General features: G+C 61.8%; 242 protein-coding genes, 2 tRNA genes and 5 pseudogenes (2 of these 249 cut by a window edge). 143 read left to right on the top strand and 106 right to left on the bottom strand.

What is annotated here, in order from left to right:
* The 5 genes from LOY34_RS17425 to LOY34_RS17405 all read left to right on the top strand — a co-directional run.
* Positions 1–623, top strand: partial view of an ABC transporter permease gene (locus tag LOY34_RS17425; RefSeq protein ID WP_045194554.1) — the 3' portion only. It extends 370 nt beyond the left edge of the window; the window shows 623 of its 993 coding nt (coding positions 371–993); its start codon lies off the left edge, out of view; its stop codon occupies positions 621–623.
* Positions 624–627: 4 nt separating this feature from the next.
* A complete protein-coding gene (locus LOY34_RS17420) occupies positions 628–1,650 on the top strand; it encodes a LacI family DNA-binding transcriptional regulator (protein ID WP_195884599.1) in 1,023 nt (340 codons plus the stop codon).
* 14 nt (positions 1,651–1,664) lie between these two features.
* The gene (gene rbsK / locus LOY34_RS17415; RefSeq protein WP_258663757.1) at positions 1,665–2,573 is read left to right on the top strand and encodes a ribokinase; all 909 of its coding nucleotides are present in this window, start codon (positions 1,665–1,667) and stop codon (positions 2,571–2,573) included.
* Positions 2,570–2,974, top strand: a complete 405-nt coding sequence (gene rbsD / locus LOY34_RS17410; RefSeq protein ID WP_195884597.1) for a D-ribose pyranase — start codon at positions 2,570–2,572, stop codon at positions 2,972–2,974. The genes rbsK and rbsD overlap by 4 nt, the downstream gene beginning before the upstream one ends.
* 72 nt (positions 2,975–3,046) lie before the next feature.
* On the top strand, positions 3,047–4,018 hold the full coding sequence (locus tag LOY34_RS17405; RefSeq protein WP_408980886.1) for a nucleoside hydrolase: 972 nt from the start codon (positions 3,047–3,049) through the stop codon (positions 4,016–4,018).
* Here LOY34_RS17405 and LOY34_RS17400 read toward each other — a convergent pair.
* Positions 3,990–4,202 (bottom strand): hypothetical protein, encoded by a 213-nt coding sequence (locus tag LOY34_RS17400; RefSeq protein ID WP_195884595.1) that lies wholly within the window; start codon positions 4,200–4,202, stop codon positions 3,990–3,992. The genes LOY34_RS17405 and LOY34_RS17400 overlap by 29 nt on opposite strands.
* Before the next feature lie 192 nt (positions 4,203–4,394).
* Here LOY34_RS17400 and LOY34_RS17395 point away from each other — a divergent pair, with 192 nt between their 5' ends.
* On the top strand, positions 4,395–4,697 hold the full coding sequence (locus tag LOY34_RS17395) for a hypothetical protein (protein ID WP_093381147.1): 303 nt from the start codon (positions 4,395–4,397) through the stop codon (positions 4,695–4,697).
* 130 nt (positions 4,698–4,827) lie between these two features.
* Positions 4,828–5,145, top strand: coding sequence for an I78 family peptidase inhibitor (locus LOY34_RS17390; protein ID WP_093381150.1), 318 nt, complete (start codon positions 4,828–4,830; stop codon positions 5,143–5,145).
* Between the two features lie 131 nt (positions 5,146–5,276).
* On the opposite strand, the gene LOY34_RS17385 is transcribed toward LOY34_RS17390, so the two are convergent.
* Positions 5,277–5,489: a cold-shock protein gene (locus LOY34_RS17385; RefSeq protein ID WP_007956027.1), complete on the bottom strand. Its 213-nt coding sequence runs from the start codon at positions 5,487–5,489 to the stop codon at positions 5,277–5,279.
* A 163-nt stretch (positions 5,490–5,652) separates the two neighbouring features.
* A complete protein-coding gene (locus tag LOY34_RS17380) occupies positions 5,653–6,003 on the bottom strand; it encodes a hypothetical protein (protein ID WP_258663754.1) in 351 nt (116 codons plus the stop codon).
* A gap of 329 nt (positions 6,004–6,332) precedes the next feature.
* Here LOY34_RS17380 and thrS point away from each other — a divergent pair, with 329 nt between their 5' ends.
* From thrS to LOY34_RS17335, 9 genes are all read left to right on the top strand, one after another.
* The gene (thrS, locus tag LOY34_RS17375) at positions 6,333–8,255 is read left to right on the top strand and encodes a threonine--tRNA ligase (RefSeq protein WP_045194537.1); all 1,923 of its coding nucleotides are present in this window, start codon (positions 6,333–6,335) and stop codon (positions 8,253–8,255) included.
* Positions 8,255–8,806 (top strand): translation initiation factor IF-3, encoded by a 552-nt coding sequence (gene infC, locus LOY34_RS17370; protein ID WP_174242331.1) that lies wholly within the window; start codon positions 8,255–8,257, stop codon positions 8,804–8,806. The genes thrS and infC overlap by 1 nt, the downstream gene beginning before the upstream one ends.
* 60 nt (positions 8,807–8,866) lie before the next feature.
* Positions 8,867–9,061 carry a 50S ribosomal protein L35 gene (gene rpmI / locus LOY34_RS17365; protein ID WP_045194535.1) on the top strand — a complete coding sequence of 65 codons (195 nt, stop codon included), beginning with the start codon at positions 8,867–8,869 and terminating at the stop codon, positions 9,059–9,061.
* Between the two features lie 29 nt (positions 9,062–9,090).
* On the top strand, positions 9,091–9,447 hold the full coding sequence (gene rplT / locus LOY34_RS17360; protein ID WP_010222414.1) for a 50S ribosomal protein L20: 357 nt from the start codon (positions 9,091–9,093) through the stop codon (positions 9,445–9,447).
* 104 nt (positions 9,448–9,551) lie between these two features.
* Positions 9,552–10,568 carry a phenylalanine--tRNA ligase subunit alpha gene (gene pheS, locus LOY34_RS17355; protein ID WP_038994580.1) on the top strand — a complete coding sequence of 339 codons (1,017 nt, stop codon included), beginning with the start codon at positions 9,552–9,554 and terminating at the stop codon, positions 10,566–10,568.
* Positions 10,569–10,604: 36 nt separating this feature from the next.
* Positions 10,605–12,980 carry a phenylalanine--tRNA ligase subunit beta gene (gene pheT, locus LOY34_RS17350; protein ID WP_195884594.1) on the top strand — a complete coding sequence of 792 codons (2,376 nt, stop codon included), beginning with the start codon at positions 10,605–10,607 and terminating at the stop codon, positions 12,978–12,980.
* Between the two features lie 3 nt (positions 12,981–12,983).
* Positions 12,984–13,286, top strand: a complete 303-nt coding sequence (gene ihfA, locus LOY34_RS17345) for an integration host factor subunit alpha (RefSeq protein ID WP_002553164.1) — start codon at positions 12,984–12,986, stop codon at positions 13,284–13,286.
* Positions 13,267–13,623: a MerR family transcriptional regulator gene (locus LOY34_RS17340; protein WP_010222411.1), complete on the top strand. Its 357-nt coding sequence runs from the start codon at positions 13,267–13,269 to the stop codon at positions 13,621–13,623. Before ihfA ends, LOY34_RS17340 begins: the two co-directional genes overlap by 20 nt.
* 106 nt (positions 13,624–13,729) lie before the next feature.
* Positions 13,730–13,806, top strand: a tRNA-Pro gene (locus LOY34_RS17335).
* A gap of 79 nt (positions 13,807–13,885) precedes the next feature.
* Here the strand turns inward: LOY34_RS17335 and LOY34_RS17330 are convergent.
* The 9 genes from LOY34_RS17330 to LOY34_RS17290 form a co-directional block, all read right to left on the bottom strand.
* A complete protein-coding gene (locus LOY34_RS17330; protein ID WP_258665130.1) occupies positions 13,886–15,013 on the bottom strand; it encodes a tyrosine-type recombinase/integrase in 1,128 nt (375 codons plus the stop codon).
* Positions 14,935–15,339, bottom strand: coding sequence for an AlpA family transcriptional regulator (locus LOY34_RS17325; protein ID WP_258663750.1), 405 nt, complete (start codon positions 15,337–15,339; stop codon positions 14,935–14,937). The genes LOY34_RS17330 and LOY34_RS17325 overlap by 79 nt, the downstream gene beginning before the upstream one ends.
* Before the next feature lie 46 nt (positions 15,340–15,385).
* A complete protein-coding gene (locus LOY34_RS17320) occupies positions 15,386–15,766 on the bottom strand; it encodes a hypothetical protein (RefSeq protein WP_258663748.1) in 381 nt (126 codons plus the stop codon).
* 52 nt (positions 15,767–15,818) lie between these two features.
* Complete coding sequence (locus tag LOY34_RS17315; RefSeq protein ID WP_258665129.1) at positions 15,819–16,298, bottom strand: class I SAM-dependent methyltransferase; 480 nt, start codon at positions 16,296–16,298, stop codon at positions 15,819–15,821.
* Positions 16,299–16,359: 61 nt separating this feature from the next.
* On the bottom strand, positions 16,360–16,803 hold the full coding sequence (locus LOY34_RS17310) for a DUF2591 domain-containing protein (RefSeq protein WP_258663746.1): 444 nt from the start codon (positions 16,801–16,803) through the stop codon (positions 16,360–16,362).
* Positions 16,800–17,195: a hypothetical protein gene (locus LOY34_RS17305; protein WP_258663744.1), complete on the bottom strand. Its 396-nt coding sequence runs from the start codon at positions 17,193–17,195 to the stop codon at positions 16,800–16,802. Before LOY34_RS17305 ends, LOY34_RS17310 begins: the two co-directional genes overlap by 4 nt.
* On the bottom strand, positions 17,192–17,458 hold the full coding sequence (locus LOY34_RS17300) for a hypothetical protein (protein WP_258663742.1): 267 nt from the start codon (positions 17,456–17,458) through the stop codon (positions 17,192–17,194). The genes LOY34_RS17305 and LOY34_RS17300 overlap by 4 nt, the downstream gene beginning before the upstream one ends.
* Positions 17,455–17,844 (bottom strand): hypothetical protein, encoded by a 390-nt coding sequence (locus LOY34_RS17295; protein WP_258663740.1) that lies wholly within the window; start codon positions 17,842–17,844, stop codon positions 17,455–17,457. Before LOY34_RS17295 ends, LOY34_RS17300 begins: the two co-directional genes overlap by 4 nt.
* An 83-nt stretch (positions 17,845–17,927) precedes the next feature.
* Positions 17,928–18,599: a hypothetical protein gene (locus tag LOY34_RS17290; RefSeq protein ID WP_258663738.1), complete on the bottom strand. Its 672-nt coding sequence runs from the start codon at positions 18,597–18,599 to the stop codon at positions 17,928–17,930.
* Positions 18,600–18,736: 137 nt separating this feature from the next.
* Between LOY34_RS17290 and LOY34_RS17285 the strand changes: the two genes are divergently transcribed.
* Positions 18,737–19,090, top strand: a complete 354-nt coding sequence (locus LOY34_RS17285; RefSeq protein WP_258663736.1) for a DUF6864 domain-containing function — start codon at positions 18,737–18,739, stop codon at positions 19,088–19,090.
* Positions 19,087–19,425 carry a hypothetical protein gene (locus tag LOY34_RS17280; RefSeq protein ID WP_258663734.1) on the top strand — a complete coding sequence of 113 codons (339 nt, stop codon included), beginning with the start codon at positions 19,087–19,089 and terminating at the stop codon, positions 19,423–19,425. Before LOY34_RS17285 ends, LOY34_RS17280 begins: the two co-directional genes overlap by 4 nt.
* A gap of 9 nt (positions 19,426–19,434) precedes the next feature.
* On the opposite strand, the gene LOY34_RS17275 is transcribed toward LOY34_RS17280, so the two are convergent.
* The gene (locus tag LOY34_RS17275; protein ID WP_258663733.1) at positions 19,435–20,358 is read right to left on the bottom strand and encodes a DNA cytosine methyltransferase; all 924 of its coding nucleotides are present in this window, start codon (positions 20,356–20,358) and stop codon (positions 19,435–19,437) included.
* A gap of 55 nt (positions 20,359–20,413) precedes the next feature.
* Here LOY34_RS17275 and LOY34_RS17270 point away from each other — a divergent pair, with 55 nt between their 5' ends.
* Together LOY34_RS17270 and LOY34_RS17265 are read left to right on the top strand one after the other, a co-directional pair.
* Positions 20,414–20,671, top strand: coding sequence for a hypothetical protein (locus LOY34_RS17270; RefSeq protein WP_258663731.1), 258 nt, complete (start codon positions 20,414–20,416; stop codon positions 20,669–20,671).
* 147 nt (positions 20,672–20,818) lie between these two features.
* Positions 20,819–21,007, top strand: coding sequence for a hypothetical protein (locus LOY34_RS17265; protein WP_258663729.1), 189 nt, complete (start codon positions 20,819–20,821; stop codon positions 21,005–21,007).
* 35 nt (positions 21,008–21,042) lie between these two features.
* On the opposite strand, the gene LOY34_RS17260 is transcribed toward LOY34_RS17265, so the two are convergent.
* Positions 21,043–21,681, bottom strand: a complete 639-nt coding sequence (locus tag LOY34_RS17260; protein WP_258663727.1) for a hypothetical protein — start codon at positions 21,679–21,681, stop codon at positions 21,043–21,045.
* Positions 21,682–21,792: 111 nt separating this feature from the next.
* Between LOY34_RS17260 and LOY34_RS17255 the strand changes: the two genes are divergently transcribed.
* Positions 21,793–22,023 (top strand): hypothetical protein, encoded by a 231-nt coding sequence (locus LOY34_RS17255; protein ID WP_258663725.1) that lies wholly within the window; start codon positions 21,793–21,795, stop codon positions 22,021–22,023.
* Here LOY34_RS17255 and LOY34_RS17250 read toward each other — a convergent pair.
* The 11 genes from LOY34_RS17250 to LOY34_RS17200 form a co-directional block, all read right to left on the bottom strand.
* Positions 22,010–22,387, bottom strand: coding sequence for a hypothetical protein (locus LOY34_RS17250; RefSeq protein ID WP_258663723.1), 378 nt, complete (start codon positions 22,385–22,387; stop codon positions 22,010–22,012). The two genes, LOY34_RS17255 and LOY34_RS17250, sit on opposite strands and share 14 nt — an antisense overlap.
* A 250-nt stretch (positions 22,388–22,637) precedes the next feature.
* Entirely contained in the window at positions 22,638–23,141 is a 504-nt protein-coding gene (locus LOY34_RS17245) for a single-stranded DNA-binding protein (RefSeq protein ID WP_258663722.1), read from the bottom strand.
* Positions 23,142–23,149: 8 nt separating this feature from the next.
* Complete coding sequence (locus LOY34_RS17240) at positions 23,150–23,821, bottom strand: 3'-5' exonuclease (RefSeq protein ID WP_258663721.1); 672 nt, start codon at positions 23,819–23,821, stop codon at positions 23,150–23,152.
* Positions 23,818–24,684 (bottom strand): ATP-binding protein, encoded by an 867-nt coding sequence (locus LOY34_RS17235; RefSeq protein WP_258663720.1) that lies wholly within the window; start codon positions 24,682–24,684, stop codon positions 23,818–23,820. Before LOY34_RS17235 ends, LOY34_RS17240 begins: the two co-directional genes overlap by 4 nt.
* A 10-nt stretch (positions 24,685–24,694) precedes the next feature.
* Positions 24,695–24,841 carry a hypothetical protein gene (locus tag LOY34_RS17230; RefSeq protein ID WP_258663719.1) on the bottom strand — a complete coding sequence of 49 codons (147 nt, stop codon included), beginning with the start codon at positions 24,839–24,841 and terminating at the stop codon, positions 24,695–24,697.
* A gap of 120 nt (positions 24,842–24,961) precedes the next feature.
* The gene (locus tag LOY34_RS17225) at positions 24,962–25,156 is read right to left on the bottom strand and encodes a hypothetical protein (protein ID WP_258663718.1); all 195 of its coding nucleotides are present in this window, start codon (positions 25,154–25,156) and stop codon (positions 24,962–24,964) included.
* The gene (locus LOY34_RS17220; RefSeq protein WP_258663717.1) at positions 25,153–25,380 is read right to left on the bottom strand and encodes a hypothetical protein; all 228 of its coding nucleotides are present in this window, start codon (positions 25,378–25,380) and stop codon (positions 25,153–25,155) included. Before LOY34_RS17220 ends, LOY34_RS17225 begins: the two co-directional genes overlap by 4 nt.
* Entirely contained in the window at positions 25,377–25,628 is a 252-nt protein-coding gene (locus tag LOY34_RS17215; protein WP_258663715.1) for a hypothetical protein, read from the bottom strand. Before LOY34_RS17215 ends, LOY34_RS17220 begins: the two co-directional genes overlap by 4 nt.
* Positions 25,629–25,648: 20 nt before the next feature.
* On the bottom strand, positions 25,649–25,906 hold the full coding sequence (locus LOY34_RS17210) for a DUF551 domain-containing protein (RefSeq protein ID WP_258663714.1): 258 nt from the start codon (positions 25,904–25,906) through the stop codon (positions 25,649–25,651).
* Positions 25,903–26,154 carry a hypothetical protein gene (locus tag LOY34_RS17205; RefSeq protein WP_258663712.1) on the bottom strand — a complete coding sequence of 84 codons (252 nt, stop codon included), beginning with the start codon at positions 26,152–26,154 and terminating at the stop codon, positions 25,903–25,905. The genes LOY34_RS17210 and LOY34_RS17205 overlap by 4 nt, the downstream gene beginning before the upstream one ends.
* Before the next feature lie 368 nt (positions 26,155–26,522).
* Positions 26,523–26,987 carry a hypothetical protein gene (locus tag LOY34_RS17200; RefSeq protein WP_258663711.1) on the bottom strand — a complete coding sequence of 155 codons (465 nt, stop codon included), beginning with the start codon at positions 26,985–26,987 and terminating at the stop codon, positions 26,523–26,525.
* 512 nt (positions 26,988–27,499) lie between these two features.
* Between LOY34_RS17200 and LOY34_RS17195 the strand changes: the two genes are divergently transcribed.
* Positions 27,500–27,814 carry a DUF1654 domain-containing protein gene (locus tag LOY34_RS17195; RefSeq protein ID WP_258663709.1) on the top strand — a complete coding sequence of 105 codons (315 nt, stop codon included), beginning with the start codon at positions 27,500–27,502 and terminating at the stop codon, positions 27,812–27,814.
* Between the two features lie 49 nt (positions 27,815–27,863).
* On the opposite strand, the gene LOY34_RS17190 is transcribed toward LOY34_RS17195, so the two are convergent.
* Positions 27,864–28,400: a hypothetical protein gene (locus tag LOY34_RS17190; RefSeq protein ID WP_258663708.1), complete on the bottom strand. Its 537-nt coding sequence runs from the start codon at positions 28,398–28,400 to the stop codon at positions 27,864–27,866.
* Positions 28,401–28,870: 470 nt separating this feature from the next.
* The gene (locus LOY34_RS17185) at positions 28,871–29,719 is read right to left on the bottom strand and encodes a S24 family peptidase (protein ID WP_258663706.1); all 849 of its coding nucleotides are present in this window, start codon (positions 29,717–29,719) and stop codon (positions 28,871–28,873) included.
* Between the two features lie 96 nt (positions 29,720–29,815).
* Here LOY34_RS17185 and LOY34_RS17180 point away from each other — a divergent pair, with 96 nt between their 5' ends.
* From LOY34_RS17180 to LOY34_RS17135, 10 genes are all read left to right on the top strand, one after another.
* The gene (locus LOY34_RS17180; protein WP_258663704.1) at positions 29,816–30,064 is read left to right on the top strand and encodes a helix-turn-helix domain-containing protein; all 249 of its coding nucleotides are present in this window, start codon (positions 29,816–29,818) and stop codon (positions 30,062–30,064) included.
* Between the two features lie 28 nt (positions 30,065–30,092).
* Positions 30,093–30,287 carry a hypothetical protein gene (locus tag LOY34_RS17175; protein ID WP_028941800.1) on the top strand — a complete coding sequence of 65 codons (195 nt, stop codon included), beginning with the start codon at positions 30,093–30,095 and terminating at the stop codon, positions 30,285–30,287.
* A gap of 18 nt (positions 30,288–30,305) precedes the next feature.
* Positions 30,306–30,542: a hypothetical protein gene (locus LOY34_RS17170; RefSeq protein ID WP_254502178.1), complete on the top strand. Its 237-nt coding sequence runs from the start codon at positions 30,306–30,308 to the stop codon at positions 30,540–30,542.
* 164 nt (positions 30,543–30,706) lie between these two features.
* Positions 30,707–31,384: a phage antirepressor KilAC domain-containing protein gene (locus LOY34_RS17165; RefSeq protein WP_258663699.1), complete on the top strand. Its 678-nt coding sequence runs from the start codon at positions 30,707–30,709 to the stop codon at positions 31,382–31,384.
* Positions 31,381–32,163, top strand: coding sequence for a DnaT-like ssDNA-binding domain-containing protein (locus LOY34_RS17160; protein ID WP_258663697.1), 783 nt, complete (start codon positions 31,381–31,383; stop codon positions 32,161–32,163). Before LOY34_RS17165 ends, LOY34_RS17160 begins: the two co-directional genes overlap by 4 nt.
* Positions 32,160–32,921 carry a replication protein P gene (locus LOY34_RS17155; RefSeq protein ID WP_258663694.1) on the top strand — a complete coding sequence of 254 codons (762 nt, stop codon included), beginning with the start codon at positions 32,160–32,162 and terminating at the stop codon, positions 32,919–32,921. The genes LOY34_RS17160 and LOY34_RS17155 overlap by 4 nt, the downstream gene beginning before the upstream one ends.
* A gap of 151 nt (positions 32,922–33,072) precedes the next feature.
* Positions 33,073–33,609, top strand: a complete 537-nt coding sequence (locus LOY34_RS17150) for a hypothetical protein (RefSeq protein ID WP_258663693.1) — start codon at positions 33,073–33,075, stop codon at positions 33,607–33,609.
* Complete coding sequence (locus LOY34_RS17145) at positions 33,602–34,072, top strand: hypothetical protein (RefSeq protein ID WP_258663691.1); 471 nt, start codon at positions 33,602–33,604, stop codon at positions 34,070–34,072. Before LOY34_RS17150 ends, LOY34_RS17145 begins: the two co-directional genes overlap by 8 nt.
* Positions 34,069–34,671, top strand: a complete 603-nt coding sequence (locus tag LOY34_RS17140; protein WP_258663689.1) for a recombination protein NinG — start codon at positions 34,069–34,071, stop codon at positions 34,669–34,671. Before LOY34_RS17145 ends, LOY34_RS17140 begins: the two co-directional genes overlap by 4 nt.
* Before the next feature lie 301 nt (positions 34,672–34,972).
* The gene (locus tag LOY34_RS17135; RefSeq protein WP_258663687.1) at positions 34,973–35,563 is read left to right on the top strand and encodes a hypothetical protein; all 591 of its coding nucleotides are present in this window, start codon (positions 34,973–34,975) and stop codon (positions 35,561–35,563) included.
* Positions 35,564–35,677: 114 nt separating this feature from the next.
* On the opposite strand, the gene LOY34_RS17130 is transcribed toward LOY34_RS17135, so the two are convergent.
* Together LOY34_RS17130 and LOY34_RS17125 are read right to left on the bottom strand one after the other, a co-directional pair.
* Positions 35,678–36,079, bottom strand: a complete 402-nt coding sequence (locus tag LOY34_RS17130) for a type II toxin-antitoxin system HicB family antitoxin (RefSeq protein ID WP_258663685.1) — start codon at positions 36,077–36,079, stop codon at positions 35,678–35,680.
* Positions 36,080–36,116: 37 nt separating this feature from the next.
* On the bottom strand, positions 36,117–36,299 hold the full coding sequence (locus LOY34_RS17125) for a type II toxin-antitoxin system HicA family toxin (protein ID WP_258663684.1): 183 nt from the start codon (positions 36,297–36,299) through the stop codon (positions 36,117–36,119).
* A 131-nt stretch (positions 36,300–36,430) separates the two neighbouring features.
* On the opposite strand from LOY34_RS17125, the gene LOY34_RS17120 reads away from it, so the two are divergent.
* The 35 genes and pseudogenes from LOY34_RS17120 to LOY34_RS27550 all read left to right on the top strand — a co-directional run bounded on the left by LOY34_RS17120 (position 36,431) and on the right by LOY34_RS27550 (position 64,032).
* Positions 36,431–37,108, top strand: coding sequence for a hypothetical protein (locus tag LOY34_RS17120; protein WP_045194466.1), 678 nt, complete (start codon positions 36,431–36,433; stop codon positions 37,106–37,108).
* 56 nt (positions 37,109–37,164) lie between these two features.
* Complete coding sequence (locus LOY34_RS17115) at positions 37,165–37,488, top strand: peptidase M48, Ste24p (RefSeq protein WP_258593563.1); 324 nt, start codon at positions 37,165–37,167, stop codon at positions 37,486–37,488.
* Position 37,489: 1 nt separating this feature from the next.
* Positions 37,490–37,753, top strand: coding sequence for a hypothetical protein (locus tag LOY34_RS17110; protein ID WP_258593561.1), 264 nt, complete (start codon positions 37,490–37,492; stop codon positions 37,751–37,753).
* A gap of 60 nt (positions 37,754–37,813) precedes the next feature.
* Entirely contained in the window at positions 37,814–38,044 is a 231-nt protein-coding gene (locus LOY34_RS17105; RefSeq protein ID WP_258663681.1) for a hypothetical protein, read from the top strand.
* Positions 38,045–38,052: 8 nt separating this feature from the next.
* Complete coding sequence (locus tag LOY34_RS17100; protein WP_258663680.1) at positions 38,053–38,505, top strand: proteasome subunit beta; 453 nt, start codon at positions 38,053–38,055, stop codon at positions 38,503–38,505.
* Positions 38,480–39,103, top strand: a complete 624-nt coding sequence (locus LOY34_RS17095) for a putative metallopeptidase (RefSeq protein WP_258663678.1) — start codon at positions 38,480–38,482, stop codon at positions 39,101–39,103. The genes LOY34_RS17100 and LOY34_RS17095 overlap by 26 nt, the downstream gene beginning before the upstream one ends.
* Before the next feature lie 31 nt (positions 39,104–39,134).
* Positions 39,135–39,596, top strand: a complete 462-nt coding sequence (locus LOY34_RS17090; RefSeq protein ID WP_258663676.1) for a DUF2280 domain-containing protein — start codon at positions 39,135–39,137, stop codon at positions 39,594–39,596.
* Positions 39,583–40,884, top strand: a complete 1,302-nt coding sequence (locus LOY34_RS17085) for a terminase large subunit (RefSeq protein ID WP_258663674.1) — start codon at positions 39,583–39,585, stop codon at positions 40,882–40,884. The genes LOY34_RS17090 and LOY34_RS17085 overlap by 14 nt, the downstream gene beginning before the upstream one ends.
* An 8-nt stretch (positions 40,885–40,892) precedes the next feature.
* Positions 40,893–42,317: a DUF4055 domain-containing protein gene (locus LOY34_RS17080; RefSeq protein ID WP_258663672.1), complete on the top strand. Its 1,425-nt coding sequence runs from the start codon at positions 40,893–40,895 to the stop codon at positions 42,315–42,317.
* On the top strand, positions 42,307–43,353 hold the full coding sequence (locus LOY34_RS17075; RefSeq protein ID WP_258663670.1) for a phage head morphogenesis protein: 1,047 nt from the start codon (positions 42,307–42,309) through the stop codon (positions 43,351–43,353). Before LOY34_RS17080 ends, LOY34_RS17075 begins: the two co-directional genes overlap by 11 nt.
* 117 nt (positions 43,354–43,470) lie before the next feature.
* A complete protein-coding gene (locus LOY34_RS17070) occupies positions 43,471–44,181 on the top strand; it encodes a hypothetical protein (protein ID WP_258663668.1) in 711 nt (236 codons plus the stop codon).
* A 12-nt stretch (positions 44,182–44,193) separates the two neighbouring features.
* Positions 44,194–45,162 (top strand): major capsid protein, encoded by a 969-nt coding sequence (locus LOY34_RS17065; RefSeq protein WP_033697011.1) that lies wholly within the window; start codon positions 44,194–44,196, stop codon positions 45,160–45,162.
* A gap of 48 nt (positions 45,163–45,210) precedes the next feature.
* Entirely contained in the window at positions 45,211–45,792 is a 582-nt protein-coding gene (locus LOY34_RS17060; RefSeq protein WP_258663665.1) for a hypothetical protein, read from the top strand.
* A 39-nt stretch (positions 45,793–45,831) separates the two neighbouring features.
* Positions 45,832–46,224, top strand: a complete 393-nt coding sequence (locus LOY34_RS17055; RefSeq protein ID WP_258663663.1) for a protein singed — start codon at positions 45,832–45,834, stop codon at positions 46,222–46,224.
* A gap of 2 nt (positions 46,225–46,226) precedes the next feature.
* On the top strand, positions 46,227–46,583 hold the full coding sequence (locus LOY34_RS17050; RefSeq protein WP_258663660.1) for a hypothetical protein: 357 nt from the start codon (positions 46,227–46,229) through the stop codon (positions 46,581–46,583).
* Positions 46,583–47,152: an HK97 gp10 family phage protein gene (locus LOY34_RS17045; RefSeq protein ID WP_258663658.1), complete on the top strand. Its 570-nt coding sequence runs from the start codon at positions 46,583–46,585 to the stop codon at positions 47,150–47,152. The genes LOY34_RS17050 and LOY34_RS17045 overlap by 1 nt, the downstream gene beginning before the upstream one ends.
* On the top strand, positions 47,149–47,571 hold the full coding sequence (locus LOY34_RS17040; RefSeq protein WP_258663657.1) for a DUF4128 domain-containing protein: 423 nt from the start codon (positions 47,149–47,151) through the stop codon (positions 47,569–47,571). The genes LOY34_RS17045 and LOY34_RS17040 overlap by 4 nt, the downstream gene beginning before the upstream one ends.
* 109 nt (positions 47,572–47,680) lie before the next feature.
* Positions 47,681–47,875 carry a hypothetical protein gene (locus tag LOY34_RS17035; protein ID WP_258663655.1) on the top strand — a complete coding sequence of 65 codons (195 nt, stop codon included), beginning with the start codon at positions 47,681–47,683 and terminating at the stop codon, positions 47,873–47,875.
* A 91-nt stretch (positions 47,876–47,966) separates the two neighbouring features.
* Positions 47,967–49,127, top strand: a complete 1,161-nt coding sequence (locus LOY34_RS17030) for a phage tail tube protein (RefSeq protein ID WP_258663653.1) — start codon at positions 47,967–47,969, stop codon at positions 49,125–49,127.
* A 79-nt stretch (positions 49,128–49,206) separates the two neighbouring features.
* Positions 49,207–49,692 carry a hypothetical protein gene (locus LOY34_RS17025; RefSeq protein WP_258663651.1) on the top strand — a complete coding sequence of 162 codons (486 nt, stop codon included), beginning with the start codon at positions 49,207–49,209 and terminating at the stop codon, positions 49,690–49,692.
* A gap of 957 nt (positions 49,693–50,649) precedes the next feature.
* Positions 50,650–51,360, top strand: coding sequence for a hypothetical protein (locus LOY34_RS17015; protein ID WP_258663649.1), 711 nt, complete (start codon positions 50,650–50,652; stop codon positions 51,358–51,360).
* A gap of 57 nt (positions 51,361–51,417) precedes the next feature.
* Complete coding sequence (locus LOY34_RS17010) at positions 51,418–54,309, top strand: phage tail tape measure protein (protein WP_258663648.1); 2,892 nt, start codon at positions 51,418–51,420, stop codon at positions 54,307–54,309.
* Between the two features lie 18 nt (positions 54,310–54,327).
* On the top strand, positions 54,328–54,912 hold the full coding sequence (locus LOY34_RS17005) for a hypothetical protein (RefSeq protein ID WP_258663646.1): 585 nt from the start codon (positions 54,328–54,330) through the stop codon (positions 54,910–54,912).
* On the top strand, positions 54,912–55,514 hold the full coding sequence (locus LOY34_RS17000) for a DUF2163 domain-containing protein (RefSeq protein WP_258663644.1): 603 nt from the start codon (positions 54,912–54,914) through the stop codon (positions 55,512–55,514). Before LOY34_RS17005 ends, LOY34_RS17000 begins: the two co-directional genes overlap by 1 nt.
* Positions 55,515–55,516: 2 nt before the next feature.
* Positions 55,517–55,918: a DUF6950 family protein gene (locus LOY34_RS16995; RefSeq protein WP_258663642.1), complete on the top strand. Its 402-nt coding sequence runs from the start codon at positions 55,517–55,519 to the stop codon at positions 55,916–55,918.
* A complete protein-coding gene (locus LOY34_RS16990; RefSeq protein WP_258663641.1) occupies positions 55,915–59,253 on the top strand; it encodes a phage tail protein in 3,339 nt (1,112 codons plus the stop codon). The genes LOY34_RS16995 and LOY34_RS16990 overlap by 4 nt, the downstream gene beginning before the upstream one ends.
* Positions 59,254–59,274: 21 nt before the next feature.
* Positions 59,275–59,655 carry a hypothetical protein gene (locus LOY34_RS16985; protein ID WP_230090964.1) on the top strand — a complete coding sequence of 127 codons (381 nt, stop codon included), beginning with the start codon at positions 59,275–59,277 and terminating at the stop codon, positions 59,653–59,655.
* A complete protein-coding gene (locus tag LOY34_RS16980) occupies positions 59,655–60,383 on the top strand; it encodes a hypothetical protein (RefSeq protein ID WP_258663640.1) in 729 nt (242 codons plus the stop codon). Before LOY34_RS16985 ends, LOY34_RS16980 begins: the two co-directional genes overlap by 1 nt.
* A 10-nt stretch (positions 60,384–60,393) precedes the next feature.
* On the top strand, positions 60,394–61,245 hold the full coding sequence (locus LOY34_RS16975; RefSeq protein WP_258663639.1) for a phage tail protein: 852 nt from the start codon (positions 60,394–60,396) through the stop codon (positions 61,243–61,245).
* Complete coding sequence (locus LOY34_RS16970; RefSeq protein ID WP_258663638.1) at positions 61,242–61,583, top strand: hypothetical protein; 342 nt, start codon at positions 61,242–61,244, stop codon at positions 61,581–61,583. The genes LOY34_RS16975 and LOY34_RS16970 overlap by 4 nt, the downstream gene beginning before the upstream one ends.
* On the top strand, positions 61,580–61,807 hold the full coding sequence (locus LOY34_RS16965) for a hypothetical protein (RefSeq protein ID WP_195884155.1): 228 nt from the start codon (positions 61,580–61,582) through the stop codon (positions 61,805–61,807). Before LOY34_RS16970 ends, LOY34_RS16965 begins: the two co-directional genes overlap by 4 nt.
* Positions 61,808–61,866: 59 nt before the next feature.
* Positions 61,867–62,676, top strand: a complete 810-nt coding sequence (locus tag LOY34_RS16960; RefSeq protein ID WP_258663636.1) for a phage tail protein — start codon at positions 61,867–61,869, stop codon at positions 62,674–62,676.
* 9 nt (positions 62,677–62,685) lie between these two features.
* On the top strand, positions 62,686–63,309 hold the full coding sequence (locus LOY34_RS16955) for a glycoside hydrolase family 19 protein (RefSeq protein ID WP_258663634.1): 624 nt from the start codon (positions 62,686–62,688) through the stop codon (positions 63,307–63,309).
* On the top strand, positions 63,306–63,821 hold the full coding sequence (locus LOY34_RS16950; RefSeq protein WP_258663633.1) for a DUF2514 domain-containing protein: 516 nt from the start codon (positions 63,306–63,308) through the stop codon (positions 63,819–63,821). The genes LOY34_RS16955 and LOY34_RS16950 overlap by 4 nt, the downstream gene beginning before the upstream one ends.
* A 1-nt stretch (position 63,822) precedes the next feature.
* Positions 63,823–64,032, top strand: a pseudogene (locus LOY34_RS27550) (hypothetical protein).
* Positions 64,033–64,037: 5 nt separating this feature from the next.
* On the opposite strand, the gene LOY34_RS16945 reads toward LOY34_RS27550, so the two are convergent.
* Positions 64,038–65,069 carry an acyltransferase gene (locus tag LOY34_RS16945; RefSeq protein ID WP_258665124.1) on the bottom strand — a complete coding sequence of 344 codons (1,032 nt, stop codon included), beginning with the start codon at positions 65,067–65,069 and terminating at the stop codon, positions 64,038–64,040.
* A gap of 152 nt (positions 65,070–65,221) precedes the next feature.
* Between LOY34_RS16945 and LOY34_RS16940 the strand changes: the two genes are divergently transcribed.
* Together LOY34_RS16940 and LOY34_RS16935 are read left to right on the top strand one after the other, a co-directional pair.
* Complete coding sequence (locus LOY34_RS16940; RefSeq protein ID WP_258663631.1) at positions 65,222–65,515, top strand: hypothetical protein; 294 nt, start codon at positions 65,222–65,224, stop codon at positions 65,513–65,515.
* The gene (locus tag LOY34_RS16935) at positions 65,512–65,787 is read left to right on the top strand and encodes a hypothetical protein (RefSeq protein WP_258663630.1); all 276 of its coding nucleotides are present in this window, start codon (positions 65,512–65,514) and stop codon (positions 65,785–65,787) included. Before LOY34_RS16940 ends, LOY34_RS16935 begins: the two co-directional genes overlap by 4 nt.
* A gap of 625 nt (positions 65,788–66,412) precedes the next feature.
* Here LOY34_RS16935 and LOY34_RS27545 read toward each other — a convergent pair.
* From LOY34_RS27545 to LOY34_RS16880, 11 genes and pseudogenes are all read right to left on the bottom strand, one after another.
* Positions 66,413–66,636, bottom strand: a pseudogene (locus LOY34_RS27545) (hypothetical protein); the annotation flags it as partial.
* 20 nt (positions 66,637–66,656) lie between these two features.
* The gene (locus LOY34_RS16925) at positions 66,657–69,698 is read right to left on the bottom strand and encodes a type I restriction endonuclease subunit R (protein WP_048365973.1); all 3,042 of its coding nucleotides are present in this window, start codon (positions 69,696–69,698) and stop codon (positions 66,657–66,659) included.
* Positions 69,699–69,707: 9 nt separating this feature from the next.
* A complete protein-coding gene (locus LOY34_RS16920) occupies positions 69,708–70,985 on the bottom strand; it encodes a restriction endonuclease subunit S (RefSeq protein WP_258663626.1) in 1,278 nt (425 codons plus the stop codon).
* A 5-nt stretch (positions 70,986–70,990) separates the two neighbouring features.
* Positions 70,991–73,381: a class I SAM-dependent DNA methyltransferase gene (locus LOY34_RS16915; RefSeq protein WP_258663624.1), complete on the bottom strand. Its 2,391-nt coding sequence runs from the start codon at positions 73,379–73,381 to the stop codon at positions 70,991–70,993.
* Positions 73,382–73,546: 165 nt separating this feature from the next.
* Positions 73,547–73,837 (bottom strand): annotated as a pseudogene (locus LOY34_RS16910) (IS5/IS1182 family transposase); the annotation flags it as partial.
* A 43-nt stretch (positions 73,838–73,880) separates the two neighbouring features.
* Positions 73,881–75,698: a hypothetical protein gene (locus tag LOY34_RS16905; protein ID WP_258663623.1), complete on the bottom strand. Its 1,818-nt coding sequence runs from the start codon at positions 75,696–75,698 to the stop codon at positions 73,881–73,883.
* A gap of 213 nt (positions 75,699–75,911) precedes the next feature.
* On the bottom strand, positions 75,912–76,199 hold the full coding sequence (locus LOY34_RS16900) for a hypothetical protein (protein ID WP_122869314.1): 288 nt from the start codon (positions 76,197–76,199) through the stop codon (positions 75,912–75,914).
* Positions 76,196–77,167 carry an integrase domain-containing protein gene (locus LOY34_RS16895; RefSeq protein ID WP_258663621.1) on the bottom strand — a complete coding sequence of 324 codons (972 nt, stop codon included), beginning with the start codon at positions 77,165–77,167 and terminating at the stop codon, positions 76,196–76,198. The genes LOY34_RS16900 and LOY34_RS16895 overlap by 4 nt, the downstream gene beginning before the upstream one ends.
* Positions 77,168–78,120: 953 nt before the next feature.
* On the bottom strand, positions 78,121–79,377 hold the full coding sequence (locus LOY34_RS16890; RefSeq protein ID WP_258663619.1) for an integrase domain-containing protein: 1,257 nt from the start codon (positions 79,375–79,377) through the stop codon (positions 78,121–78,123).
* A 426-nt stretch (positions 79,378–79,803) separates the two neighbouring features.
* A complete protein-coding gene (locus LOY34_RS16885; protein WP_195884570.1) occupies positions 79,804–80,706 on the bottom strand; it encodes an HNH endonuclease in 903 nt (300 codons plus the stop codon).
* A 207-nt stretch (positions 80,707–80,913) separates the two neighbouring features.
* On the bottom strand, positions 80,914–81,876 hold the full coding sequence (locus LOY34_RS16880; protein WP_159388894.1) for a bifunctional GNAT family N-acetyltransferase/nucleoside diphosphate kinase regulator: 963 nt from the start codon (positions 81,874–81,876) through the stop codon (positions 80,914–80,916).
* 427 nt (positions 81,877–82,303) lie between these two features.
* On the opposite strand from LOY34_RS16880, the gene LOY34_RS16875 reads away from it, so the two are divergent.
* Positions 82,304–82,531: a hypothetical protein gene (locus LOY34_RS16875; protein ID WP_195884569.1), complete on the top strand. Its 228-nt coding sequence runs from the start codon at positions 82,304–82,306 to the stop codon at positions 82,529–82,531.
* Positions 82,532–82,612: 81 nt separating this feature from the next.
* On the top strand, positions 82,613–82,903 hold the full coding sequence (locus LOY34_RS16870; protein ID WP_195884568.1) for a DUF3077 domain-containing protein: 291 nt from the start codon (positions 82,613–82,615) through the stop codon (positions 82,901–82,903).
* Between the two features lie 64 nt (positions 82,904–82,967).
* Here the strand turns inward: LOY34_RS16870 and LOY34_RS16865 are convergent, their stop codons facing one another.
* The gene (locus tag LOY34_RS16865; protein WP_195884567.1) at positions 82,968–84,311 is read right to left on the bottom strand and encodes a hypothetical protein; all 1,344 of its coding nucleotides are present in this window, start codon (positions 84,309–84,311) and stop codon (positions 82,968–82,970) included.
* Positions 84,312–84,423: 112 nt separating this feature from the next.
* On the opposite strand from LOY34_RS16865, the gene LOY34_RS16860 reads away from it, so the two are divergent.
* From LOY34_RS16860 to LOY34_RS16810, 11 genes are all read left to right on the top strand, one after another.
* A complete protein-coding gene (locus tag LOY34_RS16860) occupies positions 84,424–85,689 on the top strand; it encodes a phosphatidylserine/phosphatidylglycerophosphate/cardiolipin synthase family protein (RefSeq protein WP_195884566.1) in 1,266 nt (421 codons plus the stop codon).
* Between the two features lie 187 nt (positions 85,690–85,876).
* Positions 85,877–86,785 carry an NAD synthetase gene (locus LOY34_RS16855; protein WP_195884565.1) on the top strand — a complete coding sequence of 303 codons (909 nt, stop codon included), beginning with the start codon at positions 85,877–85,879 and terminating at the stop codon, positions 86,783–86,785.
* Entirely contained in the window at positions 86,782–87,225 is a 444-nt protein-coding gene (locus tag LOY34_RS16850; protein WP_195884564.1) for a hypothetical protein, read from the top strand. Before LOY34_RS16855 ends, LOY34_RS16850 begins: the two co-directional genes overlap by 4 nt.
* A 136-nt stretch (positions 87,226–87,361) precedes the next feature.
* A complete protein-coding gene (locus tag LOY34_RS16845; RefSeq protein WP_156160163.1) occupies positions 87,362–87,535 on the top strand; it encodes a YhfG family protein in 174 nt (57 codons plus the stop codon).
* Between the two features lie 390 nt (positions 87,536–87,925).
* On the top strand, positions 87,926–88,834 hold the full coding sequence (locus tag LOY34_RS16840; RefSeq protein ID WP_258663615.1) for an NAD synthetase: 909 nt from the start codon (positions 87,926–87,928) through the stop codon (positions 88,832–88,834).
* A gap of 26 nt (positions 88,835–88,860) precedes the next feature.
* Positions 88,861–89,268: a hypothetical protein gene (locus LOY34_RS16835; protein ID WP_195884562.1), complete on the top strand. Its 408-nt coding sequence runs from the start codon at positions 88,861–88,863 to the stop codon at positions 89,266–89,268.
* A 597-nt stretch (positions 89,269–89,865) separates the two neighbouring features.
* On the top strand, positions 89,866–90,240 hold the full coding sequence (locus tag LOY34_RS16830) for a hypothetical protein (RefSeq protein WP_258663612.1): 375 nt from the start codon (positions 89,866–89,868) through the stop codon (positions 90,238–90,240).
* Positions 90,237–90,740 carry a hypothetical protein gene (locus LOY34_RS16825; RefSeq protein WP_258663610.1) on the top strand — a complete coding sequence of 168 codons (504 nt, stop codon included), beginning with the start codon at positions 90,237–90,239 and terminating at the stop codon, positions 90,738–90,740. The genes LOY34_RS16830 and LOY34_RS16825 overlap by 4 nt, the downstream gene beginning before the upstream one ends.
* A gap of 1 nt (position 90,741) precedes the next feature.
* A complete protein-coding gene (locus LOY34_RS16820; protein ID WP_195884559.1) occupies positions 90,742–91,152 on the top strand; it encodes a hypothetical protein in 411 nt (136 codons plus the stop codon).
* A 43-nt stretch (positions 91,153–91,195) separates the two neighbouring features.
* The gene (locus LOY34_RS16815; protein WP_195884558.1) at positions 91,196–91,633 is read left to right on the top strand and encodes a hypothetical protein; all 438 of its coding nucleotides are present in this window, start codon (positions 91,196–91,198) and stop codon (positions 91,631–91,633) included.
* Positions 91,634–91,663: 30 nt separating this feature from the next.
* Entirely contained in the window at positions 91,664–92,530 is an 867-nt protein-coding gene (locus tag LOY34_RS16810; RefSeq protein ID WP_195884557.1) for a hypothetical protein, read from the top strand.
* Positions 92,531–92,607: 77 nt separating this feature from the next.
* Here LOY34_RS16810 and LOY34_RS16805 read toward each other — a convergent pair whose 3' ends face one another.
* Positions 92,608–93,945: a ferric reductase-like transmembrane domain-containing protein gene (locus LOY34_RS16805; protein WP_195884556.1), complete on the bottom strand. Its 1,338-nt coding sequence runs from the start codon at positions 93,943–93,945 to the stop codon at positions 92,608–92,610.
* Between the two features lie 323 nt (positions 93,946–94,268).
* Between LOY34_RS16805 and LOY34_RS16800 the strand changes: the two genes are divergently transcribed.
* Positions 94,269–94,571: a hypothetical protein gene (locus LOY34_RS16800; protein WP_408980885.1), complete on the top strand. Its 303-nt coding sequence runs from the start codon at positions 94,269–94,271 to the stop codon at positions 94,569–94,571.
* Positions 94,572–94,643: 72 nt separating this feature from the next.
* Here LOY34_RS16800 and LOY34_RS27540 read toward each other — a convergent pair whose 3' ends face one another.
* From LOY34_RS27540 to LOY34_RS16785, 4 genes and pseudogenes are all read right to left on the bottom strand, one after another.
* Complete coding sequence (locus LOY34_RS27540) at positions 94,644–95,399, bottom strand: methyl-accepting chemotaxis protein (RefSeq protein WP_371128676.1); 756 nt, start codon at positions 95,397–95,399, stop codon at positions 94,644–94,646.
* A 102-nt stretch (positions 95,400–95,501) separates the two neighbouring features.
* Positions 95,502–96,509 (bottom strand): annotated as a pseudogene (locus LOY34_RS27535) (HAMP domain-containing protein); the annotation flags it as partial.
* Positions 96,510–96,845: 336 nt separating this feature from the next.
* The gene (locus LOY34_RS16790) at positions 96,846–98,234 is read right to left on the bottom strand and encodes an APC family permease (protein ID WP_195884554.1); all 1,389 of its coding nucleotides are present in this window, start codon (positions 98,232–98,234) and stop codon (positions 96,846–96,848) included.
* 271 nt (positions 98,235–98,505) lie between these two features.
* Positions 98,506–99,924: a PLP-dependent aminotransferase family protein gene (locus LOY34_RS16785; protein ID WP_093381222.1), complete on the bottom strand. Its 1,419-nt coding sequence runs from the start codon at positions 99,922–99,924 to the stop codon at positions 98,506–98,508.
* A 445-nt stretch (positions 99,925–100,369) separates the two neighbouring features.
* On the opposite strand from LOY34_RS16785, the gene LOY34_RS16780 reads away from it, so the two are divergent.
* Positions 100,370–101,788 (top strand): amino acid permease, encoded by a 1,419-nt coding sequence (locus LOY34_RS16780; protein WP_258663605.1) that lies wholly within the window; start codon positions 100,370–100,372, stop codon positions 101,786–101,788.
* An 88-nt stretch (positions 101,789–101,876) separates the two neighbouring features.
* Here LOY34_RS16780 and LOY34_RS16775 read toward each other — a convergent pair whose 3' ends face one another.
* A complete protein-coding gene (locus tag LOY34_RS16775) occupies positions 101,877–102,770 on the bottom strand; it encodes a LysR family transcriptional regulator (RefSeq protein WP_371128644.1) in 894 nt (297 codons plus the stop codon).
* Between the two features lie 96 nt (positions 102,771–102,866).
* Here LOY34_RS16775 and LOY34_RS16770 point away from each other — a divergent pair, with 96 nt between their 5' ends.
* Genes LOY34_RS16770 through LOY34_RS16750 form a run of 5 tightly spaced genes read left to right on the top strand, consistent with a single transcriptional unit; the run spans position 102,867 to position 108,696 of the window.
* The gene (locus LOY34_RS16770) at positions 102,867–104,105 is read left to right on the top strand and encodes a 3-hydroxyacyl-CoA dehydrogenase (RefSeq protein WP_195884553.1); all 1,239 of its coding nucleotides are present in this window, start codon (positions 102,867–102,869) and stop codon (positions 104,103–104,105) included.
* Entirely contained in the window at positions 104,102–105,865 is a 1,764-nt protein-coding gene (locus LOY34_RS16765; protein ID WP_258663603.1) for an acyl-CoA dehydrogenase C-terminal domain-containing protein, read from the top strand. The genes LOY34_RS16770 and LOY34_RS16765 overlap by 4 nt, the downstream gene beginning before the upstream one ends.
* Positions 105,866–105,904: 39 nt before the next feature.
* A complete protein-coding gene (locus tag LOY34_RS16760; protein ID WP_195884551.1) occupies positions 105,905–107,068 on the top strand; it encodes an iron-containing alcohol dehydrogenase in 1,164 nt (387 codons plus the stop codon).
* Positions 107,068–107,496, top strand: coding sequence for a thioesterase family protein (locus LOY34_RS16755; protein ID WP_093381235.1), 429 nt, complete (start codon positions 107,068–107,070; stop codon positions 107,494–107,496). The genes LOY34_RS16760 and LOY34_RS16755 overlap by 1 nt, the downstream gene beginning before the upstream one ends.
* 15 nt (positions 107,497–107,511) lie before the next feature.
* Complete coding sequence (locus tag LOY34_RS16750; RefSeq protein WP_258663599.1) at positions 107,512–108,696, top strand: acetyl-CoA C-acyltransferase; 1,185 nt, start codon at positions 107,512–107,514, stop codon at positions 108,694–108,696.
* Between the two features lie 5 nt (positions 108,697–108,701).
* Here the strand turns inward: LOY34_RS16750 and LOY34_RS16745 are convergent, their stop codons facing one another.
* The 4 genes from LOY34_RS16745 to LOY34_RS16730 all read right to left on the bottom strand — a co-directional run bounded on the left by LOY34_RS16745 (position 108,702) and on the right by LOY34_RS16730 (position 113,794).
* The gene (locus LOY34_RS16745) at positions 108,702–109,322 is read right to left on the bottom strand and encodes an START domain-containing protein (RefSeq protein WP_195884549.1); all 621 of its coding nucleotides are present in this window, start codon (positions 109,320–109,322) and stop codon (positions 108,702–108,704) included.
* Positions 109,323–109,370: 48 nt separating this feature from the next.
* On the bottom strand, positions 109,371–110,732 hold the full coding sequence (locus LOY34_RS16740) for an LLM class flavin-dependent oxidoreductase (RefSeq protein WP_195884548.1): 1,362 nt from the start codon (positions 110,730–110,732) through the stop codon (positions 109,371–109,373).
* A gap of 9 nt (positions 110,733–110,741) precedes the next feature.
* Entirely contained in the window at positions 110,742–111,722 is a 981-nt protein-coding gene (locus LOY34_RS16735; RefSeq protein ID WP_195884547.1) for an aliphatic sulfonate ABC transporter substrate-binding protein, read from the bottom strand.
* Between the two features lie 128 nt (positions 111,723–111,850).
* Positions 111,851–113,794, bottom strand: coding sequence for an autotransporter outer membrane beta-barrel domain-containing protein (locus LOY34_RS16730; RefSeq protein ID WP_258663596.1), 1,944 nt, complete (start codon positions 113,792–113,794; stop codon positions 111,851–111,853).
* A gap of 105 nt (positions 113,795–113,899) precedes the next feature.
* On the opposite strand from LOY34_RS16730, the gene LOY34_RS16725 reads away from it, so the two are divergent.
* On the top strand, positions 113,900–114,343 hold the full coding sequence (locus LOY34_RS16725; protein WP_195884545.1) for a GNAT family N-acetyltransferase: 444 nt from the start codon (positions 113,900–113,902) through the stop codon (positions 114,341–114,343).
* On the opposite strand, the gene LOY34_RS16720 is transcribed toward LOY34_RS16725, so the two are convergent.
* Positions 114,340–114,759 carry a heme-binding protein gene (locus LOY34_RS16720; protein WP_195884544.1) on the bottom strand — a complete coding sequence of 140 codons (420 nt, stop codon included), beginning with the start codon at positions 114,757–114,759 and terminating at the stop codon, positions 114,340–114,342. The genes LOY34_RS16725 and LOY34_RS16720 overlap by 4 nt on opposite strands.
* A 230-nt stretch (positions 114,760–114,989) precedes the next feature.
* Between LOY34_RS16720 and LOY34_RS16715 the strand changes: the two genes are divergently transcribed.
* Together LOY34_RS16715 and LOY34_RS16710 are read left to right on the top strand one after the other, a co-directional pair.
* The gene (locus LOY34_RS16715; RefSeq protein WP_038995914.1) at positions 114,990–115,601 is read left to right on the top strand and encodes an SCO family protein; all 612 of its coding nucleotides are present in this window, start codon (positions 114,990–114,992) and stop codon (positions 115,599–115,601) included.
* Positions 115,601–116,083 (top strand): copper chaperone PCu(A)C, encoded by a 483-nt coding sequence (locus LOY34_RS16710; RefSeq protein ID WP_195884543.1) that lies wholly within the window; start codon positions 115,601–115,603, stop codon positions 116,081–116,083. Before LOY34_RS16715 ends, LOY34_RS16710 begins: the two co-directional genes overlap by 1 nt.
* A gap of 77 nt (positions 116,084–116,160) precedes the next feature.
* Here the strand turns inward: LOY34_RS16710 and LOY34_RS16705 are convergent, their stop codons facing one another.
* The 7 genes from LOY34_RS16705 to LOY34_RS16675 form a co-directional block, all read right to left on the bottom strand.
* Entirely contained in the window at positions 116,161–116,688 is a 528-nt protein-coding gene (locus LOY34_RS16705) for a cytochrome b/b6 domain-containing protein (protein ID WP_045194317.1), read from the bottom strand.
* A gap of 1 nt (position 116,689) precedes the next feature.
* Entirely contained in the window at positions 116,690–116,953 is a 264-nt protein-coding gene (locus LOY34_RS16700) for a PepSY domain-containing protein (protein ID WP_045194315.1), read from the bottom strand.
* A 41-nt stretch (positions 116,954–116,994) separates the two neighbouring features.
* The gene (gene glcF / locus LOY34_RS16695; protein ID WP_195884542.1) at positions 116,995–118,230 is read right to left on the bottom strand and encodes a glycolate oxidase subunit GlcF; all 1,236 of its coding nucleotides are present in this window, start codon (positions 118,228–118,230) and stop codon (positions 116,995–116,997) included.
* A 3-nt stretch (positions 118,231–118,233) separates the two neighbouring features.
* Positions 118,234–119,289 carry a glycolate oxidase subunit GlcE gene (gene glcE / locus LOY34_RS16690; RefSeq protein WP_195884541.1) on the bottom strand — a complete coding sequence of 352 codons (1,056 nt, stop codon included), beginning with the start codon at positions 119,287–119,289 and terminating at the stop codon, positions 118,234–118,236.
* Positions 119,289–120,788 carry a glycolate oxidase subunit GlcD gene (gene glcD, locus LOY34_RS16685; protein WP_093387457.1) on the bottom strand — a complete coding sequence of 500 codons (1,500 nt, stop codon included), beginning with the start codon at positions 120,786–120,788 and terminating at the stop codon, positions 119,289–119,291. The genes glcE and glcD overlap by 1 nt, the downstream gene beginning before the upstream one ends.
* Before the next feature lie 133 nt (positions 120,789–120,921).
* Entirely contained in the window at positions 120,922–121,146 is a 225-nt protein-coding gene (locus tag LOY34_RS16680; RefSeq protein WP_195884539.1) for a hypothetical protein, read from the bottom strand.
* A 62-nt stretch (positions 121,147–121,208) separates the two neighbouring features.
* Positions 121,209–121,784 (bottom strand): NADAR family protein, encoded by a 576-nt coding sequence (locus LOY34_RS16675; protein ID WP_093381281.1) that lies wholly within the window; start codon positions 121,782–121,784, stop codon positions 121,209–121,211.
* A 226-nt stretch (positions 121,785–122,010) separates the two neighbouring features.
* Between LOY34_RS16675 and LOY34_RS16670 the strand changes: the two genes are divergently transcribed.
* On the top strand, positions 122,011–123,183 hold the full coding sequence (locus tag LOY34_RS16670; protein WP_195884538.1) for a sugar transporter: 1,173 nt from the start codon (positions 122,011–122,013) through the stop codon (positions 123,181–123,183).
* An 81-nt stretch (positions 123,184–123,264) separates the two neighbouring features.
* Here LOY34_RS16670 and LOY34_RS16665 read toward each other — a convergent pair whose 3' ends face one another.
* From LOY34_RS16665 to fdnG, 9 genes are all read right to left on the bottom strand, one after another.
* Positions 123,265–123,600: a hypothetical protein gene (locus LOY34_RS16665; protein ID WP_195884537.1), complete on the bottom strand. Its 336-nt coding sequence runs from the start codon at positions 123,598–123,600 to the stop codon at positions 123,265–123,267.
* Between the two features lies 1 nt (position 123,601).
* Positions 123,602–123,862 carry a YceK/YidQ family lipoprotein gene (locus tag LOY34_RS16660; protein WP_309475560.1) on the bottom strand — a complete coding sequence of 87 codons (261 nt, stop codon included), beginning with the start codon at positions 123,860–123,862 and terminating at the stop codon, positions 123,602–123,604.
* Positions 123,863–123,938: 76 nt separating this feature from the next.
* The gene (locus LOY34_RS16655) at positions 123,939–125,462 is read right to left on the bottom strand and encodes an FAD-dependent oxidoreductase (RefSeq protein WP_195884536.1); all 1,524 of its coding nucleotides are present in this window, start codon (positions 125,460–125,462) and stop codon (positions 123,939–123,941) included.
* Between the two features lie 12 nt (positions 125,463–125,474).
* A complete protein-coding gene (locus LOY34_RS16650; RefSeq protein WP_123565625.1) occupies positions 125,475–126,089 on the bottom strand; it encodes a LysE family translocator in 615 nt (204 codons plus the stop codon).
* 118 nt (positions 126,090–126,207) lie between these two features.
* Positions 126,208–126,435, bottom strand: a complete 228-nt coding sequence (locus tag LOY34_RS16645) for a hypothetical protein (protein ID WP_045194298.1) — start codon at positions 126,433–126,435, stop codon at positions 126,208–126,210.
* A gap of 60 nt (positions 126,436–126,495) precedes the next feature.
* Positions 126,496–127,407 carry a formate dehydrogenase accessory protein FdhE gene (gene fdhE / locus LOY34_RS16640; RefSeq protein ID WP_195884535.1) on the bottom strand — a complete coding sequence of 304 codons (912 nt, stop codon included), beginning with the start codon at positions 127,405–127,407 and terminating at the stop codon, positions 126,496–126,498.
* Positions 127,404–128,051 carry a formate dehydrogenase subunit gamma gene (locus LOY34_RS16635; protein WP_195884534.1) on the bottom strand — a complete coding sequence of 216 codons (648 nt, stop codon included), beginning with the start codon at positions 128,049–128,051 and terminating at the stop codon, positions 127,404–127,406. The genes fdhE and LOY34_RS16635 overlap by 4 nt, the downstream gene beginning before the upstream one ends.
* Entirely contained in the window at positions 128,048–128,938 is an 891-nt protein-coding gene (gene fdxH / locus LOY34_RS16630) for a formate dehydrogenase subunit beta (protein WP_275559268.1), read from the bottom strand. Before fdxH ends, LOY34_RS16635 begins: the two co-directional genes overlap by 4 nt.
* Positions 128,939–128,955: 17 nt before the next feature.
* Complete coding sequence (fdnG, locus tag LOY34_RS16625; protein WP_093381301.1) at positions 128,956–132,006, bottom strand: formate dehydrogenase-N subunit alpha; 3,051 nt, start codon at positions 132,004–132,006, stop codon at positions 128,956–128,958.
* A gap of 498 nt (positions 132,007–132,504) precedes the next feature.
* Between fdnG and LOY34_RS16620 the strand changes: the two genes are divergently transcribed.
* The 10 genes from LOY34_RS16620 to LOY34_RS16575 all read left to right on the top strand — a co-directional run bounded on the left by LOY34_RS16620 (position 132,505) and on the right by LOY34_RS16575 (position 146,254).
* On the top strand, positions 132,505–134,592 hold the full coding sequence (locus LOY34_RS16620; RefSeq protein WP_195886018.1) for a TonB-dependent receptor domain-containing protein: 2,088 nt from the start codon (positions 132,505–132,507) through the stop codon (positions 134,590–134,592).
* Between the two features lie 44 nt (positions 134,593–134,636).
* Positions 134,637–136,352 carry an ABC transporter substrate-binding protein gene (locus tag LOY34_RS16615; RefSeq protein WP_258663589.1) on the top strand — a complete coding sequence of 572 codons (1,716 nt, stop codon included), beginning with the start codon at positions 134,637–134,639 and terminating at the stop codon, positions 136,350–136,352.
* The gene (locus tag LOY34_RS16610; RefSeq protein WP_093381307.1) at positions 136,349–137,281 is read left to right on the top strand and encodes an ABC transporter permease; all 933 of its coding nucleotides are present in this window, start codon (positions 136,349–136,351) and stop codon (positions 137,279–137,281) included. Before LOY34_RS16615 ends, LOY34_RS16610 begins: the two co-directional genes overlap by 4 nt.
* A 22-nt stretch (positions 137,282–137,303) precedes the next feature.
* Positions 137,304–138,587: an acyl-CoA dehydrogenase family protein gene (locus tag LOY34_RS16605; RefSeq protein WP_195884532.1), complete on the top strand. Its 1,284-nt coding sequence runs from the start codon at positions 137,304–137,306 to the stop codon at positions 138,585–138,587.
* Between the two features lie 19 nt (positions 138,588–138,606).
* Positions 138,607–139,950, top strand: coding sequence for an LLM class flavin-dependent oxidoreductase (locus LOY34_RS16600; protein ID WP_195884531.1), 1,344 nt, complete (start codon positions 138,607–138,609; stop codon positions 139,948–139,950).
* 27 nt (positions 139,951–139,977) lie between these two features.
* Positions 139,978–141,033, top strand: a complete 1,056-nt coding sequence (locus tag LOY34_RS16595) for an NADP(H)-dependent aldo-keto reductase (protein WP_195884530.1) — start codon at positions 139,978–139,980, stop codon at positions 141,031–141,033.
* A gap of 23 nt (positions 141,034–141,056) precedes the next feature.
* Entirely contained in the window at positions 141,057–141,947 is an 891-nt protein-coding gene (locus LOY34_RS16590) for an ABC transporter permease (RefSeq protein WP_093381314.1), read from the top strand.
* Positions 141,944–143,605: an ABC transporter ATP-binding protein gene (locus tag LOY34_RS16585; RefSeq protein ID WP_195884529.1), complete on the top strand. Its 1,662-nt coding sequence runs from the start codon at positions 141,944–141,946 to the stop codon at positions 143,603–143,605. The genes LOY34_RS16590 and LOY34_RS16585 overlap by 4 nt, the downstream gene beginning before the upstream one ends.
* Positions 143,606–143,631: 26 nt before the next feature.
* Complete coding sequence (locus tag LOY34_RS16580) at positions 143,632–144,840, top strand: acyl-CoA dehydrogenase family protein (protein WP_195884528.1); 1,209 nt, start codon at positions 143,632–143,634, stop codon at positions 144,838–144,840.
* Between the two features lie 61 nt (positions 144,841–144,901).
* Positions 144,902–146,254: an MFS transporter gene (locus tag LOY34_RS16575; RefSeq protein ID WP_258665120.1), complete on the top strand. Its 1,353-nt coding sequence runs from the start codon at positions 144,902–144,904 to the stop codon at positions 146,252–146,254.
* A gap of 82 nt (positions 146,255–146,336) precedes the next feature.
* Here LOY34_RS16575 and LOY34_RS16570 read toward each other — a convergent pair whose 3' ends face one another.
* A complete protein-coding gene (locus LOY34_RS16570; RefSeq protein ID WP_093381322.1) occupies positions 146,337–147,437 on the bottom strand; it encodes a sigma-54-dependent Fis family transcriptional regulator in 1,101 nt (366 codons plus the stop codon).
* Between the two features lie 10 nt (positions 147,438–147,447).
* The gene (locus LOY34_RS16565; RefSeq protein ID WP_123566204.1) at positions 147,448–148,623 is read right to left on the bottom strand and encodes an acyl-CoA dehydrogenase family protein; all 1,176 of its coding nucleotides are present in this window, start codon (positions 148,621–148,623) and stop codon (positions 147,448–147,450) included.
* Between the two features lie 214 nt (positions 148,624–148,837).
* On the opposite strand from LOY34_RS16565, the gene LOY34_RS16560 reads away from it, so the two are divergent.
* Positions 148,838–149,053, top strand: coding sequence for a molybdopterin-binding protein (locus tag LOY34_RS16560; protein WP_010227092.1), 216 nt, complete (start codon positions 148,838–148,840; stop codon positions 149,051–149,053).
* Positions 149,054–149,107: 54 nt separating this feature from the next.
* Here LOY34_RS16560 and LOY34_RS16555 read toward each other — a convergent pair whose 3' ends face one another.
* Positions 149,108–150,529, bottom strand: coding sequence for a cytosine permease (locus LOY34_RS16555; protein WP_258663585.1), 1,422 nt, complete (start codon positions 150,527–150,529; stop codon positions 149,108–149,110).
* Positions 150,530–150,740: 211 nt separating this feature from the next.
* Between LOY34_RS16555 and LOY34_RS16550 the strand changes: the two genes are divergently transcribed.
* Complete coding sequence (locus LOY34_RS16550) at positions 150,741–151,625, top strand: EamA family transporter (RefSeq protein ID WP_258663583.1); 885 nt, start codon at positions 150,741–150,743, stop codon at positions 151,623–151,625.
* Positions 151,626–151,635: 10 nt separating this feature from the next.
* Here the strand turns inward: LOY34_RS16550 and LOY34_RS16545 are convergent, their stop codons facing one another.
* Positions 151,636–152,280, bottom strand: a complete 645-nt coding sequence (locus LOY34_RS16545) for a metalloregulator ArsR/SmtB family transcription factor (RefSeq protein WP_195884524.1) — start codon at positions 152,278–152,280, stop codon at positions 151,636–151,638.
* On the bottom strand, positions 152,277–153,707 hold the full coding sequence (locus LOY34_RS16540) for an MFS transporter (protein ID WP_123566208.1): 1,431 nt from the start codon (positions 153,705–153,707) through the stop codon (positions 152,277–152,279). Before LOY34_RS16540 ends, LOY34_RS16545 begins: the two co-directional genes overlap by 4 nt.
* A 177-nt stretch (positions 153,708–153,884) precedes the next feature.
* On the opposite strand from LOY34_RS16540, the gene LOY34_RS16535 reads away from it, so the two are divergent.
* The 3 genes from LOY34_RS16535 (at position 153,885) to LOY34_RS16525 (ending at position 154,996) form a co-directional block, all read left to right on the top strand.
* Positions 153,885–154,205, top strand: a complete 321-nt coding sequence (locus LOY34_RS16535) for a YbjQ family protein (RefSeq protein ID WP_045194264.1) — start codon at positions 153,885–153,887, stop codon at positions 154,203–154,205.
* Positions 154,206–154,369: 164 nt separating this feature from the next.
* Positions 154,370–154,555, top strand: a complete 186-nt coding sequence (locus LOY34_RS16530) for a hypothetical protein (protein WP_045194262.1) — start codon at positions 154,370–154,372, stop codon at positions 154,553–154,555.
* 138 nt (positions 154,556–154,693) lie between these two features.
* Positions 154,694–154,996, top strand: coding sequence for a hypothetical protein (locus LOY34_RS16525; protein WP_045194260.1), 303 nt, complete (start codon positions 154,694–154,696; stop codon positions 154,994–154,996).
* Here the strand turns inward: LOY34_RS16525 and LOY34_RS16520 are convergent.
* Together LOY34_RS16520 and LOY34_RS16515 are read right to left on the bottom strand one after the other, a co-directional pair.
* Positions 154,987–155,409, bottom strand: coding sequence for a group II truncated hemoglobin (locus LOY34_RS16520; RefSeq protein ID WP_195884523.1), 423 nt, complete (start codon positions 155,407–155,409; stop codon positions 154,987–154,989). The genes LOY34_RS16525 and LOY34_RS16520 overlap by 10 nt on opposite strands.
* A gap of 118 nt (positions 155,410–155,527) precedes the next feature.
* A complete protein-coding gene (locus tag LOY34_RS16515; RefSeq protein ID WP_283817199.1) occupies positions 155,528–155,860 on the bottom strand; it encodes a hypothetical protein in 333 nt (110 codons plus the stop codon).
* Positions 155,861–156,222: 362 nt separating this feature from the next.
* On the opposite strand from LOY34_RS16515, the gene LOY34_RS16510 reads away from it, so the two are divergent.
* Positions 156,223–157,713, top strand: coding sequence for a DASS family sodium-coupled anion symporter (locus LOY34_RS16510; RefSeq protein ID WP_195884522.1), 1,491 nt, complete (start codon positions 156,223–156,225; stop codon positions 157,711–157,713).
* 75 nt (positions 157,714–157,788) lie between these two features.
* Here LOY34_RS16510 and LOY34_RS16505 read toward each other — a convergent pair whose 3' ends face one another.
* From LOY34_RS16505 to LOY34_RS16470, 8 genes are all read right to left on the bottom strand, one after another.
* Entirely contained in the window at positions 157,789–158,334 is a 546-nt protein-coding gene (locus tag LOY34_RS16505; protein WP_010226800.1) for a cupin domain-containing protein, read from the bottom strand.
* A 72-nt stretch (positions 158,335–158,406) separates the two neighbouring features.
* Positions 158,407–159,612, bottom strand: a complete 1,206-nt coding sequence (locus tag LOY34_RS16500) for an MFS transporter (RefSeq protein ID WP_045194250.1) — start codon at positions 159,610–159,612, stop codon at positions 158,407–158,409.
* A 95-nt stretch (positions 159,613–159,707) separates the two neighbouring features.
* Entirely contained in the window at positions 159,708–162,209 is a 2,502-nt protein-coding gene (locus LOY34_RS16495) for a TonB-dependent siderophore receptor (protein ID WP_195884521.1), read from the bottom strand.
* Between the two features lie 86 nt (positions 162,210–162,295).
* Positions 162,296–163,249, bottom strand: coding sequence for a FecR domain-containing protein (locus LOY34_RS16490; RefSeq protein ID WP_045194246.1), 954 nt, complete (start codon positions 163,247–163,249; stop codon positions 162,296–162,298).
* The gene (locus LOY34_RS16485) at positions 163,246–163,776 is read right to left on the bottom strand and encodes a sigma-70 family RNA polymerase sigma factor (RefSeq protein ID WP_195884520.1); all 531 of its coding nucleotides are present in this window, start codon (positions 163,774–163,776) and stop codon (positions 163,246–163,248) included. Before LOY34_RS16485 ends, LOY34_RS16490 begins: the two co-directional genes overlap by 4 nt.
* A gap of 88 nt (positions 163,777–163,864) precedes the next feature.
* Positions 163,865–165,118: an OprD family porin gene (locus tag LOY34_RS16480; protein ID WP_045194242.1), complete on the bottom strand. Its 1,254-nt coding sequence runs from the start codon at positions 165,116–165,118 to the stop codon at positions 163,865–163,867.
* 132 nt (positions 165,119–165,250) lie between these two features.
* Positions 165,251–165,781, bottom strand: a complete 531-nt coding sequence (locus LOY34_RS16475) for a cytochrome b (RefSeq protein ID WP_195884519.1) — start codon at positions 165,779–165,781, stop codon at positions 165,251–165,253.
* Entirely contained in the window at positions 165,778–166,824 is a 1,047-nt protein-coding gene (locus LOY34_RS16470) for a catalase family peroxidase (RefSeq protein ID WP_195884518.1), read from the bottom strand. Before LOY34_RS16470 ends, LOY34_RS16475 begins: the two co-directional genes overlap by 4 nt.
* 131 nt (positions 166,825–166,955) lie before the next feature.
* On the opposite strand from LOY34_RS16470, the gene LOY34_RS16465 reads away from it, so the two are divergent.
* The 3 genes from LOY34_RS16465 to LOY34_RS16455 all read left to right on the top strand — a co-directional run bounded on the left by LOY34_RS16465 (position 166,956) and on the right by LOY34_RS16455 (position 168,622).
* Positions 166,956–167,465, top strand: a complete 510-nt coding sequence (locus LOY34_RS16465) for a sigma-70 family RNA polymerase sigma factor (protein WP_093381355.1) — start codon at positions 166,956–166,958, stop codon at positions 167,463–167,465.
* On the top strand, positions 167,462–168,211 hold the full coding sequence (locus tag LOY34_RS16460) for an anti-sigma factor (protein WP_045194234.1): 750 nt from the start codon (positions 167,462–167,464) through the stop codon (positions 168,209–168,211). The genes LOY34_RS16465 and LOY34_RS16460 overlap by 4 nt, the downstream gene beginning before the upstream one ends.
* Before the next feature lie 75 nt (positions 168,212–168,286).
* Positions 168,287–168,622, top strand: coding sequence for a DUF2790 domain-containing protein (locus LOY34_RS16455; RefSeq protein WP_082075387.1), 336 nt, complete (start codon positions 168,287–168,289; stop codon positions 168,620–168,622).
* Here the strand turns inward: LOY34_RS16455 and LOY34_RS16450 are convergent.
* Positions 168,567–169,481, bottom strand: coding sequence for a LysR substrate-binding domain-containing protein (locus LOY34_RS16450; protein WP_195884517.1), 915 nt, complete (start codon positions 169,479–169,481; stop codon positions 168,567–168,569). The genes LOY34_RS16455 and LOY34_RS16450 overlap by 56 nt on opposite strands.
* Before the next feature lie 120 nt (positions 169,482–169,601).
* Here LOY34_RS16450 and LOY34_RS16445 point away from each other — a divergent pair, with 120 nt between their 5' ends.
* From LOY34_RS16445 to LOY34_RS16425, 5 genes and pseudogenes are all read left to right on the top strand, one after another.
* On the top strand, positions 169,602–172,112 hold the full coding sequence (locus tag LOY34_RS16445) for a hypothetical protein (protein ID WP_230090874.1): 2,511 nt from the start codon (positions 169,602–169,604) through the stop codon (positions 172,110–172,112).
* A 105-nt stretch (positions 172,113–172,217) separates the two neighbouring features.
* Positions 172,218–173,060, top strand: a pseudogene (locus tag LOY34_RS16440) (SDR family NAD(P)-dependent oxidoreductase).
* 73 nt (positions 173,061–173,133) lie between these two features.
* Positions 173,134–173,643 (top strand): sigma-70 family RNA polymerase sigma factor, encoded by a 510-nt coding sequence (locus tag LOY34_RS16435; protein WP_195884516.1) that lies wholly within the window; start codon positions 173,134–173,136, stop codon positions 173,641–173,643.
* Positions 173,640–174,587, top strand: a complete 948-nt coding sequence (locus LOY34_RS16430) for a FecR domain-containing protein (protein ID WP_195884515.1) — start codon at positions 173,640–173,642, stop codon at positions 174,585–174,587. The genes LOY34_RS16435 and LOY34_RS16430 overlap by 4 nt, the downstream gene beginning before the upstream one ends.
* Positions 174,588–174,683: 96 nt before the next feature.
* Entirely contained in the window at positions 174,684–174,935 is a 252-nt protein-coding gene (locus tag LOY34_RS16425) for a hypothetical protein (RefSeq protein ID WP_093381367.1), read from the top strand.
* Positions 174,936–174,942: 7 nt separating this feature from the next.
* Here LOY34_RS16425 and LOY34_RS16420 read toward each other — a convergent pair whose 3' ends face one another.
* Complete coding sequence (locus LOY34_RS16420) at positions 174,943–176,232, bottom strand: HAMP domain-containing sensor histidine kinase (RefSeq protein WP_195886015.1); 1,290 nt, start codon at positions 176,230–176,232, stop codon at positions 174,943–174,945.
* Positions 176,233–176,246: 14 nt separating this feature from the next.
* Entirely contained in the window at positions 176,247–176,981 is a 735-nt protein-coding gene (locus LOY34_RS16415) for a response regulator (protein ID WP_093381369.1), read from the bottom strand.
* Positions 176,982–177,196: 215 nt separating this feature from the next.
* Here LOY34_RS16415 and LOY34_RS16410 point away from each other — a divergent pair, with 215 nt between their 5' ends.
* Positions 177,197–177,460 (top strand): DUF2790 domain-containing protein, encoded by a 264-nt coding sequence (locus tag LOY34_RS16410; RefSeq protein WP_258663558.1) that lies wholly within the window; start codon positions 177,197–177,199, stop codon positions 177,458–177,460.
* A 24-nt stretch (positions 177,461–177,484) separates the two neighbouring features.
* The gene (locus LOY34_RS16405; RefSeq protein ID WP_195884514.1) at positions 177,485–178,063 is read left to right on the top strand and encodes a thioredoxin family protein; all 579 of its coding nucleotides are present in this window, start codon (positions 177,485–177,487) and stop codon (positions 178,061–178,063) included.
* 22 nt (positions 178,064–178,085) lie between these two features.
* On the opposite strand, the gene LOY34_RS16400 is transcribed toward LOY34_RS16405, so the two are convergent.
* Positions 178,086–179,600 carry a PLP-dependent aminotransferase family protein gene (locus tag LOY34_RS16400; RefSeq protein WP_195884513.1) on the bottom strand — a complete coding sequence of 505 codons (1,515 nt, stop codon included), beginning with the start codon at positions 179,598–179,600 and terminating at the stop codon, positions 178,086–178,088.
* 100 nt (positions 179,601–179,700) lie between these two features.
* Here LOY34_RS16400 and LOY34_RS16395 point away from each other — a divergent pair, with 100 nt between their 5' ends.
* Positions 179,701–180,921: a benzoate/H(+) symporter BenE family transporter gene (locus LOY34_RS16395; protein WP_093381377.1), complete on the top strand. Its 1,221-nt coding sequence runs from the start codon at positions 179,701–179,703 to the stop codon at positions 180,919–180,921.
* An 8-nt stretch (positions 180,922–180,929) separates the two neighbouring features.
* On the opposite strand, the gene LOY34_RS16390 is transcribed toward LOY34_RS16395, so the two are convergent.
* A complete protein-coding gene (locus LOY34_RS16390) occupies positions 180,930–181,463 on the bottom strand; it encodes a hypothetical protein (RefSeq protein ID WP_052676468.1) in 534 nt (177 codons plus the stop codon).
* Between the two features lie 100 nt (positions 181,464–181,563).
* Here LOY34_RS16390 and LOY34_RS16385 point away from each other — a divergent pair, with 100 nt between their 5' ends.
* Positions 181,564–182,034, top strand: a complete 471-nt coding sequence (locus LOY34_RS16385; RefSeq protein WP_195884512.1) for an FAD/FMN-containing dehydrogenase — start codon at positions 181,564–181,566, stop codon at positions 182,032–182,034.
* A 636-nt stretch (positions 182,035–182,670) separates the two neighbouring features.
* Here LOY34_RS16385 and LOY34_RS16380 read toward each other — a convergent pair.
* Positions 182,671–183,126, bottom strand: a complete 456-nt coding sequence (locus tag LOY34_RS16380; protein WP_045194217.1) for an Lrp/AsnC family transcriptional regulator — start codon at positions 183,124–183,126, stop codon at positions 182,671–182,673.
* A gap of 98 nt (positions 183,127–183,224) precedes the next feature.
* On the opposite strand from LOY34_RS16380, the gene rarD reads away from it, so the two are divergent.
* The gene (rarD, locus tag LOY34_RS16375; protein ID WP_093381383.1) at positions 183,225–184,154 is read left to right on the top strand and encodes an EamA family transporter RarD; all 930 of its coding nucleotides are present in this window, start codon (positions 183,225–183,227) and stop codon (positions 184,152–184,154) included.
* On the opposite strand, the gene LOY34_RS16370 is transcribed toward rarD, so the two are convergent.
* Positions 184,118–185,125: a GlxA family transcriptional regulator gene (locus tag LOY34_RS16370; protein WP_258663555.1), complete on the bottom strand. Its 1,008-nt coding sequence runs from the start codon at positions 185,123–185,125 to the stop codon at positions 184,118–184,120. The two genes, rarD and LOY34_RS16370, sit on opposite strands and share 37 nt — an antisense overlap.
* A gap of 127 nt (positions 185,126–185,252) precedes the next feature.
* On the opposite strand from LOY34_RS16370, the gene LOY34_RS16365 reads away from it, so the two are divergent.
* From LOY34_RS16365 to LOY34_RS16355, 3 genes are all read left to right on the top strand, one after another.
* Positions 185,253–185,465, top strand: coding sequence for a PLD nuclease N-terminal domain-containing protein (locus tag LOY34_RS16365; protein ID WP_038995826.1), 213 nt, complete (start codon positions 185,253–185,255; stop codon positions 185,463–185,465).
* Between the two features lie 73 nt (positions 185,466–185,538).
* Complete coding sequence (locus LOY34_RS16360) at positions 185,539–186,060, top strand: GNAT family N-acetyltransferase (RefSeq protein ID WP_195884510.1); 522 nt, start codon at positions 185,539–185,541, stop codon at positions 186,058–186,060.
* Positions 186,057–186,605, top strand: a complete 549-nt coding sequence (locus tag LOY34_RS16355; RefSeq protein WP_195884509.1) for a hypothetical protein — start codon at positions 186,057–186,059, stop codon at positions 186,603–186,605. Before LOY34_RS16360 ends, LOY34_RS16355 begins: the two co-directional genes overlap by 4 nt.
* Here LOY34_RS16355 and LOY34_RS16350 read toward each other — a convergent pair.
* Both LOY34_RS16350 and LOY34_RS16345 read right to left on the bottom strand, forming a co-directional pair.
* Complete coding sequence (locus LOY34_RS16350) at positions 186,590–187,459, bottom strand: alpha/beta fold hydrolase (protein ID WP_195884508.1); 870 nt, start codon at positions 187,457–187,459, stop codon at positions 186,590–186,592. The two genes, LOY34_RS16355 and LOY34_RS16350, sit on opposite strands and share 16 nt — an antisense overlap.
* Positions 187,460–187,464: 5 nt before the next feature.
* Entirely contained in the window at positions 187,465–188,262 is a 798-nt protein-coding gene (locus tag LOY34_RS16345; protein WP_258663551.1) for a crotonase/enoyl-CoA hydratase family protein, read from the bottom strand.
* A 147-nt stretch (positions 188,263–188,409) separates the two neighbouring features.
* On the opposite strand from LOY34_RS16345, the gene LOY34_RS16340 reads away from it, so the two are divergent.
* The 7 genes from LOY34_RS16340 to gltS all read left to right on the top strand — a co-directional run bounded on the left by LOY34_RS16340 (position 188,410) and on the right by gltS (position 194,047).
* Positions 188,410–188,982, top strand: coding sequence for a TetR/AcrR family transcriptional regulator (locus tag LOY34_RS16340; RefSeq protein WP_045194206.1), 573 nt, complete (start codon positions 188,410–188,412; stop codon positions 188,980–188,982).
* Between the two features lie 112 nt (positions 188,983–189,094).
* The gene (locus LOY34_RS16335) at positions 189,095–189,754 is read left to right on the top strand and encodes an HD domain-containing protein (RefSeq protein ID WP_045195652.1); all 660 of its coding nucleotides are present in this window, start codon (positions 189,095–189,097) and stop codon (positions 189,752–189,754) included.
* Positions 189,755–189,814: 60 nt separating this feature from the next.
* Positions 189,815–190,126 (top strand): NIPSNAP family protein, encoded by a 312-nt coding sequence (locus LOY34_RS16330; protein WP_038995821.1) that lies wholly within the window; start codon positions 189,815–189,817, stop codon positions 190,124–190,126.
* The gene (locus tag LOY34_RS16325) at positions 190,126–191,034 is read left to right on the top strand and encodes a LysR family transcriptional regulator (protein ID WP_195884507.1); all 909 of its coding nucleotides are present in this window, start codon (positions 190,126–190,128) and stop codon (positions 191,032–191,034) included. The genes LOY34_RS16330 and LOY34_RS16325 overlap by 1 nt, the downstream gene beginning before the upstream one ends.
* Before the next feature lie 78 nt (positions 191,035–191,112).
* Positions 191,113–191,838: an IclR family transcriptional regulator gene (locus LOY34_RS16320; RefSeq protein ID WP_038995818.1), complete on the top strand. Its 726-nt coding sequence runs from the start codon at positions 191,113–191,115 to the stop codon at positions 191,836–191,838.
* Positions 191,839–191,856: 18 nt separating this feature from the next.
* Positions 191,857–192,795: a formimidoylglutamase gene (gene hutG, locus LOY34_RS16315; RefSeq protein ID WP_195884506.1), complete on the top strand. Its 939-nt coding sequence runs from the start codon at positions 191,857–191,859 to the stop codon at positions 192,793–192,795.
* 43 nt (positions 192,796–192,838) lie between these two features.
* A complete protein-coding gene (gene gltS / locus LOY34_RS16310; RefSeq protein WP_093381397.1) occupies positions 192,839–194,047 on the top strand; it encodes a sodium/glutamate symporter in 1,209 nt (402 codons plus the stop codon).
* Between the two features lie 33 nt (positions 194,048–194,080).
* Here gltS and LOY34_RS16305 read toward each other — a convergent pair whose 3' ends face one another.
* The 3 genes from LOY34_RS16305 to LOY34_RS16295 all read right to left on the bottom strand — a co-directional run bounded on the left by LOY34_RS16305 (position 194,081) and on the right by LOY34_RS16295 (position 196,095).
* Positions 194,081–194,677, bottom strand: coding sequence for a LysE family translocator (locus LOY34_RS16305; protein ID WP_093387475.1), 597 nt, complete (start codon positions 194,675–194,677; stop codon positions 194,081–194,083).
* 51 nt (positions 194,678–194,728) lie between these two features.
* The gene (locus LOY34_RS16300; protein ID WP_195884505.1) at positions 194,729–195,565 is read right to left on the bottom strand and encodes an AraC family transcriptional regulator; all 837 of its coding nucleotides are present in this window, start codon (positions 195,563–195,565) and stop codon (positions 194,729–194,731) included.
* A gap of 77 nt (positions 195,566–195,642) precedes the next feature.
* Positions 195,643–196,095 carry an Lrp/AsnC family transcriptional regulator gene (locus tag LOY34_RS16295; RefSeq protein ID WP_195884504.1) on the bottom strand — a complete coding sequence of 151 codons (453 nt, stop codon included), beginning with the start codon at positions 196,093–196,095 and terminating at the stop codon, positions 195,643–195,645.
* A 154-nt stretch (positions 196,096–196,249) separates the two neighbouring features.
* Here LOY34_RS16295 and LOY34_RS16290 point away from each other — a divergent pair, with 154 nt between their 5' ends.
* The 4 genes from LOY34_RS16290 to LOY34_RS16275 all read left to right on the top strand — a co-directional run bounded on the left by LOY34_RS16290 (position 196,250) and on the right by LOY34_RS16275 (position 199,693).
* A complete protein-coding gene (locus LOY34_RS16290; protein WP_045194190.1) occupies positions 196,250–196,873 on the top strand; it encodes a LysE family translocator in 624 nt (207 codons plus the stop codon).
* 114 nt (positions 196,874–196,987) lie between these two features.
* Positions 196,988–198,085, top strand: coding sequence for a carboxynorspermidine decarboxylase (gene nspC / locus LOY34_RS16285; protein ID WP_045195650.1), 1,098 nt, complete (start codon positions 196,988–196,990; stop codon positions 198,083–198,085).
* A gap of 27 nt (positions 198,086–198,112) precedes the next feature.
* Positions 198,113–199,348 carry a saccharopine dehydrogenase family protein gene (locus LOY34_RS16280; protein WP_045194188.1) on the top strand — a complete coding sequence of 412 codons (1,236 nt, stop codon included), beginning with the start codon at positions 198,113–198,115 and terminating at the stop codon, positions 199,346–199,348.
* A 270-nt stretch (positions 199,349–199,618) separates the two neighbouring features.
* Positions 199,619–199,693 (top strand) — tRNA-Gln (locus tag LOY34_RS16275).
* A gap of 49 nt (positions 199,694–199,742) precedes the next feature.
* Here the strand turns inward: LOY34_RS16275 and LOY34_RS16270 are convergent.
* The 9 genes from LOY34_RS16270 to LOY34_RS16230 form a co-directional block, all read right to left on the bottom strand.
* Entirely contained in the window at positions 199,743–200,174 is a 432-nt protein-coding gene (locus tag LOY34_RS16270; RefSeq protein ID WP_195884503.1) for an MAPEG family protein, read from the bottom strand.
* A gap of 89 nt (positions 200,175–200,263) precedes the next feature.
* Positions 200,264–201,529 (bottom strand): carbohydrate porin, encoded by a 1,266-nt coding sequence (locus LOY34_RS16265; RefSeq protein WP_195884502.1) that lies wholly within the window; start codon positions 201,527–201,529, stop codon positions 200,264–200,266.
* A 103-nt stretch (positions 201,530–201,632) separates the two neighbouring features.
* Positions 201,633–204,050: a glucose/quinate/shikimate family membrane-bound PQQ-dependent dehydrogenase gene (locus LOY34_RS16260; RefSeq protein WP_258663547.1), complete on the bottom strand. Its 2,418-nt coding sequence runs from the start codon at positions 204,048–204,050 to the stop codon at positions 201,633–201,635.
* 149 nt (positions 204,051–204,199) lie between these two features.
* Positions 204,200–205,876, bottom strand: a complete 1,677-nt coding sequence (locus tag LOY34_RS16255) for an MFS transporter (RefSeq protein WP_195884500.1) — start codon at positions 205,874–205,876, stop codon at positions 204,200–204,202.
* 193 nt (positions 205,877–206,069) lie between these two features.
* A complete protein-coding gene (locus LOY34_RS16250) occupies positions 206,070–206,348 on the bottom strand; it encodes a barstar family protein (RefSeq protein ID WP_309475831.1) in 279 nt (92 codons plus the stop codon).
* A gap of 5 nt (positions 206,349–206,353) precedes the next feature.
* Entirely contained in the window at positions 206,354–206,767 is a 414-nt protein-coding gene (locus tag LOY34_RS16245) for a hypothetical protein (RefSeq protein WP_195884498.1), read from the bottom strand.
* Between the two features lie 54 nt (positions 206,768–206,821).
* Positions 206,822–207,223: a hypothetical protein gene (locus LOY34_RS16240; protein ID WP_195884497.1), complete on the bottom strand. Its 402-nt coding sequence runs from the start codon at positions 207,221–207,223 to the stop codon at positions 206,822–206,824.
* Positions 207,220–208,269 carry a hypothetical protein gene (locus tag LOY34_RS16235; RefSeq protein WP_195884496.1) on the bottom strand — a complete coding sequence of 350 codons (1,050 nt, stop codon included), beginning with the start codon at positions 208,267–208,269 and terminating at the stop codon, positions 207,220–207,222. Before LOY34_RS16235 ends, LOY34_RS16240 begins: the two co-directional genes overlap by 4 nt.
* 135 nt (positions 208,270–208,404) lie before the next feature.
* Entirely contained in the window at positions 208,405–209,235 is an 831-nt protein-coding gene (locus tag LOY34_RS16230) for a histidine phosphatase family protein (RefSeq protein WP_195884495.1), read from the bottom strand.
* 11 nt (positions 209,236–209,246) lie between these two features.
* Between LOY34_RS16230 and LOY34_RS16225 the strand changes: the two genes are divergently transcribed.
* Positions 209,247–211,163: a tyrosine-protein phosphatase gene (locus tag LOY34_RS16225; protein WP_195884494.1), complete on the top strand. Its 1,917-nt coding sequence runs from the start codon at positions 209,247–209,249 to the stop codon at positions 211,161–211,163.
* On the opposite strand, the gene LOY34_RS16220 is transcribed toward LOY34_RS16225, so the two are convergent.
* On the bottom strand, positions 211,151–212,146 hold the full coding sequence (locus LOY34_RS16220) for a helix-turn-helix domain-containing protein (RefSeq protein WP_408980884.1): 996 nt from the start codon (positions 212,144–212,146) through the stop codon (positions 211,151–211,153). The two genes, LOY34_RS16225 and LOY34_RS16220, sit on opposite strands and share 13 nt — an antisense overlap.
* A gap of 448 nt (positions 212,147–212,594) precedes the next feature.
* On the opposite strand from LOY34_RS16220, the gene LOY34_RS16215 reads away from it, so the two are divergent.
* The 6 genes from LOY34_RS16215 to LOY34_RS16190 all read left to right on the top strand — a co-directional run.
* Complete coding sequence (locus LOY34_RS16215) at positions 212,595–213,194, top strand: DUF1842 domain-containing protein (protein ID WP_195884492.1); 600 nt, start codon at positions 212,595–212,597, stop codon at positions 213,192–213,194.
* Positions 213,195–213,213: 19 nt separating this feature from the next.
* Positions 213,214–213,693 carry a DUF1842 domain-containing protein gene (locus tag LOY34_RS16210; protein WP_195884491.1) on the top strand — a complete coding sequence of 160 codons (480 nt, stop codon included), beginning with the start codon at positions 213,214–213,216 and terminating at the stop codon, positions 213,691–213,693.
* A 233-nt stretch (positions 213,694–213,926) separates the two neighbouring features.
* The gene (locus tag LOY34_RS16205) at positions 213,927–216,131 is read left to right on the top strand and encodes an OsmC domain/YcaO domain-containing protein (protein ID WP_195884490.1); all 2,205 of its coding nucleotides are present in this window, start codon (positions 213,927–213,929) and stop codon (positions 216,129–216,131) included.
* Between the two features lie 164 nt (positions 216,132–216,295).
* The gene (locus LOY34_RS16200; RefSeq protein ID WP_195884489.1) at positions 216,296–217,108 is read left to right on the top strand and encodes a class I SAM-dependent methyltransferase; all 813 of its coding nucleotides are present in this window, start codon (positions 216,296–216,298) and stop codon (positions 217,106–217,108) included.
* Positions 217,109–217,268: 160 nt separating this feature from the next.
* Positions 217,269–217,772, top strand: a complete 504-nt coding sequence (locus LOY34_RS16195; RefSeq protein ID WP_195884488.1) for a sigma-70 family RNA polymerase sigma factor — start codon at positions 217,269–217,271, stop codon at positions 217,770–217,772.
* Positions 217,769–217,985, top strand: the beginning of a protein-coding gene (locus LOY34_RS16190; protein ID WP_195884487.1) for a DUF4880 domain-containing protein. The gene runs 752 nt beyond the window's last position; only the first 217 of its 969 coding nucleotides appear in the window; the start codon lies at positions 217,769–217,771; the stop codon falls past the right edge of the window. Before LOY34_RS16195 ends, LOY34_RS16190 begins: the two co-directional genes overlap by 4 nt.

Below are 217,985 nucleotides of genomic sequence, written 5' to 3'. Positions count from 1 at the left end.
CCATTACCGTGGCCTGGCGCATTCCGTCGTTTATCGTCTCGCTCGGCGTGCTGGAAATGGCCCGGGGCATGGCCTACCAGCTGACCGATTCGCGCACCGCTTACATCGGTGATGCCTTTGCCTGGCTGTCCAACCCGCTGGCTTTTGGCATCTCGCCGTCGTTCCTGATCGCCTTGCTGGTGATCATCCTCGCCCAGCTGGTGCTGACGCGCACGGTGTTCGGCCGCTACCTGATCGGCATTGGCACCAACGAAGAGGCGGTGCGCCTGGCCGGCATCGACCCGCGCCCGTACAAGATCCTGGTGTTCTCGCTGATGGGCCTGCTCGCAGGGCTGGCTGCGCTGTTCCAGATTTCCCGCCTGGAAGCCGCCGACCCCAACGCCGGCTCCGGCCTGGAGTTGCAAGTGATTGCTGCCGTGGTCATCGGCGGCACCAGCCTGATGGGCGGGCGCGGCTCGGTGATCAGCACCTTCTTTGGCGTGCTGATCATCTCGGTGCTGGCCGCAGGCCTGGCGCAGATCGGCGCTTCGGAGCCAACCAAACGCATTATCACCGGGGCGGTGATCGTCATCGCCGTGGTCCTCGACACCTACCGCAGCCGGCGCGCGCGCAGGCGGAACTGAAACAATGGCGACCATCAAAGATGTCGCGGCACTGGCGGGGATTTCCTACACCACCGTGTCGCATGTACTGAACAAGACCCGCCCGGTCAGTGAACCGGTGCGCCTCAAGGTCGAAGCGGCGATCGCCGAGCTCGACTACGTGCCCAGCGCCGTAGCGCGCTCGCTCAAGGCGCGCAGCACCGCAACCATCGGCCTGCTGGTGCCCAACAGCGTCAACCCGTACTTCGCCGAACTGGCCCGTGGCATCGAGGACGGCTGCGAGCGCAACGGCTACTGCGTGATCCTCTGCAACTCCGACGACAACCCGCAAAAGCAGCGCAGCTACCTGCGCGTGCTGCTGGAAAAACGCATCGACGGCCTGATCGTCGCCTCGGTCGGTGAAGACAACGACCTGCTCGACAGCCTGGCCAGCGTGCGCACGCCGATGGTCATCGTCGACCGCGCCCTGGAAGGCGTGGCCGCCGACCTGGTACGTATCGACCACGAGCAGGGCGCTTATCTGGCGACCCGCCATCTGCTCGAGCTCGGCCATCGCGACATCGCCTGCATCGGCGGCCCGGCGACCACCAGCGTCGCCCAGCTGCGCCTGGCCGGTTTCCATCGGGCGCTGGCCGAAGCCGGCGTCAGCCCGCGCCAGGAGTGGCTGCTGAGCAGCGAATTCACCAGCATCGGCGGCTATAGCGCGGCAGCACAGCTGCTCGAAGGCGAGCGGCCGACGGCGATTTTTGCCGGCAACGACATGATCGGCATCGGCGTATTGCGCGCCGCCGCCGAACGCAACATCTGCGTGCCCAGCGAGCTGTCGGTGATCGGCTTCGACGATATCCAGATCAGCCAGTACGTATTTCCGGCGCTGACCACCGTTGGCCAGTCGATCCGCGAGCTGGGCGAGAGCGCCGCCGAACTGCTGCTGCGGCGCATCGCCGAACCCCTGCGCGGCGCGCCAGAGCAGCGCATTGTTGCGCCGAGCATCGTCCTGCGCGAATCCACCGCGCCGCGCCCCGACCTTTTCAATGATTACCGCTGAGAACGAGCCCGCACATGCAAGCCAATGTAGTAGTGGTAGGTAGCCTGAACATGGACCTGGTGACGCGTGCCCAGCGTCTGCCGCGCGGCGGCGAAACCCTGGTGGGTGAAAGCTTCGTCACCGTGCCGGGCGGCAAGGGTGCCAACCAGGCGGTAGCGGCGGCGCGCCTGGGTGCGCAGGTGGCGATGGTCGGCTGCGTCGGTGACGATGCCTACGGCCAGCAATTGCGCCAGGCCCTGGCCGATGAGCAGATCGACTGCCAGGCAGTGAGCATCGCTGCCGGGGTGTCCAGCGGCGTGGCGCTGATCGTGGTCGATGCCGCCAGCCAGAACGCCATCGTCATTGTTGCTGGCGGCAATGGTCAGTTGCTGCCCGAATCAGTACAGCGCTTCGACGCCTTGTTGCAAAACGCCGAGGTGATCATCTGCCAGCTGGAAGTGCCGATGGCCACCGTCGCCTACACCCTTGAGCGGGGCAGGGCGCTGGGCAAGACGGTGATCCTCAACCCGGCACCGACCAGCGGCCCGCTGCCGGCTGAATGGTTTGCCCATATCGATTACCTGATCCCCAACGAAAGCGAAGCCGAAGCCCTGAGCGGGCTGCCGGTCAATGACCTGGACAGCGCCAAGGCGGCCGCCACGCGCCTGCTGGCCATGGGCGTTGGCAAGGTCATCGTCACCCTCGGTGCCCAGGGCGCCTTGTTCGCCGATGGTCGGGTGTTCAGGCATTTCCCGGCGCCAGTGGTGCAGCCAGTGGACACCACAGCGGCCGGCGACACCTTTGTCGGCGGTTTCGCCGCGGCCCTGGCGCGTGGCGAAGCGCAGGGCGCGGCGATTGCCTTTGGTCAGCGTGCAGCGGCCCTGTCGGTTACCCGCGCCGGTGCGCAGCCTTCAATCCCGCACTTGAGCGAGCTGCAGCCATGAAGAAGACGCCCTTGCTGAACATTGCCCTGTCGCGCCTGATCGCCTCCCTCGGCCATGGCGACATCCTGCTGATCGGCGATGCCGGTTTGCCGGTGCCGACGGGGGTGGAGCTGATCGACCTGGCGCTGACCCCGGGCATTCCGGATTTCGCCAGCACCCTGCGCATTGTGCTGACGGAAATGCAGGTCGAAAGCCACGTGCTGGCGGAGGAAATCCTTCAGCATCAGCCGCCGGGCCTGACCGCCGTCGAGCAGTTTACGGCCCAGGGCGAGCTGGGCGCCCGACGCCTGCTCAGTCACGAAGCGTTCAAGCAGTTGAGCCGCAGCGCCCGAGCCATCGTGCGCACCGGCGAGTGCCAGCCCTACAGCAACATTGCCTTGGTTGCCGGGGTGACCTTCTAGCTGTTCCATCTGATCATAAGGACGTGTCTTATGTTGAGCTGTGCCAAACGTTTGCTCCAAGGAGTGTTGCTGATGTCCGTGCTTTCGGCTGGCGCCCAGGCGGCGCCCATTGACCTGATTATCGATACCGACCCCGGCGCTGACGACGTGGTGGCGCTGTTCCTGGCCATGGCTTCGCCAGATGAACTGAAGATTCGGGCCATCACCACCGTGGCCGGCAACGTGCGACTCGAGAAGACCTCGCGCAATGCCCGCCTGGCCCGCGAATGGGCCGGGCGCGAAGACATTCCGGTATACGCCGGCGCGCCGAAGCCGCTGGTGCGTACACCGATCTACGCCGCCGATATCCATGGCGAAGAAGGCTTGCCCGGGGTAGCGGTCAGCGAGCCGCAGAAGGGGCTGGCCAACGGCAGTGCGGTGCGTTACCTGATCGACACCTTGAGCAGCGCCAAGCCGCACAGCATCACTATCGCCATGCTCGGCCCGCAGACCAACCTGGCCCTGGCGCTGATTGAAGCGCCGCAGATCGTCAATGGCATCAAGGAAGTGATCGTTATGGGCGGCGCCCACTTCAACGGTGGCAATATTACGCCGGTGGCCGAGTTCAACCTGTTCGCCGACCCTCACGCTGCCGAAGTGGTACTCAATAGCGGGGTCAAGCTCACCTACCTGCCGCTGGATGTCACCCACAAGGTGCTGACCAGCGAGGCGCGGCTCAAACAGATTGCCGACCTCAACAATGGGGCGAGCAAGCGCGTGGTGGATATCCTCAATGCCTACGTCAAGCAGGACATGAAGCACTACGGCATGCCCGGCGGCCCGGTGCATGACACCACGGTGATTGCCTACCTGCTCAAGCCCGAACTGTTCCGCGGCCGCCAGGTGTTCATGCAGGTCGACAGCCGCGACGGCCCGACCTTCGGCCAGACCATTACCGACTGGTATGGCACCCTGAAAGAGCCGGGCAACGTCACCTGGATTACCGAGGGGGATGCCCAGGGCTTTTTTGATCTGCTCAGTGCCCGTCTGGCACGACTGCCGTAGCTTCCTGAGGGGTGTAGCGTTCAAAGACCTGGTCGACGAAGCTGCGGGCGTTGCCTGAGCCAAGGTCTTTGACTAGAAGATCGATCGCGATCAGCATCAGTTCCTCGGCGCTGGCCGGGCTGTAGGCGCTCTGGCCCTCGGGCCATTTGACCTTGATGTCGGCATCGATGATGTGGCTTGTCATGAACATTCTCGAGTGAAACCTGCGCGCGCTGTCGGTTCAAATGCCGGGCCCTGGCGTTTGAAGGGGAGGCTGGCCTGCGCTCCGCCGATAGCTGCAGTAAATCATGGTCGCCGCCTGCATCGCACTGCGACTTAGGCATAAGCGCAGGGGGCGTGGCAAACTATCGGTGTTTTAGCTTGCCGGGACAGCGCAGTGCAGATCGACCTCAACAACCCCAACGACTTTACCCTCGACAACGTCCGGGCCCTGCTGGTGGCCGGCAATGGTGCGGTTCACAACCAGCTGCGGGTCAATCACAAGGGCATCGCCTGGTTGTCCCAGGTCACCGGTGGTCGCGAACTGCAGGGCCTGTCCTTTCGTCTGGAAACCTGGGCGGCGGGCTCCGGTTGTGTCGGCCCGCAGGTGGCCGATGACGAGCGCTGGATACGCCAGGTGTACAACGCCCTGAGAAATAACTGGCCCAAACCTGCCAGCGATTACATCGACCTGTATTGAGCTTGCGCAAAATCCGGTCACGATTAGCCTTGGCCTGGAGCGCTCTGGCTCGGGCACAATGGTCCGGTTTTGCAACGAAAAACCAGGAGTGCTGTCACATAGGCAGCATTCAAGTATTTAAGGAGGATTCATGTTCCGCACGCGTGCATCATTGGTAAGCCTGTTGGCTGTCGCCGTATTGGCAGGTTGCAGCAGCACTGGCGGCTCTTCGTCGAAGGCCCCGCAGGCTGCTGCCAACACCGATGGCCGTTGCCAGGCCAGCGGCGCTGAGTTCGCCATCGGCAAGCCGGCCACCCCCGAGTTGCTCGAGCAGGCGCGTAAAGCCAGCGGCTCGCAACTGGCCCGTGTGCTCAAGCCTCACGACGTCATGACCCTGGAATACCGCTCCGAGCGCCTGAACCTCAACGCCGACGAACAAGGCGTGATCACCCGCGTAAACTGCGGCTAAAACGGTCTCTGTGGGAGCGGGCTTGACCCGCGATAGGGCCATTACTGGTTCTATCGCGGAGCAAGCCCGCTCCCAAATCCCAGGCACAAAAAAACCCGCCACAAGGACGGGTTTTTTTATTCGGTCAGATCTTACTCTGGACGAACTTGTGCAGCCTGCATGCCCTTCTGGCCTTTTTCGGCAACGAAGGAGACAGTCTGGCCTTCCTTCAGGCTTTTGAAACCGTCGGTTTCGATAGCCTTGAAGTGAACGAACAGGTCGTCGCCGCCACCTTGTGGAGTGATGAAGCCGAAGCCTTTCTCATCGTTGAACCATTTTACGGTGCCGGTTTGGCGATTAGACATGGGTGTATCTCCAGGAAACATGATTTTCAGTAGTGCGGTGTTGCCGAGGCCAACAGGGTGCACGCCGACCATCATAGTCTAATTATGGGCTTGTAGCCCCTTTTACCTTCGCAGATTGCTGATCTGGAGCAAATTAGCGATGGATAACTGGCCAAAGGCCCTATTATTTCGGGTTTTTCGGGCCGCAGACCGCTGCAATATTTTTTTGCGCGCGCTCCATTACCGCTGCATCAACGCCATCCTCCAGGGTATCCAGGTCTTTCATCTCTTTGTCGCTGAGGTTTTTCTGCAGCACGTCTCCGGCGCATTTGCAGTGCTGTTCGGCTTTATCCTTTGCCAGGCCTTGCTTCTGCGCCTGCGCTACGCAGGTCGACTGGTAGTTGCCGGGCAGTTTGCCGGCATGGGCTCCCAACGGCAGCAGCAGGGCAGAGGCAGCCGCCAGGGCCAGAAGAGACTGAAGTCGCATAACCAAACACTCCTTGGGGTCGAGTCTCACAAGAGTAGGACGCTTCACAAACTCTGAGCGGAAAAAATCCGCGCAAGTTCACCGCCAAAGCTCAATTTGCGAATATTTCTGCCCAGCCGGTCAATCTGCCCGCAATCGCCCGAAAGCTTTGTGCTAGCATGCTGAGCTTGAGCTCGCCGCCGGCTGTTTCTTGCAGCTTGCAGCTCCCAACTGTTTTTTTACTATTCCAGTCACTCTGGTTCGTTCCCTGGCAGGCCTTCGGGCTTCTGCCACTGTGAGGCAGGCTTTGCTTGTGCAAAGACAGGGGCGGATCGCGTACTGGCTCATCCCAACCCACGTGACCTTTGGTAGGGGTCACCACTAGGAGAGGAGGCGCCATGCCCATTATTACTCTTCCCGATGGCAGTCAACGTTCATTCGACAAGGCAGTTTCGGTTGCCGAAGTCGCCGCATCCATTGGTGCGGGCCTCGCCAAAGCCACCGTCGCCGGCAAGGTCGACGGCAAGCTGGTCGACGCCTGCGACCTGATCGAGAACGATGCCAGCCTGCAAATCATCACGCCCAAGGACGAAGAGGGGCTGGAGATCATCCGTCACTCGTGCGCCCACCTGGTCGGCCACGCGGTCAAGCAGCTGTACCCGACTGCGCGCATGGTCATCGGTCCGGTCATCGATGAAGGCTTCTATTACGACATCGCCTACGAGCGTCCTTTCACGCCCGAAGACATGGCGGCGATCGAACAGCGCATGCAGCAACTGATCGACACCGAATACGACGTCATCAAAAAAGTCACTCCGCGCGCTGAAGTGATCGAAGTGTTCAAGGCCCGCGGCGAAGACTACAAGCTGCGCCTGGTCGAGGACATGCCGGATGAACAGGCCATGGGCCTGTACTACCACGAAGAATACGTCGACATGTGCCGCGGCCCGCACGTGCCGAACACCCGTTTCCTGAAATCCTTCAAGCTGACCAAGCTGTCCGGCGCCTACTGGCGCGGCGACGCTAAAAACGAGCAACTGCAGCGCGTCTACGGCACCGCCTGGGCCGACAAGAAGCAGCTGGCTGCTTATATTCAGCGCATCGAAGAAGCAGAAAAACGCGACCACCGTAAAATCGGCAAGCGCCTGGGCCTGTTCCACCTCCAGGAAGAAGCGCCGGGCATGGTGTTCTGGCACCCGAACGGCTGGACCCTGTACCAGGTACTCGAGCAGTACATGCGCAAGGTTCAGCGCGACAACGGCTACCTGGAAATCAAGACTCCGCAGGTTGTTGACCGTTCGCTGTGGGAAAAGTCTGGCCACTGGGCCAACTACGCCGACAACATGTTCACCACCCAGTCGGAAAACCGCGACTACGCCATCAAGCCGATGAACTGCCCATGCCACGTGCAGGTGTTCAACCAGGGCCTGAAGAGCTACCGCGAGCTGCCGCTGCGTCTGGCCGAGTTCGGTGCCTGCCACCGTAACGAGCCGTCGGGCGCGCTGCACGGCATCATGCGCGTGCGTGGCTTTACCCAGGACGACGCGCACATCTTCTGCACCGAAGAGCAGATGCAGTCCGAATCCGCCGCGTTCATCAAGCTGACCATGGATGTCTACGCCGATTTCGGCTTCAAAGACATCGAAATGAAGCTCTCGACCCGCCCTGAAAAGCGTGTTGGCTCCGATGAGCTGTGGGATCGCGCCGAAGCCGCACTGGCCGCCGCCCTCGACAGCGCCGGCCTGCCGTACGACCTGCAGCCGGGCGAAGGGGCCTTCTACGGGCCGAAGATCGAGTTCTCGCTGAAGGATTGCCTTGGCCGCGTCTGGCAGTGTGGTACCCTGCAGCTCGACTTCAACCTGCCGATCCGTCTGGGCGCAGAATTCGTCTCCGAAGACAACGGCCGCAAGCATCCGGTGATGCTGCACCGTGCAATCCTCGGTTCGTTCGAGCGTTTCGTCGGAATTCTCATCGAGCATTACGAAGGTGCATTCCCGGCCTGGCTGGCGCCAACCCAGGCGGTGATCATGAATATCACCGACAAGCAGGCCGAATTCGCCCAGAATGTTGAAAAAACTCTCAATGAAAGCGGGTTCCGTGCCAAGTCCGACTTGAGAAATGAGAAAATCGGCTTTAAAATCCGCGAGCATACTTTGCTCAAGGTCCCTTACCTTTTGGTTATAGGGGATCGCGAAGTCGAAACGCAAACCGTCGCTGTGCGTACTCGTGAAGGCGCTGACCTGGGCTCGATGCCCGTCGCTCAATTCGCTGAATTCCTCGCTCAAGCGGTTTCCCGGCGTGGTCGCCAAGAATCGGAGTAATTACTATTAAGCGTGAAATGAGAAACGATAAACGAGCTGCACCGAAGGCCCCGATCAACGAGAATATCTCGGCACGCGAGGTTCGGTTAATTGGCGCTGACGGCGAGCAGATTGGCATCGTCTCGATTGATGAAGCGCTTCGTATCGCTGAAGAAGCGAAGCTGGACCTGGTAGAGATTTCTGCCGACGCAGTACCGCCTGTCTGCAAGGTCATGGACTACGGCAAGCACCTCTTCGAAAAGAAGAAGCAAGCTAACGAGGCCAAGAAGAATCAGAAGCAGGTCCAGATTAAAGAAATCAAGTTTCGTCCAGGGACGGAGGAGGGGGATTACCAGGTAAAACTACGCAACCTGGTACGTTTCCTGAGTGATGGGGACAGGGCCAAGATTTCCTTGAGATTTCGCGGTCGTGAGATGGCCCACCAGGAGCTGGGTATGGAACTGTTGAAGCGGGTCGAAACTGACCTTTTGGAATACGGTTCCGTCGAACAGCATCCTAAGATGGAAGGACGCCAGCTGATCATGGTCATCGCACCCAAGAAAAAGAAATAACCACCAGGGCACGGCAGGCCTTGCGGTTATGTTTATCAACTGAATGCGGAGTATCCGAACATGCCAAAAATGAAAACCAAAAGCGGTGCGGCCAAGCGTTTCTTGAAAACGGCTAACGGCATCAAGCACAAACACGCTTTCAAGAGCCACATCCTGACCAAAATGTCGACCAAGCGTAAGCGTCAACTTCGTGGTAGCAGCTTGCTGAACCCGTCGGACGTGGCAAAAGTCGAGCGCATGCTGCGCCTTCGTTAATTTTTGGTTCTAGATAGAGGAAGTTACTCATGGCTCGTGTAAAGCGTGGCGTCATCGCTCGTAAGCGTCACAAGAAAATTCTGAAACTGGCTAAAGGCTACTACGGCGCTCGCTCGCGCGTATTCCGTGTTGCCAAGCAAGCGGTCATCAAGGCAGGCCAATACGCCTACCGCGACCGTCGTCAGAAAAAACGTCAGTTCCGCGCTCTGTGGATCGCTCGTATCAACGCTGGTGCGCGTATCAACGGTCTGTCCTACAGCCGCCTGATCGCTGGCCTGAAAAAAGCGTCGATCGAAATCGACCGCAAGGTTCTGGCCGATCTGGCAGTGAACGAAAAAGCGGCGTTTGCTGCGATTGTCGAGAAAGCTAAAGCCTCGCTGGCTTAAGTACCCCCGACAATCACCAGGTGTCATTTCCGGCGCCTGGTGTTAAACGTCTTAATAGGGGAAGAGCCTGCGCTCTTCCCCTATTTCGTATCTGGAGTCTGTACATGGAAAACCTGGACGCGCTAGTCTCCCAAGCCCTGGAGGCCGTGGAACGCGCTGAAGACATCAATGCCCTGGAACAGATCCGGGTGCAATTCCTTGGCAAGAAAGGCGAACTGACCCAGGTGATGAAGACCCTGGGCAACCTGCCAGCCGAAGAGCGGCCGAAAGTCGGTGCGCTGATCAACGACGCCAAGGAACGCGTCACCGAGGTCCTCAACGCGCGCAAAGCGGCGTTTGAAGAGGCCGAGCTCAGCGCCCGACTGGCCGCCGAGTGCATTGATGTAACCTTGCCGGGCCGTGGCCAGACCTCCGGTGGTCTGCATCCGATCACCCGTACCCTGGAACGCATCGAGCAGTTCTTCACCCACATCGGCTACGGCATTGCCGAAGGCCCTGAGGTCGAAGACGACTACCACAACTTCGAAGCGCTCAACATTCCCGGCCACCATCCGGCCCGGGCAATGCACGACACCTTCTATTTCAATGCCAACATGCTGCTGCGTACCCACACCTCGCCGGTGCAGGTGCGGACCATGGAGTCCACTCAGCCGCCAATCCGCATTGTCTGCCCGGGCCGCGTTTACCGCTGCGACTCGGACTTGACCCACTCGCCGATGTTCCACCAGGTCGAAGGCCTGTTGATCGATCGCGACATCAATTTCGCCGACCTCAAAGGCACCATCGAAGAATTCCTGCGGGTGTTCTTCGAAAAAGAGCTGGCGGTACGTTTCCGTCCGTCGTTCTTCCCCTTCACCGAGCCTTCGGCTGAAGTCGACATCCAGTGCGTGATCTGCAGCGGCAAAGGTTGCCGTGTGTGCAAGCAGACCGGCTGGCTGGAAGTCATGGGCTGCGGCATGGTTCACCCGAACGTGCTGCGCATGTCCGGCATCGACCCGGAAGAGTTCCAGGGCTTTGCCTTCGGCATGGGCGCCGAGCGCCTGGCCATGCTGCGTTACGGCGTCAACGATTTGCGCCTGTTCTTCGACAACGATTTGCGGTTCCTTGCGCAATTTCGCTAGGTCGCGCACCCGTAACGAATCTTTCAGGAGAGCAGGATGAAATTCAGTGAAAAGTGGCTGCGCGGTTGGGTCAACCCGCAGGTATCCCGTGACGATCTGGTCGCCCGTCTGTCGATGGCCGGCCTTGAGGTCGACAGCGTCACCCCGGCCGCCGGCCAGTTCAGCGGCATCATCGTCGGTGAGGTGCTGAGCACCGAACAGCACCCCGATGCCGACAAGCTGCGCGTGTGCCAGGTCAGCAATGGCAGCGAGACCTTCCAGGTAGTGTGCGGCGCGCCCAACGTGCGCCCTGGCCTGAAGATCCCGTTCGCGATGATCGGCGCCGAACTGCCGGGCGACTTCAAAATCAAGAAAGCCAAGCTGCGTGGCGTTGAATCCAACGGCATGCTCTGCTCGGCGGCCGAGCTGCAGATCAGCGAAGAAAACGACGGCCTGCTGGAACTGGCGGCCGACGCCCCGGTTGGCACCGACATTCGCGTGTACCTGGACCTGGACGACGCCAGCATCGAGATCGGCCTGACCCCGAACCGTGGCGACTGCCTGTCGCTGGCCGGCCTGGCGCGCGACGTTGGCGCCCTGTACGACGTGCCGGTGACCCGTCCGCAAGTGCCGGCTGTTGCCGCCACTCACGACGAAGTGCGCCCGGTTGAAGTACTGGCGCCGGCGGCCTGCCCGCGCTACCTGGGCCGCGTTATCCGTAACGTCGACCTGACCAAGCCGACCCCGCTGTGGATGGTCGAGCGCCTGCGTCGCTCCGACCTGCGCAGCATCGACGCTGCCGTCGACATCACCAACTACGTGATGCTCGAGCTCGGCCAGCCGATGCACGCCTTCGATCTCGCCGAAATCAACGGCGGCATCCGCGTGCGCATGGCAGAAGAGGGCGAGAAGCTGGTACTGCTCGACGGCCAGGAAGTCACCCTGCGCCCCGACACCCTGGTCATCGCCGACCACAGCCGCGCCCTGGCCATTGCCGGCGTGATGGGCGGTGAGCACAGTGGCGTTGCTGCTGGCACCCGCGACATCTTCCTCGAGAGCGCCTTCTTCGAGCCGATTTCCGTCGCTGGCAAGGCCCGTTCCTACGGCCTGCACACCGATGCCTCGCACCGCTACGAGCGCGGCGTCGACTCGCAACTGGCCCGCGAAGCCATCGAGCGCGCCACCGGCCTGCTGCTGGAGATCGTCGGCGGCGAAGCGGGCCCGGTGATCGACGTCACCAGCGAAGCGCACCTGCCCAAGGTGGCCCCGGTCACCCTGCGTGCCGAGCGCCTGACCCAGATGCTGGGCATGGAAATGGCCAGTGCCGAGGTCGAGCAACTGCTCAACGGCCTGGGCCTGAAAACCACCGCCGGCGAAGGCCAGTGGCAGGTTGAAGTACCAAGCCATCGCTTCGACATCAGCCTGGAAGTCGACCTGATCGAAGAACTGGCGCGCCTGTACGGCTACAACCGCCTGCCAGTGCGTTACCCGCAAGCGCGCCTGGCCCCGCAAGCCAAGGCCGAGGCCCGTGGCGAACTGCCAGCCCTGCGCCGCCTGCTGGTGGCCCGTGGCTACCAGGAAGCCATCACCTACAGCTTCATCGACCCGAAACTGTTCGAGCTGTTCAGCCCGGGCGTCGAGCCGCTGCTGCTGGCCAACCCGATCTCCAACGACATGGCGGCCATGCGTGCCTCGCTGTGGCCGGGCCTGGTCAAGTCGCTGCAGCACAACCTCAACCGTCAGCAAGACCGCGTGCGTATGTTCGAAAGCGGCCTGCGCTTCGTCGGCCAGCTGGGCGACCTCAAGCAGCAGCCGATGCTCGCCGGTGTGGTCTGCGGCAGCCGCCTGCCGGAAGGCTGGGCCAACGGCCGTGACAGCATCGACTTCTTCGACGTGAAAGCCGACGTTGAAGCGGTACTGGGTTTCTCCGGCTCGCTTGCCGAGTTCACTTTCGTTGCGGGCAAACACCCGGCGCTGCACCCGGGCCAAACCGCACGCATCGAGCGCGACGGTCGCGAAGTCGGCTACCTGGGTGCCATCCACCCGGAGCTGGCCAAGACCCTGGGCCTGGATCGTCCGGTGTACGTCTTCGAGCTGGTCCTGGGTGAAGTGGCCGAAGGCCGCCTGCCGAAGTTCAGCGAGCTGTCGAAATTCCCGGAAGTGCGTCGTGACCTGGCCTTGGTCGCAGGACGTGATGTTGCTTCGAGCTCGGTGCTTGAAGTAATTCGTGACAATGCAGGCGAATGGCTCACAGACCTCAGGCTGTTTGATGTTTATCAGGGTAAAGGCATTGATCCTGATAGAAAAAGCCTGGCCGTCGGCTTGACCTGGCAGCATCCATCGCGCACTCTTAATGATGAAGAGGTGAATACTGCAACCCAGAACATCCTCACCTCGCTCGAACAAAGGTTGAACACCACGTTAAGGAAATAGCGTATGGGTGCTCTGACGAAAGCTGAGATGGCCGAACGGCTGTACGAGGAGCTGGGCCTGAACAAGCGCGAGGCCAAGGAATTGGTCGAGCTGTTCTTTGAGGAAATCAGGCACGCTCTTGAAGACAACGAGCAGGTCAAATTGTCCGGATTCGGCAATTTCGACCTGCGCGACAAGCGCCAGCGGCCGGGCCGCAACCCCAAGACCGGGGAAGAAATCCCGATCACGGCGCGTCGGGTCGTCACCTTTCGTCCAGGGCAGAAGTTGAAAGCCCGAGTTGAGGCCTATGCTGGAACCAAGTCATAACGACGAGCTTCCGCCGATTCCAGGCAAACGCTACTTCACCATTGGTGAAGTGAGCGAGCTTTGCGCGGTAAAACCGCACGTGCTCCGCTACTGGGAGCAGGAATTCCCGCAACTCAACCCGGTAAAGCGCCGCGGTAACCGGCGGTACTATCAGCGCCAGGACGTGCTGATGATCCGCCAGATCCGCGCGCTGCTGTACGACCAAGGCTTCACCATCGGCGGGGCGCGCCTGCGCCTCTCTGGCGATGAAGCCAAGGACGACACCACCCAGTACAAGCAACTGATCCGGCAGATGATTGTCGAGTTGGAAGACGTGTTGGTGGTGCTGAAGAAGTAACCCTTATCGGGCCCGGAATTTTGGAAAAAATGCTTCCATAATTCAAAAGGTTAGGGTACATTCTTCAACGTTCTCAGCAACCAGGGGAACATGCTTCAAGCCCAGTCGGGGCGTAGCGCAGCCCGGTAGCGCACTTGCATGGGGTGCAAGGGGTCGAGTGTTCGAATCACTCCGTCCCGACCATATATTTCAATGACTTAGGCCAGTTTCGTGAGAGCTGGCCTTTTTCATGTGCGTGACTTTTGCGTGACTTGTCCCATTTTCACGCCTGCCTCCTCTTCAAAATTGTCAGCACTGGTCCTCGTGAATCAGTGGCTGATACCATGTTTGCCGCCTCGATCAACTGTCCAAGCTCGGCACCCGAGTAATGGCTGGTGATGCTTCCGTTCTTGTGCCCGAGCAGTGCCTTACGGTCCTCCTCAGTTACGCCGGCTGCCTTTAGGCGGCGACCGAACGTGTGCTTCAAATCGTGAATCCTGATCGACGCGTACCCAGGGTGAGCAGGGCGAAGGTTTTTCTCCTGCCAGAGTTTCGCTGCTCTCACCCGTGCTTTCTTCCAGGCTGTATCGTTCATCCTGTGCACAGCAGTATCCTTGTAGGGGAATACCCACTCCTTGCTGATGCCGCGCTGCTTCTCGATGATCGACTTTGCCACGCTATTCAGCACCACCAGGCGCTCATCCCGGTTCTTCACTCCCGAGTTGGCGTGCCTGCCGCCGAAGTCTGCGGGGATTAGGAACACGCTCGTTCCTAGCTCCGGCACTGAAATCTCCCAGTCCCACCTCAATTTGCATACCTCCTGCTCGCGGCAGCCTGTGTTCACCTTGAACAGGGCCATCGTTTGCAGGTGCGCCGGCAACTCTCCAAAAAGGATCGACTGCTCTTCCCAGGACAATGGGTAGGGCTTCCTGCTTGATCTCTTCTCTTCCAGCTTGCTCAGCAGTGGCACGTTATCAAGCCAAGGCCTGCGCTCTTCGTCTCGCCATTTCCTCGCGCACAACGACAAAACCCTGATCACACGCTCGATCGCGATGTTCACTGTGCGATTGGTTACCGCGGGCTTTACCTTGCCGTCCGGCAGCACCCGGTCGGACTGTCGCTCCGCGATGAAGGCTTCCAAGGCTTGGTCATCAATGTGTGTCAACGGCAGGTCCCCGATGTAGGGGTCAAGCTGCTGAAGGCACAACGCCGTCAGCCGAATCGACGGCTGGTCCCGATGCTCAAGGATGTAGCGAGTTGCGGCCTCCCTGAATGTCCGAACCTGGCGAACCCCGTACACCTTCCTCAGGCGTATCTGTTCAAGCCTGTGGATCAGGTAGCGTTCTGCCTCTTCCCGCTCACAAGCTCCAGTGCTCTCGTAAAGTCTCTCTCCGTTGATTTTTTTGTCGATGTGCCAGATGCCGTTCCGCTGGGAAAGGCCCGTGATCGTTTTTCGCGCCATCCTTTATCTCCTGGTTGGCGCTCGCTGCCGGATGATTGTCGTCCTTGAGCGCCTTCTTTCGCAATTGCCATGGCCTGGATGTAGTCGTTCACCCAGGCATCCAGCTCTTCCCGGTCAAAGCCGACGCCGCGCTCTCCAATTGGAAACTCGCTGACGTGCGGCCTTACGGTCTTGTTGAATTCAGCTCGACACATGCCGAGATACTGCGGTGCTTCGCCGACGCGGATAACGCGCGGCAGAATGCGTGCGGCCGGTGCCGCGTTGGCGTTTGCCATGTTGGATAGGCTCCACGCCGCGCATGGCGGCAGAGGTGGGGATGGGTTAGGCCTTAGCCGGGAACCACTCGGTGTCATATTCGAACTGGCTGACCAGCTCGACTGCGATGTGTGGGATTTCGCGCTCGAAGCGAAGGGTGCCGTAGTGGCGATCAATAAAAGCCTTTGCCTCTTCGGCGAAGTGCCCTTTGAAGATGCGCAGTAGGTGGTCTGCTGCCTTCTCGAAGTCCTCCTCACGGTAGTTACCCTCGGCGAGACCGCCACGGCACACGCGCCACACGCAGCGCTTGGGCTGGGCCTCGGCCGCCTTGATCTTCTCGGCCATCTTGTCGCGGGCGTAGCGCATCTGATCCAGGGTCAATGCCTCAACCCACTGGTCTGTGCTGACTCGCATGGTGTGGCCCTGGTGACAGGTTATTTCAGGCATGGCTCATCCTCGCCCGCCTACCGGCAGGCTTGAGTTGTTGTAGGGGGAGGGGTTAGGCGCGGCGCTTCATGAAGGTGATCCAGTGCGTCTTCTCGCGCTTGCCGGATTTGTGGCCAAACAAGGGCTTCTCATCGGTCAGGGCAAGCAACTCGCTCACCAGGACCTGGGTTTCGTTCCACTTGAAGATCAGGATGCCCTCAGGCTCCAGCACCCTAAAGCACTCGGCGAAGCCCCGGCGGATGTCCTCTCGCCAGTCGGAGGTGAGCACTCCGTACTTGGCCCGCATCCAGCTGTCGACGCCGGCGCGGGTCAGGTGTGGAGGGTCGAACACCACCAGGCGAAAGGTCGAGGCCTCGAAAGGTAGCTGCCGGAAGTCCATCAGCACGTCCGGCTCAACCTTCAATACCCGGCCATCGCACAGCAGGTGCTCCTCGTCGCGGATGTCGCCGAATAGAGCGCGCTGGTCCTGCTTGTCGAACCACATCATGCGGCTGGCGCTGCAGGGGTCGAGTACTTTGGCTTCAGCGATCATGGCCTCGGCCCCTTCCAGATCATCCAGGCCATGTACACCGCAGCAGGAATGCATAGGACGATCATGGCTGCAGCTCCTTTGGCGCCTGGGCGGTGTCGCCCAGCTCGAACTGAGCGATTGCACGCATTGCGACAATCAATGGACTGTCCGGGTGATGGAAGGCAGTTCTCCGGTGTTTGCGCTCCTTGCCGAAAATTGTCGAACCCCAATTCCCGCTCTCGTACCATCCGTTGCGCTTGTCTAATGGCCCAAAATTTCGGTGCACCATCTCGGTAGGAGGCGTGAGCAATACCTTGTACGTCTCGATCAGCGGACCACCCTGCGCCCAGTCAGCGGAAGGCTTGTAGCGCGCCGGGAACATCCCTTCCTGCTGGATGAACACCCGAGCAGGGACACCGTACTGCGCCGGTACCACTGATGGGTTGAGGCCCGTGGCAACTGCCACCGCCCAGTTCAGCTGCTCGCCAACCAGGTCGGCTGTCTTCACTTCGATCAGGTTGGTCACGCTCGGCCCTCCTTTCGGCGCTCGACGTCGATCTGGTCGTAGAGGGCATCCACTCGCTTCTGCTTGCGATTGATTGCTTCGGAGCGATTCAGGTGCTCCTTCATGGCTTTGCTGTACGGCTCAATCTTCTCGATGAGCCTCAGCCGCTCGTGCGGGCATGTTGTCTCGTTGAATTTCCGGGCCAAGCGGTCGCGCTCGCCAAAGTCGAGATGGTCAAGTGCGCGATTTTCCTTCTCCATTTCTGCAAGAACGTCCGCCGATTGCCGATGCCAGCGCAGGTACAGCACCTCGCTTCTCTTCGGCTTTTTGAGAAAGGGCTGGGACCTGAGCCAGTCCACCAGCTCGTCCTTGGTCATTTCGTCGAGCACATCTTTCCGGGCTGCTTTGCTCACAGCTCATACCTCTCTTCATTCCAGCGCACTGGCGCCTTTGCAGGGGTAGGGGTGTCTTGTTCGTGCGGGGAGAGCTGGTGCTCGTTGCCGGCCTGCAGCTGGCTGTCGGGGATGCAGCTGATGCCGCCCTTGTAGTAGTAGCCGCTGTAGACCCAGCAGGTGACAGCGCGCTTGTCGTCGTGGATGACTTCGACGTTGGGGGTTACCTGTTCTGCACTGGCGGCGGTGGCCAGCAGCAGGAGGCAGAGGGCGAGGCGGGTCATGGGCGCACCTCAGCGTTGTTGGTGCGGACAAAGTAGCCGTCGGGCGAACCTGGATCACTGACCAGGGCTTCTACCGGGCCGATCTGCTGGAGGATCGCCGGAAGCCCTTCAGGGTTTGCCGCCTCCGCCCAGCTCAAGCAATTGAGCCAGATGTCTTCGCCCGTGCCTGAGGAACACCCATCCGACCAAGCGCTACAGCTCTCGGCCTCTTCTTTTGCACGCTCCAGGTATTCGAGCGTGTTGCAGCATGGGCAGGGATTGTCTGCTTCGCTGGGGTCCCAGCCATCGCTATCCGCATCCCACAGATAGCCGTCACCGCGACACTCCCAGGTGCCGCGCTGGAAGGTGCATGCCTTCGGTGCGGCCTGTTGCTTTTGTTGAGGCATGACTTCGTCCTTGCCGCCATATCGCGGCTGTTCAATAGAGGGGAGAGGGGTTAAGCGGGGCGGAGTACAAATGTACTCTTCGTTCATTCGCCCTGATTGGCGAGCATGTTCAGGCGCTGGAAGGAGGTGCCAGGTATGCCCTGGTCGAGCTCAGCCGGCGCGCTCGGCTCTGCGCTGGCGGATAGGGCGGCAGCTTCGCCGATAGCTCGCAATGAGTCTTGGTGGTCGGAGCCGGTAATACGGAGCAGCAGCGCATTCCGCTCGGCCAGCTGGGCGCGCAGCCCTGATAGTTCATGGAAGCGCTCGTCGCAAAGAGCGTTCAGCAGCCTACGATCTTCGCGCAGCCGCTCAACCTCGCCAGCATCGGCGTGGGTGTAGAGAGGCACAGCTTCATAATTCGGCCCTGAAGCCCCCGGTTTACCCAGGCAGACGAAGCTATCAAGCCCGTCGTGCAATGCCCGGTACATATGCGCCACCGGCTCGCCCTGGTGCTGGGCGGATCGCTTCGCCTCAACTTCGGCGCAGGTCTGACACGGAACCCCTTTAGGCTGCTCGGTAAAGCAGCCGCGACAAATGGCGGTAGCGACCTCGGCGTGGTGCTGTGCGGCTGGCTGGGAAACCAGATCCTGCAAAAGCAGTACGTGTTTGTCGCATGTGAAGCGCACCAGGTTTGCATCACGTAGGCATTTCTCCAGCGCGCCCATCGGCACGCTGACCATCTGTTCGGTGTTGCTGGATCGGTTTTCTGTGGGCATGGTGCGTCCTATGCCGGGGCATGCCCGGGCGGTGGAGGAAGATTTTTAAGGCATTAGGATGATGGGCAGATTGCGAGGCTGCTTGTCGGCCTTCGGATGAGGTATATTCCCCGCGAATATTCGAAAGGAATTTACGTATGCAAGATGTCAAGGTAACGACGCCCACCGGGTGGGAGTTGGTCCATAGTGTTACTATTATTCTTTCTAGCGATACTGTGACAGTTACGTACGCCGGTCTTCCTATGGATATCGTGTTTAAGCAAGATAATACCCGTGAAATTCGCTACACTGGAACACCAAAAGGTGATCGATGGGTTTTGGAATTGACAAATTTTTCCAATGCAATCGGTGAGGGAAAGTTTGATCTGGTTCCTTTTGCTGAGCAAGATGGCCGTGATGTCAGAATTTCATTCTTTGTGCAAACGCTTAGTGTCGAAGAAAGTAGTCGTGTGATGACGCTAAACTTCTACAAGGAGCCCGCCAAATCATGAGTGAGCAGGCAGAAGTTCATAGCGCCCAAACACTTGCATCCGGGGGGATTGGGAGGAAACCGCCAAAAGCTGGTCCGACGTCATCAGGGAGGCCGACAGAAGCTCTTGGAACACTAACCGAAAAGATGGGGACAGGGGAAAATGCCAAAAACTCGATTGTTTGGATGACAATCACGTGGAGTTTTTCTATTGCAACCGCTATAAGTTTTCTGTTTTTTTCTTTGGTTGTTTGTTATAAGGATTTTTCGTACTTGGAAAGTATAAAGTCCGTGTGGTCTTTGTTTATCCCACTTATAACTCTGGCGCTTGGTTACGCTTTCGGCAAAAGCAAATAAGCATAACTATCATACAGCGACTTTCAGAGCCTCAATGATCCGTTGCCCAGCGAGAGGAGGCACCGCATTGCCCGCCATATGCATGGTCAGCCGGTGGTTGTTCGGGCGAAGAGTGTCAGCCGGGAACGACATAGCGGCCAAGGCCTCGTTGGCACTGAGCATCCGCATGCGGTCGCCGTCGACCAGAGCCCAGCGGTCCAAGGTGGTGATGGTGCCGATCGGGCGGTTGATGTCGCGCCCGGTGGTGCCTGAGCCCTTGCCGTAGTAGGGCATGATGAAGCGTTCACCGAAGCGCTGGCGGCCGTTGCGAACCCGTTCGAGTGTGGCCTGGGCCCGGCCCGGCTTCTCGATGGGCGACCAGCGCCCGGCGTCGAAGTCGAGAAAGCTGCTCGCCGGCACATGGCGCTCCTGCGGCAGCTGCAGCATCAGCGGCGCCTTGCTGCGCGTCAGCACCATGAACAGGCGCACCCGGTGCTGCGGCACGCCGAGGTCGGCGCAGTCCACAATGTGTGGCGCGGCCTGGTAGCCCAGCGCCTGTACCGCTGCGAGCCAAGCGGGGTAGAGCACCCAGTCGGTGAACTCTGGCACGTTTTCGATCACTGCGGCCGGCGGCCGGTGAACCTCCAAAGCCGCCACTGGCGCCCAGGCTGTCGAGCGGGAGGCGTCGTGCTCAGGGTTGCCCGACTTCTTGCCCCGGGCCTTTGCGTGGCCTTGGCAGCAAGGGGAGGCGAGCAGGATGTCGTGAGAGGGCACCTGCTCCCAACGGGCTTGGTGCAGGTCTTGGCAGACGTGCTGCGTATCGGGGTGGTTGGCGCTGTGCCATTCAACGGCCACTGGCCAGTGATTGGCCGCCCAGAGAACCTGGACGCCGGCGGCGCGCGCGCCGGTGCTCCATCCGCCGAGGCCGGCGAACAGGTCGATTGCTGTGGGCATGGGAGAGTCTCAATTGCATGCTAAAGTGCCACCACTTACCAACGGAGGGTTAGAGATGGTCCAGGTAGTTGAAGTCATTGCGGAATTCAAAGCTGACGGATTCATCAATGTGGGGCGGGGAACCCGTGCGCGAGTGATTCGCCCTCATGATGCGGAGCAGTACGGAATCGAAGTTGACGATGTGGTGAAGGGAGTAGCCATACCATCTGGTCTTTTCGATACCGCAGAAGATGCCAAAGCGGCGTTGTTTCAATTCTGGGATGAGTGCAACGAAGCGCTTCAAAACAATCCTTCATGGATGAAAGTTCTGTAGCAAACCGGCTCTGCGCGATGGCGCCGCCCTTGTCGGGGAGGCGTTATCGTTGAATAGGGGAAGGCGCTGTCGGGCGGCGCGGGGGTGGCGTGATTCATAAAAGAGGGGTATCAATAAATGCCCGATGCAACCTGACCGGAGCCCGACATGTCCCTGCAAAGCGATACAGATGCTCTTGCGGCAATAGAGGAAGAGGCCGAGAGAATGCTGAAACTTCTTGGTCTTCCAAGCGACAAGCAGAAGCTTGAGGTGGTCATCTGCCTGCGTCAGATCATCGCCATTGCCCGGTACAGGTCAGAACTGGGTTTGGGCGAGGACGCACCGCGCATCAGGTGAGGGTGGTCCGGGCGCTGGCGGGCAGCGCCGGAGGGTCAGGGGCAGTTGTTCGCGCCACAGTTGCGGCAGTCATTCAGGAACCGGCCATCCCAGCTGATGAAGCGTCCGCAGCCCTGGCAATTGAGCGCCGGCTGGCGGCGCTTGGCGACCTTGGGCGGCCTGGGCATCTTCACGCCGGCAACGCGCAGGGCTAGCTTGTGGTCGACGTTCTGGCGATGCACCAGTCGCCGCCTGATCTCCTCGATGTAGGCTGCTGGCCAGAAAACTCGCGTGCCCTGGCCGGCGTGATTGGCATACGTGAACTGGGCGTTTTCCAGATCCATGCTGAGGGCCTGCTGTAGGTTCTCGGTCACCTTTCCGCGTTTCTCGCTGACCCAGTAGACATCGTTCCCGTTCCAGTCGCCTGGCACGTGCACGTAGACATGGGCGCCGGCTTGGAGCCCAGCGACGCGGCGATCGTCATCCATCAGTTGGCAGTCGACGCCGTAGTGCGCCCTGGCATCGATGTACTCCTTCGGCCAGGGGATATCGGTGTCGCGGTGGCGGCATGCCTCCTCAAAGGTGAACAGCTCGGCATGATCCAGGTTGGTCACGTAGCCGCGGCCTTCCTTCGCCCAGAACATCATGCCGTCGCCGACATGGCTGCGACTGTCCTGCAGGTAGAACTGGCTCATGGCTTTCTCCATGCATGCGCCGCCCTCCGTGGTCGGATGCGGCATGGTGGCAATTTGGTTTGGGATGGGGTATTACGGGTGACCGGCATGGGGCCGGATCAAGGAGCGAAAATGGTGTTCGGAAAGGTTCTTAGCGTTAACGTCCACGTAGAGACAATCAAAAAATTTCAAGAACTCGTACTGGCCAGAGAGGATTACAAGGCCAAAGCAGCAGGCCTGAAGGGCGAAGTGCCTGACACCAGCAAGGTGGATGCACTTGAGCGTGAGGTTCTCTTGCGGCTGGGTCACCATACCTTCGATGCTGTGGAGGCTGCTGGCGACAAATTCCTCAGGCTTCCCTGACATTTTGCTGCTGTTCGATCACGTAGATTCCGGTGTCGTCCGGGTCTTCACCCAGCATCAGGTCGGGAGTGCGCAGCTCTCGACCTATGCGGAACTGTTCAAGTCGTCGCGCCACAAAATCGGATACCACTATTTCGTGGTGCGGAGCACTGAGGAAGTGGCGGGCCGCTTCAGGCCCTAATTCATGGATGCGATGGATCAGCAGGGTCATGGCCTCGCCGTTTTCCTCGACTTCAGCCCACTGCATGATCTCGGCCAGGGCCTGGCGGGTCCCCGCGCGAGCTTTCATGCGAAGCTCTTCGATACCAGCCTTGGCCTCCTTCTTCTTGCGCTTCTCGTCGCGCTCCTGCGGCGTCATCGCCATACACCACCTCCTTCAATCCGCTAGGCGGCAAGTGAGCTTGTGCCCGGCGCTGGTGGCGCTGCAGGGCCATTCGTTTGAGTTTCATGCGTGAGTTCCATATCGGCGTCGTGCCAGCCTGCAAGCCACCACCCGCCGTCTACGGTCATGTTTCCGTAGGACTGGGAGAGGCGGCACTTTCCGTCTTGGCGGCAGGCCCGGCCCTGGTAGTAGGCCGTGGGGTAGATGAGGCGGAACCGTCGAGCCTTCATGGCTACGCCCCAGACAGGTGATGCAGCGGGGCGAAGGGGATGTCGTCGTCGAAGCTGTCGTAGTCCGGGCCCGGGGCGCCTTGCTGGTTCTGCGGCTGGGCCTGCGGGCGGCTCTGCTGGCGCTGCTGCTGAGGCCGGCCCTGGTGCTGCGCGCTGTCCTGCGGCTTGCCGCCCATCAGCTGCATCGTGCCCTTCATGTCGACGTGCACCTCGGTGCTGTAGCGCTTGATCCCGTCCTTCTCCCACTCGCGGGTGTGCAGCTTGCCCTCGATGTAGACCTGGGAGCCCTTGCGCAGATACTCCCCGGCGATCTCGGCGACCTTGCCGAACAGGGTTACTCGATGCCACTCGGTGCGCTCTACACGCTGGCCAGACTGCTTGTCGGTCCACTGTTCGCTGGTGGCCAGGCTCAGGTTGGTCACGGCGTTGCCGTTGGGCAGGTAGCGGACCTCTGGGTCCTGGCCGCAGGTGCCGACCAGGATGACTTTGTTGATTCCACGTGCCATGAGGGCTCCTAGCGCTGCAGCGCCTTACGTACGAATGGGTCAAGATCCGGCTGATTGAGCAGCCAGCGGCGGTAGTCAGCTGGCAGATCGGAAAACTTAGCGCCGCGGTGTTTACCGAAGCCGATTACTGTCGGGATGCGCGCGTCTTCGGAGATGGTCCACAGCACTTCCCAGTCGGACACGGGGTGGCCGAGGCGCTCGCCCAGCGCTTCCATGATCTTGATCAGAAGCAGGCGGCAATTCTTCACGTCATCGAGCGCGGCATGGGCATTGCGCAGCAGGCCCTGCGCCTCACTGCGGTAGTGCAGGTAGATCATCGCCGATTGCGTGTGGGTGTCGGCGTCTGGCCACAACATACGGCTCAGCGCCGCGGTGCAGATGCGCTTGACCTCTGGCCGACCGATGACGCCCCAGTCGTAGTCGACGTTGTGACCGATCAGATACTCAACCTCGGCAGGCAGCGCGAACTCGGTATGGTCCGGGCAATCCGCCAGCTCCTCATCAAGGATGTGGCTGGTGGCAAGGGCGCCGAGCTCAATCGGCTTGCCCGGTTTGTAGCGCTGTAGGAATTCGCCAGCCACTGGCAGGCCTGGGATAGCTTCAAGTTGCAGCCAGGCGGCCTCTACCAGTTGAGGCTCGTTCAGGCCGGTTGTTTCGCTGTCGAAGATGAAGGCATTCATGCCGATTGCTCCTGAGGGGTGAGTTCGTGTTTGCGTTTGTCCTTGGCGGCAACGACCTGGGCAATTAAGTCGTCGAAGCCCATGGCGATGGTTTTGGCAGCGTTGAATGCAGACTGAAGTGCTGCCATGTTCGGCGCCTTCGCGATGTCAGCAATCGAGTCCACCAGAAGCTCTTTGGCTCGCTGCTCCGGGTTCACGCCAGAGTTCAACCAGTTCAGCAGCATTCGCCCCGTTTCTTCGCTGATTAACTCAGGGCCAGAGAACAGCTTTGTCCGATCCTTGCTGGCGATCGCACTGTGGTCGTCGTGCGAGAGATCCATCACCACAGTGAACTCGTAGTCAGTCCCGTCCCGCTGCTCCGACTTCATGCCGAGCTTGATCACCTTTTTGCCTTCGCCCTGGACTGTCTCGGTCTTGCTGCGCATGGTGCAGATGATGTGCAGAGGGCTGGTCAGGATCTTGTCGGTGAGCTTGCGGTGGCGCGGCGTGGTTTCGTTCCAGGCCGCCCAGGTATTGCCCTTGAATTTCTGGTGGGCCAGCTTCTCGTTGGCCTCCAGGCACCCGCCGGACCCCGTCCACTCATGCGAGTAGCTGTCGATGATCAGCACGCCATAGCCGGCCTGCTCAGCAGCGGTGATCGCCTCGGCGTAGCGCTCGGGCGAGTACGGGGCATGCAATTCCAGTACGTCGAAGTCGGCGATATCGGCGTACAGCGACGCGCTGCCATGCTCGGTGTCGATTACCGCGATGCGACCGCCCAGACCCTTGGCCATCAGCAGTGCGGAGAAGGTCTTGCCTGATCCAGATGGCCCAGCAAGTGCCAGCCGTAGCTTGGCCTGCTTGCGTTCGGCTTTCTTGAACATGGGAGTGTCCTCAGTTCGGTTGGTTGTCCCACTGCCGCTCGAGGCGTGCAGCTTCGTCTTCGTACTCTTTGCGCTGCTCGCCGTTGAATTGCTCAGGCGAGAAGGCCCCGACCGTCTTCCAGTCAAGCTGGGCGGCCAGGCGGGGTGATGTGTTCATGGTTGCCTCAGTGGGTGAGGGCGCCGGCGTATGCGCTTGCGAGCATCCAGGCAGTGCAAAATAGGAGAGTGATGGCGGAGCCGCGCCAAAGCGCGATGCGCCGAGCCCGTTGATAGCAGGTCATGGCCGCACACGGATGGCGATACGGCGCCCCTTCATTGTTGTAGCAAGGCGCCGGGTCAGGCTCGCAACAGGCGTTTCGCGAGGCAGGCCCACGGCCTCATTGAAGGGAATGCCGAAGCTAATTACCGCAAGAGAGCGCTCAATATGCTCAAGCTGCTCATCGATCAGACTTTTAACCGGTGCCGTCGTCATGCCGCCCCCTTGAACTGTGCGTTGTAACTCGCGTAGATCTGGTCGATTCGGTCGCGGAAGTGGCGATGCTCAGTGTCGCTAATCACCCGAAGTATGAAGGCCAGGGTGATCGCTGAAGTGGCCGCGGCGCTGGCGTTTGGCTTGCCTATATCGCGGAGTAGGTTCTCTATCTCACCCTCGATCCAGGCGACAGCAGATTGATGATCACGCTGCTGCTGATTCATGCAGTTCTCCTTGCGGCGGCGCCGCTTCCACACATCGATTCCATCTTGGCCAGGGCCTGGGCCCGTACCTTTTTGCCACTCGCGAGCCTTGCTGCCTCCTGGGTGCGGAGCATTTCCAGCCAGGCCCTGTTGTTTGCTGCAGCCTCCTGAGGCGATAGCTCGCTGCCCCACGGGTCGTCATAGCCACCCGCCAGGCTTTTATCCATGGCCCGCGCCTGGGCACTATCCGCGTAGAGCTCGTTGTCCATGGTCGCCTCCAGGTGATGGTTTACTCGGCGGGTGGGGAAGGAAGGGGCTGCCAGTGCGTCACGCCATTGCTCAGGTACATTTGCGTGTAGAGCTGGTTGCCGGCGTCATCCAGGCCAGCGGTGACATCTCCGAAGTAGTCTTGGATGTGCACCATGTCCATGCCGCCCTTTGTCCAAGCGTGTGGCCCGGCGTGCTTTGATGTGCCGTCTGCGTAAGCGAGAACAGAGTCATCCTGAAGCTCGGGCAGCCTGTCGCTGCACTTGATCCAGCCACTCACGGCTCTTCTCCACGGCGTCGACGTTCGCTTGCCATCTCCATCTCTAAATCGTGCCGCTCTTCACTGATCAGCTCAGCTACGGCACTTTCGATGGCACCAATGGAAACCTCCTGGTCATCAGCGCGGCGAATCATCACGCGCAGTAACTGAATGGCCGCATCAAGGCGTGTCGGGTAGACATGGGCCGAAAACCCGCTGCCTGAAGGTTCTTGAATCATGATCTGGCCGGAAACGTTCATTCCGCTCATTGGGTGATCCTCATGACCGCATTGGCCAGGAGCCAGGCGCGGGTGACCAAACCCAGCCCTGAGACTGGCCTGGCACCTGCCAATGCGGTCGATATGAAGGGAAGGGGATGCAGGCGCCCGGCGCTGCCCGGGAAGCATCTGGTCTGGCCGGGAAGGCCCCGGATTCGCCTGCGGTGATGCGATCTGCATCGGGGTGTGATCTGCGCTTGTCATCGCAAGGACGCCCATTCAGTACCGCCTCAAGGGCTCAGCGCGTTGACGTCGCGCCCGGTATGGAGTCGCCTTTCCAGATCACACTCCGATGCAGCCTGGTGATGGGGAACCAGGTGATCGGGCAGTTAACGTCAGGCTGACGTGGCGCTGGTTGTTCAGTTGAAGTAGCGCCGCTCCAGCGTGATCTTCTCCGCTTGCGGCACCGGCGAAACGTTGTACCGATAGGCATCCGTGGTTTCATCGATCACGAAGTTGAAGCGGTGAGCGAGCTCGCGAAGCGCCTCAAGCGATACCGAGATAACCAGGCCGTTGAAGCTGGTTGAAACGGTGTCGACACCGGCAGTCTTGAATACATCGCCGGGGTTGCTGCTCCATGCCCCGGTGACCTCTTCGATGCTGCCGTCCCGCATTTTGAAGATGCCTCCGCAGGCACCGCCGCTACCAGCAGAACAGTAGTCGACAAGGCCTTCGCTCTGGGCCAGGTAGAGCCGGCCGAATCGGTCGTAAACCAATCCTTCCTGAATTTCGTCACGGGCTTTCTGATCACCGCGAAGCCGCATGTTCCAGCGGCGGTTGTACCAGTGCAGGTCGACGCTGGTTACGGCATCTACGATTTTCATGCGTTTTCTCCAGTGGATTCCCAATGCCGCCTCATAGAAGCGGCATCAGTGAATCTCGTGGTGCGCCGCGACCCGCTACTGGCGTCGGTCGCTGGCTCATGTGCGCCTTGGTTACCACCTGGCCCTAGTCCAGTTCGCACTCGTGTTGTTCCTCCAGCCGCGGGCCTTTCGGCTTGTTCTCCCGCTGGATAACTGGTCTTGGCGCTTTACGCTGCACGCCCGGGGCAGTTGCCACCCCTCTGGACTGTTGAGGCCTGTCCATCGCTGCCTTTGAATCTGGGCCGGTGTCGATCCGGCAAGGTGTGTCGCTAAAGAGCTGGGCCGCTTTAGGCCCTCTGCAGGAGCGGGTGAGTCGCTGCGTTGAGTGAAAGATAAGCCAATGCCTAATTTATGTAAATAGGTAATGCCTAATATTTTCATCCGAACGTATCTCGCTTTGGGGGTTACATTTTCCGACGGCTGATATAAGCTTTGCCTAATACTGGATGGATATACAGCTACAGGAGAGGGGGATGGCTAAGCAGAAGAAGGCAGCACCGCAGGCTCGACAGGAGATGACCGGTTTGGAACGGCTGGGCCTGAGAGTGTCGTCAATGATCAATCACCCGATCGCGCAGTTGCAGCGCTGGGTGACGATCCATCGGCTCGACACAGATGGGGATTTAGAATGGGAGGAGGTGATGGGGCTGCTTTCCGAAACGCCAGAGCTGGACCTAACCTTCAATGACGACGGAAGCGTGACGGTCAGGTGGGAGAAGCAGGAGAGCGAAGCAGCGTTGGAGGCGGTAGACGAATGGGAGCGGAGCGAGGTGCTTGCGCCTTTCTAATGGACATGAAAAAGCCCGCAGATGCGGGCTTATCTCAAGTCTTAGGTGTTCACTTTTTCAGATTGCCTAAAGCTTCAATAGTCTTAGCTTGGGTCTCTCTCACCTTTGCCAGCTCTTCACGAAGCGCTTCGCTGTCAACGCGCGCTTGCTGTCTATCTGCTTCACGCTCAGTCTTCAATTCCGATATCAATTTTTTGAGATCGTCATCTGCGTCCTTTTTGTCGGATCGAAGATCAGTACGAAGACCACTGATCTCGGTGAGCAATGCTTTGTGGGAGTCCCAAGCAAAGTAATAGGACCCTGCCAATACGGTGAGAGCGGCCAATGCCAGCTGCCAACCTTCTACATTGATTGCTTGTTTTGCCATGATCTCCTCACTCACATCCTGTGTGTAGGATTCCTCTGCCTCAGTATATACGATGGTCCCTCTCTGGAAGAGTTCGATCGTTTCGATTTTGGCTCTGCACGATGGGTCGACATTGTCTGTGACAAAAAAATCTGCCAAGACGGTGCTGAAAGCTCGTATCTGGATTGCAGGAACGTCCATCACATCGAATTGATCGCATGATCTCAGGGCTGCTTGCATCACTGGCCCTTAGAGATGTCGCGGACAATCGAATTGGCGTTGAACAATGCGACGAATCCACAATTTCTGCATGTGGCTACGTAGAACCACATTCCCAGGTGCTGCATGTTCGGGATGGGAGCAGCAACCACGGCTGCGGTGCCGTCACCGGATGGTGATGACGCCAACGCATAGTCACCAATCTTGCAGAATGAGCATTTGTTGCCTGGGACGCGTTCATTCCAATATTTAGCCAGAACATCCCCTGGGATGGTCAAGGCCGCGTGATCTGGGCCATGCTCAGATTGCGGAGTATCCGCATTTTCGCTACTCACAGTGGGAATCCCTTATTCCACGATGTTAGATGTCGACCATTATGTCTTTTAACATGGTGCTGGCCAAGCCGAGTTTCAATGCCTTTACGTTTCGGGTCGAAATGCCCCCTTATGCGCTTGCTCTCGCTCTAGTCTTTAGGGGGCTGAGCCAGAAGCTCAAACGAGATGAGCATTCCACACCAGCAGTACCCGAGCCTGAATGTAGGTCTCATCGACGCGGATGTCTTCGGGCGGATGATTTGTGTTGTCCGAAACCATCTTGAAATAGTCGCGACCTTTCTTCTGCAGGCGCTTGATGTACTGGTGCCCCTGGTGCGAGAAAAAGTAGATCCCATCCCCCTCAAATTCACGGATGCTCACATCCACGATCAAGGGGTCACGGTTTTTGATAGTAGGGGCCATCGACTGCCCCCGGCCTGTGATCAGCTTGAGGTGATAATGCTCTTTGAACTCGACGCCAAGCTCTCGTAGGTGCCTTGGGCTGACCCGAATGTCTTGCAACATCTCTGGAAAGTCGTGAGTCACCTCGCCATCACCCATGGCGCCACTCACATCATAGTGGGCAATCCACACCTCATCCCCGACAAGCCCAGGGCGTGAGAAGTCGACGGTAGTTACGCTTCCCTCATCACTCGCTTGCGCCGCAGCCATGAGTTGTGCCCTGGTAGATTCGGACAGGCCCTTTCCCTGGGTAGCCAGCATCATCCGCACCATTTCGGCTGCAGAGGTGGATGCAGGCTCTTCAGCGGGCAACGCTTCTTGTTGATCGTCAGGAAGGCTTTCGTACGAGAAGCCAGGGCGAAGGCCCCAGTGCTCAGGTCCGACAACGTCAGCAAAGTAGGCGATCACATCCATCAGCTTCGACTTGTCGATGCGCCCAGTTTTCACCCAGCCCTGAATCGACGGAGGCTTCACTTGGAAGTCGTCTGCGATTCTCTTTTTCGATACGCCCTTGGCGATCCGCGCGGCCTCGATGGCGGCGCCTAATTCCGGTCCGGTAAGCATTGCCTAATTAGGCCCATTGAGCCTTTGGTTAGGCAATAGCTTGTCTGAGATAAGGTAATGCCTTATATTCATCAATAAATCTCCAGGAGAGAACTCATGAAATCAGCAGAAGCAGCCAAAGAAGCATCCCGCTTGCTGGGCAGCCAGGCGGAAATGGCGCGCCGGCTGAACGTTACGGCTCCGACCGTAAATCAATGGTGTTCAGGGGAGCGCGCAGTACCAGCCAAGCGCGCCTTACAGATCGAAGCGCTCACGAATGGCGCTGTAGGTCGATCAGATCTCTGCCCCTCATTTCCATGGACCCAGGTTGACGCCTCGTCCAGTCAAACCCTTTCCGCTGCCTAAACCTTTCAACCGCAAGGAGCAAGACCGCATGGCATACCACGACCAAAGTCACCTGAAAGACCGGGAGATTAAGTCGCGCTACGACGAGGAAACCTATGAGGCGCTCAAGGCCGTGGCACGGCTCCACAAGCTTCAGCTAGCTGTCTTCGTGCGCATGTGCGTTGAGGAAAAGCTGGAAAGCATCATCGAGAGCGATGTTACCGACAAAAGCCAAATGGCCTGAAGGCCGGGAGGAGGCCCTGTGCCTGAAACCACGATCTGCCACGGGATCGATGGACGCCTCTACGAGAAGCTTGAGCGGCTGGCAAAGAAGGCAGGCGTTTCGCCTGAAGAGTACGCCGCGCAGCTGGGAACAGAGCGTTTGTTCGAGAAGACCAGGCCAAAAGGTGCCGGAAAAATCCGGAATCTGCCGGTACCAAAGCGAGGGCCGGACTTAATAGGCCCTGAAAAAGGAGGGGCTGATGAAGACCTCAGCTAACTCACCAAATCGCAGGCACAAAAAAACCGACGGGCAAGGTCGGCTTTTTCAACTGCAGTCGTTACAACACTGTGAGGCCGATTATGCACCCACATCACCATGATGTACAGGCCCTGGGCAGGGTCGCGCCACAAAACGCGAACTACGAAAACGTGGCGCGCACCATGTCCAGCATTGAGCTGCGTGATTTGATCAACGAAGCACGATCAGCCGCGGGCGAGCCAAAGGTTCGCAACGACCAGTTCGTCGCTCGTGTTCAAGACGAGCTTGGCGAGGAACTGGGGGTATGCAAAAAAATTGCACACCCCCAGAGCAGCGTTCGAATGGATAGTTACGACCTCACCCTCGACCAGTGCATGCTGGTGGGGATGCGTGAGTCGAAGGCGGTACGCCGGAGCGTCCTAGAAAAGCTGAAGACTCTCGAAGCTCCTCGCGTCATCGCAACCCTGCCTGATTTCTCCAGCCCGGCAGCGGCCGCCCGCGCCTGGGCTGAACAGTACGAGCTGCAACAGGCTGCCAGCCAGGCCCTGGCCGTTGCCGCGCCCAAGGTTGAGTTCGTCGATCGTTATGTGGACGCCACAGGCCTGAAGGGCTTCCGCCAGACGGCCAAGCTCCTACGGGCTAATGAGGCCCGCTTCCGCGAGTTCCTGCTCGACAAGAAGATCATGTACCGCATGGGCGGGGAGTGGCAGGCGTACCAGCAGCACATTGACGCCGGCCGGTTCGATATCAAGACCGGCACTACCGACGGCGGCCACGCATTCAACCAAACCAAATTTACCCCGAAGGGCGTCACCTGGGTGGCCGGCCTGTGGGCTCAGTACAACCTGGAGGCCCAATGATGGCCCGCATTCGCACTGTCAAACCCGAGTTCTGGTCGAGCGAGCAGGTCATGTCCTGCAGCCCGCTGGCTCGCCTGTTGTTCATCGGCCTCTGGAACTTCTGCGACGACGGCGGCAATCACCCGCTGGCGCCCCGGACCATTAAGGCCTTGGTGTTCCCCGGCGATGACATTACCACCGACCAGGTGAGCAACCTGCTTGGCGAGCTTGAAGGCGCGGAGCTGACCCTAAGCTACTGGGTAGCCGGGAAAAACTACCTTCATGTCCGCGGCTGGAAGCACCAGAAGATCGAAAAAAAGAACTACAAATACCCTGCGCCACCGGCTGAATCTGATGACGATTCGGAGAGTGGTCGTCGACAATTCGCCGAGGAGTCGTCGACTGGTCGTCGAGCGGTTGACCCCGGAAGGGAAGGGAAGGGAATAGGAGAAGATCAACACAACACTCAACGCGCGGAGCAGGAAAATTCCGCCGACCCAAGGGCGCCCTGCGAAATGACCCTTGAGTGGGTGCCGGACCAGAAGCTCCTGAAGGCCTATGCGCACCGTATGGGTATCCCTGTTGACCACTTCACCGCCGAAGCCACAGCCGCGTTTGTCTGTCACTACTCGGCGTCTGGCCGCATGGAGACTCAAGCGTCCTGGGTGAGCCTGTTGGTGAAGTGGGTGAAGCGCGATGCAGCTGCTGGTAGCAATGTTCGCCAGTTCCCGCTGAAGCGCCAGGCGAATGGTCCTGATTTCAACAGCACCAGCTGGGCTGACGACCTGGGGGCGCTATGAGCAAGCCAAAGCCGCCGCAAAGCGCAACCCAGCTCATGGCCAAGGCCACCAACCTGCCGCCAGTCATTCCGGTCACCGCGCGTCAACTGCCGCCCGGCACCACTGAAGTGGTCAACGCCCTGTTCAAGGAGCTGCAGGCGATCTTCCCGGCGTGGAAGCAGGCCTGGCCAGACAACGAGGCGTTGAACGCAGCAAAGCGCAGTTGGGTTAAGGCATTCATCGCCGCCGAGATCAACACCCTGGAGCAGATCCGCTATGGCCTGCTGAACTGCCGCCAGTTCGGCGGCGACTTTGCCCCGAGCGTTGGCAAGTTTATCAAGTGGTGCCAGCCGACGCCGGAAATGCTGGGCATTCCGTCGCACGACCGCGCATTCCGCGAAGCGCTGGAGAACTCGCACCCGAGCCGGGCTGACAATCGCACTTGGTCACACCCGGCGGTGCGCCACGCCGCGCTGCAGTGCGAGCTGCACAACCTGGCAGACCAGATCTCGGAAAAGGCCAGCAAGATCTTCGACCGGGCATACGACATCACCATCCGGCTCCTGGTGCAGGGCAAGCCGCTGGAAGACATCGCGATCGGTATCGGCCACGACAGCCAGAAGAGCGCTGCCGAGCTTGCCGAAGAGCATGCAAGGCAGAAGCAGGCCCGCCTGCTGGCGGTACAGCAGATCCCGTCCGGCGCCGCCGCGTGCCGCGCGCACCTGCTCGCCAAGTTGAACATCAAGCGCGCCGGGCAGCTGGCCGGGGAGGGCGTGTGATGAATTCCATTTGGCTGGCATTTGTTTTCGCGCTCTGCGTTGTGGGTGGCTGGGTTGGTGCGCACGAGAGCATCAAGAACGACTGCGACCGCATTGGTGGCTTCTACATCGGCAACACCACTTACAACTGCACCATCGGGAGGGCCAGGCCATGATCATCGACAAAGCAAAGCTGCAGCCCCTGCTGTGGGCAGTGGTAGGCGCCTGGAGGGCTGGCGACCAGGATCTGCAGGTGCATACCGACGCTCTGGACGAGTTTCTTGGCGAGCGGACGGTGGAGGAGGTCGCCCTGTGGCTGCTGGCGGAGATCGAGCAACTGACTCAATCGCCCGTGCAGCAGATCGTGGGCGGCATCGCTGCTGCTGCAGCAAACCACCTCGTGCAGGAGGCCAAAGGCTGTCTCGAAAAGGGTTTGTTAGAGCAGATTGACCAGCTCAAAGCCGAGAACGAGGCGCTGCGCAAGGAGCGCGTTCCATCTGGGCTCTATCGAGAGCTTGTAGCGCTTCGCGAACTACGCGACCAGGCCAAAAGTTATGTAGACGGCTACCTGCAGGACGAAGTCGAGGACGCCGATTCGTGCATCTCTGAAGAGCAGCACCTTTCGGCGGCGGCGCTGAGCGAGAGTCTGATGGATGCGTTTGAGGCGCACTGGGATGCGGCCATGGCCAAGGAGGTATCCCATGGCTGACCGCATCAGCGTCAACTGCCAGGCCAAGCTCTCCGAGGCTATCACCTGTCTGACCACCATGTTTCGCGACAAGAAGTTCGTGGTCGTCAGCCTTCGTCCTGGAAAGGACCGCACGCTTGACCAGAACGCCCTTTGGTTCGCGATGTACAAGCGCATTGCCGAGATGACCCAGATCGGCGACGCATCGGAGGCCCGCAAGTACTGCAAGCTACACCACGGCGTGCAGATCCTTATCAACGAGGATGAGGACTACCGAGCGGCCTGGTACCGAACCACTAAGCACCTCAACTACGAAGAGAAGCTTGGCCTGATGGGCGACTGCAAGCTGCTGGGGCCGGACGGTTTCCCGGTAACCAGTCTCTTCAATCGCGCCCAGGGCATCGCCTACACCAACCGTATCGTTGCTGACTTTACCGCCCATGGTGTGGTCTTCGACGACCTGCTAAACCAGGAGGCCGCATGACGATCGAAAGGAAGCTGCCCAAGCCGAAAAAATGCTGTGTCGCATCGTGTGGGGCCTTATTCGTCCCTTCACGCATGGGGCAGGCTGTATGCAGTCCGGCCTGTGCGGCACTCGATGCCCCGCGTCATCGGGAAAAGGCCCACAAGGCTATCAACCAGCGCAAGCGCCGCGAGATCAAGGTTCGCAAGGAGAAGCTCAAGACCCGCAGCGACTACATGCGCGAGGCCCAGGCCGAGTTCAACACCTACATCCGCCTGCGCGACCAGCACCTGTCGTGCATCAGCTGCGACTCACTGCCCAGCGATCACGACCTGATCACTGGCAGCCGCTGGGACGCTGGTCATTACCGTTCCGTGGGGGCCTGCCCGGAGCTGCGCTTTGAGGCGCTCAACGTTCACCGCCAGTGCGTGAAGTGCAATCGCAACCTATCCGGCAACGCGGTCGAGTACCGCATCCGGCTGGTGCAGCGCATCGGCGCTGAAAAGGTGAGTTGGCTGGAAGGGCCTCATCAGGCCCGCAAGTACACCATCGAAGACCTGAAGGCCATCAAGGCCGCGTACCGGGGAAAGATCAGAGAGCTGAAGGGGAGTGCCGGATGAAGTGCTGGATAGAAAAATTATGGCTCAATCGGAATATCTTTCAGATCGAAAGTGGTGCCGGCCAGACTAGGGCGACAATGGGTGTAGATAATTCTGCCAGCACCTTCAATAGAGCCTCCCTGCCAGCTTTGTGCCTCCCTCTGACACCCAGCTTCCGATTGGAAAATAGCCTGAACAGGGCGAGGGGTAGAGCACGTCGATTTGTAGTCCGAACAAATAACGAACCAAAGGATGTAATGAGTCAAAGTTTCCTCTCTAGCCACCTAACTGGATATACAAGTCTACCTGGGAAGGTGACCAAATGAAGCTGAATAGTGCACGCCAAGCATGGCATGACTGCCTGTACACGGCCTGGGACAGCCAAGGCGCGTTCATCGAGCAACTGGGCCTGCTGGGCGCCATGGTGCAGACCACTGACAAGCAGCGCAGCGCGAGCCATGCAGTGCACCAGGCGCTGGCAGGGCGGGTGCAGTCGGCGATCGGCAAGCTGCATAGCCAGGTCCGTGCCTTCGGCAACTTCATGTACAACCCGCGCCTGGACGACGACACCCGGGAGACAGCCGAAGAGGTGGTCTTCAACCTGGTGCAGAGCAAATCGCCGCGCATGACCGCCGCCAAGCGCGAAAAGCTCGAGTATGTGGTGAAGGGCGTAATGACCCGGTACCGGTACATGCACCAAGGCGGTCAGTCGGCCAATGACGATCCGCTGGCGTCGCCGGAGGGGTTTCGGGCTTGGTTGGATGCCCACTACGGTGTGAAGCTGGACTCAGTGCGCTGGGACCGTGAATGGGGTGGTTACGTGCGCCTTGCATTCGAGTGCTGCGAGGACGTCGACAAGATGGCGCTGGGACCAGTGGCAGCTGCAATCTACGAAATGAAGAGTGCCGCTTGAGGGCCTATTGCGTTCCCGCTCGGCTGGTGGCATAGTTTCCCCATCGTGATAATTTCGCCTTTGGCGAAGATCGCAAAAAGAACCCGGCCATTGAGCCGGGTTTTTTGTTTCTGCTTACTTGCCAAGCTTTTCCATTGCAGCATCGGCGAGGAAAGACGAACGGCTTTTGACATTGTGATCGCGCACGTACCGATCGATCCGCTGGATGACAAAGCCAGGCAGGGTCACGTTGACCTTCTCGGTCTTGCCCAGGTACGGCGTAATGTCGATCTCAATCATGCCCCAGCCCATATCCGCGAAGTCTGGATTGCTCCGGTGCGTTGCGGCAGTGGTCGGCATGGGAATGGCCTGGCCATTCGAAGCGATCTCCTCGAGCATGATGTGCGCGACCTCGACTGCGGCGGTATAAGCCTCCTCGAAGGTGTCGCCTGCGGTTACAGCGCCTGGAATGTCCGGCACCTGAATGCCGATGGCGGTGTTTTCGTCGCCCCACTCGATACAGATTGGATATTGCATTGTCGTCTCCTGCGAAGGTGCAAAGGGTGAAGCCGGGTTACTTCAACCCGGCTCGTTCCTTGATGCTCTTTACCGTGCCTATCGGTAGGTCTTTCTTTGGGTGAGGCACTGGTATCGAGTTTGGGTTGTTGGGGTGCCTGAAGATGTGGTGGCTTCCAGTAACTCGCTTTAGAACCCATCCAGCCGCTTCAAGCTCCTTTATCAACTGCCTGCTTTGCACCTCCGTCTCCTTGTGTGGTTGATGGGGTAATTATACCTCTAGGCGCATAACGTGTAAATCGTTTTGTGTGTCTGGGGTTATCTTTCTGCCTCGGCATGCTCCGGGGCTTTTTCGCTTCTGGAGATCAGCACATGCAGAGTCACGACTACCTACCAGGGGTATCCGGCTGGAAAATCAGCCCAGGAAACGTCGAGCTCAATAGCGCTCGGCTCTCGGTCGGCGGCCTGTCCTACAGCCCGCAGTCGATTACCGTAACCGCTGGTGAGTGGTCGCTGTCTGAGCTCCCCGCAAGCGGTGTTGAATACCATGCATTCATTGGCGCCGAGCTGGCGAAGATACCGCCCGAGCATCGAGACAGTGCTGAGCTCTCGACCGAAGACATCTCGTTTGACCGCGATGGTTCGGACATCCGCACCACGCTGACCTACAGCCGTCTAGAGACTGCTGAGGAGGTTGAGGCGCGACGGAATAGAGCAATGGTCGCGGGCAGCAGGATCAGCCTGAAGGACGGCGTGCTTACCATCACCCATGATGGCGCCGACCTCATCCGACTCGGTGATCTGGGGGAGCCCTTCATCGTGGATAGCGGTCAAGTCTTCATCAGCCAGGCTGTAGTCGATGCCAGCAAGCTCGCTACCGGATACACCATCAAGACTGAAACTTTGAACAGCGGTCGGGAAGTGATGACTGGCCTGAGCTTCTGCAGTCTCATTGACCCCTTGACGTTAAAGATCACCGATCCAGCTGATGCAGTCCGCCAAGTCATCCGCGAAGAGCTGCGACCAGGCGGTATGCTGAACTCCCGCTAATCCTGCTGCACCTTACCCGCCTTGAGCGGGTTTCTTTTTCACATGGAGCACCACCTATGGCCGAGCCAACAAGCGCCGCCGCGAGCGTAGTGCTGGGCAAGTACGGGGTGGTGATGGCTGCATTCATCGGCTCGATTCTTTCGCTTGGCTTCCTGAAGGACCTGACCCGCTTCCAGGCAGCGACTGCTGTTGCAACTGGCTTTGGATTCTCGGTTTACCTGACCCAGCCTGTCACTGCCTGGCTTGCCCCCAAGCTTGAGCTTGCGGTGACTGATGACCTGCTGTGCGGCGTGGCCTTCGTGCTGGGCCTTACGGCTATGAACATCATCCCGGCAATCAAGGCTGCCATGGGGTCGTTCGTCGCGGCGCGAGGTGCCTGACATGAACAGCATCCTGGTTTCAGCGCTGACCGCCCTGGACGTGTTTCTGTGCGTTCTGGTGGTGGTTGCCGCCTGTGACTACCTGCGCAAGGTTCGCCCGGCTGACCAGCCCTTACTGAGCATCGCCTTCTACCTGGTGGCCATCGGCGGATTCGGCGCATTCGTCACCGCCCTGCAGGGGCACTGGGTAAACCCCTTCGGCGCGATGCTTCACGCGGGTGTGGTCGCCTATGCCTGGGCCCGGCGCGGCCATGTGTTCGGCTGACCCGCGCCACAAATTCAAGGTGCGCCGTTTCGTGGCGCGTCAATCACCGAGGGAGTCCCCATGGACAACCAGCACAAAAAGATCACCGGCTACCGCGACCTCACCCAGAGCGAGATCGACGGCATGAACTCGATCAAAGCCCTGGAGGCCGACGCCGGTGAGCTGTTCAAGCAGATCGGCCAGATCAAAGGCGTGGACCAGCGCACCCTAGCCTTGGCCAAGACCAACCTGCAACAGGGCTTCATGTGGTTCGTTCGCTCGATCGCCAAGCCTGCCGACCCTTTCGCCTGAGAGAAGCTATGACCACCATCGCCTACAAGGACGGAGTGATCGCCTACGACTCTCGCCAAACCCGGGGCGGAGCAATCGTTTCTGATGATGCTCCGAAGTGCCAGGTTGTTGATGGGGTCAGTTTCTTCCTCGCTGGCGCCGTATGCGATGAGAAGGCACTGATCGCCGCCTACTTCGGTACTCCATCGGCAGTTCCTGTGGAGTGCTCAGGCTACGCCATCGACGGCGGCAAGCTGCTGATGGTCGGCCATGACGACAAGACGGGCGTCTGGCGGCAGGAACTCGATCCGGCCAACCCTGATGCGATTGGCAGCGGCTCCGCATTCGCCCTGGCTGCAATGGATATGGGTGCAAGCGCAGAAGAGGCGGTTCGTGCCGCGATGAAGCGTGACATCTACACCGGCGGGAAGGTTCGGACTATGGGGATTGACCAGCATGGAAAGGCCAGTTCCTCCGACTGATCTTCTTGAGCTGACCGAGCTATCGATGCTCGGCACCAGGCTTCAGCCAGCGCCTGAGGTAGGCGAGTGGGTGCAGGCTGCGATCCTCAGTGCGGATGGTGAGCTGCATAACCCTGACCACGCCCACCTGATTGATGCTCCGCTTCGCTTCCTGTGGGCGTCTGCCTGCTTCGAGAAGCAAGGGCGAACCGTAGTAGGCCAGGCCGAGGCTGTGATGTTCCGCGCTGGTGGCTGGCAGAAGGCTCGACAAGAGCAACAGATGATCGACTGGTTCGGTGAGGTGCCGGGTTTCGTCATCACCCTGGCTGCTGATTACTGCTCCCAGTGCTCCGACACCGAGTTCTGCGCCCTCATCGAACACGAGCTTTACCACGTAGCCCAGAAGCTCGATCAGTACGGTGCGCCCAAGTTCACCCAGGACGGTCTGCCGAGCCTGACGATCCGCTCACACGATGTGGAGGAGTTCGTCGGCGTGGTCCGCCGCTACGGCGCCAGTGAAGACGTACAGCAGCTGATTGACGCTGCAAGCCGGCCGCCTGAGGTGGCCAAGATCAACATTTCGAGGGCCTGCGGAACCTGTCTGCTCAAGTCTGCCTGACCTTTGACAGACCTAAGACGGAATTGAACCTATGGCGGCCCTGAGCAACGAGGTGAAAGCCTTTATCGTTCAGGCCCTGGCCTGTTTCGATACCCCCGCACAGGTGGCGGCCTCTGTCCGAGAAGAATTCGGCATCGAGGTGAGCCGCCAGCAGTGCGAATCGCATGACCCGACCAAGAGCGCAGGCCGAGATCTGGCCAAGCGCTGGCGGACCCTGTTCGACGACACGCGCAAGCGGTTCCGTGAAGAGACATCCGAGATCCCTATAGCCAACCGCGCTTTCCGTCTCCGCACGCTGGGAAGGATGGCCGAGAAGGCCGAGAGCATGAAGAACATGGCCCTGACTGCCCAGTTGCTGGAGCAGGCAGCCAAGGAAGTTGGCGACGTTTACGTGAACCGCCAGACCAAGAACGAGAATCCCCACGACAACGTGCCGCCCACCCGGGTGCAGGTAGACGTGGTGGATGCGAGGAAGCCGGATGCCGTCACTTAACGTGCCTCAGGCCAACTTTCTGCGGATGGAAAACAAATTCCGGGGGTTCGTGGCCGGGTTTGGCTCTGGCAAGACCTGGGTAGGTTGTGCGGCACTGTGCAAGCACGTCTGGGAGTGGCCCCGAATCGATTCCGGCTACTTCGCCCCGACTTACCCGCAGATCCGCGATATCTTCTTCCCGACCATTGAGGAGGTCGCTTTCGACTGGGGCCTGAAGGTCAAGACGAAGGAAAGCGACAAAGAGGTCGAGTTCTACAGCGGCGGCCAGTACCGTAGCACGACCATATGCCGCTCGATGGAGAAGCCGCAGACCATCGTGGGCTTCAAGATCGGGCACGCCCTGGTCGATGAACTCGATGTTCTGCCCGCGCTGAAGGCCGAACATGCCTGGCGCAAGATCATTGCCCGGATGCGCTACAACGTGCCAGGGCTGAAGAACGGCGTTGACGTAACCACCACCCCTGAAGGGTTCAAGTTCGTCTACCAGCAGTTCGTGAAGCAACTACGCGAGAAGCCTGCCCTACAGGGTATGTACGGCCTGGTGCAGGCCAGCACGTTCGATAACGAGCTGAATCTGCCGCCGGACTACATCCCATCGCTGATGGAGTCGTACCCGGCCCAGCTGATCCTGGCTTACCTGAACGGCCAGTTCGTCAACCTCAACGCCGGCTCGATCTACCACGCCTACGACCGCAAGCTGAACTCCTGCTTCGACACGGTCGAGGCGGGCGAGCCGTTGTTCATAGGCATGGACTTCAACGTCGGCAAGATGGCGGCGATCACGCACGTCAAACGGCCTGACGGTAAGCCCAGGGCAGTGGATGAGTTGATCGACGGCTTCGACACCCCGGACATGATCCGGCGCATCAAGGAGCGGTACTGGCGGCACAACGGCAACACGTACGAGAAGACCTGCGAGATCAGGATCTACCCGGACGCCTCCGGTGGTTCGCGAAAGTCGGTGAACGCCAGCGAGACTGACATTGCCATCCTGCGCCAGGCCGGCTTCAGCGTGATTGCGCCCGACGCCAACCCGCCAGTGAAAGACCGCATCAACGCCATGAACGCGATGTTCTGCAACGCGAATGGCGAGCGCCGATACCTGGTCAACCCGCTGCGCTGCCCGACTTACGCGGACGGCCTAGAGCAGCAGGTGTGGGCGCCCAACGGCGAGCCTGACAAGAAATCTGGCGTCGACCACGCGAACGATGCGGGCGGCTACTTCATCCACCACGACTATCCGATCAGCAGGCCGGTCACTCACGTGCCGATCTCGTTCACTTTCTGAGGCCACCCATGCCGAATTTCAGTCCCCGGGCAGAGTACTCGGAAGCCTTGCCCGGCTGGCAGCTGGTCAAGCGCTGCGTGGCGGGCGCCCGAGAGGTGCGCAAGCACGATATCTACCTGCCGATGCCTGATCCCGAGAACAAATCTCCCGAGAACCAGGCTCGGTACAAGCAGTACAAGAAGCGGGCGATGTTCCTGAACATCACCGGGCGCACACGCACCGGCCTGCTGGGTGCGGTGTTCCGCAAGACTGCTGAGCTGCAGCTGCCCACCGGCGTCGAGTACCTGAAGGAAAACGCCAGCGGCGACGGCACGAGCCTCGAGCAGCTTTCCAAGGATGCCGTGGGCGAATGCCTGGACGCTGGTCGGGGCGGGTTCCTAGTGGACTTCCCGGCGGTTGAGGGTGTGTCCTCGATGGCTGACATGCAGGGCCGTAGCGCGCTGATTCACCACTACGGCGCCGAGTCGATCATCGACTGGGATGAGCAGGTTGTTGATGGCGTGAAGCGCCTGGTCTATGTCTGCCTGCTGGAGTGCGTGTCCGTGTTCAGCCCGGACAGCCTGGAGCGCACAACGAGCACCCAATATCGCGTGCTGTTGCTGGTTGATGGCCGCTACGTCCAGCGCGTCTACGCCGAAGACGGCAACAACTACAGTGAGGTCGCGCCGCTCGACAAGAACGGCCGACCCTTCGATCACATTCTGTTCAGCTTCTACGGCGCCCAGAACAACGACGCCAGCGTCGACCGGTCACCGCTTGAGGATCTGGCCGACGTGAACATCCTGCATTACGGCAACAGCGCCACGGTGGAGGAGAGCGGGTTCATCAGCAGCCAACCGACGCTGTTCATCACGACCGATATCACGGCCGACGAGTTCGCCAAGGTGAACCCGAACGGCATGCATATCGGCTCGACGCGGGGCTACAACCTCGGCAAATCTGGTACCGCCACCCTTGTCCAGGCGACGGAAAGCCAGCTGGCTCGCACTCTGCTGAAGGACAAGGAAGAGCAGATGCTCATGATCGGCGCCCGCATCGTCCAGAAGGCGGGTGGCGCGGAGACGGCCGAGGCGGTGCGCATCCGCTACAGCTCGGACAACAGCGTGCTGGGCACCATCGCCGGCAACGTTTCCGAGGCCCTGAAGCGGGCCATTCTCGACGCTGAGCGCTTCATGATCGGCGAGCCCGATGATGACGGCACGGTCTTCTGGCTCAACCAATCGTTCTTCGACGAGACGATGACCGCCCAGGACATCCTGGCCCAGGTCCAGCTGTGGCAGCAGGGCCTGATCGCTAAGTCCGACTTGCGCACCAACCTGCGCCAGGGCGGTGTGCTCGAGGCAGACCGCAGCGACGAGAAGATCGACGAAGAGATCGCCCAGCAGCCGCCGGTGACCGGCAACGACACCGGAGATGGCGGCGATGAGCAGTGACGGCTATCTGTCCGACGCAGCGACTCGCCACCAGGTGCATGTGCAGCGCTACGCCGGCGGAAGCCTCAAGCGCCTGGCCAAGTTCATCACCAAGGCCATTGGTACCGCCAAATCGCGCGTATCGGAGGGATTGAGCCGGTATGGCACCCAGCGGTACGAGCGGCAGATCCAAGAGCTGCAGGGTGATCTGGCGACGATCTATGGCGACATGAAGCAGCAGGCGGTGCTGGACCTGACCGAGTTCGGCGGTTACGAAGCCGAGTTCAACATGAACCTGCTGGGCAAGGTTGTGAAGGCCGTGGTCCAGCTGCACAGGCCGTCGGTTGCTCAGGTGGCAGCCGCGGCGCTTGCTGATCCGCTCGACCTGGAAGTCGGCAAGGGCCGGCAGCGCATCAGCATCAACGGCGCGCTTGACCAGTACGGCACCAAGAAGAGCGCCGAGATCATCAGCGAGATTCGCATGGGGTCGGCGCTGGGCGAGACCTCCGGGCAGATCAGCCGCCGGTTGACCTCCCTGGGCGTCCAGCAGCGCGATCAGGCTCAGGCCCTGGTCAACACCATGACCAACCATATCGCCAGCACAGCGCGCGTGGAGGTGCTCAAGGATAACGACGACATCCTTAAGGGGATGCGCCGGGTTGCCACCCTGGACAGCCGAACCACGATGTTCTGCATGAGCATCGACCAGACGGTCATCCCACTGGATGGGCCGAAGCCGCCGTATCACTGGCGGTGTCGGACCACGATCATCCCAGTGCTGAAAGACGAGTTCGCCCGTGAGATTCCCGGCTCAACCCGGCCCTCAGTCGGGCCTGATGGCGTTGAGCAGGTGAGCAGCAAGACCAGCTATAGCGAGTGGCTGGCCAGGCAGCCCGCGGCGTTCCAGTCGGACGTGCTCGGGCCTGAGCGATACAAGCTGTTCAGCAAGGGCGAGCTGTCCATCGACAGGTTCGTTGACGATGACGGCAAGACCTTGACCCTCAAAGAGCTGCGCGAGCGCGAGCCGATGGCCTTCGAGCGAGCCGGCATGAACTGATCCGCGCCACAAAACACTGCACTGTCATTTCGTGGCGCGAAATCCCCAAGCCCTGGCTGAGCCGGGGCTTTTTTGTATCCGCAGGCAGGGCCTGCTCAACGTCTCTGGGAGACAGCAATGACCTTGAAATTCCAACTGGACAGCCTCGAAGGCGTCGACGAATCCATCCAGGCCCTGTACGTCGAGAAGGACGGCAAGTTCGTTCTCGGCATCGAGGGGCTTCCGCAGCCTGAAGATGTTACCGGCTTGAAGTCGAAGGTTCAGGAACTGCTGGACGAGAAGAAGGCAGCCGACAAGGCCCGCAAGGACGCCGAAGAGCAGGCCCGCCTGGAGCGCGAAGAAGCGCTGCGCAAGTCGGGCAACGTCGAAGAGCTCGAAAAGTCCTGGTCCGAGAAGTTCAGCCGTCGCGAGGCCGAGCTGACCAGCACCCTCGAAAGCGAGCGCGCCACCCTGCAAGGCCAGATCCGGGATCTGACCGTGGGCCGCACCGCTACGGAGATCGCGACCACGCTGGCCATCCCAGGCAGCGCCAAGGCATTGCTTCCCCACATCGAACGCCGGCTGAGCGTCGAGCAGCGCGACGGTAAACCCACCGTTGTCGTGCTGGACGCGGCCGGCAAGCTCTCGGCGGCAACGCTGGACGAGCTGAAAGCAGAATTCACCAACGATCCGGCCTTCGGCCCGCTGATCGCTGGCAGCAAGGCATCTGGCGGCGGGGCCGGCGGACACCAAAAAGGCGGCGGGGCCGCAAAGGGCAACATCGGCGGCACCAAAGAGGAGCGCACGGCGGCACTGGCCAGCCGGTTCCCAGACCTTCCATTGAAATAAGGAAATACACCCATGTCCCTGTCGCAAATGCAGGTTTTCAACGAATACATCATGCCGGCGACCATCGAGACGCTGGATCAGATGCTCGTTGCGTTCAACGCCGCCAGCCGCGGCGCCATCGTGCTGTCTCCGGACGGCTTCACCGGCGACTTCCTGCAGGAGTCGTTCTTCCAGACCCTGGCTGCCGCCCAGCGCCGCGTGGATCGCTACGCCGCCAACGGCACTGCGCCGATCACCGACTTGACTGAGCTGAAAAATACCTCGGTCAAAGTGGCTGGCGGCTTCGGCCCGATCCGCTACGAGCCGTCGCAGATGACCTGGCTGGAGCGCCCGACCGCTCAAGGTATCGAGGTTGCGTCCCGCGCGTTCGCTGAAATCCTGCTGAAGGACCAGCTGAACACCGCAATCGCCGCCCTGGTCGCCGCGATCACTGCCCAGGCTGCCGCCGTCAACGACGTGTCGGCCACCGCCGGCATCACCTACGCCGGCCTGAACAACGCTCATGCGAAGTTCGGTGATGCAAGCCAGAACCTGGTCACCCAGGTGATGCAGGGCACCACCTACCACAAGCTGGTCGGTCAGAATCTGGCCAACCAGCAGCAACTGTTCCAGGCCGGCAACGTCCGCGTGATCGATATCCTGGGCAAGGTCTCGGTTGTGACTGACGCGCCGGCGCTGATGCAGGACGGCACCCCAGACAAGGAAATCATCCTGTCTCTGGTCCAGGGTGCGGCTCTGGTGCACGACGGTCGCGACATCATCAGCAACGTTCAGACCAACAACGGCAAAGAGCGGATCGAAACCACGCTGCAGACCGACTACACCTTCGGCCTGGGCCTCAAGGGCTACACCTGGGATGTAACCGCCGGCGGCAAGTCCCCGACCGATGCCGAACTGGCCACCGGCACCAACTGGGACAAGACCGCCACCAGCATCAAGCACACCGCTGGCGTTGCTTTGATCGGTGACGCCTCCAAGTAACCCTTATAGTGGGCTGGGCCTATGGTCTGGCCCGCTGAGGACGTGAGCATGAGCAACAACAACATCTGGTACCTGGCCGGCCCGTTCCACCAGTACCAGGAAGATGTGAAGGCCTTGGCCAGAGAGCATGGCCTGGTAATCGTCGACGCCAACGCCGCTACCAACCGCAAGGGTGAGACCAAGGACGTGCCAGCGGTGACCATTCGCCCCGAGCTGAAGGCCGCGGTTGTGATTGTCGAGCCTGGCGGGCTGAGCCAAGACGTGGTCGACCAATTGACGACCGAGCTGGCCGCCATTGGTGTGATCGTCGAGTCGTTCGCTGAGCAAAGCCTGGAGCGCCCAGAGGGCGAGCTGGGCGAAACCGCAGGCCGCCTGTTCCAAGTGCTGGAGGCGGTCAATGCCGGAATCGCCAGCCTGCAGCGCGAGCGCGACGGTGAAGCTCAGAAGGTAACCGACCTGGAGCAAGAGAAGGCTGACCTGCTGAAGCAGGTCGAGGCACTCAAGGCTGCAACTGTCGACCCTGAGATCGAGGCGCTGAAGGCAGTCCTGGATAAGGCGGGCGTTACCTACCGCGCCAACGCCTCGAAAGAGTCGCTGCAGAGACAGGTTGCCGAACTCGGCCAGCAGTAAAATCGGGGCCGCGGCCCCACTCATTCAAGCGGAGGCCTGATGGCTACCTACATCACTGTGGCCGACGTGGATAGCATCCTCGGGCCAGCCTGGGCACCTGACGAGGCCAAGGCGGAGGCGGTCTTCGAGGCGAATGCCTGCCTGACCGCGCTCAACCTGGCGGGCATCGACACGGACGACATCCCCGACGACGTGAAGCAGGCCGGCGCCCGCCTGTCCAAGTGTGCCTCACAGGGCAAGCTATACCAGCAGCAGACCGAGGGCTCACTTGAAGCCAAGACGGTCAAGGCTGGCTCGGTCTCGACCAGCAAGACCTACGGCTCTATCGACCGCACCAGTGCCGCCGCGCAGCCTTCCTGCGTGCAACTGGCCCTGGCGCTGCTGACACCCTGGCGTAGCAACCCGTTCGCCTTCGCCGTAAAAAGGGGGTAGTCATGGGGCTGCGAGAAGAGATACAGGCCGATATGGCCGAGGCCTTCGATACCGACCTGGCAGACGCGGTGCAGCCGTTCACTGGCGGCATAACGCTACCCGGCACCTGGGATCCAGTCACCGAGACCGGTGGCGACCCAGTGGTGATCAGCTACTCAGGCCGCGGGGTGTTCGACTCCTTCAAGATCGCGCTGATCGACGGCATGAGTATCAAAGCCACGGATCAATTGCTCATTGCTCTCACCAACGAGACCACCGGCGTTCCGCAGGTCGGCCACCAGATCAATGGCTTCGACGTGATCAACGTGCAAACCGATCCCGCCGGTGCCCACTACGAGATCCAGCTCAGGGAGGTCTGATGGCTACCAATGGCTGGAGCACCAGCCTGACAGAGTTTGTGGACCAGGCGGAAGCTGACATCAGTCAGATGGCCCGAGTGATCGCCCAGAAGATGCTGGAGGAGGTGGTGCTGAAGTCGCCGGTAGGCAACCCAGGCCTATGGCAGGCCAACATCAAGCTGACCGCAAGGAACGTAGCGCTGGCTGATGCCTACGACGCAAACGTCGATGCGCGAAACGCCAGCAACCCCGGCAAGAAGTTCAAGAAACTCACCCAGCGCGAGCGCAAAGAGAACTTCTTCGTGGATGCGAAAGCCGCCGGTCAGGGCTATGTGGGCGGCAGGTTTCGCGGGAGCCACATTGTCTCCGTTGGCGCGCCGGACTTCACCGTCACCGAGCGCGTCGACGCAGAAGGGTTTTCGACCATTTCAGAGGGCACCAGCGTGATCCAGTCCGCTGGCCGCTTTCCGGTGATCTACATCCAGACGAACCTCCCGTACGCCGAGGCGCTGGAGAATGGGCATTCCACCCAGGCTCCAAGCGGGGTGTATGGCCTGGCCTTCATTGGAGTAAGCGAGGCCTACAAATGACCTTCGAGGAAATTCGCGAGGCCATCGTTGGGCGCATGGCGTCGTTCGGTGGTATCGAGCAGAAGCGCATCTTCTACCCGAATGCGCCGTATCCGCCGGAAAACATCGACACATCCGGCCTGTTCAAGCCGCCGGCGACCGGGCTTTGGTGTCGCCTGAATCTGCAGTACGCCACGGCCTTTATGGCCGGTATGGCAGACCGCCCACATACCCGCAAGCCTGGGCAGATCAGCATCCAGTGCTTCGCCCGGGCCAGGACGGGATTGAAAGCACTCAACCTGCTGGCCGGCGAGCTGGAAGCGCACTTTGCGTACTGGATGACTGGCCAGCTTGAGTGCATGGAAGCCACCCAGGTCGATGCAGGCGAGTTCGAAGGCTTCTACCAGATCAACGTCAACATCCGGTTCCGCGCCGGCTGAGAGATCGATATGAGCGAAATTACAAAAGAGCTGCACCGCAGCTTGATCCGCGCTGCGAAGGGCGCGCTTGCGGCGTGGGAGCGCTGGCTTGCCGCGAAGGAGAAGTGCGATGAAGGTTCGAATTGATGGCCGGATCGTAGAGCGAGAAGGCTGTCTGGTGCGCGATGAGACCTATCGCCACGGTGGAGTCGGCATGAGCATTCCGCGAGAAGAGCCAGAGCTTGAAGAAGGTGAGCGGGTTTTGTGGGCGCTTGGCGACCCTATACCTACCATCATCCGCATTCACGACCCATTCCAGTACTGACCCCAATTCACCGGGCACGCTGACCAGACACGCCGAACGGCCCCTCTGATCGCCACGCCTCCCCGGATCAATACGATCTAAGGAGGCTCCGATGAGTTCGGGCGCTAAAGTTGTAAGTCACATCATCGCCGAGGTGACGCCCGGCGTTACCCCGGCCGGCACCTGGGATACGCTGCGCCTGACCGGCAACGCACTGACCCCTACCGTAAACACCCAGGCCAGCGACGAGATCACCGATACCCGGCTAAGCCAGGGCTCGGTGGCCACCAGCATCGATATCGGCGGCGACCTGACGGCAGAGCTCTCGTTCGGCTCTTTCGATCAGCTGCTGGAGGCTGCTTTCTACGGCACCTGGACCAGCGACGTGCTGTCCGTAGGCGATACCCGCCGGACCTTCAGCATCGCCAAGGGCTACGAAGACGTTGGCGTCTACGGCGTGTTCAAGGGCGCGCATGTCTCTACCTTCGCCCTCGACATCCCGTCCGACGGAAAGATCACCGCCACCTTCAACATGGCGTGCCTGGACTACGAGGATAACGAAACCTCGATCGTCGTCTCGCCGAATGCTCCGACCACCACGCCATTCCTGTCGAACAATAACGTCGGCACGATCCTGGTCAATGGCCAGTCGCTGGAGGGCGTGGCTTGCGTGTCGGCGATGACCGTGAGCCTGGACAACAGCCTGCAGACGCAGCGCTGCCTTGGGTCTGACCGCCTGGGCCCTGGTGCGCACATCGCTACCGAGGCCGCGATCACCGGCAGCATCACCCTGGCCTGGTCCAAGCGGGCCTGGGAAATCTGGAAGAACACCTTCACCCGCGCGCCGATTGCGGTGGTGTTCCCCATCACCGACAGCTTGGGCAACAAGTACACCTTCAACTTCCCGGCCGTCGAGGTTGACGGCGAGCTGCCGAACGGTGGGAAGCGCGACCTGATCGAAGTGACACTCAACTACACCGTGGCCAAGCTCAGCCCGACCATTACCCGCGTTTCGTTCGTGCCGGTGGTCAGCGTGTCGGTGACCCCTTCGACGGCTTCCGTGGCGGTGGCAGCTACCCGCCAGTTGTCGGCGTCAGCCTTGCCGGCTGAAGCTGCGCAGAACGTCACATGGTCCAGCTCGGCGCCGAGTGTGGCGACTGTCAGTGCTTCCGGTTTGGTCACGGGCGTCTCCGCTGGTTCCGCGACCATTACCGCAACCAGCGTCTCCGCCCCCACAAAGACCGGCACGGCGGCGATTACGGTTACCGCCTAACCCTGCATCACCTTTGGCTTCCCCGGCGCTCACGCCGGCTGGGGCGGCCCTTTTATTGGCGTGGCGTTGAGGAACAACCATGGCTTTGCAACTGACCGCAAAAAACCAGCCCGCCGTTGGCGAGCGCTGGGTTGAGTTCGATAAGGACACCAAGATCCTGCTGGCTGGCATCGACAATGCCGAATACCAGGTGGGCCTGGAGCGCATGCGCCGCCGGATCGCGCGGAATGACGCTCGGTTCGAAGAGGGCCAGGTCGGAGTGGTGGCCGGCGAACTGACCGAGCACCAGAACCACGCCATGCTGCTGAGCCACTTCATCGTGAAGGACTGGTCCGGCGTGCTGGACGCCCAGGGTGACCCGATCAAATACAGCCCTGCGGTGGCTGCCGAGCTGCTTGAGACCAACATCGAGTTCTTCGTGTTTGTCCTGCGTGCAGGCGCTGCGGCCGCGACTGATACCGCTCAAGAGCGGGCCGAGACAGTGGGAAAGCAGTCAACCGCTTCGAGTGGGAGCGCGAATGGGGCGGCGACTCGGAAAAAAGGCGCACGGTCTACCAAAGGCTGAAGCTTCAAGTGCCCGACGAGCCGCCGAACGACCCTATCACGGCCTACCTGCTGAACCTATTCCGTAATATCTGCCGCGGGCGTCGGTTCGCCTCCAGCATGGCTGGAGTTTTCCCTCTGCCACTAGCGGCCCGGGAGATATCCGATTGGCTGGAGTCACACCCATCGCCTTTGGCCAGGGAGGAAGTCGACGATGTGATGTTCGCGCTGGATGCAGCCTGCCTGGCTGGTGATGAAGATTAACCACAGCGCGGGACGTCCCGCAGGAGCAAAAATGAGCACATTCACGCCTGCGGGAGCCGAGTCCGAAATGATCTCAGTTACGTGTGGTATTTGCGCCACGGAATCTGCGAAGGGTGAAGTCCTGCAAGGAGTTTGGCCAGATCTTGCCGACCGTGATACCGGAAGGTTCCCCGCGAATCTTGTGACGCCAGAACAACGGGCACTCCTGGAAAGTGCGGCTGGAACGATTCGCGGACCGGCTGCGCTGCGCTAGATGAAGACGTGTAGTGGTGCTTTACGATAACGACGGCAAACGTGACGCCCCTATGGGTAATCAGGGCTCCCTCAAAGCTGCTCATGCCGACCTCCAGGTCATAAACGCGCCAAATTGGCGCAATCCCAGTCCTTGGGCTTGCAGGCAAAGGACTGGGGGTATCCGTTGCGTGAAGGCGAGAGGCTACTATCGGTGAGCGGTGCGGCGTTACTGGGCATTCGTACAGCCCGTTTTGGTGCTCCTTTCTGATGATGGTAGATTGGCAAAAAATCGGGAGGCATCATCAGAATGGGATCTGTTGCGAGAATCGCGCTATTTTCGTGTTTGTTTTCAACCGTAGCCTTGGCCAGCCCTTGGGAAAGATCCACTCAGCGAGATGAGATGAGAGGCACATCAACAGAAGTGGCCGCTACGCGCGCTAAGTCTACTGATGATGCCGGCACCCAATTGGTCATGCATGTCATGGACAAAGGTGAAAATGTGCATGCTGTGGTCTTTCAGCTGAGCGGTGGGAAGGTTGAATGCCCCGAGCGGATATGTGATTTCGATGTGCGTTTCGGGCCAGGCGATGTGCAGTCTCAGTCCTTCGGTGTGGATGCTGCGGGCACCTCTTTGATTCCGACAAAGAGCTCTGCCTTTGCTGGTTCGGTAGGTTTGGTTCGTGAAGTCTTCATAGAAATACCACTCACGTCAGGCGTTAATAGTCAGTTCAAATTCGAGATTGATGAGCCTGCGTTCCAGAGAGTGAAAAGGCCTTCATTCTCCTTTGTGGGGCTTGAATTCGGTGCTTCCGCTGCGGCGCTTCCGACAGATTTCAGAACCGTAGATTCATCGCCGAGCATTTCATGCAGAGAGGCGAAGGCAGTCGACGGAAAGGTTCATGGCGTGGCAGCGAAGTCGGCAAGGATGTGCTTCTACCAGGATATGTTCTATGCGCTGTTCATCGAGGCATCGAACAAGTCCCAGGCTGACACTGTAAGTAAATTTATCTCTTCTCAGCTCGGCCCTAGGGATCAGGGGGGCATGTCAAGATGGCCAGCAGACACCGGTAAAGTAATCGATTTGAATACAGTTTCTGGATCTTTCTGGTCAGACATGAAGGTGAGGGGGGCGGGTAGATTCATGATTTTGGACGAGTCGATTTCGGCGCTCGTGCCACAGCCTAAGAAGTAAAACCAAATTCAATAGAACCGCCTCAGGAGGCGGTTTTTTTATGCCCGGAGAAAATCAATGGCCCAAACATCCCGCCTGGTTCTGAAAATTGACAGTCGGGACGCCGAGCAGAAGGCGGCCGATACTCGCAAGGCCCTTGATGCTTTGGAGTCGGCAGGGCTTCGTGCGAAGCCAGCCATGGACAAGCTAGCAAGTGGTCTCGATGGAGTTGGTGAATCGTCAGGGGCGGCTAGCAAGAACGTAAGAGCCCAGCGGCAGCAGTTGGAGGAGCTTCTCGGAAGTATCGACCCCATCACCCGCAAGCTCGGAGAGCTTGACCGGCAGGAGAGAGAGCTCGCCAAGAACAAGAAGCTCGGCTTGATCGACGCAGAAACTTTCGCCGACTACCAAGGAAAGATCACTGCGACTCGTACCGAGCTTGGACGATTCAATGCCGATATGACCAAAACTGGTATGTCTGCGAAAGCAACCGCTGCAGCATTACGTGGCGTGCCAGCTCAGTTCACGGACATTGCTGTTTCTCTTCAAGGGGGGCAATCACCGCTGACTGTGTTCCTTCAGCAAGGCGGCCAGTTGAAAGACATGTTCGGCGGCGCGGTGCCGGCGGCCAAAGCGCTTGGCGGATACATTCTCGGCTTGGTAAACCCGTTTACAGTCGCTGCAGCCGCAGTAGGCACGCTTGGGCTGGCCTATCACCAAGGATCAAGAGAAGCAGATGCTTACCGTCTGGCGCTTGTCACTACAGGAAACGCAGCTGGCACATCAAGTCTGGCATTGGCCGGGATGGCCACCACTATCAGCGCAACCGTTGGCACGACCGGAAAGGCCGCTGATGTCCTGGCCCAGCTTGCAGCGAACGGTAAAATTGCAAGCTCTGGATTCGAGCAGATTGCCGCCGCAGCCATCAGTTTTGAGAGCGCAACCGGCAAGGCTGTATCGGCAACCATCGCGGAATTCGCCTCACTGGCTGAAGACCCTGTTAAGACCCTGGCAGCCTTAAACGAGAAGTACAACTTCCTAACTGCATCGGTTTACGAGCAGGTGCGGGCGCTGCAAGAGCAGGGAGACAAGCAGGCCGCAGCGGCCCTGGCTCAGGACGCTTACGCCAAGGCCTTGGACGCTCGCGCCAAGACAATCAAGGAAAGCCTAGGCACCATCGAGAGCGCTTGGAATGCTGTAGCAGGGGCAGCAAAAAAAAGCTGGGATGCCATGCTTGGTATTGGTCGCGAGCAGTCTCTGGATGAGCAGATCGCTAACACCAAACAACTGCTGGAGGATCGCAAAACCAGTTTCGCCGCCAAGCTATTCCCGGATACGCTCGGCGCCGAAAGTGATTCGACTCGCTTCCTGCAGACCCGGCTCAATCTCCTGGAGAAGCAAAAGCAGCTGCTCGCCGCTCAAGGCAAGGAAGAGGGTGAAAATGCCCGCATTCAGAGAGAGGGGCAGAAGGCCTACGAGGACTTCCAGAAGAGCATTGAGGCGAATTTCACCAAGCGTCAGAAGAGGAACAAGGCGCTTGAAGACGAGGAAAAGCGCATCAGTGCCGCCCGCGCAGCTGGATACACGATTACTGCTGAGCAGGAGGCCGCGGCTCTTAAGGCAATCCGCGAAAATTCAATTTACAAGGAGGCTGCCGAGAAAAAACCGAAAGCCTACACCGAAAACGCTGGAATCAAGGCGCTCGATCAGGCCAAACAGCAATACGCAGTCCTTCAGCAACAAAACGCACTGATCGGCGTGCAAAAGGGCGAGGTCGACAAGCTCGGCGCCGCCGGCCAGGCCCTGGTGAAGTGGGAGCAGGAACTCGCCGATATCAAGGGCAAGAAAACGCTCACCGCCGACCAGAAGTCACTGGTAGCCAACCAGGAACTGATTACCGCCCAGTTGAAGAAAAATGCGGCACTTGAACGGGAAAACCAGCTCAAGAAGATCTCCACCGAGGAGACCCGCAAGCTTCTGGCCTTCCAGGAGAACCTGAACAGCCAGCTGGCCAAGGCGCAAACTGGTCTCGACAACAGTCTGGCCGGTATGGGCATGGGGGATCAGCAGCGGGCGCGGCTGCAGGAACAGCTCAGCATCCAGCAGCAGTACCAGACGCAAATGGACAATCTGCTCCAGCAGCGCAACGAGGGCCGGATCAGCCAGTCGCTCTACGAGCAGGAGAGCGAAGCCTTGCGCCAAGCCCTGGAACGGCGCCTGGCGATGCAGGGGCAGTATTACGTTGAAGTAGACAGGATGCAGTCGGATTGGTCGGTAGGTGCTTCTTCGGCCTTCCAGACCTATGCCGAGCAAGCTGCAAACGTCGCCGGGCAAACACGTGAGCTTTTCACTCGCGCCTTCAGCAACATGGAAGACGCGGTGGTGACCTTCGTGAAGACCGGGAAGCTGTCCTTCAAAGACTTCGCCAATGGAGTCATTGAGGACCTGATCCGCATCCAAGTTCGTCAGGCGGCGGCCGGCTTTCTGAGCACGGCCTTCAGCTTCATGAGCGGCGGCAGCGCGGCTGTGGGGCAGGGCACCATGACCGGGACCAGCGAAACCATCTCTCGGGTCGGTTTCTCGTCAGGGGGCTACACCGGTGACGGCGGAAAGTTTGAGCCGAAAGGCGTCGTGCACGGTGGTGAGTTTGTCGTGCGCAAGGAGGTGGTCAGTCAACCAGGTGCTCGTGAGTTCTTGGAGCGCATGAACGCCAACTCCAATGGCTATGCCGATGGAGGCTACGTCTCACCAACCCCAGTCGCGGCATCCAGTAGCGTCACGCAAAGCGTTGCCGCTGGAGGATCTGCGCCGAGCATCACCCAACAGTTCAACTTCCAAGGCGCGCCTGACGACGCAACTATCAGCCTCGTAAAGGATGCCGCCTACCAGGGCGCAAAGGGCGGGTACGAGATGGTCATGCGAGACCTCAAACAGAACGGACCAATCCGCCAGCTTATCGCGCGGCGCTAAGTGCTTAAGGAGTAACGCATGGCTCTCACGTGGCCTGCTTCGCTGCGCCCGTCAGAAATGACATGGGGCATCGTCAACAACAGCCGGGCGTTTACTTCAACGCTGTCGAACGCTCAGCAGATCGTGGGCTACCCGGGGGCGTATTGGCAGTGCACCTTGACGTTCGGCTTGCTGACTAGGGCCCAGGAGCGCGAACTGTCGTCGTTCCTGGGGCGCCTGGATGGGATGTTTGGGACGTTCAACATGCCGGCGTTCACCAGGAGGCGCACGGTCAGCATTGGCGCGCTGACGGTGATATCGGGCAACGCCCAGGCTCGCAGCATGGTGGTCGCCGGGGCTGCGCCAAGCTCCGTCATCTTCAGCGCTGGCGACTACATCACGATTGCAGGGGAGATGTTCGAGGTGACCGATGCTGCGTCGTCGAATGCCCAGGGCCAGGCAACTTTGATGCTGAACAAGCGCATTCGAAAATCGCTGACCGCCGGCGCCGCGGTCGAGTACCTCAACCCATATTCCGAGATGCGCATGACCTCGGATACCTGGTCGATGTCGGTACGCCCGGTCATCGCCAATGGTTCCTATCAATTCAGGGAGGCCTTCTGATGCCATCCGCATTTCCCTTCAGCCAGAGCGTGGTGAACATCATCGCCACCGGCAAGTTCATGCCGGTTTATGCCGTGCAGTTGGATTTTGCCGACGGCATGGTCTTCGCGCATACCGGTACCGGCCAGCTCGTTGTTGACGGTGTGACCTATGAGGGTGTGGGCAACTTCGGCCAGGTAAGCCAGTCGCAGGAGAGCGACAACTCGGGCTCGCCGATGTCCGTGGAGCTGACCTTGAGCGGCCTGGATGCCTACATCCTGTCGGAAACCAATATTCGCGGGTGCCGGGGCAGGGCGGCCAAGGTCCTGTTCATCGTCTTCGATGAAGCCGGCAACTATGCCGCGGACATCCTTTTCTCCGGACGCATGGATGCCGCCAAGTTCTCGTTTGCCGGTAACGGCCAGGACGGGAACAGCATCACGGTCCCTGTCGTCGACCGGATGGCCGAGTGGAGCCGGACCGGTACCGAGCGCTTCACCGATGAAAACCACCGGGCCCGCCACCAGGATGACCGGTTCTTCTATGCCATTGCGCAAATGTCCGAATGGCCAATCTACTGGGGCTCCAGCAAGGACGCACCGGCGTTTACCTACGGGAACTAGCGATGCGACATCGAGACTGGACTACCCGTCTGAACGACGTGATCAAGGCTGCCCAAGGGCGGCCTTTTTCGTGGGGCGAATTTGACTGCTGCCTTTTTGCGGCCGACTGCGCTGCCGCCGTTTGCGGCGTCGATCCAGCCGAGCAGTACCGCGGCAAGTACAAGACGGAAACCGGTGCTAAGCGTCAGCTGAAGAAGCAGCACGGGAGCCTTGAGGCTGCCTGGGATGCATGTTTCTCCAGGGTATCGCTGGCGTTTATCCAGCGCGGCGATGTTGTGCTGTACGACGCACCAGGTGGACGAAGCATGGCTGTGTTCTGGGCCGGGGATTACTGGTCCGCTACTGAAGACGGAGCGCACCGAATCGAGTGTGAGCCGAAGGCCGCATGGAGAGTTGAAGCATGAGCGGTGGCGTAAAGAAAATTGCTCAGGTTGTGGTCGGCGCCGTGATCGGTTTTGTCCAGGGTGGCCCTGTCGGCGCCGCCATTGGTGCCGGCCTGGCCTTCTACGCTGCCGAGCAGCAGGAGAAGCTGAACACCAAGTCCCCGCTACGGGACAATGAGCCATCCGCGCAGACCGTCCGCTCCTCAAAGGCCCCGGTCCGTTTCATCCTTGGCCGGGTTGCCACCGGTGGCGTGCTGGTGTGGGCCCAGGAGCAGTCTGGCGCCCAGGCCGAAGGGGAATGGCTGCACCTGGTGTATGTGCTGTGTGAAGGTGCGGTGGATGCACTGGAGGAGATCTACTTGGGCGAGGAGCCTATCGCCTCCTACGGCCAGTTCGCCAGCTATGAGCTGGTGGTGAACCCCACTCAGGTCAATGCCTTCCTCAAGGCCAACTGCCCCGACTGGAAAGACAGCCAGATTGGGCGCGGCCTTTCCTACGTCAGGCTTTCTCTGCAATACAGCGCCGAGAAATTTCCGTCCGGCATTCCTGATGCGCGCTTTGTGGTTCGCGGTCGAAACGATCTGTACGACCCGCGCACCGGCATGAGCGGCTACTCGGCCAACACTGCTCTGCACCTGCTGTGGTACCTGCGGGCCCGGTGCAATGTGCCTGACGATGAGATCGTCTTCGAGACCTTCGCCAGTGCTGCGAACGTGTGCGATGAGTCTGTTGGCAATGCTGACGGCTCGGTAAGTGCGCGGTACAGAACTGCCTGCGTCATCGGTGCCGACGAGCAGAAGTCCGGCGTGTTGCAGAAGCTTGAGGCGGCCTGCGCTGGGAAGCTGATCCGCGTCGGCGGTCGGTGGATGCTCCAGGCTGGGGCCTACTACGGCCCTTACGACTTCGAGATCACCGAGGACATGGTGATCGGCACCATCGGCGGCAGTACTGAGCCGTCAAACGACGCTGCCATCAACACTGTGCGCGGCACCTTCATTGATCCTACTCAGTCGTGGACCGAGACGGATTACCCAGAGGTGAGCATCGCGGAGTGGGTGGTGCAGGACGGCGGCGAGGCGGCGGAAACGCTTACCTTCTCCTATGTGACAGACCCCTACCTGGCCCAGCGCCTGGCAAACATCGAGCTTCGCCGGCGCCGTGCTGGCGGAGTGATCACCATTCCGATGAACTTCGCCGGCTACAACTGCCGCCCCGGGCGCGTGGTGCGCGTGAACCTGCCGTCGCTGAACATCCTCGGTGAGTTCATCGTGACCAACTGGTCCATGGGGGACGAAGAGGGTTGCAACGTCCAGGTGCAGCAGTATGAGGCGGCGATCTTCGACGACGCCGTGGGCGAGCCGTACAACCCGATTGGTTTCATCAATCTGCCTTCTGGAGGGCTGGGGTCGCCAACAGGTCTGGCCTGGGTCCAAGAAACGGGGGCCGAGGTCGTTCAGGGCGTACTGACCTGGGCGCCAAGCGGCGGAATCGTTTCGGAATACGCCGTGATCGTCCGCCAGGGCGTGAATGTTGTGCAGTCACACACCATCCAAGCAGCAAGTAATCGCTGCCAGATCAGCGGGCTGCCATCTGGCAACTACACGATGAGTGTTGCGGCAATAGGGCCTATGGCCCGCTCAGGCGAGGCGACCATCAATGTCAGCGTAAATGGTCCCCCTATCCCGGAATTTTGCTCTGTGCAGTCCGCGCTTGAGTCGATCACGCTGATACCGAGCAACCCATCAGCAGGTTTGAACGGGGGCACCTATGAGTACTTCTTCACGACCAACCCGAACGCACCTTCCAGCGACGCGGTCTACCTCGGGCAGGGCCTGAGCTTCACTCATACTGGCCTCGCGTTCTTCACGAACTACTTCTATTACATCCGCTCAACCAATGCCTATGGGAAGAGCCCGTTCCTGTTTGTCCCTGCATCAACGTCGAACGACGTTAGCGCCTACTTGCAGGCCTTGGCAGGCAAGATTACCGAGAGCGAGCTGGGACAGGAGTTGTTGAAGGAGATCGAGAAGATCTCCGGCGATGGTCCAGGCTCTGTGAATGACCGCCTGGAAGAGCTCAACGAGCAGCTGCAGGAGCAGATCGGCAACCTGGTTGACGCGCTGGAGTACAACCCAGAGCAACCGTACCTGAAGGATGACGCTGTTCGCCTGGGCCAGCGCCTGTACCAGGCCAAGCAACCGGTCCCGGCAGATCCCTCTGGAGCGAATGCGCCACCGAACCCGCTGTACTGGCTGGATATCGGGCAGGTGGTGCAGAGCGCCAATGGGCTTGCTGCGCAGGTAGAACAGAATACGACCGACATTACCGATCTGGACGGCGTGGTTACCGCCCAGGCAACAAGCCTGCAATCGCTGCAGGCAGCTTGGCGCGCTGACGTTGACGACGATGGCGGCATGTCCGACGCCAACGCAGCCTGGGACGCCCAGGCCGGTATCAGCGAACAGCGCAAGGTGTTTGCAACTGAGCAGCAGGCATCCGCCGAACGCTTCATCGCGATTGACGCCAAGGTCGGGCAGAACGCCGCCGGGCTTTCCACCCTGGAAAAGGCGGTGGCCACCCAGAGCGAGGCTACGGCCACGCGCCTGGATCAACTGAAGGCCGAGGTCGACGACAACGCGGCGGACATTCAGGAGGTGTCCGAGGCGCAGGTGACAACCGACCAGGCCGTGGCTTCGATGCGAACTTCTGTCGAGGCGGTTTACACCGCCGGCCGGGATGATACGGGGGAGGGCGACCTGCTCAGTGCATTGGACGCCCAGAAGTCGCAAGCCAAGTTCGCAAGCGATGTTCGCATCCTGGCGAATGCCGATCAGGTCTCGGCCCGCAAGATGGAGACGCTCGAGGCCTCGATCGGCGAGACCAGCGCTTCGGTTCAGCAGGTCAGTGAAGCCCTGGTCGGAGTCGATGGGCGAGTGTCGGCAATGACCACCATCAAGGCGCAAACCACATCTGGCGGCAGAACCGTTATGGCCGGGCTGGCGCTGGGCAGTAACGGGGAAACCTCGGAGATCCTGGCGTTCGCTCAGCGCTTTGCCGTGGTCGATGAGGTTTCTGGCCAGCTCTCAGTGCCGTTCGTGGTGCAGAACGGTCAGGTGTTCATCAATCAGGCGTTTATCAGCCAGGCCTTCATCAAGGAAATAATCCTAGGCATGACGTTGCGCTCCGCAGCAGTGAACTCGCAGGGATTGCCGCTTCTGGAAATCAATGTTCCAGCAGGAACGTTCATTCTTCGCGGCCAGGACGCCGACGGCTCGACGCTGCTGAATAACGGTGGCCATTACGTCTATGACGCCAACGGCAAATTGAGAACGGCAACCGGTCGATTGGTTTTGTGAGGGATTATGTCTATTTATGGAATGAGCGTGAGGGATGCCAATGAAGTAGAAACATTGGGCATGTCAGATTTCACATTGTCCAAGTTGGCACAAGTCATTATTCCGGCCTCTAACTCTACCGGCCAAGGTTTGCGGTCTGACTACATCGAGCTTGATGTTCCGGGGTACGATCCTGCGACTTGCTTCGTAACGATTGTACCGCGTGTTTATGCTCAGTACGAACAGCCTGGATACTTCGATGGGTGGGGGTGTGTTCCTGTATATCGTGATCTGGGTGGCACTAAGATCGCGATATACACGTACACCAACAGGCGCTTCGCAACGGGTGTTGGCGGTAACTACCGTGACGAATGGATTTCATCGGTCGTTGAAAGCGTTGTTGAAGTCGTGAGGGTGATGTAATGGCCGAATATGGTTTTTACGCATCCAATGACTTTGGCTCTGTCACCATCACAAGTACCTATAAGGTCATGGTCTTTTCCGAAAGAGGCACCTTCAACATCACCTCTCGGTACACGGACCGCCCAGGAAGCGGACTTGTTACATTTGCGAAGCCCATCCTGACCCTGGAGCCCCCGCAGGTTTTTCTCCGGCATGTCTCAGGGGTGCACAGCACTCTGGGGCTATACGTCACGATGCTCGGATCATCGGGCGGCTGGACAGGGTTCTTAATCACTTCGGCGGTAAGGGGCGGCAATCAGTTGCAGAGCTACCTGGTGGAGTATGTTGCCTGTAAGTATGCAGATGCGCCCAGCGCTGAAATGTATGGGCGAAACATATGGGATGCCAACGGTCGAATTGTTTTTTCCTCCAGTGATCGTGTTGTCAGGTTCAACAAATTTACAAAGAACTGGACGAAATCACAGGGCGTTAACGTAGATGAGTATTTCAGCGGTTTAACGATTGACGCCGATGATTATATTTCTGTCACCAGTTTCGATCGAGGGGTTGAATGGTTTGCTGGTGGCGCTCGCTATGCCGGGGTAACCATTTGGGATTTTAACGCGCCTGCGCTAACTATCTTTTGCGACAAGCAAACGGGTGGCGGCTACAGCTATCCGTATGGTACTGACGGGACAAGCTTTTCAATTCCTGTCTGTAAGTTTCCAATTTCCAAGTATTACAACTAGGAGCGATTACATGCCATGGTACAGAACAGGCACGGTCGCGATCACGGCCGGCCAGAACACGGTGTCCGGTACCGGCACTGCCTTCTCGGCAAACGCCCGAGTGGGTGATGCTTTCCAGGGGCCTGACGGCCGCTGGTACGAAGTGACCAACATTGCCAGCGGCACGGTGCTCACCATTCTGCCGGCTTACCTGGGGGCGACTGTCGCGGCCGGCACTTATGGCCTTGCGCCGATGCAGGGGTACGTGAAGGAATCAGCTGATCGGCTGCGCCAGGTCGTCGAGCAGTACGGCGCAACGCTGGTTCTGTTTGGTGGTGCTGCTGATGCGGCGACGCTAAGGGCAAACATTGCTGCCGCGACCCGGGGCCAGAACGCCGACATCACGGCACTCCTGGGCCTGACCACCGCACTCAGCGTTGCCCAGGGCGGCACCGGCGGCAACACAGCTGCGGCTGGCCGCGCCGGGTTAGGGCTGGGAACGGCCGCCACGGCAAATGCCGTGGGCACGGTTTCCCAATCGGGCGGGGTATCGACGGGCGCGATCATCGAGCGTGGTTCCAACGCCTCGGGCCGCTACACGAAATTTGCCGACGGCACGATGATCTGTTCGGCAACGCTGAACTTCTCCCAGGCGGTCACCTTCGCCCAGGACGGGCTATTCATCGGGGCCACGCCGACGTTCGGCTTTCCGGCGGCCTTTATTGCACCGCCTCAGTTCACGTTCAGCGCGCGGGCGCAGACGGTTTCCACCCAGCCCAATGCTGTGACCGCGACGACCTATCAGGGCCTGGTCATGTCCATGACTTCCAGGACCATCACAGCAGACTTTGTAATGACAGCCCAAGGCAGGTGGTACGCATGAGACTCAAACTGATACCGATCAACTCGGACGCCTCTCTGGCCATTCACAAGCTGGGTGACGTGCTGACCATCAATGGCTTGCCGTATGACTTCGGTCCGCTGCCAGATGGCGCCACGCTCCCGGCCGAGGCCATTGGCTGCCCGTGGATCAACCAGCCAGTGGAGCGCATCAACGGCGTGCTAGTCATTCCGATCACCATGCCGCACGGTGCTGAAGCCGGGGAGCGGTCTCGCTTCCCCGCGGACATTGTCGATGCCCCAGACGGCCCGATTGCGCTGCCGACCGACCAAGACCCGAAGCCCGCTGCAGGCAAAGTAATTGAGGTAACCGACGAATGATTGATTTCAGTAAGGCCAAAACCGCAGAGCAGAAAGCCAACGAGGCCCGCCAGGCAGAGCGCGACGCGGCGCTGGCGTCCCGGCGTGCGGCCTATACCGCCGAGAGCGATCGCCTGAAGTTCGAGGCTGAGTATGACGCGCTGGCGGCCGGCACTGAACCCGATTACAGCGCCTGGATCGCTGCAGTCGCCGCCATCAAGGAACGCTACCCGCTCCCGCAGTAACGGTCAGAGCGTCAGCGCACCCGCCATCGAGCGGGTTTATTTTTGCCTGGAGAAAAAGCATGCCCTGGAGCAGAGCAGGAACAGTGGCCGTAACAGCTGGCCAGAAGACGGTCACCGGTACCGGCACGGCGTTCACCTTGAATGGCCGGGTCGGTGACGCCTGGGTCGGGCCGGACGGCCGGCAGTACGAGGTCACGAACATTATCAGCCCGACGTCGCTGAGCATCGAGCCCGGGTATCTGGGTTCGACTGTTTCCGCAGGCGCCTACGCCCTGGTGCCGATTCAGGGGTGGCCCAAGGCTGCAGCTGATCGGATGCACCAGATCATCGACCAGTGGGGCGTAGCGCTTTCCTCGCTGGGCGCCGTGTCGACAGAGAACGTGGTGCCGGTGACCAAGGGCGGGACGGGCGGAACGACGCAGGCAGCTGCTCGGAATGGCCTCGGCCTGAAGGCAGCGGCGGTGGCGGATATCGTCGGTACCGTCTCGCAGGCCTCGGGCGTGCCCACTGGCGCGATCATCGAGTCAGGCACCAACGCGAACGGCGAGTACGTGAAGTTTGCCAACGGCACCCTCATCTGCGCGGCGGCGGTTGTGCTCGAGTTCAGTGTGGCCCTGACCCTGCTGAAGCTCTGGTCCTTTCCCGCGGCCTTTTCGGCGGCGCCGAAGGTAACCGTCACGCCGATTCAGGGGCTGTCGGCCGATTCGGCCCCGGTGACGTTCGCCGAGTTTGGTCCCGCGATGGCGGCCTCTATCAACACCGTCCAGTGTGTGCCGCGCCTGTGGCGCACCGCCGGCGGCACCAACAGCTTCATCAGTACGTCCGTGGCCACCGTGCACTGTCACGCCATCGGCCGCTGGTTCAACTAGGAGAAACGCATGCCCCCTTTGACCGAGCAGCAGTTGCTGCAGATCCTCCCAAACGCCCGCCCAGTCGCGGGCATTTTTTTGCCTGCGCTGAACCGGGCCATGGCGCGCTACAAGGTCGACAGCCCGGTGCGCGTGGCCGCGTTCCTCGCTCAGATCGGGCATGAGTCGGGTCAGCTGCGCAACCTGGTGGAGAGCCTGAACTACAGCGCCGAGGCTTTGGTGCGCACCTGGCCCAGCCGGTTCACCGCAGAGTCGGCGGCCGCCTGCGCGCGGCAGCCGGAGAAGATCGCCAACATCGTTTACAGCGGGCGCATGGGCAACACTCGCCCGGGGGACGGCTGGCGGTACCGTGGGCGTGGCCTGATCCAGCTCACCGGGCGATCGAACTATGCCGCCGCCGGCGCCGGCCTGGCCCTGCCGCTGGAGGACAACCCCGAGCTGCTCGAGCAGCCCGAGCACGCCGCCATGTCCGCCGCCTGGTGGTGGTCGACCCACGGCCTGAATGAGCTGGCCGACGCCGGCCGCTTCCAGGACATCGGCAGCGTGATCAACACCGGCAAGCCTGGTCGGGTGCCGCACGGCGCCGCTGAGCGAAGGGCCCTGTATGACCGCGCGCTGAAGGTGCTGGCGTGATCAGCTGGCGCACGATCGGCGCCGCGGTCTCGCTGGCGCTGGTGGTCTGGGCGTTCTGGGGCATCTACGAGCTCGGGCGCTCGACCATGAATGCCGAATGGAAGGCGCGCTGGGCTGTCCGTGATGCAGGTGATCAGCAGGCCTGGGCGCAGGAAGAGGCCAGCGCCCGCAGTGAAGAGCAACGCCGCGCAGCGGCACAGGAGGAGGCGAGAGCAAATGCCCGGGAACAAGAACACACTGCAGCTGTTGATGGCGCTGGCGCTGATGCTGCTGGCCAGCGGATGCGCGACAAGGCTGCCCGATATGCCACCACCGCGGGCAAGTGCGCCACAGATTCCGCCGCTGCCGCCCGAGGCCAGGCAGCCACCCGCGCCGCCATGGTGCTCTCCGACCTGCTCGCACGGGCTGATGCTCGAGCGGGAGAGCTGGCGAAAGCGTATGACCGAGCCCGAATAGCAGGGCTTGCGTGCGAGGCGTCCTATACTGCGCTGATCAAGCAGGCGAAGCAGTAGCGTGAAGAAGGCCCTGACGGGAGTTGTTGAGGCTGGCGAGTCGCTGATTCAGTAGGCCATCGATGCGCAGCGGCGCTACCAAGCTGCCCAGGACGCCGGCGAACCAGCGGCAGAAATCGAACGCCTGCGCCTGGAGGCCGAATCACTCTATCAGGCTGTCACTGAGTATCAGCTGCGGTCGCTTGGCGGGCCAGCACCTTCAGCGCTTTGATCTCATCACTGAGCACCCTCTTTTTGTAGGCATGTTTTAGCGCTAGCGCTCTGGGCGCCCTTCACTAGCCTGGAGATTGGCCTTTCAATGGCGTGAAAGCTAAAAGCCGAAGTTATACAAGTTCCGACCATCGCCCCGATGAATGTGATGGCGGGGTGTAAATGAAACATAGCTCCAGTCTTTACCATTGCACATATGATCAAAATATGGCAAAGGTAGGTGGAGTAAGACCAATCTCCAAGCTGAGTGAGTATGGTGGACCTGGGTAAGATATGCTCTTGTGAGAGTGCGCATAAAATAATAATAGCGCAAGGTATCCCTGATCTTACAGGGCTATGTGTTACTTGCCCATAGTAAATGATAAGACCTAAAGCGCACCCGGTACCCACCAAAGCTACGGTTGGCTTGATTCTATTAACCCATCCTCGCCGGTATGCATAAGCAATGGCAACACCAAGCAAAAACTCAAATACGATTGGGTTTCCGTAAAATTCGAACGCGCCACCCAGTGTCGGGGCGACCCAGTAAAGCAGGCATATCCCTATCGCTAGTGCAAATATTCGTAGTTTATGTGGGGAAAACATGGAGATTAAAAATACAGCGTAGAATGCCATCTCATAGTTTAGCGTCCACCCCACAGTCATCATCGGGAAGAAACCTATTCCGGTAGGGTTCTGTATTGGAACGAACAGCAAGCTTTTCAACAGGAAAGCCGGCTCGAAGAGAGTATATGGAATCATTCCTGGAACAAGTACTATAGTCGCAGCTGTCGCGAGCGTGAACATCCAATAAGCTGGCGCCACGCGAGCTAAGCGATGGATGGAAAATGTCAAGGGAGTTACATTTCTGCCGGCTGTAGATAGGTAGATAACGAAACCGCTGATTACAAAAAAAAGGTCAACCCCAATCGCTCCATATCTGTGCAGAGCTATGGAGATCGGGTCCGTTAGCTGGAAATTATAGGCCACCTGCATATAGTGATGGAGAACAACTAGCCATGCGGCTAGCGCTCGTAGCGCCTGTATGGAGTTAAGCATTTTCAAGGCCACTTTTAAATTGAGTGATTCTACATGAGTCTCACGACTCGATGCGCAAAGCTCGAAGATATCTCAAGCTGACCGCCCACCGGTAATTGCGAGGCTGTGGGCAAATCCATAGCATGCTGTATTTTTATACAGTGGTGGCCAGCATGCGTTTCCTCATCCTGCGCCGGCGAAAGCTCGGCGTTGCCATTCCGACCGATCAGCTGCGGAAGATGCAGCCGCTGGCCGGCGACATCCAGATCAGTGAATGTCACAGCGACAGCCTGGGGCGTTCGACAATCAGCGCTTGGATCTTCAGTTCAGGGCCAGGCCCTGACGTCTTCCCGCGGCTGCTCGACGTGAAGATCACCGGCATGGCACAGGTCGGGATGAACATCACCGGTGTAGAAGAGGTCGACGGCGCGCTGTATGCGCAGTCCTGGTGGTGCAGGTCGCCATGATTACGGGTTTCCCTTTGGCCTGGCTGGCTGAGCTCAATGATCGTTTTTCCCTGGTTACGGATCCTTACGGGCGCGTCGCAGCGCTCAACGAGATGGCCTATGCCGCCCATCGCCGGCAGGAAGTCGACGACAGCGTGCTGGGCGACATGCTTGAACTTGTCGAAGCGGCCAAGCTATGGGCGCTGATCGAGCAAGAGGAGGCGTCGGCGATCGGGATCTTTGACGACCATCCGGTGGGCGCACCTGGTGCCAAATGGCTTCGCCAAACCTGATTTCAGTGAGTAGCTATATAAAGGAAGGGAATCGGTCGGCAGAACGCCGGGATGGGCAGATGGCCTGCGTGAGAATTGCGTGACTCTCCTTGAACCCCAAAAACACCTATGAGCAGTCGATTGCAGCGAGCGCCGGTGTAGGTGCCGTATTTACAGGGTTCCAATGGCTACTGCACGCATGGGGTGCAAGGGGTCGAGTGTTCGAATCACTCCGTCCCGACCATTATTTAGAACGACTAAGCCACCTTCGGGTGGCTTTGTTGTTTCTGGGGTAGGGCAATTTTTGGTTGAATTGGTCTTGTTCAATATCCCGATCTTCTGCTCAGAGTAGTTAGGGCTGGTCCTCGTGAAGCAGTGGCTTACATCGTATTTGTCGCCTCTATCGGCTGGCAAACCCGGCTTCCGAGTTGTGGTTGCTGATGCTCCCGTTCTTGTGATTAACCTTAATGAAAGGCCTGAGGTGCTTGGGCATCAATGTGCCGGGGTAATTTGAATACGTTCAGTAATGTATTGATTTATAAGATTAATATCGGGTTTTATTTTTTGTTGGAATACCCATTGGAATACTGCACTCCACTTGACCTCCCGTTTGCATTCGATCTGACCAGCACGCTTCGTGACCATGAGCCAGCACATCCTCTTGCCGGCTGATGTGATTAGCGATGCCGGTAAAGAACCGCTCACCTCAGCAACGAAGCTGTCGCTCAGCGCCTTGATGATCTCCGACACCCGCGTCTTCTCCGAATCATGGGCCATGCCTCTGCCTACCGCGTTGGCTGGGTCGAGCCCATAGTCGTCGTCCTCTGCGCTTAACCGTATCTGATGTTCTGCGCGCTTGCGCAGCCGGTAGACTGCCCAGTTCTTTCGCTTTATGCGCTTGCCTGATTGTCCAAGTTCTTTTTGAGCACCTGTTCGATGTTCTGGCTCCATGCCGCTTTGAACGCTGGATCAGAAGCAAACAGCTTATAGAGCTCCAGCTCGTCCTTCCGCCTTTTCAGCATTACGTCCTGGAGCATCTTTTCCAATGCGAGGCCACGATTGTATGGGTCAGCATTGTCCTCGTATTTGGCCGAGTAGTCGGGGTGTGCGCGGATGCTGTTGACGATGTTGACGAACTTGACGCGTTGCTCCTCCGGAGTCGCGCTCCAGCCCTGAAACCAACGCTCGTTGAAGCTGCGAATGATTTCATCCAACGGATCAGTTTCTGGATCGCCGTCGCGGTTGCCGCGCGGGTTCGGGTTTTGCGGCGTCAGTTCTGTGTCGGAATCGTCGAGGCCGATTTCGTGGTTCAACTTGGTGCGCTCCAAGCCGTACGATGACAGGTCAACTGCCTCAAGCAGTTCATCCAGCATATCCTGATTGGGATCTTTGATCTTGAGCTTGGGGATCAGAAACTTCAGCATCCAGAACAGCTTTTCCCACGCCAGCACTTCAAACGGGATGATCGATGCCATCTGACCATAGATCTTCACGAACTGCTTGGCCTTGATCTTGAAATCGATTTTCTCGGGGTCGAGCAACTCCAACTCAGCGTTGAAGCGATTGGCTGCGAGATCGATGATCGGGCTGAGGGCCTGGGCATCTTCACCGGCAAAATAACGTGTGACGAAGTCTTCGACCTCCTGCCACTCGTATACTCCAGCTTGGTCCAATGCGTCCTTCAGCTCGTGCAACACGTTGACGTCGGTCACCTCGGATAGCGTTGTCACGGTGTAGAAGGGATCGAAGGCCGTCTTGATGTCATCGACGCTATTGAAGAAGTCGAGGATAAACAGATCTTCCGTACGCTTGCCCAGTTTAGGGGCCGAACGGTTCAGTCGGGACAGCGCCTGAACGGCCAAGACAAACTGCAGCTTCTTGTCCACATACATTGCGGTCAGTTTGGGTTGGTCGAATCCGGTCAGGTACTTGTTGGCGACGATCAGCAGCCGATAGTCGTCAGTGTCGAACTTTTCCCGCGTCTCGCTTTCGGGAAAGCCGTTCATCTCGGCTTCGGTGTACTTAAGCCCATCGACGATTTTCTCTCCCGAAAAAGCGATCAGCGCCTTGAATGGGGTTCCTTGGGCATCGAGCAGTTTGGTTACCGCCTTGTAATAGCGGACCGCGGCTTCGATGTTTTGGGTAATGATCATCCCCTTCGCCTTGCCGCGAAGCTTCTTGGCATTCACGACCTGAGCAATGAAATGGTCCAGCATGATCTCGGCCTTGGTGTTGATCGTTTGCTGGCTGCGTTCGACATAGGCGCGCAGTTTCTTTTGGGCCTTCGCGGTGTCGAAAAGCGGGTTTTCTTCAACCGACTTCTGGATTTCGTAATAGCTTTTATAAGTTGTGTAGTTGGCCAGTACGTTGAGGATGAACCCTTCTTCGATCGCCTGCTTCATGCTGTAAAGATGGAACGGCTTGAAACTGCCGTCGGACTGTTGTTCACCAAATTTCTCAAGCGTGGTGGCCTTGGGTGTCGCGGTAAAGGCCAGATAGGAGGCATTACCGCGCATCTTGCGCGACTGCATCGCCGCCAAGATGCGGTCCTGCGAGTCATCCTCGTCCGAGTCCACATCGCCCGCGCCCATCGCGCGGTTCATGTTGTCATGCGCTTGGCCGCTTTGTCCGCTATGCGCTTCGTCGATGATCACGGCGAAACGTTTGTCGCTTAGGTCCGATATACCGTCGATGATGAAGGGGAACTTCTGGATAGTTGTGATGATGATTTTCTTGCCGTTCTCCAACGCTGATTTCAAGTCGGCCGACCTCAGTGCTGGGGCGACGATGTTCTTGACCTCGGAGAAATCCTTGATGTTGTCGCGCAGTTGCTTGTCGAGCAAGCGCCGGTCCGTCACCACAATGACCGAGTCAAACAAGGGCTGGTCCAGACCCTTGGCGCCAGGCAGATCTGCGCTTTTGGGGTACGCTTCGATCAACTGATAGGCGGCCCAGGTGATCGAATTCGATTTGCCTGACCCCGCCGAGTGTTGGATCAGATAGCTGTGGCCGATACCATTGGTGGACGCATGGTCCAGCAGGCGCCGCACTACGTCCAACTGCTGATAGCGTGGAAATATCAGCGATTTCTTCGCCAGCGGCTCAGTCACTTTGCCCTCCAGCAGAACGAAATGCTGGATGATGCCTGCAAGGCTGGTCGGCGCAAACACTTCTTCCCACAGATAGGCGGTCTTGTGGCCGTTGGGGTTTGGCGGGTTTCCCTCGCCGTTGTTGTGGCCCTTGTTGAAGGGCAAGAAGAATGTAGAGGGTCCGGCCAGTTTGGTCGCCATGAACACCTCGTCGGTGTCCACCGCCATATGCACCAGCGCGCGGCCAAATTGCAGCAGAGACTGGGTGGCGTCACGCTTTTCGCGGTACTGCTTCTGGCCGTGAAAGCGGGCGGTTTGACCGGTCCAAGCGTTCTTTAACTCGACCGTGATAAGGGGCATGCCGTTCAGGAACAGCACCATGTCGATCTCTTCCAGCAGGTTGCTCTGCGAATAGCGAACCTGGCGAGTGATGCTCCAAATATTGGCGGCGAAGTTTTCGTGGACGCGGGCGGCAGAGCTGGCCAGCGGGGAGGGATACATCAGCGAGAAGAATGCATCATCGATCGGCAGACCCTTTTTCAGCATATGCAGCAGGCCGTGCTTTTTGATCATCCGATCAAAGCGCTCAAGGATCTTGGCCTGCCAATCGGTGGGGTTGCGGTCACGCAGCTTGGTCAGCTCCTTTCCTTGGGTGGTTTCAAGGAACTGCCAGAAAATCGCGGTATCCAGCGCGAACTGGGCGTTGAAATCGGCGGGATGGCCGATGCGGTAAGGGCCGCTGCCGACTGGCGCGGGGCTGCCGCCGAGTTCTTCGCTGGTGTGACCGGTCAGATGTGTCTGAATGGCCTGCTCCAGTGCTACTTCCTTGGTATTGCTAACCATGCTGATTCCCTAAATGACCTTGATTTGGCCTGTGATCGCGGCATTGATCAGGCTGGTTTTGTATTCCTTGAGTGCGGAGATCTGGTCTTGCTTGATTGAAATGGCAGCTTCGAATCTGGATGCAAGCTGGTCTAGGTGCGCAACAATTTCGTCCTGTTCTACTCTGGGAGGAATGAGCAACGGAATATCCATGAAGCTGTCAGTGTAAAGCCGGTAAAAGCCTTCCACGATACCGCGAACGCGCAACCTGAGCTCACCGAGGTATTTCGATGTCTTAAACAGCGCTTCATAGTATTGACTCGATGCGCCATCTACAAAGGGTCGAAACACTGAGTAATCTGGGCTAACTAAGCCCTCCATAGGCGCAATGGAAAAAACAGCGAGGTGAGCTTTCAGACGATTCAGTACGAGGTCGCCTACCCGAACAAGTTTTGCGCCCTCGTAGCTTTCAGAAACCAACGACTTTTCAACGAGATTGGCAGGAACGAGACCGAGTTTCTGACTCATCGAAAGGTGCTGTTCTGTACCCTTTGCCGATCTTTCATTGATTTCGACAAACATGTGTTTGTTGCGCTGCACCGCCCAATGCGCGGGGATTTTGCCGATCCAGTCAATGCCGCTGTCTTTCATCGGGACATCGGGCTCCAGGCCGCGGGTGACGGCGTGTTGGATCAGGATCTGCCGCCGCTCGCGCAACAGAGCGATCTGCTGTTCCTTTATCCGCACCGCCTCATCTACCCGCGCGCATTTTTCATCCAAAAACGCCGCGATGGCGCGTTGTTCGAGTACGGGAATTACGAAGAGATCAACTGCAGAGAAATTTTCAAAATTTAAATCTTGCCCGTCTCGGATGAAATGACCTGTAATCTGTAGCGCCTGAATGTATCTAGGGGCCTTCAATACATAGGCATAGAATGCAGGGTGAATTTTTGGGCCAGGCTTCAGTATGATATAGGAGGAGCGAATACACCCAGCCGCCTTGGCGCGTTCTATCCCCCCCTGAAAACTCCGCATACTGATTACGAAGTCGTCTATTTCAACGTGCTTACGCTTTTCTAGGTTGGTCTGTATTTGTGTGACCCTGCGGCCAACCATGTCTTGATAATCGGCTTGTGGAATAACTCCATGCGATTGTGTCGCTGATAGTTGAATGTCATTGCTTCGAGCAAGCTCCTTGCTTTGTGAGAAGAGGAACTTGCTTCTGCGCACCTCCCAGTGATCGGGAATAACGCCGATCCACTCAACACAGCTGTCCTTGTAATTGTCATAAGCCGGATAGGCTGCCATCCCCATCACACCGCTCCCGCCAAATCCGCCGTCTTCACCCCAAGGATATCGGCGATCAGGCCATCGGCCATTTGCTCCAGCGCCAGAATATCCTGTGTCACTTCCGCAAGGCTGCGTAGGGGTTTGTGTCGATAGAAGTATTTGTTGAAGCTGATCTCATACCCGATCTTGAAGCCATCCCGGTTGATCCATGCTTCGTCTATATGCGGCTTCACTTCGGCGCGGAAATAGCGGTGGATGCTGTCTTTCAGCGGCACAGACTCGTTATCGCGCAAATCGCTGCTGCTGGCATAGCTCAGATAGCTGCCGTCGGGCTGCTTATACAGTCCGAAATCGCCCAGATCAGCCACGTCGCAGCCCAGACGCGTAGCCACCGATGCAAGCTCGGCCGCCGTAAAACGCAGGGATTTGTCGATGACCTTGGCTGCGTCTTCGGCATACCAGCTGACCGCGTTCAGGATGGCGTTTTTTTGGGTCGCCGATAGCTTGATTTTGCGGGTCTTCAACACCTTGACGACCTGCTCGCTGAAGGCGTTGAAATCGGCGGACTCCTCGGTGCCCATCGCCTGCATCAGTTGCAACCCCACGTCGATCAGATCGCGCTGGGCCCCCCATGACGCGGTATCGACCAACTTAGCGCGCTGTTTGGTGTTCAGAATAATCTCACGCTCCTCGCACCAGGCCTGGATCGCCTTAGCCTGGTCTTTGAGGAAGCCAGGCTCGTATACCTTGACGCCATGTTCTGCCCAAAGCTGTTCCATCGGTTCGCGCAAGGATTTGTCAAAGCGCAGAACCTCCAGCCGTTCGACACTGAACTGGGCGCGGCGGCGATCGGGACGTTCGATGGTGACCTTGTGATAGCCGAAATCGATATTGTCAAAGATCTGCACCGCGATGCCGAAGGGGTCGTTATTGGCGTCGACCTGCCGTTTTATGGGTTGGAAATTGAGGTAGGCGGTGATGATCTCGTCGATATGTTCGGGGGCGAACTCACAGTTCTTGTCGCCAAGGTTCTTACGCAGTTTGCGGAACATCAGATTGGCGTCGATCAGCTGCACGCGGCCCCGACGGTCGGCGGGCTTGGCATTGGTCAGCAGCCAGATATAGGTGGTGATGCCGGTATTGTAGAACAGGTTGTTCGGCAGTTGGATGATGGTGTCGAGCAGGTCGTTTTCGATGATATAGCGGCGGATGTTGGATTCGCCGCTGCCTGCGTCGCCGGTGAACAGGCTGGAGCCGTTGTGGACCGATGCGATGCGCGAGCCGATGGCGCTGTCCTTGGTGGATTTCATCTTGCCCACCATTTCCATCAGGAACAGCAACTGGCCGTCGCTGGAGCGGGGGGTGGCATCTTGGACCTCGACGTTGCCCCAGTAATCGGCCAGCGGCACCTTGAAACGGGGGTCGATGATGTCCTTTCCGTCCTTAATGTATTTCAGCTCGCTGTTCCAACTTTTGCCGTAGGGCGGGTTGGACAGCATGAAATCAAAGCGATGGGCGGCGAATTCGTCGGTAGACAAGGTGGAACCGACCTTGATGTTCTCGGGGTTGTTGCCCTTTATCATCATGTCGGATTTGCAGATGGCATAGGTCTCGTCGTTGATTTCCTTGCCGTATAGGTAGACGTCGCCGATGGCCTTGATCTGACCTTCGGGATCGATGACGTAGTTCTGAGATTCCGTCAGCATGCCGCCGCTGCCGCATGCGGGGTCATAGATGGTCATGACGGGGGGCAAGCGGTCCTTGATCGGGTCGAAGATGAGGTGCGTCATGAGGTGGATCACCTCGCGCGGGGTAAAATGCTCGCCAGCCTCTTCGTTGTTTTCTTCGTTGAACTTGCGAATCAGTTCTTCAAAGACATAGCCCATGCCGAGGTTGCTGAGGGCTGGGAGAGTGTTGCCGTCCGGGTCTTCGACCTGGTGCGGCGTGAGGTTGATGTAAGGCGAGATGAACTTTTCCAGCACATCCAGCAGGACCTGCTTGTTAGCCATGTGCCGCATCTGTTCCAGCAGCTTGAAGCGCGAGATGATCTCTTTGACGTTGTCGCTGAACCCGTTCAAATAGTCTTCCACGTTGGCCAGCAGTATCTGTTGGTTGTTAGTGGCGGTTGCATGCAGCAGCTTCAGTGTCCATTTGCTTGTGTTGAAGAATACGTAGCCAGAGGCCGCCTTTAGCGGTGCATCGTCCAGCTCAGTCGCCTTCATTTCGCCTTTCTGAAAGCGGACCTCCTCCAGGACTTCGGCCTTGGTGGGCTCGAGGAGAGTATCGAGGCGACGCAGAACAACCATCGGCAGGATGACGTCACGGTATTTGCCCCGGACGTAAACGTCGCGAAGGCAGTCATCCGCGATAGACCAAATGAATGAGACAAGTTTGGTATGTGCGTAATGGTTCATGGGGAAGGGGCTATTGTCCTGGTGTCAAAGGGGCGCTACGTGTAGCTGAACGGCCTGAAACCCGCCATTATCCATGAGCGTTACAGACTCGGCCACCGTGGTGTTTTTACTTGTCAAATCCATTGAAGGAGACTTATGAATACGAACATCCGGTGAGGTTTGGACTCTGTACGAAACCAGCTGTCGTAAACACCGCAGCGAACAGTCCAGCGAGACCATCGCAGAAAAGCTGGCCGCGAGGTTGTCGTAGCGGTTACCAATCAGGTGGTTGTCTTTCAGCCAGCCGAACATCCGCTCAATGATGTCTCGTCTCGTGTATTGGGGCTTGTTGAGCCGGCGGGGTGCAGCGGGCTTTGGCTTACGTATCATCTTGCGCAGCGGGTTGACTGGCCGCATTCGATAACGGTCAGAGTGCTGACGAAATGCCTCTGCGTTATAGCCCTTGTCGGCAACCAGCCTTTACTGGGTCAGTTTTCGGTCAGCGGCAACAGTCACACCGTCATTCCTGACATATCACGCAGCCGAAAGCTCCAACCTCCGTACAGGCAGCAAAGAAAGACGACAATAACCAATAGAGCTGGACGAAGTAGGGGCTTGCAGTGTGGCCCGCTGCGATGTCCTGAAACGCTTTCTCAACCGCGCCCTTGCTCAGGGATGAGGTCACGATGGCCACCCGTTTGAAGGTGTGAGGGGCATTCCTGCAAAACTCCACTGCAGTTCGAGAATCTGCGGTTGTGCCTCGGCATGTGCGATGAATGCCTGTTTTTACCCTGTTGTTGGTATAAAGCCGATTCCATCGCGCGAATTTCTTGGTCATGGCCGGCGCGGGCAAATTGAGATTGCCCAGGTTTTTGATAGCCTGGCTGACAGAAACGTGGAACGCGCTCGCGCCGAGAGTCAACTCCCCGTGCTTGGCATGGTAGAAGGTGATTCTTGGAGAGGCTGGATCCGTTCGGAAGCCAATGAAATCAGCCCATTCGTCACCAAGATCATCGCAGACCATAACATCGTCTTCGGGCGCGACCGTCGATAGTACTGCGCCGAACGTGGAGTCAAGATCGAACGTATGATGGACAGCGGTAAAGGCACCTTTCTCGTCCGTGACAGTAGCCAGCTCTGCATTGCCGAAGAGGTAGCCCAGGAACTGATTGCCACCGTTCACCAAGGAGTCGTCCTGGTAAAGGTTGCCGTCCAGATAGGCAAAGCGAGGCTGGTCGAACAGGACAATGTACGTGTCTTCTTTGTCGATGAACTGCTTAAGCAGAACGCGACCTTCGTCCGCTCCTAGAGCGAACTGTGTGTCCTCGACATAGACATCGGCGAGCAGAGGTAGCGTGAGGCGTTTCAAAGCGATTCGCGTTTTGTTGATCGCGAGTTCGCCCACTTCGACGCCTGTTGCAAGCTGGGACACGAGCAGTTTGCCGGCGGCGTTTTTGGCAACTCCTAAGATGTCTGTCAACTCTGCGAGTATCGGATCGACTTCTACCTTTGGCAGCTCTCGATAGCCACCTCCGTCCCGCTTGACCAAACGAATAACTTTGTCGTCAAAGATGGCCTGTCCGAGGATGGCGGTATCAACCGCAAATTGGGTAGGGCTAGCCGTCAGATCCGATAGCTCCAGCGGTCGGGCGAAAGCTGCCAGAAAAGGGGAGGACGATGGCCTTCCAGGTCGAGGGTGCAGGCGGTCAATGATACTGCAGGCATAGTCCACCAGTTCCAGGTAGCCAGCACGATCCGCTCGAAGTGAAATCCGGCCGGTTCGCGGTGTTGTTGAGAAGTGCTCGTCCGCCTCTGTGAAGCTGTAACCCAGCGGGGCAAATCGAGCCGAGGAGGCCATGCCCACGTTGTTCTGGAGGTTCTCGCCCTCAAGTGTCTTGCTGCGCAATGCAAAGCGGGACAACGTCATATGGCGCAGCCGAACCCGGGCAAATACTGAATCCTTGCTAGTGAGTCCACGGTCAACATCTTGGGAGCTGATGCGCTGCAGGTGCCGCTTGGTGAAATCTGCGGGGACGTCGATCTGGGATTTGAAAATGGCGACGTAATCACGGTGCTCGACGATCAGCAAATATCCGGTTACTCGGTCGATCACGTCGTCAGCGTCAGGTAGGAAAGCTGGTGTCTTGTCGAATTGAAAGCATAGAGCAGACCAGATTGATGCCCCGTGGGCCTGCCGTATGAAAGAGAATAGGTTGTTCGAGGGAGATGTGTGAGCACATCTGATCGCCCGGAACAACGCCGTGATTGCGCCCATTGTGATCGGAGCTTTTCGGCGATAGAAGTAGCAGGATTTGCTGGCTTGAAGCTCATCGATCATGTCCGTTTCCCTACGGCAAGGGGTAAAACGTGGAGTCCATCAACTCGATGAGGGTAGCCCAATGCCACTAAGACTGTATAGATGGATACGCTTTAACAGAGCATGGCTGCTTGCGAGCAATCATAGGCTGACATGAAGGACTGCTAATGGTGGATTACTTCCTGTAATGACTGACCGGTTTGGATCGTCTGTAGTCGGTCGTGACTATCAAAATCAGATCCTCTCTCTGGGGGGCAAAGTCCATGATTTTTCTAAACGACGAACGATCAGCCGCACGGTCAGCAAATAGTAATACCGCGTCGCGTCGCTGCGTCGATCTAGGCGATGTTCAAGGAACCAAGCCACATGCTTTCTCTGCCAAGCCCAAGGCGTTTTTCGCTGCCAGCGCTCTGCAATTTCAGTCTGGATGATTTTCGCCTGTCGCACATGGCGTTGCCGGGTTGCGTGCGAGCCGGTCAGCACGCCAGCCAAAAACAGCTCCATATCGAATGGCTTACTCATGACCACCCTCCAATGTACGCGGCGACCACGTCGATCCGCCCGTGCCCCAGCTCATAGCTGATTTGTCTTCGGGCCTGACGATCAAGGTTCTTGCCTACATGACCACCGTTGATAGGGGAGCGGTGTTGGGTGATTTGTTCATAGCGCTCACACGCGTACGCCGCTCGCAGCTCATGGAAGCCTTTGAGGTTGTGTGCATGCAGGATGTGCCGTGCAGGCCGGACGACTTCCTTCACAACGTTCAGGTAATTTTCATTTGGGGCAATCAGGTTGCGGCTACCGGCAGGCGACACTTGCCGTGCAAACCCAAGTGCACGTCGAACAATCTCGTCCACCGCAATCCAACGTGGCGCCGAGGCGCCGGCGCGGCCGCCTTTGGTGCCATCCTGAATGTTAATCCTGCCTTGGTCGTTAGCCTCACGGCTTAGCCGAGGCAGGTCGGCCAAGATAGCCTCACGCAAGCGCATGCCGGTGGCTCTTGCCAATAGGACGATCGCGGCGGCCCGTCTCTGGTCACGGCTGCAAAGCGCATCGACGATCTGCATAACCTGCTTGCGGTCCTGGCCCTCTGGCACCGACTGACGAACACCGTTGCGCTGCATACCCAGCGCCTTGCTCGGGCTGGACAATTTCACGCACTGATCACCGCGAAGCGCCGCCATGGTCCTGTTAACGCTGGATAGCCGGTTTTGTGCGGTGCTGACGGCGAGGTCACCGCGCCCAACCACTTCGCGCAGATACGCCGCGTAGTCGGCCAATACCTTCCGATCAATCTGCCGCGCATCATTGATACCGGGCCCTTGTTCGGAGCGGCACCACTTCACGAATGCCTGCCACCGATCGCAGTGCGCTTTCACGGTGCCGTAATGACCGCCGCCGAACATGTCTCTCAGCGCTTGCGGACCTGCGTAGCTCAATTGCCTGCCGTAGCCGAAATTACGACCATCGCGTTTACCCACCAGTGCCATGTCGCTTACCTCATCTTCCGCTCTCCGATCCACGCCCCACGTCATCCCGCCAAGAATGTTGAGTGTTATCAGGGATCAAGGCCCCTGCGACCTGTGGGGAGTGTCCACTACGCGGGACTGGCGGCTCCTTACGACCGGGAGCTTGGGCATCTCATGATCTGGCCTCCTGAGCACTTCCGAAGAAGTGGGCGGGTGGAGGCTGCACTGGCTGACGAGACCGGCGCCGCGAGATCCTGAGTCGGGTGAAGGCAGTGATGTGATGACCGGGGCATGCCTGGCTGTCAGTCAGGTGCAGTCCATTCCTTGGGCTGCGGCACCATCATCTGCATCGCTGTTGCTGGTGACTTCGGTGTTTGTCACGCCGATCGTCACGAGGGGGAGTGCCGCAAAGCCTTGTACGAGTTGGGCTGCAGCAGCGGTAGGAGCGCCCGTCTCTTTCCAGGAGAAAGAGACGGGCGCAGGTTGGCCCAAGATTCGGCCAAGCGGATAGGTTGCTGCAGGGCAGCGAAGTAGGATGTGTCGTCTGGCGCACGAGGACCATGATCTGAAGTAGGCATCCATCACCGGGGAGGTGACCGGGCGAGCTGCCGGACGCGAATCGCCTTTTGGGGGGAACCACCGCGGGAGCGGCGTGACCTTCAAGGTTCGGGCCACCTGGGTTGCTGTCATCGACAGCGCTTGCACGGCCAGTTCTACGCCTGTGGATAAACCCGGTCAAGGGCCGAAATTCAGCGTTACTCTGGACTTGGAGTGAGGTTATCCACCTATGGAGTTCCGTGGTAAACCCCGGACAACGTCGTGGCTTTTAGCTTTTCAAGGTGAGGTCCTTCCAAACAGGGCGGCTTTGCAGCCCTGTTTGGAAGGACCCGCGCTTACAAGCGGATAAACGAGACTGCTGGCCTGAATCTTGAGCGCTCAGTTGCTGTCGCCGCCGTTATTGCGCCTGTACAGCGTTAGCGGATCCGCACCACGTTCTTGTCTCTGACTTGGCCGTATGCTGAGGCAAGCAGGCTACCGGTGGCGGCTTTCTGGATGTACTCACTCCACCAGGCCATCATCGGACGCCGGCGCTCAATGTAGTCAGCGCGGTTGTAGGCACTGCGCACCTCATCCTTGTCGATGTGCGCCAGTGCCACTTCGATGAGTTCCGGGTCCCACCCATGTTCATTCAAGATGGTGCTGGCCATCGAGCGCATGCCGTGGCTGACCAACCGATCCTGGAAGCCCATGCGTTTCAGCGCCATGTTGGCGGTCTGGCTATTGGCGTGGGTGCGCGGATTTCTGTCAGCCGGGAAGATGTATTCGCGATGGCCGCTGTGAGTCTTCAGTGACTCCAACAGTGCGACAGCGTGATCACTCAACGGGATACTGTGTGGGCGGCGCTTCTTCATCCGCTCCGGAGGGATAGTCCAGACACGCCTTTCAAAGTCGATGTCTGCCCAGCGAGTAGTCGCCGCCTCGGCAGGGCGAGTCATCGTGTGCAACTGCCATTCGATCAGGCACCGGGTGGTGCGCTTGATGCTGGCGTTCGCGATTTCCAGCATGAGCTCGGGGAGCTCTTCGGGCGGAAGCGCAGCCATGTTCTCTTTCTTGGGCTTCTTGAATACCGCTCTGATGCCGCTGAGTGGGTTGGCGAAGATCAGGCCGGAGTTTACGCCGTAGGTCATGATCTCGTTTAGCCGCTGACTAAGACGCTTGACCGTCTCCAGGCTGCCTTTCGCTTCGATAGGGCGAAGTAATCCAATCACCATCGGCGCGGTGATTTTCACCAGCGGTGTCGTTCTCAAGTCGGGGAACACATGCAGCGTGAGCGACCGCCAGATGTCTTCGGCGTAGGCCGGGGTGACCGAGTCTTTCTTGAGCTCGAACCAGGCGGTGGCCACGTTCTCGAAGGTGTGTTCCGTTTCTGCGCGCTTGGCTTCATTCAGCGTATTGCGTTGCACCTTCGGATCAATGCCCTGTGCGAGCAGCTCGCGCGCATCGACTGCCATCTTTCGTGCATTCGCCAGTGACAGTTCGGGGTAGGTCCCGAAGCCGATGTTGATGCGCTTTTTGGTCACCGGTTCGCGGTAGTTGAAATTCCACAGCAATGAGCCGTTGCTGCGAACCCGGAGCTGCAAACCGTCACCGTCGGTGAGGACGTAATCCTTGGACGCGGGTTTGACTCCCTTGAGCTGTCGATCGGAGAGGCGGAGATTTTGAGCAGGCATGAGTTTGTCCTCAGGCACTGTTTCGGTATTCCAAAGATTAGCACCGGACGGACTGGAATACCGTCTGGAATACCCGAACGGTTGGAACTCAAAAAATCTCAGAAGACCGTAAAAGCGCTGGAAGCCCCGGATTTGCTGGGCTTCAGGCACAAAAAAAGACGTCCGTGGACGTCTTTTTTTGATCATTTGGTGGAGCCGGGGGGATTTGAACCCCCGTCTCACCCTTGTTCAATATTGGTTTCCTCAGGGGCTGGTCGAGCACATCGAGTCCGAGATACTAAGCAAACCAACCATTGTCCCCTTGAAGCCTGAGGTTCTATAGTTGCAGATCTTTTGCCTTGTCAATTGATTTTGATTTCGGGCAAAAAGGACTGTGTAGATCAGAAAATCTATGGAGCGGAGTTTACTCGATCTGAAAAACGCCCCCTACGCAAAACTAAATCGCTTGCGGTGCTTCTCAAGATAGCGGCGATTGCCCTCACTCAAGGTGGGAATCGATGTGTACTGGTCCAGCCCTAGAATTTTGTGTTCCTCCGCTGCCAAATCGTCGCTGATCAGCAGTTGCCCATCCTCACCAAAGGAAATCAACCCACAGTCGAAGAGTCGATCAATGTGGGTGGCCAGCAGCAATCCGTTGTCTGTATCCAGTCGGGCTTTGTTGTCGGCTAAGGCCCAAGCTTGAATGTGCGAGGCGACGAGGAGGTTGGGATTTTTTAGCCCGGTCAACGCACACTTTTTCTCCCAGCGTTTGAGCAAGCCTGTTCGAAACGCGCCCTGGCCAACTCGAGCCTTTACGAGCGCTTCTCGAGTCGTAACGGAAGGGCTTTTTCCTGGCGATCCGGCATCTACGAGCTGGTCTTCGTAGTCAGCAACAACCTCGGCTTGTTCCAACAAATACAGCGCAGCATCGGCAGGCAACTGCGCCATGTAGATCTGATTCACACTACCTCTGTTGTTGAACAACGATGGCTCCGTACGGGCATCAAATTGCGCCTGGTAGGTGGTTGCAATGTCGTCGCTGCGCAAGAGGTGCTTGAGGTCGGTGAGGGTGATATCGACTCGATACCCTTGGTTACTCCACTCGTTGAACGAGCGAGTTGGAGGGCGTTCGGCTTGGTAGGCATCGCGCTCGGCTTTGGCAATCGCGCGTAGGTAGTTGTCGTGGTAACAGAAGATCAAGTCTCCGGCTTTAACCTTACCGACGTTGTCCCAGTGGCGACGGGTTTGTACCTTGCCGGCTTGTGTACGCGAACTCAGTGGGGCCCAGAGAAAATTGCCGGCCCTGGCCTCTTTGTGCGTTGTACCTAGGTTCACCCAGAAAAATTGCATCTCGCGTCCTTACAGGTCTGGCATATCGCCAGCAACCATACCGCGAGATCCTACGAAAATGAAGGAATGGTCCTACTTGTTGTTACCAAATCGAGCGCAGGAAGGAGGTCCTCTGGCCAAGTCCTGATCTTGTCCAGCATGTCTGCATCAGGCACGGAAATCGTTGGGGATCCTCGTGCCTGATGGAGCACTTAGCTAAAGGCTCAATTACAGGTGGAAATCGCCCGCAGCCTCCGGCTGGTAAAGCACTTTCCTGATTCCGATCCGGCGAGTCCGGTCAGAAACCCGCCAGTCGATGGCGTCCCCCTCCTGATAGCCCAGGATGGCGGCGCCGATGTCGGAGCACACGGAGTACTTTCCGGCGCTGCTGTCGGCGTCTTCAGGGTAGACCAGGGCCACTTCGATCTCTTCGTCGTCCAGCTGCAGCAAGGCCCTGGAGTTCATCGTGACGACGTTGCGCGCCACCTGCTGCGGCGTGACGACAATGGCGCGCTCAAGCTCATGTTCGAGCTCAACAACGGCCGGGCCTTGCTCGAGCGCGATCAGGCTCTCGAGCCTGGCCTTGTCGATTTCGGTGATGTAGATCTCAGTGGAGTCGGCAACGGCACCTTCGCGCAAGAACTGCAGATAGCGCGCCGCGGTCATGGAAAATGACTTCAATGTCGGTGTTTCGCTTTCAAGCAGAAAGCCGCTGCGCACAAAGGCTTTCAGCGAGCGGGTGTTGTCGGGGTGGATTTTGGCGATGAGCTTCTCGGCGCGCATGTCGAGGAAGGCCAGTTTCATGCCTTCGCGGATTGTGCGCGCGCCAAGGTTTCGGCCCCATTTGTCGCTGTCTCCGATGACCAGGACGATCTCGCAATTAGGGCCGGTCTTGATCAGGCGGACAAAGCCCACCGGGGCGTCATGCCGGTCGTAGGCCATGAAGAATCGGCCGCCCCGGTTGAATAGATGGGTCAGAATCGGCAATTGGGTTCGATCGATAACTTGCTCGATGGAGCGGGAGACATGACGCGAATCGCTCAAGTAGCAGGTAACGCGCTCATCTTCCAACCAATCCATGAGCGTCAGTGCATGTGCCCGAGTAATTTCCGGGCACAGCGAAATGAAAGGCTTGTTCATCTTCACCACAGTTATTTGGAAAGAATGAAAGCCCTTCATGGCTATGGCCATGACGGTTCTTTCGGCAACCGGCCATTTTATGGCAAAAAGCTAGTGAATGGCGAATAGCCTGCGCACTCTGGCAGGCTTTTGCCGTTCTTTTCGATGACCTTGCCGATGAACATCCGCCCCTCAAATTCTTCAGAATTTCCTGATTCCCTGTAGTCCATTTCCCAATCATACTCCCACCGCCTTTAAGCCATTGCAGTGGTTCCTTCAGCGCTCTAGTCTCCGCCAGTCGTTGCCAATTCAACGGCCGGTTTTGACAGACCGAATTCAAAGTGAATCCGCATGTGCACGCGTTATGGCGGCTGTACGTGGGGCACCTTCGTGTGCGCCGGGTTTTCCTTTGCTTTGCCGGTCTGTCAACCCACGTATGGCTGCCACCTTTTGTTTGACAGCAAATGTGTGGCGGCTCCGTAAAGCAAAGGAGTTCGCAATGTTAAAAATCGTCCCCGACCCACCTCACGACCCCAACCATTCCCTCGAAGACCTCCTGGTCCAGACCTCCGAATACCTGGTCCGCGCCCAGACCATCGCCCGACAATCCGTCCTGCTCCACCCCAAAGCTCCCGACCAGGTCCTCACCTTGGCAACCCTGCATGAAATCGAACACGCCCGTGTTCTGGTCGAAGTGGCCTTGAGCAAGGTGCAGTCACGCCACTGAGTTGCCAATAAGCAGATGCCCGCGTTGCTGACGAAACCGCTTGGCAACGCGGGCTAGCGATTTCAGCAGGAGGACCTGTCAATGGATGAGGATTTGAAAGCAGCCAGCACCTTTAAGACCGCCGGCGTCGCGGCCTTCGGTGAAGGCGAAAGTGGGCTCTGCACACAAAGGCTGTTCCGCGTCGAGCCCGGCCACAGTGCGGCGTTCGCTCTGGAGCAGTCGTCGCTGCTGATGGGCTGCGTAAACCGGCTGACCCTGCAGGCCGGCATCGAGCACGACCCCGAGCTGGTCTGGGCGGCGCATTACCTTAGCGGTATGGCCAAAGCCCTGGTGGAGGATGTGGCTCACGCCATGCTGGACCGGCCGCAATGACGCAGCTGTTGGACCAGCGCTCGCCGAAGAGGCCGAGGCGATGACTGCGGGCGGGCAGCGCGGGCTAGTCCTGCGCCTCGTCTTCAAGCAAACGCAGCACTAGCGGCTCGATATCCAAAGTGCCTTTATCAGTAGCGTCCAGCAACTCCAGGTTCAACACCCAGTGTTTTTTCCCACGGCTCACTAGCTGAATCACCCCGAGATCCTCAAGGATCGCAGCCAGTCGGCTCGATTCCGGCACTCGCTGTTGCCGGTTGATTGCCTGGTAGTAAGCGGTGCCGATGCCTTCTTCGCTGGTGCCGGCCGGCACGCCGTCGGCGCTGTTGGCCAAGGGGAATTGCCCGCGACCGAACTGCTGCCACAGGTAGTTGAGGGTGTCGTTGATTACCTGCAGCGGGTAGCGGGTGATGCTCTTGCCCAGGGTTTCGAAGCCCTGGTCGGTTAGGCGATAGAGAAAAGCCTTGCGCTGTTTGGGCGTCCAGCCTTCAGTCCAGCCGACCGTTGGTGCGATCATCGCGCTCTGGCTGGTAGCCTTTGGCTGCGAATTCGTTACCGTACCGCCGCCCAGGTCGTAGCCGATCATGAACAACGCCGCTTCCAGGCGCCGCAACGGGCTGCTGCCTGTACCGTCGTCCAGGTTGAAGCCGCTGTGCTTTGCATTGTCATGGGCGAGCACCGCCGCGAGTATCTGGCTGGCGCGGATGTTCCACTGCGCGTGCAGCGTTCCGCCCTGCAGCGGCGGGAACTGCAAGTTGCCCTGGGACGGATCGCGCTGTTTGCAGATGCCCTTGTTCGGCCTGGCCGACGCCCAGGGGAAGGCCAGCTCGGGCGGAACTTGGGTAAGTTCAGGCTCAACCTGCTTGCAGAACTTCACCACCGCCCAGCCCAGCGCGGCAGCAACGCGGCTGTCGTAAATCACCAACTGCTTGCAGATCAGCGAGTAGACCTTGGTCATGCCGGCGTTGAAGCGCAGCTCGGGGTCCAGCAGCAGTTGATGATTCAGAGCGCCGCTGTCGATTGCGTCGCGAGTGTCGATCAACAGCTGGGCCAAGCCCTCTGCATTGTTGGTCAGCCAACTGACGTTACCGTTTTGTACGCCACCCCAGATCATCACATCAATGGCCGCGCGGCTGGCGGCGAGGTCTTCAGGCGCGGGCGCCAGGGCTCGTTGCAGTTGCTGCTCAAGCGCCGTCAGTGCGCGGGTGTTGCTGGTGATGTCGCTGCCCTTGCCGATGTCCAGGTGCGCAATCGCCGGGTGCGGCCAGTGGTAGGTCTCATAGGCGTTGAACAGGCTGCTGCAGTGCCAGGGCTCGCCACTCATGCGGTTCTGGTAGCCGTGGGCGAGGGTGGCGTTGTCCAGGTTGGCGCTCATCCATGCAATGAAGGCATCGAGCAGGGGCTGGGCCATGGCGGTTTCCTTGTAGGGCGGCTTGGGCGTGCGAGGGGCGGGATTTTGGGCCAATCGGCTGATAGTGGCAATGTAGTATTATCGGCAGAGATTCGTACAAGGAAGCCGACGATTGAAGTTCACTAGCAATATCGTGCCGCTGATAAAAGAACAGCTGCAAAACGACAAGGTTGATCTGAAGATTTTCTCGCCGTACCTGACCGGTTCGGCAGCGCTGGAGATTGCCCAACTGGGTAAAAGCGCCAAGGTTTATACGTTGGTCAATGTGCAGGTGCTTGCGTCGGGTGCCTCCAGTTACAGTGCCATCAAAGCCCTCCTTAAGAAAAAGATCCCGGTTTACTACCTGCCCAATCTTCACGCGAAGATGGTCGTTGCCAAGGACCGCTTTGTGACTTTGGGCAGCCAGAATTTTACCGAGCGGGGTGCGACTGCGAATTTTGAAACCAACGTTCGCGTTCGTGGGGTCAGTAAGGGCGTTGAAGCATTAGTGGCGAAGATGGAGCGTAAGGCCACTTTGCTGACGTCGGGCTTTTTGGAGTCGGTTAACAATGCTGCGAAGGCGCTGGCTGGCAAATACGATACGTTGCGCAAGCAGGCCGAAGAACTGGATCGCGACTTGATTGCTGCTGAAAAATCGCGCGCAAGTGTGCAACGCGGCGAGCGGGCAATCGATGCCGAGGTTCGCTCGGAACTGGCCAAGCGGCCACAGTCCAACCCCAGAAAGTGCACCATCGTTTCGCGTTACGATGAAAAAAACGCCAAGCTTCAACATTCGTTGAAAGGCGAAGAACTGTTGACCTGGTCCGTCGGCAAGGCCCCCCACGAGCTCAAACCTCAGCACCGCTATTTGTGTATATCCGGTGCCGGCAAGCTCGGCTGGGTCAGGGTGAACAGGACGGTGTACTCGTTCATCGAAAACCAGATTGATATGGAAAAGGGCGAAATCAGAGGCCAGGTACAGTGGGAGGTTGGCGTTGATGCAACCGAGCAGGCGTGCAAGGCGAGGAGGGGCGGGTACAACTTGCGTGTGGCGGTTGCTGACCACCAGGGTAATGAGCTGTGCCATGTGTTCATGCGCTACAACACCGAAGACCTTGATATCGATCCTGCCGTCTTGCTCAGGAGCACAGACACGCCCAAAGCGCCGATTGCCGAGCGACGCAAGGCAGCCGAATGGATCAACGCCAATACGCAGAGCTTCAAGGAAGATATCAAGCGGATTATCACGACACCGTTCAAGTTCCAGGAAAAACTGACCGGAGATCGAGCAGACAAATTCTTCGGTGGCGATGGCACTTCGCACCTGCTCTGCCTGGTCGAGTTGAGCTCAAACGTAGCGTTGCAGGTGATTGACCCGGTGGAAACAATGGCTGGGTAACAGGTCTACAAACGCCCTGATGGTTTCTTCCTACAAGGCATTGTTTTTATTCTAGTTGTGAGTGTGTAGGACGACATAACCGGCAAAAATACACTTCTGAAACGTTGATTTTTAGCTGCTAAAACTAGGCCGCTCAAGCGCCTGCAACCTTCGGGTTTGCAGGCGCTTTCACGTTTCAGGAGACCCCATGAACGACTCAAGGATGAGCGGGCTTGGCGCGAGCCCGTCGCAGTACTTTGCGCGCCAGCGGATTGAAAGCCTGGTCAATGTGCCGAGGCTGTTTGCAGCGATTGATACCGACCCCGGGATCGTCGGGGCAGGGGTGGTGTATATCGATGCGGACTACAACGTGGTGACGTTGCGGGAGTTTCGGCCGATTTGTAGTGTGCTGCCCAAGCGGGTGGTGTTGCAGGAGGTGAAGCGGTATTTGACGCCTGAGCAGTATGTTGAGCAGGTAATGGAAGCACCACGAGACTCACGTCTATGGGGGGAGATAGCTAACTTGGGACTAGCCTGTGCCAGCGCAATCTTCAATCTGGCAGCGATTATGACGGGGGGGTTATTTACGATGTTCTCAGGTCCTGTCGGCTTGATGATCCTCTATGCCGGGGTTGCAGGTACCGCTGCGTCTGGGTTGCTTTGCATCAACAGTGTTTTCCGAACAGGACAGGAGCTGATTGATCCTGAGGTCCTCGATCGTCTGGATGAAAAAATTTGGTATCGCTCTATCACAGAACTTCTTGATGGAGTTTCACTTTTGGGAACAGCTGGGACGACGGCGACAGCAGTCAAATTTGTTCAGGTGCGGAAAGCCACCACGGGCGCTAGTTGGTTTGACATCACTCGAACTTTGAGCCGCCAGCAGCGCAAGGCGCTGACAAAGGAGTTATTGCTCATAAAACACCCATCGTTGACCGCCAAACAACTCAAGCTTCAGCAGCAGCTTGGAGCAATCTCGAAGCGCTATACACCCACTCAGATCAAGCAAGGAACCACTGCGTTGATTCGCGAGTCGATCGGAGGGGTATTGGGAGTTGGGGGAAGCAGTGCTGTACAGTCAGTAGCGCTTAGCCTAGTCGAGGGAAGTGAATCGTGATCAGTCAGGCCCAGATGTGGGTATTTATTCGTCGATTCTACCCGTGTTTGATCGGTACATACCTATTGGCACTTTTCGCTACGGCAATGGCTACATTAAGCGTAATCAATACCTATTTTTTGAAGCACGCCTACGAGTCAGAGCTTGCGATGGGCATGCTGGCGGTAGGTACGCTGGCGATCACGTTAGGGACCTTCATCCTGATTCGTGGTCGCACTTGGGCGGTATGGATGATTGTTGTGCTGCTGTTTGTTTGCTTCCTTGCCACGCTCTCAACCTACGGTCGGTCATCTCATATGCTTCTGTTTGTGGCCTCATTGGCTGCATCCTTGTTCGGTTTGCTAGTCATCAACAGCCGACGTTACCGCCAAATGTGCAAACGTGTGGTGGTCATACGCAGGATGCGGAATCGATGGCTAGCAAGCGGTGGTAAAGCATGATTGGCAAGGTAAGCAGTACAGGCCTCATCGCGGGGCAAGCCCGCTCCCACTGTGGCCGACAGAGGTTAGATGGAGAAGGGATGGCCGTTCCTGGAGTTGTTGCCCAGCGTCATTGCCCAGCCATGAGGTCAGTCCTTTGAAAGCGCCAAGCTTGCACGCCAAGAAAGCCCATTGCGCCAAGACACGTCAGTCCAATTATTCGGCCAGCCTGCGTCTCGCAGGCATCGATGTCACACCGGATGATGCTGAACGCAAGCTACCTGCCCGTGAAGCGATCCTCGAAGCCTATCGACAACAAGCCAAGGGCTAATGCTGGATCAGTATGGGGTAGGTCAGGATCCATACCGCTATACCGGTATGACGATTCAAGACGGCACTCTGCTGCGCGCTTAAGATTTGTATCGAGTGTCTGGCATGACTATTGGCACGACTTAAACCGTGTGCATAGCAGACGTTTGTCGTATCACTCGTGTACACCGGTCCAGGATATCGGCAACTAGCAATCTGATGGGGCACGATCATTCAAGCATAAAAAGATGCGTCCTACGCCCCCTTCGTTTACTTCCTGTTTTGAGCGTGTAGGACGACACACACAGCAAAAATACACTTCTGAAACGTTGATTTTTAGCTGCTAAAACTAGGCCGCTCAAGCGCCTGCAATCTTCGGGTTTGCAGGCGCTTTCACGTTTCAGGAGACCCCATGAACGACTCAAGGATGAGCGGGCTTGGCGCGAGCCCGTCGCAGTACTTTGCGCGCCAGCGGATTGAAAGCCTGGTCAATGTGCCGAGGTTGTTCGCAGCGATTGATGCCGACCCCGGGATCGTCGGGGCAGGGGTGGTGTACATCGATGCGGACTACAACGTGGTGACGTTGCGGGAGTTTCGGCCGATTTGTAGTGTGTTGACTAAGCGGGTGGTGTTGCAGGAGGTGAAGCGGTATTTGACGCCTGAACAGTATGTAGATCAGGCCATGCGCACACCTCGGGAGTCACGGGTGTGGTGGGAGGCGGCAGGTGCGGCGCCAGCGTGTATAGGTCTGATTATCAGTGCCGTGGTGATACTCAAGGGCGGCATGATGACAATGTTTACGGGGCCTTTGGGTTTAATGGTGTCCGCTGCCGGTATTTCCAGTATTGTCGCAACCGGGCTCCAATGTGGGATCGGTCTTCACAGGGTTTATCAGGAAGTGGTCAACCCAGAACTCAATGACCTGCTTGATCAGCAAGGTTGGTATCGTACAGCCGTACCCATACTTGATGTGGTTTCACTACTTGGCGTGGTATCAAACGCGCTGAATACGGTGAGATTTCTGCTGGTGCGCAAAGCAGCAACGGGCGTCAACTGGTATGAGATCACCAGAACCTTGAGTCGACAGCAGCGCAAGGCGTTGACTACCGAGCTGTTGTTAATCACGCATCCTTCTCTGACGGCTAAACAGCTCAAGCTGGCCCAACATATGGGTACTATTCAAAAGCGCTACACACCGACAGAGCTCAAACACTCGACTACAGCAATGATCCGAGACTCGATTTCAGGTGCTCTTGGCGTTGCGGGCAGTAGTAACATTCAAACCATAGCATTGAGCCTGTTTGAGGAGCCTGAACAGTGAGACCTGTCGTAAACGTACGAACCTTCATGCGCCGCTATTTTCCTCTACTGTTCACGGCATATTTCCTGACCATTTTTGCGTGCTCTATAGCATCAGCCAATGTAATCAACGCTAATTTTGTGGCTCATCCACAAGTATCGGGAATTTCGCTTGGCATTATTGCCGTGGGGGTCTTGGTCACCAGTGTGGGGAACTTCATTGTGATTCGGGGGCTGTCGTGGGGCATCTGGATCATCGCTGTTTTATTGGTAGTATGCTTGCTGACGACGCTGGTGACTTTTGGCGGCTCTCCTTACAAATCTGTAGTCCTGATGTCGGGTTCCATTCCTCTGCTCGCGTTGTTCCTGATTAATAGCCGACGCTATCGGCAAATGTGCAAACGTCTGGCTGTTGTCAGGCGCCAGCGAGCGCGTGGCGCGTGGCCGTTACTTTGAGCCGTGTGGTAACTGAGAAGAAGTATATGATCAGCGCCGAGCTATGGAACGCATTCGTGCGTCGGTTTTTTCCAAGGATGTTAGCTGCCATGTTCTCAACGATCGCTTCCTTCACGTTGGCAACGCTTAATGTCTTCGATGTCTACTTTTCAGGCTTTCCACATAAAGTGGAATATGCCTTCGTCTTGCTCTCCGTCGGGGCTGCTCTGCTGAGCGCGGGGCAATTTTTTGTCATGCGTGGGCGCGTTTGGGGGGTATGGGTGATGGTTGCACTTTTGTGCGCTTGCCTACTAGTGAGCCTTTCAACCTACCCTCGTTCTTCCTACAAGCTCTTAGTGGTGATCTCCGTTTGCGTTTCACTATTTTCTTTGCTGCTGCTGAATAGTCGGCGCTACCGTAAGATGTGCAGACGCTTGATAGCTATACGCCGGATGCGGAATCTAGGAATAACAAGCAGGGGGCGTCTGTGAAAAAAATACCGGTTGTATTCGCTTCATCAATTTCAGCTCGTATTTGTGGGGCTGAGTAATGAATCCCTTCGTCAACGTTCGTACCTTTACGCGACTCTATTTCCCGCGGCTGATAGCCGTAATCTTGATGACTACCGCTTCCTTCTCGTTTGCCACTTTGAATGTAACCTATACCTTCTTCCATAAACATCCCTATGAAAATGAATACGCTGTCGGCTCTGTAGTGACTGCTGCGTTTTTGCTGTCCTTTGGCAGCTACATACTTATCCGGGGGCGGGTATGGGGCGTCTGGGTGATCGTTGGGATTCTGTTGGCTTGTTTTCTCGCCGTGACTTCAACTCTCGAGAGAACGCCTCATAAGCTATTTGCCGTCTTTTCTCTATTGGTTTCTCTGTCGACACTGCTTTTAATCAACAGCCGGAAATTTCGCCAGATGTGCAAGCGTGTGGTGGTCATACGCAGGATGCGTAATCGCTGTGCGGCGGGCGGTGGTAACAAATGAATGACGAGGCAAGCAGAGCTAACCGCATCGCGCGGCAAGCCCGCTCTCACCATAGCCGGTGGCAGATGGGATCTTTAAACGACATGCTCCTACCTGCAGTCGTTGTTCGGATGAAACGATATTATCCGTGCTTCGCAGCCGGTTTGTTCCTAACACTTTTCGCCATGACTTTTGCGACGGTACATGTTCTTGGTGTTTATACACATGACCTTGAGTTGTTGCTGTTAGCAGTCTTGACAGCCACATTTGTGTTAAATGCAGGTCATTTTATGTTGCTACGCGGTTTTACCAACGCTGTCTGGCTCACCGTCACATTTGTAGTGATTAGCTTGCTGGCAACGCTCTCGACATACGGACCCTCCACCCATCGAGTATTTTTCACAGTTTCGTTAGTCACTTCATTGTTAGCCCTGCTCACGATCAACAGCCGCCGTTACCGGATGATGTGCAAACGCCTGGTGGTGATACGTAAGCAGCGTAAAAAGTGGAGAGTCCGCTGAGATGAGCATGGCTTCGCGGTTTTCACAGCGCTACTTCCCCGTCTATGCCGCAGCATTGATGTTGAGCTGTTTTTCCTTCTCACTGGCGATAGCACTCGCGAGCCTGATTCATTTCAAGACCCATCCCGACCTACCCGAGTACATCATTTCTTCACTCGTGGTCTGCTCTTTGCTGCTGAGCGTGGGCAACATGCTTCAGCTTCGAGGGCGGCGCTCCGGCATATGGCTTGTCGTCATGGTGCTTGGCGCGTGCATGCTACTAACTCTTTCCACCTATGGCCCCCGCACGCCCATGCCACTTTTTACCCTGGCGCTGTTGGCACCGTTGCTGGCTCTGCTTTTGTTCAACAGCGAACGACACCGCGAGATGCGACGGCGGCTGATGAGGTTGCGGCAGAGGGAAAACCGATGAAGAGACGAGTCCGTTTAGCAGGTCTGGCAAGGAGAGCGACCCTGTGCTAGATCTAGCGCAATTGCCGGCCTTCATACGGCGCTACTACCCCACGCTGTGGAGCGGATTTTTCCTAGCAGTTATATCCCTCACCTGCGCATCCATTCGCGCTGGAGAGACCCTCTTCGCAGGCAACCCCGCCGAGCCCGGATACATCGTCGCTTTTATCATGCTGGGATCATCCACCCTCGGCATCGGCCAATTCGCTGTAATACGCGGCTACTCATCCGGAAACCGTGCAGTGGTCGGGCTGTTGCTCGTTTGTCTGGTTGCCTGCGTGCTGACCTATCCCTTTGCTCACGATGCACTCCTGGCAGTGGTTTCAGTAATTGCCCCCTTGTTGGCGCTGTTGGCGTATAACAGCCGCCGTTATCGAGAGATGAGCAAAACCCTGTCGGATATCCGGCGCAATCACTTCAAGCCTGTGTCTGGCAAACGATAAAATCGAACCCTCACCCTCAAAGGTTCACGGATGAATCACCAAGAACAAATCAACGCCTGCCTGCGCCGCAATTTCCCGCTGCTGACTTTAAGCTGGTTGCTGTCAGTTGCTTCCCTCATGAGCCTGATGCTGGTGATTAACGGCGCACACTCTCTGAGCGCCATGAGTTCATCCGACATCTTGCGCGGCGTGAAGAACGGCGTGGTTATCCCGACCCTGCTGCACCTCTTGCTGGTGTGGGGGAGCACGCGGTTGATCTGGTGGTTGGTGGCACTGCTGGTGTGCTGCTTGCTGGTCGCTTTGGGGATGTATGCCCAGCGTCCACCTGGGCTGGTTTATTACCTGGCGCTTTTCTGTCCCCTGGCTGGCCTGCTGGTGTTCAACAGCCAGGGCTATCGGCGGCTATATGCAAGGTTTGTCGAGATCAGCAAGGCTCCGCGAGCCAAGCGCTTGCCGGGGCAGCCTGTGGATGTGTTGCGGTATCCGGGGATGGCGGCGTTTTTAAGGCGCTACATGGGCCGATCTTTCGCCGCGTTTTTCTTGACCATGGCCTCTATTGCGCTGGCAACGGTGCAGCTGGAGTACGCCTACTTTGCCGGGCATCTCGAGAACATGGGGTATGTGCTGATTGTGATTTTGCTCGGGGCGGCGGTGTGTGGCGTAGGCGCTGGTCTGATCGCTAACGGTTTTGCCTGGGGGGTATGGTGTCTCGTTGCGGTTGCGGTGACGAGTCTGCTGATGGCCATCGCCCGTTTGGGAGCCGGTCTCCATCTGTTTTTTTCCGCGACGTCGATTGCACTGCCCTCGGTGGCGCTGGTTTTGTTGAACAGTCACCACCATCGGCAGTTTTGTAAGCGTTTTGCTGTGGTTAGGCGGTTGCGTAAGGCTGGTCGGTAATGTGCTGGCCTCATCGCGGGTCAAGCCCGCTCCCACACGGTTCGGCGATGCTGGTGGCGGCTGCGCCCGCCTGATCGTCAGCGCATCTGGAACAACTCCTGATGGAAGTCTTTCGGCTTCAGCCCATGGGCCACCAGGTCGTCACGCAGGGCCTGGCCAAAGTCCGCAGGGCCGCAGTACCAGAAGCTCGCCTGCTGCCAGTCGGCAACTTCCTGGCGCAGGCGTTCGCCATTGAGCCGGCCATCCTGGCCCGACACCAACACATGCAAACGCACGCCAGCAGCGGCCGTGTCGGCGCGCAAGTTGTTGATGGCGTCGGCTGCATACACGCCGCACGGGTGGAACAGGTCGATACTGTGTTGCCGGTCCGGCTCCAGCGCCAGTTGCTTGAGCCGGGCCACGAAGGGGGTGATGCCAATGCCGGCGCCGATCCAGACCTGCCGGGGCTTTTGGTCTTCGAAGGTGAAGCAGCCGTACGGGCCTTCTACCGTCACCGGGTCGCCTTCTTTCAGCCGCGTTGGCAGCCGCCGGGTGTGGTCGCCCAGGCCTTTGGTGATAAAGCGCAGTTGCGCCGCTTGCGGGTCCCAGGCCGAGGCGATGGTGTACGGGTGCGGCCCCTCCGATTCGGATGAGGTCACAAAAGCAAACTGGCCAGCCTGGTGCCCGGGCCAGCCCGCTTGCAGGGCGATATGGGTTTCCAGCAGGTTCGCCTGCGGGTAGTGGATCAGGGTTTGGATCTGGCCCTGGACCTTGCGCTGCTTGCCGATGCGCTTGAACAGTGCCTGGAGCGCCGCCAGCGTGCCGCCGACCAGCAGCAGTGCGGTGACGATGCCGATGGGTTGCAGCCAGTAGTCGAACTTGAGCAGCACCACGGTGTGGAGCACCAGCACCAGATAGAGCGCCGCCAGCACCGTGTGGGTCTTGGCAAACCAGTGGTACGGGAAGCGCTTGACCAGGGCCAGGATGATCAGCACGCCGATGGCGTAGAACGCCCATTCCCCCAGGGTTTCAGCCAGGCCGCGCTGGCTGCGCAGCGCCTGCTCGATCGCGCCGAGTTCCGGCGCCGCGCCGCCGCCCTTGGCCGGCTTGACCAGCCAGCCCCAGCCAACCGCCCACTTGGTGCCCTTGGCCCAGACCCAGTGCACGCTGGCGAATATCAGGGCGCTGATGCCGAGCCATTTGTGCAGCCGGTACATTTTGTCGAGCCCGCCCAACAGCGGTTCCGGGCGGCGCGGGCGCACGGCCAGCATCATCGCCACGCTCATGGCGGCGATGGCGATGACGCCGGTGTATTGCACCAGCACTGAACGTAGCGAGAAGTAAGTCAGTGGGGTGGGCACAAAGGTATCTGCCAGTGCCCATAGCAGGGTCAAGCCGATGAACAACGTCCACAACACTATCTTGATGCGCTTCAACTCTACTCTCCACCGTGAATGGTGTAGACATTCTCGGCATTAAACGGGCAGTTGCGGGCATCTGTTTATTGGTTAACTAGTTAAATATTGATATGGATCAATCAGTTAGCCAATAAAGTAAAACTTTTCGCTGGACTTTGCTGTGAACGTTACTCATTACGCCTTTAGCGGATCGCCACCGGGTTGATAGTCGACGGGGACAATCTGTTTTGCCCTGGGAGCACGGATGACCGGGTTTTGCTGTACTACGGCATGGCTGATAGCATTCGGCCATATTCTACGGAGGGAATGCTGTGGCACGTTGTTTTTACGGACGGCTAGGGTTGGCCCTGGTACTGGTGTTGGCGGCGTCTACGGCGTTGGCGGGTAATAAGCCTTGCTCCGGGCGCAAGGGGGGGATTGCTGGATGTGATGGCGATCTGTTTTTGTGTAATGACGGGTCGATCAGTGCGTCGAAACGCAGTTGCACGGCGTATACGGGCGGCAGTGCTGCGCGGCCTTCGCTGCAGCCGTTGCGCGGGGCGAGTGAGGGCTGTGGTTGTGGGACCGGAAGCTTCTGCACGGGGCCGCGGGGTGGGGTGTACTGCCTGACGCCCAGTGGCAAGAAGAGTTATCGGCGGCGGTGAGATCGTGCATTGGCTGCTGGCCTCATCGCGGGTCAAGTCGAGTCGTCGCACCGCCGCTCCCACAGGGGAGCGCTACACCCTGAACATCTGCATCAACCCCTGCTGATGATTGGCCAGGCGGTTCAGCGCCTGGCTGATCTGCGCCGATTCTTGCGCCTGCCCCGACAGCGACTCGGTCACATCGCGAATCCCCGCTACGTTGCGGTTCACTTCTTCGGCCACCGCGCTTTGCTCCTCGGCCGCCGAGGCGATCTGCAGGTTCATGTCGGTGATCACTGTCACCGCTTCGCCGATACGCTGCAGCGCCGGTAGTGCCTGTTCGGCCTGGGCGACGCTGTCCTGGGCCTGGCGGTGGCTGCTGTGCATGGTGTCGACCACTTCGCGGGTGCCTTGTTGCAGGCCTTCGATCACCACGCGGATTTCGTCCACCGAGTCCTGGGTGCGTTTGGCCAGGTTGCGCACCTCATCGGCCACTACCGCAAAGCCGCGCCCGGCCTCGCCAGCACGGGCCGCTTCGATGGCGGCGTTGAGGGCCAGCAGGTTGGTCTGCTCGGCGATGGCGCGGATCACTTCCAGCACCGAGCCGATCTGCTCGCTGCGGCTGGCCAGTTGCTGGACTTCTTGCATGCCGGCGGTCATTTCATTGGCCAGGCGTTCGATCGCCTGGGTGGTGTTGCGGATCATGCTCAGGCCTTCGCGGCTGGCAAGGTCGGCGCCGCGCGCAGCTTCGGCGGCTTGCGCGGCGTTGCGGGCGACATCCTGGGCGGTGGCGCTCATTTCCTGGGAGGCTGTGGCTACCTGGTCGACCTCGCGGTATTGCTGCTGCATGCCGGCGCTGGTCTGGCTGGCAATCGCCGCCGATTGGTCGGCGGTGCTGCGCGCATCCTGCACCGAGGCTTTGACGTCGGCAATCACCGGTTGCAGCTTGTCGAGAAAGCGGTTGAACCAGTGGGTCAATTCGCCGAGCTCGTCCTTGTTGGCGTAGTCCAGGCGCCGGGTCAGGTCGCCTTCGCCGCTGGCGATGTCCTTGAGCATCGCCGCCACACTTAAAATCGGCCGGGTCACGCCCCGGGCGGTCAGCCAGATCACCACCAGGCCCACCAAGGCCGCCGCCAGGGCCATCAGCAGGCTGCTGAGGTTGGCGCTGCTGTTGTGCGCGTCCAGGCGCGCGTTGAGTTCAATCGCCGGCGCTTGCAGCACCTGTTCGGGCACTTCCAGCAGCACGCTCCACGGTTGTGCGCCGGGCACCGGGGCGAACGACTGGCTGACCTGCAGCACGCCGTTGTCGCTGAACTCAGCCGCCTTGCCGGCGCGCATCTGCGCGGCCACGGCGCTGGCGTGCTGGCCGAACACTTGCTCGAATTTCTTGCTTAGCTGCGCGGCATCGCGGCTATGCCCGGCGAGCAAACCGGCGGGGCTGACGATGCTGACCTGGCCGTTGCCGTCGAACAGCTCCTTGCGCCCGTCCAGGCTCAGTTGCTGCAGGTTGTCGAGGCTGATGTCCAGGCCCATGACGCCGACGATCTTGCCGTCCTGCTTGAGCGGGAAGGCGATGCTGGTCATCAATGGCGTACGGTCGCCGACGCTGTCGAAGTACGGATCGACTACACAGGCTTCACCAGTTTCCAGCGGGCAGGTGAGCCAGCGGTTGTAGGCCGAGCCGTTGGCCGACAGGCTGGTGTCGGCGAGCATCGACTCGGGCATGGCTTCAGACTCCAGCTCGCCGGGCTTGGGCTGTGACCAGTACAGCGAGAAGCGCCCGTTCTCGTTGCTGCCGACCGCGGCCTGATCGCTGAAGGCGCTGTCCTTGCCGTCCAGGGCGTTGGGCAGGAACACCAGGTACAGGCCGAGCAGGTCGGGGTTCTTGCCCAAGGCCTTGCGGGTCTGTTCGGTCAGGTCGTGGCGCAGGTTGTCGTTGCCCTGGGCCTTCAAGAACATCACCAGTTGCGCGACGCCATCGCCATACAGGTACGCATCGCGAAAGTAGCGCTGGATATTCGCCGCCTGCAGCTGGGCCGAGGTGTGCAGGCGCAGCCGTGCGTTGTGGTCGAGCATCTGCGTGTTGGCAGTGTTGACCAGCGCGGCGCTGCGGCTCGACTGCATCAGCGTGGCCGCCATCAGCACCACCACGATGGCTAGGAGGCACAGGCCGGCGAGCAAAGTGATCTTCCATTGAATCAGCAGGCGGCGCAGCAGCATGAGGGCGTCCTTGTTCTGTCGGGTTGTTGAATGCACAAAGCCCGTCAGTATCGACGGGCTGTTTCCTACGGGCAGTTACTCGGCAATGAAGCTGGGCGGTGCGACCCTGAAGGCTTTGGTCAGGTACGCCAGGTACAGCACCCCCAGCGTCGCCCACACCCCGCCGAACAGCAGCGAGTGGCTGTCCAGGTCCAGCCAGAGGATGGCGATGATACAAAAGCCGATGGTCGGCACCACCAGGTACTTGAGCTTGTCCAGCCAGGTCTTGTTGCAGCCTTCGCGCAGGTAGCAGTGCACGATCACCGAGAGGTTGACGAAGCTGAAGGCCACCAGCGCGCCGAAGTTGATCACCGAGGTGGCGGTCACCAGGTCGAAGAAGATCGCCGACAGCGAGATCAGCCCGACGATGGCGATGTTGATCACCGGGGTTTTCCATTTACCGTGCAGGCGGCCGAAGTAGCGCCGCGGGATGACGTTGTCGCGGCCCATGACGTACAACAGGCGCGACACGCTGGCTTGCGAAGCCAGGCCCGAGGCCAGGGTATTGATGAAGGTGCAGCAGATGAAGATCGACTGGAACAGCTTGCCGCCGACATACAGGGCGATTTCCGGGAGGGCCGCTTCGTGGTCCTGGAACCGGTCCATGGTCGGGAAAAACGCCTGGATGTAGTAGGACACGACGATGAACACCAGGCCGCCGATCAAGGCAATCAGGAAGATCGCCCGTGGGATGACTTTCTGCGCGTTCTCGGTTTCTTCCGACAGGGTGGTCACCGCATCGAAACCCAGGAACGAAAAGCAGAGGATGGTGGCGCCGGCGACCAGGGCGTTGAAGTGCGTGCCTTGGTCGGCAAACGGCAGCAGGCTCCACGAAGTGCCGAGGCCTTCGCCGCTGTGCAGGCCGCGTAGGGTGAGGTAGATGAACACGCCGATGATCAGCGCCTGGATGGCGACGAACAAGGTGTTGAAGTTGGCCACCAGGTTGATGCTGCGCATGTTGATCAGGCTCATCACCGTGACGAAGCCCACTACCCAGACCCAGGCCGGCACCTCGGGGAACATCACCGACAGGTAGAGCTTGGCCAGCAGGGCGTTGACCATCGGCAGCAGCAGGTAATCGAGCAGCGACGACCAGCCGACCAGAAAGCCCACGTGCGGGTTGATTGCCCGGCGCGTGTAGGTATAGGCCGAACCAGACTCGGGAAAGCGCCGAACCAGCACGCCATAACTGACCGCGGTGAAGAGGATGCCCAGCAGCGCCAGTACGTAGGCGCTGGGCACATGCCCATGGGTGATGCCGGAGACGATGCCGAAGGTATCGAACACGGTCATCGGGGCGATGTAGGCCAGGCCAATGATGACCACTTGCCAGAGTTTCAGGGTCTTTTTGAAGTGTGCGTCCGCTGCGGAGTCGAGAACCGTTCCTGTGTTCTGCTGGTGTGCTGCACGCGAAGAGACTGGCATGGATGGCGCTTGCCCGTAGGGTTTGAAATTATTTTTATGAAGGTGAGGCAGGGAGGGAAAATAAGAAGAGTGACAGAGGTGTGTCAATTAAATTTTTACAAGAAATTTCTGGTTGGTACGGTGCGGGGTTCGAAAAAGCGATCTGTGTGGCTCTATGGCGGGGTTTTTGGGTAAGAGTGCGTGTTGAATAAAATAGACGCTGAGCTTTGTGTTTTTCAAAGTAATCGATTTATATCGATTACCTTGTCGCCATCGCGGGGCAAGCCCGCTCTTACTGACGCCGCCCATGCTTGACCAGCAATTTCTCAAGCTTCTCCCACAACGCCGCGTCGGTACTGAACGCGACGTTGAAGCGCATCCACCCGGTCGCTTGTGAGTCGACCATGAACAACTGCCCGGGGCCGAGCATGATGCCTTGCTCCAGGGCGTCGTCGACCAGCGCCGCGCTGTCGGCGATGGCCGGGTGGCGGGTCCACAGGTACATGCCTTCATCGCCTTCGATAAAGCGCTCGAAACCCAGCCGCGTGAGCTGTTCGCTGACCTGCTGCTGCGCATCGGCCAGGCGCTGGCGCAGGCGTTTGAGGTGCTTACGCCAGCGGCCGTCGGTGATGGCCGCGTACACCACCCGTTCCATCACCTGCGAGGTGGTCAGGCCCGAGCGCATTTTCAGTTGCAGCAGTTGCTGCATCAGTTCGGGGTTGGCCAGCATGAAACCGACCCGCACATTCGGCGAGATGCTTTTCGAGTAGCTGCCGACGTACACCACCTGCTGCAGGTGATCGAGGCTGGTCAGGCACGGCAGCGGCTCGTTGATCATGTCGGCGTAGAGGTTGTTCTCCACCAGGCGAAAGCCGTGGCGCGCGGCCAGTTGCAGCAGGCGGTGCAGTTGCGCCAGCGGCGTGCGCGAGGCGGTCGGGCTGTGCAGGTGCGGCTGGGTGAAGAACACCGTCGGCCGGTGGTGTTCGAGCAGCCGTTCGAGGTGGTCGAGGTCGTAGCCGTTGGGCGTGCGCGGTACGCCCAGAAGGGTCGCGCCCTGAAAGCGCAAAATGCTCATCAGGTTGGGGTAGCCGGGGTCGTCCACCAGCACCACGTCGCCCGGGCGCACCAGGGTGCGCACGGCCAGGTCCAGGGCCTGGCTGGCGCCGTGGGTGAGCATCAGCTGGTTGGGGTTGGCGACGATGCGCAGGTCCTGTTGCAGGTTCTGCGCGGTGAGGGTGCGCAGTTCCAGCAGGCCCATGGGGTCGCCGTAACCGCTCAGTTCCAGCACGCTGCTGGCAACCTGGCGCATGCCCCGGCGCAGGCCGTCTTCGAACATCCAGTCGTTGGGCAGCCAGCCGCAGCCGGGCTTGAACGCAAGCTGGCGGCTTTCGAAGATTTGCTGCAGGTACCACTCGGAGTTGAATTCCGGCTTGCCCGGCGCCGGCTCACTGGCCTGGCTTTCGATCAGTTCCACGGCCGAGCGGTTGACGAAGAACCCGGCATTGCCGCGGCTGACCAGCAAACCCTGGGCGACCAGGCGGTCGTAGGCTTCGACCACGGTGAATGTACTGACCGAATAGGTGGCGGCGAAGGCCCGGATCGAGGGCACCTTGGCACCGGGTTTGAGGGTCTGGTTCTCGATCAACTCCCGCAGCCCGTTGATGATCTGGTTGACCAGCGGGGGCGATGCGTCGGGTCGTAATTCAAGCATGGGGAAGCTGTGCCTTCAGGTGTGCGTAACGCCGGGCGCCTGCAGGAAAACGCGGTGTACTGCATCGGCGGCCTGTACAGTGCAGTGGATTTTTCATCGCGCTGTGCATGGCTCTATGTGTCGGACATTTTTACATTAGGGGTCTGTTATCGCTAGCTAAAGCACGTTGAAGCAGTATGAATAATCACAATGACACACATGCTTTTACCCTTGGGCACCGCCCAACCGCTCCTTGCGCACAGGTGGCACTGACCCGCCATCGCGCCATTGCACCGTTCAATCCGACCAGAGGTAATCCGCTGGCCCTGTGAGCAGCGTCGCCGACCCATGACCTGGGCCGGGCGATTGCGGCTGCCCGCACCTTTACCGATTCGAATGGGTGAGACCGCTGTAGCAGGCGGTGTCACGAGTTTCCTTGCATAAAAAGAACATGAGGTAGCTACTGATGGACGCAACATCCACATCCGCTTCCACAGCGAAGGTGGAGCACGAGAGCAAGCTCAGCGCTTCGCTCAAGTCTCGCCACCTGACCATGATGTCGATCGCCGGGGTTATCGGCGGGGCATTGTTCGTCGGCTCCGGCAGTGTGATACACAGCGCTGGCCCCGCGGCCATCCTGGCCTACCTGGCCGGCGGCATCCTGGTGGTGCTGATCATGCGCATGCTCGGTGAAATGGCGACTTCATCGCCCGACACCGGCTCGTTCTCCACCTACGCCGAGCGCGCCATCGGCCGCTGGGCGGGCTTTACCATCGGCTGGTTGTACTGGTGGTTCTGGGTGATTTTGATGGCCTGGGAAGCCTACGTCGCCGGCAAGATTCTGCACGGCTGGTTCCCGTCGATCAGCGTCAACGTGTTCGTCCTGGCCACCACCTTGGTGCTGATCAGCGTCAACTTCTTCAACGTCAAGCACTACGGCGAGTTCGAGTTCTGGTTCGCCTTGATAAAGGTGGTGGCGATCATTTGTTTCCTGGTGGTCTGCGGGTTGGCGGTAGTCAACCTGTGGCCCACCGGTGAAGTCCACGGCCTGAGCAACCTCACCGCGCAAGGCTTCATGCCCAACGGCATGGAGGCGGTGGTGGTGGCCATGCTCGGGGTGATGTTCGCCTTCCTCGGCGCCGAGATCGTTACCATCGCCGCCGCCGAGTCGAAGAACCCGTCCGAGCAGATCGTCAAGGCGACCAACTCGGTGGTCTGGCGGGTGTGCCTGTTCTACGTCGGCTCGATCTTCCTGATCGTCGCCCTGGTGCCGTGGAACGACCCGCTGATGGGCACCTCGGGTTATGGCTCGTACCGGCGTACCCTGGAGCTGCTGGGCATTCCGGGTGCAGAATTTGTGATGAACTTCGTGGTGCTGACTTCGGTAAGCAGCTGCCTGATCTCGGCGCACTACACCGCCTCGCGCATGCTGTTCTCGCTGTCGACCCGTGGTGATGCGCCGTCGTTCTTCAAGATCACCCGTGCCGGTACCGGCGTGCCGGTGTTCTCGATCATCGGCTCGTGCTCGGTGGCGGTGTTCGTGGCCCTGATCAACTTCAGCGAAACCCTGCGCCCGAAAGACGTGCTCGACGTGCTGATGAACACCACCGGCATGATCGCCTTGCTGGTGTACCTGGTGATCGCCTTCTCGCAACTGAAGATGCGCCGCAAGCTCGAAGCCGAGGGCAAGCCGATCCGCCTGAAAATGTGGCTGTTCCCGTGGCTGACCTACCTGGTGATCGTGTTCATCATCGGCTGCCTGGTAACCATGGCCTTTGTCCCGGACTACCAGGTGCTGGTGTTCTCCACCGGTGCGGCGGCGATTGTCGTGGCCCTGATGGGCGCGGTGTTGCACGTGCGGGCGGCGAAAAAAGCGCTGTCCTGACCCATCTGATCGCCGGCAATGCCGGCTCCCACAGGATTTGTGCTGTACACATGACCTGTGGGAGCGGGCTTGACCCGCGATGAGGCCCTCAAGTTACTCGCAAAATCTCCCCCACCAACCAGCCCAGCGCGCGGTCCTGCCCGCGCTGGGCCAGGTGCACCAGCTCAAGCTCGAACGCCTCCAGCGCAAACGGCAAGTCATGCAGCTGCAACGGCAGCAGCGTGGCGAAGTGACGTGCCAGTTGCGTCGGCAGCACCACGCACAAGTCCGACGCCGCCACCAGGTGCGCCGCCTGCAGGTAGTTGGGCGTGGTGTAGACGATCTGCCGCGCCAGGCCTTGTTCCCCCAGCCATTGATCGACCATGCCGCGGGTCTGCCCGCCATGTACCCAGAGGTGGCGCAGGCGCAGGAAGGTGTCCAGATCCAGTGCGCCGTTCACCAGCGGATGATCCTGGCGCAGGGCAATCTGCAAGGTCTCGTTGCGCCAGTGATGACGGGCAAAGCGCGCCGGAATCTCGTCGAAGCGCCCCAGCACCAGGTCCAGCTGGCCACGGTCGAGGGCATCCACCGGCAGGCTTGGCGCCAGCGGGGCGATGTCCAGGCGCAGGTTCGGCGCGCGCTCCTGCAGGCGGCGCAGCAGGCCGGGCATGCACAGCTGTTCGACGAAGTCGGTCATGGCAATGCGAAAGGTCTGCCGGCTCAGGTGCGGGTCGAAGCTTTCACCGACATTCAGCGTCTGCTCGATCTGCTGCAGCGCCGAGCGGATCGGGCCTTCCAGGGCCAGGGCCTTGGGCGTCGGTTGCATGCGCCGGCCGATGCGCACCAGCAGCGGGTCGTCGAGCAGTTCACGCAGGCGCGCCAGGGCGTTGCTCACCGTCGGCTGGCTGAGGGCCAGGCGCTCGGCGGCGCGCGAAACGTTCTGCTCGCGCAGCAGCACGTCGAGGATGCGCAGCAGGTTGAGGTCGAAGGTAGATATATTCATATTGCAAATATCACACATATGAAAATGAAATTTCTCAAATAGTAGGCAGCTGCTTAGGGTGTCGGCAATCCTTCTTTTCGACTTAGGGGTGCCGGTGTGAGCAACGACTTCGATGTGCAGCAGGCCGCAGTGATAGGGGCGGGGACCATGGGCCGGGGGATTGTCATCAGCCTGGCCAGTGCCGGCATTCCGGTGTTGTGGCTCGATGCCAGCGCGCAGATGGTCAGCGCCGGCCTGAAGATGGCTGCCGACACCTGGGCCCATCAGGTGGTCAAGGGCCGTATCAGCCAGGCGCAGGCCGAACAGAACCTGGCGCGCATTCGGCCGGTGGACGACTACGCAGCGCTGGCCGATGTCGACCTGGTGATCGAGGCGGTGTACGAGAACCTCGAGCTCAAGCAGGAAATCTTCCGCACCCTCGACCGCACCCTCAAGCCCGGCGCGATCCTCGCCAGCAACACCTCGGCGCTGGATATCGACGCCATTGCCGCCGTCACCCAGCGCCCGCAGCAGGTACTGGGCCTGCACTTTTTCAGCCCTGCGCACATCATGAAGCTGCTGGAAATCGTTCGCGGCCAGCACACCTTGGCGGCCGTGCTCGAGCAGGCCAAAATCTTGGGCCAGCGCCTGGGCAAGATCGCCGTGGTGGCTGGCAACTGCCGCGGCTTTATCGGCAACCGCATGCTTAAAACCTATGCCGACGAGGCGCGCAAGATGCTCCTCGAAGGCGCGCTGCCCCACCAGGTCGATGGCGCCTTGCAGGCGTTCGGTTTTGCCATGGGCCCGTTTCGCATGTACGACGTGGTCGGTGTCGACCTTGAATGGCGCGCGCGCCAATTGGCCGGGCAGGGGATGGACAGCCCGCTGGTGCAGGTCGACAACGCCCTGTGCGAGCTCGGCCGCTTCGGCCAGAAGGCCGGTCGTGGTTACTACCAGTACGCCGAGGGCAGCCGCGAGGCCGAGCACGACCCAGAGGTCGATGCCCTGATCGAGCGTGTTTCTGCCGGCCTGGGCTATCGCCGCCGGCTGATCAGCGCCCCGGAAATCGTCGAGCGCAGCCTGCTGGCGCTGGTCAACGAAGGGGCGAAGATCCTCGAAGAGAACATTGCCGCCAACAGCCACGACATCGATCGGGTCTACCTCAATGGCTACGGCTTCCCGGCCGCGGTTGGCGGGCCGATGCGCTGGGCTGACAGCCAGGGCCTGGCGTCGATCCAGGAACGTCTGGAGCGCCTGCAGCGCATGCTGGGTGAACATTGGCGGCCAGCGCCGCTGATTGCCCGCTTGGTCGCCGCCGGCAAAGACTTTGCCGTTGTCCAGGAGGGTCGGGCATGAGCTATCAGGCACCGCTGCGCGATATGCGTTTCGTGCTGCACGAGCTGTTCGATGTCAGTGGCCATTGCCAGCAACTGGGCAACGGCCTGGACCGCGAGACCATCGATGGCGTACTCGAGGAGGGCGCCCGCTTTGCCGCCGAAGTGGTCGCACCGCTGAACCGCAACAGCGACGAGCAGGGTTGTCGGTTGCACGACGGTCAGGTGACCACGCCCGATGGCTTTCGCCAGGCCTACAAACGCTACGTCGAGCAGGGCTGGGCGAGCATGACCGGGCCGCTGGATTTCGGCGGCCAGGGTTTTCCGCAGATGGTTTCGGCCAGTTTTCACGAGATGCTGATGGCCGCGTCGCTGTCTTTTCGCATCTACTCCGGGCTCACCGAAGGCACGGTGCTGGCGCTGGATCGCCATGGCAGCGCCGCGCTCAAGCAACGCTACCTGGCGCAACTGGTCAGCGGCGAATGGACCGGCACCATGTGCCTTACCGAGCCCCAGGCCGGCACCGACCTGGCCCTGTTACGTACCCGCGCCATGCCCCAGGCCGACGGCAGCTACCAGCTCAGTGGCAGCAAGATTTTCATCAGCGGCGGCGAGCAGGACCTGAGCGCCAACATCATCCACCTGGTGCTGGCGCGTTTGCCCGATGCACCGCCCGGGGTCAAGGGCATCAGCCTGTTCCTGGTGCCCAAGCGGCTGGTCAACGCCGACGGCACCCTCGGCGCGCGCAACGCTTTGAGTTGCGGCGCGCTGGAACACAAGATGGGCATCAAGGGCGCTTCCACCTGTGTGATGAACTTCGACGGCGCCAGCGGCTGGCTGGTGGGCGAGGCCAACCAGGGCCTGGCCTGCATGTTCACCATGATGAACGACGCGCGCTTTCAGGTCGGCCTGCAGGGCCTGGGCATTGCCGAGGCGGCGTTCCAGGGGGGGCTGGTGTATGCCCGCGAGCGCTTGCAGTCGCGGGCCATCAGCGGCGCCAAGGCGCCGAACAAAGCCGCCGACCCGATCATCGTCCACCCCGATGTGCGGCGCATGCTGCTGACCCAGAAAACCCTCAGCGAAGGCTGTCGCATGCTCGCCGCCTACACCGCGCGCCAGCTCGATCTTGAACATCATTGCAGCGCTGCAAAACGTCGCGCCGCCTTGCTGATCCCGATCGTCAAAGCCTTCTTCACCGACTGCGGCCAGGAAGTCGCCAGCCTCGGCGTGCAGCTCTACGGCGGCCATGGCTTTATCCGCGAGTGGGGCATGGAGCAGTTGATGCGCGACAGCCGCATCACCCAGCTGTACGAGGGCACCAACGGCATCCAGGCCCTGGACCTGGTTCGGCGCAAGCTGCTCGGCGATGGCGGCAGTGAGCTCAATGCACTGATCGATGAGTTGGCAACGCAGGTGGCCCAGGCTAGCCGTCAGGCGCCGATGGCCGAGCGGGTAGGGCAGTGCCTGCAGCAGTGGCGGGCGCTGGGCGAGTCGGTGTTGCAGGCCTGCCGCCACGACCCGGAAGAGATCGGCGCGGTGTCGGTGGATTTTCTCGCCTACTCGGCCTATGTGTTGTTGGCGGCCTTGTGGCTGCAAGCGGCAGAGCGCGCCAGCGCGGCCCTGGCGGCCGGCAGCAGCGAGGCGGCGTTCTACCAGGCCAAGCTGCAGGCGGCGGACTTTTACCTGCGCAGAGTCTTGCCGCGTGCCGGCGCCCACCGTGAAGCCTTGCTGGCCGGTGCTGGTTGCCTGATGAGCCTGCCGGAGTCCGATTTCGCTTTCTGATTTACCTGCGGGCATCACAACAACAACGAGGGACGCCGCATGCACTCATTCAGTTTTGCTACCACCGCGCAGATCCTCTGCGAAGCCGGCGCCGCCTTGCGCCTGGCCAGCCTGTGCCGCGAGCGGGGGGCGCGGGCGGTGTTGATCGTCACCGACCCGGGCATTGCCCGCCTGGGTTTGCTCGAGCCACTGTTGCCCGCTTTTGCCCAGCACGGCCTGGCCGTAGAGGTGTTCGACCAGGTGCAGGCCGACCCGCCGCAAGCTTGTGTGCTGGAGGTGGTGCTGCAGGCGCGGGCGATGCACGCCGACCTGATCGTCGGCTTTGGCGGCGGCAGTTCCATGGACGTCGCCAAGCTGGTGGCGCTGCTGGCGCACCCGCAATGCCAGCAACTGCTCAGCGATATCTATGGCGTCGACCAGGCCCGTGGCCGGCGCTTGCCGTTGATCCAGGTACCGACCACCGCCGGCACCGGTTCGGAAGTCACCCCGATTGCCATCGTCACCACTGGCGAGCACAGCAAGATGGGCGTGGTCTCCAACCTGTTGCTGCCTGACCTTGCGTTGCTCGACGCCGACCTGACCCTCGGCCTGCCGCCAGCCGTTACCGCTGCGACCGGCATCGACGCCATGGTTCATGCCATCGAAGCCTACACCAGCAAGCTCAAGCGCAACCCGTTGTCCAACCTGCTGGCCCGCGAGGCGTTGAAGTTGCTGGCGGGCAATCTTGACCAGGCGGTGCACAAGGGCAGCAACCGCGAGGCGCGCCAGGCCATGTTGCTGGGCGCGTGCCTGGCCGGCCAGGCGTTTGCCAACGCGCCAGTGGCGGCGGTGCATGCGCTGGCCTATCCGCTGGGCGGGCATTTTCATATCCCCCACGGGCTGTCCAACGCCCTGGTGCTGCCCCATGTGCTGCGCTTCAACGCTGAAGCGGCGGCGCCCCTGTATGCCGAGCTGGCGCCGCTGCTGCTGGGTGAGCGCCTGCGCGCCGGCGATGTGCACAGCCTCACCGCGCAGTTGATCGATGAGCTGGCGGAACTGAGCCCGCGCTGCGGCCTGCCGAGCCGTTTGCGCGATGCCGGTGTGCCTGAGGGCAGTCTCGAACAACTGGCCCGCGATGCCATGCAACAGCAACGCCTGCTGGTCAACAACCCGCGCGAGGTCAGTGAAGCCGATGCCCTGGCGATTTATCGGGAGGCGTTCTGATGGAGCAGCCCGGGCGCGAGGCCTTTCGTCACTTCCAGCCGATCACCACGCGCTGGCACGACAACGACGTCTATGGACACGTCAACAACGTCGTTTACTACAGCTTTTTCGATAGCGCGGTGAACAGCTACCTGATCGAGCACGGCGGGCTGGATATCCACCAGGGTGAAGTGATTGCCTTGGTGGTCAATTCCAGCTGCGACTACTTCGCCTCGATCGCCTTTCCCGAGCGCATCGAGGTCGGCCTGGCGGTGAGCAAGCTGGGCAACAGCTCGGTGCACTACCGCCTGGGCATCTTCAAGGCCGGGCAGCAGCAGGCCAGTGCAGTGGGGCGCTTTGTTCACGTATTCGTCGAGCGCGCCAGCAACCGCCCGCTAACCATCCCTGAACCCCTGCGGGCGGCATTGGGCCGTTTGCGTTGTGACTGACTGGAGTACATCGCCATGCAAGACGCCGTAATTGTCTCAACCGCCCGCACGCCGATAGCCAAGGCCTTTCGCGGCGCCTTCAATGACTTCAAGGCGCCATCCATGAGCGCCGTGGCCATTCGCGCGGCGGTCGAACGCGCCGCCATCGAACCCGGCGAAATCGACGACCTGGTGCTGGGTACCGCCATGCAAAGCGGCACTGCCTCGACCAACCTGGCGCGCCTGTCGGCGCTGGCGGCCGGCTTGCCGCTGTCGGTCAGCGGCCAGACCATCGACCGCCAGTGCGCCTCGGGGCTGATGGCGATTTCGATTGCCGCCAAAGAGATCATGGTCGACGGCATGCAGGTGGCGATCGGCGCCGGCCAGGAGCAGATCAGCCTGGTGCAGAACGCCCATATGCAGGCCGCAGCGGCCGAGCAGGACGCCAATGTGGTGCGCATGGCCGAGCATGCCTACATGCCCATGCTGCTCACTGCCGAGCTCGTCGCCAAGCGCTACGGCATCAGCCGCGAAGCCCAGGATGCCTATAGCCTGCAATCCCAGCAGCGCACGGCAGCAGCCCAGGCAGCGGGGCTGTTTGCCGATGAGGTCGTGCCGGTCAGCGTGCGCAAGAAAGTCATCGACAAGCTCAGCGGGGCGGTCAGTTACCAGGACGTGCAACTGACCCAGGATGAAGGCAATCGCCCGCACACGACATTGGCTGACCTGCAAAACCTGGCGCCGGTGCGCGAAGGCGGCTGCATCACCGCCGGCAACGCCAGCCAATTGTCTGACGGTGCCAGTGCCAGCGTGCTGATGAGCGGGACGCTGGCGGCGCGTAGCGGGGTCAGGCCGCTGGGCCTGTATCGCGGCATCGCCGTGGCCGGCCTGGCCCCCGAGGAGATGGGCATCGGCCCGGTGCTGGCGATCCCCAAGTTGCTGCGTCAGCACGGTTTGCGCGTCGATGACATCGGCCTGTGGGAAATCAACGAAGCCTTCGCCTGCCAGGTGCTGTATTGCGCGCAAACCCTGGGCATCGACCCGGCGCGGCTCAACGTCAATGGTGGCGCCATCGCCATCGGCCACCCCTACGGCATGAGTGGCGCACGCATGGTTGGCCATGCCTTGCTCGAAGGCCGGCGCCGTGGCGTCAAGTACGTGGTGGTGAGCATGTGCGTGGGCGGCGGCATGGGCGCCGCCGGCTTGTTCGAAGTGCTCTGAGGCCCTCAGCGCCCTGGCGCTGAGCCACCCTGGCGCTCGGCCACCGCGCGCAAGGTGCGCAAGGACACGTTGGGGGCATCGAGGACGAACTGGTTGGCCAGCCACGAGGGAATGTCGCCGGCCGGATCGGCCTGCAGTTGGTAGGTCACTTCGGTGAGTTGCTCGCCCTTGGGCACGAAGGTCCACAGGCCCTGGAGCTGGCGCACGCGGATCTGCCCCGGCACATGCTTGACCATGCCCGGCACGGCCTTGATGCGCCGTACCAGGCTGCCGTCGTCGCGGCGCTCGCTCTGCACCTGGATGACCATGTCGCGGGTGCTGGCCGGCCAGGGCAGGGCGGTGGTCAGGTAGACCCAGGTGCTGTCGCCCTCGACCTTGAGCAGGCGCATGTCGGCGCAGCCGTACAGCCATTTGCAGGCAACCCGCAGGTTTTCCTGCAGCTCGCTCAAGGTCGACACGCTGGCCTTGATCAACGCCACGCCGCGAAACTGCTGGTAGGGCGAACCCGGCACCTCGCTGAGGTACACCTGGATGCCGTCTTCATCCTGCGCCAGGTGCCACTGTTCAGTGGCGCTGGCGCCGCTGCTGATGGCCAGCAACAGGCACAAGACAAAGCGAAGGCGCATGAACAGGCTCCAGCGGTTGGGCGACTGTTCAGAGCATAGTGCCTGGGATCAGATCTGGACGAGCCGGCCCTTGTGTTCGGCTTGCAAACGGTCACCGCGGCCGAACAGCTTGTGGCGCAAGGTTCCGTCTTCATATGCCGTGCGATAACGGCCGCGGCGTTGCAGCTCGGGCACCACCTGCTCGACCACCGCTTGCAGGTCGTCGGGCATTACCGCATAGGTGAGGTTGAAACCGTCGATACCGGTGTGGTCGAGCCAGTCTTCCAGTTGATCGGCAATCTCTGACGCTGAACCGAGCAACACCGGGCCGCGGCCGCCGAGGCTGACGAACTCGGCCGCTTCGCGCACGGTCCAGCGCCGGTTCGGGTCGGCCTTGGTGAACACCGCCAGGGCAGTGCGGCCGGCGTCGTTGTCGATGTACTCGATCAACGCGTCGGGGTCGACCCCTGCGAAGTCGATCCCGGTCCAGCCCGACAGCAGGGTCAGCGCCGCCTCGACGTCCACGTACTGGCGGTATTCCTGCAGCCTGGCCTCGGCCGCCTGGCGACTGTCGGCGACGATCAGCAGCGCCTGGGCGTAGATCAGCACGTCCTGTTCAGGCCGGCCGGCGTCGCGAGTGGCCTTGCGGATGCCTTCTACATAGCCGCTCAGCGCCGCCTGGGTCGGCGCACTGATAAACACGCATTCGGCATGGTCGGCGGCAAAGCGCAGGCCGCGCGGCGAGGCGCCGGCCTGGAACAGCACCGGCGTGCGCTGCGGCGAAGGCTGGCTCAGGTGAATGCCGGGCACCTGGAAGTGCTCGCCCTGGTGGTTGATCGGGTGCACCCGGGCCGGGTCGAGGAACTGGCCGCTGGCGCGGTCCTGCACCACGGCATCGTCGTCCCAGCTTTTTTCCCAGAGCTTGTACAGCACCTGCAGGTATTCTTCGGCCAGCTCGTAGCGCTCGTCGTGGCCCAGTTGCCGCGCCAGGCCGAGGTTGCGTGCGGCGCTGTCGAGGTAACCGGTGACGATGTTCCAGCCCACCCGCCCGGCGCTCAGGTGATCGAGCGTGGACATGCGTCGGGCGAAGGGGTACGGGTGCTCGTAGGTCAGCGAAAAGGTGATGCCAAAGCCCAGGTGTTCGGTGACCCCGGCCATCGCCGGGACGATCAGCAGCGGGTCGTTGACCGGTACCTGCACGCCGCCGCGCAGGGCGCCGTCGGCGCTGCCCTGGTAGACGTCATAGATACCCAGCACATCGGCAATGAACAGCGCATCGAACAGCCCGCGTTCGAGCAGGCGGGCGAGGTCGGTCCAGTAACCCAGGCGATTGAAATCGACGCTGGTGTTGCGCGGATGGCGCCACAGCCCGGGGGACTGGTGGGTGGCGGCGTTCATGCTGAAAGCGTTAAAGCGGATGGTCTTGGACATGGTCTGTACTCAGGGCAGGACCGACACCGGGTAGACCGCATCGGCCACCTTCAGCGCTTTGGGGATCAGGCCCAGGCCCTGGAAGGTGTCGGCAAGCTTCTGCTGCTCGGCGGTGATTTTTGCGTCAATGGCCACGGCGTTGTAGTTGCGCCGCTCGCTGGCCACCTGCAGCACATCGGCGCCGATGCCCAGTTGCGGCGCCAGCAGGGCAGCGACTTCGTCGGGCTTCTGGTTGGCCCAGCTGCTGACCTTGGCCAGTTCGCTGAAGAAGGTCTTCAGCAACGCGCGGTTGTCGTCGGCAAAGGCCGCCGACGACAGGTAGAAGGTACGGTTGTTGGACAGCCCGCTGCCGTCGCGCAGGTTCTTCAGGCCCGGTTGTTTTTCGGCGGCGGCGAGGAACGGGTCCCACAGGGTCACGGCCTGGACGCTACCGGACTGCAGTGCGGCCACGGCGTCGGCGGCATTGTTGACGTAGGCCGGGGTGATGTCCTTGTAGCTCAGGCCGGCATCCTGCAGGGCCACGGCCAGCAGGTACTGGGCGTTCCAGCCGCGACCGGTGGCCACGCGCTGGCCCTTGAGGGCGGCGACGTTGGCGATGTGGTCCTGGTCGCGCACCACCAGGCCGATGCCCTTGGGGTAGGGCTGCTCGGCAGCCAGGTACACCACCGGCTTGCCGGCAGCCTGGGCAAATACTGAGGGTGCATCGGCGGCATGGCCAAGGTCGATGGCGCCGGTGCTCAGCGCTTCAAGCAGTTGCGGGCCGGCGGCGAATTCGTACCAGCTGACTTTCACCCCTTGTGGCTCCAGGGCTTTTTCCAGGGCGCCGCTGCCTTTGAGGATGTTGATGCTGTTGAACTTCTGGTAGCCGATGCGCAGGGTCTTGCTCGCTTCGGCCTGGGCCAGCGGGGCGGGCAGGATCAGCGCCGCCAAGGCGGCAAACAGGCCGCCGGTGAGCAGGCGACGCAGAGGGGAATGGGGCGTGTGCGACATGGGCGGACTCCTGGTATTCAAGGGCAAGGCATGCCCGAAAATATAAGGAGCCCGCGCAGGCCCTTCAATTTGTTTATTCCAAATTGTTAGATTGTTTTGTTATTTTTATATCCTTTTATTTTATTGATTCAGAACTGCCACTGCACACCCAGCGAGTAGCCAGCCTGATTACCCTCGCTATGGGCAAAGCGGCTGTTGACCTCGGCAAACACCCCCAACTGCTCGGTGAACATCAACTGCGCGCCCACTTGCGCGCGACCAAAGTCCTTGTCGACGCTGCCCATGTCCGCTACCCGCACACGGCCGTCGGCATTGCTGGTGAGGTCGATCTCGTCCAGGCGGCCATCGGCCAGTTCGCGTACCCAGCGCACGCTGGCGTAGGGTTGCAGGGCCATGTTCGCCCCCAGGCCGACGCTGCCATGCAGGCGCCAGCCGAGGCTGGCTTCGAGGGCGTCGTAGTTCTGCTTTTCGTAGCCCAGGGCAGTGCGCAGGGCCTGGTCTTCGTGGAAGTCATCGATGCGGTAGTGCATGTAGTCCAGGCCCGCCACCGGGCCGGTCTTCAAGGCGCCGAAGCTGAAGTCGTAGCCGCCGTCGAGCCGCGCGCCCCAGAACCACGCCGAGGTGTCGCCGGACAGGCGCTGGTCGAGCAGCACCGGGCCGTTGCTGGCCTGGATGTACACCGAGCGCTTGGTATCAAAGCGTGTATGCCCGGCGCTCAGCTGGCCGGCCAGCCATTGCGGGCCGCCGTCGTTGAGCAGGGCAAACAGCCCGGCCTGCCAGGCGTCGCCTTCGATGCGCCCGCCGTGGTCGAGGGCGTCGCGGCTGCGCTGGAAGCTCAGGCTGGCACCGACAGTCAGGGCTTCATTGAGACGGTAATCGCCAACGCCATAAACGCCCACGCGTTTCGACTCGGGGTTGCCCGGCGCATCGAAACCGCTGTCTGGCGAAACTTCGCCTTCGACACCCACTTCACCATCAAAGCTGCCGACCGCCCGTGTGGCGTCCAGCAGGCTCAGCCAGCGGCGGTCATGCAGGCGGGTCAGGGCCTGGTGCTGGCGTTGCAACTGGTCTTCCATCTGCCGCGCCATGGCGCCGCCGGAGGCGGTAGAGGCGAGCAGGTCGGCGTTGGTCAGTTCCAGCACCAGGCGTGTCAGCAACCGCGAGAAGTCGCTCAGGCGCTGGTCGATGCGCTGCTGGCCGAAGGCGTTGGTCAGCACTTGCTGGTTGTCTTCAGCCGGGTCGTGCCAGGTCGAGCCGCCGGGGATCGCCGGGTTGTCGGTCTGCTCGTAGCCGTCCAGTTCACCCAGCTCCCAGTTGGTGGCCTCGATGAACAGCACCGGCACGTTGAGGCTGTTGAAGCTTTCGCCGTCGCTGCAGCAACCGGTGCCGGCCGGGTATCCGGGGTTCAGGCCGGGGTTGGTGAACAGCGCGATGTTCATCTCCTGGGCGATGCGCAGCAACTGGTCGCGGTAGGCGCCCAGGGCCGGGTTGGCAATGCTGTTGCTGGCGGCGTGGGCGTACATCTTGTCACCGGTGATCAGGCTGTCGAGGTTGATCATGCCCAACAGGTTGGCGCGCTGGCTGTCGCTCAATGACGCGACATAGGCGCGCGAACCGCGCAGGCCTTCTTCTTCGGCACCAAAACCGACCACTTCCAGGCCGTTCTCCAGGGCCACGCCGCCCAGGTTGCGGGCGATCTCGGTGAGCACGGCGGCGCCCGAGGCGTTGTCGTCCAGGCCTTGCAGGGTGGGGCGGCCGAAGTAGGTGTCGTAGTGGGCGCCGAGCACCACGTAGGTGCTGTTCTGGCCCGCGGCGGAGGCGATGACGTTCTGCGAACTGCGGTTGCCGGCCCAGGTGAAGTCCTGGCGGCGGGTCTGGTAGCCGAAACCCAGTTGTGTTTGCATCAGGGCGGTAGCACCTTCGAAACTGGCGGTACCGCGGTAACGCCCGGGGTAGTCGTTGATCAGACGGTCCAGGGTCTGCCCGGCATATTGCCCATATTCATAGGCGCTGGCGCCGGAGGACAACATTGCACAACCCAGGCTTACAGCGACTGCTAACGGTTTGAACACGGCACTTTTCCTTATGTGTCGTTACGAAAGGCGCATCATAGGATGCGTCGCCTCGCAGTAAGCAGGATGTGTACCGTTTTGTGACTGATGTAGGAAATTAACGGCATGAAGGTTCAGATCAAACCTGCACTTGAGCGTGAAAAACAACACTTTGAGGCGATGCTTCCGGAGTATTTGCGCGAACTCGGTGTCGACGGGGACTACCCTTATTTACCGCTCTACTGGCAGGAGCCAGGGCGATTTGCCTACCTGCTGCTGGTTGAGGACGAAATAGCAGGGTTTGCCCTGGTTCGCCAGCAGTCAGAGCGCGCGGTGTACGAACTGGCCGAGTTCTATGTCGTCAGTGCCTATCGCCTGGCAGGGGTCGGCCATGCTGCGGCGCAGGCGCTGTTCGATTTGCACCGTGGCCTGTGGCAGCTATCGGTACTGGCGGACAACTTCGCCGGCCTGCGCTTCTGGCCAAGGGTCTTGCCGGCGGGGGCACATGCCGAAACCATTGAGACGCCCGAAGGGGTGCAATACACCCAGTTCGAGTTTGTCAGTGTTTAGCCGGCCAACTGGGCCAGCAACGCGGCGATCGCCACCTTGGCCACCTGCGCATCCTGCTCGGACCTGACCCCGGAAACACCCACCGCGCCGATCACCTGGCCGTCCACCCGCAGCGGCACGCCGCCTTCGAGGGTGGCGTTGAGCACCGGCACCGAGAGAAAGGCCGTGCGCCCGCCGTTGATGATGTCTTCGTAGACCTTGCTGTCCTTGCGCCCCAGAGCCGCGGTGCGGGCTTTTTCCTGGGCGATGTAGGCGCTGATCGGCGGGCAGCCGTCCAGGCGTTCGAGGGCCAGCGGGTGGCCGCCGTCATCGACCACGGCGATGCTCACCGGCCACTGGTTGGCCTGGGCTTCGGCGCGGGCGGCGGCAAGCAGTTGCGCGACTTCGTGTTGGGTCAGTACGGCCTTGCTGAGCATGGGGAGGGCTCCACGAGTGAGAGGCGAGCAGGATGCGTCATTATTACCGTAGACGTTGCCGGATGTTTCTTGTCACTGCCTGCGACAACAGGCCGCACCCCGTAATTACTGGGATACAGACGTACGGGGCGCTGCGCGCTGGAACCTGCGTCCACCACCATGACAAAATGCGAAGGTTTCTCGACATGCCCTCTATCCAGGGGCTGGCACCTTCCCGAAAGGATGGTTACATGACTGATTTACTGACCCGGCGCCAGGTTGTTGCCGGGATCAGCCTGCTGGGCCTCGGCGCCCTTGCAGGTTGCGACCCCCGTTCCGGTGGCGCGCTGGACTTCAAGTACGGCAAGGACATGAGCAACAAGATCCTCGGCCGTTCGTTCAAGCTCAAGGATACCCAAGGCAACGTCCGTACCCTCTCGAGTTTCTGGGGTTCGATGCCGATGGTGTTCTTCGGTTTCACCCAGTGCCCGGCGGTGTGCCCGACCACCCTGGCGCGCGCGGTGCAGATCAAGAAGCTGATGGGCCGCGATGCAGGCTTTTTGCAGGTGGTGTTCATCAGCCTCGACCCCGAGCGCGATACCCCCGAGGTGCTCGACGCCTACGTCAAGGCCTTCGACCCCTCGTTCGTGGCGTTGTCCGGCACCCTCGAAGAAACCGCGGCAGCCGCCCGCGAGTTCGGTGTGTTCTACGAGAAGGTGCCCGCCGGCGATACCTATACCATCTCGCACACCTCGACCAGCTACGTCTTCGATTCCCGCGGCCAGCTGCGCCTGGGCCTGTCCCATTCGCTCAATGCAAAAGAGTGCGCAGAAGACCTGCTCACTGTCATGGAGGTGTGTTAATGCTTCGCAACCCTGTCAAACGTACCCTGGCCGCGCTGGCCCTGATCGGCCTGGCCCTGCCGGCCATGGCCGAAACCACCGTCAGCGACGCCTGGGCGCGTGCTACCGTGCCCAACCAGAAGTCCAGCGGTGCTTTCATGACCCTTACCGCCAGCACCGACAGCAAGCTGCTCAGCGTCGCCTCGCCGGTGGCCAGGACCGTGCAGGTGCACCAGATGAGCATGGAAAACGACGTGATGAAAATGGGCGAGGTCGACAGCCTGCCGCTGCCGGCCGGCAAGGCGGTGAGCCTTGACCCCAACGGTTATCACGTGATGCTCATGGACCTCAACCAGCAACTCAAGGAAGGCGAGCACGTGCCGCTGACCCTGGTGGTCGAGGATGCCAAGGGCGTCAAGCAGCGCATTGAAGTGAACGCGCCGGTGCGGGCGTTGAATGCGCAAGCCATGCATGGGCATGATCACCAGCCTATGCAGCACTGATAGAGGGCTGCTGCGCAGCCCATCGCTGGCAAGCCAGTTCCACAGTTCGGTGGATGCTGGCTTGACCCGCGAGCGTTTCAGCGCCGCCGGCGCCTGCCGGTGACCATCGACAGCGGCAGGTTCTCCTTCAGCCGCCAGCTCTCGAACAGCGCCGCCGCAATGTGCAGGCACACCAGCGCCAACAGGGCATCGGCCATCAACTCGTGAATATCGCGCAGGCCGTCGTCGCCCCAGAAGTAGTAGATCTCTTCCATCATGAAGCCGCTGACGCCAAGGCCGGCCATCAGCAGCAACATCAGCACCATCACCAGCGCGCCCAACGGCGAATGGCCGAGGCGGTGGTAGTCTTGGCCGCTGAACAGGGCCTGCAAGTGCCACTTCAAGCGCGTGGGCGTTGGCCAGAAGTGCGCCCAGCGCGCCGCCGGGCTGCCGACAAAGCCCCAGACACTGCGCAGCAGTACGATCGTCAGGCCGTAATAGCCCAGCCAGCGGTGCCAGCCATCGCCTTCTTCGGTGAGAAAATAGCCGCCGACAAACACCACCACCAGCGACCAGTGGCACAGGCGCACCAGCGGGTCCCAGAGGCGCAGGCTATCGTCGCTCACCTCAGTCGATCTCTTCCTTGACCTTCTTGCCGGTGACCGGGTCGAAGTAGATCTCGACTTTTTTACCGTCTTTGTTCTTGCCGTAGATCTCGTAGCAATTGCCCTTGGTGACCTTGAACTCCTTGATCTCGTAGCCCTGCTTTTTCAGTTCTTCCTGAAAGTTGTTCTGGTCCTGCCATTGGTTCTTTTCAGCAGTGCTGCATTCGGTCTTGGCCAGGACGGCGGGGCTGATGACCAGCAGTGAGACAAGCAGAAGATGACGCATGACGAGTCCTCGGGTTGTCGAACAGGGGTGCCCGTTTGAGCTTATGCCAGGCTTGGCGACTTCGCTAGCGCCTCGTCCACCAGCTCGATCCAGTGCCGCACCGGGGTGCGCCCGGCGCCATCGAGGTGGGTCTGGCAGCCGATATTGGCGCTGACGATGACATCCGGCCGGCCGCTTTCCAGGGCATCGAGCTTGTTGTCGCGCAGTTGCCTGGCCAGTTGCGGCTGGGTCAGCGAATAGGTGCCCGCCGAGCCGCAGCACAGGTGGCCGTCGGGCACATTGCTGAGGTTGAAACCCAGGCGCTTGAGCAGGGCCTCGACGCTGCCGCCAAGCTTCTGCGCATGCTGCAGGCTGCACGGGCAATGCACTGCCAGCAGCTGGCCGCTGTGGCAGGTCAGTTTATCCAGGGGCTCGGCCGCGACGACCTCGACCAGGTCCCTGGCCAGTTCGCTGACCCGGCGGGCTTTGCTTGCGTACTGCGCATCGCCGTGCAACAGCTTGGCGTAGTCCTTGACGAAGGCGCCGCAACCGCTGGCGGTTTGCACGATGGCTTCGGCGCCGGCCTCGATGGCCGGCCACCAGGCGTCGATGTTGTGCCGGGCGCGTTCAAGGCCACGGGCTTGGGCATCGAGGTGATAGTCGACGGCGCCACAGCAGCCGGCTTGGGGCGTGGCGGTAACGCTGATACCCAGGCGATCGAGCACCCGCGCCGTGGCGGCGTTGGTGTTGGGCGACAGGCCCGGTTGCACGCAGCCTTCAAGCAGCAGTACCCGCCGCTCATGGTGCGCTTGCGGGCGCGCCTGGGCCGTGGCTGCCGAGCGCGGCAGCTTGGCCTTGAGCGCTGCCGGCAGCAGGCTGTCGACGCTGCGCCCCAGTTGCACCAGGCGCTTGAACGCTGTCGGGTGGCTGGCCAGGTTACGCAGGCCGCTGCGCAAGGCCCGCTGCAGCGGCGGGCGGGCCACCGCCTGGTCGACCACGGCGCGGCCGATGTCCAGCAGGTTGTGGTAATCGACCCCGGACGGGCAGGTGGTTTCGCAGTTGCGGCACGACAGGCAGCGGTCCAGGTGCAGTTGGGTCTTGGCGCTGGCCGGTTGGCCTTCGAGCACCTGCTTGATCAGGTAGATGCGCCCGCGCGGGCCGTCCAGTTCGTCGCCGAGCAACTGGTAGGTCGGGCAGGTGGCGTTGCAAAAGCCGCAGTGCACGCAACTGCGCAGGATGCGCTCGGCCTCTTCGGCGCGGGCCAGACGTTTGGCGGCATCGCTCAGGGTGGTTTGCATGGCTCAGATCTCCGCGTACATCCGCCCGGGGTTGAAGATCCCTTGCGGGTCGAGGCGCTGCTTGAGTTGCTGGTGATAGCGCAGCAAGGCCGTGGGTAGCGGCTGGAACGGGCTGTCGCTGGCGCTGTAGCAGGTGGCATGGCCGCCCAGTCGGCTTGCAGCCGCGCGAATGGCCTCGGCCGGGGCCTCGGACTTGAGCCAGCGCTGGGCACCGGCCCAGTCCAGCAGTTGCTCGCCGGGCAGCTCCAGCAGCGGGCTGTGGTTGGGCAAGGATATGCGCCACAGCGGGCGCGGGTCGGCGAAAAACCCCAGGCGCTGGTGGTTCAGGTCTTGCCACCAGCAAGCCTTGAAGCGCTCGCCGCCGAGCCGGTCGCGGGCGGCCTTGACCGAACCTTCACCGCCTTCAAGGCGCAGGCGCAACACATTGCCGTCATGGCAGGCGGCGCTGATCGGCAGCGGTTGCTGGCCCCATTGCGCCAGTTTCAGCAGGGCTTGCTGCGGGTCGAGCTGCAGGGCGATGTGCGCGTCGCAGCGCGGCTTGGGCAGCACTTTGAGCGACACCTCGCTGATCAGCCCCAGGCAGCCGAAGCTGCCGGCCATCAGCCGCGACAGGTCGTAGCCGGCGACGTTCTTCATCACCTCGCCGCCAAAGCGCAGGTGCAGGCCCAGGCCGCTGATCACCCGGGTGCCGAGCACGTAGTCGCGAACCGAGCCTGCCCAGGGCCGGCGCGGCCCCGACAGCCCGGCAGCGAGCATGCCGCCGAGGGTGGCGCCGTCGTCACTGTGCGGCGGCTCGCAGGGCAGCATCTGCCCGGCGGCCTCAAGCGTCGCCGTCAATTCCGTCAGCGGCGTGCCGGCGCGGGCGGTGATCACCAGCTCCGTCGGGTCGTAGTTGACGATGCCGCGGTGCTCGCGGGTATCGAGCTCGATCCCGGCTACCGGGCGGCCGAGATAAGCCTTGCTGGCGCCGCCTCGAATGCGCAAGGGCGTGCCCTCGGCGCGGGCCTGGTTGACCTGTTCGAGCAGCGCCTGGCTGGCATCGTTGTTGTGCGCCAGCATCAGAAGCGCTCCAGCTCGGGGAACGGCAGTTGCCCGGCGTGCACATGCATGGCGCCAAACTCGGCGCAGCGCTGCAGGGTCGGGATGTTCTTGCCGGGGTTGAGCAAGCGATGGGGGTCGAAGGCCGCCTTGACTGCGTGGAACAGGGTCAGCTCGTCGCTGCTGAACTGCGCGCACATCTGGTTGATCTTCTCGCGGCCGACGCCATGCTCGCCGGTGATGCTGCCGCCGACACTCACGCACAGTTCGAGAATCTCGCCGCCAAAGGCTTCGGCGCGCTCCAGCTCGCCGGGCTGGTTGGCATCGAAGAGGATCAGCGGGTGCATGTTGCCGTCGCCGGCATGAAAGACGTTGGCCACCCGCAGATCGTATTTATGCGATAGCGCGGCGATGCGTTGCAGCACATGGGGCAACTCGCGGCGCGGGATGGTGCCGTCCATGCAGTAATAATCGGCTGAAATTCGCCCGACCGCCGGAAAGGCGTTCTTGCGCCCGGCCCAGAACTTCACCCGCTCCACCTCGTCACGGGCCTGGCGTACTTCGCTGGCACCGGCCTGTTCGAACAGGGTACGTACCCGCTCGCAATCGTCGTGCACATCGGCTTCGACGCCATCCAGTTCGCACAGCAGAATCGCCTCGGCGTCGACCGGGTAGCCGGCATGAATGAAGTCTTCAGCGGCGCGGATCGCCAGGTTGTCCATCATCTCCAGGCCACCGGGAATGATCCCGGCAGCGATGATGTCGCCAACCGCGCGCCCGGCTTTTTCCACCGAGTCGAAAGCCGCCAGCAGCACCTTGGCCACCTGCGGCCTGGGCAGCAGCTTGACCGTTACTTCGGTGATGATCCCGAGCATGCCTTCGGAACCGGTGAACAGCGCCAGCAGGTCAAAGCCCGGGGCATCGAGGCTGTCGGCGCCGAGGGTCAGGCATTCGCCTTCAACGGTAAGGATCTCGACCTTGAGCAGGTTGTGCACGGTCAGGCCATATTTCAGGCAGTGCACGCCGCCGGCATTTTCGGCGACGTTGCCACCGATCGAGCAGGCGATCTGCGACGACGGGTCGGGTGCGTAGTACAGCTCATAAGGCGCGGCGGCCTGGGAGATCGCCAGGTTGCGCACCCCCGGCTGCACCCGCGCGGTGCGCGCGGCGGGGTCAATGGCGAGGATCTTGTTGAAGCGCGCCATCACCAGCAGCACGCCTTTTTCCAGGGGCAGGGCGCCGCCCGACAGGCCAGTGCCGGCGCCACGGGCGACCACCGGCACCTTGCGGGCAAAACACAGCCTGAGGATGCCTTGCACCTGCTCGAGGGTATGCGGCAGCAGCACCAGCAGCGGCAATGTGCGGTAGGCCGAGAGGCCATCGCATTCGTAGGGCTTGAGGTCTTCCTCGGCGTGGAGGATATCGAGATCGGGCAGTTGTGCCTGCAAGGCCTGCAGCAGCGCCTGCTTGTCGACGGCGGGCAGGGCACCATCGACGTTTTCGTCGTAAAGGATATTCATTGACAGCCAGTCACCGGAATGTGCCAGAAGTTGCTGGAAATCGTAGACGATAAACAGCACCTGGCACTGGCGACCCAGGCTCTTGGGCGATTGACCTCACGCGTGTCGCGCACCCGCCACCCGCCTTTGCGGGCTAGCGGAAACGCGGCAGCGGGCGTTCGACGCTCAGCGAGGTGAGGGTTTTTCTGACCAGCTGATCATCGGCTTCGACGGCCTTGAGGGTGTCGCGGATCTTGCCGGCCACCGGCACATCGCCCTGGCGGTCGATCCAGTCGGCAATCTCCTTGCACGCCGAAGCGAGCCGGGCCTGGCGCTGGTTGATCAGGTAAAGGGCTGTGGTGATCTCTTTATCGGACATGAGGGAATCCTCCATCTGCGCGAATAAAGTGTAGCAGCGCAGAAAAATCCTGCGCTGGGCCCTCAGCCAGCCAGGCGCTCGCGCACGCGCATCAGCGCATAACCGAGCAGGTTCAGCCCTTGCCACTGGCGTGGATCGGCCGCTTGCGCGGCTTTGGCGTCCAGGCCGATGCCCCAGATGCTATCGACCGGGCTGGCCTCGACCAGCACCTGGCCGGCGGTAGAGAGTAGAAATGTGCGCAGCCCCGGGTTCTGTTCGAACTTGAGCAGGTTGGCCTGCTCGACGATCGCCGAGCGCTCGGCCACCCAGGCGGCGTCATCGTAGCCGGCGACTTCGCGGCCCAGCTTCTTGGCCTCGGCCGGCGTGCGCGCGGCGAGAATTTTCGCCAGCGTTGCCTGGTCGTCGAACAGCCGCGCCTTGCCGGCCATCATGTAGTGCTCGGCGCTGGGGTAGTGGAGGCCTTGCTCTTTGAAGCCGGCCTCGAACCACTGGCTGAAGCAGCTTTTGTCCGGCTTGCCCTCGACCTTTTGCCGGTGGCCCCAGAAGTACAGGTACTGCGGCGCCAGGCCCTGGTCGATAGCGCCGATCAGGCTGTCATTGTCGAGGATGTTGGCCAAAGCCTGGGAGGGTTGCGACATAGCAGGGAGTCTTCCATGAACGAATCGGGCCATGGTACTCCACGCCTGCGCGGTTGTGACAGCTTCGGTGCTGACGTACTATCCTTGCCAGCAAGCGATACCCCGCATACTTATAAATCTTTCCTCAGCGCACACGCTTCACTCAGGCCCGACCGGCATGAGTGTCTGGCGCTGGGCGCGTTTTCGTTCCCGGCAACCGCAAACGACTCGGAGCAAGGCTTTACTCATGAATACATCCGTGGATGCGCGAACCGGCAGTTGGCTGAGTGTCATCGCCCTGGCCCTGGCGGCCTTCATTTTCAACACCACCGAATTCGTCCCGGTGGCGCTGCTCAGCGACATCGGCCGCAGCTTCGACATGTCCACCGCCCAGGTCGGCCTGATGCTGACCATCTATGCCTGGGTGGTGGCCCTGGCCTCGCTGCCGATGATGCTGCTGACCCGCAATATCGAGCGGCGCAAGTTGCTGATCATCGTCTTTGCCTTGTTCATCCTCAGCCATTTGCTTTCGGGGGTGGCGCAGAGCTTTGGCATGCTGCTGGTCAGCCGTATCGGCATCGCCCTGGCCCATGCGGTGTTCTGGGCCATTACTGCCTCGCTGGCAGTGCGCGTAGCGCCGCCGGGGCAACAGGCCAAGGCCCTGGGGCTGCTGGCAACCGGTACCACCCTGGCGATGGTCATGGGCATTCCGCTGGGGCGGGTGGTGGGCGAGGCCCTGGGTTGGCGCACCACCTTCCTGGCGATTGCCGGGGTGGCCTTGGCAACCTTGTTGTGCCTGGTCAAATCGCTGCCGCTGCTGCCGAGCCAGAACTCCGGCTCGTTGCGCAGCGTACCGGTGCTGTTCAAGCGCCCGGCGCTGGTCACCGTGTATGTGCTGGTGGCGCTGGTGATTGCCGCGCAGTTCACTGCCTACAGTTACATCGAGCCGTTTGCCCTGAACGTCGCGCAGATCGGCGGCGAACTGACCACCGTGCTGCTGTTGCTGTTTGGCGGCGCCGGGGTGTTCGGCTCGGTGCTGTTCAGCCGCTACAGCGAGCGATTCCCGCAGGGCTTTCTGATCGGCGCGATCGCCATGCTGGCGACCTGTCTGCTGCTGTTGCTGCCGTTGGCCGCCGACTTCCGCCTGCTGGGCACCTTGAGTGTGTTCTGGGGCGTATCGATCATGTGCTTCAGCCTGGCGTTGCAGTCCAGGGTGCTGATCCTCGCCTCGGACGCCACCGACGTGGCCATGGCCATGTTCTCCGGCATTTATAACATCGGCATTGGTGCCGGGGCGCTGATCGGCAGCCTGGTCAGCGTGCACATGGGCCTGGGCAATATTGGCTATGTCGGCGGATCACTGGCCCTGGCCGGGTTGCTGTTGTGCGGGGTGACGACCTACCGTTTTGCCCGCGCCTAGGGGCTGCGTTGCAGCCCATCGCCGGCAAGCCAGCCCCCACACGGACTGCGCAAAACCTGTGGGAGCGGGCTTGCCCCGCGATCAATCGCGAATCTTCAGCAGCCCATCGCACTTCAGGCAACGTACCTTCTTCAACCCGCGCACTTCGCTAAAGCCGACCCGGCGTGACAGCGCGGTGCCAACCTCATCCTTGTACAAGTGCATCATCGCTGCGTTGCACAGTGGGCAGCGCACCAGCATCGACAACGGAAAGGTCAGGCAGCCAAGGCCCAGAACCACCAGGATAATGGTGGTGCCCAGGCTTTTCGGCATCCAGTCGAACAGGGTCAGCACCATCAGCGGCGCGCCGATATAGATGATGAAGTCATTGATGTAGATATTCAGAAACGCCACGCGGCGGTAGTCGAGCTGGGGCATTTCAGTTCATCGAGTCATAGGGCAGCAGGGCGGTGTCGACCACCATGTCCGCCGGCAGGGTGACAATCGCAGCCACCGGGCAGACGATGGTCACCCAGCAGAATATCGTTGAATAACCTTCGTAGCCGCTGGCGCCAATCGTGGTCAGTAACTGGACGTTGGCCTGGGTGCCTTTGTAGTAGTCGCCGCTGCCGTAGCTGTTGGAGCCGCGCGCAAGAAAAGTGCCGCAACTGGCCAGGAGCAGGGTCGAGGCCAGGAGCAAAGAGGTGAGGATTCTGATGATGCCATTCCTTAGCAGATAGAGAGGCGAAACCTGCGCGCATTCTCGCACAACAGCGCTAGTATCCGCGCATCCCGCGTGCACTGAAGTACTCTTCGAGCACCTCTGGCCCGGCGCCGACCTGGGCCAGCGCGACGTAGCTGTCCGGGCGCAGCAGGTACACGCCGTCCCGCTGCAAGCCGGCCGCCTCGTGGGCGTCGCACCATTCGAACACTTCCAGCGGCATGCCGCGCTCGCTGCACCAGGCCACCAGGCTGCCGCTGGCCGCACCATACACCTGAACCTGCCAGCGCATCCGTGCCAGCCCGGTAAAGTTGTCGTGGGCGCCGTCGCTGACCCACGGCAGGCGCTCGCCACCGTGTACCTGGCCGGCGCTGCCGACGCTCAGGGGCATGTCGCGGTAGTTCAGGGTGATTTGCGAAACGGTGCGGAACAAAAACGTCCGCGCAGTTTTGAGCGCCGCCACCCGCGGCAGCAGCACGGGGGCCAGGCGGGTGCGCAGCAGGGCGGCCAGGCGGCCGTCGGCGGTGATGAAGTTGAACACCTGGTCGGTGGTCGACACCAACCGCTGGGCAAAAGCACTGCGCTCGATTTCGTAGGTTTCGAGCAGGGCTTCGGTGGCAGTGCCTTGCAACACGGCGGCAAGCTTCCATGCCAGGTTGATGGCATCGCCGATGCCGGTGTTCATGCCCTGGCCACCGGCCGGGCTGTGCACGTGGGCGGCGTCGCCAAGCAGAAAGGCGCGCTGGTGGCCAAACTGCTCGGCGACCCGGTGGTGCACGCGGTAGGTTGAGAACCAGTTGACCTGATGGATCTCGACCTTCAGGTGCTCCATGGCGCGCTGGCTGACATCCTCGAAACGCAGGTCGCGAGGGTGTTCGGCGCGCTCGTCGCGCACCGTGCCGATCAACCGCGCGCGGCCGCTGCCGGCCAGCGGGAATACGGCGAGAAAGTCGGCTTCGTCGAGGTCGACGTGCAGCTCGCCATTGAACGCCGGCCCCGCGCCATCGACATCGGCGACATAAAACACCTGCTCGTAAGTGCCACCGGGAAAGCCGATGCCCAGGACCTTGCGCACCGTCGAACGGGCGCCGTCGCAACCGGCGATGTAATCGGCTTGGCAGACTTCCTCGATGCCGTCGGCATGGCGCAGGCGGGCAGTGACGCCTTCGGCGTCCTGGCTAAAGCCCAGCAACTCGGTTTGCCGTTCGACGACCACCGCAAAGCGCTGCAGGCGCTCGATCAGCAGTTGCTCGTGCTGGTCCTGCGGGTAGATATGCAGGAACGGGTAGGGCGTAAGTTCGGCGCCAATGCTGTTGAACGGCAGCCGCGCGGCGGTTTCGCCCTTGACCCACAGGTTGGCCGCCGGCACCTGGTGGCCCTGGGCGAGGACCGCCTCGGTCAGGTCCAGCTGGCGGTACAGCTCCAGGGTCCGCGCCTGCACCGCCAGGGCCCGGGAGGTGGTGCCGGGGCCGCTGGTCCTGTCGATGATCCGCACCTTGATGCCCAGTTTGCTCAGCCACAGCGCCAGCACCAGCCCGGTGGGGCCGGCGCCGATAATCAGTACGTCACAGCGGTTCATCGCAAGCGCTCCTCAGCGCTGGGCGAACGCCAGGTTCAGGCCCAGGCCGGCAAAAGAGGCAGCAAAACTGCGGCGCAGCCAGTTCTGTACCCGCGGCGATTCAATCACCGCGCGACGGAACAGGTTGGCCAGCAGGCCATACAGCACAAACACCACGAAGGTCATGAGCATGAACACTGCGCTCAGGCTGAGCATCTGCCCGCTCACCGAGCCCGCCTCGGCGCTGATGAACTGCGGCAGGAACGCCAGGAAGAAAATCGTCAGTTTCGGGTTGAGGATGTTCAGCAGGCAGGCCCGCAGGATCAGGCTGCCTGCGCTACCCACTGCGCTGTTGCTGTCGACGGCGAAGGCCGAGCGATCGCGCCAGGTGGCGTAGGCCAGGTACAGCAGGTAGGCGACGCCGGCGAACTTCAGGCCCTGGAAGGCCAGGGCACTGGTGTGCAGGATCGCCGACAGGCCGAGGATCGAGGCCAGCAGGTGCGGGACGATCCCCGCCGTACAGCCCAGCGCGGTGTAGAGGCTGGCGCGCTTGCCGGCCACCAGGGCGGTGGAGATGGTCAGGATCACGCCGCTGCCGGGAATCAGCACGACGATCAGTGAGGTAATGAGAAAATCCAGGCTCGGCATCGCGACAGGCTCCATCTCGTCAAGGTTGGCTGCAAGCATGTCTACAGACGTCAACCGTTCAGATCAAGTGTAAGAGCCCTGGCAGCTTTTGCTAGTCAGTCGTCGGCGCATGGCCTGGCTACTCGGCCTTGCCACGCACGATGCGCCCAACCTTGATTTCGTCGGCGTAGGCCTTGAGCTTGTCGGAGTCTTTGTACAGGCGATTCATCAGGTGCAGCACGGCAACCACGTCGACGCCGTCGATGCGCTCGGCCAGCTTGCTGATTTCACCGGCGGTGCGTTCCAGGTTGCCGGCGACGGCCTTGAGGTCGCGCTTGAGTTCGGCGGAAGATTTCTTGATGCCCATGGGGGTTCCGGGTGTGGGGTGAAAAGGGGGCATCGCGGGGCTTGCCCCGCGATAGCTTTATCAGCCGGGAAACAGAAACGGGCTGACACCACTGCGCCCATAACCCTCGCGCTCCACTTCGGCGTCCAGCGCCAGGGAAGCGAGGTCATCGGCCAGCACTTCCTGGTCGCGGTCCTTTTCCGGGTACAGCACTTTCAGGTAGCTGTGGCAGTCGTTGCAGCTCTCGGCCTTGATCGCGGCATCCTGACGCTCCAGCGACCAGTAGTCGAGGGCGCCGGTGGCTTCGCAGTTGCTGCATTTTACCCGAACCATGTGCCAGCGGCTCTCGCACAAACTGCAATGCAGGTAACGCAGGCCGGCCTGGGCGCCGTTCATGATCACGCTGGCCACCGGCGCGCTGGCGCACACCGGGCAGTGCTGGCGCTGTTCGCCCAGCGAGGCCCTGGCCGAAGCCGGCAGGGCATTGGCCAGCTGGGTGAAGTACAGCGACAGCGCGCTCCAGAGAAACAGCGCCTGGCCGCTGTCGACCTGCTCGTAGCTACCGGCCAGCAAGGCGCTGGCGCGCTCTTCCAGTTGCGCTGGCGAGTAGCCGTGCAAGGCGTCGAGGGTGCTGCGCACCGCTGGCGTGGCGTCGCCGTACAGTGCCTCGATCAAGGCGCCGAGCAGTTGCTGCCAGTAAGCGTCGCGCGGGTACTCTGCGCTTGCCAGCGGCGCCCGGCCGGCGTCCAGGCGCGCCGCCAACCCGGCCGCCAGCGCTTCAGGCAGTGGCAGGGTGGCAAGCAGTTGCTGCTGAGCCTCGGCGATACCAGCACAAAACCCCAGGTAATCGCCCATGGCGTGGCCGTCGGCCAGCTGGCGCAGGCGCGCCGCGCGTTTTGAGTAACGGTCCTTGAGCGACGGCAGCAGCACCGCGACGATCTCGTTGACGCCACCGCTGGGCGTCTGCACCGGGGTCATCTGGATGCTGCTCATTTGTCGCTCCCGGCTTTGCCTTGCTTGCTGTTCAGATGGCGGTACCAGCGGTCGTGGTGGGTCTTGGCCCAGCTGCGGCTGACGTAGCCGGTGAGCATGCCGCGGATCGAACCCTTGACCCAGAATGCCAGGTAGGCATGGCCGATGATCAGCAGAATCAGGCTGATGCCGGCCAGTGCATGCACCAGCAAGCCGATGCGGATGGTCGGGATGCTGAACAGCGGCGCGAAGTACGGCCGCCAGATCACCACGCCACTGAGCAGCAGCAGGCTGATCAGGGCCATGATGCCCCAGAACAGGATCTTCTGCCCGGCGTTGTACTTGCCGATGTTCAGCGCCGGCTCATGCTTGCCGGCCAGCACTTGCTTGACGTTCTTGAACCACTGCAGGTCTTCGCGTTCCGGCAGGTTGTAGCGCACGAAGCGCACGAACAGAAACATCAGCAGCAAAAACACCACCACGCCGAAAAACGGGTGGAGGATGCGCGCCAGCTGCGGGGTGCCGAACACCGCGTTGAGGCCATTGAGCGAGGGGAAGAACCACGACAGCCCCGACAGCGCCACGGCGAAGAAGCAGATCACCATGAACCAGTGGCTGGCGCGCTCGATGAAGCGCGTCCGCAGGATCAGTTTGTCCTTGTTCATGCGTGGGTATCCTCTTCGATCTTCTGGTCCTGTTCATCGACTTCGTTGGGGCCGACGCCGATGTAATGGAACAGGGTGCCGGCCAGGGTGGCGAAGAACGCCGCCGCGGCCACCGGTTTCATCCAGCCTTTCCAGCCCTGGATGGCGTTGCTGATGCGCGGGTCGGTGGGCAGCTTGTGGTACAGCTGCGGCTTGTCGGCATGCTGCAGCACGTAAACCACGTGGGTGCCGCCAACGCCTTGCGGGTCGTAGATTCCCGCCCCGGCAAAGCCGCGGCCCTGCAGCTCGGTGACCCGCTCGCTGGCCTGGTGCAGCATGTCTTGCTTGCTGCCGAAGTTGATTGCCCCGGTCGGGCAGGTCTTGACGCAGGCCGGCTCCTGGCCGACCGACACGCGGTCGACGCACAGCGTGCACTTGTAGGCCTTGTTGTCCTTCTTGCTGATGCGCGGCACATCGAACGGGCAGCCGGCGATGCAGTAGCCGCAGCCGATGCAGTGCTCGGACTGAAAATCGACGATGCCGTTGGCGTACTGGATGATCGCTCCCGGTTGCGGGCAGGCTTTCAGGCAGCCGGGGTCGGCGCAGTGCATGCAGCCGTCCTTGCGGATCAGCCACTCGAGCTTGCCGCTTTCATCTTCGACTTCATCAAAACGCATCAGCGTCCAGGTTTCGGCCGACAGGTCGGCCGGGTTGTCGTACACGCCAACGTTGTGGCCGACCTCGTCACGCAGGTCGTTCCACTCGTTGCAGGCCACCTGGCAGGCTTTGCAGCCGATGCAGATGCTCACGTCGATCAGCTTGGCCACTTCGGCCTGGTGATCGCGGGTGTGCGGCGCCGGGGTCAGCACGTTGGTGGCTGAGCGGCGGACGATGTCTTGGGATTGCATGGACATGGTATTCGCCCTCAGACCTTTTCAATGTTCACGAGAAACGCCTTGTACTCCGGCGTGTGGGTGTTCGACTCGCCGATGCCCGGGGTCAGGGTGTTGGCCAGGAAGCCCTTGCGCGTGCTGCCTTCGTAACCCCAGTGGCAAGGAATGCCGATGGTGTCGACATCCTGGCCATCGACGGCCAGGCGGCGGATGCGCTTGGTCACCACAGCCTTGGCCTTGATGTAGCCACGCTTGGTGCTGACCTTGACCAGGTCGCCCTGAACGATGCCCTTGTCAGCGGCGAGCTTCTCGCCGATCTCGATGAACTGCTCGGGCTGGACGATGGCGTTCAACCGCGCGTGCTTGGTCCAGTGGCGGAACAGCTCGGTGATCGAGTAGGTGGTCGCCACGTAGGGGAACTCTTCGCGCTTGCCCATGCGCTGGCGGTCGCTTTCGTACAGCCGCGCGGTCGGGCTGTAGGTCACGTTCGGGTGCAGCGGGTTGCTCGCCAGCGGGCTTTCGGTCGGCTCGTAGTGCTCGGGGAACGGCCCGTCGTTCATGGCGCCGACCGAGAACAGCCGGCCCAGGCCTTCGGGCAGCATGATGAACGGGTTGACCTTGCCACCGGGGGCGGCGCTGACGGCGAAGTCGGGCACGTCGACGCCGCTCCAGCGCACACCGTCCCAGCCGATCAGCTTGCGTTTCGGATCCCACGGCTTGCCCTGCGGGTCGGCCGAGGCGCGGTTGTAGAGGATGCGCCGGTTCTGCGGCCAGGCCCAGGCCCAGCCCGGGGTGCAACCCAGGCCGCTGTCGGCGTTGTCGCGGCGGGCCATCTGGTTACCCTGTTCGGTCCAGGAGCCGGCGAAGATCCAGTTGAAGCACTGGGTCGTGCCGTCGTCACGCAACTGCGAAAAGTCGCTGAGCAACTGGCCCTTGCGCAAAATCAGCTTGCCTTGCTCGTCGTGCAGGTCGGCCAGGGCGCGGCCGTTGGACTCCTTGGCCACTTCCTCGGGCTTGGGGTCCAGCGGGTCGGCGTAGTCCCAGGCCATATTGAGGATCGGTGCCGGGTTGGCGCCGCCTTCCTTTTCGTACAGCTCGCGGATCTTCAGGAACAGGTGTCCGAGGATCTTGCCATCGTGCCAGGCCTCGCCCGGAGGCGCCGCGCCGGCCCAGTGCCACTGCAGCCAGCGCCCGGAGTTGACGATCGAACCGTCTTCCTCGGCAAAGCACGAGGAGGGCAGGCGGAACACTTCGGTCTGGATCGCCGCGGTGTCGACGTCATGCTGCTCGCCGTGGTTCTGCCAGAAGCTCGAGGTCTCGGTGGCCAGCGGGTCGATGATCACCAGGAACTTGAGCTTGGCCAGCGCTGCCTGGGCCTTGTTCTTGTCGGGGAAGGCCGCCACCGGGTTGAAGCCCTGGGCGATGTAGCCGTTGACCTTGCCTTCGTACATGCGGTTGCTGAAGTTGAGCACGTCGTAGCTGTCGTCCCACTTGGGCAGCCAGTCGAAGCCCCAGTCGTTGTCTTTGGTGGCCTTGTCGCCCCAAAGGCTTTTCATCAGGCTGACGAAGAATTTCGGCGTGTGTTTGTAGTAGTTGACCTGATCCTCCAGCAGCGCCACCGGCGTCACCTGCTTGAGGTAGGTGGCCATGTCGGTCTGCTCGTCGGACGGCAGGTTCATGTAGCCAGGCAGGCGCAGCGACAGCAGGCCCAGGTCGGTGTAGCCCTGGATGTTGGAGTGGCCGCGCAGGGCGTTGACGCCACCACCGGCCATGCCGATGTTGCCCAGCAGCAGCTGGATCATGCCCGAGCCGCGGATCATCTGCGCGCCGTTGGTGTGGTGGGTCCAGCCCAGGGCGTAGAGGAAGGTCGCGGTCTTGTCCGGGGCGCTGGTTTCGCCAAGGATCGCGCAGATCTTCAGGAAGTCATCTTTCGGCGTGCCGCAGACGTTGGTGACCATCTCCGGGGTGTAGCGGCTGACGTGGGCCTTGAGCAGGTTCCACACGCAACGCGGGTGCTGCAGGGTCAGGTCGCGCTTGGCGTAGCCCTTGCTGTCGAGCTCGTAGGTCCAGGAGCTGCGGTCGTAGCTGCGCTTGTTGGCGTCGTAGCCGCTGAACAGGCCGTCGTCGAAGTGGTAGTCCTCGCGCACGATCAGGCTGGCGTTGGTGTAGTGGCGTACGTATTCGTGCTGGATCTTGTCGTGGCTGATCAGGTAGTTGACCACGCCCATCAGGAAGGTCACGTCGGAGCCTGCGCGGATCGGCGAGTAGATGTCGGCCACCGCGGCGCTGCGGTTGAAGCGCGGGTCGACGACGATGACCTTGGCGCCGTTGCGGATCTTCGCCTCGATCACCCACTTGAAGCCCACCGGGTGCGCCTCGGCGGGGTTGCCGCCCATGATCAGCACAACGTTGGCGTTCTTGATGTCGACCCAGTTGTTGGTCATGGCGCCACGGCCAAAGGTCGGCGCCAGGGCCGAAACCGTCGGCGCGTGGCAGACCCGCGCCTGGCTGTCGGTGCCGAGAATGCCCAGGGCACGGGTGAAGCGCTGGTCGAGCGAGCCGGTTTCGCTGCTGGCCGCCGACGAGCAGAGCATGCCGGTGCTGAGCCAGCGGTTGACCGTGGTGCCCTTGGCGTTCTTTTCGATGAAGTTGGCGTCGCGGTCGTCCTTCAGCAGCCGGGCGATGCGCTCGATGGCGTGGTCCCAGCTGATGCGCTGCCATTTGTCCGAGCCCGGTGCGCGGTATTCGGGGTAGAGCAGGCGCTGTTCGCTGTGCACATAGTCGACCAGGCCGGCGCCTTTGGGGCACAGCGAGCCACGGCTGACCGGATGATCAGGGTCGCCTTCGATATGGAAGATCCGCGCCTTGGCGTTCTTGGCCCCGTCGCCGAGGCTGTACATGAGAATCCCGCAACCGACCGAGCAATAGGTGCAGTTGTTACGGGTTTCCTTGGCGCGCAGCAGCTTGTACTGGCGCGACTGGGTCGCCTGGGCCACGCCCGGGGCAAAGCCCAGGCTTGCACAGGTGGCGGTGGCGACGCCGGCGGTACACAGCTTGAAAAACTGTCGTCTGCCAAGTCCCATGGGTATCTCCTCATTCTTATCGGCTGCACAAAGCTGCGGGCATAGGCATGCCCGGCAACAAGGCGTCGCAAGCGCAGTTGGCTGGGGTGTCGAAGCTCGGTGTGTCGCAGGTCCCTGTCTGGCGCAGGGTTTTAAGCGGACGTATGCGCGCTAGTGTATTCCCGTACGGAATGTGGGACTAATCGACCTTGTTGATAGGTCTATCGACAGGATCTATCAAGGCCTGGGCCATGATCAACTGTTCGCCAGGCAACAGCAGTTGGACAGATACCGGCAATTCGAACAATTGTTTAAACCTTTGAAACCGCTCAAACCCAAGGATTTCAAGGGATTTTGTGGTTGGCACGGACGCTGCAACAGCTCCCTTCGAGATTGACTATACCAATAGAAACTCGCCTATTTTTTAATCAGGTGGGGAGCAAGACCTTGAATTTCGTGCCTCGGGCAACATCCGTTTTATCCAAATCTTCGACCAAAGTAGTAGGCAAGGACTGGAAGCTGGCCAGCGTCGGCGCCGCCCTGTTGAGCCTGGCGCCGCTGGCCCAGGCCGAAGACGCCACACAGACTGAAAAACGCCTGGAGACGGTTACCGTCCAGGCCGCCAAAGCCACCCCGGTAGAAGCGGCGCAGGCGCAACTGGACGAGATCCCCGGCGGTACCGGGCTGGTCCAGCAGGCCGAGGTGGAGAAGGGCCGCTCGGCCACCCTCGAAGACACCCTGGCCTATCAGCCGGGGGTGTATGCGCAGGCGGCCGGCGGCAACGATGCGATCAAGATTTCCATTCGCGGCTCGGGCGCCAACACATCGCCTGGCTACTTTCGCGAAGGCACCAAGTTTCTCTTCGACGGCCTGGCCCTGACCGGCGCCGGCGGCACGCCCTATGAGCTGCTCGACACCCAGGGCCTGAGCTACACCGAGGTACTGCGCGGTGCCAACGCCTTCGAATACGGCGCCTTGTCGCTGGGCGGGGCGATCAACTTCGTTACCAACTCCGGCCTCACTGCGCCGGGCAACCGCATCAAGGTCGAAGGCGGCAGTTTCGGCTGGCAGAAGCAGACCCTCAGCACCGGTGGCGTGGCTGGCAATGCCGACTACTTCATCAGTGTCGACAACTCCAAGCGCGACGGTTACCAGGACTTCACCTTCACCAAGGCCAAGGGCGTGGTGAGCAACTTCGGCTACCGCTTCAACCCCAAGCTGGAAACCCGCCTGTACATCCGCTACCGCGAGGAATACCACGAGAACTCCGGGGCCCTGACCCTGGCGCAACTGAAGAAGAACTCCTCGCAAACCAACCCCAGCACCCGCGCCACCCGCGGCGACTCGACCAAGGAAGGCTCGACCTGGGTCGGCAGCAAGACCACCTACAACTTCGATGACGATTCGACCCTGGTGGCCGGGCTGGTCTATCACAACTACCCGCAGATCCTCAGCAAGAAGAGCACGGTCAACCCCAACTACTGGGACTGGCGCGACATCAACTACTCGCTCAAGTACACCCGCAGCGACCAGCTGTTTGGCCTGCCGAGCACCACCACGGTCGGCTGGAGCAGCACCCAGCACATCCGCTCCGGGGTGCGCACCTACAGCGGCGACAAGGACCTGGGCCGGTTGCAGAAGCAGGTCGAGTACGACGGCTCGTTCGACCATGTGTTCTCGCTGGGCAACGACCTCGGCCTGACCGACAACCTGTACCTGTCCACGGGCCTCTCGGCCATTGAGGTCAAACGCAATGTCGATGTCAATTTCAGCGACCGGCCCAACACCAGCGGCATCCCCAGCCACTACCGCTACCAGCAATGGAAACTGGCGCCACGGCTCGGCCTGCGTTACTACCTGACCCCGGACGTACAGGTGTTCGGCAACGTCAGCCGCTCGATCGACCCGCCTAGCTCCTGGTCCAGTTCCGGCTCGGGGGTGACCACCAACTTCGCCAAGACCCTGGTGCCGCAAAGCGCCAACACGGTTGAACTGGGGATTCGCGGGCGTTCGGACATTTTCGACGGCAGCCTGACCCTGTACAAATCGTGGATCAAGGACGAACTGCTCAACGTCGAAATCCTCCCGGCCACCAACACTTCGGCCGCGGTGGTCTCGACCTCCAACGCCAGCCCGACCATCCACCAGGGCATCGAGGCGGGGCTGACCACCAAGCTCTGGCAACGCGATAACGGCGATGTGCTGAGCTGGCGCCAGGCCTACACCCTCAACGACTTTCACTACCGCAACGACCCGCTGTTCAGCAAGAACGAGCTGCCGGGCCTGCCCAAGCACATCTACCAGGGCGAGCTGTTCTACCAGTACGCCAACGGCTTTTACGCCGGGATCAACGTGCGCTCGGCATCGAGCACGGCGGTGGACTACGCCAACAGCTTCTACGCGCCGTCCTACACCCTGTGGGGCGCACGCCTGGGCTACGACGCGCCGAACAAGACCTGGCAGGTGTACCTGGACCTGAAGAACCTCACCGACAAGGACTACGTCACCGCCCTGGTGCCCAGCTACGACGCCAAGGGCCAGGACACCGCCTCGCTGTACCCGGGTGACGGCTTCGGCGCCTACACCGGGATTGCCTACAACTTCTGAGCCAGGGGCGGGTGCCGTTCGCGCGGCACCTGCAGGAGAACCGCATGAGAGTAATCGCAAGGCTGGGCGTGCCCGCCGTGCTTGGCGTGCTGCTGGCCCTGGGCGCCTGCAAACCGGTGGAGCCAACGCCGGGGCAGGGCAGCAGTGGCATCGACGGCACGCTACACAACGGCACCTTGAGCTATGCCGCGCAGGACTATTACGAGGCCGCCCCGGGCAAGCCCGGTGGCACCCTGCGGGTGTCGACGGCCTCCGACACCACGACGCTGGACGTGCATTCGATTTCCCACGGCAATGTGCAGTGGCTGGGGCGCATTCTGTTCGACTGCCTGCTGTACCAGGACGAGCAGGGCAATATCTCGCCGTGGCTGGCCAAGTCCTGGGAGATCTCCGACGACGGCAAGACCTACACCTTTCACCTGCGCGACGACGTGACCTTCAGCGATGGCGAGAAATTCAACGCCCGTGCCGTGCAGGTCAACCTTGAACACATGCGCGACCCGGCGACCAAATCGCCGCTGGCCGCTGCCTACATCGCCCCCTACGTGGACGGGCGCATCGTCGATGAGTACACCTTCGAAGCGCACTTGCGCGAGCCGTATTCGCCGTTCCTCGATGTGCTGGCGCAGTCGTGGCTGAGCATGATCTCGCCCCGGCAGATCCTTGAAGCGCCGAAGACCATTGCCGAACACCCGATCGGCTCCGGGCCCTTCGTGCTGGAAAGCTACACCCGCGACCAGGGCGCCAACTTCGTCAAGCGCAAGGGCTACAACTGGGCGCCCGCAGTCACCCGCCACCAGGGCGAGGCCTACCTCGATCGCCTTGAGCTGAGCATCGTCCCCGAGCCGATGATCCGCTTCAGCACCCTGGAAGCCGGCCAGTCGGACTTCACCGTCGACGCCCCGACCCAGAACGCCCGGGCCATCCGTGACAACCCGGACTTGCAGATGCGCAGCCGGATTCGCAAGGCCAATCCGTTTCGCAGCCTGACCTTCAACGTCGAGCGCTTTCCCTTCGACGACGTGCAGGTGCGCCGCGCCGTGGCCAAGGCCATCGACCGCGACGGCCTGGCCTGGATCACCGGTTTTGGCGAGTACCTGGCCAAGGGTGATTTTCTCGCCGCCAACACCCGTTACTACGACCCGGCATTCAAGGATGTGCTGGCCTATGACGTCGCCGAGGCAAACCGCGTTCTCGACCAGGCCGGCTGGAGCGAGCGCGACGCCGAGGGTTACCGGGTCAAGAACGGCCAGCGCCTGGCCGCGCACCTGCTGACCTACGAAACCGCGGCCTACCCGAGCAGCATCGCCGTGGCCATCCAGGCCGACCTGAAGAAGATCGGCCTCAAGATCGACATCGACCTGCTGCCCCTGGCCCAGGTCACCCAGCGCCGTTACGCCAGTGATTTTCAGCTGATCGGCGGCGGCTACTGGCACACCAACACCCCCGATGGCCTGTACATCCTCTATCACAGCCAGGCAATCAGCACCGCCAAGCTGATCGGCCAGAACGCCGGGCGCTTTCGCGATGCCGAGCTCGACCGGGTACTCAGCGCGGCCCGGCGGACTACCGACCCGGTGGCGCTGAACGACCTCTATCGCATCGCCCAGCAGCGCCTGGCGCAGACCATCCCGGCGGTGCCGGTGTTCGAGAGCCATGTGCTGCTGGCCTACCGCAAGCAGGTCAAGGGGCTGATTTTCGACACTTCGCACAACACCCCGTTTTTCACCAGTGTCTGGTTCGACCCGGAGGGCAAATGACTAGCTTGCAACGATTGGCCTGGCGCCTGCTGGCCGGCATCGGCGTGCTCTGGGGCGCGGCGACCCTGACCTTCCTGGCCATCAACCTCAGTGCCGGCGACCCGGCCCTGGCGATTCTCGGCGGCCCCGACGCCATGCCCAGCGCCGAGCTGATCGCCCAGGTGCGCGCCGAATACGGCCTCGACCAGCCGTTGTGGGTGCAGTACGGCCAGTACCTGGCGCGCCTGGCCCAGGGCGATCTGGGCGAGTCATACCGTTTGCGCATCCCGGTGCTGCAGGTAATCGGCAGCCAGCTGGGCGCCACCGTGCAGCTGTCGCTGGCCGCCGCCTTGCTGTCGATTGTGCTGGCGGTGAGCTGCGCGGTGCTCACCGCCAACCGGCCGCGCTGGGTGCGCTCGCTGGTGTCCGGCACTGAACTGGTGCTGTCGTCGGCGCCGTCGTTCGTGATCGGCATCGTGCTGTTGCTGGTGTTTTCGTTCGGCTGGCACCTGCTGCCGCCATCCGGTTCCAACAGCTGGCAGGCGCTGATATTGCCGAGCCTGGCCCTGGCCCTGCCGATTGCCGCGGTGCTGACCCAGGTACTGCGCCAGGAGCTGGAAGACATCCTCGAACAGCCGTTTATCGCCATGGCCCGCGCCCGCGGCATGTCCGAGACCGGCGTGCGCCTCAAGCATGCCTTGCGCCATGCCCTGGTGCCACTGGTGACGTTGTCGGGCTTTGTTTTCGCCAGCTTGCTGGGCGGTGCGGTGATCATCGAAATGCTCTTCGCCCGCCAGGGCATCGGCCGCTTGATGCTCGACGCCGCCGTGACCAAGGACATGCCCTTGCTGCTGGGCATCACCCTGTTGGCGGCGGCGATTTATGTGCTCGTCAACTTTCTCGTCGACCTGATCAACCACTGGGTCGACCCGCGCAGCAAAAGCCTATGAACCCGAATCTCAAGGACCAGCCATGAGTGCCCATGAACTGCCAACAGCCCTGGCTGCGAACCACGCAGGCCAGGACTACGTAAACCTGCAGGCGCGCTTTGCCCCGGTGTTTGCCCGCATTGCCGAAGGTGCGGTCGAGCGCGAGCAGCAACGCACCCTGGCCCATGAGCCGGTGGCCTGGCTACGCGAAGCCGGCTTTGGCGCCCTGCGCGTACCCCAGGCATTGAACGGCGCCCAGGCCAGCCTGCCGGTGCTGTTTCGCCTGCTGATCGACCTGGCCGAAGCCGACTCCAACCTGCCGCAAATCTTTCGCGCCCACTGCGGTTTTGTCGAAGGCCGGCTGTCCAGTGGCGATGCCGCTTCGCAACAGCACTGGCTGGCCAAGGTGGCGGCGGGGCAGTTGTGGGGCGCGGCCATGGCCGAACGCACCGACACCACCGGCAATTCGGTGCGCCTGCGCGCTGCCGACCCGCAGGCGCCCGAGGCCGGCTGGCTGCTGCACGGCGAGAAGTACTACTGCACCGGCGCCATCTATGCCGACTGGGTGGCGGCGGTGGCCATGCTCGACGAGGATTTTGTCAGCGTGGTGGTGCCGACCACGGCGCCAGGGGTCAGCCTGGAAGATGACTGGGACGGTTTCGGCCAGCGCCTGAGCGGCAGCGGCACTACCCGTTTTGCCAATGTCGCGGTGCCGCCGCAGCAGGTGCTGCGGCGCTTCAAGCCCGGCGAGCTGCGCGCCGAATCCTACCTGTCGGCCTTCTACCAGCTGTACCACCTGGCGACCCTGGCCGGTATCGCCCGCGCTGCGCAGCGCGATGCCGTGGCCTTCGTCCAGGGCCGCACCCGCGCCTTTGGCGTGCCGGGCCAGTCCAGCCCCAAGGACGACCCGCTGGTGCAGCGGGTGATCGGTCGTCTGTCGAGCCTGGCCTATGCCGCCCAGGCCCTGGTGCTGGATGTCGCCCAGGTGCTGCAGACCGTGCATGAAGCCGAGCTCGACGGTTCGATTGGCGAGGCGCATTACGTCGAGGCCGACATTCGCACCTACCAGGCCCAGCAGATCGTTCTCGAGCAGGTGCTCGAAGCCACCACCTTGCTGTTTGAAGTCGGCGGCGCCTCGGCCACCAGCCAGGCCCGGCGCCTCGACCGGCACTGGCGCAACGCCCGCACCCTGGCCTCGCACAACCCGGCGATCTACCGCGAGCGGGCGCTGGGCAATTACTACCTCAACGGCATCAGCCCTGGTGCCGCCTGGCGCCAGTTGCACGCCCAGGATAACGCCGCCCGCGATGAAGCCAGCGCGGTCTGACCCCACTCAAGGAGTTGCCATGAGCCAGCCTGCAAAACACATGAGCATCGGCATGAACATCCTCGGTTTCGGCGCCCACTCCGGTGCCTGGCGCCAGGCCGAGGTGCCGGCCAATGCCTATCTCGATCACCAGTACTACAGCAACATCGCGCGCATCGCTGAACGCGGCAAGCTCGATGCGATCTTCCTCGCCGACGGCCCGGCGCTGATCGGCGATGTTGGCCAGCATCCAGCCGGGCGCCTGGAGCCCACCGTGCTGCTCACCGCCGTGGCCCTGGCCACCCGTCATATCGGCGTGATCGCCACCGCCTCGAGCACCTACAACGACCCCTATAACCTGGCCCGGCGCTTCAGCTCGCTGGACCATATCAGCGGCGGCCGCGCGGCCTGGAACGTGGTCACCAATGCCGGTGATGCCGCCGCGCAGAACTTCGGCCTGGCCGGTGCGCCGCGGCATGTCGACCGTTATGCCCGGGCCGATGAGTTCATCGATGTCACCCTTAAATTGTGGGACAGCTGGGAAGATGACGCGGTGATCGGCGATGCCCGCCGTGGGCGTTTTGCCGACCCGGCCAAGGTGCATGCCATCGACTTTGTCGGCGAGCACTTCTCGGTCAAGGGCCCGCTCAACCTGCCGCGCTCGCCCCAGGGCCGGCCGGTGCTGGTGCAGGCTGGGTCTTCCGAAGGCGGCAAGGCCCTCGGCTCGCGCTATGCCGATGCGATCTTCACCACCCAGACCACCCTGGTCGACGGCCAGGCGTTCTATCAGGAAATGAAACAGCGCGCCCGCCAGTGGGGGCGCAACCCCGAGCACCTGAAAATCATGCCGGGGTTGTCAACGGTAATCGGCAGCAGCGAGGCCGAGGCCCAGGCGCGTTTCGACGAGCTCAACGCCTGGTACGGCGAAGAAGGGCTGATCAACCAGGTGGCGGCGCGGGTGGGCCTGGCGGTCAGCGAGCTGCAGCTGGATGCGCCGTTGCCCTGGGAACGGATTGGCCCGGTGGCGGATTTCGAGCGCGGCTCCCACGGTTTTCTCGAAGCTCAGTTGAACCTGGCGCGGCGCGAGAACCTGACCATCCGCGAACTGTCGCGGCGCATCCTGGTCGGCCACCGGCTGATCGTCGGCACCCCGGAACAGGTCGCCGACAGCCTTGAGCACTGGTTCCGTGCCGGCGCTGCCGATGGCTTCAACATCATGCCGGACATGTTCCCTTCCGGCGTCGAGGTGTTCGTCGACCAGGTGGTGCCGCTGCTGCAACAGCGCGGGGTGTTCCGCCGTGAATACCAGGGCAGCACCTTGCGCGAGCACCTCGGCCTGCCGTACCCGACCAGCCAGTACCAGCGCGCCGCCGAAGCGGTTTGAGCTTTTTACTTTCGATACGGAGCGAGCATGATCAAACGTAGATTGGGCCACAGCGACATTCAGGTCAGCGTGCTGGGGCTGGGCAGCATGACCTGGGGCCACCAGAACAGCGAAAGCGATGCCCACCGCCAGCTCGACGCGGCGCTGGCCGCTGGTATCAACCTGATCGATACCGCCGAGATGTACCCAACGCCGACCCACGGCGAAACCTGGGGCAGCACCGAGCGCTTCATCGGCAGCTGGCTGGCGAACAGCGGGCGGCGTGCCGAGGTGGTGCTGGCCAGCAAGATCATCGGCCCGGCACGCCAGCCGGGGGCCGGCGCGCATATCCGTGAGGGGCTTACACGCCACGACCGGGCCAATATCGTCGCCGCCCTGGACGGCAGCCTCAAGCGCCTGCAAACCGATTACCTGGACCTCTACCAACTGCACTGGCCGGACCGCACCACCAATATTTTTGGCCAGCGCGAATACCCCTATGTCGAGGATGACCGCGAAACCGTGAGCATCGCCGAGACCTTGCAGGTGCTGGCCGATCAGGTCGCCGCCGGCAAGATCCGCCATATCGGCGTGTCCAACGAAACCCCGTGGGGCGTGGCCGAGTTTTTGCGCCAGGCGCGTGAGCAGAACCTGCCGCGCATCGTCAGCATCCAGAACCCCTATAGCCTGCTCAACCGCCTGTACGAGGGCGGCCTGTCGGAGTTCAGCCAGCGCGACAACATCGGCTTGCTGGCCTATTCGCCGCTGGCCTTCGGCGCCCTGACCGGCAAGTACCTTAATGGTGCCTTGCCACAGGGCTCGCGGCTGTCGTCGGTGTACCGCACCTTCAACCGCTACGACAGCCCCGGCGCCCATCAGGCTATCGCTGCCTATGTGGCGCTGGCGCAGGAGCTTTCGATCAGCCCGGCGCAACTGGCCCTGGCCTATGTGATCAACAAGCCGTTTGTCAGCAGCGCACTGACCGGGCAGACCAGCCTGGCGCAACTGGCCGACAACCTCGGCGCATTGCAGGTGAAGCTGGGTAGCGAAGCCTTGGCGCGCATCGAGCAGATCCACCGGCAGATCCCTAACCCGGCTCCCTAACGTTCAGTTCATGGAGGTGCCCGATGGCGCCGATCAATTCAACGGCAGCGGTGCTGCCAGTCAGCGGCCTGATCCCGGCCCCGGCGCGTTTTGCCAGGCGCCGGCCACTGGCGGTGCGCCCGGGGCTGGTGCTGGCGGCGCTGTTCGTCGTCTTTTTGCTGCTGGCGGCGCTGCAGCCAGGCTGGCTGGTGGCCGCCGACCCGCTTGATGCCAACGCCCGCCAGGCGTTCCAGCCACCGGGTAGCCTGCACTGGCTGGGCACTGACGAGAACGGCCGCGACATCCTCGCGCGGTTGGTCTACGCGGTGCGCCCGTCGCTGGTACTGGGCCTGAGTGCCACGGCGCTGGGATTGCTGCTGGGCACCGTGCTCGGGCTGCTGGCCGGCCTCGGCCCACGGCTGGTCGACGGCGCGGTGATGCGCCTGGTCGATGTGCTGTTGGCCTTTCCCGACCTGTTGCTGGCGCTGGTGATCATCACCTTTTTTGGCCAGGGCGCGCTCAACACCATCATCGCCGTGGGCATCGCCAGCGTGCCGCGCTATGCGCGCCTGGTGCGGGCGCAAACCCTGGTGGTGCGCAATGCCGGCTACGTCGAGGCGGCCACCACCCTGGGCTTGCCACGACGGCAGGTGATCTGGCGGCACGTGCTGCCCAATGCGATCAAACCGATTTTGATTCTCGCCACCATCGGCATCGGCAGCACCATCGTTGCCGGCGCCGCCCTGAGCTTTCTTGGCTTTGGCGCGCCACCGCCGCAGCCGGAATGGGGCGGCATGCTCGCCATCGGCCGCAACTACCTGGCCAACGCCTGGTGGCTGGTGGCCTGGCCGGCCCTGGCCATCACCCTCACCGTGGTTTCGATCACCGCCATCGGCCGCGAACTGCTGCGCCGCAACGAAGGTAAACGCCTATGAACGCTGTTCTTCAACACCCCGCGCCGCTGATCGAGGTCAGCGACTTGCAGGTGCGCTTCGGCCAGGGCGTGCCGGTGCTCAAGGGCATCAGCTTCACCGTGCAGCAGGGCGAATGCCTGGCGCTGGTGGGTGAGTCGGGCTCGGGCAAGAGCGTCACTTCGCGCACCCTGGCCGGGCTCACCGGAGCCCATGCGCAGTTGCAGGCCAGCCGCCTGACCTTTGCCGGGCAGGACCTGCGCCAGTTCGACGAGCGCGCCTGGCGCCGGGTGCGCGGCGCACAAATCGGTTTTGTCATGCAGGACGCCCTGGGCTCGCTCGACCCCCTGCGCCCGGTCGGCAAGGAGATTGCCGAGCCGCTGCAACTACACAGCGAGCTGAACCGCGAACAGCGTCAGGCACGGGTGCTGGAACTGCTGCGCGCGGTCGGTGTACCGGAGCCTGAGCTGCGCGCCCGCCAGTACCCCTGGCAGCTCTCCGGCGGCTTGCGCCAACGGGCGCTGATCGCCTCGGCGATTGCCTGCAACCCGCGCCTGCTGATCGCCGACGAGCCGACCACGGCGCTGGATGCCACGGTGCAGGCCCAGGTTCTGAGCCTGCTCGAATCCCTGCGCGGCGACAGCACGGCGATGCTGATTGTCAGCCACGACCTGGCGGTGGTCTCGCGCCTGGCCAACCGAGTGGCAGTGATGCACAACGGCGTGATCGTCGAGCAGGGCAGTGTCGAGGCGGTGCTGCAAGACCCGCAGCACCCCTACACCCAGTACCTGCTCAAGGCCGGCGCCGCCGTGCATTTTCGCCGGCCGCAGGCAGCAAAACTTGCGGCCGTGGCGCCGCCGGTGGTGGAAACCAGCGCGCCGCTGTTGCAGGTGCAGCAACTGAGCAAGGCCTTCAAGGGCCCGGACGGCGCCTTGCGCACCGTGGTCGACAAGGTTTCGCTGCAGCTGCACAAGGGCCGCACCTTAGGCATTGTCGGCGAGTCGGGCTCGGGCAAGACCACCCTGACCCGGATGATCCTCGGCCTGGAAACCCCCGACAGCGGCGCGATCCAGATCAAGGGCCGGCCCTGGCTGCAACTCGATGACCAGGAGAAACGCGCGCTTCGCCGCAGCATCCAGGTGGTGTTCCAGGACCCGCTGAGCTCCTTCGACCCGCGCTACACCGTGCAGCGGGTGTTGTACGAGGCGCTGCAAGTAGCCGGGCACCTGCGCGCGCAGTGGCGCCCGCAGGCCGTCGAGTTGCTCACCCTGGTGCGCCTTGACGAAAGCCTGCTGGAGCGGCGCCCGATCGAGCTGTCGGGCGGCCAGCGGCAACGCATCGCCATTGCCCGCGCCCTGGCCGCGCAGCCGCAGATCCTGGTGTGCGACGAGCCGGTGTCGGCGCTGGATGTGTCGGTACAGGCGCAGATCCTCGAACTGCTCGACGACCTAAAACAGCGCCTGGGCCTGGCCTGCCTGTTCATCTCCCACGACCTGGGGGTGATCAACCACGTCAGCGACCAGGTGCTGGTGATGAAAGACGGCGTGGCGGTGGAAAGCGGCGCCGTGCGCGATGTTTTCGACCGTCCGCAACACCCCTATACCCGTGCCTTGCTTGACGCCATTCCACACCTGGAAAGCGGTCGCAAGGTCAGTTTCGAATTTCTCCGCCTGGCGATCTGATCGCCTGATTTGCACAAGGAAAGTCCATGCCTGGTTTATCCGCAGTCCCCCCGATTGAGCGTCGCAACCTCGACGACCTCAAAGGCAACACCGAAAACCTGCTACCGCTGATTGCCGCCGGCGCCGCGCAACGTGAGCGCGAACGCCAGCTGCCCTATGAGGCGGTACGCCAGATTGCCCAGGCCGGGCTCTACACCTGCCGCATACCCGAGCAATACGGCGGCCCGGGTGGCAGTGTCAGCGATGTGATCGGCCTGCTGCTGCGCATCGCCTCGGTGGACTCCAACGTCGCCCAGGCGCTGCGCCCGGGCTTTGGTTTTATCGAAGGCTTGTTGTCGTCAACCGCCGACGGCGCCGAGGCCGAGCGCCAGCGCTGGTTCGCCCGCTACCTGCAAGGCGCGGTGCTGGGCAATGCCGGCTGGGAAGTGGGCGGCGCCAATGGCGCGATCAGTGCGCGCATCGTGCGTGACGGCGAGCATTACCGCGCCAGCGGCAGCAAGTACTACAGCACCGGCTCCCTGTACGCCGACTGGGTCAGCGCCGTGGCTCTGGATGAAAACGATCAGCCGGTGTCGTTCGTGCTGCCGCGCGAGCGCCAGGGCCTGGAGTTGCTCGACGATTTCGACGCCATGGGCCAGCGCCTGACTGCCAGCGGCACCACGCGCCTGAATGATGTCGTGGTGTACGCCGACGAGATCCGCACGCGCACGGTGGAGGAGGGCAAGCGCACCATCGTCACGCCGTTCCTGCAGTTGTTTCTGGCCACGGTGCAGGCCGGCATCGCCCGCAATGCGCTGGACGACGCCAGCCGCTTTGCCCGCGAGCATGCGCGGCCGATCAAGCACAGCAGCGCCGCGCGTTCGGTGGATGACCCTTACGTGCAGCTCATCGTCGGCGAGATCGCCGCCCGTGCCTTTAGCGCCGAAGCCGTGGTGTTGCGCGCGGCGGCGTCGATCGACCGCGCCTGGGCCAGCGGGCTTGACCCGCAACAGGTCGACCAGGCCGCCATCGACGTGGCCCAGGCCCAGTACATTGCCGCCGAGTCCGCGCTCAAGGCTGCCGAGTTGCTGTTTGACGTCGGCGGCGCCTCGACCACCGGCCGCAGCCACAATCTCGACCGCCACTGGCGCAACGCACGCACGGTCGCCAACCACAACCCGCGGCACTGGAAGGCCGCAGCGGTGGGTGCCTGGCAACTGACCGGCACGCCGCCGCCGACGTCGGGCTTGTTCTGAGGTGGGCAGTTTGCAGGCGCCGCTGTTGACCCACAGCACCGGGCAATCACGGCGGGTACCGATGATCATCGGCTGTGCGTTGCTGATGGAGCTGATCGACTCCACCGTGGTCATGACCGCATTGCCACAGATGGCCAGCGAGTTCGGCGCGCCGAGTGTGCGCATGAACCTGGTGGTGTCGCTGTACATGCTTGCCGCGGCCCTGGCAGTGCCGGTCAGCGGCTGGGCGGCGGACCGCTACGGGCCGCGGCGGGTGTTCGTGCTGGCGATAGTGTTGTTCACCCTGTCGTCGCTGGCTTGCGCCCTGGCCGGGTCGTTGCTGCAGCTGTGCCTGGCGCGCCTGTGCCAGGGCGCGGCGGGGGCGATGATGGTGCCGGTGGGCTTGATGATCCTGCTGCGCTGGTCGCCGCGCGAGCAGCTGCTGCGCAACATGTCCTACCTGACCATCCCGCCACTGGTGGGGCCGATGCTCGGGCCGCCGCTGGGCGGTCTGCTGGTGACGCTGCTGCCGTGGCAGTGGATTTTTCTGGTCAACCTGCCCATCGGCGTGCTCGGGGTGTACCTGGTGCTGCGGCATATTCCCGATTACCCCGGCGACAGCCAGCAACGCCTGGACCTGCGCGGCTTGCTGCTGGCCAGTGTGGCCCTGGCGTCACTGGTGTTCGGCTTCGAGGCGCTCGGCCATGGCTTGCTGGCACGGCGCTGGGTGCTGCTGTTGCTGCTGATCGGGCTAATAACAGCGCTGCTCTATGTGCGCCATGCCCGGCGTTGCGCCCAGCCGCTGCTGGACTTTTCGCCTTTGCGCGTAGGCAGTTTTGCCGTGAGTTTCTGGGGTGGCAACCTGTTTCGCCTGGGCACGGCGGCGCAGCCGTTCTTGATGGTGTTGTTGTTCCAGCTGTGCTTTGGTTTAAGCCCTTTGCATGCCGGTTTGCTGACCTTCACCGGGGGTGTCGGCGCCTTTGTGGTCAAGCTGCTGGCGGTGCGTATCGTGCGCCGCTTTGGCTTTCGCCGCACCTTGAGTATCAATGCGTTGTTCACCGGTTTGAGCCTGGGCGCCTGCGCCAGTTTCAACCTCGACACGCCGTACTGGCTGGTGGTGTTGATCCTGTTCGCCAGCGGCCTGATCCGCTCCTTGCAGTTCAGCGCCATGGGTGGCCTGACCTATGCCGACGTACCCGCCGAACTGCACAGCCGCGCCAGCAGCCTGTCGGCGGCGACGGTGCAGTTGACCATGAGCTTGTCGGTGGGGGTGGCTGCTTCACTGCTCAGTGTGTTGATGAGCTTGAAAGGTGAGCAGCAAGTGGCGGTGGCGGATATCGCCCTGGTGATTGGCGTCGGGGCGCTGCTGTGCATGGCTTCGGCGCTGGTGTTTCGCACGTTGGCGGCGGATGCGGGGAGTGAGATTTATCGCTGATTGCGAGCGCTGCGCGCTCGATCGCCGGCAAGGCCGGCTCCCACAGGTTTGGTGTACACAGAGCCTGCCAGCGATAAGGCCATTAGATCGACAAATTCAGCACCCGCTCGCCCTGGGTACTGCCCCCGGGCTGCCGTCGATTCACCGCCAGTTCGCCCATCTTGATCAGCCGGGTGCGGGTGACGTTGCGGCTCAGGCCGAGCAAGTTGGCGGTGTGCACCTGGTTGTAATGACTGAAGCGGTAGGCCGCGCGCAACAGTGCGTCCTCGACCTTCTCGTGCAAGGCGCCGCCAGGTTGTTCGAAGAGTTTCTGGAAAGCCCGCGCCAGCAAGCCTTCCGCCGAATCATCGCTGCCGGGGCTGTCGTCGGCGCGTTCGATGCGCATGTTCGACAGGCGCAGGTCCTCCTGGCGGATCACGCCGTCACGGCAGATCAGCAAGGTGTGATGGATGACGTTTTCCAGCTCGCGGATGTTGCCCGGCCAGCCGTAGCTGCGCAGCTTGGCTTCGGCCTCGCTGCTGAGGCTGACCTGGCCATAGCCCAGGCGCTGGCTGTAGGCCTGGATGAAGTGGCGGGTCAGCGGCAGGATGTCGCCCGGGCGTTCACGCAGTGGCACAAGTTCCAGGCTGACGACGTCGAGGCGGTAGTACAGGTCTTCGCGAAAGTGCCCGGCGTTGATGGCTTTTTCCAGCTGCACGTTGGTAGCGGCCAGTACCCGCACATCGATGGCAATGCTCTTGCGCGAGCCCAGGCGTACCACTTCGCGCTCCTGCAGCACGCGCAACAGCTTGACCTGGATCGGCATCGGCAGGTCGCCGATCTCGTCGAGGAACAAGGTGCCGCCGTTGGCTTCTTCGAACCAGCCGGCCTTGGCACTGAGGGCGCCGGTGAACGCACCTTTTTCGTGGCCGAACAATTCGGCCTCGACCAGCGATTCGGAAAACGCTCCGCAGTTGACTGCCACGAACGGCTTGTCACGCCGGCCGCTGAGGTTGTGGATGTGCCGGGCGACCAGCTCTTTGCCGGTGCCGGTCTCGCCGATGATCAGCACGCTGGCTTCACTCGGCGCGACCCGCTGCAGGTGCGCCAGCAAGGCCCGTGACTTGGGGTCTTCGAACACCTGCGCGGTGGCGCGGATCGAGGTGGCCAGGGCCGGGGAGGGCGGTAGGGTCAACAATTGCATGGCGGTCACACTATGAGTAGAAGGTCGGAGTCGGCAATTGCCCGCGCAGGGCCCATTCACCGAGTTCGTGCAGCTTGTAGTCGAGCGGGTCGTGCAGGCTCTGGGTGCGCAGGTTGCGCCAGTGCCGGTCGAGGCCCACCGAGGCCTGGGTGGCGCGGGCGCCGGTGACTTCAAACACCTTGCTGCAAATCTCCAGGCCATCGCGGCTGGCGGCGACCTTGGCGGTAGCGATGCTCACCGCCAGGCGCCCGCGTTGTTCGGCGCTCAGCGCTGCGCCTTTGGCCCAGGCCTGGTCCAGCTCCTGGGCGGCCTGGTCAACCAGCAGCCGCGCACCCTGCAGGCGCACCCAGAAGTCGCCGAAATGCTTGAGTACATACGGGTCGGCGCTGCTCTGTTCGGCGAGCGATTTGAACCATGGCCGCGACTCGCGCAGGGCATAATCCCGGGCCTCTTCGAAAGCGCCCTCGGCGATGCCGAGGAAGATATTGGCGAAATGCAGCTGGGCAATCAGCGGCCGCAGGCAGGCGAACGGCGTGCTCAAGGGACCGGGGTCGAGCAGCAGGTCGCTTTCTTCCACCCGCACCCGTTCGAAGCTGGCGCTGCCGCTGTCGGTCTGGCGCTGGCCCATGTTGTGCCAGTCGTTGTGCAGGGTGATGCCGGTGCGCCCGCTGGGGATCGCCGCAATCAGCAGCTTGCCGCCGGCGCTCTCGTCCACCGCCGAGGCGATGAGCATCTCTGAATCGCTGGCGCCGGAGCAGAAGCTTTTTTTACCGGAGAACTCGCGAAAGCTGCCACGGTCCTTGACCACCGTGCGGGTGTCCAGCGGGTTGAGGGCATTGCCCCAGAACCAGCTCTTGCGCGCGGTCAGTTCGAACCATGGCTGCCACTGCGCGGGCGTGGCAAACAGGCGCACGGTGGCGAGCATCAGGTGATGAAAACCAAACACGTGGGCCAGGGAACTGTCGACCCGGGCGAATTCACGAACCACCTCGAAGGTTTGCCTCCAGCTGGCGCCCAGCCCACCGAACTCGCGAGGGATGCTCAAGGCCAGCAGGCCGCTGCTGCGGATGGCATCGCGTTCAGCCTTGGGCGTGCCGCCCTGGCGGTCGCGCTCGACGGCGCTGCGGGCGAACTCGCTGGCCAGTTCCCGGGCGATGTGCAAAGGGGTCGATGGAGTGCGGTGCAAAGGTGGCGCTCACTTGCTCGATGAGGGTGGTACCGATGCTAAAGGATCTAAAAAACTGAAAATAAATAACGTTTGGGTCTTTCGATATGTCGATTTGTATATTTCGTTTTGTTCTATATTCGTAATTATTTATTCTTTTTAATTTTATTCGCTCGAGAGCAATCTGCACCTCAAGCACTGCGCGGCAGTGCACCCCAGGACGAGGAAGCAGCACATGACCATCAAGGCGATCAACGTACGCAATCAGTTCAAAGGCACGGTCAAGGAGATCATCGAAGGCCCGGTGGTATCGGAAATCGACGTACAGACCTCCGCCGGCATCGTCACCTCGGTGATCACCACCCGCTCGGTGCACGAGCTGGAGCTGCGGGTCGGCAGCGAAGTGATTGCCTTCGTCAAATCCACCGAGGTGTCGATCGCCAAGCTATGAAGGGCAGGAACAAAAACAGGCCGAGCCCCGGTGACGGGGCTCGGCCTTTTTGTTTCAGGACTGGCTGGTTTGCGGCAGGATCATTTGCGCCGGGGCTTCGGCGGCCTTGCGCCGTGCGACCAGGTAATACAGCACACTCGGTACGACCAGGCCGATGATCCACGACAGGTCGACGCCCCCCAGGTGGGCAACCATCGGGCCGGTGTAGAGCTTGGTGGAAATGAACGGCATCTGCACCAGCACGCCGATGGTGTAGACGATGATGCCAGGCAGGATCCAGCGCCCGTAGCGGCCGTTGGGGTCAGCCAGCGCCGGCACGTCGTAGCGCTCCTTGGTGATGAAGTAGTAGTCCACCAGGTTGACCGCGCTCCAGGGTACGAAGAAGGTCAGCAGGAACAGGATGAACGACTTGAACGCAGCCAGGAACGAATGCTGGCCGAGCAGGGCGATCAACGTCGAAGCGCCAACGATGGCGAGGACGAAGAACAGCCGCTGGCGGCGGGTGACTTCGATGTGCCCGCGAAAGCCACTGATGATGGTGGCGATGCACATGAAGCTGCCGTAGGAGTTGAGGGTCGAGATGGTCACCTTGCCGAAGGCGATGCTGAAGTACAGCAGCGCGGCGGTGGCGCCGGTACCGCCCAGGCCGACGATGTAGGCCACTTCACGGCCGGAGAACTGGCCGTTGGCAATCGCCGCGGCAAACACCCCGAGGACCATCGACGCCTGGGCGCCGACCACCGAGCCCAGGCCTGCGGCGAGGAAGGTCTTGAACGATGAGGTGTTGCTCGGCAGGTAGCGCGAATAATCCGCGACATAAGGGCCGAACGAGATCTGCCAGGACGCCGACAGCGACACCGCGAGCAGGAACGAGGCCCAGGTGAAGTGGCGGTTCTCCAGCAACTGGCCGATGTCGCTGATGACCATGATGCGGCTGAACAGGTAGACGAAGGCGATGATCCCCAGCACGCTGGCCACCCGGCCGATCCAGTGGATCATGCGGTAGCCGAACACCGTGGCAAGGACGATGACCCCGGCGAAAATCAGAATGCCGGCGCTGTCGCTGACGCTCAGCAACTGGCCGATGGCCTGGCCCGAGAGCACCGTGCCGGTGGCGGTGAAACCCAGGTACATCAGGCACACCAGGGCAATCGGGATGGCCGCGCCGTACACCCCGAACTGCACGCGGCTGGAGATCATCTGCGGCAGGCCGAGTTTCGGCCCTTGGGCGGCGTGCAGGGCCATGACCGCGCCGCCGACCAGTTGCCCGAGCAGCAGGCCGATCAGCGACCAGAACACATCGCCACCGAGCACCACGGCCAGGGCCCCGGTAACGATTGCGGTGATCTGCAGGTTGGCACCCAGCCACAGGGTGAACTGGCTGTAGAGGCGTCCGTGTCGTTCGTTTTCCGGGATGTAGTCGATCGAGCGCCGCTCGATCAGGGGCTTGCTGCGCGAGGCATTGGCCTGGGTCATTGCTCGGGATCTCCGCCTATTGTTGTGTTGTCGCGGTCGGGTCGCCAGCCGAACGCAGGCGGGCGACTGAAACAGATATGAGCATGTATATACAAATACAGTCAAGTGGAGGTGTCGGCTTTGCGGCACCCATCCGTCGCGATGGATGCTGCGATGATTTCGTGCATAAGGTTATGCTGTTGCGAAATATTACAAAGCCGTTGAGGGAAGCATGCCGTTAAAGGATTTGCTGTTGGCGCTGGTGGTGATTGTCGCCTGGGGCGTCAATTTCGTGGTGATCAAGGTCGGCCTCGATGGCTTGCCGCCGATGTTGCTGGGCGCCTTGCGCTTTGCCCTGGTGGCGTTTCCGGCGGTGCTGCTGGTCAAGCGCCCGCAGTTGCCCTGGCGCTGGCTGATTGCCTACGGCGCGACCATCTCCCTGGGCCAGTTCGCCTTTCTCTTCGAGGCCATGGGCAATGGCATGCCGCCGGGGCTGGCGTCGCTGGTGCTGCAATCCCAGGCGTTCTTCACTCTGTTTTTTGCCGCGATCTTCCTTGGCGAGCGGCTGCGCGCGGCCAGCGTGCTGGGCTTGCTGGTGGCCGCCGGTGGCCTGGCCCTGATCGGCAGCGAAAACGGCGCCAGCGTGCCGTTTTTCGCCTTGCTGCTGACCCTGTGCGCCGCCGCGATGTGGGCCATGGGCAATATCATCACCCGGCGTTTCGGCAATATCGACCTGGTGGCCCTGGTGATCTGGGGCGGGTTGGTACCGCCGCTGCCGTTTCTGGCGCTGTCGTGGTGGCTGGAAGGCCCCGAGCGGATCGAAAGCTCGCTGCGCGGCATCGGCTGGAACTCGGTGCTGGCGCTGGCCTACCTGGCGTTTATCGCCACCATGCTCGGCTACAGCCTGTGGAGCCATCTGCTGTCGCGCTACCCGGCCGGCAAGGTGGCGCCGTTTTCGTTGCTGGTGCCGGTGGTGGGCCTGAGCTCTTCGGCCTTGCTGCTGGACGAGCGCCTGACCCCGCTGCAAGGCTGGGGCGCGCTGCTGGTGATGGCCGGGCTGTTGATCAACGTCTTCGGCCCGCGCCTGCGCCAGTTGTTGCTGGCGCGGATGGCCTAGCCGTGGGCGATTACGCCGGCATAACCCGGTAAACACAACGCCGATCACCGCTCAGCAGGTGTTCGCAGCGCTCCACCTGCGCCTGCTCACCGAGCGCGGCCTGGAACACCTGCAGCTCCGAGCGGCAAAACCCCTGGCAGCGGCTGGCGGCCACGCAGATCGGGCAGTGGTTTTCGATGATCAGCCAGCCGTCGCCGCAGGCCTGCATATGGGCCATGTAGCCGGCCCGCTCACGCAGTTGCACCAGCACCCGCACTTTATCTTCCAGCCCCTGGGCCTGGTTGCAGGCCTGCTGGTATTCGGCGCGGCTGCTGGCTTCCATGCGGCTGATGAGCTGGTCGACCCCCTCGGGGCCGAACACCTGTTCGACGCTGTCGATCAGTTGCAGGGTCAGCACACTGTGGGTGTCGGGAAAGCGCCGCTGGGCGGCGTCGGTCAACATCCACTTTTGCGAAGGCCGCCCGGCGCCAGTGCTCGGGACACTGATGCCATTGATTTGCCCGGCGGCCTGCAGCTTCTGCAGGTGCTGGCGCGTGGCCTCGAAGCTGATCTGCAGCAGGCTGGCCAGGTCGGTGGTTTTCAACGCGCCGCGGGTCTTGAGCAAGAACAGGATGCGCTCGGCGCTTGAGGTGCTATCGAGGTTGCTGAGGCTCATCGGGCCATGACCTTGGGTGCAGTGCCAGTCAGGCGCCAGACCAACAGCCAGGTCAGCAGTGGCGCGATGGCAAACACCGCGAACAGCCAGGTCGCGGCCTGTTGCGCGCCAGCGACGCCGCCCGGCTCGACCAGCCCGGCACTGTTGCTGACCACCCCGGCCAGGGCTGCCGCCAGCGCCGTGGCGTAGAGCTGCACGGTGGTGATCGATGCCGAGGTCAGGTTTTCTTCACCGGGTGGCGCGGCGCTGAGCACCTTGGTCAGCAAGTGCGGCCAGCCCAGGCCGATTCCCAGGCCCACGCCGGCCAGCGCCAGGCAATACACGGCCAGGCCGCCAGTGCTGCCCAGCCAGGCCTGCTGGCCGGTCATCAACGCCAGCCCCAGCAGGGCCGCAAGGACAATGCCCGGGCCGACGCGGATCATGCGCTCGGCGGCCTCACCGGTGCGGCTGGCGCTGCATAGCGCGGCCAGGGTCCAGCCCGCCGCCATGGCCGCGGTCATGTAGCCGGCGGCCAGCGGGCTGAGGCCGTGAATGGCCTGGAGGAAGTAGGGGACGAAAATTTCCGTGGTCACTGCCGCAATCAACAGGCACATCACCGCATACAACTTGCCCAGTGAGGTGCCCAGGGAATAAGCACCAGAAGGCAGCAAGCGGCGCTCGGGCTGGTGGTCGAGGCGGGCGATGAGCACTGCGAGGGCCAGGCCCGCGCCAATCCCGAGCAGGTTCCACAGCAGTTGCTGGGCCAGGCTGGCGGCAGAAATCGCCAGCACCGAGGCGACCAGGCAAGCAATCAGGCCATAGGGTGGGCGAGTGGCCCGGGTGCTGGCAGCCACCTTGCCGTGCAACTGGTTGATGACGATCAGCGCCAGCAGCGCCGCCACCGGCAGCAGCGACCAGAACGCCCAGCGCCAGTGGCCGCCCTGGGCAAAGATACCGCCTACCGCCGGCCCGCACAGGGTGGCCACGCCCCACATGCCCGAGACCATGGCCATGGCCCGGGGCCACAGGCGCTCATCGAAGATCAAGCGGATCAGGGCATAGCTCAGGGCGAACAGGATACCGCCGCCCAGGCCCTGGACGCTGCGACCGATCAGCAGCACCGGCATGCTCGGCGCGGCGGCGCAGATCACCGAGCCCAGGCTGAACACCGCCAGGGCCAGGAGAAAGGCCGCCCGCGCGCCCAGGCGCTCGATCAATTGCGCCGAGAGGGTCGAGCCGATGATCGAGGTGGCGACAAACAGCGTGGTGCTCCAGGCATAAAAGGCCAGGCCGCCGATATCCGCGATCACTGTGGGCAGGATGGTGGTGACGATATAGACGTTGATTGCATGCAGGGCGACGCCGCCGGCCAGGGCGATCGAGCGCAGGGCATTGCGCCCGTGGAGCAGTTCGGCCCATGACGCGGGCTGAGGGTGGGCGGTGTTCATCGGCGACTCCTTCGCAAGTAAGGCGGCAATGGAAGGGGAGTCTAGGTGGCTGGCATGTATTACACAACCTATTGCTTGTATAAATGGCCACGCAGCAGCCGGCGGTTTTGTTACCATCGCGCTTTTTCCGCCCGCTCAACTGCGGGCGGCTGACAGGCAAGGCCGAAGGAGAGCAGCATGATCATTACCACCACAGGGACCATCGAAGGCCGGGAAATTTCCGCCTATCTGGATGTGGTCAGCGCCGAGTCGGTTCAGGGTATCAACGTGGTTCGCGATATGTTCGCCAGTTTCCGCGACTTTTTCGGTGGCCGTTCGCAAACCCTGGAAAGTGCGTTGAAAGAAGCGCGCATCCAGGCCACCGACGAAATCCGCGCCCGCGCGCGCAGCCTGCAGGCCGATGCGGTGGTCGGCCTGGACTATGAAATCAGCATGCCCTCGGCCCGTGGCGGCATGGTCGTGGTGTTCGTTACCGGTACCGCGGTGAAGCTCAGGTAAACGCCAGGGGTGCGACAAAACAGCCCGGCCATTGGTCGGGCTTTTTTGTTCTTGCCCGTGCGGTCCACAAATGACCGGCTAGTCTCAGAGTCACCAGGGTCAGTACTTTTCTGGGCAATCATCTGCTTGCCGGTACTGGTCCGCCATCGGAGGGAGACTGGGGCATGATTGAATCCTACATTGAGGACCAGGGCGACGAATTTCCCATCAACAGTGTGGTGCGCTGTGGCCAGAGCGGCTATCGCCTGGGCTTTGCCAACATGACGCTGGATGATGCGCAGGTGCGCCTGAACGCGCTACAGCGCAGCAAGAAGGGTAAGTTCACCCCGCGCTTGCCAGCGAAGAAGTAAACGAATCGACCACCACCCCGCCCAACGGCGGGGTTTTTTTTGCATTGTTTGACCTTGCGCAAAGGTTGCGCGGCTGGCGCTCGCCTGATGCCGGGTTGTGTGCCTTACTAATGCCGCCATCAATACAGGAGCCATTCGATGCGTATCAGGGAAGAGACCTACTGGAACTGGGCTGACGCACAACTGCACAGCCGCAGCCATGACGAACAGCTCAGCGACGGCACCAGTATCGACGTTCAGGTGAGGCTGTCGCGCACCGGCGCCACTCAGTTGTTCCTCGGCATCTATACGCGCCAGGGCAAGGCGCTGGTCGAGGAGTACCACGACAATCGCCCCGGCGAGACCATGACCCGCGCCATGGTCTGGGGCGTTGACCGCGCCAGGGCGCTGGCCACCGGTGCCTTGCCGCTGGAGAAGGCGCCGCTGCGCCGTCAGGCCTGAGGGTGACGGGCGCGGCTGGCCTGGACGATGCGTTCGGCCGGCACGCGCAGTTGGCGCAACAGGTACTCGGCAAATTCTGCAGAATACTCCTGCAGGTTAATCGCCTGTTGCATACAGCCCAACCAGATAGCGCTGTGGCTTTCATTGATCGGCCATTGGGCATGGAAGGCCGGGATGGCGATCGGGCCATAGCGCTCACTGAACAGCCGCGGGCCGCCGAGCCAGCCACTGAGAAAACACGCCAGCTTATCGCGCGAAGCTTCCAGGTTTTGCGGGTGCATCTGGCGCACGGTCCGTGCCTCGGGGTTTTCATCCATCAAGCGGTAGAAGTCATCGACCAGGCGGCGCAGGCCGTCGATGCCTCCGGCGGCCTGGTAGGAGGTGTCACCGGTTCCGAAAGCTGGCTGGGTCATAAGCGGGCTCTTGGCGCAAAGGGGGGCATTCTAGCCCTGTACCGCCATAAATAAAAAAGCCCAATCCGCGTGGATTGGGCTCAAGCGTGGCTGGGGCAGTGCCGCACCCCAGCGACCCTTAGCAGAGACGGTCGATCACCGCGACGCCAGGCTTGTTCTGCAGCGCAGCCCACTCGCTTTGCAGGGTCTGCAGAACCCGACCGACATATTGAGTGTCGGCGGCGGCCTTTTTGCCAACGTAGCCCTGGCCGCGACGGTACATCTTCAGGCGGGCACGCATGTTCGGCTTGCGTTCTTCGAACTCGGCTTCGTCGCTCATGGTTTCCAGGCTGTCCAGGTGAACTTCACCGGTTTTGCAAACCCAGAGGATGTGGCTGTCGAGAGTGTCCTTGCGCGCGGCGAACAGCCGGGCCAGTTCTTCAACAGTCGGTTGATTGTTCAGATTCATCATAAAGCCCCCTTGACCATTCGTTGTTTGTTCGCACTTGGCGCATAACATGTAGCGTTAAATGAAAGCTGCTACAGCAGCGTCACAACTGGGGGCTTCTACACGCTGCCTTTTGGGCAGTACCCATCCGCACACAGCTCATGGATCTGTCGAGCTGCCTGGAACACCCTTGCCAGTACCCCCGATCGGGGAGACGACCTCATCATGCAAGGGGCGACGAACGGCGTCAACAGGTTTTGTAGTGTTTTTTTCAAGGCACTACATCTTGTCGGACAATGCCTCGAATTCGGGGCATTGATGCGTATCAGTCTGCGCAAAAGCGATCTGCGCGATCATGGCCGCACATGTTCTAAAGGGAGTTACCGATGAATTCGCCGGCCAATGTGCCTGTCTCACAAACCGCCAGAGCCCGCGTGCCGATTGGCCTGCTGGTCGGTATCGCAGCACTGGTCGGGGTGCTGTTGCTGCCGATGCCCGCCGACTTGCCAGTGGCCGGCCACCGGGTGCTGGCGATTCTGGCTTTTGCCGTGGTGGTGTGGATCAGCGAAGCGGTGTCGTACGAAGCCAGCGCGATCATGATCACCTCGCTGATGGCCTTTTTGCTCGGCACGGCGCCGACGGTGGCCGACCCTTCGGTGATCTACGGCTCCTCGGCCGCCATCACCCTGGCCCTGACCGGTTTTTCCAACAGTGCCCTGGCCCTGGTGGTCGGTGCCTTGTTCATCGCCGCGGCCATGACCCACACCGGGCTGGACCGGCGTATCGCCCTGGTGACCTTGTCGAGCATCGGCGTCAGCACTCGGCGCATCCTTCTGGGGGCGGTGGCCGTCACCGTGCTGCTCAGCCTGGTGGTGCCCAGCGCCACCGCGCGCAGTGCCTGCGTGGTGCCGATCATGATGGGGGTGATCGCCGCCTTTGGTGTCGACAAGCGCTCGAACATCGCCGCCGGGATCATGATCATCGTCGCCCAGGGCACCAGCATCTGGAATATCGGCATCCAGACTGCCGCGGCGCAGAACCTGCTGACCGTCGGCTTCATGGACAAGATGCTCGGTGCGCGGGTGTCGTGGATCGACTGGCTGATCGCTGGCGCGCCGTGGGCAGTGATCATGTCGGTGGTGCTGATCGTCCTGGTGCTGAAAATGCTGCCGCCCGAAAGCGATGCGATTCCGGGTGGCAAGGCGGCAGTAAGCAAGACCCTGGCCGAGCTCGGACCGATGACCGGCGCGCAGAAACGTCTGTTGGGCGTGTCGCTGTTGCTGCTGCTGGCCTGGGCCACCGAGGGCAAGCTGCATCACTTTGACACCACTTCGACCACCTATGCCGGGCTGGTGATCCTGCTGCTGCCACGGGTAGGGGTGATGACCTGGAAAGATGTGCAGGCGCGCATTCCCTGGGGCACGGTGATTGTCTTCGGGGTAGGCATCAGCCTGGGTACTACCTTGCTTACCACCCAGGCCGGGCAATGGCTGGGCGCGCAAGTGGTGGCCCATACCGGGCTGGATCAATTGGGTACCCTGGGGGTGTTCTCGATCCTTGCGGCCTTTTTGATTCTGATTCACCTGGGCTTTGCCAGCGCCACCGCCCTGACCTCGGCGCTGCTGCCGATTTTGATTGCGGTGTTGCAGACCTTGCCGGGGGACTTCAGCCGCCTGGGCATGACCATGGCCCTGGGCTTTGTGGTCAGCTACGGCTTTATCTTGCCGATCAACGCGCCGCAGAACATGGTCTGCCTGGGCACCGAGACCTTCACCGCCAAACAGTTCGCCCGGGTGGGGATCATCGTCACCCTGATCGGTTATGGGCTGATGCTGGTGTTTGCCGCGACCTGGTGGCAGTGGCTAGGCTGGATGTAGCAGCAAGGTTCATCGCGGGGCAAGCCCGCTCCTACACAGGTCCTGTAGGAGCGGGCAAGACCCGCGATCGCACCATCAGAAGTTCGCCGGGGTGTTGGCGCTGATGATCTCGGCCTCATCCTGGCCGATATTCTTGAAGCTGTGGGGCAGGGTGGTGGGGAAGTAGTAGCCGTCACCGGAGTTGAGGATGCTGACCTGGCCATCGACCCGCAATTCGATGGTGCCACGGGTCACCAGGCCGCACTCTTCGCCCTCGGCGTGCACGATCGGCTCGCCGGAGTCGGCGCCCGGCGCGTACAGCTCGCGCAACATGCGCATTTGCCGGCCTTCGACACTGGCCCCGACCAGCAGCATGCGCAGGCCGCTGTTGCCCAGGTCGGGCTGTTCGGTCGAGCGGAACACAAAGCGTTCTTCGCGGATCGGCTCGTCAAAACTGAAGAACTCCGCCAACGACATCGGAATGCCTTCAAGCAGCTTTTTCAGGGAACTGACCGAAGGGCTGACGCGATTCTGCTCGATCTGCGAGATCGTCGAGTTGGTCAGGCCACTGCGCCGAGCCAGCTCCCGTTGGGAGAGTTTGTTGCGTTCACGCACCAGTTTGAGTCGTGTCCCCGTGTCCATAGCCGCCTTATGTGTCAAAAATTTTGGGCGAGGCATTAAAACACATTCGAACCGGCTTTAGCGGCCCACCTGTTAGGCGGGCTTTTTCGGCTGCGGCCACAGCCCGACCAACAACAGCAGCGCCGCGACAATCAGGTACGGCAGGCGCGGATCGACGGCGTAGATCAGGGTCCCGGCCAGCGGCCCGATGACCACCCCCAGGCCCTGCACGGCGCCGATGGAACCGGCCGTGGCGCCTTGCTCGGAGGCGTCCATGGCGTTGGCCGCCAGCGCCGAAAACGCCGGGAACACCCAGCCCATGCCGCAGGCCGAGAAAAAGAAGCACGCCCACAGGCCCACGGCGCTGGTGGCCAGGGCGCTGGCGGCAAAGCCTGCGGCGGCGATGCTGGCGCCGACGCGGATCATCCGCAGCGGTGGCCATTCGAGCTTGCGCACCAGGATCTGCGCCAGAATCAACGCCACGCCGACCATGGTCAGGGCGACGCCAGCGGTTTGCGCAGCATCGGCCGGGGCCATGCCCAGGCGGTCGAGGGCGAAGAAACCGACGGTGATCTGCGCCACCGACACGCTGAGCATCGCCACGAAGGCCACCAGCAATGGCCGGCGCAGGCGCGGGTCGGCCAGGCGCACCGGGCGTGGCGGCTGTTTGAGGTGCAGTTCCTGGCGCTTGAGCTTGAGCAGCAGCACAAACGCCAGCATCGGCAGCACCGCCATTACATAGAACGGCAGGCTCAGGCTGAAGCGCGCCAGCACCGCCGCCAGGGCCGGGCCGATGACCAGGCCGAAAGCGTTGGCCGCCCCCAGCGAAGCCATGGCCCGGGCGCGGTGCCGGGGTTCGATATTGTCGGCGATCAGCGCCGCGCCACCGACCGGCAACGCCGCGTAAAAAGCGCCGATCAGGCCGCGGCCCAGCACCAGCCCGGCAAAGGCCAGGGCGGCGCTGGGCAGCAGGTGCAAGGCGGTATCGATGAACAGGCACAACGCCCAGTAGGCGACGGTGAAACCCGCGGTGCCGAGCAGCAACACCTTGCGCCGCCCCAGGCGATCACTGGCACGGCCCCAGGGGCGGGCCAGGAGCATCCAGATCACCCCGGCAACCGTTACCGCCGCGCCGGCTTGCCAGGTGGCCAGGCCGAGAGTGCGGGCAATCGGGCCGATCAACGAGACGAACGCCATCATCGCCATGGTGCAGGCCATGTTCGCCGCCAGCAGCGGGCGCAGGTCAAAGGGGGAGCGCTCGCTATGGTCGAGCACGGCAGGGTCCGTTGCGGTGGTCATGGGCTATCCGGGGCAGGTGAGGGGCAAAGCGGTCGACGACCGTCAAAAGATGATAACGATTATCATCGGTTGGCGTCGACCGCAAATCGCCGGCCTCAGAAATCGCCCTTGAGGGTCACCATGAAATTGCGCGGTTCACCATAGAAGTTGCCCCAGGCCAGGGCGCCGACGCTGGAGTAGTAGTGCTTGTCGAACAGGTTGTTGCCGTTGACGGCAATGCTCCAGTTGTCGTCCAGTTTGTAACCCACGCGCGCGTTCCAGATCGCATAGCCGGGCTGTTCGGTTTTCGCCGCGCGGTCCTGGTAGTGGTTGTCGCTTTGCGCATTGACCCCGCCGCCCAGGCTCCAGCGTTGCAGCGGGCCGTCCAGTTGGTAGTCGGCCCAGACCCGCAGCAGATGGCGCGGTACGTAGCTGGCGGTGAAGGTGGCGTCCTGGCTGGTGCTGTTGGTCTTGAGGTACTCAAGCTCGGTGTAGGTGTAGCCGGCCAGTACCTGCAGGCGCTCGGCCAGCTCGCCGCTGAGTTCGGCTTCGAAGCCCTGGGCGCGGACCTTGCCCTTGTCGCTGTAGCAGTAACCGTCGGAGGAACCGGCGCACACCGAGTCGTAATCGGCTTCGGCGCGGTGCGCCTCGATGGTGCGGAACAGGTTGAACGCCGCGTTCAGGCCGCCATCGAGCCATTCGCCCTTGATCCCCAGCTCGTAGTTGGCGCCGGTCTTGGGCTGCAGCGGGCTGCCCTGGGCATCGGTGTAAGTGCCTTGGGGCTGGAAGATGTCGGCGTAGCTGCCGTACACCGACCAGGTCTCGTCCAGATCGTAGATCAGTGCGGCGAACGGTGTGACCTGGCCGTTTTCCTGGCTGCGGTCGTGCTGCCAGTAGTCCCAGGCCTGGGTGTAGGAGTCGCGCTGGCTGCGGTACCAGCTGACCCGGCTGCCAAGCACCAGGGTCAGGGGTTCGGCCAGTTTCAGGCGCAAGGTTGCATAGGTGCCGATCTGCCGGGTGTCGCTTTCCACCGGCAGCGGGCCGCCACGGTAGGAGGCCGTCTGGTACAGGCTGTCTGGCGGCTTGGGAATGTCGCGGTCGGGGGCGAAGGGGTTCATGGTCACGCCCATCAGCTGGGTCATGTTGATCAGCGCGTAGCTGTCGCTGCCCTTGGCCCGGCTGGCGTTGGCGCCGACGATCAGCTCGTGCTCCAGGCCCCAGGCGGTGAATTTGCCGTCCAGGTAGGCATCCATGCCGTAGTCGTGCTGGTCGTAGTCGAACACGCCGGAGTACAGCTGGCTGTTGGCCGAAGTGCTGCCGACCGGCACGCTGCCCAGGGTCATGGCGTACTGCATGTCCTGGGTGTTGTGGCTGTGCATGGCGGCGACTTTCAGCAGCCACTGGTCATTGAAGTGGTGGGTAAGGTCGGCGAACAGGTTGACCCGCTGGCTTTCCCAGCTGTTCCAGGTCGCGCCCAGGCAGGTGGAACGCGACAGTTTCAGGTCCGAACCATCGCTGTAGCGTGGCAGGCCCTGCCAGCAGGGGGTGGCATTGAGCTTCTCGTAGGCGGCGCCGATGCCCAGGGTGGTGGCGTCGTTGAAGTCGTAATCGAGGGCGCCGTAAACCACCTGGTCGTCGCGCTTGCCCATGTCGTAGAAGTACTGGCGGTCCTGGCCGGCGACCACCAGGCGGCCGCGCAGGCTGCCGGATTCGTTCAGCGGGCCGCCGGTGTCGAGCTGGGCGCGGTAGTTGTCCCAGGAGCCGGCTGAAAGGCTGACACTGGTGGCGGCCTTTTCCTGCCCGCGTTTGCGAATGAAGTTGACCCCGCCGGCGGAACTGCCCGAGCCCTTGAGCATGCCAGCGGCGCCGCGCAGCACTTCGACGCGGTCGTAGTAAGCCATGTCGCTGGCGAAGCTGTTGGCCTGTACATAGTTGCCACCCAGGTCCAGCGGCACACCGTCGTACTGGTACTGGCCGGCGAGCATGAAACCGCGCGAGTAGAAGTATTTACCGCCCATGGGCGAATCGTGCACGGTGATCCCCGGGGTTTTCTCCATCACCTGTTCGAGGGTGGTGAGGTTCTGCTCATCCATCATCTTGCGGGTGATGACCGTCACCGATTGCGGCGTTTCGCGCAGCGAATGCTCGCCCTTGGCGAAACTGACCTGGCGCGCGGTGAAGCTGTCGGTGGTTTCCATCGGCGCCTGCAAGGTGCTGGCGCCAATGGTGGTTGCACCCAGCTCCAGCGCACCGTTGCTGGCCGGCAGCGGGCGCAGCGAGTAGCTGCCATCGGCCTGGCGATAAGCCTGCAGGCCGCTGCCGGTGAGGATCCGGCTCAAGCCTTCGAGCACCCCGAAGCGGCCCTGCAGGCCCGGGCTGTGCAGGCTGGCAGTCAACTGCGCGTCATACGACAGGTTGACCCCGGCGGCTGCGGCAAAGCTGCCCAGCACCCGGCTCAGGGAACCTGCTTCGATGGCGAAGACCTGGCCGCTGCTGGTGCTGTCGCTCTCTGCCGCCTGGGCAACAGTGACGGGCAGCAGGGGCAGGGCCAGGGCGGCAGCCAGCAGATGGCGGCCAATCAACTGGGGAAGGGGGGCACGGGGGAAGCGGGGTTGCATGGAAATCCTCTTCGTTCGCAAATGAGATTATTTCCTACAGAGGCGGACGAACGAAAAAAAACAGGCACCCCCCTGGCTGAAAAAATTCAACTCAGGTCGACACTGACCCAGAAGCGGTTGTAACGACGCACCTTGAGCTTGAACGAGGTGGCCAGGGCCGACAGCGCCGCATCGCTGTCGGTGAGCGAGAACGTCCCGGAAACCCGTAGCCCTTCAAGCTCGCTGGAGTAGGACAACAGCCCAGGGCGGTAGCGGCCGAGTTCGTCGAGCAACTCGCCCAGGCGCCAGTCCTCGACGATCAGGTGCCCACCGGTCCAGGCCGCTTCGCTGCTGGCGACGGCCTGCGCGGCCTGCACCGCATGGCTGTCGAACTGGCAACGCTGGCCGGCCTCGAGGCGTCGTGCCGGGGCCTGGCGCGGGTTGATGCGCACCGCATGCTCGAACACTTCGACCCGGCTGGCGGCCTCGCGCTGATCAACGCTGAAGCGCGTGCCCAGGGCTTCGACCAGGCCCTCGGCGGTTTCCACCCGTAACGGGCGCTGGCGGCCGTCTTTGCCGCTAGTAAGAAAAATCCGCCCGTGGCGCAGGCGAATCAGGCGTTGCTGATCGTCGAAGCGGATGTCCACGGCGCTGGCGGTGTCGAGCACCAATTGGCTGCCATCGGCGAGGCGCAGGTGACGGATTTCGCCGGTGGCGCTGTGCTCATCCGCCAGCCACTGCTGCGCCGGCTGGCTGCGGTAGCTGGCCCAGCCACCAAGGCCAAGGCCGCTGGCCAGCAGCAGGCCTTTGAGCACACTGCGCCGGGGCAGGCCCTGGGCTTCGCTGCGTTGCAAGGTGTCGAAGGCCAGCGCCCCCGGCACACTGGCCAGGCGCCCCTGCAACTGCTCGACCCGTGCCCAGGCCCAGCGATGCTCGGCGGCGCTGGCCAGCCACACCTGCCAGGCCTGCTGCAGTTCGGCCGGGGCATCGCCGGCGGCCAGTTGCACATGCCAGCGGGCGGCGGCTTTGAGGGCCTGGCGTTGGCGTTCGCGGTCAGTCATGGCTGGGCATCGAAGGCGAGCAGCAGGCAGCGCTCGGTGGTCTTGATCAGGTATTTTTTCACCGTGGTCAGCGACACGCCCAAGGCAGCGGCGATTTCCACGTAGGTCATGCCCAGCCAATTGGCCATCAGAAACGCCTTGCGCGCCTTGGCGCCACAGCCGGCCAGCAGTTGGTCGATTTCCCGCAGGGTTTCCAGAATCAACACCTGCTCTTCGGTGGAGATCTGCTCGGCTTCCGGCTGCGCGGCCAGGGCTTCGAGGTAGGCGCGTTCCAGTTGCTGACGGCGGAAATGATCGATCATCACCCGCCGCGCCACAGTTACCAGGTAATTGCGCGGCTCACGCAGCAGGCGCACCAGTTCCAGCGCCTCGGACGAGGCGAGGATGCGCACGAAGGTGTCCTGCATCAGGTCGGCGGCGCGCTGCGGGCAGCTCAGGCGCCGGCGCAACCAGTGTTGCAGCCACAAGTGATGGTGCTGGTAGAGCTGGCCGAGCTCGGCATTGGGCGGTGACGGCGGTGCGCTCATCCTGGCTGCATCCCGAAAAAATGATGCAGATGATAAGCATTCCCAAAAAACTAATAAAGGGTTGTTTTCACACTGCCGCCGCCCGTGTTTACCAGAGGGCCAGGGTATAGCCGACGATCAGGCGGTTCTCGTCGATATCGGTGGTTAAGCCGCCACTGGAGCGGAAGGTGGCATTGCGCAGGCGCACACTGACATTCTTCAGCGGCCCGCTTTGCACCACGTAGGCAATGTCGGTATCGCGCTCCCATTCCTTGCCGCCGCTGACACTGGCGGTCTCGATATGGCTGCCGTTGACGTAGCGGGTCATGAAGCTCAGGCCCGGCAGGCCGAGGGCGGCGAAGTTGTAGTCGTAGCGCGCTTGCCAGGCATCGGTCTCGGCCTTGGTGAAGACGTTGACGGTGACCAGGTTGACCGAATAAGGGTCCAGGCCCGGGTAGGCAAAATCGCCGTCGCCAGAAAGATTCTGGTAACCGAGGCCGAACTTGTGCGCGCCCACGCCCAGGGTAAGCATGCCGTTGAAGAAGCGGTTGTCGATCTTGCCACCATCGACCCGTGAGGTTGCGCGCAGGTCGTGGCTACCCTGTTCGCGGGTGTCGAAGTAGCGCAGGTCGCTGCGCAGGTTGATGCCTTCGGCCAGGGGCAGGTCGTGGACCAGTCCGGCGTAGTGCTGGCGGTAGATGTCCTGCATTTGTGCGTAGTAGTAACTGACGGCCAGGCGCGGGTTGATCGCGTAGGTGCCGCCGGCCAGGTCCAGGTGGTTGCTTTCGACCCCGGCATAGCTCATCTCGTCGTTGCTCGAGGAGTCGCGCAGGTTCTGCTTTTCCAGGCGACCGAGGTTCAAGGTCAGGCCGTCGATGTCTTGCGAGGTCAGCAGGCCGCCGCTGTAGGTCGAGGGCAGCAGGCGTACGTCGTTGATCGCCGCCACCGGCAGCATCGGTTGCAGGGTGCCGAGCTTGAGGGTGGTCTTGCTGACGCGCAGCTTGGCGGTCAGGCCCAGCTCGCTGTAGTCGTCGACCGGCTCCTGGCTGGCGCCAAAGGGCAGCAGGCCGGTGCCACGGCGGTCGCGGCTGGAGTCGAGCTTGACCCCCAGCTCACCCAGGGCATCGAGGCCGAAGCCTACGGTGCCTTCGGTAAAACCCGACTCCATTTTCAGGATAAAACCCTGGGCCCACTCCCGCGCCTGGCTCTGCGGCGCACCGCTCTGGCGAAAGTCGCGGCTGAAATAGAAGTTGCGCGTCTCAAGGCTGGCCTTGCTGTCCTTGATGAACTCGGCCTGGGCCAGGTAGGGGGTGAATGCGGCGCACAGGCCGGCACTCACCGTCAGCGAACGGGGCAGAAGCATTAGGGCTACCTTTGTTGTTGTTGTGTGTGGCGGGTGCCAGGTGTCTCTGCCTATATTGTTAACATATTATCTTTATTTTTGAATAGACCTCTTTAGGGCGGAAATGGCCAGGAATGAAAAATAATTAAGATATTAATTCTTTGGTAACGGCCCCGGCCACATGCTGCGCAGCACGCCATCACGGCGGATCAGCCCGTGCACCAGCGCTGCGCCCAGGTGCACCAGCACGGTGGCAAACAGCACATAGGCCAGCCAAGCGTGGGCCTGGCGCAGCAGGGCATACAGCTGCAGGTCGTGGGGCAGCAGCGCCGGCAGTTGCAACGGCAGCGGGTAGCCACCGGCAGACTGCATGCCCCAGCCCAGCAGCGGCATCGCCAGCATCAACCCGTACAACAACAGGTGCGAAGCCTTGGCCGCCCAGCGCTGCGGTGCTGGCACGTCGGCGGGCAGCGGCGGGTGCGGCAGGCTCAGGCGCAGGACGATGCGCACAATCACCAGCAGCAACAGCGCAAGGCCAATGGCCTTGTGCAGGCTGATCAACCAGGTATGGCGCGGCGACAGGTCGCTGACCATGCTCACGCCCACAAACAGCATGGCCAGGATCAGCACGGCCATCAGCCAGTGCACGGCGCGGGCCAGGGGGTGGAAGGCAACAGGTTTCATGGGCGGGCTCCCAGCTGCGCGGCTTCACGGGCGCGACGGTTGAAGGATTCCGAGTAGGCCGCCGAGCGGGCTGCGAGGATCGGGTCTGCGGACGGCCGGATGCCGCTCGGCAGAATCAGCGGGTCGAAGTTCAGGTCGCGACAGGCGCCTTGCTCCGCGGCATCGACCTGGTCGATCACCAGGGTGCCGGCGTTCACCGTGGGCCGTTGCGCGGGCCAGGGCTGGCTGGGGTCATCGACGGCATCGCCGGCTTCGGCCAGGGTCAGTTGCAAGGTCCAGCGCAGCGGGCCCTGGCCCAGGCGCTGGCGCAGGTCGTGTTGCAGGTAGTCGCGATCATCGACCTGGGCCGGCAATGCGGCGAACGGCGTTTGCGGCAGCAGGCTCCAACGCACGAAGCGGGCCTTACCAGCGGCGTCGATCAGGGCAAAGGCATTGATGCTGTTGTAGCTTGAGTTGGCGAAACTGTCCGAAGCTTGGTAGTCCTTGGCCCATTGGCGAAAGGCGGCGCTTTCCGGATGGGCGGCGAAAAACGCCTGCAGGCGCGCTGGGTCCGGTTTGCCGGTAGCCGGGTCCGGGGTCATGGCCAGTACCTGCTGGTAGAAGGCTTCGGGCGTGCCTACCGCCAACACCGGCGGGGTATTCATGCCGGTTCGCCACAGTTGGCCATCGTCGCTGCTCAGTTGCAGCGCCAGGCTACGGGTCGGCACGCTGGCATCGGCGCTGTGGGGGTTGGCGCCGCCGATGGCGAAGCGGCCGATCACCGGCACCCGGGCCTGGCTGAATGCCCGCGCGGTGGACAGCTTGGCCGCCGCGCCGCTGCTCTGGAAGTAGCCGCTGACGCACAGGCCCTTGGCGTGATTCTTACGGTAGCCGGGATAGTGCCCGGCCTGGTCTTCGAAGGTGTCGATAAAGCGCTTGGGGCTCAGGCGTTCGGCGCCGATCCAGCCTGCGGTGTAGGCAAAGCCAGCGGCCAGGGCCGCCAGCCCGAGGCCAATGGCAGCCAGGCGCAGAGCGCAGGGGCGGCCGTGTAACGGAGTGCTCATGGCGGTGATCCGGGTCAGTGAATGAGCCGGTACGACGCCGGTCGCAGAAATTTATTCCAACGCCCGGGAATAATTATTCACCGCCAGCGTCTGCCTCGTACACTGATCGCCTACAGGCCAAGACTGCGGCAATGAACGAACTAGACGACGAGCAATTGCGCGAAATGCTTCAGCGCCTGCGCCGCTTCGCCCTGTGGCTGACGCGCGAGGCCAGCAGCGCCGATGACCTGGTCCAGGCCACCGTCGAGCGCGCCTTGAGCCGCCGCGGGCAACAGCGGCAAGAGGGCAGCTTGCGCGCCTGGTTGTTCTCGATCCTGTACCGGCAGTTTATCGACGGCAAACGCCGCGAACGCCGCCAGGCGCGCTGGCTGGCCTGGTTCGGCCGTGGCGAGGAGGCGGGCAGCAACACCGAAGACATCGTTGTTGCCCAGTCGGGCCTGGCGGCGTTTGCGCAGTTGCCCACCGAGCAGCGCGCCTTATTGTTGTTGGTCAGCGTCGAAGGCCTGAGTTACAAGGAGGCCGCGCTGGCCCTGGATGTGCCGATTGGCACGGTGATGTCACGCTTGTCGCGCGCCCGTGCGGCCATGCGCGAACTGGCCGAGGGCAACACCCCGCCCGCGGCGCTGCGGAGGTTGAAATGAGCTTGATCCCGTCTGATCACGAATTACACGCCTATGTTGACGAGCGCCTGGACAGCGAGCGGCGCCGGGCGGTGGAGCTGTACCTGGCGGCCAACCCCGAACAGGCGGCGCGGGTCGAAGCCTGGCGCAACGATGCCCGCCAGTTGCGCGCGGCGCTGTCCGGCTTTGCCGGGCAGGCGCCCAACCCGCGCCTGGACCCGGCCAACGTACGCCGTGAGCTGCGCCGTCGGCGCCAGCGGCGCTGGGCCAGTGCTGCGGTGCTGCTGGTTACCCTGGGCATCGGCGGCCTGGGCGGCTGGCAAGGGCGCGAGGCGATTCTGCTGGCCAGTAACCCGCCGATGGCTGATGCCGTGCAGGCCCATCGGTTGTTCGCCGACGCCAAGGCCCTCGACCTCAGCGCCCAGGACCCGGCGCGCCTGCAGGCCTGGCTGGGCCAGCACTTTGCCCATGTCGGCAACCTGCCGGACCTCTCGGCCTACGGCTTCACCCCGGTGGGCGCGCGGCTGCTGAGCAACGAGCAGGGGCCGGCGGCGCTGCTGCTGTTCGAGGACGCCCAGGGTCAGCGGGTCAGCCTGTTCTTGCGCTCGCCGGGTGAGCACTACGTGCGCATGCCCAGTGGTGAGCGCACCGACGGCCAGTTGCAGGCCCGCTACTGGTCGCGAGGTGACTACAACTACGCCCTGGTCAGCGCCGCGTCTGACAGCCGCGGTGAGCAATTGCGTCAGGCCCTCGGTATCACTTTGTAGCTGGAATACCATTAGCGGCGTAAGCTCGAAACCGTTGTTCCTGTTGTCATTTCACTTCATTCGAGGTACCCGCCAATGAAGCGCATGCAAGGTTTGGTAATGGCCGCAGTGGTTCTGCTGGCCGGCCAAAGCGCGCAGGCTTCGGCACCAGAGGTAAAGGATGCGCGTCTGGTTGCCCATGAGCAGGCAGTGCAGGCCTATGCAGCAAGAACCGGCAAGAGCGTCCCCACTATCCAGGACTTTACCTACGGCAAATCTGTGGATGTCGCCCGTCTGATCGAACAGACGCCCATGGCCCGCGGCTGCGAAGCGGCGCCGATGCTGATGACCTTCGAGGACTCCAGTGGCCAGCTGGTTACCCTGCGTTATCGGCTCGAAGGTCAGTGCCCGCGTTTTCAGTCAACGCGATAAAGCGCCCCGGCAGCGGCGAGGGATCGTCGCTGCGCCACATCAGGTACAGCCCCAGGCGCGGGCTGGCCTCGCGCAAGCGGCAAAAGCGCAGCCCCGGCTGGGCATTGGCCTGGGCGGCTGCGGCCGGCACCAGGGCGATGCCGAAGCCGCAACCGACCAGGTTGATCAGCGTTTGCAGTTGCGCCGCCTGCTGGCTGATGCGCGGGTAAAAACCCGCGCTTTGGCACAGGTCGAGCAGTTGCTGGTGATAGCCTGCGCCCAGGGCTTGTGGGGTGAAGACAAAATCTTCATCGGCAAAATCCGCCAGGCTGACAGCCGCTTCGCCAGCGCGCGGATGTTCACTCGGCAGTGCCAGCAAGATTTCTTCTTCCAGCAACAAACGGCTGCTCAGGCGTTCGCTCATCAGTGGCAATTGGCGGACCACGGCAATATCCAGTTGATCATCGAGCAACTGTTCGACCAACTGCGCCGACGACCCCTGCTGCAGCTCCAGCTGTACCTTGGGCCAGTCGCTGCGAAACTGCTTGAGCGCGTTGAGCAGCAGCGGATAGCCCGCCAGCGCCAGGCTGCCGATACGCAGTTGGCCGGCGATGCCTTCGGCGACCTGGCGTGCCTGGACGATGCCGTGCTCCAGGGTTGCCAGAGTCGCCCGCGCGGTATGCACAAAGCTCGCGCCGGCGGCCGTCAGCGCCACGCCTCGGGAGTGTCGGGTAAACAGGGCAAAGCCCAGGCGCTGCTCAAGCCGGGCGATGGCCTGGCTCAGCGGCGGCTGGGCCATGTGCAGGCGCTCGGCGGCGCGGTGAAAGTGCAACTCCTCGGCCACGGCGATGAACTGGCGCAGCAGGCGGGTTTCGATCACGGGGGGCGTCCTTGGATCAGAAAAGCAGCCTGATTATGACCGAAAAATCGCCGTCTCAGATTGATGGCACTTTGTATGCGCTCTAGTATCTGCCGATTTGCCCGAGCCAGAGGACAATCCATGAACGCAACAGGGAGGTCGCGCAGCGATTTCACGCCATTGACGGCGGCGGAAAGTCATTTGCAGGCGCACTGCAAACACGGAACGCTAGCTCGATTCGGTTCATCGCGGCCGACCCAGGCAACGTTCGAAAACAGCATTCGAGCCGATTTTCTGCGTTTTTTGCTGCTAGGCGGAGATCGTTCTGCCCCGGTTCATGAGTGTGGTGTGCAACTGGCCGGGGCTTACATCGTCGGAACGTTGGACTTGCGCAGCTCGGCAGTACCTCGTTCGATGACCCTGAGCGACTGTATGTTCAGTGATTCACCTAACTTTACCGATTCAAAGGTTTGCGGCTCACTGGTCATGTCTGGCTGCTCAAGCCCGGGCCTCGAGGCTGAACGGCTGGATGTTCGGGGAGCGGTGAATCTAAGTGAGTATCGTTGTTTCGGTCCAATGAACTTACGCGATGCCCAAGTGGGTGGAAGCCTGTACTTGGTCAGGGCCAGGTTGAATGGGCGCAAACAGGCTGCGTTGTTCGCTTCACGCATCGAAATTGCAGGTTCGCTGGTGATGACGGATCTGATTGGCTTGGGCATGGTGTCGTTCCAGGAAGCCCGTATATCAGGTGAAGTGAATGGCCGAGGGGCGCGTCTCAATGGAAAAGGGGCTATCGCGCTACTGTTCGCCCATGCGCAGGTTGATTCGTCAGTCCGCCTTTCAGATGAGTTTAAGGCAAAGGGGGTAGTTGTCTGCCTGGGTATGAAAGTCGAAGGGGTACTCGATTGCAGTAATTCGATGTTTGACGGCAAGGGCGAGAAGTCACTGTTCTTCAACGAAGCCTGGGTGAAAGGCAATGTTTGTTTGAACAGCGCTTTCACGGCAAAGGGATCGGTTTGTTGTCAGAACGCCCGGATCGACGGCCAGTTGAATCTTGAAGACGCCAGCCTCAACGGCATGGGCGAATCGGCTCTGGATGCTGAAGGTTTGAAACTCAGGCAGGACCTGGGCATGAAAGGCGATTTTGCTGCCATAGGTGAAATTCGTCTATTAGGGGCCCGTATTGATGGGCAACTAGTTTGTGAGGGACGTATAGAAGGGCAACAAAATGTTGCCTTGTTTGCCGATGGTGTTGGTGTTGCGGGAGGCGTGTTTTTCAGCAAGGGTTTCCACGCGCTGGGCGAGGTACGTCTGGTTCGAGCCCGGATCGATGGGCAGCTGAATTTTAACGGCGGTGTGATCGATGGGCAGGGTAGCGATGCGCTGTCGGCTGACGGCATGGTTCTTCAAGGAGATCTTTTTCTTCACCGGGGGTTCAAGGCAACGGGGGCGTTTCGTCTCATGGGGGCTCAGATCGACGGTGGCCTGATGTGTGGGAAAGCTGAATTGGAGGGCGACGAAGATATCTCTCTGGCCGCGGCAAGGGTGGAGGTGAAGGGGCAGGTCAGGCTAGGTGATGGTTTCCATGCGCACAAAGCGGTGAGTTTCGACGGTGCCAGGCTAGCCGGCAGTTTCGATTGCAGCAGAGCCCGGTTTGCCGACGAGAAAAAGGTGTCACTGGATCTGGAAGGAATGCATCTGGAGGGGCCGTTGATTCTCAGGGCGCTGGATCATCCATTGAGTAACGCCACGTTCGCCGGTGCAAGAGTTGGTGAGCTGGACGACGACGAAGACTCCTGGGGCGACAACATTGTGCTCAACGGCCTGGACTATAAGGCCCTGGCGGCAAATGCGCCGGTCAATGCAGCGTTCAGGATAAAGTGGCTAGCAAGGCAAATCCCGGCGCTGTCACGCAAAGGCAACGAGGCGAATCCTGCCGATGACTTTCGCCCCCAACCCTGGCGCCATCTGCAACAGGTATTCGAGAACATGGGGCATACCGCCGAGGCCCGTGAAGTGGGGGTCGCATTTGAACGGAAACTGCGCGACATCGGCCATATCGGTCAGCCGCCACAGAACTGGTGGAAATGGACACATCCGATCTACACAAGCACGGCCAGAGGCTTGCACTGGCTCTACGGTCGACTCACCGGTTTCGGCTACCGCCCGATGCAACTACTGGTCTGGTTTCTGGCGATCTGGTTAATCTGCGCTGGCTTCTATTGGTACGCTGCTTCGCAACAACGTGTGTTCGGCCCGAGCAACCCGCTGGTGTTCCAGCATGACGCCTACTTCGATTGTCGACCAGACCGGGGCGACGCCTGGCGGCAGGCCAATCCGGGGCTGGAGACGCCGCCCACCTACTACGGTGAAGGCAACTGGTACCTGTGCCAAACCCTGCGTGAGGAATACACCGGCTTCAGCCCCCTGGCCTATTCCCTGGATGTACTGATGCCCCTGGTCGACCTGCAGCAGGAGTCGGACTGGGCGCCGCTGGTGCCGACACCCAAGCAAGGGTATTGGGACGAGTTCACATCATTTGGCTGGAAGCATTTCGTGCGCCTGCTGATCTGGTTCGAAATTCTGGTTGGCTGGGGTATCAGCTTGCTGATGGTTGCCATCGTCTCCGGCCTGGCGCGCCGCAGCGAGTAGTGCCCGGGAGCCGCCGATATCCCACGGATATCGGCGACCCTGTTCGATAGTATTCAACTTTGCAGCGCTCACTGGCTAGGCTGAACGGCCATCAGGAGACTGCTTGTGACCCCATTCAGAACCGTACTCATCACCGGCGGCGCCCGTGGCCTGGGCCTGGCCTATGCCCGCGCCCTGGCACAAACCGGTGCGTAGGTGGTAATCAGCGACCTTGGCACCGACCGCGAAGGTTGTGGCCACGATGCTTCGATTGCCGAGGGCGCCGCCGAACTGTTGCGCAATGAAGGCCACCAGGTGATTGGTCACAGCGCCGACCTTGGCGATGAGCAAGCGTGCCGACAGTTGATCAACAAGGTGCTCGACACGTTCGGCGGCCTCGATGCGCTGATCCATAACGCCGGCTGGGTCGGTTACCAGAACATCGAAGACTGCAGCAGCGTATTCATCGAGCGCGCCCTGGCCATCAACGTCCACGCGCCGCTGTGGTTGAGCAAGCACGCCTGGCCGGCGCTCAAGGCGTCTGGCAGCGGGCGTATCGTGCTCACGACCTCGGACCGGGCCATGTACCTGCGCCATGCGCAAACCGGCCTGGGTGCCTACGCCGCCGGCAAGATGGCGCAACTGGGGATCATGAACGCCCTGGCCGCCGAGGGCGCCGAGCACGGGATTGCCGTCAACGCGATTTCGCCGGTGGCGCGCACGCGCATGTGGGGTCAGCAGGGCGAGCCCGAAGACCTCAAGCCCGAGTGGGTTGTGCCCGGGGTGTTGTACCTGGCCTCGGCAGACTGCCAGGACAGCGGCTACATCCTGCGTGCCAGCAACGGCCAGTTCTGCGCCACGCGCTTCGAGGAAAACCCGCAGGTGGACTATCCACGCGAGCTGCGCGGGGTGTCGGCCAGCACCGTGCGCGAGGTGCGGCAACGCTGGCAGATGATAAAAGCCATGTAATAGCGCTTGGTTTGCATCAGGGTATTAATTAGAATCAATCTCATTTGAATCTAATCCATCCAGGTGCGTTGACATGAGCGAATCGGCGGGCCCCACCGAGCAGACCCTGCAGGGCCTCTACCGAGAGCATCGCAGTTGGCTGGAGCGCTGGCTGTACCAGCGCCTGGGCAACCGCTGGGATGCCGCCGACCTCAGCCAGGATACTTTCCTGCGCGTGCTGGCAAGCCCCCAGGTGCTGAGCGAGTTACGCGAGCCAAGGGCCTATCTGCTGACCGTCGGCAAGCGTTTGCTGGTCAACTTCCACAAGCGCCGCAGCCTGGAGCGTGCCTACCTCGAGGCTCTGGCCAGCCTGCCCGAGGCCCTGATGCCTTCGCCAGAGCAGCGTTGGTTGCTGCTGGAAACCCTGCAAGCCCTGGACGAACTGCTCGACGGTTTGCCGGCGGCGGTGCGTCGGGCGTTTCTCTGGTCGCAGCTTGAAGGCCTGAATTACGCACAGATCGCCGAGCGCCTGGCGGTCAGTGAACGTACGGTCAAACGCTACATGGCCCAGGCTTATGAGCATTGCCTGCTGGTTGAACTATGAGCCGCACCTTCAGCCGCGAAGCCCGGCAACTGGCGCGCACCGCCGCGCACTGGCTGGCCTTGCTCGATTCCGGGCAGGCCAGCGCCGAGGATTTGCAGCGTCTGCAGCACTGGCGCGCGGCCAATGCCCAGCACGAGCAGATCTGGCAGCGCGCCGAGGGCTTGCGCCAGCGTTTCCAGGACGTGCCGCCAACCCTGGCCATGGCCAGCCTCGACCGTCCCGAAGCCAGCCGTCGAACCCTGCTCAAGCGTGGCCTGGCCTTGGCGCTGGTGTTGCCCGCCGGCTGGCTGCTTGGCCAGCAGGTGCCGCTGCAGGCCCTGCGCGCCGATCTGCGCACCGCTGTGGGCGAGCGCCGTGGCGTGCGCCTGGCCGATGGCAGCCTGCTGCAATTGAACACGGCAACCGCCGTCAACCTAGACCTTGCTCACCAGCGCCTGACCCTGGTCGAAGGCGAAATCGCCCTGAGCGTCAGCCGCGCCCAGGCGCTGCACGTTGACCTTGGCATGGCCCGGGTGGTCGTCGGCCAGGCCCAGGTGTGCCTGCGGCGCGACGCCGAGCAGTGTCGCATCGCCGTGCTCCAGGGTGCAGTGCAGGTGCAGCCGCGCCAGGGCCCGGCGCTGGCCTTGCAGGTCGGCGATCAGCTGACTATCACCGCCGACGGCAGTGGCGCCATGGACCGTTTCGACCCCCACCAGCCGGACTGGCGCGATGGCGTTCTGAGTGTCAACAACCAGCCGCTGGCGCAGTTTTTGCGTGAGCTGTCGCGTTACCGACCGGGCTGGCTGCACTGGGAGCCGGCGCTGGAAACGCTGCGCGTCACCGGCACGTTCCGCCTGGATGACACCGATCGGGTGCTGGCCCTGCTGGCGGCCAGCCTGCCGGTAGCGGTACAGGCGCGCAGCCGCTACTGGGTGACCCTGATGGCCCGCGAGAAAACCGTGTGAGCGGTGCCGTGCTGTTGGTCGCCTGACATTTTTACCAGTAGCGCGCTGGCTTGCGGTTGGTGATGATGCCGGTTCAAAGGCTGGAGCCATACCGACATGGACGAGAACAACAAAGAGCGCCTTCGCCTGTATCAACCTGGAGACACCGTGGTGCTGTACGGCTGTTTTGCCGCCGAGTACGGGGTGATGGAAACCCAGTCAGGCGTGGTGCGCAGCATCGACTGGTGCACCCACCAGTTGCAGCTGTACTTCGCCTGCGATGATGAATGCCGCTGCATTCCATTCGCCAGCATCACTGCGGTGCTGGCGCCGGGTCGTTGCAGCGTCGCTGCAGGTGATCAAGGCTGAGCTTGCCTCAGGGCAGCTCGATCTGCGCGCAAAGGCCGCCGCCGTCGCGGTTGCTCAAGGTCAGGCGGCCGCCGATGGCCTGGGTCAGCTGCGCGGCGATGGCCAGGCCCAGGCCGGTACCGCCGGTGCTGCGGTTGCGCGAGTTCTCTACCCGGTAGAACGGTTGCAGCACCGCGTCGAGCTCTTCGGCGGGTATCCCCGGGCCCTGGTCGAGCACGCGAATCAGCGTGCCGTTGTTGGCGCCGCTGCGCACCTCGAGCTGCGCCGCGCCGGCAAACTTCAGGGCGTTGTCGATCAGGTTCACCAGCACCCGGCGCAAGGCTTGCGGGCGGGTTTCGAGCAGCGCGCCGGTCTTGTCGTGCAGCTCGACCTGCTGGCCGCTGTCCTGGTAGTCGAACACCAGGCTGTCGAGCAAGGCATCGAGGTTGACCCGGCACGGTGCCTCGCTGTTGCCATCGATGCTGCGGGCGTAGGCGACGCCTTCACGCACCAGGTGTTCCATGGCCTCCAGGTCGCTCCAGAGCTTGTCGCGATCACTGCTGCTGTCCATGGCCTCGACCCGCAGCTTCATCCGCGTGATCGGCGTTTGCAGGTCATGGGAGATCGCCGCCAGCAGTTGCATGCGCTCTTTCAGGTAGGCGCCGATACGTGCCTGCAAGGTATTGAAGGCCACTGCGGCATACACCACTTCTCGCGGGCCGCTTTCGTCCAGTTGCGGCCCCGGGGCATTGGGGTCGAGCTGGTCCACCGCTTCGGCCAGACGGGTCAGCGGGCGGATCGCGGTTTTCACCGCCAGCCAGGTGCACAGCAACAGCAGCGCCAGCTGGATCAGCAGCACCACCGGCAGCCAGCTCGACATCGGCACCGGCGCCGGGGTGACGTCGACGCTCAACGGTGCGCCGTCGGCCAGGCGCAGGCGCACCTGGAAGTGCGGCGTGGGCCCGGGGATGCTCTGGTAGTCCAGGGCGTACTGGCCGCCCAGGGCCTTGCCGATGGACAGTGCGGCCATGGGCGCGTCATCCATGCTCAGCCGCTGGCCGGGTTCGCCGGCATCCAGGCGGTAGCGATAGGTGCGCCGCTCCAGGCGCGGCAGCCAGGCGGCGCGTTCGGCGGCCGGCAGGCGGTCGAGAATGGCCACCGAGGTAGCGACGTCCTGCTCGAGGTTACTGAGCATCATCGAGCGCGAGCTCTGGTAGCGCTCGTAGAACTGGAAGCTGAACGACAAACCGTAGGCCAACACCAGGCCGGTGAAGAAGATCAGCGCCAGGCGCGAGGCGAGGGTGCGCGGCCAACGCAGCAGGCTGCCCATGTTCAGGCTTCGACCCGCTGCACGGGCAAGGCGAACACGTAGCCCTCGCTGCGTACCGTCTTGATATAGGCCGGCTCGCGGGCGTCATCCTGCAGGCGCTGGCGCAGGCGGCTGACCAAGAGGTCGATGGAGCGGTCGAAGATATCCGCCTCGCGGCCCTGGGTCAGGTTGAGCAGTTGCTCGCGGCTGAGCACCCGTTGCGGATGGTCGAGGAACACCCGCAGCAGCCGGTACTCGGCGCCGCTCAGGGCCACCAGGGTGGCGTTGGCGTCGAGCAGGTGGCGCGCGGTGGTGTCCAGGCGCCAGTGGCCGAAACCGAGCAGGCGGCTGCTTTCGCTGATGCTCAGGTTTGGCGGCAGCATGCGCGTGCGGCGCAGCACGGCGTTGATCCGCGCCAGCAGCTCGCGGGCCGAGAACGGCTTGCTCAGGTAGTCGTCGGCGCCCATTTCCAGGCCGATGATGCGGTCGGTTTCATCGTTGCGGGCGGTCAGCATCAGTACCGGCGTGGCCTTGTGCTTGCCGGCGCGCAGCTCGCGGCACAGCAGCAGGCCATCGTCACCGGGCATCATGATGTCGAGCACGATCAGGTCGACCACATTGGACTCGAGAAAGGCGCGCATCTGCCGGCCATCGGCGACGATGGTGGTGCGCAGCCCGTTCTTTTTCAGGTAGTTGCCTACCAGCTCCCTGATCTCTCGATCGTCGTCGACGACCAGGATGTGATCGACATGCTCCATCGTCCGGCTCCCGCTGTGGTGGTGGCGGCAAGTGTACAGAGCCCGGCAGGGCTTGCCTGCCGGGCTTTGTATTGCAGTGTATCTGCTGCGGCCATAGATACCTGGCGAGGCAAAGCGGGCCGATCCGGACACATTGGCGATACCTGGCGGGCCTGAAATAGCCAGCAACGGGTGGCAGCCGCCACCTCTGTGCAAACTGACTCGGGAGTACCGCCATGAACCTCAAGACCCCTGCCACTGCCAGCCTGTTGACCCTGTTCAGCCTCGGCACCGTTGCCGCCCAGGCTAGCGAAGCGGTGGTGGTACAGCAATATCGTTACGGCCAGCAACTGGATGTGCACAAGGTCCTGGCCTTGCACGAGGACAGCAGCATGGGCTGCGGCGTGGTCAACGCTCAGATGGACTACCTTGATTCCCAGGGCAAGGAACACCGCCTGCAGTACCAGAAATTTGCCAGTGACTGCCATGAAGGCGGTTAAGCCATCGATCAGGGAGGTTCGTCCATGAACATCAATTTCAACACAAATCGCCGTCGGGCCCTGGGCATCGCCGCACTGCTGGCCGTGCTGCTGGCGCTGGCGGGCCTGGGCAACCGCCTGTTCGCCGGCACGCCGGCAGGCCTTGAGACACTGGGGCCGATGCCGGAACTGGCCGGCGCCGTGCAGTGGCTCAACTCGCCGCCACTGGACCGCGCAGCGCTCAAGGGCAAGGTGGTGCTGGTGGACTTCTGGACCTACGAGTGCATCAATTGCCGGCGCAGCCTGCCGCACGTCAACACCTGGGCCAAGCGTTACGCCGACCAGGGCCTGGTGGTGATCGGCGTGCATACGCCGGAATACCCTGAAGAGCGGGTAGTCGACAATGTGCGTGCGCAAGTGACGAAACTGGGAATCGGCTACCCGGTGGCCATCGACAACGACTACGCGATCTGGAACGCCTTCGGCAACCAGTTCTGGCCGGCGCACTACATCGTCGATGGCAGCGGCCAGGTGCGCTATGTGCACTTTGGCGAAGGCGCCTACGACACCCAGGAGCAAGTCATCCAGCAACTGCTCAAGGAGCGTGACGGGCAGGCGGGGTGAAGATGTTCGGGTGGCGCTGGCCTCATCGCGGGTCCAGCCCGCTCCTGCAGAGGGCCTTGGCCAGTTGCCGGATTGCGGTTTCGATTTCACTGGCTGTCAGCGATGAATAGCCCAGCAGCCAGCCCTGCTGTTTATGTTCACCGGCATACAAACGGCTGAGCCCGGGTAGCTGCACGCCGGCGCGGGCGGCCAGATTCATGGTGTGTTGCTCTGTCCAGCCTGGCTCGAGCACGCAGGGGATCTGCAGGCCTCCCGGCGGGCGCATGGCGGTGACGACGCCCGCCAGGTGCTTGCCAATCGCATCAAGCAGGCAGGCCCGGCGCCCGGCGTAGAGTTTGCGCATGGCGCGGATGTGGGCGTTGTAGTGGCCGTCGTCCATAAAGCGCGCCAGGGTCAGTTGCAGCACCTGCGGGGTGTGCCCGTCGATGATGCTGCGCGCCGCGCTGAAGGGCGCTACCAGCTCCGGCGGCAAGACCATGTAGCCGATGCGCAGGCCGGGGTAGAGGGTCTTGCTGAAGGTGCCGATGTAGAGGGTGCGCTGCTGGCTGTCCAGGCCCTGCACGCAGGCGGTAGGCAGGCCGTCGTAGTGGAACTCGCTGTCGTAGTCGTCCTCGATGATCCACTTGCCGTTCTGCGCCGCCCAGTCGATCAGCTCCAGGCGCCGCGCAAGGCTCAGGGTTGCGCCGGTGGGGTACTGGTGCGACGGCGTGACGTAGACGCAACTGGCGCCGCTTTGGTCGGCGCGCAGCAGGTCGGTGCGGATGCCGTGGGCGTCGACGTCGATCGGCACGATCCGCGCCTGCGCCGCTTCAAAGGCCTTCTTCGCGCCGAAGTAACCGGGGTTTTCCAGCAGGATCGGCTTGCCGGCATCCACCAGCATTTGTGCGCACAGGAACAGCGCCTGGCGGGTGCTGCTGAGCACCAGCACCTGTTCGGGCATCACCTTGGCGCCACGTTCGAGGTTCAGGTAGGTGGCGATGGCCTTGCGCAGGGCTTCGCTGCCCTGCGGGTCGCCGTGCAGCAGGACGTTGCCGCGATGGTCCTTCACGGCCTGGCGCTGCAGGCGTTCCCAGACTGCAAGGGGGAACGAGCGGGTTTCTGGCAGGCCGGTGGCAAAGGCCTTGATCACCTGCTGGTCGCTGACGCCGCCGTTGTCGAACAGTGCCCGTCCGCGCAGGCTCAAGCCCTGGCCGGGCTCGAGATCACTGCGTTTTTGCGCCCCGGCCTTGATGCGCCGTTGCCCGCTGCCACGCAGTTGCGCGCCGAGGTTGTCCGGCACATAACTGCCCGAGCCTGCGCGGCGGATGATATAGCCGTCGCGCTGCAGCTGCACGTAGGCGTTCTCGACGGTGTCGCGGGCGACGCCCAGCGATTTGGCCAGGGCGCGGCTGGCCGGCAGCTTGACGCCAGCGGACAGCGCCCCTTCAAGGATCAGCGCGCGCAGCGCACGCTGGATGCGCTGGTACAGGTCCAGCGCTGCGAACTCGGCGTCATTGACGCGCATCTTCAGGGTTTCAAGCTCGAACGTGGTTGCCATGTGGTCTGCCGCAAGTGAAAAAACTGGCCTGAATGGGCAGGCCAGTCTATTCGTACACTCGGTCGCTCGTCACTGCCTCTTCGCAAGGAACCCTGCCGCCATGTCTACTTCAGCACTACGCCCCGGCGACCTCATGCCCCCGCTCATTGCCGGTCTCATCTCGGTTATCGTCAATTACGGCGGGACCTTCATCCTGGTTTTCCAAGCGGCCAAGGTCGCTGGTTTGAGCCCGGCCCTCACGGCTTCCTGGGTATGGTCGGTATCCATCGGCGTGGGGGTTACCGGGCTGTTGCTCAGTTGGCTCAGCCGCCAGCCGATCATCACCGCCTGGTCGACACCGGCCGCCGCCTTCCTGGTGGTGGCCCTGGCCAGTACGCCCTACGCCGAAGCGGTGGGCGCCTACCTGATCTCGGCAGCCGCGTTTGTGCTGCTGGGCTTATCGGGCTGTTTCGACAAGCTCATCCGCCTGATCCCGCCGGGCATTGCGGCGGGACTGCTGGCCGGGATCCTGCTGCAATTCGGCATCGGTGCCTTTGCCGGGCTCAGCGTCGACCCGTTGCTGGCCGCGCTGCTGATCGTGGCCTATCTGCTCTTCAAGCGCTTCAGTGCGCGCTATGCGGTGGTCGGCATCCTGCTGCTGGGGCTGGGCTTTTTGCTGATGCGCGGGCAGGTCGAGCTGTCGGGGCTGCGCTTGCAACTGGCGACGCCGGTCTTCACCGCGCCGGCGTTTTCATTCAATGCCATGCTCAGCGTGGCGCTGCCGCTGTTCCTGATTACCCTGACCGGCCAGTACATGCCCGGCATGCTGGTGCTGCGCAATGACGGCTTCAAGGCCAGTGCTAACCCTATTGTCGCCGTTACCGGGCTGGGCTCGTTGTTGATGGCGCCGTTCGGCTCCCACGCCTTCAACATCGCCGCGATCACCGCGGCGATCTGCACCGGCAAGGAAGCCCACGAAGAACCTGCCAAGCGCTGGATCGCCGGGGTGGCGGCAGGCGTGTTCTACATTCTTGTCGGCGTCTTCGGGGTAACCCTGGCCGCGCTGTTCATGGCCTTCCCGGCCACTTTCATCAGCACCCTGGCGGGGCTTGCGCTGCTGGGCACCATTGGCAGCAGCCTGGCCAATGCCATGGCCGATGCGAAAACCCGCGAAGCGTCGTTGATCACCTTTCTGGCTGCGGCCGCCAACATCAGTTTGCTCGGTATCGGCGGGGCGTTCTGGGGGCTGGTGATCGGCCTGGGCGCTTATGCCGTGCTCAATGGCCGCTTGCCGCGCCGGGAGCGGGCAGGGGTGATCGGTGCCAGCAATGGCGAGGGGTAAGGCCGCGATCAGCGCTTGGCCGCCTTGGCGCGCTGATTCTCGTCGCTGCGCGCCCGTGCCGGGATGTTCTCCAGCGAAGTGGGCTTGTCGGCGATGTTGATCACCGTCCACTCCCAGAACGCGCTGGTCCAGTAGGTCAGTTCACCGTCTTCGAGCAGCAGGTCGTGGCGGCCACTGCTGTTCGGCGCTTCTTTGGCCTGACGCATCAACGGCACCAGTTGCATGGCGCGTTCGCTGTCGGTGGTCTCCAGTGACAGCGAAACCTGGCGCAGGCGGTCATCCTTGTCGAAGGCCGCTTCGATGCGGCTGACCTCGACGCCGCCGAGTTTGTAGGGTTCGATGCCCGGTACCGGGTCGACAGCCTGGTAGTACTGACGGGGCACGTTGTAGTGCACGCCGTTGATCAGCCAGACCCGGGTGAAATGCCGCTCCATTACCTCCACGACCTGCGCGCGCGGCATGCCCAGCGTGAACTCGCCAAGGCTCAGCGCCGACCAGGCGGTGGTCGGGAACAGGGCACAGCAGAGCAACAATGTCAGCATCCTTGGCACGCGGGGTCCTCCTTGAAATGAGCGCAAAGGGTACTGCAGCCCTCGCATCCGCGCTAGGATCAGCAGTCCTGCACTGACAATGAGGTCACCTGTGAAATACGCCATTGCCCTGCTACTGAGCCTGATGCCGTTGCTGGCTGGCGCCGCCGAAGTCGGCGAACGCCTGGCGCCCTTTACCTTGCTTGACCAGCACGACCAGCCCTACAGCCTCAACGCGCAGACCCGCGTGCTGCTGGTGGCGCGCAACATGGACGGTGCCAAGCTGGTCCAGGCCGCCGTCGGTGAGCAGCCCAAGGGCTACCTGCAAGCACGCGAGGCGGTGTTCGTCGCCGACATCCAGCGCATGCCGGCGCTGATCAGCAAACTGTTCGCCATCCCGGCCATGCGTGACTACAACTACCGGGTGCTGCTGGACCGCGACGGCAAGGTGGTTGCGCGTTATCCGGGGGCTGAAGGCCAGGTGCTGTGGATTCAGTTGGAGCAGGGGGTTGTGGCGGGGCAGAAGGAATATGCCAGTGCCGAGGCGTTGGCCACAGCGCTCAAGGCGTTGCCGCAGCCATAGTGGATTTGAATGCAGCGCAACGCTGTGGGAGCGGGCTGGACCCGCGATCGAGCGCGAAGCGGTCGCAATCCAGACGCCACCTGATGGGGAGGCTGTACTGACCCCATCGCGGGGCAAGTCGGGTCGCCGCACCGCCGCTCCCACAGGTAGCGTAGGCCTTTAGAGGCGCGAGCTGATCCATTGGCGATGCTGCTCACACTTCACCTTTGCGCCTTGTCGGCGAATGGACCGGCGATGCACGAGAAGCGAAAGCAAAAAAGCGCTCTGCTTCTAGATGTACGTAATTGCAGACGCCACCGATCGTCCCTTGCAGAAGGCCGAGTGGAACCCTTGCGTAGTGGGGCGACGGCCATGGATGGCCGGCGAGCGCCGCAGGGCCAGGGACGGCCCTTCGGCGCGCCCCCACGGGAGCAAGGGTGGAAGGAGGGAACCCGGAGCGCAGCGCAGGGCCGATGAAGGGACAGGGCGTTTTTGGTTACTTTTGCCGCCAAGCAAAAGTGACCCGCCGTAAGGGCGGAAGGCGCCGGCAGCGCCTCATCATCAAATGGATCAGCCAAACACAGCCTGGCTGCCCCAATACTTGCAAGCTGCTTAAGACAGTTGCTCCCACATGGGCAGTGCAGGCAGGCGCAGATCTTACAGCGGCACCTGCAAGGTTGTCTTGACCCGATCCAGCACCACGATGGTACGAAACCACTTCACGTTCGGGTTGTCATGAAACAGTCGCTGGGCGATGTCCTGGAACACGGTCATGCTCGCTACCGTCAGCACCAGCAAAAAGTCGGCGTCGCCGGTGACGTAGTAGCACTGCTGAATTTCAGGTCCCGAGAACGCACGCTTCATGACTTCCAGGTCCGCCGACTGGGTGCGGTCGGCGTGCACCTCGACCATCAGGGTAATCACCTGGCCGACTTTGTCCGGGTTGATCACCGCGGCATTGGCCTGGATTACCCCGGTCTTTTTCAAGCGCTGGATCCGTCGCTGCACCGAGGCGCTAGACAAGTGCACCTGCTCGGCCAGCTCACGCAGGGGCTGGCTGTTATCGCGCTGCAGGGCGGCAAGCAGGGCAAGGTCGAACTCATCCAGGTCCATGCAAAAATTTCTCATCTTGAGGGGTGAAAACGAGGGCACTTATCAGTGGCTGCGGAATAAATTATCACCCTCTGCTGGTCCTCATTAAGGAATTTGCAATGACCGCGCATAACTCCACGTTGGGCGTCGTGCTCAATGTTCTCGCCTCGGTGCTGTTCGCGGTGATGTACGCCTACACCAGCCTGCTCGCGCCCCTGGACGGCGCCGAAATCTATGGCTGGCGGATCCTTCTGACCGTGCCGTGCCTGACCCTGATGGTGATCGCCAGCGGGCACTGGCCGCAGGTGCGGCGGATATTCCTGCGCCTGTTCGAAGAGCGCTGGTTCTGGGCGATTCGCCTGGTTTCGGCGGTGTTGCTCGGCGCGCAGCTGTGGCTGTTCATGTGGGCACCGATCAACGGCTACGGCCTGGACGTGTCGCTGGGCTACTTCCTGATGCCGCTGGTGATGGTGATCGTCGGCCGCCTGGCGTTCAAGGATTCGATCAGCCGCCTGCAACTGCTGGCCTGTGCCCTGGCGGCGCTGGGCATCATTAACCAGATCGCCATCGCCAAGGCGATTTCCTGGCCGGTGCTGGTGGTGTCGCTGGGCTATCCGCTGTACTTCTGGCTGCGCCGGGTGACCGACACCAACAACATGGGCGGGCTGTGGTTCGACATGAGCCTGAGCCTGCCGGTGAGCCTGTATTTCGTGCTCAAGGGCGGGGTTGTGCTCGGCCTTGCCGGCGCAGCCTCAAGCTTGCCCTGGCTGGTGCTCGGCCTCGGCGCGATCAGCGCCGCAGCCCTGGGCCTGCAGGCGCTGTCGGCACCACGGCTGAACCTGACCCTGTTCGGCCTGCTGATTTATGTCGAGCCGGTGCTGCTGGTGGTCGCCGCAGTGCTGCTGGGCGACAGCATCGCCCCGGCGCAGTGGCCGACCTATATTGCGATCTGGCTGGCGGTGCTGGTGCTGGTGGTGGAGGGCGGTTTGAGCCTCAACGGCAACCGCCGCGCTTACTCGCCCAGCCGTTGCTCGCGTGAAGGCGGGTAGCCGAAGTAGGCGCAGTAGCACTTGCTGAAGTGCGAGACCGAGACAAAACCGCAGGCAATCGCCACGTCCATCAGCGGCAGGTCGGAATACTGCAACAGACGCCGGCTTTTGGTGATGCGCAGTTCCATGTAGTAGCGGCTTGGCGAGGTGCCCAGTTGCGCCTGGAACAGGCGGTCGATCTGCCGGCGCGAACGGCCGCTGTAGGCCGCCAGTTGATCGAGGCTGAGGGTTTCTTCAAGGTTGCTTTCCATCAGTTCGACGATGGTGCGCAGCGGCGCGCTCATGGTTTTCTTCTGGCTGCTGTCGACCCGGCGAAAGCGCGCACTGGAAAACGCCAGGATCTCCTCGACGCCCTCGGCCAGCGACTCGCCATGTTTCAGCTTGAGCAGCGCCAGCATCATCTCTAGCGCGCCGTTGGGGCTGGCGGCGGTCAGGCGTTCGCGGTCGAGCACAAAGCTTGCCGGGGTGATGGTGCACTGCGGGCTGCGCTCGGCCAGGCTTGCCCGTTGTTCAGGGTGGATGGTGCAGTTGTAGCCCTCCAGCACCCCGGCGCGGCCGAGAAACCAGGCACCGTTCCACAGCCCGCCGAGGGCCAGTTGGTGGGCGGCAGCATCGCTCAGCAGCTTGTCCAGCTGCGGGTACTTGAGTGGGGTACGCAGGCCGCTGCAAACAATCAGCATGTCGAGGTTGTCCAGCGCTGCGCGGTCCAGGTGCGCGGCATAAATCTCCAGGCCCAGGTCACTGGTGACCCGCTCGCTGCCCAGGGAAAACGGCGTGCTCAAGAACAGGTTGCTCTTGAGCAGGTTGGCCGTCACCAGTACATCCATGGCCACGGTAAAGCTGGCCATGGAGAAGTTCTCCAGCAGCAAAAAGCCCACCTGGTACGCCGGGGTCGAGGCAGCCTCGGGGTGCTTGAGGTTGAGCATGTTACTGGTGCTGGATTTCTTGCTGAACTGGCGTGGGGTGGGCAAGGCGCGGCTCCGCGAACTGGCAGGTTGAGGCGATGATGCCAGATATTGCCCGGCCCGCAATGGCAATCAGAATGAACCCCGGCTGGCTGCGCACACCTAACCTTCAGAACCCCTCTGGAGGCTACCCATGGAAAACGGTCATATCTGGATCACCCTTGCCGTATTGCTCACCCTGGTCGAACTCTGGGCCATCAAACGCATCATCGGCAGCAAGAGCCGGGCGGATCGCAAGATGTTGTGGATCGTGTTTATCGTCTTTGTACCCGTGCTGGGCCTGATTGCCTGGGCCGTGGCCGGGCCGAAAGCCAGCGCGGGGGTGCCGATTTCGCGGGAGGGTTGACCCGGCGGCTGGCGACAGGGATTGTAGGGGCGACGGCGCATCGTCGCGCCTGCATGACCCAAGGAAGCACTTCATGCCGCTGTTTGAAACCCCACGCCTGCTCGTGCGCGAACTCTCGCGTCAAGACCTGCCCGCCCTGACCGCCATTCTCAGCGACCCTGAGGTGATGAAATTCTCGGTGCGCGGTGTCTGCGACGAACAGATGACCGGGGCTTTTATCGACTGGTGTGTGCAGTGCTACGCCAGCTACGGCATGGGCCAATGGGCGCTGGTCGACAAGGCCAACGGCGAGCTGGTCGGTTTTTGCGGCGTCAGCCCGGAGCAGGTCGAAGGGGTAGAGCAGGCCAGCCTGGGCTATCGTCTGGCTACACGCTATTGGGGTCAGGGACTGGCCAGCGAAGCGGTGCGCGGCGTGCTTGAGCACGCGTTCAACGAGCAGCGGCTGGCGGCGGTGATTGCAATTATTGAAGCGGCCAACATTGCCTCCTTGCGCGTGGCGCAAAAAGCCGGCTTCAATGCCTTCGATACTGTGCAGTTTCACGAGCGGCCGGTGCGGGTGTATCGGCTGACGCATCCGCACTGGAAGGCACCATGACCAGCAGCAGACACCTCGACCCGTTGCGCCAGGTCATCCGCCAACAAGCGGTTGCACCCGCACCTGCGCCGTGGCGGTTGACTGGCCAGTTCACCGTCGCCGGCCTGCTGGAAATCGGCTTCGACCGTGACAGCGAGCGGCTGCTGGTGGCTTCGAGTTCAGGCCGCAGTGTGATCGACTGTCGCAGCGGCGAGAAAATCGCCCGCGACCGCACCGACAACCTGGGCAGCGACCATTATCTGGAAACCCGCGGCATCGGCCCGCTCAACGAGCGGGTGATCCGCATGTCCGGCATCCAGGGCGGCGGCCTGCCGATCAGCACCAGCGATGGCTGGGTGGTGGAGAACATCACCCTGGCCTGGCCTGAGCAGCACCTGCTGCTGGTCGAGCCGGGTTCCTGGCTGCATGGCGCGCGCTACAACCGGCCCGCCAGGTTTCATACCCTGGCAATCGAGACCGAAGTGCGTGCGTTCGGGTTTTCCTACACCGGCCTGAGCCTGGTGATCGCCACCAGCGGCGAGTTGCTGGTTTATGGGCGAGGGTAGTGGCCGAGCCAGGTCAGTATCTCGTCCCATAGCGGTTGTGCCTGAGCCTTGAAGTACCCCATGTGGCCAATGGCACCATTGTCCGGTTGCAGGTCACGGCGGGTCATTGGTGCATTGCAGTAAGCCTTGACGAAGGCATCCCGCGAGCGCGGTGGCGCCCAGGGGTCATCCAGCGAGGTGGCGAACACGCAAGGCATGCGCACCTGGGCGTACTGCCCGGCCAGATGGGCCATGCGCGGGTCGTCGAAGTAGTAGTGCGGGTAGGCGCACCAGCGCTTCCAGTCACGGTAGACCCCGCGTGGCAGATCATCGCCCATGCCAAGCAGGCTCCAGGCCATGTAACCCTTGAGGGCTACCAGCGGCGGCAGGACCCAGCGCCACAAAAGGCGCACCTTCAGCGCCTCCGGCCAGGGCATCCAGCCGGCCCAGCCGGCGCCGCTGCCGAGGCTGTAACAGGCGCTGATACAGGCATGATTGGGCAGCAGGCCAATGGCATGGCCGCCGAAGGAATGGCCGACCCAGTACAAGGGTAATGGCTCGGCGCCGAGCAGGTCGACGGCCGCGGCCAAGTCCAGGTAAGCCCAGTCCAGGTAGGACATCTCAAAGCCTTTGAGCGACGCCGGCCGCGACTCGCCGACGCCGCGGTAATCGACAGTCAGCACGTTGAAACCCTGAGCTGCCGCATGCTCGGCAAAGCGCCGGTAGAAGCGTTGCTGCACGCCGGTGGCGCCGGCCAGGATCAGGTTGCCACGGGCTTCGCCCACAGCCGGGTAGCGGTACGCCGACAACGGGTAACCGTCACGGGCATGCAAGGTGAAGGCGTGCGGCGGGGCCGGGGAGATCATCTGGGTCATGGTGGTCAGCGCCCGGTGAACTGCGGGGCGCGCTTTTGCATCATCGCCATCACCCCTTCACGCACATCGGCGCTGCCGATCAGCTCCAGCAACGTTTCCTCGAGCCTGGCCAATGCCGCAGCATCGCCTTCGTCCCGGGCCAGGAAGGCCGATTGCAGGGTAGCCTTGATCGCCAGCGGCGCAGCCCTGGCAATGCGTTCGGCATAGTCGATGGCGCGGGCCAGGGCTTGCCCTGGAGCTACCACCTCATTGACCAGATTCATCGCCCGCGCTTGATCGGCATCGAACTCATCGCCAGTGAGCATGTAGCGCATGGCGTTGGCCCAGCCTGCGGCCTGGGTGAAGCGCACAGTAGAGCCGCCTGATGGCGGGATGCCGCGCAGCACCTCCAGGTGAGCGAAGCGCGCATTGCTGGCAGCGATGGCGATATCGGCGTTGAGCAGCAATTCGATGCCCGCGGTCCAGCAGATGCCCTCGACCGCGACCACTACCGGCTTGCTCCGGCGAGGCAGGCGGGTGCCCCAGGGGTCGATGCTGCCCTCTGGGTAGTGCAAGCCACCGCTGGCCAGCTTCGGTGCCAACTCCATAAGGTCGAGCCCGGCGGTGAAATGCTCGCCATGGGCAAACAGCACCATGCAGCGCAGTTCGTCATTGCCCTCGTATTCACCGAGGGCCAGCGCCAGGTCCATCAGCAGCGCGCTGTCCATGGCGTTGCGCTTGGTGGCGCGGTCCAGGCCCACCAGCCATAGGTGGCCACGCTGTTCGCGGCTGACTCGATCGGGGCCGCTATTGGCTTCGCTCATCGACTTGCACTCCGGCAAAGAGGTTAGAAGGGTTACTTACCGTTCGTTCGGTTTGATGAAGCTAACCAAACGTTCGGTAACTATCAAGTGGAGCTGGCCAGGCTTATGGCATAGAATCAGCGCCATTGATCGACTGCAGGACTGGCCGTGCGACCGCTGAAAATTCCCCGAGACCAACTGCTGCAGCGCTGCGCCAACACCTTCAAGCGCTACGGCTATCACGGCACCACAATGGACATGCTTTCGGCGGCCTGCGGCCTGACCAAGGCGTCCTTCTATCATCACTACCCGAACAAGGAAGCGCTGCTGCGCGACGTGCTGGCCTGGACCCACGAAGGGCTTGCGAAGCACCTGTTCAGTATTGCCGACGACTTGAGCCTGAGCCCTGTTCAACGTCTGGAGGAAATGGGCCGCAAGGCAGGTCGGGTGTTTGAGGCCGATGCCATCGGCTGCCTGATGGCGGTGGTGGCCATCGATGCCAGTTACGGCAAGAATGAGCTGATGGTGCCGATTCGCGAATTCTTTGCCGCCTGGGCCAAGGCGTTTGCCCGGCTCTATCAGGGCCTGCTGGATGATGAACAGGCGCAGGCCCGAGGGCGGCAATTGGTAGCGGATTACGAAGGGGCGATTCTATTGGCACGGATCCATGACGACATGAGCTACTTCAAGGCGGTGACCCAGCGGGCCCTGGGCGAATTGCAGGGAACTCACAAGGGTTGAAGGCGCCTATGGTCCCTGTGGCAGCCGGCTTGCCCGCGATCGAGCGCGCAGCGGTCGCAATACGGGCATCGCTGGCGTATTTTCAATGACCTGTTCCAAGGCGCCACTGCTGATGACTACCCAACCTTTCCATCCCTGCCAAGCCCTTGCGGACCTGCTGTTGCCGCACCTGCCGGCGGACAACGGCGATGGCTCTCACGACCTGACGCATATCCACCGGGTCTGGAGCAATGCCCGGCGGATTCAGGCCCGGGAGGGCGGCGATCTGTCCATCCTGCTGGCCGCCACGCTGCTGCACGATTGCGTCGCGGTCGAAAAGAACTCGCCGCTGCGCGCCCAGGCCTCGACCCTGTCCGCTGAAAAAGCTGCCCGGATACTCGCCGATCTTGGCTGGCCCGGCGAGCGCATCAGCGCTGTCGCTCATGCCGTTGCTACGCACAGTTTTTCAGCCGGCCTGGCGCCGGAAACCCTCGAGGCAAAAATCCTTCAGGACAGTGACCGTCTGGACGCCATCGGTATGGTCGGTGTGGCTCGCTGCTTCTACGTCGGTGGGCGAATGGGCTCGGCCCTGTACGATTTCACTAATCCCAGCGCGGCAGGCCGCGACTACCTGGATCACCAGTTCAGCCTCGAGCACTTTCACACCAAATTGCTGAAACTGGCCTCGGGCTTTCAAACCGGGGAGGGCGCACGCCTGGCGGCCGAGCGGCATCGGCGGCTTGAGCTGTTTGTGCAAGGTTTCATGGATGAGATTGGCGGCCCTCAAGACTGATGCGGGCAGCGCTGGAATCGTGCATTCTCGGCTGCCGAGCAACTTCAGCGAGAGCCACCGATGATCACCTGCTACCTGCGCTACGTCCTCGACCCTTACAAACTCGCCGAGTTCGAACACTACGGCAAACTCTGGATCCCGCTGGTGGAGCGCTTCGGCGGCCAGCACCATGGCTACTTCCTGCCTTCGGAAGGTGCCAACAATATCGCCATGGCGATGTTCACCTTTCCAAGCCTTGCCGCGTACGAACGCTACCGCCAGGACTCGATGAACGACCCTGAGTGCCTGGCCGCCTTCCAGTACGCCCAGGACACCCGTTGCATCCTCAGCTATGAGCGCTCGTTCTTGCGCCCGGTGTTCGGGCAGGACTGATGAGCACGCTTTTCGACCTGGAACTGTTCGTGCGGGTGGCCGACGAGGGCAGCCTGTCTGCCGCCGCGCGCAGCCTCGACATCACCCCGGCAGCCGCCAGCCTTGCGCTCAAGCGCCTGGAAACGCGCCTGCAGGTGCGCCTGTTTGCCCGTTCGACCCGCCAGCAACGGCTCACCGACGAAGGCCGGCGCTACCTCGACAGCGTGCGCCTGGCCCTGGGCGCGCTGGCCGAAGGCGAGCAGGCCCTGCGCGAGCAGGCGCTGCAGATGGGCGGCCTGCTGCAACTGGCGGCGCCCTCTGACTTTGGCCGCAGCGTGCTGCTGGCCTGGCTCGATGCGTTCAAGCGCGAATACCCGCGGGTCCAGCTGCAACTGCTGCTCAACGACCAGGCCAGCGACCTGTACCGCGAACCAGTCGACGTCGCCCTGCGTTTTGGCGTGCCGGCCGATTCCGACATGGTCGCCTTGCCGATTCTGCTCGATCACCACCGCGTGGCCTGCGCCAGCCCCGAGTACCTGGCGCGCCACGGCACGCCCTCTATGCCCCAGGAGCTGGCTGACCATCAGTGCGTGATCTACCAGCGCAACGGCCGGCCCTATGACCTGTGGCGCTTTGCGCGTGGCAGTAAAGTGAACGAAGTGCGGGTGCACGGCGAATACCGCTGCGATGACGGTGAAGTGGCCCGGCGCTGGGCCCTGGCCGGGCATGGCGTGGTCTACAAGGCCTGGCTGGACGTGGCCGCGGACGTCGCGGCCGGGCGTTTGCAGCGCTTGTTCGGCGACTGGCAGGGCGAGCACGCCCCGGTGTACCTGATGTGCCCGCACCGGGCGCAGGTGACCGAGCGGGTCAAGGCGTTGCAGGGCTTTTTGCAAACACGCTGCCTGCAGTGGGCGGCCAAGGGGCTATAAGTAGGATATTTCCCACTCAATGGGAATCGAGTTTCACCTATTGAGAAAGACTGTGCACCATGGCGCCAAGGAGCACATATGACCTACACCACGCCCACCGATCGCCTGCTGCAGATCCTCGTCGCCCTCGGCCAGGCCAACGAGGCCGTGTCGGCCAAGGAGCTGAGCCTGCAACTGGACCAGCCCCTGAGCAGCACCTATCGGCACCTGAAGACCCTGCTGCGTTGGGGCCTGGCCGAAGACAATGGCCATGGTCGCTACCTGCCGGGCCCGGCCTGCCTGCAACTGGCGAAGAAGTTCGACCGCGAAGCACTGCTGGTGTCGCTGGCCAAGCCCGAGCTCAAGCGCCTGGCCGAACTCAGCCAGGAAAGCGTGGCACTGATGGTGCCGAGCAACGGCCAGGCCATTTGCATCGAACTGATCGACAGCCCGCAGCCACTGCGCTGCTGTTACCAGAAGGGCCTGGCGCAACCGCTGCGGGTCGGCGCGTCGGCGCGGGTGCTGTTGGCGCACATGGAGCCGGCGCGCAGCCTGGCAATTCTTGAAGAGCAGGGCCTGGAAGCCGAAGCACTGGACAGTTACCGCCAGAGCTTCGTGCAGATCCGTGACCAGGGCTATGCCATCAGCCTCGGTGAAATCGACGACGGCATCTGGGGCGTCAGTGCCCCGGTGCTCGACAGCCGCAACCGCCTGCATGGCGCAATCAGCCTGATGGCCCCGGCCATTCGCGCCCGGCAGAACAGCGAGCGCCTGACCCGCTGGACCTGCGACGTGGCCCTGCGCATCGGTGCGCGGCTGGACTGAATCTACTGGAGTACCCGCATGAACAGCACTACCGCACTGCCGCTCTGGCAGGGCCGCGTCGACGCCGCAGAAGGCACGGCGGCCCTGCGCTGGCACCAATGGGTGCAGCCCTGGGCTGATGACCAACCGGCTGGCAACGCCCTGGTGGGCCTGGCCTGTGACGAAGGGGTGATCCGCAACCAGGGCCGCAGCGGCGCCCGCCAGGGGCCGCCGGCCCTGCGCAAGGCCTTGGCCAACCTGGCCTGGCGTGGCCAGCGCCCGGTTTATGACAGCGGCGACTTCGTCTGCCTCGGTACTGACCTGGAAGGTGTCCAGCAGGCCTATGCCAAGCGGGTGACGCAACTGCTGGGGCAAGGGCATCTGCCGTTGGGCCTGGGCGGCGGGCACGAAATCGCCTATGCCAGTTTTCTCGGCCTGGCTGGCCATTTACGCCAGCAAGAGGCGCAGCCGCGCATCGGCATTCTCAATTTCGATGCCCACTTCGACCTGCGCCACAGCGCCCAGAGCAGCTCCGGCACGCCGTTCCGGCAGATTGCCGAGTACTGCCAGCAGGCCGGCATGGCCTTTGAATACTGCTGCCTGGGCGTCAGCGAGCTGAACAACACCCAGGCCTTGTTCGACCAGGCCCAGCGCCTGAACGTGCGTTACCGCCTCGACCGGCAGATGCAGCCGTGGAATATCGCCGCGCTGGAGACCTTCGTCGATGACTTTCTCAGCGGCATCGACCACCTGTACCTGACCCTCTGCCTGGACGTCCTGCCGGCCAGCCAGGCGCCCGGCGTCAGTGCGCCCTCGGCCCATGGCGTCGAGCTGATGGTGGTCGAGCACCTGGCGCGGCGTGCCAAGGCCAGCGGCAAGTTGCGCATGGCCGACATCGCCGAACTCAACCCCGGTCTTGACCAGGACCAACGCACCGCGCGCATTGCTGCGCGGCTGCTGGCCAGCCTGGTCGACTGAAATCCACAACCCCTATCCAACTATAAAAAGAAGAGTGTTAACCATGCTGACCCTGCAACTCGATGCTCTGACCACCGTCGCCCTGGCGCTCCTGCTGCTGGCGATGGGTGCGCAACTGAAGAAGCACAGCTACTGGCTGCGCCAGCTCTGTGTTCCGGCGCCGGTCATCGGCGGTTTTGGCTTTGCCCTGGTGGTATGGCTGCTGCGTGACCAGCAGTGGCTGGACATCAAGCTCGACACCGCCATGCAAACGCCGCTGATGGTGGCGTTCTTCACCACCGTCGGCCTGGGCGGCAGCCTTGGCCTGCTGCGCCAGGGCGGCAAGATCCTGTTCATCTACCTGGGTGCCTGCTGGGGCCTGGCGCTGCTGCAGAACCTGGTCGGCGTGGGCATGGCAAAGGCCTTGGGCATCGACCCGCTGCTGGGGATCATGGCCGGCGCCGTGTCGCTGGAAGGTGGCTTTGGCGCCGCCGCAGCTTTTGGCCCGATCGCCGAGAGCCTCGGCACGGTCGGCGCCACTACAGCTGCGCTGGCCTCGGCGACCTTCGGCATGGTTGCCGGTGGCCTGCTCGGCAGCCCGGTGGCGCGTTACCTGATCGAACGCAAGAAACTGGTGGTACAGGCAGACCAGGTCGATGCCCTGCAAGCCCTGGAAAAAGCCAATGAAACCCCCGTTGTCAGCATTGATACGCCGGTGCTGCTGCGCTTGCTGACCTGCATGTTGGTGATCATGGTGCTCGGCTTCTGGATCGGCGATGCGCTGAAGGCGCACCTGGGCATCGTCCTGCCGGTGTACGTCGGCGCCATGTTCGTCGCCATCCTGGCGCGCAACTTCAACGACCGCGCACGGGTCATCGAGATTCCCGATAATGCCGTCAGCACCCTGGGCGACATCAGCCTGGGCATGTTCCTGACCATGGCGATGATGAGCCTGAAGTTCTGGGAGCTGGAGCAACTGGGCCTGCCGCTGCTGGTGATCCTGGTGGTGCAAGTGCTGATCATGGTGCTGCTGTGCATCTTCGTCTTGTTCCGCCTGTTCGGCGGCAACTACGACGCGGCGGTACTGTGCGCCGGCTACATGGGCCATGGCCTGGGCGCGACGCCGAACGCGGTGGCCAACATGGGCGCGATCTGCGACCACTACAAGGTGTTCTCGTACAAGGCCTTCATCATCGTGCCGCTGTGCGGGGCGGTGCTGATCGACATCGTCGCCTTGCCGCTGATTACCTGGTTCATCAACGCCTTCAGTTGATGGCCCGAGGCGGGGCGCAAGGCCCCGCCGTGGCTATCCCAGCACCGCCAGCCAGGCCGAGGCAATCAGCAGCAGCGCCAACAGCTGATTGAAGCGCCGGGCCTTTTGCGGCGAGCGCAGCAAGCGTGCGCTACCGACGCCCATCAGCGCCCAACTGGTCATGCACGGCAGGGCGATGAGCAGAAACAAGAGCGCCAGTTGCAGCCTGTCCTGCAACGGGTTCGCGCTGGCGCTGCTGAAAACCCCGAGCACCGCGACCGCCATCAACCACACCTTGGGGTTGATCAACTGCAACAGCGCCGCGTCCCGGGCCCGCAGGTCTCGGGGGCTGTCGGGGCTGGCCAGCGGTGCTGCGCCAGCATTGAGCAATTGCCAGCCCAGCCAGCTCAACCAGGCCACGCCGAGCCAAGTCATCAGTTGCTGCACTCGCGGGTAGGCCAGCAGCACTTCACCCAGCCCCAGGCCGACCAGCAGCACCACTAGCGCGGCGGCCAGGCAGGCGCCGAGTATCAGCGGCAGGGTCGCGCGCAAACCGAAGCGCGCGCCATGGCCGAGGATCAGGATATTGGTCGGCCCAGGCGTGATACTGGCGACAAAAGCGAACAGGGCGAAAGGCAGCAGGTTGGGCAACATGATCGGACTCCAGTGCAGGGGAGCCCCATGTTCCCGGCTGGTGGGCTTTCAGTCTGGAAGCTTTGCGCAGCGGCGGCGGTAATCGGCAGGTGTGAGCCGGTAGGCGCGGCGAAACCAGCGGCCCAGGTGGCTCTGGTCGGCAAAGCCGAGTGCGGCGGCGACCACTGCCGGGCTGTCGCCACGGGCCAGCCAGCGGCGCGCCTTGGCCAGGCGCAGTTGGATCAGGTAGGCATGGGGCGCCAGGCCAAAGGCACTCTTGAAGGCACGGTTGAGGCGAAAGCGATCGACCTGGCAGGCCTCGGCCAGCTCCACCAGGCCAATGTCCTCGGTGTAATGGGCGTGCAAATACTCGCGGGCGATGCGCGCCACCTGCGGAAGGCGTGGGTCGGGGTCGATGCGTTTGCGCCACAGGGTGTGGCGGGTCATGCAGCCGAGCAGCTCGTCCATTGCCGTCTGCCGGAGCATTTTCAGCTCCCCCCCATGCAGCGCCTGGAAAGCCCGGGCAATGGCCCCGCACAGCTGCGGGTCGGCGCTCAAGGTATCGGCAAAGCTGGGCTGACTAGCCGCTGGTGCCTGCTCGAACAATGCTTGCAGCTCGCGCTCCAGCCACTGCGGATCAAGGTAGAGCATCGAGTAGGTGAAGCCGTCTGCGGTTGGCGCATGGCCGTCGTGCAGTTCCCCAGGTTCGAGCATGAACACCTTGCCCGGGGTGCTGAGGTGCTGCAACTGACGGCAATGAAACTGCTGCACGCCTTGCTCGGTGACCCCGATCAGGTAACTGTCATGCCAGTGCGGGTCATAGGCGTGGCCTTTGAAATGCGCGCGCACCGACTCGATGCCGGTGTCGGCGTCCTGGGCGAGATCGATCCAGTTGTGGCTGGGCACGGCGGGCTCCGGGCAGTGAGGCATGCACGACCATAACCCGTTTATGCGGCGGGGTTTAGAACAATTGTGCGCGCAGCTTACATCGGCAACGAGCGGTTCTCGATCACCCGTTTCATCACCAGGGTCGAGGTCAGGCGCTGCACATTGGGCAGGGCCGACAGTCGCTCGTCGTACAACTGCTGGAAGGCTGGCAGGTCGCGGGTGACCACCTGCAGCAGGTAGTCCGGATCACCAAACAGCCGCTGCGCTTCGACGATCTGGGCAATCTCCTGCAGCGCCGCTTCGAAGGTACTCACCGCCTGGCGATCACCTTCGCGCAAGGTCACGAAGACCATGGCCGAAAAATTCAGCCCCAGGGCGCCCGGCGCCAACTGCGCGCGGTAGCCCTGAATCACGCCGGATTGCTCCAGCGCGCGCACCCGGCGGTGACAGGGCGACAGGCTCAGGCCCACCCGGTCGGCCAGTTCGGTCAGCGACAGGCGCCCGTCGTTTTGCAGCTGCGCAAGGATCTTGCGGTCAATCCTGTCCATGGGGAAGAACCTTTCTGATCTGGCCGTTAGTTCTGGAATATTAGAAAGATAATCCTATCAGCTTTTCTCTAATCTCCCGCTCAACGTCAGATCAGCGAGCGGAGGCAAGCATGCAGGCAAGAAAATTCCAGATTCAGCACCCGGAGCTGTGGCCATGACCTTGAACATGCTGGCCGCGTTCTGGGCGGTGTCGTTATTGTTGGTGATTACCCCGGGGGCGGACTGGGCCTACGCGATTTCCGCCGGGTTGCGCGGGCGGGTGGTGGTGCCGGCAGTGGCCGGGTTGCTGCTCGGCCATCTGCTGGCAACCCTGATTGTCGCCGCCGGGGTAGGGGGGCTGGTGGCCAGCAACCCCATGGCCCTGACCCTGCTGACTGTGGCCGGTTGCGGTTACTTGCTGTGGTTGGGCATCAACATGCTTGTTCATCCTTCAGCGCCGCAGGCCGGGCTGGCGCAGCAGTCGGCGTCGTGGGCACGCTGGGCGTTCAAGGGCGTCTGCGTCAGTGGTCTGAACCCCAAGGTGTTCCTGCTGTTTCTGGCTTTGCTACCGCAGTTCACCGATGCCATGGCCGCCTGGCCCGTGCCGGTGCAGATCGTCACCCTGGGCCTGGTGCATGCCGGCAGTTGCGCGGTGGTCTACCTGCTGGTGGGCTTTGGCTCCCAGGCGGTATTGCAGGCGCGGCCAGCGGCGGCGCAGGTGGTCAGCCGGGTGTCGGGGCTGGCGATGGTGGTGATTGCTGCGGTTTTGCTCCTCGAGCAATGGCTCGGTCACGGGTGAATGCACCGAAATTGACCGCCGATCCAGGGAAAAGCGCTTTTGCTCTTTCGACTTGAGACAAGGGAAGGCACAATGCGTGTCCTTTTTTTGGCCGGCCTGGCCGGGGGCCTCGAAATGATCAAAACGCCGTACTACCTCATCGACAAAACCAAGCTGCTGCGCAACATGGAAAAGATCGCCTACGTGCGCGAGCAGTCCGGGGCCAAGGCCCTGCTGGCACTCAAGTGCTTCGCCACCTGGTCGGTGTTCGACCTGATGGAGCAGTACATGGACGGCACTACCTCGTCGTCGCTGTACGAGCTCAAGCTCGGCCGCCAGAAGTTCGCCGGCGAAGCCCACGCCTACAGCGTGGCCTGGGCCGACGATGAAATCGAAGAGATGCTCGACAACTGCGACAAGATCATCTTCAACTCCATCGGCCAGCTCGAGCGTTTTGCCGAACAGTCTGAAGGCAAGGTCCGCGGCCTGCGCGTCAACCCGCAGGTGAGCAGCTCCGACTACCTGTTGGCCGACCCGGCGCGCCCGTTCAGCCGCCTGGGCGAGTGGGACCCGGTGAAGGTCGAGGCCGTCATCGAGAAGATCTCCGGTTTCATGTTCCACAACAACTGTGAGAACGGCGACTTCGGCCTGTTCGACCAGATGCTGTGCACCATCGAAGAGCGCTTCGGTCACCTGCTGCACAAGGTCGAGTGGGTCAGCCTTGGCGGCGGTATCCACTTCACCGGCGAAGGCTATGCAATCGACGCCTTCTGCGCGCGCCTGAAAGCCTTCTCCGAGAAGTACGGCGTGCAGGTTTACCTGGAGCCGGGCGAAGCGGCGATCACCCAGAGCGCCTCGCTGGAAGTTACCGTGCTCGACACCCTCTACAACGGCAAGCACTTGGCGGTGGTCGACAGCTCGATCGAAGCGCACATGCTCGACCTGCTGATCTACCGTCTGAACGCCAAGCTGGCGCCAAGCGAGGGCGAACACACCTACATGGTATGCGGCAAATCCTGCCTCGCCGGTGACATTTTCGGCGAATACCAATTCGATCGTCCGCTGGCCATCGGCGATCGGCTGTCGTTTGTTGACGCAGCGGGTTACACCATGGTCAAGAAAAACTGGTTCAACGGCCTGAAAATGCCGTCCATCGTAGTGAAACAACTCGACGGTAGTGTCGAGCTGGTTCGTGAGTTTGGTTTCGAAGACTACTTGTCCAGCCTGTCGTAAGCTGGCAGTAAAGGAGAGCAAGAGAAATTGAAGAAGAACGTTCTTATCATTGGTGCAGGAGGTGTCGCCAAGGTGGTGGCCCACAAGTGCGCGCAGCACAACGACGAACTCGGTCGTATTGCTATCGCGTCGCGCAACATCTCCAAATGCCAGGCCATCATCGACAGCGTCAAGGCCAAGGGTAGCCTCAAGCAGCCCGCAGAAATCAAGGCCTTCGCGCTGAATGCGCTGGACGTCGAAGCGACCAAAGCGCTGATCCGCGAAACCGAATCGCAAATCGTCATCAACGTCGGTTCTGCTTTCCTCAACATGTCGGTGCTGCGTGCCTGCATCGATACTGGCGTGGCCTACCTGGACACCGCCATTCACGAAGAACCGGGCAAGATCTGCGAGACGCCGCCCTGGTATGGCAACTACGAGTGGAAACACCTCGAAGAGTGCCAACAAAAGAACGTTACCGCCATTCTTGGCGTGGGCTTCGATCCGGGCGTGGTCAACGCCTATGCCGCCCTGGCCAAGCAACAGTATTTCGACAGCATTGATTCGATCGACATCCTCGACGTCAATGCCGGATCCCATGGCAAGTACTTTGCCACCAACTTCGACCCGGAAATCAACTTCCGCGAGTTCACCGGGCAGGTGTGGAGCTGGCAGAACAGCCAGTGGACCAGCAACACCATGTTCGAAGTCAAGCGTACCGACGACCTGCCGGTAGTCGGCTCGCAGAACCTGTACCTGACCGGCCACGACGAAGTGCACTCGCTGTCGAAGAACCTCGACGTGCCGAACGTGCGTTTCTGGATGAGCTTCGGCGAGCACTACATCAACGTCTTCACCGTGCTGAAAAACCTTGGCCTGCTCAGCGAGCAACCGGTCAAGACCGCCGAAGGCCTTGAAGTGGTACCGCTCAAAGTGGTCAAGGCCGTGCTGCCGGATCCTGCCTCGCTGGCTCCGGGTTACACCGGCAAGACCTGTATCGGCGACCTGGTCAAGGGCACCAAGGACGGCCAGCCGCGCGAAGTGTTCATCTACAACGTAGCGGACCACGAAGAGGCCTACGCCGAAACCGACAGCCAGGGTATTTCCTACACCGCAGGCGTACCACCCGTAGCAGCAGCGCTGCTGGTTGCCCGTGGCGAGTGGGACGTGCAGCGCATGGTCAACGTCGAGGAGCTGCCAGCCGAGCCGTTCCTCAAGGCGCTGGATGTGATGGGCCTGCCGACTCGGGTCAAAGACGAGAACGGCGACCGTCCGTGGAACTGAGTTTCTTGCGGCGGTAAAACACCGGTTGCGCCTTGTCGGGCGTAGCCGGTGAACGGTCGAGGCGCCGGTCTGGCGCCTCGATTCAGAGTAAGTGGCTGTTTTAACAACAATTTGTTTGCCTGGGGGCTTCCCAGATGCAATCAAGTTTGTTAAATTGCCGGCCATTCTTGCAACGGCCTTCACCGGCTGGCAGCGCAGGCCCGCAACTTCTCAGGTTGCACCACGCTGCATCATCGCAAGCGAGTGCCAGGCACTCATCGCTACAGCTACAGGGGCGTCGCCAAGCGGTAAGGCAGCAGGTTTTGATCCTGCCATGCGTTGGTTCGAATCCAGCCGCCCCTGCCATTTTCTCGTTGCAAGTTCCCAATACTTAAGAACTTCCTGGCAAGCCCGATCAGAAATGCCGCAGGGCGCCCATGCTGACCAGCGCCGCCATCGCCAACAGGCAGACGATTGCCACGGCGTAGGCGATCGTGCGCCACGGTTGCCAGCGGGCCAGAAAGCACACTGTGTGCAGCAGGCGGGCGACGGTGAACAACAGCATCAGCCCGGCCGTGAGCATGAGCGGCGGGTTGAACACCAGGCACAGCGCGCCGAGCACGAAAAACAGCGGTATGTTCTCCAGATCGTTGGCCCAGGCCTGAGTCGCACGGGCGACCTGCGGCAGTTCCTCGGCGCTCGGCGGGCGGCCGACCAGGCCGGCGTCTTCGGGGTTCTTGAAGGTCAGGCGGCTGATGCGATAGAAACCCTGGTAGCAGGAGATCGCCAGCATCTTCACAAACAGCACGACCACGCACAGCGCGTAGATGGAAAGCAGCGTATTCATCTTCAATCCTTGAAAACCGGGAGCGCGATCATCGCCCGGATTGCCCGGGCGCGTATAGACCAACCGGCGCTCACCGGTGTCAGCAAGGCTCAGAACGTGGCTTTGACCTGCAGGCCGAACACCAGCGCGTTGTCGATGTTGTCAGCGGAAAACGCCCCCGGCTCGATGATGTATTGCACATCCGGGCGCAGGGTCAGCCACGGGGTGGCCTGGTAGCCGTAGCTCAGCTCAACCAACTGCTCGGCGCTGTCCAGGTTGGGGTAGGCAACCCCTGCGGCCACGGCGGCGTCTTGCTGCACATCACGGCTGCGCGGGTTGGGCACGGCGCGGCCATAGCCGAAGGCAAGCGTGTCACGCGGGCGGCCTTCGAACGGCTTGTACAGCACCACGCCTGCGCCATACCACTTGCTGAATGGCGAGGCGGCGGCGCTGGCGGCCGAGTACTGGCCGAAGGCATGCAGGCTGCGGCCCTCGGAGCTCTGCGAGGCCCAGACGGCCTGGTCCACCAGCAGGTAATGGCCGCTGCGGCCGGACACCTCTTTGTCGCTGCCAATGCGTTTCACATCGGAGCTGTCGTAGTAGTAACCGAGCTTGTACTCACCCGGCAGTTCGCCGGCCAGCTTGTACACCAGCTCCACCGGAACCACGGTGCCGGTGGTGTGCTTGGGGCCCAGGTGCCAGGCGCGGCTGGAGTTGCCGTTGCTTTCGGGGTCGACGTTGAACGCCGCCACGCGCAGTTGCCAGGCCGGCGACAGGTCGTATTTGACCCGCACGCCCAGGTGCGCGTTGGGGTAGTTGGTCCAGCCGCTGCCGCCGGACATGTTCAGCGGATGGCCGCAGAAACCGGCGTTCATGAAGTTGCAGAGGATGCCGCTGTCGAGGCCTCCGAGGTCGTTGCCCATGGCCATGTAGCCGAGCTTGAGGTTCAGCGCCGGGGTGAACAGGCTGCGCTCGTAGCTCAGTTCAGTCAGGCGGGTGTAGAGGCCGCCGTAGTTTTCCTGGATCGGCAGGCGGTTGCCCACCAGGTCTTCGGAGGCGCTGTTGCCGCGGCGGTCGTTGATCGTCAGCTGGACTTTGCCGCCGTTGTCCAGGCCGTACAGCTTGCCCAGGTCGAACTGCACGCCCAGCTTGAGGTTCTGCGAGTAACGCGCCGAGCGGTGCAGGCCGCCATCGGCGTTATAGGCAGTTTCGCCGCTGTAGTCGCCAGTGAACTTGATGCCCTGTTCGTCGAGCTGATGGCGCAGGCCGCCCCAGTCGCCGGTCAGGGTGTTGCGGGTCATCAGGTCGTCGGCCAGGGCCGTGGTGCTGGCCAGGGCCAGGAGCAGGGCAGGGGTGATGCGAGAAGCGCGGGGCATTGCGGGGTATTCCTGGGAGTTCGGTAAAAGTCCCATCGCGGGTCAAGCCCGCTCCCACAGCTTCTGTGGGAGCGGGCTTGACCCGCGATGGGGGCGATGCGATTTACGGCAGCGCGTAGGCCATTACATAGTCGCCACGGTCCGTCGACTGACGCGCACCACCGGCGGTGATGACCACGTACTGCTTGCCGGTTTTCGGCGACACATAGGTCATCGGGCCGCCCTGGCTGCCGACCGGCAGGCGGGCTTTCCACACTTCTTCACCGTTGGCGCTGTTGAACGCGCGCAGGTAGAAGTCCTGGGTGCCGGCGATAAACACCAGGCCGCCCTGGGTCGACAGGGTGCCGCCGAGGGTCGGCAGGCCAACCTTGATCGGCAGGTGCATGCGGATGCCCAGTGGGCCGGTGTCTTCGACGGTGCCGACCGGCACTTGCCAGGCAACCTTGCGGGTCTTCATGTCGATGGCAGTGAGGGTGCCGAAGGGCGGCGCCTGGCACGGAATGCCGGCCACCGACAGGAAGCGGTTCTTGTTCACCGCATACGGCGTGCCCTTGAGCGGTACCGCGCCCATGCCGGTGTTCAGCGCTTCACCCCCGGAGGCGGCCTGGCCTTTGTTCTGCGACGGGATCATCTGAATCCACAGGCCCAGGCGCATGTCGTTGACGAAGATAAAACCATGCACCGGGTCGGTGGAGATACTGCCCCAGTTCATGCCGCCCAGCGAGCCCGGGAAGCTCAGCGACAGGTCGGTGCCCGGCGCGGTGTACAGGCCGTCGTAGCGCATCTTCTTGAAGTCGATGCGGCACAGCAGTTGGTCATACGGGGTGGCGCCCCACATGTCCGACTCGGTCAGTTGCTGGGCGCCGATCTGCGGCATGCCCACCGATTTAGGCTGGGTCGGCGAGTACGGCTCGCCGGGGATGTTGCCCGGTTTGACCGGGGTCTCGACTACTTCGGTCAGCGGCTTGCCGCTGGCGCGGTCGAGCACGTAGATCTGCCCGGCCTTGGTGCCGATGACCAGCGCCGGCACCGACTGACCGTCGGCCTTGGTGAAGTCGATCAGGCTTGGCTGCATCGGCAGGTCAAAGTCCCAGAGGTCGTTGTGCACGGTCTGGTACACCCACTTCTCTTCGCCGCTGGTCGCGTCCAGGGCCAGCACCGAAGCGCCGTACTTGTGGTTCAGCTCGGTACGTTCGACGCCATAGATGTCGGTGGACGAGCTGCCCATCGGCAGGAACAGGGTGTTCATCGCCGGGTCATAGGACATCGGTGCCCAGCTGTTGGGGGTGCTGCGCACGTAGGTGTTGTCGCCAGTCGGCGCATTGCGATCTTGCGGGTTGCCCGGGTCGAAGGCCCAGCGCATCTGCCCGCTGATCACGTCAAAGCCGCGGATCACGCCGCCTGGCATGTCGGTCTGGACGTTGTCGGCAACCCGGCCGCCGACCACCACCGTGGTGCCGGCCATCAGCGGCGCCGAGGACAATTGGTAGAACGCGTCCGGGACATTGCCCAGGCCGGCCTTGAGGTCGACCTGGCCATTGTTGCCAAAGCCCTGGCAGAACTCACCGGTGTCGGCGTCGACCGCGATCAGGCGGGCGTCAATGGTGTTGGTCAGCAGGCGGCGCTGGCAGTTGGCACCGGCCGGCACGCTGGCGGCGATGATCGGCGAGCTGTTGGGCTGGGTCGGTTGGGCGATCGGCGCGCTGGCATCGAAATAGGCCATGCCGCGGCAACGCTGCCAGACGGCCGACTTGGCGTTGATCGGATTCTTCCACAGCTCTTTGCCGGTGTCGGCATCGAGGGCGATCAGGTTGTTGTGCGGGGTGCAGATGAACACCTTGTTGCCAACCTGCAGCGGCGTCAGCTGGTCTTCGGCACCGTTGCCATCGCTGATGGCGACGTCACCGGTGTGGTAGGTCCAGGCCACTTTCAGTTTGTCGACGTTGCTGCGGTTGATCTGGTCCAGGGCAGCGAAGCGGCTGCCGCCTTCGCTGTTGCCGTAATGGGCCCAGTCTTTTTGCGCGTTGGCCGGGTCGACCGCAGTCAGGCCCGGGCCGTCACCGGTGGGGGCAACGCTTGGGTGGGCGACGAACATATTGCCGGCCGCCACCGCCAGGGCGATTGCCAGCACTGCGGCCAGGCCATAGGCACCACGGCCTGGCGTGGCGCCGGCGGCACGCTTGAGCAGCGGGTACACCAGCGTCACCGCCAGGCCCATCGCGGCGAACATGAACAGGCGCGAGAACAGCGGCCAGAACACCAGGCCGACATCGGCCACAGCCCAGATCGCGGTAGCCACCAAAAAGGCGGCGAACAACCAGGCGCCGGCCAGCTTGCGGCGGGCGATCAGCAGCCCGGAAAGCGCCATCAGCAGGCCGCCGAGCAGGAAGTACCAGGAACCACCGAGGCTGACCAGCTTCACGCCACCGGCGGCGAGCGCAAGGCCGAGCAGGGCGATGATCACGCCCAGGCCAACCAGGATGAATGTTGAGGCGCCGTTGGCGCGCGGTGAGTGCGTCATATCGAAAAGAACTCGAAGGGGGGAGTGGCCGAATGTTATACCCTTAGCAAGCTAATTAACAAGTTGGTACATAATTCGGCAAGGGCTGCATTGGCGCTGAAATCAGGGCAAATGCCCTCTCCCGCTGGGGGAGAGGGCGGGTATCAGACTTAAGTATCAGTGATGTCGCGGTCCTTGGTTTCCGGCAGGAAGAAGGTGCCGAGTATCGCCGTCATCACCGCGATGACGATCGGGTACCAAAGCCCGTAGTAGATGTCGCCGGTGGCGGCGACCATGGCAAAGGCCACGGTTGGCAGGAAGCCGCCGAACCAGCCGTTGCCGATGTGGTAGGGCAGAGACATCGAGGTGTAGCGGATGCGCGTGGGGAACAGCTCCACCAGCCAGGCGGCGATCGGCCCGTAGACCATGGTCACGTAGATCACCAGGATGGTCAGCAGCAGCAACACCATCGGGTAGTTGGTCTTGGCCGGGTCGGCTTTTTCCGGGTAGCCGGCATCTTTCAGGGCCGTGCCCAGGGTGGCGATGAAGGCGTCGTTCTGCGCCTTGAAATCGGCGGCCGGCATGCCGGTGCCTTCAAAGCTTTGCAGCACCTTGTCGCCGATATGGATCTGCGCGACGCTGCCCGGCTCTGCCTTGACGTTGGCGTAGGGGATGGCTTTTTTCGCCAGCACGCTCTTGGCCAAGTCGCAGGAGCTGGTGAATTTGGCCTTGCCCACCGGGTCGAACTGGAACGAGCACTGGTTGGGGTCGGCCACCACCGTCACCGGGTTCTTCTCCTGGGCGATGAACACGTCGGGGTTACCGTATTCGGTCAGCGCCTTGAAGATCGGGAAGTAGGTCAGCGCGGCGATGATGCAGCCGGCCATGATGATGCCCTTGCGGCCGATGCGGTCCGAAAGGCTGCCGAACAGGATGAAGAACGGCGTACCGATCAGCAGTGAACCGGCAATCAGCAGGTTGGCGGTCTGCGGGTCGATCTTGAGCATCTGCAACAGGAAGAACAGCGCGTAGAACTGCCCGGTGTACCACACCACCGCCTGGCCGGCGGTGCCGCCGAGCAGGGCCATGATGACGATCTTGAGGTTGTCCCAGCGGGCGAACGACTCGGTCAGCGGCGCCTTCGAGGCCTTGCCCTCGGCCTTCATCTTCTGGAACACCGGCGACTCGCTCAGTTGCAGGCGGATGTACACCGAGACGATCAGCAGCAGGATCGACAGCAAAAACGGGATCCGCCAGCCCCAGGCCTCGAACGCCTCGGTGCCCAGAAGGGTACGGCAGGCGAGAATCACCAGCAGCGACAGAAACAGCCCCAGGGTGGCGGTGGTCTGAATCCACGAGGTGAAGTAACCGCGCTTGCCCTTGGGCGCATGCTCGGCGACGTAGGTCGCGGCACCGCCGTACTCACCGCCCAGGGCCAGGCCCTGGAGCAGGCGCAGGGTGATCAGGATGACCGGCGCGGCCACGCCGATGGTGGCGTAGTCGGGTAGCAAACCAACCACGGCGGTGGAGATACCCATGATCACGATGGTGATCAAAAAGGTGTACTTGCGCCCGATCATGTCCCCCAGCCGGCCGAACACAATCGCGCCGAACGGCCGTACGGCAAAGCCTGCGGCGAAGGCGAGGAGGGCGAAGATGAACGACGTGGTCTCGTTGACCCCGGCAAAGAAGTGCTTGGCGATGATCGCGGCGAGCGAGCCGTAGAGGTAGAAGTCATACCACTCGAACACCGTGCCCAGGGAGGAGGCGAAAATCACCTTGCGCTCTTCCTTGGTGATCCCGCGTTTGGGCGCGCTGCCCGTGGTTGTATTGTCGATTGCCGCCATGAGTCTTCTCCGTCTTGTGCTTGTAGGCCGGAGTTCCCACTGTCCTTGCCGCACCCAGGCCTTAGGGTGATGTCATCGGATTGCGCAAATCATGAACACAGACTGACGGCCTCGCATTGCTGCAAGGTTTCTTGAAGCATAATCAGGTTTGTCTGGATATCCACTCGCCAGCATCAGCGAGTGTGGGTGGCGCTCACTCGAACAGTATTTCAGAGGCCATCTGCGGATACTCGGCCTGCAGCGTGGCCAGGCACTTCTGCATCAGTTCGGCGTCTCTGGGCAAGTGCCTGGCAAAAGCCTCCCAGCCACTGAGCTGCAACTGTTGAGGCATCTGCACAAGCCCGCTGATCGCATCCCAGAAGGCATCCCAGTTACAGCCATACCATTCGGGAAAACCGAGGGAGTCCCTTAACAGGTGATGCAATTGCCTGGCGCTGGTCACCTGGCCCAGATCAATCCTTACCACCTGCACGCGGCTCAATTGAAATGCCCCAGGTAGGTGAGCGTGGCGGTGCTTTGTGGCTGGCGCGAACGGGAGTGATCTGCTGAGCGGCGGTCGCCGTAAATGGCGTTGTCGCCGACGATGATGAAGTGGCTGAAAGCGTCCAGAGACCGGGAGCACAATTGCGCTTTCTGCGCCTCGTCGGCCATCAGGCTCTGCACATAATCCAGCGACGCATCCAGCTCGACGAAGTCCGAATCCATGAACAACTCAAGCTCCTGGGCAAGCTGCCAGGACGGATTGCGATCTTCCCAGGCGGCGAATTCGGCAGCACTCGCGCTGGCGGGCGGCTCGGGTTGCCATTGCTCGAAAGCGAACTGGCGGGCGTGCGTTTCGCTTTCGAAGGTGGCGGCGAAGAGGTGGAAGGGGTAGTAGTCTGGATTGTCCATAATCTGCCTTGCGGGTTGGCCGGAAAGGGGCTGCAGGTTACCAGTGATCGGTAGTTAATTTTTGCCGAGTTCGTAGGCACCGATGGCCAAGAGCATAAATGCAAAGCCGGTAAACCCCAGCCAGATTGCAATGATCATCCGGCGCCTGAGCCCTGGCGGCAAATTATCCATCGTGTCTGCATCGAGATGGCCCCTGCGAACATGCAGCTTTGGCCAGATCACCACGCCGCAGGCCGACCATACCAAGTAACAACGCGACTTGAAGCTTGCAGTGCCCCATAGGTTCTTCTGGCGCTCGAACCAGGGGTTGCCTTGTATTGCCTCAATCAAAAGGTCGAAATCACGGCTCAAGGCGACGTAGGCATTCATCGCCATTGCAGATAGCATCAACAGAAAAGGCGTTGATAAAAACACCAGTTGCACGCCGGGCATCCAGGTTCGCGGATCTTCTGTCATGGTTGTGTCCAGTCGTAAATCAAATCGCCCATTAGCTCACCACCTTTACTTAAGCCCAACCCCCCAATTAGCGACCCACCCCCGACCAGAACTATCCCACAAACGGGTACACCCAATCCGGCGCTTGCTACGGCAAACGCACCGCATACGGCGGCGGCAGTAGCGATTCCAGCTTTGGCGCCGAAGGTTCCACCAATAAGCCCACCGGCAAAACTACCCGACGCGGTAAAGCGGATTCTTTTGCACTCATCCGTCTCCCCAACCCGACAAGCATCGCGCACCGTCAGCCATGACGCCGTCCCACCCAGACCAATCCCGACATACCCACCATACTTGAGGTACTTGGCTGTCTTCGCCACCTGCTCCAGATGCGTCGCATAGCCCCCGCCGGCACGGCTCCAGTGGTGCACCAGGCTGCGGGTTGAGATGCCCAGGTCCTTGCGCAAACTGTCGTAGCTGCCAAGGTTCAGTTGCTTGTTCAAAAAGGCACTCTTGAGCTGCGTATCAAGCTGCAAGTACAGCCGCCGGCGGGCATTGAAAAAATCCGTGCTGTTCAACCTGCCTGTGCGGCTGAACTCGCGCTGGTGCAGTTGCTCGAGGCTGCGCAAGGTTGCTTCGACCTGGCGCAAGCCTTTTTCCAGCATGTCCTTGCCCACGCCCATGGCCTGGCTCGCCCCGGCGGACAGCCCGGCAATCTCGGCCTGATGACGCATCATGAAATTGGCTTCCTCAGCACTCAGCGCAGCCAGGCTTTCGCGCACTTGCGCGGCGGCTGTCATCAGTTCGGCCTCTTCGCGGGTGCAGGCGCTGGTGATGTCCGGGTCACCGATGACGAAGATTTCCCCGGCTTTAAAGCCTGTGGCAAAGGTCGGGTTAAGCCGCTGCAATCGAGCGATCAGCTGAGGCCCTTGTTGCGCCGTCAGCAGGGCCAGCACCTGGGTGCCTGACATGCTGCGCGGCACGATGTAGAAGCCTGGCTGCAAGGTGGAACTGGTGGCGGTTATCGCCGGAGCAGGGGATAAAACGGAAGAGGGCGTCCTTGTCATGCGCAGGTTCCTTGGGCAAAGAGGCCCGGAACCTAGCACTGGCATTCACGCCTTGATGCACCGCTGGACGGAATCGGAAACGTCCCACGGTAAAATCGGATTCACCTAAAGCCAACGAAAATGTCTGGCCAACAACTAAACCTGCATATTCAACTTTGTCAGGGTGACGTTCTTGAACAGATCATCCTCTATCAATTCCGACACACCGCCTGCAGACATGTTGAACGAGATAAACGCCATGCTCTCGACCGGCACGCGTTGTAACGCGCTAATCAGGAAACTGGCGGCAAAGCCGTGGGTTACGATAATTGCGCATTCAACCTCAGCATCGAGCGTTGCGACAAAGTCGTAAATTCGACGTGCGAATTGCCGACGGGTTTCAGCCCCGTCGCAGATGGCATGGTCCATGCGCTCGCCGGGTTTCTCGGCGCAAGGTTTCATGATGCTGTCATGCAGCGCCTGGTCCATGCCCTCATGACTGCCGAACGACATCTCGCGCAACCGTGCGTCGAGGTTCGGCTCAAGCCCCAGGGCATCGGCAACTATTGTTGCGGTCTCTTTACAACGCAGCAGGTCAGAAGAGTAAATTGCCGGGCTTTTTGCAAACCCCTGAGTGGAAAAAAAACTGGCCAGAGCCTGGGCCTGTTCAATGCCTTTAGGGGTTAGCCTGGAATCAAACCAGCCGCCGACACGGTTATCGATGTGATGTTGCGCCTGTCCGTGGGTAACAATGTAATACCGCTTCATAGGTAGTTCACTTTTCTTCCATTCGTAAGTGTGCGCTGACAGGTCGGCGATTGTGCCAGAACAGGCAGTTTGCAGCGATAAAACGCCGCAAGTACGACGCAACACGGACAAAAAACGCATGCCCCGGACAGATCGCGCAGCGATTCGCCAATCCGGGCTTTTTGCAATATTAAGTCGCAGGTCAGCCCGTAATAGTAGCCAGCCCAACGTGACTTCCATGAGGCTGCATCGTGTATCAACGACTGTTGTGTTCGCTGTCCGTTTTGAGCCTGTCCATCGCCGCCCAAGCCGCAGAAAGTGTGCCGCTGGATACCCCGCGCCTGGCGCGTATCGACAACTTTCGCGATATCGCCGGCACCACCCATGCCTATTCCACTGCCCACGACGGCACGATGCGCAGCGGCGTGTTCTACCGCTCCAATGCCCTGACGCCGTCGGCCGCAGACCTGGCCACGCTCAACGGCCTGGGCATCAAGGCAATCTACGACCTGCGCACGCCGGATGAGATCGCCGCCACCCCCGACACCCTGATCGAGGGCGCGCGCTATCGCAACATCGACATCATCGGCAACAACACCTCCGGCGCCGACATCACCCGCGTCAGCTTCACCAGTGCTGCCGATGCCATTGCCATGATGCAGGAGACCAACCGCGCCTTCGTCAACGATGCCGGTATGCGTGGGCAGTTCACCACGCTGTTCAATGAGCTGGCGGCGGGCGATGGTGCGGCGCTGTTCCACTGCACCGCCGGCAAGGACCGCACCGGTTGGACCGCCGCAGTATTGCTGAGCATTGCCGGGGTCGACAGCGCGACGATCATGGACAATTACCTGGCCACCAACGATTACACCGCCGCGCGCGTGGCGGCGACCCTGGCGCACATGCCGCCGGGCATGGCGGCGATCTATGCGCCGCTGCTGGCAGTGGATGCCAGCTACCTGCAAGCCGGCCTCGACCAGGTCACCGCGCAGTACGGCAGCATGGACAACTACCTCAAGGAGGGCCTGGGCTTGTCTCAGGAGACCCTCTACGTACTGCGGGCCAAGATGGTGTCCTACAACAGCCTGCCCGGACAGCTGGGCTTGCTCGGCAACGCCGCGGCCGGCGCGCAGCTGTTGCAGCAGTTGCAGGACAGCAGCCTGTCGGGCACCTACAGTGCCTACAACTATTACTTGCAGTCGGCCATCGATGCCGGTGACCTGGCTGGCGTCGAGTCGACCGTCGGCGGCCAGGTGCATGCCGATGCCGCCAGCTACCTGTTGCGCCAGGGCGCGCTGATCGACCGCGCCGCCGCGCCTTACAGCCGCGGCATTGAGCTTAAGGCTGGCCAGTACCGGTTGTGGAGTACTGCCCTGGCCAGCTACCTGGGCACCGACGGTTCAAGCCATGCCGCCAGCAGCAACGAGCACAGCCAGGGCCTGATGATCGGCCTGACCCAGCGCTTTTCCGAGCAGTTCAGCGGCCACGCCGGTTTTGGCTACAGCCGTGGCAATGTCGGCGGCGCGGGCGGTGAGGCGGACACCGACCTGACCTTGTTCAAGGCCGGTGCGCGCTACGCTCCGGCGGGGCTTGAGCGTGGCCTGTTCGTCGATGCCGGCCTCAGTGCCGGCTGGCTCGATTACACCAGTAAGCGCGAGCTTGGCGGTGGGCTGGGCGCGGCCAAGGGCGACAGCCATGGCACCCTCAGCGGCGCCAGCCTGGCCCTGGGCTATCGCATGCCATCCAGTGCCATCACGCTGGAGCCAAGCCTGGGCCTGCGCATCAGTCACCTGGACCTCTCGGGCTTTAACGAAAAAGGCAGCGAACTGGCCCTTGAGGTCGATGGCATCCAGCAAACCCGGCGCAGCGCATTCGCCAACCTCGATGTTGCACTCGGCGCCATTGACCTGGCGGGCTGGCAACTGGTGCCGGGCGTGCAGCTGGGCTACGAGCATGTGCTGGGCGATCACCAGGTCGACAGCCAGGGCCACCTGCTGGGCCTTGACATCGAACAGCGCGCCGCCTTCGACAACCGCGACCAGTTCACTGCCGGGGTCAACCTGATGGTCAGCCTGGGGGCGCTGAGCTTCGCTGCCGAAGCCGGCGCCAGCAGCGGCGGTGACAGCCACGGCGCCAGTGGCAGCCTCAAGGCCAGCTACTTGTTCTGACTGCCAGCCGGGCCAGCCCTGCGCCGCTGGCCCGCGCCGTTGCGCACGTCGGCAGGGCTGACGCCGAAGGCACTGTGAAAGTACTGACAGAACCTGCCGACATTGCTGAAGCCAGACGCCAGCGCCACCTCGGTGACCGACGCCGCGCCGCGTTGGCGCAGTGCATGGTGTGCGTGTTCCAGGCGCAGTTGGCGCTGGTAGGCGACGATCGACAAACCCATGAAACGCCGAAAACCGTCCTGCAAGGCACGCAGGCTGACGTTGCACACTCGCGCAAGCTCGGTGCCGCTCACCTGGCTGTGCGGATGGGCCTGAAGGTACTCGATGGCCAGCTTCACATGTCGCGGCGCGATCATCGGCGCCGGGCGCTGCAGGGCCTGGCTGAAGTTGTGCGGCCAGATTTCGAGCAGCGCATCGACGAGCATTTCCTGCAGGCGCGCCGGCATCAGCGCCCCGGCGTGCAGCAGCAGGTCGAACTGGCTGCCGGTGGCCAGCTCCACCAGGGCCCTGATGCCCTGCAGGTGGGCCAGCGGCACCACAGGCTCAAAATACCACCTGCCGAGAATCGGCTTGCCCAGCAGCGTTGCCAGCCGCTCGGTAAACAGCGCCCGGCGGATCGAGATACCGCACTGGTCGTGATCATCCATCAAGCGCATCGAGCGTACATCGGCCTTGTCGATCGCCAGGCCCATGTGCCGAAAACCCGCCGCGTGACGATCGGGGTTAAGGATCAGGGTCCCGGAGGAGGGAATGACGAAGGTGATTTCATCCTGTGACTCGGGAAAGCAGAAAGTGAAGTCACCGCGGTAATGCATGCGTCGAAAACTCACGCCGTCATGGCGGCCATAGACGCCACCGATGTTGATGTTACCGGGCAGCGGTGGGATATCGGCGTACAGGTTGCCGAACAGGCTGCTGAACACTGCGCCGAAGTCGTCGCTGTGCATGCTGTCTGAGCGCAGGATGATCTGTTTGCGGGTCATGCTTGAGTACACCTTCGGGGTCACCTGGCGTGCGAGAGGTTTCGGGGCAGCAAAACATCAAGAGGCTAGCAGCTGGACGTGACAGCGGCGTGACCCATATGGGGGATAACAGGGTGCTTTACCCAGGCTGGCCAACCATTTGTCGGACATAGTGCACTTTTGTCACCACCCTCTGGCCAGCCCGTATTTCCCTGCTTAACTGATCTGGGCTGCCAGGCAGGCAGCTATGCGCCCAGGGAGGGTTTCATACCCGTTGCACCTCGGTAAACCGTGCCCAACCGGGCATGGCCGTACCGGACCGCAGCGTCTTCGCCGCAGGCAATCTGCGCGTGACGCCAGCGCGGAGGTTGCAACGTCGTTCGCCTGCATCCAACTGTGCGCCAAGGAAGTCGCCCGCCAGAAACAGCCCACGCGCTTGTTTCCACTCATTGTTTGCAATGGAGGCACCATGACTGACTCACTACAAGCACCTGTAATAGGACTCTTCCCCCTGTCCTACGTCATCGGCACCGATGCACCCGGCGCCCAGCGTCTGGTTCTCGATTTGCTGGTGCATCCGTCTGACCGCACCCTGCGCGGCAGCGCCCAGCTCACCCAGGCCACCAACCCGCCACTGGACCTGAACCTGGACGTCTGGGGCACCTACAGCTACCAGCTGTTCCTGCCGCCGAGCCCGAGCAATATCCTCATCACCCTGCAAGGTAACCACGGCGGCCCGACGGCCAATTCGCCGATCATCTTCAGCCTGCACCTGGCGGTGGGCTCGGACTGGCAGAAAGGCCAGGCCGGTTACCGCTACCTGAATAACCAGGGGCAATGGATCGTGGTCGAGGCGCCAGCGCACCGCGAAGACACCCGTATCAAGGCCTTCGGTAATCAGGACATCCAGGCGCTATTGCACACCGCGACCCTGGAGGCGGCCATTGCCACCGGCGATGTCGCCCACCTCAAGGCCCTGGCGGCCGGTGATGCGGGCGCAGCCCTGAACACCGCCATCGATTCGACCAAGAGCGCTTCCGGCAAAGCCGGCAAGTCCAGCCGCGCCTGACCAGACAAGGAGTCGTACCATGCCCGCAATCGGACTGTTCCACACTCGTCTCAACGTACGCACCGGCCTGCTCGGCGCCCCCGTGCTGACCCTCGATCTGTTGGTCAACACCGTGCACAAGAAGATCACCGGCGTGGCCAGCATCTTTGCTGCCACCTACCCGCCGCTGAACTTCCATGCCGATGTCTGGGGGGATTACTCGGACCTCAAGCTCGGCCTCAAAGGTGAGGGCCATATTGTTATCAACCTCACCGGCAGCCCCAGCGGCCCGTTCAGTACCCTGGAGCAGACTTTCCATCTGCACGCAATCCTTGATGCCAAGTGGGCCAGCGGCACCGCCAGCTATCGCTACCTGCGCCTGGATGGCGGCGGCTGGCAAGTGGTAGCGCATGCCAACGTACGCCAGGCGCCGACCGAGACCCACCAGAGCCAGAAGGACGTCAGCGAACGTAGCCGCAGCCGCCTGCAGGCGGCGATTGGTCAGCTGGAAAGCGCGTAAAGGCGCGTGACAAGAGGGCAGCCCGGTAGCCCGGGCTGCTTATCGACTGCATCCAGGCGCTGCCAAACAAGGCTGCATCGGCGACAACGCTGACGATGGCTGCCGATTCAGCAGGGCGATGACTTTGAGTGCTTCGTGGCGGGTTTGCCCGAGTAATTGCGTCAGGCACAAGACTTCCCGGCGAAAACCCGGATAATGGCGGCCAAATCGTTTTGCTCGTATGGTATTCCCGCATGGAAATCAAGGTTAACTTTCTCGACAACCTTCGACTTGAAGCCAAGTTCGATGACTTCACGGTGGTGGCCGATCAACCGATCCGCTACAAGGGCGACGGCTCGGCACCGGGTCCGTTCGACTACTTCCTGGCTTCGTCGGCCCTGTGCGCGGCGTACTTCGTCAAGCTGTACTGCCAGACCCGCGATATCCCCACCGACAACATCCGCCTGTCGCAAAACAACATTGTCGACCCGGAGAACCGCTACAAGCAGATCTTCAAGATCCAGGTCGAGTTGCCAGCCGATATCAGCGAGAAAGACCGCCAGGGCATCCTGCGCTCGATCGACCGCTGCACGGTGAAGAAGGTGGTGCAGACCGGCCCCGACTTCGTCATCGAAGAAGTGGAAAACCTCGACGCCAACGCCCAGGCGCTGCTGATGCTCGACCCGTCTTCGGACACCAGCACCTTCATCGCCGGCAAGGACCTGCCATTGGAGCAGACCATCGCCAACATGTCGGGCATCCTCGCCGGCCTCGGGATGAAGATCGAGATCGCCTCGTGGCGCAACATCGTGCCCAATGTCTGGTCGCTGCACATTCGCGATGCGCAGTCGCCGATGTGCTTTACCAACGGCAAGGGCGCTACCAAGGAGGGTGCGCTGGCCTCGGCGCTGGGCGAGTTCATCGAGCGGCTCAACTGCAACTTCTTCTACAACGACCAGTTCTGGGGCGAAGACATCGCCAATGCCGAATTCGTCCATTACCCCGACGAGCGCTGGTTCAAGCCAGGCCGTAAAGATGCGCTGCCGGCGGAGATTCTCGACCAATACTGCCGCGAGATCTACAACCCCGATGGCGAGCTGTGCGGCTCGCACCTGTACGACACCAACTCGGGCAATATCGAGCGTGGCATCTGCTCGCTGCCGTTTGTGCGCCAGTCCGACGGCGAGGTGGTGTACTTCCCCTCCAACCTGATCGAGAACCTGTACCTGAGCAACGGCATGAGCGCCGGCAACACCCTGGCCGAGGCCCAGGTGCAATGCCTGTCGGAGATCTTCGAGCGCGCGGTCAAGCGTGAAATCCTCGAAGGCGAGCTGGCCCTGCCGGACGTACCGCAGGAGGTGCTGGCCAAGTACCCGGGCATTCTCGCCGGTATCCAGGGCCTGGAAGAGCAGGGCTTCCCGGTGCTGGTCAAGGATGCCTCGCTCGGTGGCGCCTTCCCGGTGATGTGCGTGACCTTGATGAACCCGCGCACTGGCGGCGTGTTCGCCTCGTTCGGCGCCCACCCAAGCTTTGAAGTGGCGCTGGAGCGCAGCCTCACCGAGCTGCTGCAGGGCCGCAGTTTCGAAGGCCTCAACGACCTGCCGCAGCCCACCTTCGAAAGCCACGCGGTGACCGAGCCGAACAACTTTGTCGAGCACTTCATCGACTCCAGCGGTGTGGTGTCGTGGCGCTTCTTCAGCGCCAAGGCCGACTTCGAGTTCGTCGAATGGGACTTCTCGGCCGAGGGTGAAAACGCCAACGCCGAAGAAGCCGCGGCGCTGTTCGGCATCCTCGAAGACATGGGCAAAGAGGTGTACATGGCGGTGTACCAGCACCTGGGCGCCACCGCCTGCCGCATCCTGGTGCCGGATTACTCGGAAATCTACCCGGTGGACGACCTGATCTGGGACAACACCAACAAGGCGCTGTTCTTCCGTGAGGACATCCTCAACCTGCACCGCCTGGATGACGAGCAACTGCAGTCGCTGGTCGAGCGCCTGGAAGAAAGCGAGCTTGATGATTACACCGACATCACCACCCTGATCGGCGTCGAGTTCGACGACAACACCGCCTGGGGCCAGCTGACCATCCTCGAACTGAAGCTGCTGATCCACCTGGCCCTGCAGCAGTTCGAGCCGGCCAAGGAGCTGGTCGAAACCTTCCTGCAGTTCAACGACAACACCGTCGAGCGCGGCCTGTTCTACCAGGCGGTGAACGTGGTGCTCGAAGTGGCCATGGACGACGAGCTGGAGCTGGCCGATTACGAAGCCAACTTCCGCCGTATGTTTGGCAACCCGCGCATGGACGCGGTGCTCGGCTCGGTGGACGGCAGCGTGCGCTTCCATGGCCTGACGCCGACCAGCATGAAGCTCGAAGGCCTCGACCGTCACCAGCGCCTGATCGACAGCTACAAAAAACTGCACGCGGCGCGGGCCAAAGTGGCCAACCTGTCGCGCTAAAAGGCGCCAGCAAAAACAGCACCTTCGGGTGCTGTTTTGGTTTATGCGCACAGGTTATAGCCATGTAGCCAACTGGTCTTGCCGCTCAAACGCTGGCGCTTGCCGCAGGCGGGGGTTGGCGTTTAGCTGAGCGTTCGTGTGAACAACCTCATCAGGTGCAGACCATGAGCACACCCCTGGATTTGCATGCGTTAAAGGCGCGCCAGCAGGCGGCGTGGGCCAGCGGCGACTACGCGGTGATTGGCACCACCTTGCAACTGGTTGGCGAGCGCCTGGCCGAAGCTTGCGACTTGCGCTGGGATGAAAAGGTCCTGGATGTCGCCGCCGGCAACGGCAATGTCACCCTGGCCGCCGCCCGCCGTGGCTGTCAGGTGACCTCCACCGACTACGTGCCCGAACTGCTCAAGCGCGGCGAGGAGCGCGCCCGGGCCGAGCACCTCAACGTGGCCTTCCAAGTGGCCGATGTCGAAGCCTTGCCGTTTGCCGATGACGCGTTCGACGCCGTGGTCTCGACCTTTGGCGTGATGTTCGCCCCCGACCAGGCGCAGGCGGCCAGGGAACTGGGTCGCGTATGTCGTTCGGGCGGGCGCATCGGCCTGGCCAACTGGACCCCGCAAGGTTTTATCGGGCAGATGTTCAAGACCCTCGGCCGTCACGTGCCGCCACCGGCCGGTGCACAACCGCCGTCGCGCTGGGGCGATGAAGAGCAGTTGCACAGCCTGTTCGGCGACGACATCGGTGCGATCAAGGTCAGCCGCGAGCACTTCAATTTTCGCTATCGTTCGGCGGCGCATTTCATCGAAGTGTTCAGGACCTGGTACGGGCCGGTACACAAGGCGTTTGCCTCGCTCGACAGCGACCAGGCCCGCGCGCTGGAAAGCGACTTGACCCAACTGCTGAACGACAACAACGTGGCGGGAGGTGCATCGCTGGTGGTGCCGAGCGAGTACCTTGAGGTGGTCATCAGCCGCCGCTGAGATCATCGCGGGTTTTGCGCGCAAGCGGTGGGAGCGGGCCTTGCCCCGCGAAACGGTCGGTTGTGTTGTTTCATGGCCGAGCAAAGCAAAACCAGTAGTAGTAAATGAATGAGAAGTATTACCATGCACGGCTTTCCTTAGCTGCCAGGAGATCCCGTCCATGCCCCCGTCCAGCCCTCACGATGTTGGCGCGCTGTATCTGCAGCATCACAGCTGGGTGGTGGCCATGCTGCGGCGCAAGCTGGGCAATCGCGAGCAGGCGCTGGACCTGGCCCAGGACACCTTCGTAAAGCTTCTGCGCAGCGAGGTGCCGCCACTGCTGCGCGAGCCGCGGGCGTACCTTGGCACCATCGCCAGCCGCCTGTGCCTGCAGCATTTTCGCCGCCAGGCGCTTGAACGTGCCTACCTGCAAAGCCTGGCTCAGCTTGAGTCGCAGCATCAACCGTCGGAAGAAACCCGGGTGCTGGTGCTCGAGGCGCTGGACGCCGTCGGCCAGGTGCTCGATGGCCTGGCCAGCCGGGTGCGGGAGGTGTTTTTGCTGTCCCAGCTCGATGGCCTGACCTACCCGCAGATCGCCGAGCGTCTGGGCCTGAGCGTCAATGTCGTGCAGAAGGCCATGCTCAAGGCCTATCGGCATTGCTACGCGGCCGTGCACGGCGAATGAAGCCGATGCCCGCAGCCGAGCCGCGCCTTGACCCGCACGTTCTGGAGCAGGCGATGCTGTGGATGGTGCGCCTGCAATCGGGGGTGAGCTGCGATGCCGAGCAACTCGCCTGCCAGCGCTGGCGCCAGGAAAGCGCGGCCCATGAACTGGCCTGGCAGCGGCTCAGTGGTATCGGCCAAGGCCTGCGAGAAGGCACCTGCGGTTTGTCGGCGG

Source organism: Pseudomonas sp. B21-009, assembly GCF_024749345.1.
Classification (GTDB): domain Bacteria; phylum Pseudomonadota; class Gammaproteobacteria; order Pseudomonadales; family Pseudomonadaceae; genus Aquipseudomonas.
This window is presented reverse-complemented; position numbering and strand designations above follow the sequence as displayed.

Bases quoted from the DNA above. Each gene is read 5' to 3' on its own strand.
- LOY34_RS17085 (WP_258663674.1), top strand. From the start codon at position 39,583: ATGCCGTCACTTAACGTGCCTCAGGCCAACTTTCTGCGGATGGAAAAC.
- LOY34_RS16215 (WP_195884492.1), top strand. From the start codon at position 212,595: ATGACTGACTCACTACAAGCACCTGTAATAGGACTCTTCCCCCTGTCC.
- LOY34_RS16290 (WP_045194190.1), top strand. From the start codon at position 196,250: ATGACCTTGAACATGCTGGCCGCGTTCTGGGCGGTGTCGTTATTGTTG.
- LOY34_RS16900 (WP_122869314.1), bottom strand. From the start codon at position 76,199: ATGAGTAAGCCATTCGATATGGAGCTGTTTTTGGCTGGCGTGCTGACC.
- LOY34_RS17250 (WP_258663723.1), bottom strand. From the start codon at position 22,387: ATGGCGATGACGCCGCAGGAGCGCGACGAGAAGCGCAAGAAGAAGGAG.
- LOY34_RS16445 (WP_230090874.1), top strand. From the start codon at position 169,602: ATGAACGCAACAGGGAGGTCGCGCAGCGATTTCACGCCATTGACGGCG.
- LOY34_RS16425 (WP_093381367.1), top strand. From the start codon at position 174,684: ATGGACGAGAACAACAAAGAGCGCCTTCGCCTGTATCAACCTGGAGAC.
- LOY34_RS17015 (WP_258663649.1), top strand. From the start codon at position 50,650: ATGGACAAAGGTGAAAATGTGCATGCTGTGGTCTTTCAGCTGAGCGGT.
- rbsK (WP_258663757.1), top strand. From the start codon at position 1,665: ATGCAAGCCAATGTAGTAGTGGTAGGTAGCCTGAACATGGACCTGGTG.
- LOY34_RS17080 (WP_258663672.1), top strand. From the start codon at position 40,893: ATGCCGAATTTCAGTCCCCGGGCAGAGTACTCGGAAGCCTTGCCCGGC.
- LOY34_RS16435 (WP_195884516.1), top strand. From the start codon at position 173,134: ATGAGCGAATCGGCGGGCCCCACCGAGCAGACCCTGCAGGGCCTCTAC.
- LOY34_RS16415 (WP_093381369.1), bottom strand. From the start codon at position 176,981: ATGGAGCATGTCGATCACATCCTGGTCGTCGACGACGATCGAGAGATC.
- LOY34_RS17390 (WP_093381150.1), top strand. From the start codon at position 4,828: ATGTTCCGCACGCGTGCATCATTGGTAAGCCTGTTGGCTGTCGCCGTA.
- LOY34_RS16350 (WP_195884508.1), bottom strand. From the start codon at position 187,459: ATGACCCAGATGATCTCCCCGGCCCCGCCGCACGCCTTCACCTTGCAT.
- LOY34_RS16605 (WP_195884532.1), top strand. From the start codon at position 137,304: ATGAGTGCCCATGAACTGCCAACAGCCCTGGCTGCGAACCACGCAGGC.
- LOY34_RS16915 (WP_258663624.1), bottom strand. From the start codon at position 73,381: ATGAACCATTACGCACATACCAAACTTGTCTCATTCATTTGGTCTATC.
- LOY34_RS17265 (WP_258663729.1), top strand. From the start codon at position 20,819: ATGTCCCTGCAAAGCGATACAGATGCTCTTGCGGCAATAGAGGAAGAG.
- LOY34_RS16560 (WP_010227092.1), top strand. From the start codon at position 148,838: ATGACCATCAAGGCGATCAACGTACGCAATCAGTTCAAAGGCACGGTC.
- LOY34_RS17185 (WP_258663706.1), bottom strand. From the start codon at position 29,719: ATGCTTACCGGACCGGAATTAGGCGCCGCCATCGAGGCCGCGCGGATC.
- LOY34_RS16380 (WP_045194217.1), bottom strand. From the start codon at position 183,126: ATGGACCTGGATGAGTTCGACCTTGCCCTGCTTGCCGCCCTGCAGCGC.
- LOY34_RS17190 (WP_258663708.1), bottom strand. From the start codon at position 28,400: ATGCAAGCAGCCCTGAGATCATGCGATCAATTCGATGTGATGGACGTT.
- LOY34_RS16735 (WP_195884547.1), bottom strand. From the start codon at position 111,722: ATGTCGCACACGCCCCATTCCCCTCTGCGTCGCCTGCTCACCGGCGGC.
- LOY34_RS16430 (WP_195884515.1), top strand. From the start codon at position 173,640: ATGAGCCGCACCTTCAGCCGCGAAGCCCGGCAACTGGCGCGCACCGCC.
- glcD (WP_093387457.1), bottom strand. From the start codon at position 120,788: ATGAATATCCTTTACGACGAAAACGTCGATGGTGCCCTGCCCGCCGTC.
- LOY34_RS16885 (WP_195884570.1), bottom strand. From the start codon at position 80,706: ATGCAATTTTTCTGGGTGAACCTAGGTACAACGCACAAAGAGGCCAGG.
- LOY34_RS16745 (WP_195884549.1), bottom strand. From the start codon at position 109,322: ATGCGCCTTCGCTTTGTCTTGTGCCTGTTGCTGGCCATCAGCAGCGGC.
- LOY34_RS17285 (WP_258663736.1), top strand. From the start codon at position 18,737: ATGCAAGATGTCAAGGTAACGACGCCCACCGGGTGGGAGTTGGTCCAT.
- LOY34_RS16195 (WP_195884488.1), top strand. From the start codon at position 217,269: ATGCCCCCGTCCAGCCCTCACGATGTTGGCGCGCTGTATCTGCAGCAT.
- LOY34_RS16595 (WP_195884530.1), top strand. From the start codon at position 139,978: ATGATCAAACGTAGATTGGGCCACAGCGACATTCAGGTCAGCGTGCTG.
- LOY34_RS16245 (WP_195884498.1), bottom strand. From the start codon at position 206,767: ATGGACAATCCAGACTACTACCCCTTCCACCTCTTCGCCGCCACCTTC.
- LOY34_RS16365 (WP_038995826.1), top strand. From the start codon at position 185,253: ATGGAAAACGGTCATATCTGGATCACCCTTGCCGTATTGCTCACCCTG.
- LOY34_RS16535 (WP_045194264.1), top strand. From the start codon at position 153,885: ATGATCATTACCACCACAGGGACCATCGAAGGCCGGGAAATTTCCGCC.
- LOY34_RS16755 (WP_093381235.1), top strand. From the start codon at position 107,068: ATGGAGCAGCCCGGGCGCGAGGCCTTTCGTCACTTCCAGCCGATCACC.
- LOY34_RS17325 (WP_258663750.1), bottom strand. From the start codon at position 15,339: ATGGCAAACGCCAACGCGGCACCGGCCGCACGCATTCTGCCGCGCGTT.
- LOY34_RS17000 (WP_258663644.1), top strand. From the start codon at position 54,912: ATGCCATCCGCATTTCCCTTCAGCCAGAGCGTGGTGAACATCATCGCC.
- LOY34_RS16875 (WP_195884569.1), top strand. From the start codon at position 82,304: ATGTTAAAAATCGTCCCCGACCCACCTCACGACCCCAACCATTCCCTC.
- LOY34_RS17320 (WP_258663748.1), bottom strand. From the start codon at position 15,766: ATGCCTGAAATAACCTGTCACCAGGGCCACACCATGCGAGTCAGCACA.
- LOY34_RS17290 (WP_258663738.1), bottom strand. From the start codon at position 18,599: ATGCCCACAGAAAACCGATCCAGCAACACCGAACAGATGGTCAGCGTG.
- LOY34_RS16810 (WP_195884557.1), top strand. From the start codon at position 91,664: ATGAATCACCAAGAACAAATCAACGCCTGCCTGCGCCGCAATTTCCCG.
- LOY34_RS16460 (WP_045194234.1), top strand. From the start codon at position 167,462: ATGAGCTTGATCCCGTCTGATCACGAATTACACGCCTATGTTGACGAG.
- LOY34_RS16965 (WP_195884155.1), top strand. From the start codon at position 61,580: ATGATTGATTTCAGTAAGGCCAAAACCGCAGAGCAGAAAGCCAACGAG.
- LOY34_RS16480 (WP_045194242.1), bottom strand. From the start codon at position 165,118: ATGCTTCTGCCCCGTTCGCTGACGGTGAGTGCCGGCCTGTGCGCCGCA.
- LOY34_RS16555 (WP_258663585.1), bottom strand. From the start codon at position 150,529: ATGACCCAGGCCAATGCCTCGCGCAGCAAGCCCCTGATCGAGCGGCGC.
- LOY34_RS16520 (WP_195884523.1), bottom strand. From the start codon at position 155,409: ATGACCCAGCCAGCTTTCGGAACCGGTGACACCTCCTACCAGGCCGCC.
- LOY34_RS16760 (WP_195884551.1), top strand. From the start codon at position 105,905: ATGCACTCATTCAGTTTTGCTACCACCGCGCAGATCCTCTGCGAAGCC.
- LOY34_RS17275 (WP_258663733.1), bottom strand. From the start codon at position 20,358: ATGCCCACAGCAATCGACCTGTTCGCCGGCCTCGGCGGATGGAGCACC.
- LOY34_RS16995 (WP_258663642.1), top strand. From the start codon at position 55,517: ATGCGACATCGAGACTGGACTACCCGTCTGAACGACGTGATCAAGGCT.
- LOY34_RS16750 (WP_258663599.1), top strand. From the start codon at position 107,512: ATGCAAGACGCCGTAATTGTCTCAACCGCCCGCACGCCGATAGCCAAG.
- LOY34_RS16200 (WP_195884489.1), top strand. From the start codon at position 216,296: ATGAGCACACCCCTGGATTTGCATGCGTTAAAGGCGCGCCAGCAGGCG.
- LOY34_RS16955 (WP_258663634.1), top strand. From the start codon at position 62,686: ATGCCCCCTTTGACCGAGCAGCAGTTGCTGCAGATCCTCCCAAACGCC.
- LOY34_RS16825 (WP_258663610.1), top strand. From the start codon at position 90,237: ATGAATGACGAGGCAAGCAGAGCTAACCGCATCGCGCGGCAAGCCCGC.
- pheS (WP_038994580.1), top strand. From the start codon at position 9,552: ATGGAAAACCTGGACGCGCTAGTCTCCCAAGCCCTGGAGGCCGTGGAA.
- LOY34_RS16980 (WP_258663640.1), top strand. From the start codon at position 59,655: ATGGCCGAATATGGTTTTTACGCATCCAATGACTTTGGCTCTGTCACC.
- LOY34_RS16835 (WP_195884562.1), top strand. From the start codon at position 88,861: ATGCGCCGCTATTTTCCTCTACTGTTCACGGCATATTTCCTGACCATT.
- LOY34_RS16970 (WP_258663638.1), top strand. From the start codon at position 61,242: ATGAGACTCAAACTGATACCGATCAACTCGGACGCCTCTCTGGCCATT.
- LOY34_RS16775 (WP_371128644.1), bottom strand. From the start codon at position 102,770: ATGAATATATCTACCTTCGACCTCAACCTGCTGCGCATCCTCGACGTG.
- LOY34_RS16550 (WP_258663583.1), top strand. From the start codon at position 150,741: ATGCCGTTAAAGGATTTGCTGTTGGCGCTGGTGGTGATTGTCGCCTGG.
- LOY34_RS16580 (WP_195884528.1), top strand. From the start codon at position 143,632: ATGCCTGGTTTATCCGCAGTCCCCCCGATTGAGCGTCGCAACCTCGAC.
- LOY34_RS16715 (WP_038995914.1), top strand. From the start codon at position 114,990: ATGACTGATTTACTGACCCGGCGCCAGGTTGTTGCCGGGATCAGCCTG.
- LOY34_RS16940 (WP_258663631.1), top strand. From the start codon at position 65,222: ATGCGTTTCCTCATCCTGCGCCGGCGAAAGCTCGGCGTTGCCATTCCG.
- pheT (WP_195884594.1), top strand. From the start codon at position 10,605: ATGAAATTCAGTGAAAAGTGGCTGCGCGGTTGGGTCAACCCGCAGGTA.
- LOY34_RS17150 (WP_258663693.1), top strand. From the start codon at position 33,073: ATGATCATCGACAAAGCAAAGCTGCAGCCCCTGCTGTGGGCAGTGGTA.
- LOY34_RS16585 (WP_195884529.1), top strand. From the start codon at position 141,944: ATGAACGCTGTTCTTCAACACCCCGCGCCGCTGATCGAGGTCAGCGAC.
- LOY34_RS16865 (WP_195884567.1), bottom strand. From the start codon at position 84,311: ATGGCCCAGCCCCTGCTCGATGCCTTCATTGCATGGATGAGCGCCAAC.
- LOY34_RS17135 (WP_258663687.1), top strand. From the start codon at position 34,973: ATGAAGCTGAATAGTGCACGCCAAGCATGGCATGACTGCCTGTACACG.
- LOY34_RS27540 (WP_371128676.1), bottom strand. From the start codon at position 95,399: ATGCAGCAGCAATACCGCGAGGTCGACCAGGTAGCCACAGCCTCCCAG.
- nspC (WP_045195650.1), top strand. From the start codon at position 196,988: ATGATCAAAACGCCGTACTACCTCATCGACAAAACCAAGCTGCTGCGC.
- LOY34_RS16510 (WP_195884522.1), top strand. From the start codon at position 156,223: ATGAATTCGCCGGCCAATGTGCCTGTCTCACAAACCGCCAGAGCCCGC.
- LOY34_RS16330 (WP_038995821.1), top strand. From the start codon at position 189,815: ATGATCACCTGCTACCTGCGCTACGTCCTCGACCCTTACAAACTCGCC.
- LOY34_RS16650 (WP_123565625.1), bottom strand. From the start codon at position 126,089: ATGCCGAGCCTGGATTTTCTCATTACCTCACTGATCGTCGTGCTGATT.
- LOY34_RS17385 (WP_007956027.1), bottom strand. From the start codon at position 5,489: ATGTCTAATCGCCAAACCGGCACCGTAAAATGGTTCAACGATGAGAAA.
- LOY34_RS17205 (WP_258663712.1), bottom strand. From the start codon at position 26,154: ATGAGCGGAATGAACGTTTCCGGCCAGATCATGATTCAAGAACCTTCA.
- LOY34_RS17060 (WP_258663665.1), top strand. From the start codon at position 45,211: ATGAGCAACAACAACATCTGGTACCTGGCCGGCCCGTTCCACCAGTAC.
- LOY34_RS16670 (WP_195884538.1), top strand. From the start codon at position 122,011: ATGAATACATCCGTGGATGCGCGAACCGGCAGTTGGCTGAGTGTCATC.
- LOY34_RS16610 (WP_093381307.1), top strand. From the start codon at position 136,349: ATGACTAGCTTGCAACGATTGGCCTGGCGCCTGCTGGCCGGCATCGGC.
- LOY34_RS17220 (WP_258663717.1), bottom strand. From the start codon at position 25,380: ATGAATCAGCAGCAGCGTGATCATCAATCTGCTGTCGCCTGGATCGAG.
- LOY34_RS17315 (WP_258665129.1), bottom strand. From the start codon at position 16,298: ATGATCGCTGAAGCCAAAGTACTCGACCCCTGCAGCGCCAGCCGCATG.
- LOY34_RS17235 (WP_258663720.1), bottom strand. From the start codon at position 24,684: ATGTTCAAGAAAGCCGAACGCAAGCAGGCCAAGCTACGGCTGGCACTT.
- LOY34_RS16820 (WP_195884559.1), top strand. From the start codon at position 90,742: ATGAGCATGGCTTCGCGGTTTTCACAGCGCTACTTCCCCGTCTATGCC.
- glcF (WP_195884542.1), bottom strand. From the start codon at position 118,230: ATGCAAACCACCCTGAGCGATGCCGCCAAACGTCTGGCCCGCGCCGAA.
- LOY34_RS16675 (WP_093381281.1), bottom strand. From the start codon at position 121,784: ATGTCGCAACCCTCCCAGGCTTTGGCCAACATCCTCGACAATGACAGC.
- LOY34_RS16265 (WP_195884502.1), bottom strand. From the start codon at position 201,529: ATGCCCCGCGCTTCTCGCATCACCCCTGCCCTGCTCCTGGCCCTGGCC.
- LOY34_RS17160 (WP_258663697.1), top strand. From the start codon at position 31,381: ATGATGGCCCGCATTCGCACTGTCAAACCCGAGTTCTGGTCGAGCGAG.
- LOY34_RS16490 (WP_045194246.1), bottom strand. From the start codon at position 163,249: ATGACTGACCGCGAACGCCAACGCCAGGCCCTCAAAGCCGCCGCCCGC.
- LOY34_RS16790 (WP_195884554.1), bottom strand. From the start codon at position 98,234: ATGCCAGTCTCTTCGCGTGCAGCACACCAGCAGAACACAGGAACGGTT.
- LOY34_RS16515 (WP_283817199.1), bottom strand. From the start codon at position 155,860: ATGATGAATCTGAACAATCAACCGACTGTTGAAGAACTGGCCCGGCTG.
- rbsD (WP_195884597.1), top strand. From the start codon at position 2,570: ATGAAGAAGACGCCCTTGCTGAACATTGCCCTGTCGCGCCTGATCGCC.
- LOY34_RS17175 (WP_028941800.1), top strand. From the start codon at position 30,093: ATGGCATACCACGACCAAAGTCACCTGAAAGACCGGGAGATTAAGTCG.
- LOY34_RS16240 (WP_195884497.1), bottom strand. From the start codon at position 207,223: ATGACAGAAGATCCGCGAACCTGGATGCCCGGCGTGCAACTGGTGTTT.
- LOY34_RS16360 (WP_195884510.1), top strand. From the start codon at position 185,539: ATGCCGCTGTTTGAAACCCCACGCCTGCTCGTGCGCGAACTCTCGCGT.
- LOY34_RS16990 (WP_258663641.1), top strand. From the start codon at position 55,915: ATGAGCGGTGGCGTAAAGAAAATTGCTCAGGTTGTGGTCGGCGCCGTG.
- LOY34_RS16470 (WP_195884518.1), bottom strand. From the start codon at position 166,824: ATGAGCACTCCGTTACACGGCCGCCCCTGCGCTCTGCGCCTGGCTGCC.
- fdnG (WP_093381301.1), bottom strand. From the start codon at position 132,006: ATGGGACTTGGCAGACGACAGTTTTTCAAGCTGTGTACCGCCGGCGTC.
- rarD (WP_093381383.1), top strand. From the start codon at position 183,225: ATGACCGCGCATAACTCCACGTTGGGCGTCGTGCTCAATGTTCTCGCC.
- LOY34_RS17055 (WP_258663663.1), top strand. From the start codon at position 45,832: ATGGCTACCTACATCACTGTGGCCGACGTGGATAGCATCCTCGGGCCA.
- LOY34_RS17240 (WP_258663721.1), bottom strand. From the start codon at position 23,821: ATGAATGCCTTCATCTTCGACAGCGAAACAACCGGCCTGAACGAGCCT.
- LOY34_RS16505 (WP_010226800.1), bottom strand. From the start codon at position 158,334: ATGGACACGGGGACACGACTCAAACTGGTGCGTGAACGCAACAAACTC.
- LOY34_RS16680 (WP_195884539.1), bottom strand. From the start codon at position 121,146: ATGTCCGATAAAGAGATCACCACAGCCCTTTACCTGATCAACCAGCGC.
- LOY34_RS16710 (WP_195884543.1), top strand. From the start codon at position 115,601: ATGCTTCGCAACCCTGTCAAACGTACCCTGGCCGCGCTGGCCCTGATC.
- LOY34_RS16465 (WP_093381355.1), top strand. From the start codon at position 166,956: ATGAACGAACTAGACGACGAGCAATTGCGCGAAATGCTTCAGCGCCTG.
- glcE (WP_195884541.1), bottom strand. From the start codon at position 119,289: ATGCTGGCGCACAACAACGATGCCAGCCAGGCGCTGCTCGAACAGGTC.
- LOY34_RS17040 (WP_258663657.1), top strand. From the start codon at position 47,149: ATGACCTTCGAGGAAATTCGCGAGGCCATCGTTGGGCGCATGGCGTCG.
- LOY34_RS16765 (WP_258663603.1), top strand. From the start codon at position 104,102: ATGAGCTATCAGGCACCGCTGCGCGATATGCGTTTCGTGCTGCACGAG.
- LOY34_RS16345 (WP_258663551.1), bottom strand. From the start codon at position 188,262: ATGAGCGAAGCCAATAGCGGCCCCGATCGAGTCAGCCGCGAACAGCGT.
- LOY34_RS16525 (WP_045194260.1), top strand. From the start codon at position 154,694: ATGCGTATCAGGGAAGAGACCTACTGGAACTGGGCTGACGCACAACTG.
- LOY34_RS17270 (WP_258663731.1), top strand. From the start codon at position 20,414: ATGGTCCAGGTAGTTGAAGTCATTGCGGAATTCAAAGCTGACGGATTC.
- LOY34_RS16635 (WP_195884534.1), bottom strand. From the start codon at position 128,051: ATGAACAAGGACAAACTGATCCTGCGGACGCGCTTCATCGAGCGCGCC.
- LOY34_RS17260 (WP_258663727.1), bottom strand. From the start codon at position 21,681: ATGAGCCAGTTCTACCTGCAGGACAGTCGCAGCCATGTCGGCGACGGC.
- LOY34_RS16270 (WP_195884503.1), bottom strand. From the start codon at position 200,174: ATGAATACGCTGCTTTCCATCTACGCGCTGTGCGTGGTCGTGCTGTTT.
- LOY34_RS16210 (WP_195884491.1), top strand. From the start codon at position 213,214: ATGCCCGCAATCGGACTGTTCCACACTCGTCTCAACGTACGCACCGGC.
- LOY34_RS16570 (WP_093381322.1), bottom strand. From the start codon at position 147,437: ATGCAATTGTTGACCCTACCGCCCTCCCCGGCCCTGGCCACCTCGATC.
- LOY34_RS17065 (WP_033697011.1), top strand. From the start codon at position 44,194: ATGTCCCTGTCGCAAATGCAGGTTTTCAACGAATACATCATGCCGGCG.
- thrS (WP_045194537.1), top strand. From the start codon at position 6,333: ATGCCCATTATTACTCTTCCCGATGGCAGTCAACGTTCATTCGACAAG.
- LOY34_RS16230 (WP_195884495.1), bottom strand. From the start codon at position 209,235: ATGGAAGTCACGTTGGGCTGGCTACTATTACGGGCTGACCTGCGACTT.
- LOY34_RS17405 (WP_408980886.1), top strand. From the start codon at position 3,047: ATGTCCGTGCTTTCGGCTGGCGCCCAGGCGGCGCCCATTGACCTGATT.
- LOY34_RS16390 (WP_052676468.1), bottom strand. From the start codon at position 181,463: ATGCTGACATTGTTGCTCTGCTGTGCCCTGTTCCCGACCACCGCCTGG.
- LOY34_RS17035 (WP_258663655.1), top strand. From the start codon at position 47,681: ATGAAGGTTCGAATTGATGGCCGGATCGTAGAGCGAGAAGGCTGTCTG.
- LOY34_RS16740 (WP_195884548.1), bottom strand. From the start codon at position 110,732: ATGTCCAAGACCATCCGCTTTAACGCTTTCAGCATGAACGCCGCCACC.
- LOY34_RS16455 (WP_082075387.1), top strand. From the start codon at position 168,287: ATGAAGCGCATGCAAGGTTTGGTAATGGCCGCAGTGGTTCTGCTGGCC.
- fdxH (WP_275559268.1), bottom strand. From the start codon at position 128,938: ATGCAATCCCAAGACATCGTCCGCCGCTCAGCCACCAACGTGCTGACC.
- LOY34_RS16725 (WP_195884545.1), top strand. From the start codon at position 113,900: ATGAAGGTTCAGATCAAACCTGCACTTGAGCGTGAAAAACAACACTTT.
- fdhE (WP_195884535.1), bottom strand. From the start codon at position 127,407: ATGAGCAGCATCCAGATGACCCCGGTGCAGACGCCCAGCGGTGGCGTC.
- LOY34_RS17140 (WP_258663689.1), top strand. From the start codon at position 34,069: ATGACGATCGAAAGGAAGCTGCCCAAGCCGAAAAAATGCTGTGTCGCA.
- LOY34_RS16495 (WP_195884521.1), bottom strand. From the start codon at position 162,209: ATGCAACCCCGCTTCCCCCGTGCCCCCCTTCCCCAGTTGATTGGCCGC.
- LOY34_RS16395 (WP_093381377.1), top strand. From the start codon at position 179,701: ATGTCTACTTCAGCACTACGCCCCGGCGACCTCATGCCCCCGCTCATT.
- LOY34_RS17145 (WP_258663691.1), top strand. From the start codon at position 33,602: ATGGCTGACCGCATCAGCGTCAACTGCCAGGCCAAGCTCTCCGAGGCT.
- LOY34_RS17340 (WP_010222411.1), top strand. From the start codon at position 13,267: ATGCTGGAACCAAGTCATAACGACGAGCTTCCGCCGATTCCAGGCAAA.
- LOY34_RS16975 (WP_258663639.1), top strand. From the start codon at position 60,394: ATGCCATGGTACAGAACAGGCACGGTCGCGATCACGGCCGGCCAGAAC.
- LOY34_RS16985 (WP_230090964.1), top strand. From the start codon at position 59,275: ATGAGCGTGAGGGATGCCAATGAAGTAGAAACATTGGGCATGTCAGAT.
- LOY34_RS16255 (WP_195884500.1), bottom strand. From the start codon at position 205,876: ATGGCGGCAATCGACAATACAACCACGGGCAGCGCGCCCAAACGCGGG.
- LOY34_RS16530 (WP_045194262.1), top strand. From the start codon at position 154,370: ATGATTGAATCCTACATTGAGGACCAGGGCGACGAATTTCCCATCAAC.
- LOY34_RS16780 (WP_258663605.1), top strand. From the start codon at position 100,370: ATGGACGCAACATCCACATCCGCTTCCACAGCGAAGGTGGAGCACGAG.
- LOY34_RS17010 (WP_258663648.1), top strand. From the start codon at position 51,418: ATGGCCCAAACATCCCGCCTGGTTCTGAAAATTGACAGTCGGGACGCC.
- LOY34_RS16475 (WP_195884519.1), bottom strand. From the start codon at position 165,781: ATGAAACCTGTTGCCTTCCACCCCCTGGCCCGCGCCGTGCACTGGCTG.
- LOY34_RS16325 (WP_195884507.1), top strand. From the start codon at position 190,126: ATGAGCACGCTTTTCGACCTGGAACTGTTCGTGCGGGTGGCCGACGAG.
- LOY34_RS17075 (WP_258663670.1), top strand. From the start codon at position 42,307: ATGAGCAGTGACGGCTATCTGTCCGACGCAGCGACTCGCCACCAGGTG.
- LOY34_RS17105 (WP_258663681.1), top strand. From the start codon at position 37,814: ATGGACAACCAGCACAAAAAGATCACCGGCTACCGCGACCTCACCCAG.
- LOY34_RS16830 (WP_258663612.1), top strand. From the start codon at position 89,866: ATGACTACCGCTTCCTTCTCGTTTGCCACTTTGAATGTAACCTATACC.
- LOY34_RS17130 (WP_258663685.1), bottom strand. From the start codon at position 36,079: ATGCAATATCCAATCTGTATCGAGTGGGGCGACGAAAACACCGCCATC.
- LOY34_RS16665 (WP_195884537.1), bottom strand. From the start codon at position 123,600: ATGCCCCAGCTCGACTACCGCCGCGTGGCGTTTCTGAATATCTACATC.
- LOY34_RS17095 (WP_258663678.1), top strand. From the start codon at position 38,480: ATGGAAAGGCCAGTTCCTCCGACTGATCTTCTTGAGCTGACCGAGCTA.
- LOY34_RS16615 (WP_258663589.1), top strand. From the start codon at position 134,637: ATGAGAGTAATCGCAAGGCTGGGCGTGCCCGCCGTGCTTGGCGTGCTG.
- LOY34_RS16575 (WP_258665120.1), top strand. From the start codon at position 144,902: ATGATCATCGGCTGTGCGTTGCTGATGGAGCTGATCGACTCCACCGTG.
- LOY34_RS17245 (WP_258663722.1), bottom strand. From the start codon at position 23,141: ATGGCACGTGGAATCAACAAAGTCATCCTGGTCGGCACCTGCGGCCAG.
- LOY34_RS16905 (WP_258663623.1), bottom strand. From the start codon at position 75,698: ATGATCGATGAGCTTCAAGCCAGCAAATCCTGCTACTTCTATCGCCGA.
- LOY34_RS17090 (WP_258663676.1), top strand. From the start codon at position 39,135: ATGGCGGCCCTGAGCAACGAGGTGAAAGCCTTTATCGTTCAGGCCCTG.
- LOY34_RS16700 (WP_045194315.1), bottom strand. From the start codon at position 116,953: ATGCGTCATCTTCTGCTTGTCTCACTGCTGGTCATCAGCCCCGCCGTC.
- LOY34_RS16410 (WP_258663558.1), top strand. From the start codon at position 177,197: ATGAACCTCAAGACCCCTGCCACTGCCAGCCTGTTGACCCTGTTCAGC.
- LOY34_RS17110 (WP_258593561.1), top strand. From the start codon at position 37,490: ATGAACAGCATCCTGGTTTCAGCGCTGACCGCCCTGGACGTGTTTCTG.
- LOY34_RS16920 (WP_258663626.1), bottom strand. From the start codon at position 70,985: ATGGCAGCCTATCCGGCTTATGACAATTACAAGGACAGCTGTGTTGAG.
- LOY34_RS16320 (WP_038995818.1), top strand. From the start codon at position 191,113: ATGACCTACACCACGCCCACCGATCGCCTGCTGCAGATCCTCGTCGCC.
- LOY34_RS17295 (WP_258663740.1), bottom strand. From the start codon at position 17,844: ATGCCTCAACAAAAGCAACAGGCCGCACCGAAGGCATGCACCTTCCAG.
- LOY34_RS16260 (WP_258663547.1), bottom strand. From the start codon at position 204,050: ATGACGCACTCACCGCGCGCCAACGGCGCCTCAACATTCATCCTGGTT.
- rpmI (WP_045194535.1), top strand. From the start codon at position 8,867: ATGCCAAAAATGAAAACCAAAAGCGGTGCGGCCAAGCGTTTCTTGAAA.
- hutG (WP_195884506.1), top strand. From the start codon at position 191,857: ATGAACAGCACTACCGCACTGCCGCTCTGGCAGGGCCGCGTCGACGCC.
- LOY34_RS16870 (WP_195884568.1), top strand. From the start codon at position 82,613: ATGGATGAGGATTTGAAAGCAGCCAGCACCTTTAAGACCGCCGGCGTC.
- LOY34_RS16720 (WP_195884544.1), bottom strand. From the start codon at position 114,759: ATGCTCAGCAAGGCCGTACTGACCCAACACGAAGTCGCGCAACTGCTT.
- LOY34_RS16485 (WP_195884520.1), bottom strand. From the start codon at position 163,776: ATGAGCGCACCGCCGTCACCGCCCAATGCCGAGCTCGGCCAGCTCTAC.
- gltS (WP_093381397.1), top strand. From the start codon at position 192,839: ATGCTGACCCTGCAACTCGATGCTCTGACCACCGTCGCCCTGGCGCTC.
- LOY34_RS17050 (WP_258663660.1), top strand. From the start codon at position 46,227: ATGGGGCTGCGAGAAGAGATACAGGCCGATATGGCCGAGGCCTTCGAT.
- LOY34_RS16405 (WP_195884514.1), top strand. From the start codon at position 177,485: ATGAACATCAATTTCAACACAAATCGCCGTCGGGCCCTGGGCATCGCC.
- LOY34_RS16590 (WP_093381314.1), top strand. From the start codon at position 141,057: ATGGCGCCGATCAATTCAACGGCAGCGGTGCTGCCAGTCAGCGGCCTG.
- LOY34_RS17070 (WP_258663668.1), top strand. From the start codon at position 43,471: ATGACCTTGAAATTCCAACTGGACAGCCTCGAAGGCGTCGACGAATCC.
- LOY34_RS16895 (WP_258663621.1), bottom strand. From the start codon at position 77,167: ATGGCACTGGTGGGTAAACGCGATGGTCGTAATTTCGGCTACGGCAGG.
- LOY34_RS16500 (WP_045194250.1), bottom strand. From the start codon at position 159,612: ATGACCACCGCAACGGACCCTGCCGTGCTCGACCATAGCGAGCGCTCC.
- LOY34_RS16540 (WP_123566208.1), bottom strand. From the start codon at position 153,707: ATGAACACCGCCCACCCTCAGCCCGCGTCATGGGCCGAACTGCTCCAC.
- LOY34_RS17280 (WP_258663734.1), top strand. From the start codon at position 19,087: ATGAGTGAGCAGGCAGAAGTTCATAGCGCCCAAACACTTGCATCCGGG.
- LOY34_RS16840 (WP_258663615.1), top strand. From the start codon at position 87,926: ATGAACGACTCAAGGATGAGCGGGCTTGGCGCGAGCCCGTCGCAGTAC.
- LOY34_RS16205 (WP_195884490.1), top strand. From the start codon at position 213,927: ATGGAAATCAAGGTTAACTTTCTCGACAACCTTCGACTTGAAGCCAAG.
- LOY34_RS17045 (WP_258663658.1), top strand. From the start codon at position 46,583: ATGGCTACCAATGGCTGGAGCACCAGCCTGACAGAGTTTGTGGACCAG.
- LOY34_RS16855 (WP_195884565.1), top strand. From the start codon at position 85,877: ATGAACGACTCAAGGATGAGCGGGCTTGGCGCGAGCCCGTCGCAGTAC.
- LOY34_RS16235 (WP_195884496.1), bottom strand. From the start codon at position 208,269: ATGACAAGGACGCCCTCTTCCGTTTTATCCCCTGCTCCGGCGATAACC.
- LOY34_RS17005 (WP_258663646.1), top strand. From the start codon at position 54,328: ATGGCTCTCACGTGGCCTGCTTCGCTGCGCCCGTCAGAAATGACATGG.
- LOY34_RS17025 (WP_258663651.1), top strand. From the start codon at position 49,207: ATGGCTTTGCAACTGACCGCAAAAAACCAGCCCGCCGTTGGCGAGCGC.
- LOY34_RS17200 (WP_258663711.1), bottom strand. From the start codon at position 26,987: ATGAAAATCGTAGATGCCGTAACCAGCGTCGACCTGCACTGGTACAAC.
- LOY34_RS16335 (WP_045195652.1), top strand. From the start codon at position 189,095: ATGACTACCCAACCTTTCCATCCCTGCCAAGCCCTTGCGGACCTGCTG.
- LOY34_RS17420 (WP_195884599.1), top strand. From the start codon at position 628: ATGGCGACCATCAAAGATGTCGCGGCACTGGCGGGGATTTCCTACACC.
- LOY34_RS16880 (WP_159388894.1), bottom strand. From the start codon at position 81,876: ATGGCCATAGCCATGAAGGGCTTTCATTCTTTCCAAATAACTGTGGTG.
- LOY34_RS17300 (WP_258663742.1), bottom strand. From the start codon at position 17,458: ATGACCCGCCTCGCCCTCTGCCTCCTGCTGCTGGCCACCGCCGCCAGT.
- LOY34_RS16925 (WP_048365973.1), bottom strand. From the start codon at position 69,698: ATGGTTAGCAATACCAAGGAAGTAGCACTGGAGCAGGCCATTCAGACA.
- LOY34_RS16645 (WP_045194298.1), bottom strand. From the start codon at position 126,435: ATGGGCATCAAGAAATCTTCCGCCGAACTCAAGCGCGACCTCAAGGCC.
- LOY34_RS17120 (WP_045194466.1), top strand. From the start codon at position 36,431: ATGCAGAGTCACGACTACCTACCAGGGGTATCCGGCTGGAAAATCAGC.
- LOY34_RS16220 (WP_408980884.1), bottom strand. From the start codon at position 212,146: ATGACCCGCAAACAGATCATCCTGCGCTCAGACAGCATGCACAGCGAC.
- LOY34_RS17195 (WP_258663709.1), top strand. From the start codon at position 27,500: ATGGCTAAGCAGAAGAAGGCAGCACCGCAGGCTCGACAGGAGATGACC.
- ihfA (WP_002553164.1), top strand. From the start codon at position 12,984: ATGGGTGCTCTGACGAAAGCTGAGATGGCCGAACGGCTGTACGAGGAG.
- LOY34_RS16785 (WP_093381222.1), bottom strand. From the start codon at position 99,924: ATGCTTGAATTACGACCCGACGCATCGCCCCCGCTGGTCAACCAGATC.
- LOY34_RS17100 (WP_258663680.1), top strand. From the start codon at position 38,053: ATGACCACCATCGCCTACAAGGACGGAGTGATCGCCTACGACTCTCGC.
- LOY34_RS17215 (WP_258663715.1), bottom strand. From the start codon at position 25,628: ATGGACAACGAGCTCTACGCGGATAGTGCCCAGGCGCGGGCCATGGAT.
- LOY34_RS16355 (WP_195884509.1), top strand. From the start codon at position 186,057: ATGACCAGCAGCAGACACCTCGACCCGTTGCGCCAGGTCATCCGCCAA.
- LOY34_RS16655 (WP_195884536.1), bottom strand. From the start codon at position 125,462: ATGAACCGCTGTGACGTACTGATTATCGGCGCCGGCCCCACCGGGCTG.
- LOY34_RS17165 (WP_258663699.1), top strand. From the start codon at position 30,707: ATGTCCAGCATTGAGCTGCGTGATTTGATCAACGAAGCACGATCAGCC.
- LOY34_RS16400 (WP_195884513.1), bottom strand. From the start codon at position 179,600: ATGGCAACCACGTTCGAGCTTGAAACCCTGAAGATGCGCGTCAATGAC.
- LOY34_RS17155 (WP_258663694.1), top strand. From the start codon at position 32,160: ATGAGCAAGCCAAAGCCGCCGCAAAGCGCAACCCAGCTCATGGCCAAG.
- LOY34_RS16545 (WP_195884524.1), bottom strand. From the start codon at position 152,280: ATGAGCCTCAGCAACCTCGATAGCACCTCAAGCGCCGAGCGCATCCTG.
- LOY34_RS17230 (WP_258663719.1), bottom strand. From the start codon at position 24,841: ATGAACACATCACCCCGCCTGGCCGCCCAGCTTGACTGGAAGACGGTC.
- LOY34_RS16890 (WP_258663619.1), bottom strand. From the start codon at position 79,377: ATGCCTGCTCAAAATCTCCGCCTCTCCGATCGACAGCTCAAGGGAGTC.
- LOY34_RS16935 (WP_258663630.1), top strand. From the start codon at position 65,512: ATGATTACGGGTTTCCCTTTGGCCTGGCTGGCTGAGCTCAATGATCGT.
- LOY34_RS17030 (WP_258663653.1), top strand. From the start codon at position 47,967: ATGAGTTCGGGCGCTAAAGTTGTAAGTCACATCATCGCCGAGGTGACG.
- LOY34_RS17255 (WP_258663725.1), top strand. From the start codon at position 21,793: ATGGTGTTCGGAAAGGTTCTTAGCGTTAACGTCCACGTAGAGACAATC.
- LOY34_RS17400 (WP_195884595.1), bottom strand. From the start codon at position 4,202: ATGACAAGCCACATCATCGATGCCGACATCAAGGTCAAATGGCCCGAG.
- LOY34_RS17115 (WP_258593563.1), top strand. From the start codon at position 37,165: ATGGCCGAGCCAACAAGCGCCGCCGCGAGCGTAGTGCTGGGCAAGTAC.
- LOY34_RS17225 (WP_258663718.1), bottom strand. From the start codon at position 25,156: ATGACGACGGCACCGGTTAAAAGTCTGATCGATGAGCAGCTTGAGCAT.
- LOY34_RS16295 (WP_195884504.1), bottom strand. From the start codon at position 196,095: ATGGACAGGATTGACCGCAAGATCCTTGCGCAGCTGCAAAACGACGGG.
- LOY34_RS16600 (WP_195884531.1), top strand. From the start codon at position 138,607: ATGAGCCAGCCTGCAAAACACATGAGCATCGGCATGAACATCCTCGGT.
- LOY34_RS16945 (WP_258665124.1), bottom strand. From the start codon at position 65,069: ATGCTTAACTCCATACAGGCGCTACGAGCGCTAGCCGCATGGCTAGTT.
- LOY34_RS16960 (WP_258663636.1), top strand. From the start codon at position 61,867: ATGCCCTGGAGCAGAGCAGGAACAGTGGCCGTAACAGCTGGCCAGAAG.
- rplT (WP_010222414.1), top strand. From the start codon at position 9,091: ATGGCTCGTGTAAAGCGTGGCGTCATCGCTCGTAAGCGTCACAAGAAA.
- LOY34_RS17180 (WP_258663704.1), top strand. From the start codon at position 29,816: ATGAAATCAGCAGAAGCAGCCAAAGAAGCATCCCGCTTGCTGGGCAGC.